At 37.5% G+C, this 230,686-nt stretch carries 189 protein-coding genes (2 of these 189 only partly in view); 73 read left to right on the top strand and 116 right to left on the bottom strand.

Annotation, left to right across the window (positions count from 1 at the left end; all coding sequences use genetic code 11):
• The 3 genes in view from ABDJ41_RS02530 to ABDJ41_RS02520 are tightly spaced (each overlapping or abutting the next) and all read right to left on the bottom strand, a layout consistent with a single transcriptional unit that may run on beyond the window.
• Positions 1 to 554, bottom strand: the 5' portion of a protein-coding gene (locus ABDJ41_RS02530; protein ID WP_349784168.1) for an ABC transporter permease. Its footprint begins 532 nt before the window's first position; only the first 554 of its 1,086 coding nucleotides appear in the window; its start codon is at positions 552 to 554; its stop codon lies off the left edge, out of view.
• Positions 554 to 1,690, bottom strand: a complete 1,137-nt coding sequence (locus tag ABDJ41_RS02525; RefSeq protein WP_349784167.1) for a glycosyltransferase family 2 protein — start codon at positions 1,688 to 1,690, stop codon at positions 554 to 556. The genes ABDJ41_RS02530 and ABDJ41_RS02525 overlap by 1 nt, the downstream gene beginning before the upstream one ends.
• Positions 1,668 to 2,645, bottom strand: a complete 978-nt coding sequence (locus tag ABDJ41_RS02520) for a hypothetical protein (protein ID WP_502930326.1) — start codon at positions 2,643 to 2,645, stop codon at positions 1,668 to 1,670. Before ABDJ41_RS02520 ends, ABDJ41_RS02525 begins: the two co-directional genes overlap by 23 nt.
• A 43-nt stretch (positions 2,646 to 2,688) precedes the next feature.
• Here ABDJ41_RS02520 and ruvC point away from each other — a divergent pair, with 43 nt between their 5' ends.
• Complete coding sequence (gene ruvC, locus ABDJ41_RS02515; protein ID WP_349784165.1) at positions 2,689 to 3,252, top strand: crossover junction endodeoxyribonuclease RuvC; 564 nt, start codon at positions 2,689 to 2,691, stop codon at positions 3,250 to 3,252.
• 20 nt (positions 3,253 to 3,272) lie between these two features.
• On the opposite strand, the gene ABDJ41_RS02510 is transcribed toward ruvC, so the two are convergent.
• The 10 genes from ABDJ41_RS02510 to ABDJ41_RS02465 form a co-directional block, all read right to left on the bottom strand.
• Positions 3,273 to 4,127 (bottom strand): DUF4349 domain-containing protein, encoded by an 855-nt coding sequence (locus ABDJ41_RS02510; protein WP_349784164.1) that lies wholly within the window; start codon positions 4,125 to 4,127, stop codon positions 3,273 to 3,275.
• A 248-nt stretch (positions 4,128 to 4,375) separates the two neighbouring features.
• A complete protein-coding gene (locus ABDJ41_RS02505) occupies positions 4,376 to 4,591 on the bottom strand; it encodes a hypothetical protein (RefSeq protein WP_349784163.1) in 216 nt (71 codons plus the stop codon).
• Between the two features lie 146 nt (positions 4,592 to 4,737).
• Positions 4,738 to 5,622, bottom strand: coding sequence for an ATP synthase F1 subunit gamma (gene atpG, locus ABDJ41_RS02500; RefSeq protein WP_349784162.1), 885 nt, complete (start codon positions 5,620 to 5,622; stop codon positions 4,738 to 4,740).
• 27 nt (positions 5,623 to 5,649) lie between these two features.
• Positions 5,650 to 7,224, bottom strand: a complete 1,575-nt coding sequence (atpA, locus tag ABDJ41_RS02495; protein WP_349784161.1) for a F0F1 ATP synthase subunit alpha — start codon at positions 7,222 to 7,224, stop codon at positions 5,650 to 5,652.
• A gap of 74 nt (positions 7,225 to 7,298) precedes the next feature.
• Complete coding sequence (gene atpH / locus ABDJ41_RS02490) at positions 7,299 to 7,847, bottom strand: ATP synthase F1 subunit delta (protein WP_349784160.1); 549 nt, start codon at positions 7,845 to 7,847, stop codon at positions 7,299 to 7,301.
• A gap of 34 nt (positions 7,848 to 7,881) precedes the next feature.
• A complete protein-coding gene (locus tag ABDJ41_RS02485; protein WP_349784159.1) occupies positions 7,882 to 8,376 on the bottom strand; it encodes a F0F1 ATP synthase subunit B in 495 nt (164 codons plus the stop codon).
• A gap of 77 nt (positions 8,377 to 8,453) precedes the next feature.
• Positions 8,454 to 8,663, bottom strand: a complete 210-nt coding sequence (gene atpE / locus ABDJ41_RS02480) for an ATP synthase F0 subunit C (protein WP_062551197.1) — start codon at positions 8,661 to 8,663, stop codon at positions 8,454 to 8,456.
• A gap of 41 nt (positions 8,664 to 8,704) precedes the next feature.
• Positions 8,705 to 9,835, bottom strand: coding sequence for a F0F1 ATP synthase subunit A (gene atpB, locus ABDJ41_RS02475; RefSeq protein WP_349784158.1), 1,131 nt, complete (start codon positions 9,833 to 9,835; stop codon positions 8,705 to 8,707).
• A gap of 17 nt (positions 9,836 to 9,852) precedes the next feature.
• A complete protein-coding gene (locus tag ABDJ41_RS02470) occupies positions 9,853 to 10,239 on the bottom strand; it encodes a hypothetical protein (protein WP_349784157.1) in 387 nt (128 codons plus the stop codon).
• A 47-nt stretch (positions 10,240 to 10,286) separates the two neighbouring features.
• Positions 10,287 to 10,508 (bottom strand): AtpZ/AtpI family protein, encoded by a 222-nt coding sequence (locus ABDJ41_RS02465; RefSeq protein WP_349784156.1) that lies wholly within the window; start codon positions 10,506 to 10,508, stop codon positions 10,287 to 10,289.
• Positions 10,509 to 10,613: 105 nt separating this feature from the next.
• Between ABDJ41_RS02465 and porW the strand changes: the two genes are divergently transcribed.
• From porW to uvrC, 3 genes are read left to right on the top strand one after another with little or no spacing between them, the layout of a single operon-like run.
• Positions 10,614 to 13,391: a type IX secretion system periplasmic lipoprotein PorW/SprE gene (gene porW / locus ABDJ41_RS02460; RefSeq protein ID WP_349784155.1), complete on the top strand. Its 2,778-nt coding sequence runs from the start codon at positions 10,614 to 10,616 to the stop codon at positions 13,389 to 13,391.
• A 1-nt stretch (position 13,392) separates the two neighbouring features.
• Positions 13,393 to 15,612 carry a transglycosylase domain-containing protein gene (locus ABDJ41_RS02455; protein WP_349784154.1) on the top strand — a complete coding sequence of 740 codons (2,220 nt, stop codon included), beginning with the start codon at positions 13,393 to 13,395 and terminating at the stop codon, positions 15,610 to 15,612.
• A 24-nt stretch (positions 15,613 to 15,636) separates the two neighbouring features.
• Positions 15,637 to 17,439, top strand: a complete 1,803-nt coding sequence (gene uvrC, locus ABDJ41_RS02450; RefSeq protein ID WP_349784153.1) for an excinuclease ABC subunit UvrC — start codon at positions 15,637 to 15,639, stop codon at positions 17,437 to 17,439.
• Here the strand turns inward: uvrC and ABDJ41_RS02445 are convergent.
• Together ABDJ41_RS02445 and ABDJ41_RS02440 are read right to left on the bottom strand one after the other, a co-directional pair.
• On the bottom strand, positions 17,436 to 17,840 hold the full coding sequence (locus ABDJ41_RS02445) for a DUF4345 domain-containing protein (protein WP_349784152.1): 405 nt from the start codon (positions 17,838 to 17,840) through the stop codon (positions 17,436 to 17,438). The two genes, uvrC and ABDJ41_RS02445, sit on opposite strands and share 4 nt — an antisense overlap.
• Before the next feature lie 113 nt (positions 17,841 to 17,953).
• Positions 17,954 to 18,553, bottom strand: coding sequence for a Crp/Fnr family transcriptional regulator (locus ABDJ41_RS02440; protein WP_349784151.1), 600 nt, complete (start codon positions 18,551 to 18,553; stop codon positions 17,954 to 17,956).
• An 87-nt stretch (positions 18,554 to 18,640) separates the two neighbouring features.
• Between ABDJ41_RS02440 and ABDJ41_RS02435 the strand changes: the two genes are divergently transcribed.
• Positions 18,641 to 19,162, top strand: coding sequence for a DinB family protein (locus tag ABDJ41_RS02435; RefSeq protein WP_349784150.1), 522 nt, complete (start codon positions 18,641 to 18,643; stop codon positions 19,160 to 19,162).
• A 31-nt stretch (positions 19,163 to 19,193) separates the two neighbouring features.
• Here ABDJ41_RS02435 and ABDJ41_RS02430 read toward each other — a convergent pair whose 3' ends face one another.
• The 10 genes from ABDJ41_RS02430 to ABDJ41_RS02385 all read right to left on the bottom strand — a co-directional run bounded on the left by ABDJ41_RS02430 (position 19,194) and on the right by ABDJ41_RS02385 (position 30,218).
• On the bottom strand, positions 19,194 to 20,480 hold the full coding sequence (locus tag ABDJ41_RS02430; protein WP_349784149.1) for a hypothetical protein: 1,287 nt from the start codon (positions 20,478 to 20,480) through the stop codon (positions 19,194 to 19,196).
• A 3-nt stretch (positions 20,481 to 20,483) separates the two neighbouring features.
• Positions 20,484 to 21,728 carry an OmpA family protein gene (locus ABDJ41_RS02425; protein ID WP_349784148.1) on the bottom strand — a complete coding sequence of 415 codons (1,245 nt, stop codon included), beginning with the start codon at positions 21,726 to 21,728 and terminating at the stop codon, positions 20,484 to 20,486.
• Between the two features lie 7 nt (positions 21,729 to 21,735).
• A complete protein-coding gene (locus ABDJ41_RS02420) occupies positions 21,736 to 22,350 on the bottom strand; it encodes a YceI family protein (protein WP_349784147.1) in 615 nt (204 codons plus the stop codon).
• A gap of 275 nt (positions 22,351 to 22,625) precedes the next feature.
• On the bottom strand, positions 22,626 to 23,576 hold the full coding sequence (porN, locus tag ABDJ41_RS02415) for a type IX secretion system ring subunit PorN/GldN (RefSeq protein ID WP_349784146.1): 951 nt from the start codon (positions 23,574 to 23,576) through the stop codon (positions 22,626 to 22,628).
• Positions 23,577 to 23,584: 8 nt separating this feature from the next.
• Positions 23,585 to 25,126, bottom strand: coding sequence for a type IX secretion system motor protein PorM/GldM (porM, locus tag ABDJ41_RS02410; RefSeq protein WP_349784145.1), 1,542 nt, complete (start codon positions 25,124 to 25,126; stop codon positions 23,585 to 23,587).
• A 47-nt stretch (positions 25,127 to 25,173) separates the two neighbouring features.
• Entirely contained in the window at positions 25,174 to 25,983 is an 810-nt protein-coding gene (porL, locus tag ABDJ41_RS02405) for a type IX secretion system motor protein PorL/GldL (protein ID WP_349784144.1), read from the bottom strand.
• Positions 25,984 to 26,024: 41 nt separating this feature from the next.
• Complete coding sequence (gene porK / locus ABDJ41_RS02400; RefSeq protein ID WP_349784143.1) at positions 26,025 to 27,392, bottom strand: T9SS ring complex lipoprotein PorK/GldK; 1,368 nt, start codon at positions 27,390 to 27,392, stop codon at positions 26,025 to 26,027.
• Positions 27,393 to 27,559: 167 nt separating this feature from the next.
• Entirely contained in the window at positions 27,560 to 28,330 is a 771-nt protein-coding gene (locus ABDJ41_RS02395; RefSeq protein ID WP_349784142.1) for a uroporphyrinogen-III synthase, read from the bottom strand.
• Positions 28,331 to 28,352: 22 nt separating this feature from the next.
• Complete coding sequence (locus ABDJ41_RS02390; protein WP_349784141.1) at positions 28,353 to 29,345, bottom strand: DUF4271 domain-containing protein; 993 nt, start codon at positions 29,343 to 29,345, stop codon at positions 28,353 to 28,355.
• Positions 29,346 to 29,387: 42 nt separating this feature from the next.
• A complete protein-coding gene (locus tag ABDJ41_RS02385; RefSeq protein WP_349784140.1) occupies positions 29,388 to 30,218 on the bottom strand; it encodes a universal stress protein in 831 nt (276 codons plus the stop codon).
• A gap of 378 nt (positions 30,219 to 30,596) precedes the next feature.
• On the opposite strand from ABDJ41_RS02385, the gene ABDJ41_RS02380 reads away from it, so the two are divergent.
• The 4 genes from ABDJ41_RS02380 (at position 30,597) to ABDJ41_RS22955 (ending at position 33,178) form a co-directional block, all read left to right on the top strand.
• A complete protein-coding gene (locus ABDJ41_RS02380; RefSeq protein ID WP_349784139.1) occupies positions 30,597 to 31,271 on the top strand; it encodes a DUF6266 family protein in 675 nt (224 codons plus the stop codon).
• Between the two features lies 1 nt (position 31,272).
• Positions 31,273 to 31,911 carry a DUF6266 family protein gene (locus tag ABDJ41_RS02375; RefSeq protein ID WP_349784138.1) on the top strand — a complete coding sequence of 213 codons (639 nt, stop codon included), beginning with the start codon at positions 31,273 to 31,275 and terminating at the stop codon, positions 31,909 to 31,911.
• Between the two features lie 278 nt (positions 31,912 to 32,189).
• Entirely contained in the window at positions 32,190 to 33,068 is an 879-nt protein-coding gene (locus tag ABDJ41_RS02370) for a hypothetical protein (RefSeq protein ID WP_349784137.1), read from the top strand.
• A gap of 8 nt (positions 33,069 to 33,076) precedes the next feature.
• The gene (locus ABDJ41_RS22955; RefSeq protein ID WP_502930318.1) at positions 33,077 to 33,178 is read left to right on the top strand and encodes a hypothetical protein; all 102 of its coding nucleotides are present in this window, start codon (positions 33,077 to 33,079) and stop codon (positions 33,176 to 33,178) included.
• A 25-nt stretch (positions 33,179 to 33,203) separates the two neighbouring features.
• On the opposite strand, the gene ABDJ41_RS02365 is transcribed toward ABDJ41_RS22955, so the two are convergent.
• The 13 genes from ABDJ41_RS02365 to ABDJ41_RS02305 form a co-directional block, all read right to left on the bottom strand.
• Positions 33,204 to 35,504 carry an aminotransferase class III-fold pyridoxal phosphate-dependent enzyme gene (locus ABDJ41_RS02365; protein ID WP_349784136.1) on the bottom strand — a complete coding sequence of 767 codons (2,301 nt, stop codon included), beginning with the start codon at positions 35,502 to 35,504 and terminating at the stop codon, positions 33,204 to 33,206.
• A complete protein-coding gene (locus tag ABDJ41_RS02360) occupies positions 35,501 to 37,462 on the bottom strand; it encodes an MGH1-like glycoside hydrolase domain-containing protein (protein ID WP_349784135.1) in 1,962 nt (653 codons plus the stop codon). The genes ABDJ41_RS02365 and ABDJ41_RS02360 overlap by 4 nt, the downstream gene beginning before the upstream one ends.
• 3 nt (positions 37,463 to 37,465) lie before the next feature.
• Entirely contained in the window at positions 37,466 to 40,501 is a 3,036-nt protein-coding gene (locus ABDJ41_RS02355) for a glycoside hydrolase family 2 TIM barrel-domain containing protein (protein WP_349784134.1), read from the bottom strand.
• Between the two features lie 141 nt (positions 40,502 to 40,642).
• Positions 40,643 to 42,163: a RagB/SusD family nutrient uptake outer membrane protein gene (locus tag ABDJ41_RS02350; RefSeq protein ID WP_349784133.1), complete on the bottom strand. Its 1,521-nt coding sequence runs from the start codon at positions 42,161 to 42,163 to the stop codon at positions 40,643 to 40,645.
• A gap of 18 nt (positions 42,164 to 42,181) precedes the next feature.
• Positions 42,182 to 45,289: a SusC/RagA family TonB-linked outer membrane protein gene (locus tag ABDJ41_RS02345; RefSeq protein ID WP_349784132.1), complete on the bottom strand. Its 3,108-nt coding sequence runs from the start codon at positions 45,287 to 45,289 to the stop codon at positions 42,182 to 42,184.
• A 151-nt stretch (positions 45,290 to 45,440) separates the two neighbouring features.
• Entirely contained in the window at positions 45,441 to 47,048 is a 1,608-nt protein-coding gene (locus ABDJ41_RS02340) for a tetratricopeptide repeat protein (RefSeq protein WP_349784131.1), read from the bottom strand.
• Between the two features lie 64 nt (positions 47,049 to 47,112).
• Positions 47,113 to 48,279 (bottom strand): sialidase family protein, encoded by a 1,167-nt coding sequence (locus ABDJ41_RS02335; RefSeq protein WP_349784130.1) that lies wholly within the window; start codon positions 48,277 to 48,279, stop codon positions 47,113 to 47,115.
• Positions 48,269 to 49,195 carry a DUF5017 domain-containing protein gene (locus ABDJ41_RS02330; protein ID WP_349784129.1) on the bottom strand — a complete coding sequence of 309 codons (927 nt, stop codon included), beginning with the start codon at positions 49,193 to 49,195 and terminating at the stop codon, positions 48,269 to 48,271. The genes ABDJ41_RS02335 and ABDJ41_RS02330 overlap by 11 nt, the downstream gene beginning before the upstream one ends.
• 11 nt (positions 49,196 to 49,206) lie before the next feature.
• The gene (locus ABDJ41_RS02325) at positions 49,207 to 50,781 is read right to left on the bottom strand and encodes a RagB/SusD family nutrient uptake outer membrane protein (protein ID WP_349784128.1); all 1,575 of its coding nucleotides are present in this window, start codon (positions 50,779 to 50,781) and stop codon (positions 49,207 to 49,209) included.
• 11 nt (positions 50,782 to 50,792) lie between these two features.
• The gene (locus ABDJ41_RS02320; RefSeq protein WP_349784127.1) at positions 50,793 to 54,269 is read right to left on the bottom strand and encodes a TonB-dependent receptor; all 3,477 of its coding nucleotides are present in this window, start codon (positions 54,267 to 54,269) and stop codon (positions 50,793 to 50,795) included.
• A 61-nt stretch (positions 54,270 to 54,330) separates the two neighbouring features.
• Positions 54,331 to 56,505: a sialidase family protein gene (locus tag ABDJ41_RS02315; protein ID WP_349784126.1), complete on the bottom strand. Its 2,175-nt coding sequence runs from the start codon at positions 56,503 to 56,505 to the stop codon at positions 54,331 to 54,333.
• Positions 56,506 to 56,574: 69 nt separating this feature from the next.
• On the bottom strand, positions 56,575 to 57,717 hold the full coding sequence (locus ABDJ41_RS02310) for a FecR family protein (RefSeq protein WP_349784125.1): 1,143 nt from the start codon (positions 57,715 to 57,717) through the stop codon (positions 56,575 to 56,577).
• Positions 57,718 to 57,757: 40 nt separating this feature from the next.
• Positions 57,758 to 58,300 (bottom strand): RNA polymerase sigma factor, encoded by a 543-nt coding sequence (locus ABDJ41_RS02305; protein ID WP_349784124.1) that lies wholly within the window; start codon positions 58,298 to 58,300, stop codon positions 57,758 to 57,760.
• 321 nt (positions 58,301 to 58,621) lie between these two features.
• On the opposite strand from ABDJ41_RS02305, the gene ABDJ41_RS02300 reads away from it, so the two are divergent.
• The gene (locus ABDJ41_RS02300; RefSeq protein WP_349784123.1) at positions 58,622 to 60,064 is read left to right on the top strand and encodes an amino acid permease; all 1,443 of its coding nucleotides are present in this window, start codon (positions 58,622 to 58,624) and stop codon (positions 60,062 to 60,064) included.
• Between the two features lie 37 nt (positions 60,065 to 60,101).
• On the opposite strand, the gene ABDJ41_RS02295 is transcribed toward ABDJ41_RS02300, so the two are convergent.
• The 4 genes from ABDJ41_RS02295 to ABDJ41_RS02280 form a co-directional block, all read right to left on the bottom strand.
• Positions 60,102 to 61,829 (bottom strand): RagB/SusD family nutrient uptake outer membrane protein, encoded by a 1,728-nt coding sequence (locus ABDJ41_RS02295; protein WP_349784122.1) that lies wholly within the window; start codon positions 61,827 to 61,829, stop codon positions 60,102 to 60,104.
• Positions 61,830 to 61,838: 9 nt separating this feature from the next.
• Positions 61,839 to 65,357 (bottom strand): TonB-dependent receptor, encoded by a 3,519-nt coding sequence (locus tag ABDJ41_RS02290; protein WP_349784121.1) that lies wholly within the window; start codon positions 65,355 to 65,357, stop codon positions 61,839 to 61,841.
• A gap of 142 nt (positions 65,358 to 65,499) precedes the next feature.
• Positions 65,500 to 66,495 (bottom strand): FecR family protein, encoded by a 996-nt coding sequence (locus tag ABDJ41_RS02285; protein WP_349784120.1) that lies wholly within the window; start codon positions 66,493 to 66,495, stop codon positions 65,500 to 65,502.
• A gap of 86 nt (positions 66,496 to 66,581) precedes the next feature.
• Complete coding sequence (locus ABDJ41_RS02280; protein ID WP_349784119.1) at positions 66,582 to 67,166, bottom strand: RNA polymerase sigma-70 factor; 585 nt, start codon at positions 67,164 to 67,166, stop codon at positions 66,582 to 66,584.
• Between the two features lie 117 nt (positions 67,167 to 67,283).
• Here ABDJ41_RS02280 and ABDJ41_RS02275 point away from each other — a divergent pair, with 117 nt between their 5' ends.
• The 7 genes from ABDJ41_RS02275 (at position 67,284) to ABDJ41_RS02245 (ending at position 78,334) form a co-directional block, all read left to right on the top strand.
• A complete protein-coding gene (locus tag ABDJ41_RS02275; protein ID WP_349784118.1) occupies positions 67,284 to 67,886 on the top strand; it encodes an RNA polymerase sigma factor in 603 nt (200 codons plus the stop codon).
• 109 nt (positions 67,887 to 67,995) lie between these two features.
• A complete protein-coding gene (locus tag ABDJ41_RS02270; RefSeq protein ID WP_349784117.1) occupies positions 67,996 to 69,180 on the top strand; it encodes a FecR family protein in 1,185 nt (394 codons plus the stop codon).
• 151 nt (positions 69,181 to 69,331) lie between these two features.
• On the top strand, positions 69,332 to 72,757 hold the full coding sequence (locus ABDJ41_RS02265; RefSeq protein WP_349784116.1) for a TonB-dependent receptor: 3,426 nt from the start codon (positions 69,332 to 69,334) through the stop codon (positions 72,755 to 72,757).
• Between the two features lie 13 nt (positions 72,758 to 72,770).
• Complete coding sequence (locus ABDJ41_RS02260; protein WP_349784115.1) at positions 72,771 to 74,414, top strand: RagB/SusD family nutrient uptake outer membrane protein; 1,644 nt, start codon at positions 72,771 to 72,773, stop codon at positions 74,412 to 74,414.
• A 5-nt stretch (positions 74,415 to 74,419) separates the two neighbouring features.
• Positions 74,420 to 74,809 (top strand): DUF5018 domain-containing protein, encoded by a 390-nt coding sequence (locus ABDJ41_RS02255; protein WP_349784114.1) that lies wholly within the window; start codon positions 74,420 to 74,422, stop codon positions 74,807 to 74,809.
• A 20-nt stretch (positions 74,810 to 74,829) separates the two neighbouring features.
• Positions 74,830 to 76,482, top strand: a complete 1,653-nt coding sequence (locus ABDJ41_RS02250) for a cellulase family glycosylhydrolase (protein ID WP_349784113.1) — start codon at positions 74,830 to 74,832, stop codon at positions 76,480 to 76,482.
• A gap of 115 nt (positions 76,483 to 76,597) precedes the next feature.
• On the top strand, positions 76,598 to 78,334 hold the full coding sequence (locus ABDJ41_RS02245; RefSeq protein ID WP_349784112.1) for a PL29 family lyase N-terminal domain-containing protein: 1,737 nt from the start codon (positions 76,598 to 76,600) through the stop codon (positions 78,332 to 78,334).
• Between the two features lie 107 nt (positions 78,335 to 78,441).
• Here the strand turns inward: ABDJ41_RS02245 and ABDJ41_RS02240 are convergent, their stop codons facing one another.
• The 6 genes from ABDJ41_RS02240 to ABDJ41_RS02215 form a co-directional block, all read right to left on the bottom strand.
• A complete protein-coding gene (locus tag ABDJ41_RS02240) occupies positions 78,442 to 79,167 on the bottom strand; it encodes an aspartyl/asparaginyl beta-hydroxylase domain-containing protein (RefSeq protein ID WP_349784111.1) in 726 nt (241 codons plus the stop codon).
• Positions 79,168 to 79,180: 13 nt separating this feature from the next.
• On the bottom strand, positions 79,181 to 79,681 hold the full coding sequence (locus tag ABDJ41_RS02235) for a hypothetical protein (protein WP_349784110.1): 501 nt from the start codon (positions 79,679 to 79,681) through the stop codon (positions 79,181 to 79,183).
• A gap of 3 nt (positions 79,682 to 79,684) precedes the next feature.
• A complete protein-coding gene (locus tag ABDJ41_RS02230; RefSeq protein ID WP_349784109.1) occupies positions 79,685 to 80,575 on the bottom strand; it encodes a PorP/SprF family type IX secretion system membrane protein in 891 nt (296 codons plus the stop codon).
• Between the two features lie 15 nt (positions 80,576 to 80,590).
• The gene (locus ABDJ41_RS02225) at positions 80,591 to 86,278 is read right to left on the bottom strand and encodes an Ig-like domain-containing protein (RefSeq protein WP_349784108.1); all 5,688 of its coding nucleotides are present in this window, start codon (positions 86,276 to 86,278) and stop codon (positions 80,591 to 80,593) included.
• Positions 86,279 to 86,362: 84 nt separating this feature from the next.
• Positions 86,363 to 86,902 carry a phage tail protein gene (locus ABDJ41_RS02220; RefSeq protein WP_349784107.1) on the bottom strand — a complete coding sequence of 180 codons (540 nt, stop codon included), beginning with the start codon at positions 86,900 to 86,902 and terminating at the stop codon, positions 86,363 to 86,365.
• Between the two features lie 31 nt (positions 86,903 to 86,933).
• Positions 86,934 to 87,872: a methionyl-tRNA formyltransferase gene (locus tag ABDJ41_RS02215; protein ID WP_349784106.1), complete on the bottom strand. Its 939-nt coding sequence runs from the start codon at positions 87,870 to 87,872 to the stop codon at positions 86,934 to 86,936.
• A gap of 129 nt (positions 87,873 to 88,001) precedes the next feature.
• On the opposite strand from ABDJ41_RS02215, the gene ABDJ41_RS02210 reads away from it, so the two are divergent.
• On the top strand, positions 88,002 to 88,943 hold the full coding sequence (locus ABDJ41_RS02210) for a bifunctional UDP-sugar hydrolase/5'-nucleotidase (protein WP_349784105.1): 942 nt from the start codon (positions 88,002 to 88,004) through the stop codon (positions 88,941 to 88,943).
• A gap of 3 nt (positions 88,944 to 88,946) precedes the next feature.
• Here the strand turns inward: ABDJ41_RS02210 and ABDJ41_RS02205 are convergent, their stop codons facing one another.
• The gene (locus ABDJ41_RS02205) at positions 88,947 to 89,846 is read right to left on the bottom strand and encodes a phytanoyl-CoA dioxygenase family protein (protein ID WP_349784104.1); all 900 of its coding nucleotides are present in this window, start codon (positions 89,844 to 89,846) and stop codon (positions 88,947 to 88,949) included.
• Positions 89,847 to 89,985: 139 nt separating this feature from the next.
• On the opposite strand from ABDJ41_RS02205, the gene hemW reads away from it, so the two are divergent.
• Together hemW and ABDJ41_RS02195 are read left to right on the top strand one after the other, a co-directional pair.
• Positions 89,986 to 91,125, top strand: a complete 1,140-nt coding sequence (hemW, locus tag ABDJ41_RS02200; RefSeq protein ID WP_349784103.1) for a radical SAM family heme chaperone HemW — start codon at positions 89,986 to 89,988, stop codon at positions 91,123 to 91,125.
• Positions 91,126 to 91,143: 18 nt separating this feature from the next.
• The gene (locus ABDJ41_RS02195; protein WP_349784102.1) at positions 91,144 to 91,932 is read left to right on the top strand and encodes an SDR family oxidoreductase; all 789 of its coding nucleotides are present in this window, start codon (positions 91,144 to 91,146) and stop codon (positions 91,930 to 91,932) included.
• A 35-nt stretch (positions 91,933 to 91,967) separates the two neighbouring features.
• On the opposite strand, the gene ABDJ41_RS02190 is transcribed toward ABDJ41_RS02195, so the two are convergent.
• The 3 genes from ABDJ41_RS02190 to ABDJ41_RS02180 are packed head-to-tail and all read right to left on the bottom strand — an operon-like array spanning position 91,968 to position 96,420.
• The gene (locus tag ABDJ41_RS02190) at positions 91,968 to 93,101 is read right to left on the bottom strand and encodes a formylglycine-generating enzyme family protein (RefSeq protein ID WP_349784101.1); all 1,134 of its coding nucleotides are present in this window, start codon (positions 93,099 to 93,101) and stop codon (positions 91,968 to 91,970) included.
• A 40-nt stretch (positions 93,102 to 93,141) separates the two neighbouring features.
• Positions 93,142 to 94,404, bottom strand: coding sequence for a DUF1501 domain-containing protein (locus ABDJ41_RS02185; protein WP_349784100.1), 1,263 nt, complete (start codon positions 94,402 to 94,404; stop codon positions 93,142 to 93,144).
• A gap of 18 nt (positions 94,405 to 94,422) precedes the next feature.
• On the bottom strand, positions 94,423 to 96,420 hold the full coding sequence (locus ABDJ41_RS02180) for a DUF1800 domain-containing protein (RefSeq protein WP_349784099.1): 1,998 nt from the start codon (positions 96,418 to 96,420) through the stop codon (positions 94,423 to 94,425).
• Between the two features lie 252 nt (positions 96,421 to 96,672).
• Here ABDJ41_RS02180 and ABDJ41_RS02175 point away from each other — a divergent pair, with 252 nt between their 5' ends.
• From ABDJ41_RS02175 to ABDJ41_RS02150, 6 genes are all read left to right on the top strand, one after another.
• The gene (locus ABDJ41_RS02175) at positions 96,673 to 97,554 is read left to right on the top strand and encodes a cupin-like domain-containing protein (RefSeq protein ID WP_349784098.1); all 882 of its coding nucleotides are present in this window, start codon (positions 96,673 to 96,675) and stop codon (positions 97,552 to 97,554) included.
• 118 nt (positions 97,555 to 97,672) lie between these two features.
• Positions 97,673 to 98,554 carry a cupin-like domain-containing protein gene (locus ABDJ41_RS02170; RefSeq protein ID WP_349784097.1) on the top strand — a complete coding sequence of 294 codons (882 nt, stop codon included), beginning with the start codon at positions 97,673 to 97,675 and terminating at the stop codon, positions 98,552 to 98,554.
• An 81-nt stretch (positions 98,555 to 98,635) separates the two neighbouring features.
• Positions 98,636 to 99,733, top strand: a complete 1,098-nt coding sequence (locus tag ABDJ41_RS02165; RefSeq protein ID WP_349784096.1) for a vWA domain-containing protein — start codon at positions 98,636 to 98,638, stop codon at positions 99,731 to 99,733.
• Positions 99,734 to 99,754: 21 nt separating this feature from the next.
• Positions 99,755 to 101,233: a MoxR family ATPase gene (locus tag ABDJ41_RS02160; protein WP_349784095.1), complete on the top strand. Its 1,479-nt coding sequence runs from the start codon at positions 99,755 to 99,757 to the stop codon at positions 101,231 to 101,233.
• Positions 101,234 to 101,268: 35 nt separating this feature from the next.
• Positions 101,269 to 102,531, top strand: coding sequence for a metallophosphoesterase (locus tag ABDJ41_RS02155; RefSeq protein WP_349784094.1), 1,263 nt, complete (start codon positions 101,269 to 101,271; stop codon positions 102,529 to 102,531).
• Between the two features lie 19 nt (positions 102,532 to 102,550).
• A complete protein-coding gene (locus tag ABDJ41_RS02150; RefSeq protein ID WP_349784093.1) occupies positions 102,551 to 103,432 on the top strand; it encodes a UbiA prenyltransferase family protein in 882 nt (293 codons plus the stop codon).
• Here the strand turns inward: ABDJ41_RS02150 and ABDJ41_RS02145 are convergent.
• The 3 genes from ABDJ41_RS02145 to ABDJ41_RS02135 are packed head-to-tail and all read right to left on the bottom strand — an operon-like array spanning position 103,429 to position 107,696.
• Complete coding sequence (locus tag ABDJ41_RS02145; RefSeq protein WP_349784092.1) at positions 103,429 to 104,121, bottom strand: response regulator transcription factor; 693 nt, start codon at positions 104,119 to 104,121, stop codon at positions 103,429 to 103,431. The genes ABDJ41_RS02150 and ABDJ41_RS02145 overlap by 4 nt on opposite strands.
• Before the next feature lie 5 nt (positions 104,122 to 104,126).
• Positions 104,127 to 105,794, bottom strand: a complete 1,668-nt coding sequence (locus tag ABDJ41_RS02140) for a sensor histidine kinase (RefSeq protein ID WP_349784091.1) — start codon at positions 105,792 to 105,794, stop codon at positions 104,127 to 104,129.
• Between the two features lie 9 nt (positions 105,795 to 105,803).
• Complete coding sequence (locus tag ABDJ41_RS02135; protein ID WP_349784090.1) at positions 105,804 to 107,696, bottom strand: S9 family peptidase; 1,893 nt, start codon at positions 107,694 to 107,696, stop codon at positions 105,804 to 105,806.
• Between the two features lie 354 nt (positions 107,697 to 108,050).
• Between ABDJ41_RS02135 and ABDJ41_RS02130 the strand changes: the two genes are divergently transcribed.
• The 3 genes from ABDJ41_RS02130 to rfbC are packed head-to-tail and all read left to right on the top strand — an operon-like array spanning position 108,051 to position 110,735.
• The gene (locus ABDJ41_RS02130; protein ID WP_349784089.1) at positions 108,051 to 109,856 is read left to right on the top strand and encodes a tetratricopeptide repeat protein; all 1,806 of its coding nucleotides are present in this window, start codon (positions 108,051 to 108,053) and stop codon (positions 109,854 to 109,856) included.
• A 15-nt stretch (positions 109,857 to 109,871) separates the two neighbouring features.
• Positions 109,872 to 110,174 carry a DUF4286 family protein gene (locus ABDJ41_RS02125; RefSeq protein ID WP_349784088.1) on the top strand — a complete coding sequence of 101 codons (303 nt, stop codon included), beginning with the start codon at positions 109,872 to 109,874 and terminating at the stop codon, positions 110,172 to 110,174.
• 6 nt (positions 110,175 to 110,180) lie between these two features.
• Positions 110,181 to 110,735 (top strand): dTDP-4-dehydrorhamnose 3,5-epimerase, encoded by a 555-nt coding sequence (rfbC, locus tag ABDJ41_RS02120; protein WP_349784087.1) that lies wholly within the window; start codon positions 110,181 to 110,183, stop codon positions 110,733 to 110,735.
• A 72-nt stretch (positions 110,736 to 110,807) separates the two neighbouring features.
• On the opposite strand, the gene ABDJ41_RS02115 is transcribed toward rfbC, so the two are convergent.
• From ABDJ41_RS02115 to ABDJ41_RS02020, 20 genes are all read right to left on the bottom strand, one after another.
• Positions 110,808 to 111,650 (bottom strand): OmpA/MotB family protein, encoded by an 843-nt coding sequence (locus ABDJ41_RS02115; protein ID WP_349784086.1) that lies wholly within the window; start codon positions 111,648 to 111,650, stop codon positions 110,808 to 110,810.
• An 86-nt stretch (positions 111,651 to 111,736) separates the two neighbouring features.
• On the bottom strand, positions 111,737 to 112,399 hold the full coding sequence (locus ABDJ41_RS02110) for a DUF2461 domain-containing protein (protein ID WP_349784085.1): 663 nt from the start codon (positions 112,397 to 112,399) through the stop codon (positions 111,737 to 111,739).
• Positions 112,396 to 112,797, bottom strand: coding sequence for a DUF983 domain-containing protein (locus ABDJ41_RS02105; protein ID WP_349784084.1), 402 nt, complete (start codon positions 112,795 to 112,797; stop codon positions 112,396 to 112,398). Before ABDJ41_RS02105 ends, ABDJ41_RS02110 begins: the two co-directional genes overlap by 4 nt.
• 48 nt (positions 112,798 to 112,845) lie before the next feature.
• Positions 112,846 to 113,100, bottom strand: a complete 255-nt coding sequence (locus ABDJ41_RS02100) for a CAMCR motif-containing small membrane protein (protein ID WP_349784083.1) — start codon at positions 113,098 to 113,100, stop codon at positions 112,846 to 112,848.
• A 140-nt stretch (positions 113,101 to 113,240) separates the two neighbouring features.
• A complete protein-coding gene (locus ABDJ41_RS02095) occupies positions 113,241 to 113,777 on the bottom strand; it encodes a DUF420 domain-containing protein (RefSeq protein ID WP_349784082.1) in 537 nt (178 codons plus the stop codon).
• Positions 113,778 to 113,789: 12 nt separating this feature from the next.
• Entirely contained in the window at positions 113,790 to 114,497 is a 708-nt protein-coding gene (locus ABDJ41_RS02090) for an SCO family protein (protein WP_349784081.1), read from the bottom strand.
• Positions 114,497 to 114,856: a cytochrome C oxidase subunit IV family protein gene (locus tag ABDJ41_RS02085; RefSeq protein WP_349784080.1), complete on the bottom strand. Its 360-nt coding sequence runs from the start codon at positions 114,854 to 114,856 to the stop codon at positions 114,497 to 114,499. The genes ABDJ41_RS02090 and ABDJ41_RS02085 overlap by 1 nt, the downstream gene beginning before the upstream one ends.
• A gap of 18 nt (positions 114,857 to 114,874) precedes the next feature.
• Entirely contained in the window at positions 114,875 to 115,582 is a 708-nt protein-coding gene (locus tag ABDJ41_RS02080; protein WP_349784079.1) for a cytochrome c oxidase subunit 3, read from the bottom strand.
• Positions 115,583 to 115,613: 31 nt separating this feature from the next.
• Complete coding sequence (locus ABDJ41_RS02075) at positions 115,614 to 116,204, bottom strand: cytochrome c oxidase subunit 3 (RefSeq protein WP_349784078.1); 591 nt, start codon at positions 116,202 to 116,204, stop codon at positions 115,614 to 115,616.
• 7 nt (positions 116,205 to 116,211) lie between these two features.
• Positions 116,212 to 117,090 carry a heme o synthase gene (gene cyoE / locus ABDJ41_RS02070; protein ID WP_349784077.1) on the bottom strand — a complete coding sequence of 293 codons (879 nt, stop codon included), beginning with the start codon at positions 117,088 to 117,090 and terminating at the stop codon, positions 116,212 to 116,214.
• An 11-nt stretch (positions 117,091 to 117,101) separates the two neighbouring features.
• Positions 117,102 to 118,166: a COX15/CtaA family protein gene (locus tag ABDJ41_RS02065; protein ID WP_349784076.1), complete on the bottom strand. Its 1,065-nt coding sequence runs from the start codon at positions 118,164 to 118,166 to the stop codon at positions 117,102 to 117,104.
• Between the two features lie 84 nt (positions 118,167 to 118,250).
• The gene (locus ABDJ41_RS02060; protein ID WP_349784075.1) at positions 118,251 to 120,140 is read right to left on the bottom strand and encodes a cytochrome c oxidase subunit I; all 1,890 of its coding nucleotides are present in this window, start codon (positions 120,138 to 120,140) and stop codon (positions 118,251 to 118,253) included.
• 20 nt (positions 120,141 to 120,160) lie between these two features.
• Positions 120,161 to 121,390 carry a cytochrome c oxidase subunit II gene (locus tag ABDJ41_RS02055; RefSeq protein ID WP_349784074.1) on the bottom strand — a complete coding sequence of 410 codons (1,230 nt, stop codon included), beginning with the start codon at positions 121,388 to 121,390 and terminating at the stop codon, positions 120,161 to 120,163.
• A gap of 69 nt (positions 121,391 to 121,459) precedes the next feature.
• The gene (locus tag ABDJ41_RS02050) at positions 121,460 to 122,674 is read right to left on the bottom strand and encodes a quinol:cytochrome C oxidoreductase (protein WP_349784073.1); all 1,215 of its coding nucleotides are present in this window, start codon (positions 122,672 to 122,674) and stop codon (positions 121,460 to 121,462) included.
• 13 nt (positions 122,675 to 122,687) lie between these two features.
• Positions 122,688 to 123,287, bottom strand: a complete 600-nt coding sequence (locus ABDJ41_RS02045) for a c-type cytochrome (protein WP_349784072.1) — start codon at positions 123,285 to 123,287, stop codon at positions 122,688 to 122,690.
• Positions 123,280 to 123,816, bottom strand: coding sequence for a DUF3341 domain-containing protein (locus ABDJ41_RS02040; RefSeq protein WP_349784071.1), 537 nt, complete (start codon positions 123,814 to 123,816; stop codon positions 123,280 to 123,282). The genes ABDJ41_RS02045 and ABDJ41_RS02040 overlap by 8 nt, the downstream gene beginning before the upstream one ends.
• A gap of 2 nt (positions 123,817 to 123,818) precedes the next feature.
• A complete protein-coding gene (gene nrfD, locus ABDJ41_RS02035) occupies positions 123,819 to 125,291 on the bottom strand; it encodes an NrfD/PsrC family molybdoenzyme membrane anchor subunit (RefSeq protein WP_349784070.1) in 1,473 nt (490 codons plus the stop codon).
• A 32-nt stretch (positions 125,292 to 125,323) separates the two neighbouring features.
• A complete protein-coding gene (locus tag ABDJ41_RS02030; RefSeq protein WP_349784069.1) occupies positions 125,324 to 128,404 on the bottom strand; it encodes a TAT-variant-translocated molybdopterin oxidoreductase in 3,081 nt (1,026 codons plus the stop codon).
• 45 nt (positions 128,405 to 128,449) lie between these two features.
• Positions 128,450 to 129,748: a c-type cytochrome gene (locus ABDJ41_RS02025; RefSeq protein ID WP_349784068.1), complete on the bottom strand. Its 1,299-nt coding sequence runs from the start codon at positions 129,746 to 129,748 to the stop codon at positions 128,450 to 128,452.
• Between the two features lie 253 nt (positions 129,749 to 130,001).
• Positions 130,002 to 130,979, bottom strand: coding sequence for a deoxyhypusine synthase family protein (locus ABDJ41_RS02020; RefSeq protein WP_349784067.1), 978 nt, complete (start codon positions 130,977 to 130,979; stop codon positions 130,002 to 130,004).
• A gap of 304 nt (positions 130,980 to 131,283) precedes the next feature.
• Here ABDJ41_RS02020 and ABDJ41_RS02015 point away from each other — a divergent pair, with 304 nt between their 5' ends.
• Positions 131,284 to 132,414: a BamA/TamA family outer membrane protein gene (locus tag ABDJ41_RS02015; RefSeq protein ID WP_349784066.1), complete on the top strand. Its 1,131-nt coding sequence runs from the start codon at positions 131,284 to 131,286 to the stop codon at positions 132,412 to 132,414.
• A gap of 9 nt (positions 132,415 to 132,423) precedes the next feature.
• On the opposite strand, the gene ABDJ41_RS02010 is transcribed toward ABDJ41_RS02015, so the two are convergent.
• The gene (locus ABDJ41_RS02010; RefSeq protein ID WP_349784065.1) at positions 132,424 to 133,224 is read right to left on the bottom strand and encodes an O-methyltransferase; all 801 of its coding nucleotides are present in this window, start codon (positions 133,222 to 133,224) and stop codon (positions 132,424 to 132,426) included.
• Between the two features lie 17 nt (positions 133,225 to 133,241).
• On the opposite strand from ABDJ41_RS02010, the gene ABDJ41_RS02005 reads away from it, so the two are divergent.
• On the top strand, positions 133,242 to 134,111 hold the full coding sequence (locus ABDJ41_RS02005; RefSeq protein WP_349784064.1) for a transglutaminase-like domain-containing protein: 870 nt from the start codon (positions 133,242 to 133,244) through the stop codon (positions 134,109 to 134,111).
• Positions 134,112 to 134,118: 7 nt separating this feature from the next.
• Here ABDJ41_RS02005 and ABDJ41_RS02000 read toward each other — a convergent pair whose 3' ends face one another.
• From ABDJ41_RS02000 to ABDJ41_RS01990, 3 genes are all read right to left on the bottom strand, one after another.
• Complete coding sequence (locus tag ABDJ41_RS02000; RefSeq protein ID WP_349784063.1) at positions 134,119 to 135,030, bottom strand: alpha/beta hydrolase; 912 nt, start codon at positions 135,028 to 135,030, stop codon at positions 134,119 to 134,121.
• Positions 135,031 to 136,105, bottom strand: a protein-coding gene (prfB, locus tag ABDJ41_RS01995) for a peptide chain release factor 2 (protein ID WP_349784062.1) whose coding sequence is annotated in 2 segments (ribosomal slippage) — positions 135,031 to 136,044 and positions 136,046 to 136,105 — 1,074 coding nt in all. Because the reading frame shifts where the segments join, the coding sequence is not laid out codon by codon here.
• Positions 136,106 to 136,194: 89 nt separating this feature from the next.
• A complete protein-coding gene (locus ABDJ41_RS01990) occupies positions 136,195 to 136,698 on the bottom strand; it encodes an alpha-amylase family protein (RefSeq protein WP_349784061.1) in 504 nt (167 codons plus the stop codon).
• 62 nt (positions 136,699 to 136,760) lie between these two features.
• Between ABDJ41_RS01990 and pgi the strand changes: the two genes are divergently transcribed.
• A complete protein-coding gene (gene pgi, locus ABDJ41_RS01985; protein ID WP_349784060.1) occupies positions 136,761 to 138,407 on the top strand; it encodes a glucose-6-phosphate isomerase in 1,647 nt (548 codons plus the stop codon).
• Between the two features lie 165 nt (positions 138,408 to 138,572).
• Positions 138,573 to 139,100: a DUF4251 domain-containing protein gene (locus tag ABDJ41_RS01980; protein WP_349784059.1), complete on the top strand. Its 528-nt coding sequence runs from the start codon at positions 138,573 to 138,575 to the stop codon at positions 139,098 to 139,100.
• Between the two features lie 72 nt (positions 139,101 to 139,172).
• On the opposite strand, the gene ABDJ41_RS01975 is transcribed toward ABDJ41_RS01980, so the two are convergent.
• The 8 genes from ABDJ41_RS01975 to ABDJ41_RS01940 form a co-directional block, all read right to left on the bottom strand.
• Entirely contained in the window at positions 139,173 to 140,228 is a 1,056-nt protein-coding gene (locus ABDJ41_RS01975; protein ID WP_349784058.1) for a glutaminyl-peptide cyclotransferase, read from the bottom strand.
• A gap of 16 nt (positions 140,229 to 140,244) precedes the next feature.
• Entirely contained in the window at positions 140,245 to 140,607 is a 363-nt protein-coding gene (locus ABDJ41_RS01970; RefSeq protein WP_349784057.1) for a YraN family protein, read from the bottom strand.
• A gap of 2 nt (positions 140,608 to 140,609) precedes the next feature.
• A complete protein-coding gene (gene dnaG / locus ABDJ41_RS01965) occupies positions 140,610 to 142,598 on the bottom strand; it encodes a DNA primase (RefSeq protein WP_349784056.1) in 1,989 nt (662 codons plus the stop codon).
• A 67-nt stretch (positions 142,599 to 142,665) separates the two neighbouring features.
• Positions 142,666 to 143,598 carry a hypothetical protein gene (locus ABDJ41_RS01960; protein ID WP_349784055.1) on the bottom strand — a complete coding sequence of 311 codons (933 nt, stop codon included), beginning with the start codon at positions 143,596 to 143,598 and terminating at the stop codon, positions 142,666 to 142,668.
• Positions 143,598 to 144,782, bottom strand: a complete 1,185-nt coding sequence (locus tag ABDJ41_RS01955) for a M20 metallopeptidase family protein (protein ID WP_349784054.1) — start codon at positions 144,780 to 144,782, stop codon at positions 143,598 to 143,600. Before ABDJ41_RS01955 ends, ABDJ41_RS01960 begins: the two co-directional genes overlap by 1 nt.
• The gene (locus ABDJ41_RS01950; RefSeq protein WP_349784053.1) at positions 144,775 to 145,227 is read right to left on the bottom strand and encodes an SPOR domain-containing protein; all 453 of its coding nucleotides are present in this window, start codon (positions 145,225 to 145,227) and stop codon (positions 144,775 to 144,777) included. The genes ABDJ41_RS01955 and ABDJ41_RS01950 overlap by 8 nt, the downstream gene beginning before the upstream one ends.
• 66 nt (positions 145,228 to 145,293) lie before the next feature.
• A complete protein-coding gene (gene secA / locus ABDJ41_RS01945; RefSeq protein WP_349784052.1) occupies positions 145,294 to 148,602 on the bottom strand; it encodes a preprotein translocase subunit SecA in 3,309 nt (1,102 codons plus the stop codon).
• Positions 148,603 to 148,755: 153 nt separating this feature from the next.
• On the bottom strand, positions 148,756 to 149,055 hold the full coding sequence (locus ABDJ41_RS01940; RefSeq protein WP_349784051.1) for a hypothetical protein: 300 nt from the start codon (positions 149,053 to 149,055) through the stop codon (positions 148,756 to 148,758).
• A gap of 160 nt (positions 149,056 to 149,215) precedes the next feature.
• On the opposite strand from ABDJ41_RS01940, the gene ABDJ41_RS01935 reads away from it, so the two are divergent.
• From ABDJ41_RS01935 to purD, 3 genes are all read left to right on the top strand, one after another.
• Positions 149,216 to 150,109 (top strand): LysR family transcriptional regulator, encoded by an 894-nt coding sequence (locus ABDJ41_RS01935; protein ID WP_349784050.1) that lies wholly within the window; start codon positions 149,216 to 149,218, stop codon positions 150,107 to 150,109.
• Between the two features lie 76 nt (positions 150,110 to 150,185).
• Entirely contained in the window at positions 150,186 to 151,124 is a 939-nt protein-coding gene (locus ABDJ41_RS01930) for a YeiH family protein (protein WP_349784049.1), read from the top strand.
• Positions 151,125 to 151,223: 99 nt separating this feature from the next.
• Positions 151,224 to 152,495: a phosphoribosylamine--glycine ligase gene (gene purD / locus ABDJ41_RS01925; RefSeq protein ID WP_349784048.1), complete on the top strand. Its 1,272-nt coding sequence runs from the start codon at positions 151,224 to 151,226 to the stop codon at positions 152,493 to 152,495.
• A 92-nt stretch (positions 152,496 to 152,587) separates the two neighbouring features.
• On the opposite strand, the gene ABDJ41_RS01920 is transcribed toward purD, so the two are convergent.
• From ABDJ41_RS01920 to ABDJ41_RS01910, 3 genes are all read right to left on the bottom strand, one after another.
• Positions 152,588 to 153,034, bottom strand: a complete 447-nt coding sequence (locus tag ABDJ41_RS01920) for a hypothetical protein (RefSeq protein ID WP_349784047.1) — start codon at positions 153,032 to 153,034, stop codon at positions 152,588 to 152,590.
• 473 nt (positions 153,035 to 153,507) lie between these two features.
• Complete coding sequence (locus ABDJ41_RS01915; RefSeq protein ID WP_349784046.1) at positions 153,508 to 154,656, bottom strand: redoxin domain-containing protein; 1,149 nt, start codon at positions 154,654 to 154,656, stop codon at positions 153,508 to 153,510.
• Between the two features lie 89 nt (positions 154,657 to 154,745).
• A complete protein-coding gene (locus ABDJ41_RS01910; protein WP_349784045.1) occupies positions 154,746 to 155,927 on the bottom strand; it encodes a formimidoylglutamase in 1,182 nt (393 codons plus the stop codon).
• A 74-nt stretch (positions 155,928 to 156,001) separates the two neighbouring features.
• Between ABDJ41_RS01910 and ABDJ41_RS01905 the strand changes: the two genes are divergently transcribed.
• From ABDJ41_RS01905 to ABDJ41_RS01890, 4 genes are all read left to right on the top strand, one after another.
• A complete protein-coding gene (locus tag ABDJ41_RS01905; RefSeq protein ID WP_349784044.1) occupies positions 156,002 to 156,964 on the top strand; it encodes an NAD-dependent epimerase/dehydratase family protein in 963 nt (320 codons plus the stop codon).
• 153 nt (positions 156,965 to 157,117) lie between these two features.
• Positions 157,118 to 158,416 (top strand): HAD-IB family phosphatase, encoded by a 1,299-nt coding sequence (locus ABDJ41_RS01900; protein WP_349784043.1) that lies wholly within the window; start codon positions 157,118 to 157,120, stop codon positions 158,414 to 158,416.
• 47 nt (positions 158,417 to 158,463) lie between these two features.
• The gene (locus ABDJ41_RS01895) at positions 158,464 to 159,429 is read left to right on the top strand and encodes a tryptophan 2,3-dioxygenase family protein (RefSeq protein ID WP_349784042.1); all 966 of its coding nucleotides are present in this window, start codon (positions 158,464 to 158,466) and stop codon (positions 159,427 to 159,429) included.
• Positions 159,430 to 159,505: 76 nt separating this feature from the next.
• Positions 159,506 to 160,570 carry a branched-chain amino acid aminotransferase gene (locus ABDJ41_RS01890; RefSeq protein ID WP_349784041.1) on the top strand — a complete coding sequence of 355 codons (1,065 nt, stop codon included), beginning with the start codon at positions 159,506 to 159,508 and terminating at the stop codon, positions 160,568 to 160,570.
• A gap of 80 nt (positions 160,571 to 160,650) precedes the next feature.
• On the opposite strand, the gene ABDJ41_RS01885 is transcribed toward ABDJ41_RS01890, so the two are convergent.
• Both ABDJ41_RS01885 and ABDJ41_RS01880 read right to left on the bottom strand, forming a co-directional pair.
• The gene (locus ABDJ41_RS01885; RefSeq protein ID WP_349784040.1) at positions 160,651 to 162,441 is read right to left on the bottom strand and encodes a hypothetical protein; all 1,791 of its coding nucleotides are present in this window, start codon (positions 162,439 to 162,441) and stop codon (positions 160,651 to 160,653) included.
• Between the two features lie 87 nt (positions 162,442 to 162,528).
• On the bottom strand, positions 162,529 to 164,295 hold the full coding sequence (locus ABDJ41_RS01880) for an AsmA family protein (RefSeq protein ID WP_349784039.1): 1,767 nt from the start codon (positions 164,293 to 164,295) through the stop codon (positions 162,529 to 162,531).
• A 120-nt stretch (positions 164,296 to 164,415) separates the two neighbouring features.
• Between ABDJ41_RS01880 and ABDJ41_RS01875 the strand changes: the two genes are divergently transcribed.
• The 11 genes from ABDJ41_RS01875 (at position 164,416) to ABDJ41_RS01825 (ending at position 181,501) form a co-directional block, all read left to right on the top strand.
• Positions 164,416 to 165,969 carry a MiaB/RimO family radical SAM methylthiotransferase gene (locus ABDJ41_RS01875; protein WP_349784038.1) on the top strand — a complete coding sequence of 518 codons (1,554 nt, stop codon included), beginning with the start codon at positions 164,416 to 164,418 and terminating at the stop codon, positions 165,967 to 165,969.
• A gap of 22 nt (positions 165,970 to 165,991) precedes the next feature.
• The gene (locus ABDJ41_RS01870) at positions 165,992 to 167,224 is read left to right on the top strand and encodes a sigma-54 interaction domain-containing protein (RefSeq protein ID WP_349784037.1); all 1,233 of its coding nucleotides are present in this window, start codon (positions 165,992 to 165,994) and stop codon (positions 167,222 to 167,224) included.
• Position 167,225: 1 nt separating this feature from the next.
• Positions 167,226 to 167,726, top strand: coding sequence for an LptE family protein (locus ABDJ41_RS01865; RefSeq protein WP_349784036.1), 501 nt, complete (start codon positions 167,226 to 167,228; stop codon positions 167,724 to 167,726).
• A 32-nt stretch (positions 167,727 to 167,758) separates the two neighbouring features.
• Positions 167,759 to 168,898 (top strand): DUF8458 domain-containing protein, encoded by a 1,140-nt coding sequence (locus ABDJ41_RS01860; protein WP_349784035.1) that lies wholly within the window; start codon positions 167,759 to 167,761, stop codon positions 168,896 to 168,898.
• A 14-nt stretch (positions 168,899 to 168,912) separates the two neighbouring features.
• Positions 168,913 to 169,260, top strand: a complete 348-nt coding sequence (secG, locus tag ABDJ41_RS01855; protein ID WP_349784034.1) for a preprotein translocase subunit SecG — start codon at positions 168,913 to 168,915, stop codon at positions 169,258 to 169,260.
• A 217-nt stretch (positions 169,261 to 169,477) separates the two neighbouring features.
• Positions 169,478 to 169,768 (top strand): co-chaperone GroES, encoded by a 291-nt coding sequence (locus ABDJ41_RS01850; RefSeq protein WP_349784033.1) that lies wholly within the window; start codon positions 169,478 to 169,480, stop codon positions 169,766 to 169,768.
• 140 nt (positions 169,769 to 169,908) lie between these two features.
• Positions 169,909 to 171,549, top strand: coding sequence for a chaperonin GroEL (gene groL / locus ABDJ41_RS01845; RefSeq protein WP_349784032.1), 1,641 nt, complete (start codon positions 169,909 to 169,911; stop codon positions 171,547 to 171,549).
• 134 nt (positions 171,550 to 171,683) lie between these two features.
• Positions 171,684 to 178,277 (top strand): PKD domain-containing protein, encoded by a 6,594-nt coding sequence (locus tag ABDJ41_RS01840; protein WP_349784031.1) that lies wholly within the window; start codon positions 171,684 to 171,686, stop codon positions 178,275 to 178,277.
• 2 nt (positions 178,278 to 178,279) lie between these two features.
• The gene (locus ABDJ41_RS01835; RefSeq protein ID WP_349784030.1) at positions 178,280 to 179,305 is read left to right on the top strand and encodes a PorP/SprF family type IX secretion system membrane protein; all 1,026 of its coding nucleotides are present in this window, start codon (positions 178,280 to 178,282) and stop codon (positions 179,303 to 179,305) included.
• A gap of 55 nt (positions 179,306 to 179,360) precedes the next feature.
• Positions 179,361 to 180,017 carry an MgtC/SapB family protein gene (locus ABDJ41_RS01830; protein ID WP_349784029.1) on the top strand — a complete coding sequence of 219 codons (657 nt, stop codon included), beginning with the start codon at positions 179,361 to 179,363 and terminating at the stop codon, positions 180,015 to 180,017.
• A gap of 56 nt (positions 180,018 to 180,073) precedes the next feature.
• The gene (locus tag ABDJ41_RS01825) at positions 180,074 to 181,501 is read left to right on the top strand and encodes an L-serine ammonia-lyase (protein WP_349784028.1); all 1,428 of its coding nucleotides are present in this window, start codon (positions 180,074 to 180,076) and stop codon (positions 181,499 to 181,501) included.
• 35 nt (positions 181,502 to 181,536) lie between these two features.
• Here ABDJ41_RS01825 and ABDJ41_RS01820 read toward each other — a convergent pair whose 3' ends face one another.
• From ABDJ41_RS01820 to ABDJ41_RS01795, 6 genes are read right to left on the bottom strand one after another with little or no spacing between them, the layout of a single operon-like run.
• Complete coding sequence (locus ABDJ41_RS01820) at positions 181,537 to 182,883, bottom strand: DUF58 domain-containing protein (protein WP_349784027.1); 1,347 nt, start codon at positions 182,881 to 182,883, stop codon at positions 181,537 to 181,539.
• A gap of 9 nt (positions 182,884 to 182,892) precedes the next feature.
• The gene (locus tag ABDJ41_RS01815) at positions 182,893 to 183,870 is read right to left on the bottom strand and encodes an AAA family ATPase (protein WP_349784026.1); all 978 of its coding nucleotides are present in this window, start codon (positions 183,868 to 183,870) and stop codon (positions 182,893 to 182,895) included.
• A 2-nt stretch (positions 183,871 to 183,872) separates the two neighbouring features.
• Positions 183,873 to 185,054, bottom strand: coding sequence for a DUF4350 domain-containing protein (locus tag ABDJ41_RS01810; RefSeq protein WP_349784025.1), 1,182 nt, complete (start codon positions 185,052 to 185,054; stop codon positions 183,873 to 183,875).
• Complete coding sequence (locus ABDJ41_RS01805) at positions 185,051 to 185,779, bottom strand: hypothetical protein (protein ID WP_349784024.1); 729 nt, start codon at positions 185,777 to 185,779, stop codon at positions 185,051 to 185,053. Before ABDJ41_RS01805 ends, ABDJ41_RS01810 begins: the two co-directional genes overlap by 4 nt.
• 2 nt (positions 185,780 to 185,781) lie before the next feature.
• The gene (locus tag ABDJ41_RS01800) at positions 185,782 to 186,657 is read right to left on the bottom strand and encodes a hypothetical protein (RefSeq protein ID WP_349784023.1); all 876 of its coding nucleotides are present in this window, start codon (positions 186,655 to 186,657) and stop codon (positions 185,782 to 185,784) included.
• Between the two features lies 1 nt (position 186,658).
• The gene (locus ABDJ41_RS01795) at positions 186,659 to 187,609 is read right to left on the bottom strand and encodes a stage II sporulation protein M (RefSeq protein WP_349784022.1); all 951 of its coding nucleotides are present in this window, start codon (positions 187,607 to 187,609) and stop codon (positions 186,659 to 186,661) included.
• Positions 187,610 to 187,700: 91 nt separating this feature from the next.
• On the opposite strand from ABDJ41_RS01795, the gene ABDJ41_RS01790 reads away from it, so the two are divergent.
• Positions 187,701 to 188,444 carry an RDD family protein gene (locus ABDJ41_RS01790; RefSeq protein WP_349784021.1) on the top strand — a complete coding sequence of 248 codons (744 nt, stop codon included), beginning with the start codon at positions 187,701 to 187,703 and terminating at the stop codon, positions 188,442 to 188,444.
• On the opposite strand, the gene ABDJ41_RS01785 is transcribed toward ABDJ41_RS01790, so the two are convergent.
• The 5 genes from ABDJ41_RS01785 to ABDJ41_RS01765 all read right to left on the bottom strand — a co-directional run bounded on the left by ABDJ41_RS01785 (position 188,441) and on the right by ABDJ41_RS01765 (position 191,365).
• Positions 188,441 to 189,052 carry an SGNH/GDSL hydrolase family protein gene (locus ABDJ41_RS01785; RefSeq protein ID WP_349784020.1) on the bottom strand — a complete coding sequence of 204 codons (612 nt, stop codon included), beginning with the start codon at positions 189,050 to 189,052 and terminating at the stop codon, positions 188,441 to 188,443. The genes ABDJ41_RS01790 and ABDJ41_RS01785 overlap by 4 nt on opposite strands.
• 12 nt (positions 189,053 to 189,064) lie before the next feature.
• Complete coding sequence (locus ABDJ41_RS01780; protein ID WP_349784019.1) at positions 189,065 to 189,400, bottom strand: DUF2752 domain-containing protein; 336 nt, start codon at positions 189,398 to 189,400, stop codon at positions 189,065 to 189,067.
• 6 nt (positions 189,401 to 189,406) lie between these two features.
• A complete protein-coding gene (locus tag ABDJ41_RS01775) occupies positions 189,407 to 189,922 on the bottom strand; it encodes a DUF5684 domain-containing protein (RefSeq protein WP_349784018.1) in 516 nt (171 codons plus the stop codon).
• 95 nt (positions 189,923 to 190,017) lie between these two features.
• Positions 190,018 to 190,713: a lipoyl(octanoyl) transferase LipB gene (lipB, locus tag ABDJ41_RS01770; protein WP_349784017.1), complete on the bottom strand. Its 696-nt coding sequence runs from the start codon at positions 190,711 to 190,713 to the stop codon at positions 190,018 to 190,020.
• Between the two features lie 10 nt (positions 190,714 to 190,723).
• Positions 190,724 to 191,365: a 4'-phosphopantetheinyl transferase family protein gene (locus tag ABDJ41_RS01765; RefSeq protein WP_349784016.1), complete on the bottom strand. Its 642-nt coding sequence runs from the start codon at positions 191,363 to 191,365 to the stop codon at positions 190,724 to 190,726.
• A 151-nt stretch (positions 191,366 to 191,516) separates the two neighbouring features.
• Here ABDJ41_RS01765 and dcd point away from each other — a divergent pair, with 151 nt between their 5' ends.
• The 4 genes from dcd (at position 191,517) to ABDJ41_RS01745 (ending at position 196,473) form a co-directional block, all read left to right on the top strand.
• Positions 191,517 to 192,053 carry a dCTP deaminase gene (dcd, locus tag ABDJ41_RS01760; RefSeq protein WP_349784015.1) on the top strand — a complete coding sequence of 179 codons (537 nt, stop codon included), beginning with the start codon at positions 191,517 to 191,519 and terminating at the stop codon, positions 192,051 to 192,053.
• A gap of 74 nt (positions 192,054 to 192,127) precedes the next feature.
• Positions 192,128 to 194,824 (top strand): carboxypeptidase-like regulatory domain-containing protein, encoded by a 2,697-nt coding sequence (locus ABDJ41_RS01755; RefSeq protein WP_349784014.1) that lies wholly within the window; start codon positions 192,128 to 192,130, stop codon positions 194,822 to 194,824.
• Positions 194,825 to 194,832: 8 nt separating this feature from the next.
• Positions 194,833 to 195,594, top strand: a complete 762-nt coding sequence (locus tag ABDJ41_RS01750; RefSeq protein WP_349784013.1) for an enoyl-CoA hydratase/isomerase family protein — start codon at positions 194,833 to 194,835, stop codon at positions 195,592 to 195,594.
• Between the two features lie 3 nt (positions 195,595 to 195,597).
• Positions 195,598 to 196,473 (top strand): SDR family oxidoreductase, encoded by an 876-nt coding sequence (locus ABDJ41_RS01745; RefSeq protein WP_349784012.1) that lies wholly within the window; start codon positions 195,598 to 195,600, stop codon positions 196,471 to 196,473.
• A gap of 9 nt (positions 196,474 to 196,482) precedes the next feature.
• Here the strand turns inward: ABDJ41_RS01745 and ABDJ41_RS01740 are convergent, their stop codons facing one another.
• Complete coding sequence (locus tag ABDJ41_RS01740; RefSeq protein ID WP_349784011.1) at positions 196,483 to 197,529, bottom strand: 3-oxoacyl-ACP synthase III family protein; 1,047 nt, start codon at positions 197,527 to 197,529, stop codon at positions 196,483 to 196,485.
• 80 nt (positions 197,530 to 197,609) lie between these two features.
• Between ABDJ41_RS01740 and ABDJ41_RS01735 the strand changes: the two genes are divergently transcribed.
• The 5 genes from ABDJ41_RS01735 (at position 197,610) to ABDJ41_RS01715 (ending at position 204,300) form a co-directional block, all read left to right on the top strand.
• Positions 197,610 to 197,891, top strand: a complete 282-nt coding sequence (locus ABDJ41_RS01735; protein WP_349784010.1) for an ATP-dependent Clp protease adaptor ClpS — start codon at positions 197,610 to 197,612, stop codon at positions 197,889 to 197,891.
• A 131-nt stretch (positions 197,892 to 198,022) separates the two neighbouring features.
• On the top strand, positions 198,023 to 200,509 hold the full coding sequence (locus tag ABDJ41_RS01730) for a TonB-dependent receptor (RefSeq protein WP_349784009.1): 2,487 nt from the start codon (positions 198,023 to 198,025) through the stop codon (positions 200,507 to 200,509).
• Positions 200,510 to 200,526: 17 nt separating this feature from the next.
• Entirely contained in the window at positions 200,527 to 202,941 is a 2,415-nt protein-coding gene (locus tag ABDJ41_RS01725) for a TonB-dependent receptor (protein ID WP_349784008.1), read from the top strand.
• A gap of 34 nt (positions 202,942 to 202,975) precedes the next feature.
• A complete protein-coding gene (locus ABDJ41_RS01720; RefSeq protein WP_349784007.1) occupies positions 202,976 to 203,530 on the top strand; it encodes an NUDIX domain-containing protein in 555 nt (184 codons plus the stop codon).
• Positions 203,531 to 203,553: 23 nt separating this feature from the next.
• A complete protein-coding gene (locus ABDJ41_RS01715; protein WP_349784006.1) occupies positions 203,554 to 204,300 on the top strand; it encodes a lysophospholipid acyltransferase family protein in 747 nt (248 codons plus the stop codon).
• On the opposite strand, the gene ABDJ41_RS01710 is transcribed toward ABDJ41_RS01715, so the two are convergent.
• Together ABDJ41_RS01710 and ABDJ41_RS01705 are read right to left on the bottom strand one after the other, a co-directional pair.
• Entirely contained in the window at positions 204,301 to 205,059 is a 759-nt protein-coding gene (locus ABDJ41_RS01710) for a LytR/AlgR family response regulator transcription factor (RefSeq protein ID WP_349784005.1), read from the bottom strand.
• Positions 205,056 to 206,090 carry a sensor histidine kinase gene (locus ABDJ41_RS01705; RefSeq protein WP_349784004.1) on the bottom strand — a complete coding sequence of 345 codons (1,035 nt, stop codon included), beginning with the start codon at positions 206,088 to 206,090 and terminating at the stop codon, positions 205,056 to 205,058. The genes ABDJ41_RS01710 and ABDJ41_RS01705 overlap by 4 nt, the downstream gene beginning before the upstream one ends.
• Positions 206,091 to 206,313: 223 nt before the next feature.
• Between ABDJ41_RS01705 and ABDJ41_RS01700 the strand changes: the two genes are divergently transcribed.
• From ABDJ41_RS01700 to ABDJ41_RS01690, 3 genes are all read left to right on the top strand, one after another.
• Positions 206,314 to 206,487, top strand: coding sequence for a hypothetical protein (locus tag ABDJ41_RS01700; protein WP_349784003.1), 174 nt, complete (start codon positions 206,314 to 206,316; stop codon positions 206,485 to 206,487).
• Positions 206,488 to 206,708: 221 nt separating this feature from the next.
• Positions 206,709 to 207,086 carry a BlaI/MecI/CopY family transcriptional regulator gene (locus tag ABDJ41_RS01695; protein WP_349784002.1) on the top strand — a complete coding sequence of 126 codons (378 nt, stop codon included), beginning with the start codon at positions 206,709 to 206,711 and terminating at the stop codon, positions 207,084 to 207,086.
• Positions 207,083 to 209,080: a TonB family protein gene (locus ABDJ41_RS01690; protein WP_349784001.1), complete on the top strand. Its 1,998-nt coding sequence runs from the start codon at positions 207,083 to 207,085 to the stop codon at positions 209,078 to 209,080. Before ABDJ41_RS01695 ends, ABDJ41_RS01690 begins: the two co-directional genes overlap by 4 nt.
• Positions 209,081 to 209,165: 85 nt before the next feature.
• On the opposite strand, the gene ABDJ41_RS01685 is transcribed toward ABDJ41_RS01690, so the two are convergent.
• The 4 genes from ABDJ41_RS01685 to ABDJ41_RS01670 all read right to left on the bottom strand — a co-directional run bounded on the left by ABDJ41_RS01685 (position 209,166) and on the right by ABDJ41_RS01670 (position 214,374).
• Positions 209,166 to 209,936, bottom strand: a complete 771-nt coding sequence (locus tag ABDJ41_RS01685; protein WP_349784000.1) for a succinate dehydrogenase/fumarate reductase iron-sulfur subunit — start codon at positions 209,934 to 209,936, stop codon at positions 209,166 to 209,168.
• Positions 209,937 to 209,962: 26 nt separating this feature from the next.
• Positions 209,963 to 211,942: a fumarate reductase/succinate dehydrogenase flavoprotein subunit gene (locus tag ABDJ41_RS01680; protein ID WP_349783999.1), complete on the bottom strand. Its 1,980-nt coding sequence runs from the start codon at positions 211,940 to 211,942 to the stop codon at positions 209,963 to 209,965.
• Between the two features lie 25 nt (positions 211,943 to 211,967).
• On the bottom strand, positions 211,968 to 212,648 hold the full coding sequence (locus ABDJ41_RS01675) for a succinate dehydrogenase cytochrome b subunit (RefSeq protein WP_349783998.1): 681 nt from the start codon (positions 212,646 to 212,648) through the stop codon (positions 211,968 to 211,970).
• Positions 212,649 to 212,850: 202 nt separating this feature from the next.
• Positions 212,851 to 214,374, bottom strand: coding sequence for a Do family serine endopeptidase (locus ABDJ41_RS01670; RefSeq protein WP_349783997.1), 1,524 nt, complete (start codon positions 214,372 to 214,374; stop codon positions 212,851 to 212,853).
• A gap of 152 nt (positions 214,375 to 214,526) precedes the next feature.
• Between ABDJ41_RS01670 and dapF the strand changes: the two genes are divergently transcribed.
• Positions 214,527 to 215,312, top strand: coding sequence for a diaminopimelate epimerase (gene dapF / locus ABDJ41_RS01665; RefSeq protein ID WP_349783996.1), 786 nt, complete (start codon positions 214,527 to 214,529; stop codon positions 215,310 to 215,312).
• A gap of 12 nt (positions 215,313 to 215,324) precedes the next feature.
• Here dapF and ABDJ41_RS01660 read toward each other — a convergent pair whose 3' ends face one another.
• The 4 genes from ABDJ41_RS01660 to ABDJ41_RS01645 are packed head-to-tail and all read right to left on the bottom strand — an operon-like array spanning position 215,325 to position 221,984.
• Complete coding sequence (locus tag ABDJ41_RS01660) at positions 215,325 to 217,625, bottom strand: helix-turn-helix domain-containing protein (protein ID WP_349783995.1); 2,301 nt, start codon at positions 217,623 to 217,625, stop codon at positions 215,325 to 215,327.
• A gap of 23 nt (positions 217,626 to 217,648) precedes the next feature.
• Positions 217,649 to 219,445, bottom strand: coding sequence for a DUF4153 domain-containing protein (locus tag ABDJ41_RS01655; protein WP_349783994.1), 1,797 nt, complete (start codon positions 219,443 to 219,445; stop codon positions 217,649 to 217,651).
• A gap of 8 nt (positions 219,446 to 219,453) precedes the next feature.
• On the bottom strand, positions 219,454 to 220,149 hold the full coding sequence (locus ABDJ41_RS01650) for a response regulator transcription factor (protein ID WP_349783993.1): 696 nt from the start codon (positions 220,147 to 220,149) through the stop codon (positions 219,454 to 219,456).
• Complete coding sequence (locus tag ABDJ41_RS01645; protein ID WP_349783992.1) at positions 220,149 to 221,984, bottom strand: sensor histidine kinase; 1,836 nt, start codon at positions 221,982 to 221,984, stop codon at positions 220,149 to 220,151. The genes ABDJ41_RS01650 and ABDJ41_RS01645 overlap by 1 nt, the downstream gene beginning before the upstream one ends.
• Positions 221,985 to 222,119: 135 nt before the next feature.
• Here ABDJ41_RS01645 and ABDJ41_RS01640 point away from each other — a divergent pair, with 135 nt between their 5' ends.
• Positions 222,120 to 222,833 carry a hypothetical protein gene (locus ABDJ41_RS01640; RefSeq protein WP_349783991.1) on the top strand — a complete coding sequence of 238 codons (714 nt, stop codon included), beginning with the start codon at positions 222,120 to 222,122 and terminating at the stop codon, positions 222,831 to 222,833.
• A gap of 253 nt (positions 222,834 to 223,086) precedes the next feature.
• Here the strand turns inward: ABDJ41_RS01640 and ABDJ41_RS01635 are convergent, their stop codons facing one another.
• Positions 223,087 to 223,455 carry a DUF3127 domain-containing protein gene (locus ABDJ41_RS01635; protein ID WP_349783990.1) on the bottom strand — a complete coding sequence of 123 codons (369 nt, stop codon included), beginning with the start codon at positions 223,453 to 223,455 and terminating at the stop codon, positions 223,087 to 223,089.
• A gap of 72 nt (positions 223,456 to 223,527) precedes the next feature.
• On the opposite strand from ABDJ41_RS01635, the gene ABDJ41_RS01630 reads away from it, so the two are divergent.
• The 7 genes from ABDJ41_RS01630 to ABDJ41_RS01600 all read left to right on the top strand — a co-directional run bounded on the left by ABDJ41_RS01630 (position 223,528) and on the right by ABDJ41_RS01600 (position 230,299).
• Complete coding sequence (locus ABDJ41_RS01630) at positions 223,528 to 224,721, top strand: THUMP domain-containing class I SAM-dependent RNA methyltransferase (protein ID WP_349783989.1); 1,194 nt, start codon at positions 223,528 to 223,530, stop codon at positions 224,719 to 224,721.
• 12 nt (positions 224,722 to 224,733) lie between these two features.
• Positions 224,734 to 225,369: an HD domain-containing protein gene (locus ABDJ41_RS01625; RefSeq protein ID WP_349783988.1), complete on the top strand. Its 636-nt coding sequence runs from the start codon at positions 224,734 to 224,736 to the stop codon at positions 225,367 to 225,369.
• Positions 225,370 to 225,433: 64 nt separating this feature from the next.
• The gene (locus ABDJ41_RS01620) at positions 225,434 to 226,690 is read left to right on the top strand and encodes a putative DNA modification/repair radical SAM protein (protein WP_349783987.1); all 1,257 of its coding nucleotides are present in this window, start codon (positions 225,434 to 225,436) and stop codon (positions 226,688 to 226,690) included.
• Positions 226,691 to 226,696: 6 nt separating this feature from the next.
• Positions 226,697 to 227,461, top strand: a complete 765-nt coding sequence (locus tag ABDJ41_RS01615; protein ID WP_349783986.1) for a TIGR03915 family putative DNA repair protein — start codon at positions 226,697 to 226,699, stop codon at positions 227,459 to 227,461.
• 61 nt (positions 227,462 to 227,522) lie between these two features.
• Positions 227,523 to 228,548, top strand: coding sequence for a sensor histidine kinase (locus ABDJ41_RS01610; protein WP_349783985.1), 1,026 nt, complete (start codon positions 227,523 to 227,525; stop codon positions 228,546 to 228,548).
• An 86-nt stretch (positions 228,549 to 228,634) separates the two neighbouring features.
• Entirely contained in the window at positions 228,635 to 229,276 is a 642-nt protein-coding gene (locus ABDJ41_RS01605; protein ID WP_349783984.1) for a DUF47 domain-containing protein, read from the top strand.
• Between the two features lie 12 nt (positions 229,277 to 229,288).
• Positions 229,289 to 230,299: an inorganic phosphate transporter gene (locus tag ABDJ41_RS01600; protein WP_349783983.1), complete on the top strand. Its 1,011-nt coding sequence runs from the start codon at positions 229,289 to 229,291 to the stop codon at positions 230,297 to 230,299.
• Between the two features lie 60 nt (positions 230,300 to 230,359).
• On the opposite strand, the gene ABDJ41_RS01595 is transcribed toward ABDJ41_RS01600, so the two are convergent.
• Positions 230,360 to 230,686, bottom strand: the final stretch of a protein-coding gene (locus ABDJ41_RS01595; RefSeq protein ID WP_349783982.1) for an energy transducer TonB. Its footprint extends 732 nt past the window's final position; only the last 327 of its 1,059 coding nucleotides appear in the window; its start codon lies beyond the right edge, outside the window — the gene reads right to left on this strand; its stop codon occupies positions 230,360 to 230,362.

Here is a 230,686-nt window from a genome sequence, read left to right as displayed (position 1 = left end):
CCTCCAAAATAACCTGCCATGGCACCCAGGCTGACGCCAATAAAAAGAGAAATCAGTACGGCCATTAGTCCTACAGAAAGCGAGACCCTGATCCCCAATACCAAACGGCTTAGCAAATCGCGTCCATAGGTATCTGTACCTAACCAAAAAGTTTGCTGATATTGCTGCTTACCCGAAAGCAATGGAAATTCAGATTCTTCGGCTTGCTCATCATCACCAATATATTCCCTTGCATAAACTTTACCATTTGCAATCCGATATGAAGTAATGGGGATGCTCTTAAAATCAGCATCTTGTCCATACAACATACGCTCAAAGAAGCTTACCTCTTTAACATTTTTTCTACTGATCACTAAAAAATTGAAAGTCCTGCCTGGTTTCTTATTGCTCAATTGTAGATGCATGGTATTGGCCATCGGTGTTTTATCGGGAATAATCAGATAGCCTAGGATCCCCATAAAGAATAGTAATACGATAAATAACAATCCCCCGAAAGCCATTTTGTTCCGCTTAAATTGCTTCCATACTTTTGCCGAAGGGTTATTAACTTCCATTATTTTACCATTCTATCTTTCCAATTATACTTCCCGCTATTCCCTGCAATACCAATGTATACGATATACAAGATATGCATCAGATTCAATACAGGCAACATCATCAAAAGATTCTTTCTTTTGGCAAATGCAGTAACATCATACAGAAAAATAAATTCAACCACCATTTTAGCCAATAGCTGAACCAGAGCTAACTTAAAATAAAAGCCATTAAAAATACCCACTCCCAAATTCACCAATATACTCAGATTAAACAACCAGATACATACTCCAAGTACAATAATAGATTTATTTTTATATCTCGTACTTTTAGATGCCCAGCGTTTGCGTTGCTGTATAAATCCCTTTAAAGTAGCTTTAGGATGAGTGTACACCACTGCATCCTCATTCTTTAAAAAGCCAATCCCATTTTCAAACCTGGCTGCCATTTTATGTAATAACAATTCATCATCACCTGAAGCAAGATCATCTATACCTCTAAAGCCACCTACCTCATAGAAGGCATCCCGCTCATAAGCCAGATTTGCTCCATTACAGGTAGAAGGCTTTTTATTCCCAATTGTAGATGCTCCTAAGCCTATTAAATACAAAAACTCTAATGTTTGTGCCCGTTCAAAAAAGCTTTTTTCTTCAAAATAAGCTACCGGAGATGAAATCATTTTATAATTGTACTCTTCATAAAAACTTACAATCGTGCTTAACCAGTCTGGTCCCATACGACAATCAGCATCAGTAGTCACAATCAGTGATCCTGAAGCTGCAGCAATGGCTGTTTGAATTGCTTTTTTCTTGTAAGAATTTAATGGCTGATCTTCATTTAGCTGGATCAGCTTTACACCCGAAGATGCATAAGAACGGATAATAGCTGCAGTATCATCTGTAGAGTGGTCATCGATAAAAACAAGTTCTGTCAGTTCCTTATGATAACGTTGAGCAATCAGATCCTCTATAGTCTTAGCAATGTTTTTAGCTTCATTACGCGCAGCAATAAGCACAGATACTTTTGTCGTTAAAACCTTGGTTCTAGGCAAATAGTAAACCAATTTATGCCAACCTCGTATAAAGGCTATCACAACAAACAGGTATAAAACTGTTAGGATTAAAGAGATGTAACTAATTACGCTGAATACTTCCAAAAAAATTAAGTTTAAACACAAAGTAGGATCCTAATATAGCAGGAATTATAATATTTATAAGCCATATGCTTGCAGTACATGCAATAACAGCTACCTCGTGACTGGTTACAAAGCTAAAAAAATAAGCGGCTGTTACACTCCTCACTCCTATATCAAAAAGATCTAGGGAAGGTAACGTTGATTGCACAAAAAATAAGATACTAACCATCATTAGAATATCCAGATGATTAATTTCAGGGATCAGCCAAAAGAAAAGAATGAAATACTGTGAGCTGAAAACAATATAGCGTGCCAGACAAAACAATAGAATACTGAGTAATTCGCGCTTACTATACCGAGCTAAAATACTATAGAACTTCTTATATTTTCGAGTAAAACGTATAGATAATAAAATACCGTTTAGCCATTTAATGTTAAAATAAAACACAATAAAAAAGACACAAAACATTGCAGACAAAGCAAGCAGTGCATAATATAACCTGTAATCAAGTGGAACAAAGCGGTAAATAAATATGCTCAGGGCTATTGCTCCAAAAACATTCGTCAGTACCATTTGACCAATATTACCTACTGCCATGGCTACCACACCAATAATCCGTCTCTTTGGAGAAAGAAAAAACACCCGGCCACCATACTCTCCTATACGATTGGGTGTAAATACGGCCCATGTTAATCCGCAAAAGACAGACTCTACAGACCTCCATAAAGTAATGCTTTCTACCCTGGAAATAAGCCTTTTCCACTTTACAGCTTCAAGGCCCCAGTTAAAAAGCATCAATAAAAAAACCAATCCCATCACCAAAACAATCTCCCATTGCGGAATTTGCTCCAATAGGTTACGGAACTCCTTTAAATTCTCATTGGAGGATAGCTTCTTATAAACAAACCAAAATGCAAAGATTACAATTGTGGTTTTAAGAATATATGATAGTATTTTTTTATATCCGGATGTCAAACTTTTTACTTTTACTCTGTGCAAATATGCTTAATATTGTTTTATGTTGGCTGAAAAAAAGGAAAGGGTGATCATGGGTATAGATCCAGGAACCTCAATTATGGGTTATGGGATTATACTTGAGAAAGGGAATAAAATTGAATTGATCACACTGGGGATTGTAAGAATGGACCATTTGGATGATCATTTCTTAAAGCTACAGCGTATTTTCGAAAAGACGGTAAAATTAATTGATGAGTATAAACCAGATACTCTGGCGCTGGAAGCTCCCTTTTACGGGAAAAATATTCAGGTGATGTTAAAGTTGGGGCGTGCCCAGGGTGTTGCCATGGCAGCTGCCCTATCGAGAAATATACCTGTGAATGAATATGCTCCTAGAAAGATCAAGCAATCCATTACAGGCAACGGCAGCGCCGGAAAAGAACAAGTGGCAGCCATGTTGCAACGTCTGTTAAATTTTAAAGAAACTCCAGAGTTTTTAGACGCTACCGACGGGCTTGCAGTTGCAGTTTGTCATTCCTTTCAGAAAATCCCCACCGGAGGTAAAGGGAAAACCTACTCCGGATGGGAATCTTTTGTGAGCGATAACAAAAAGAGATTGAGATAATCTGTTTTGCTATTTCTGAGTTATACCAACAGTTTTTTCTTCTGTTGCCTTTTAAAATAACGATATCCAAAATATGCGCCAGCAATCAGTAAAAGTATAGACCACATATTGAACAGAAGTAAAATGAATTCTTTAAAAATAAACCAGCCATTTTGCAGGTTAATAACCAGACGTTGAAAGAATGGAGGATGATAATCTGATAGATTGTCATTTCCAACTATAATTCGTTTCACTGTATGATCCTGATAAAAATTAAGGGTCACATCGCTGTACTGAACTCTACTGTCAATAGACATATTTCTTACCTTCTTATCTACATATTCATCTTTCATAGCAAGCTGTTGTTTCACATTCTTCTGAACCGTAGCGAGTTCTTTCTTTGCTTTTTCCATTGAAGCTGTGGCTTCTGCTCTGTTGATACTTTTTAGCTCATTTACAAGATAGTCCAGACTCTGGTCATCAAACTTCATCGACTGATGGTCAACAAACACGGCCATTCTTGCTATTTTATTTGTGAAATCATCTAACTTCTCCGATGGCACTTTAGCTAAAATCATTCCTTCAGTACGATAAGCAGTAAGTTCCAATAAAGAGTCCGCACTATATTTCACTTTTTCCGTATTCTGTATATTGCTGCTGATAGCCACTTCAGCGATGGTGCCACCTTCGGCCTTTAAAACAACAGAAAGCTTTTCCTTCGTATCCTGAACATCCTTTACCCTAAATTTCATATCAGCGGTTTTAATGATCTTCGCCTCCATTACAGCTTCACCATTTTCAATTTTTTCAATGGCCTCAGCCGAAGATTCCTTCTCCATATTACTGCAGCCGAAAGCCGTTATCGCGAATACGCAATAAATAAAATATTTTTTCATCTAATTAAGTTTTGTTTTTTATTGGTCAGCTAGAGCCTTTGATGATTAAGCTAATTATTGCCCCGGGTACTTTATAATTAATTTAGTCATATCTGATTTCTCGCTTTAAAGATTGTACGTTTACAATTAATACTCAATCGTTAGAAAAGTAACCTAAGGAAAAAGGCATCACATAAATATTACAAAAAAAACGTCCCTGCTGGCCAAAACCAACAGGGACGTTTTCTTTATTTGGGAAGACGAACTACTTAAGCGTCTAATATTTTAAATACGCCTTTACAAGCGATTACAGATCCAATTGTTAAGATTGCCCATGATACGATTGATAAAGTTGTCGAGTCAGCAGCAAAGCGTAAATAAACGCCTAAAATACCGATTAGAATTCCTACGACCATCAATTTATAAATTGAAGGATCGTTAGCTCTTTTCATGCTTTCCGTATTGTGTTTTATGTTCTGTTCCATACGATTTCTATTTATGCCACAAAAATAGGATTAATTACCTATAAATCAACATTACATTCAATTATTTAAATTATCAGTTAGAGATAAAACAAAACGAGGGTATTCATAAATATGAATACCCTCGTTTATTATCTTTATCAAGCTAATTAGCCATTCAATGCTGCAGCACCACTTACAATCTCTGTAAGCTCTGTAGTAATTGCTGCCTGACGTGCCTGATTGTAAGAAAGCTTTAATGCTTTTAATAAATCACCTGCATTTTCAGTTGCTTTATCCATTGAAGTCATACGTGCACCGTGCTCAGATGCATGAGAATCTAATACCGCTTTATACAATTGAATTTTAATCGATTTAGGAATCAATTGCTCAACGATTTGTTCCTGAGAAGGCTCAAGTATGTAATCGATATTAGAAGCTTTCACCACTGTTGCCTCAGGCTCTGCTTTTGGCAAAGGTAACAATTGTTCAGTAGTTAAAATCTGAACAGCTGCATTCTTAAATCTGTTATAAACCAATTCCACTTTATCAAACTCGCCCTTTTCAAAGCCAGCCATAATTGCATCAGTAATCTTAGTTACATTCTCAAAAGTAAGGGCCGAATATACATCGTTATTATTACCAATAACATTGTAATTACGTTTCTCATAAAAATCCTGAGACTTTTTACCGATGGCTACAATGCTTACATTACCTTTTTTGTATTGCTCACTGTATTTCTCGGCAATTAAATTGTTGGTAGTTTTAATCACGTTCATATTGAACGCACCGGCTAAACCGCGGTTAGAAGAAACTACTACAATTAAAACCTTATTAGGTTCACGTTCCTGGATAAAAGGTGAGGATGATCCTTCTAAGCTACCTGAAAGATTTCCCAGGATCTCTTTCAGCTTAGTAGCATAAGGACGTAATTGTATAATAGCATTAGTAGCACGCTTCAATTTAGCAGCCGAAACCATTTTCATGGCTTTGGTAATCTGCTGTGTTGACTGCACAGATGCTATACGAATTCTTACTTCTTTTAAATTAGCCATTCTTTGTTAATGTTCAGTATGGGGTAATTAGTATTTACTTGAAAGCTCTTTTGCTACAGTTTCCAATACACCTGTAATTGTATCATCTAACTTACCAGCTTTTAAGGCTGCTAAAGTATCGGGATGACGTAATTCCAACTGTTGTAAATATTCTGCTTCGAACTGTCTAACCTTATCTACAGGGACAGAACGCATTAAATTTTTAGTACCGATATAAATGATCGCAACCTGTTTCTCAACAGTCATTGGAGAGAATTGTCCTTGTTTAAGGATTTCAACGTTACGAGCACCTTTATCTAATACTGATTTTGTTGCTGCATCAAGGTCAGAACCGAATTTAGAGAATGCCTCTAACTCACGATATTGAGCCTGATCTAACTTCAAAGTACCAGCAACCTTTTTCATTGATTTAATCTGTGCGTTACCACCAACACGTGATACCGAGATACCCACGTTAATAGCCGGACGGATACCAGAGTTAAACAAGTTAGACTCTAAGAAGATCTGACCATCAGTAATCGAAATTACGTTTGTTGGAATGTATGCAGATACGTCACCAGCCTGAGTTTCGATAATTGGAAGAGCAGTTAATGAACCACCACCTTTAACGATACCTTTAATAGACTCTGGAAGATCATTCATATCACGAGCAATCTCATCATTTGAGTTGATCTTAGCAGCACGCTCTAATAAACGACTGTGTAGGTAAAACACGTCACCTGGATAAGCCTCACGACCCGGTGGACGACGAAGTAATAGAGAAACCTCACGGTAAGCCACAGCTTGTTTAGATAAATCATCATAAACGATCAATGCTGGTCTTCCAGTATCACGGAAAAACTCACCGATAGCAGCACCAGAGAATGGAGCATAGAACTGAAGCGGAGCAGGCTCAGCTGCAGAAGCTGCAACAACTACAGTATATGGCATAGCACCGTTTTCCTCTAAGGTACGAACGATGTTAGCTACTGTACTTGCTTTTTGCCCACAAGCTACATATATACAAAATACAGGATTACCTGCCTCATAAAATTCTTTTTGGTTAATAATGGTGTCGATACAAACCGCAGTTTTACCAATCTGACGGTCACCGATAACCAACTCACGCTGGCCACGGCCGATTGGAATCATTCCGTCGATCGCTTTAATACCTGTTTGTAACGGCTCAGTAACTGGCTGACGATAGATTACACCAGGAGCTTTACGCTCTATAGGCATTTCATAAGTTTCACCAATGATTGGTCCTTTACCATCAATTGGCTCACCCAATGTGTTTACAACACGGCCTAACATACCTTCACCAACTTTGATAGAGGCGATTTTCTTAGTACGTTTAATTGTATCACCTTCTTTGATTTCGTCTGATGGGCCTAACAATACCACACCAACATTATCTTCTTCAAGGTTTAAAACAATTCCTTGCAAGCCTGTTTCGAATTCAACTAATTCTCCTGATTGAACTTTAGTTAAACCATAAACACGGGCAATACCATCGCCCACCTGCAATACGGTACCAACTTCTTCAAGTTCTGCTTCTGATTTGAAGCCCGCCAATTGTTGCCTGATAATTGCCGATACTTCGTCTGGTCTTACCTCTACCATAATTTTATATTATTTCTTTTGTAAATTCAGTAATTATTATCTGTTATTTCGCTCTATGTCAATTTAGCTTTCGCTTAAACTATCCCTTGAGCAAATTCCTTTTTTAGTTTGCTTAAACCGCTGGCGATACTTGCATCAAACTGCTTATCTCCAACTTTAAGTATAAAGCCTCCAATTAATTTTTCGCTAACTTTCTCTTTAATCACAACCTGATTAGCTCCAATTTCTTTTTTCACTATAGCTTCAATCTCAGCTCTATTTTCTGCCGTAAGTTCAGTAGCCGAAGTAACTTCAGCTAAGACTATACCTTTAATTGCATTGTATTGAGCGACAAAAGATTTTGCTGTATCGAATAGAATTGCAGAGCGGCCTTTGTTTACCATTAGCTTAAAGAAAGCATTGGTAACTTCGTTTACCTTAGGTCCAAATACATTTTCCAGAATTCCTGCTTTTTTATTCAAAGGAACAATGGGATTTTTAAGGATAGCCTCAAGTTCAGGACTCTTATCAATCACCTGCGCTAAAAATACCATATCGCTTTTAATTTCTTCCAAAGCATTACGCTCTATTGAAAGATCAATTAGTGATTTGGCGTATCTCGATGCTGCTTTATTTTCTGACATTTTTTCCGTTATATCTAGTTAAATAAACTATCAATTAGTTTAATTCAACATCTTTTAAAAGGTTAGCCACTAAATCTTCCTGTTTAGCTTTATCCTGAAGCTGATTACGTAATACACGCTCAGCAATATCCAGAGATAAAGTTGAAACCTGATTTTTCAATTCAGCTAATGCTGCTTTCTTTTGATTTTCGATTTCAATCTTAGCTTTCTCAATTAGCTTTGCACCTTCATTATGAGCCTGAGTTTTAGCCTCATTAACGATACTATCTTTAAGTGTTTTTGCTTCTTTCAAAATCAAATCGCGCTCAGCACGTGCTTCTTTCATCAGCTCATCATTCTGAGCAGTTAAACGAGCCATTTCTTGTTTGGCTAATTCAGCTTTATTTAAAGCATCATCAATACTCTGTTCACGCTCTTTGATTGAAGCCAATACAGGTTTCCATGCAAATTTCGCCAATAAGAACATTAACAATAAAAATGCAATTGATTGATAGATAACTAAGCCAAATTCAGGTAGTAATAAGTCCATTTAAGTATATATTATATTTTTTTATTCTTTTTTAACAAAAAAATGTACCGGATATTAAACCCGGTACAAATTCAATTCTAGCCATTACCCATTAGGGCAACTACCACTGCGAAAAGCGCAACAGCCTCAACGAAGGCAGCAGCGATTAACATTGCAGTTTGGATTTTTGATGCAGCTTCTGGCTGACGAGCAATCCCGTCCATAGCTGAACCACCAATGCGTCCGATACCTAGACCAGCGCCAATCGCAGCTAATCCTGCACCAATTGCAGCAATACTTCCTGTAATCATGATTTTATATATTAATTGTTGTTAAAAAATAATTCTTATTAGTGGTGTTCTTCAATTGCCATTCCGATAAACAGGGCAGACAAGATTGTAAATATAAATGCCTGGATAAATGCAACCAATAACTCGATCGCACCAATGAATACCGCAAATGCAATAGAAACAGGAGCTATATATATACTGTTAAATACAAACACAAGGCAGATTAATGACAACACCAAAATGTGTCCTGCAGTAATGTTAGCAAACAAACGAATCATTAGAGCGATTGGTTTGGTAAAAATACCAAACAACTCAACCGGAACCATAACAACGTACATCCACCATGGTACATCTGGCAAAAAGATGTGTTTCCAGTAATATTTATTGCCGTTAAATACAGTGATTAAAAATGTCGCTAAAGCGAGAATCATAGTCACCGCAATATTACCTGTTAAGTTTGCTCCTCCTGGTAAAAATGGAACCAGACCTAACATATTGTTAAACCAAATAAAGAAAAACACAGTTAATAAATATGGCATGAAACGCTCATATTTATGACCAAGATTCGGCTTAGCGATATCATCACGAACAAATAAGATAACAGGCTCCAACCATGACTGCAATCCTTTTGGCGACTTACCTTTACGTTTTTTGTAACCAGAAGCAACATTTAAGAAGACAACCAGTAAAACAACAACAGATAAAAGCAAAGTACAAACGTTCTTAGTTAAAGACAAATCCAAAGGACGTGCATTTAAGGCATGATGTTTTTCATCCATATCTACATACTGCCCATGTGCATTAGCAACATCAGATGCATAATAGATTTTCTCATGGAATTTAACAAAACGTTGTCCATTACGTTCCACTACGACTCTAGCTTCATCATCGTGATTAAAATCCCCTGAACTAAAGTTCACCAGACCATCTTTTGTGTACAATATTACAGGAAGATTGATGTACACATCACCTATAACATGCCAGCTATGAGAATCGGCAATGTGGTGCAATGCAAATTTGCCGATATCAAACTTCTTCTCAGCCTTAGTCTCGGCATGAGTACTTTCTGTTGTTTGTAAACTATCAACCTGAGCAAAAGCTGCAGATGGAGCGGTAAAAAACGCTAAAAAAAGCGCAAAAACAACAATTAACCTATTAACTTTAACTTCAAAAACGTGGCTACAATCCATTTAGTCGCAGATTTTTACTATTTATTTTGGTGGCGCAAGTTACGTAACAAAGAGTATATTTCAAAGAAGCTGAACAATAAATATAAAGAAAAAAAATTCAGCACGAAAACCATCCCCTTTTCTTTAGCGTTTAAGCTGTAAATCAGTACAAAAGCCATAGAAAAAATCATCTTCAATGCGATTGACCCCATAATAGCCATTATGCCTACTTCAGGATTCCTTTTTATTCCGAGATCTGCCACAACATAAGCAATAAATGTAATACCCGCCAAAAATCCAAATACTATCCAGAACTTGCTGGTCAGAATAGTAACATCAGGAAAAATAATGGTTAGTAAATAAGCTATGACACCAAGAACGGCTGTATACAGCAAATAAGAAAATGTAAATCTTGCTAAACTCAAATCAGTAAATTTTCACAAAAGTATATATTTACAATGGGTTTAAATAATCATTCATTTTTATTTAGTTGCCTTACTACCTGATACAAAGATAAAACCACTCCCAGCAAACTTAGTACTGCAGTAAAAATAGGTGTCTTACTATTTCTATAGGCATCAATTTTATATCCCGCAAAAGCAAACAGTCCAATTGTCACCAACATCTGAAAGCTAATAGAAGTATATTTTGCAAAATTATTTAGTCCCTTTTTGGGCTCTTTTAGGTCTGTCATAAATCCGCTTTTTATAAATAAAAAAGGTTTTGTTAAGAAGTTATTGCCGAATAAAATACTTTTGCATATAATGTTAATATTAATAAGCTTTAAATCTCCCTATAATTGAAAAATTACGCTATCCGCAATTTAAAGGTAATACTATTTACTTTAAGTGCCTGCATCATCTATTCATGCGGTACCCAAAAAGACAATGCAAGTAGCAGAAGCATTCAGAATTTAACTGCACGATATAACTACATATACAATTCTAATGTTATCATTACCACACATCAGCAGGAACTTGTAGAAAACCACAGAGAGAATTACGACCAGATTCTTCCGGTTTATCTGGGGCCTGAAATAGATAGCAGTTTTATTGTTAAAGATGTTTCAGGAGGTAAAGGAATTGATGATGTAATCAAAAAAGCAAAAGTAATCATCCTTGAGAAAACCTATAGTAACTACCTTGATGAGGCTTACATTCTATTAGGCAAGGCACAATTTTATAAAGGCAACTATTTTAACGCTGCAGAGTACTTTAGTTATACTACTAAAAACTATAGTCAAAATACAAAAAGCTATATCGAGGCCTTAAACTGGAAAGCACGAAGTTTAATGCAAATAAGAAGATTAAGTGAAGCTGGTAAACTATTGGACACTTTGTCATATGCCATTGCCGGACTTAAGAAAAATACTTCCGAACCATTAGCAACATTGGCACAGATGGCTATATATCAGCATAAATATCCTGAAGCCATTTCCTTTCTGAAAGATGCCATCAAGGCAAGTAATAATAAACCGAATAAAATCAGGTGGACATATATCTTAGCTCAGCTTTCGGAACAGCAAAAAAACTTTGAAAATGCATTATTATACTATCGCAAAGTTGAGAAAAGCAATGCACCATTTGAAATGTATTTCAATGCTAACTTAAACCGTATCAAAATAAATGCCTTATCTGTTGGTAAAAGACTAAACAGACAGGAAGAATTGCTTAGACTATTAAAGGACGATAAGAATACAGACTATAATGACCAGGTGTATTATCAGATTGCCGAAAGCCTGACAGCCGATAGCGATTTCGAAAAGGCAAAAAAATATTATAACCTCTCTATTCAGAAAAGTGAGAAAAACCAATACCAAAAAGGCCTGTCCTACTTAAAAATGGCAGACTTAAACTTTAAACATATACATAACTATCTAAATGCAAAACTGTATTACGATAGTGCAGTTAACACTTTACCAAAAAGCTATCCTGGTTATGATATCATTCTTAAAAAGAGCCAGAACCTCGAATATCTAACCAAGCGCTATCAGATTATTTCAAAAGAAGATACACTACAGGTCATTGCCAGGCTACCAGAGCGTGACCGTAAAGCTAAGATTGAAGCTATTTTTAATCCTGTAGTTGAAGTTGCTGCAACAGCACAAGATAACACGACAAGTAATCCTTTTGGACTAGAAACGACTACCAGGAACAAGTCTCAAAGCCCTAGTACTTTTTATTTCAATAATTCTGGAGCTGTAAGCTCAGGATATTCCAATTTTAAAAGGAAATGGGGCAATCGTAAACTGGATGACAACTGGCGACAAAGTATACGTTCATCAGCACAAGCTACTACTCAAGATATCACCAGAAATATGAACGATGGGGTGATAGCTCAGGATAATCAGGCTATACAAGCTGAACCAGATAAAACTGCATTTATTAAGGAGTATACAGATGCAGTACCAACCACGCCAGAACTAATTACAAAGTCGAATCAGAAAATTATCGATGCCTATTATGATATTGCCAGTTTCTATCTTCAGAAACTAAATGACCCAGAAGAGGCTGAAGAAGTATATCAGATATTATTAAACCGCTTTCCAAATAACAACCATTTGGCAGCAAGTTATTATAGTCTTTTTTTAATTACTAAAAATAAGGATGTAGCTCTTTCAAATAATTATAAGAATAAAGTTTTAAAGGAATATCCTAATTCCGTATACGCTAAAACTATTCTTGACCCTTCGTTCTCTCTGAAACAAACAGAACTGGAAACTGTCATTAATAAACAATATAATGAAACCTTTGAGCACTACCAAAAGCGCGACTTTCCAGGAGTGATTCAAAAGGCTGGTGAGGTCTTACAAACTAATAAGGATAATTATCTATCACCACAATTCGCTTATTTAAAAGCAATAGCTATTGGTCGTACAAACAATGTCGACTCTCTTATGACTGCTTTCGAAGGGATTACAACATCATATCAGGATGATAGAATCATCACTCCATTGGTAAGGGAACATATTGCCTATATCAATACTCACATTGCAGAGTTCAAAAGTAGGAATATTGCCTTACCTGATTCTGATCCAGGCGAACCTCTATTCCAAGCTAAGCAACCTATTGCAGCACCTGCAAAAACTCAACAACCAGATGTTAACAAACAGCCAATCAAAAAAACTGAGGCTATTGTATCTACCCCACCTGTAATACCGGTTGTAGAAAAAAAACCTGAGCCAATTGTTCCACCTCCAGCCCCTAAAGTGCAGCGCATTTTCAGTACAGAAACCTCAACTACTTACTACTATGTAATTGATGTTGCAGACGCCTCTTTAACCCTCAGTTCTTCACGTTTTGGTATCGGTCAATTTAACCGGGGCAATTATTCTGAAGCAGGTTTAAAGCATCAATTAAAAGAATTTGACAATGATCAGCTAATATATGTAGGGAACTTTAGTAATTTTGACGACGCAAAAACCTATGCTGAAGGTATCACGCCATTGTTGGGCAGGATCATGAAAGTGCCAGCCAACATTTACAAAGGCTTCATCATCAGTAAAGAAAACTTTGATAAATTAACCAGTAAAGATTTGTTAAACAAATACCTGGAATTCTATAAAAACAATTATTAAGATGAAGAATCAACTTTCGAAAGAAGATATCAGAAAGTACAACTTTAGAATATGGAAACTATTAGCAACAGGAATTGTATTGTTTGCACTATTTATAGTATCCATAGGATTTGGTCTATTTGGAGAACTCCCTTCTTTCAGAGATATTGAACATCCAAAAAGTAATCAGGCATCCGAAGTACTGGGAGAGGATAACAAGGTATTGGGTACTTATTTTGTACAAAACAGATCTGATATCAGCTACCAGGAGATTTCTCCTAATGTAATTAATGCATTAATTGCTACAGAAGATATTCGTTTTAAGGAGCATTCAGGCATCGATTTTAAACGTACTTTCACTATCTTTTTATACGCTATTGTAGGGAAAAAACAAGGTGGTAGTACCATTACACAACAATTGGCACTCAACCTTTTCTCCGAAGAAGGAAGACAGAAAAATATTCTAAAACGTATTCTTCAAAAATTTCAAGAATGGGTGATTGCTGTAAAACTGGAACGGAACTATACTAAGGAAGAAATTCTTGTGATGTACCTAAACACGGTAGATTTTGGAAACCAGGCTTATGGTATCAAATCGGCCGCAAGAGTATATTTTAATACCACTCCGGATAAACTGACCGTTTCCCAATCGGCCACCTTAATAGGTATCTTGAAAGGTATCAGCAGATACTCTCCTACCCGTAATCCAGATCGTGCTCTTGCCCGTAGAAATACAATCATGGGCCTGATGGCTAAAGCAGATATGCTTAGTTCTGAGGAACTTGAAAAGCAAAAAGAAAAACCACTTGGATTACGTTTTAATGCTGCGACTGTAAATGACGGTATTGCACCATACTTCAGAGCTGTGCTAAAGAATGATATCAAGAAGATTTTTCAAGAGCGTTCTATCCTTAATAATGGTGTCCCTTATGATCTGGACAGAGATGGCTTAAAAATTTATACAACCATAAACTACGACATGCAGGTTTATGCTGAAGAAGCTCAGAAAGAATACATGAAAACCTTACAAGCAACATTCGAGAAAAGCTGGAAAGGTAGAAATGCTTTTAAAGGCAAAGAAATGCAGATTGAGCAGGGGATCAAGAGATCTGATCGATATAAAGCACTTCAAATGGAAGGTAAATCTGAAGCGGAGATCAAGGAAGACTTTAATACACCTACCAAACTCAGCATCTTTACCTGGAGAGGTAACATTGATACTTTAATGAAACCAATCGATTCAGTAAAATACTATAAAATGTTGCTTCGCAATGCCATGATGGCGATGGATCCTCAAACAGGATTTGTTAAAGCCTGGGTGGGTGGTATCAATTACGAGCATTTTAAATACGATCAGGTAAAAATGGGAACCAGACAAGTAGGTTCAACAGCTAAACCTTTCACTTATGCAGTGGCAATTGAAAACGGGTATTCACCTTGTTTCAGTGTATTAAACGAACCTGTAACTATAGAAACTCCAGGAAGTCCGCCATGGACACCAAGGTCTTCCGGTACAGTTCCCGGCTATCTGACACTACAAAAGGCGTTAGCATTATCACAGAATTATATAGCTGCTTACTTAATGAAACAAGTTGGTCCAACAGCTGTAGCTACATTAGCAAAGAAAATGGGCATTACTTCTGATGTTCCTGCATTCCCTTCAATCGCATTAGGCTCATTCGACGCATCGGTATATGATATGGTGGGAGCTTATAGTGTTTTTGCCAATAAAGGAATATGGACCAAACCAACTTATATTGTTAGAGTAGAAGATAAAAACGGCGTTGTTCTTTACAGCGAAAAACCTATCCCAAGACCCGCAATGAATGAAGAAGTTGCTTATGTAATGACTCGTATGTTAAGAGGAGTTGTAACCAATGGTACAGGATGGCGTTTAGCTGGTAGATACGGCGTTAAAGCACCAATAGGCGGTAAAACAGGAACTACACAAAACAACTCTGATGGTTGGTTTATGGCAATAAGTCCGCAAATTGTAGCCGGTGTATGGACAGGTTGCGAAGATCGTGCATTTCACTTTACCAGCACTGCAGGTGGTGATGGTGCGACAACGGCATTGCCAATCTTTGCTGGTTTTATGAAACGTGTTTATGCCAATCCTAAACTGAAAATTGCGCAAAAAGACTTCGAACCACCTAAAAATGGTGTTTCAATTACTTACGATTGTAACCAATATCAACAGCAGGAACAGCAGACTGAGCTTGATGAAAAACTAGGTTTTTAATACCCTGAACTTATTTCCAAAACCATGAGTGCTTTCGATTATAAAAAGGCCTTGATCGATATTCCCCATAAACCGGGTGTTTACCAGTATTGGGATCTGGAAGACAAACTCATTTATATTGGTAAAGCGAAAGATTTAAGGAACAGGGTTGGCTCCTATTTCAATAAGGATAACCAGATGAACGGTAAAACCAGGGTACTGGTTTCTAAAATCCGTAAAATTACCTTTACTATAGTTGATACCGAAATTGATGCCTGGCTATTGGAAAACAGTCTGATCAAGAAACATCAGCCCCGGTATAACATCATGCTCAAAGATGACAAAACTTATCCATGGATTATCATCAAAAAGGAGCCTTTCCCAAGGATATACTGGACAAGGAAAATGATCAAAGATGGTTCAACCTATTTTGGTCCTTATGCTTCTGTAGGTATGATGCATACTATCCTCGATCTGATCAAGGAAACCTATCCGCTTAGAACATGCAATCTGCCACTCACGCCTAAAAACATTGAGGATGGAAAATTCAAGGTATGTCTGGAATATCAGATCGGTAATTGTAAAGGACCTTGTCAGGCATATCAGTTAGCTGCAGATTATGATTCAAATATCGAAGAGATTAAAGATATTCTGAACGGTAAAATTGGTAATGTAATCAAAAATGTAAAGCAGGTTATTAAAACTGCTGCAACAGATCTGAACTTCGAGCTTGCACACCAATATCAACGCAAATTGCAGGTGCTTGAAAAGTACCAGAGCAAATCTACTGTAGTAAACAGTGCCATAACCAATATTGATGTGGTGAGTATTGCTTCTGATGAACGATATGCTTTTGTGAATTACTTGAAAGTAATGAATGGTAGCATTATCCAGACACAAACTATCGAGATTAAAAAGCGTTTAGACGAAACTGATGAAGAGCTGTTAACCATTGCGATGGCCGAGTTCCGCACCCGGTTTAATAGTACCTCAAAAGAGGTCATTGTACCTTTTGATATCGTACTTGAAGATGAGAACCTAAAATTCACAGTCCCAAAACTTGGGGAAAAGAAGAAATTACTGGAGCTATCTCAGAAAAACGTTTTATTCTTTAAAAAGGAGAAGCTCAATCAATATGAAAAGTTAAATCCTGATTTGCGTACAGACCGGATTCTGACTCAAATGCAGAAAGACCTTAGTTTGACGAAATTACCAAAACATATTGAGTGTTTCGACAACTCCAACTTCCAGGGTGCATACCCGGTATCAGCTATTGTTGTATTCAGAGATGCAAAACCTTCTAAAAAAGATTACAGGTTTTTCAATGTAAAAACAGTTGAAGGCCCGAATGATTTTGCAACAATGGAAGAAGCTGTGTACAGGCGATATAAGCGCATGTTGGAAGAAGAGGAGACTTTGCCTCAACTCATCATCATAGATGGTGGCAAGGGCCAGCTATCATCTGCTATGAACAGCTTAAAAAAACTAGGCATAGAGAAGCGTGTAACGGTTATTGGCATAGCGAAAAGATTGGAAGAGCTATTCTTCCCAGGTGATCCTTATCCCCTTTATCTTGATAAGAAGTCTGAGACCTTAAAAGTTATTCAGCAACTACGTGATGAGGCACACCGATTTGGCATTACTGCTCACCGAAAAAAGAGAGATAAAGGAACACTCAAAACAGAACTTGAACAAATACCTGGAATTGGCAAAACTACTGCAGATAAGCTATTACAGCACTTCAAATCTGTAAAAAAGATTAAAGAGGCAGGAGAAGCAGAACTGGATAAAGTGCTTAATAAAAAGCAGGCAAAAGCGCTGTTGAACTATTTTCTAAATCAAATTTAACGATGTCTGGTGACCAAGTAAGATAACGTAAGGCAGGAAATTCCGAAAAAGAGTTCTATTACAAGCCATTGCGTTCCAAATTCTCCCAATGGACCATCGATAGCCCATGTCAGCACTCTTGAAACTGAATAAAGCAGCCAAAACATGGATAAAAATCTTAATGTTATGGTTAAACCCGTAGACCAGAGGTAGCAAAGTACCGAGACAACAAATAGTCCAGTGCCACCATAAACTCCCCTAATAGAGCTCAGAGAATCGGTATTCGTAAGTTTTTCCCGTACCAATGCCATAACCTCTCTTGGATTCAACCAAGCCATAAATGAGACATAGACTAAACTGAGTAAGGATAGCAATACCAATCCATGTCCCAAATAGCCAATTATTTTATTCTTTGTATTCATATCCCCAAAGATGCACTTTCACTATTTGTAAAACATTGGTAATTACCAATGTTTCACAAATAAAGCCACCAGGCTAAGTCCCTGTTCAACAGATGTTTGTCGTAAAGTTAATGCTAGATAATAATCTTATTGATGAACTTACTAAAGTTAGTGGGGTCAATTCCTAAATAGTTTGCCAAATATCTATGGGGTACGATTTGTAACATATGAGGACTTCTTTTCATAAAAAGTTTAAACTTTTCATCTGCTTTAAGACTTTGGATTTCCACCAATCGGTGCAATAATCCCTTTATGTTATGGGAAAGCGCAAGATGAACAAAGGTGCCAATTGAACCATTTTCCTTAGTCGATTGAAGGAATCTGTCTATTGGTGCCCTTAGAAGTACACTTTCAGATAGTGTTTCGAAAAAATAGTTAGAGCTGGTTTGTGTCATCGCGGAATCTAAAACTCCACTAAATGAATACGGATAACTAAAGATGATCGTGGCTTCTTTTCCTTCTTCTGACAAATGATATATACGCTGAAGGCCACCAAGAACAAAATAAAGGTAAGGCTCAACTTCTCCTGGCCGTGTTATTGTCTTTTTTTTGGGTGCCTTTATACAGGTCCACAACTGGCTAAATTTTGCCCATTCTTCACTTGTAATCGGGCTTATCATTTCCATGTTCTCTTTCAGAATTTTTAGCTGTTCTTCTGTAGGTTTCGACTTCATAATGAATAAATTTAGGGAAATAATTTATTTTTATCTGTCAAACCAGCTTGCAAGGACATGATCATACAGACGCAAAAATTGTTAGAAATGCTTTCGGTTCTAATACAAGAGCACTTGGAGACAGTAAATCAATTTATCGAAATGCCGGAAGAAATCCTTTCCAAAAGACCAGTTACGGGAGGCTGGACTGCTTTCGAATGCATCGAGCATCTAAATATTTACGGGCGGTATTATCTTCCTAAGGTTAAATCAGGATTGTCTTCTGCCCCGGATAAAGAAGATAGCATGTATAAGAGTGGTTTGATGGGCAACTATTTCGTAAACATAATGCGCCCTTTCCCCCACGGCAAGAAGATGAGTACTTTAAAAAAAACAGATCCCAAATTTCAAGTCCTTGATATCTCGGCAGTTCAGGAATTCAGGAATCAACTATTAGAATTACAGGAGCTGATTCAGATTTCAGGCGGGAAAGATTTAAGAAGTAAAAAGATCCCTATGTCCATTTTTCCAATTCTGAAATTACAGATCGGAGACATTTTACAGATGGTAATTTATCACAATGGGAGGCATCTTGATCAGGCCCAACGGGTTTTAAGTATCGAAAAATGAGGAGCGCAGTTATTGCGCTCCCTGGAAACATCTATGGGTTAGTAATTAATCTTGCCCTAAACTTGCCTTCAATTTCCTTTTTAGGAGGATTATAACTTCCTATTTTCCAAACATCTGCTTTGAACTCACCTTCTACATATCCGTCTCCATACCTGGTGATTTTTACAGATCCCTCAGAATGGACCTCGCCACATTCAAAGCAATTGGATTTTGAGGTTGTCCAGGAATTTAGCTCAGCTTCATCAGTACCCAAATCAATATATGCCTTATTGTAATCATGACCATATGGATAATTTCCTACGCCTTGTGCGGAAGGAATAACTAAAGCAATACCATAGTCATTTTCAAGCTGCGCATTTAGGGTAAAATTATTCGAATATATCATTACGAAACTCTCCCCATTTTGAGGAGGTTTATTGACCAATTGCTTTCCATCAATCTTAACTATCATATAATCGTTGGGGTTGACTATAATAGGAGTGCTCATCATAACAATCTCTTTCCGCTTACTTTTATAAAGTGAGAGCGGGACAGATACACTGACTTGTGTTGGATTTTCTGCAGGCACCTGTCTTGGTGCTGTATAAATGCAATTTGCTCCATTTGCCTTGATGGTGCCCTTTCCATACCCTATAGACCATTCAAGTGCCGAAATTTGTCCATTGTATTCCGTAAGTTCGCCTATAGGCTGATCTTTTGTTAATGGGCCTAATAATGCACCCAAATGCCACATTAAGCGAAGGTTTGATGTTTCTTCAACAGAAACTTCCTCTTTGCTCACTTCTAATTCAAAAAGTAATACCAGCATCCAATCACTAAAGTGTGTGGTCTTTACCGTTAATTTCTTTGCATCTTTATCCAGTTCAGTATCGGAAGCCAAATAATGATGACCTTTTTTATCCTGATAAGCCATAAAAAGCAAATCGCTATCCCCTGGCTCAATATCTGCATCTTCAAAGTCAAAGGTGATACTGATAGGTTTTTGGAAAGTAACATCTTCAGGCAGTAGGCGATAAGCTATTCCCGGGCTGCCTTCTAGTGTATTTGTAATTGCCTGTATACTGAAATCGACAGGTTTGGTGATGGTACCCGCAGGAACAACTATTTTAACCAGCCCATCTTCAGAAACCAATGTCCCACCTTCAGGACCAATAGTTTTTATAATAACCTGTCCTAGAGGCGTTCCAAATGGCCTCTCCATCGGGAGGGCTCCTTGCCCATTTCCATTTTCTGTATTTTCTACTGAATCCTTTTTTGAACAGGCACCCATTCCTATACAGAGAAAACAGAGAACGATAAATTTTAGCTTTAATTTCATATTTTAAATCTTTACAAACTCCACACGTCTGTTTTTTGCTTTTTCTTCAGGTTTACCATTCATTGCAACAGGCTCAGCATCACCTTTTCCTGCAGTTTCTATACGATTTTCTTCAATTCCATAGTTGTCAGTCAGTTCTTTTTTCACGGATTCTGCCCGCTTTTGAGAGAGCGTCATGTTTAGCTTTGGATCTCCATCACTATCCGTATGTCCTATAACTTTTATCCGCAATAATTTATCCTGCTTCAGCGCAAAAGCTACGTCCTTTATTACACCCTCGCTATCTGACTGTATTTTTGCCGAATTGGTGACAAATAAAATGGCATTACTTTCCAATCTACCCACGGTTAAAAGCTTTGAACGTGTATCCGCCTTTCCATCTGCAAAGCGTAGATTAGAAATATAATAGCCCAGGTCATTATTTTTGTAATTGGAAAATTCCATTTCCAATCGCATTTGATTCAGTACACCCATAATAGGAATGGCTTGCGGAAGGTCGAGAACTTTCTCCTTGTCGATCCACACCCGAATTCTCTCCTTCTGGATATCCATCGCTACATGTAAAGGTATACCGACCCGTGCGATGAAATCAGGAATACTATAATTTTCAGTAGTCATTTTACTTTTATGATCCTCCAGAGATGTCAGTTTTACGCGAAGGTTGTCTCTGTAAGGATATAAGGTAATATTGACATTATTCTTTGCAGAATACTCATTCGACAGTATGTAACCTTTATTACCCCTGTCATATAATCCGATCTTTAGGGCCGGAAATAAATAGCTCCCATTTTGCGGATAATTCAAAATCACATCAAATTCCACTGTATAGTTTTCTTTGAGTTTAACCGTTGGGCTTAAAAAAGTGCCACTATATAGCCGTAACCATTTACATGAAACATCATTAAATGTTACGATTTCCCCCTTTGCCTTTGTATACCACTGTAAAGGGAATTGTCCGGTAGCATCCTGCGAAAAATCCTCTTTCAATAATACAGTACTCCCTGGCTGAAAGTCATATATAGCATTTTGTTGTATGCCTCGTTGCCGGTTGACGGTCGCAGAAGAACCCTCGCTTTGATCATCCTTTTTACGGGATTTGCCTTCGAGCAGCTGATCTGTTTTTTTGTCAATGACTTTCTCTGTAACACTGGTTACTTTTTGTTTTAATCTACCAAAGATACTTTGACCAAAAACGGAAGTGTTACTGATGCAAAACAAAAGTATAATTATGTGTTTTGATGACATCATGTTTTTTTTATTTGGACTTTATCAATGCGAGTCTAAGTTTAATGTTAACGTCCGGAAAGATATACAAGGGTTTCTCGGGGTCGCTGTCCATCATCATCCCCCATTTTGTTCTGTCGATCTTAAAGTTTGCTTCAACAAATAAGCTTTCCTTGTTTGTTGTAATTTTGGCAAGAAAAGAAATAGGATGAGTTTGGCCAAGCATAGTAAAATCACCTGTGAGCAAATAATTGGCACCTGCTATAGCCTCTTCATCTTTTCCATAATAACGATCGCTTTTGGTAAAATGGAATTTTGCATTCGGGTGGATCGCCATATTAAAAAAATCAGCGCTTTTTAAGTGATCTAACAATTGCTGTTTTACTGCATCCTGCAGATCGAAATTTTCAATGGATGAAATTGGTATCGTAAAGTCTCCGGACTTTACTTTTCCATCTGCTCCCGCTACCAAAACACCTGATACCTTAAATGATCCTATATGGAAATGATCAGTTGCGGATCCTTTCCATTCTATTACAGATGCACTCTCATTTATTTTATATGTTTCTGTTTTTTCAATTTCTTTTCCGCACGATGCAACCATCAGGAATCCAGGAATTATAATACCCAGTAGAATTCTTTTCATTGTAGACGTTTTCATTTTTGCCTTTTTCATTTTTTTATACAATTAATGTTTAACGACGGCAAAACTAGGGCAACCTAATGTCGAAAACCTTGGTAACTACCAAGATTTGTTTCGGATGTGAAAAAATCTAACAGGCTTAAAAAGATAATACTGATCAATCTGACCCAAAAAGAAAATGCCCTCAAATAGTTTGACACTATTTGAGGGCATTTTCTTTTTGTTTTTTTTTATCTTAAGCTTTAGGTATACGCTGGGTGTTTAATTTCTGTTCCTAACTAATACTCCCACAAACTCTGTTCGTAGTCAGAAATAGATTTCTTAATCCTCTCTGATTCATATAATTTTCTCGTGTCTTTAGGATCTGTCTGACCTAAGATATCAACTATATTTTTGTTAGCTGGATTTGTTTCCTTAACAATATAACTAGAAAACAGACGTCTCACAAAGAAGTCATCAAAAGTAAGTTGTGAAGCATCATTAAGCGGATTTGTTAGTCTCTGTTTGCTTAACAGTTCTCTTGCATCATTAAAATAAATCCAGAATACTGGTTGCCAGTTACCCTCTACCATTTTCATTGGAGCAATACCAACAATTCTAGGTTCAAATATGGAACGCTTAACATCAAGAATCCAATCCTCTTTGATACGATATTTCAAAAACTCATCAGAACGCAATCTTCTCAATTTTGGTGCAGCAACTTTACCTGTTACAGCATCAGCTTCACCTTCTACTACACCCCTTGCACTTTGTAAAGCCTGTTCAGTAGTCAGGGCTATTCTAAATGAATCATTATCTTCCAGAATTTTACCTGCTGTAGTATCCTTGGGAGAATAAGCTGTAAGTTCTTCATTAGAAATAGCTTCCAACAGAATATCTATCAATTTGGCATTTTCAGCTTTCAGCACAGAATTAATAGTATCCCTTAAGTCAAGCTCACGCCAAACCCTTTTCGAATAATAAACATCCTCTTCACGTACATCTGCAAAAGGCACCATCACATTGCTGTCGATATCCATTCTCACTGAAAAACCATCCTTCGGTGGAGTTTTTATCTTCACTTTGGCTTTTTTAACTGTATCAACAGGAACAGGCAGTGCTGCTTCCTTAGGAGCAGTCTCTACAGCAGTTTTTACTGCAGGCTTAGCGGCCTGGTTTCTGCGTTGCGCAAAAGAAACTGAAACTGAGCACAAAAACACGAGTAAAACTGTATATAAAACCTTTTTCATCTTCTCTTCTATTTAGCAATAAATGTTATTCCATCTAAAACCTTTTGTCTACCATCAGGTCCTTCACAAACTATATCCTTAAAGATGATCGTAGCCCCTGGTTTAAGAGAGTTTATCGCACCTTTAACTTGTCCCCCAAAGCCGCCACCACTGTTTAAAATAGTAACTGCATCAGAACGTGGATTGATAAATGTAGCTGAAAATCTGATTACTTTAAATTTAACATCAAAAACGAAATCTTCCAGTTGAGTATCAATAGAACCTGCACCTTCAATCCATTCCAAAGGAACATTACCACCAGATTTACCTTTAACATTTGCTCTTGGTGTAGGTAAAGCTTTAACTCTGAACTGTTGTGAGCCTAAGTTTAGCGATTTCCCGCCATTATTTGCAGAGACATTGATGCTTAATGTTTTTCCAATCTGATCACCACCTACGTTTACAGAATATTGCCCGCTACCAACTTTCGACATAGAGCCACCGGAAATGCTTGCATTTACACTTTCCAATGGAAATCCTGCTGCTGAAACAGAGAATGGGTTTGGAATACCTGCATAAATTACATTCATTTTATCAGAAGACACCGTTGCCGATGGTTTTGCTACCTGGTAACTTTGTTCTGCAGTAGGATATTCCTTTACAGTGCCATCCGTTTGTTTAACGCGGATTACGCCTTTCCATTTGAAAACTCCAACACCTGATGTACTACCAGTATAAGTTCCTTTACCATCTTTAACAGCAAGTCCATTTCCCCCTACAAAAATCTCAGGAGTAGAGCGGCTATCACTAGCCGTTAAAAATACCTGAGCAGTATAAGGCTGTCCCTGTATCACATAAGAACTAGGTGCTACAGCAACTGCTTCAAACTGATCCAGATTAACCAGTGCTTTATCCATATTACCGAATAGTTTTTTAACTATCTCAGCTTCTGCATTTTTAACATCCGATTGGATTTTCGTCAGGGTTGTATTAGCAGCAGTAAGCGGCATCCCCTCACCGAAGTTAATATCTTCCCACTTTTTATTCCCATTTATATTCTTTTTAGCATCTAATGCTTCCAATGTAAATGTGATGTGTTCACGATCCTCTTTATCCAGCAAATTGATGAGATTTTGTCTGGTCTCATTGATCTTAGCTTTAAGTTTAGCACCTTCTCTGTCATTGATCATGATACCCTGAGCGATGTCAAGATTTGATCTTTCTACAAGATCGCCAGTTTCCTCATCAATACCACCACCTGCTTCTTTGAATCTTTCCTTAAGCTTTTCAACATAATTATTCAGTTCATCAGCATAAGCTTTTGCTTTCTGTGCTTTTTCCCAGATAGGTTGTGCCCTTGCTGGTTCATCTTTCAATTTTGTATTCTGAAACGAAGTGAATAGCTGATCAATGCTAGTACTAACATTAGTTTTAGAACTAACTAAACTATCATTGAAATTCTTAAAAGCATTTAATATAGTATCTGAAACGTTTAAGGCAAGCATAGCTAACAATACCAAATACATGATATTGATCATCTTCTGCCTTGTTGTTTGTTTTCCTCCGGCCATTTTATAATTAGGTCTGTCTGGTTAAATAATAACTAATTGATTACTAATTATACACGTGGCTGATTCATAGCAGATAGCATATTGCCATAAATCGCATTTAGTGAAGATAAGTTTTTAGCTAGTTTACCAACTTCTTCTTTAAACTGTTTCGAATCTTCCATAGACTCATTGAAGTTGTTCATTGTTAATGATAAGTTCTGATAGAATTTATTCATCGATTTCAAGTGAGCACTTGAGTCCTGAAGCTCCAATTCATAAACAGCATTTAATGCTGAAAGATTTTTAGCCAATGCATTCACCTGATCATGATAAGCGGTTGCACCAACATTGCTTTCACCCATTTCTACTAATTGAGAAGTTGCTTTTTCAAAAGCACCACTTAAAGCATCGAATTTAGAGGAAGCCGTTTTTACTTTATCAGTAAATTCGTTTGTAGCAGTTGAAGCGTCAGCAACATTAGATATTGTGGCTACTTTATCTCCAAAAGTACGCAGGCCATTGCCCAGGCTTTCGATCAATTCAGGGCCAATCTTAGCGTCCGTTAACATTTTATCTAAAGCCGAAGTAGAAGAAAAACCTGCTGCTGCAGCAACTGGTCTTGCTGATGCTTTAGGCAGTTCACCATCAAAATCATCTCTTAATTCAGGATAAACTCTTTCCCATGCAGGTTCAGGTTCAGGTTGAATAAAACCTGTAAGTGCAAAGAGAATAGCTTCAACTCCAAGCCCGATACCAATCATATAGTTTCCCCAAACACCACCAAGGTGAAGGATTTTGAAAAGTGCACCAAGTATTACTACACTGGCACCGAGCGATATTGCCAAGTGCATCTTATCAAATTTTTTGTTTGCAGCCATTTTTTTCGTTAATAAGGATTTAGATTATGTTTTTTATTTTTTTAGTTTCTATAGTTGATATCAGTACCGGGATATGAGCTAACACATCTGAAACCGATATATGATCTGGCCTGATCCTGATATTCGTAAGTACCAACAGAGTTTTGAAGGAAAAAACCAATATCTTTCCAGGATCCACCTCTTACTACTTTACGCTTCATGTATTTACTATCACCCGCTTTAGCTACATACGTAAAGTTAGGATTAAAGTCTAGCAACATTGGTGCTGCAGATTGATTGTAAGCAGTGATTGTCCATTCAGCAACGTTTCCTGCCATGTTATACAAGCCGTAATCATTAGGAAAATAAGATCTAACGTTAACCGTATACAAGCCACCATCATCAGAGTAATTTCCACGACCAACTTTAAAGTTTGCCTGCATACATCCTTTTGTGTTACGTACATAAGGACCGCCCCATGGATACTTAGTTTTTACATTACCACCTCTTGCTGCATATTCAAACTGCGCATCACTTGGCAATTGATATTCAGGTCTTGAGTTTGCTGGTAATTTTCTTGATTGAGCTACTGATTCATAGAAACGTGTACGCCAAACGCAAAAAGCACTTGCCTGTTCCCATGTAACACCTACAACAGGATAATCATCATAAGAAGGGTGATTAAAATAAGTTTTCACCATCGGATCATTCTGTGAATAAGAATAATCTACTTTCCATACCAATGTATCCGGATATACCGCTACCGAAGGATGGTGATTTGGGTTCGACGGATCTGGATTATCCGTATAAGTGATGATAAAATCCTGTCTCTTTTTTGAGGGATCTTTTCTGCCTTCCAATGCGAGATCAGTACTTACATAGCTATAAGCATATTTCAGCTTTCTGATGTCAATTTCATTTTTACCTGGTAAAGCATCTGCTCCGGAATAATACATATCCCCAAGTTTGTCGCCCATTCCACCTTTCTTTTTACTCCACAGTAAAGAACCGTTTCCAACCTTTTTCCAGTCAATATTTCTGTTTGCGCCCAGAGCATCAGCTCCATCAGCCCCTTTTGGAGCTTGTATAAAGAAACCTGGTGCAGTTGTAGGCCCTAAAGTAGTAACAGCGACAGAATCTCTAACCCAGTTCACAAACTGCCTGTATTCGGCATTTGAAATCTCGGTTTGATCCATAAAAAAAGCACTGAATGATGTCATCCTGCTTGGAGAACTTTGTGTATTGTTAATATCCTCATCAGACATCCCGATCAATGTTCTGCCTGGTGGAATATACACCATACCCAAAGGAATCTTATTATTCCTGAATTTCTTATTATAAACACCTACCAGTTCTCCCTGCCCCCCTTTTCCACAACTAGAAAATAATGCAGCAACAATAATAAACGCACCGAAGTATAAATTTCTCATATTAGCGTTAAGCAATTTTATAACAATTTTATCAATAATGATTGATATAAACAATTATTAGATGATAAAAATATGACCTAATGTTAGAAAAACAAGCACATAGCCAATTTTAAACACGCAAATATAACGCATTCGAAACTTATTAAACTATAATAAAAAGAAAAAATTTATTTGTTAGATTTCTTTATATAATTCTCAATTGCCATTATCATTGAAGGTGCCTCTGGTGAAGGTGCAGCAATGTCAACAATAAGCCCGGCATCAGTAACAGCTTTATGTGTACTTACTCCAAATGCGGCAATGCGTGTATTGTTTTGTTTAAAGTCCGGAAAGTTGGTATACAAGGATTGTATACTTGATGGGCTGAAGAATGCTATAATATCATAGAATACCTCTGCAAGGTCAGATAAATCAGATACTACAGTTCTAAATAATACTGCAGGAGTTAAATCGTATCCACTTTTTTGCAGGAAGTTCATCGTTGCTTCAGTTGCTACATCCGAACATGGGTAAAGGAATTTTTCATCGGCATGTTTCTTTAATACTTCTGCTAAATCTGCTGCAGTTTGTTTACCAAAGAATATCTTTCTCTTTCTATATTGAATGTATTTTTGCAGGTATAACGCAGTAGACTCAGAAATACAGAAATATTTTAAATCTGCAGGCACGTCATATCTCATTTCTTCACAAATTCTAAAGAAGTGATCTGCTGCATTTCTACTAGTAAAAACCACAGCTGTAAAATCACCTAAAGCAATTTTATCTTTTCTAAAATCTCTGGCGGGAACGCCTTCAACATGAATAAACGATCTAAAATCAATTTTAAGGTTATACTTTTTTGCCAAATCAAAATATGGAGACTTTTCAGTTTCCGGCTTTGGCAAGGTAACCAATATACTTTTAACCTTACGTAACCTATCTTCTGTCTTTTCTTGCATTTTTATTTACCTAATTACAGCGTTATAGTCCTATTGCCTTGATTAATATTAATATAGGGCAGATTTCGAGGGCACAAAAGTACAAAAACAAATAGACTTTTGAAAACCTGTAATGAGATAAAATGTTAACTCCAGCTCTTATAAATTGAAAAACAAACACAATTATTAATAGAATAAAGGAAATTGCAATGTAGTAAGGTCCATACTTTAAAGGAGATAAGGCAAAAGCGATCACTAAAGGAATAAACATGAGCGCAATATTAAAATAACTCAAATATAATATGGAAACATACTCGTTTATCGGCTTTTGAATGTTAAAAAGGTAACCTAGCATTCGTAAAAAAACGATTTTAAGCACATAAAGAACAACAATAAGTATAGAAATACTTAAGTAAAAACGAAACCCACTATCGGAAAACGACATGTGATAATATTGTGTTACCAGATAGAAGAACATTCCTATCGTAAAACCAAATTGTACAAACAGCATTAAAAAAGGCCACGATGTAAAAAGGTTATCTTCTTTATTCAGATTATTTAATATTCTATTACTAAAAAAAGATTGCACGATGGTTTGTAATTGTTTAGAAAAAGATACTTTTAAGGAAGCGAACAATACCAGGAGCAATACAATAACCCCTAGTACCCAAAGGTTTCCCTTTGGTACTGGCATCCCCGTTCGGTAATGACTAAATTTTTCTGAAGTTCTATAATCTTTATAGCGATTAAACAGGTCAGAACGGCCATATACTTGCGCCTTTAAAATACTATCAATAATGATATTTTTATCTACTATAGAGTCAGGAAGAATCCAGGTATGTGAAATGATAGAATCCGTCACAAACTTCTGTCTCGCTAAAAAAGCGGCATCACGAGCAACTCTTTGATAATAAATCTTTTTTGCCAATGCAGCACTGTCAATTAAGGGCAATGGGTTTACTTCCTGAGCTTTTACACAATTAAGACTCAATACAAAAAGTAAGCAGTAGACAAAAAAGGCCGGCTTTAAAATCATTGCTACAAACTTAGATAAAAATCGGCAATACTTGAAGTCAACCTATTCTGGAATCACCATTAATGGAACAGTAACTTTTTCAGCCACCTTATGGGTATGACTACCTTTAAAGATCATTTCAATAAAATTTCGGGACCGATGTAGCATTACCAACATATCTACCTGTTGTTCACTACACATCGCACATAAGCCATCATCCGCCTGATCATGTTCCATACAACTATAAAAAATAGGATAATTGCCCTCATTGGAAAGTTCTGTCAAAAATACTTTCTCAATTGCTTTTTTATTTTTGATCTCTCCCTTGTGTATATGCGCTAACATAATAACTGCCTCCATTCTTTCTGCTATAGGAATCAAACGATAAACATTATCCAGGTCTCTCTTATGATCTTTATAATCTGTAGCAAAAGCTATTTTCTTCACATCAGATAAAGGCGCCTCTTTTGGAACGATGAGTAAGGGGCAGTTGAGGGATTCAATCATACTTTTACAATGGTTCTCTACTAAAAATCGACCAAAACCTGTACGGTGTGCTCCAATTACGACTATAGAAAAAGTTTGCATCTTTCTTAAACCAGATACAACTTCTAAAAGCTCACCTAATGAGGCGAAATAGTCAATTTTTGGATAAAATGCCATGTGATGATCAGAGTCTTTCAAACGCATTTTTAACTTCCTCAATTCGTCTAAACTATTGTCAACAAGTGCACTATTAGCTTCTATAGGCCATAAGACATTTGCTTTATCTGTTAAATTAACAGCATTGCACAATAAAACATTAGTTTTTAAACATTTCGCCAAATGGTATCCATATTCAACTGCATGGTTACCAGTTTCAGAAAAATCAGTCAATAACAATAACGGACTCATAGTTTATCAATTAATATTCAGACAAATAACTTGTTCAAAGTTAGCCGTTTCAGTAAACTAAATTATGATGGTGATCATACTATAACCTGATTGTAATCAAAAAAAAGAATGAATCAGGGATAATCAGGGAATAAATTAAGGGTTGCTTTACCCTTGCTTTACCTTTCCTTTACCCTTGCTTTACCGTTGGTTTACCCCTAGGCTAAAGGAACCCTAAAGAAACCCTAAAGGAATGGTAAAGTAATTAGTTATTTATTCCCTATTTATTCTTTAGTCATTTTTAACTTATTGAAAACTTTATCTATTGAATGATATTTATGATATTATAACAAAGCCTCAACATTGAGGAATTTTAGCCGACCAGATATTATTAATGTTATGGGGATTTTAAATAATGGCCCACATGGCCCTTTCAAAGGAAGGATAAACAATACCGTTTATTACATGTTAGGAGACAAAAATGTGTCTCGGGAAATTGGTGTAAGTACTAAACCACGCACAGTCCCTCAACTTAGAAACCAATTGGTAACGAGATTATGTAGTTTATTTTTCTGTTCTGTAAAGGACTTTATAGAAACAGGGTTTAGCATCAAAGCAAGAAAAGCAAAAGACAATTCATATAATCAAGCAATAAAACACAATAAAAGAGATATTTTTATGGGTGATTATCCTGATTTGGAATTTAACTTTGAACAAATCTTATTGAGCAAAGGTGATTTAAACCACGCAGAAGATTTGGAAGTTATGCAAATCCCATTTGGATTGCAATTTAACTGGAAGACTGATCCTAAAATGGCCTGGCCAGATGCAGCTGACCAGGTAATGCTATTAGCCTATTTCCCTAAGCACAACCGGACAGAATATGAACTGTTTGGGAACAGCAGAATTTCTGGAACAGCATCTCTAGAAATACCACCTAGCTTACACGGAGAATATATGGAAACCTATATGTCTTTTATTTCAGCCGACAGAACTCAGGTTTCCGATAGTGTCTATACTGGCGGGTTTAATAAACGCGAAGGAACTGATTATTCATTGTTATTAAGGTCATAATATGGGTATTTTAAAATCAGGGCTTCATGGTCCCGTTCGCAATAAAACAGGGCCTTCAGTCACACGTGTTCACAGAAACATCAATGTGGTTACCGCTGCATATAGGAAAAGTAATAATCCGCCAACTACCGAACAAATGGAAATTCAAAGGAAATTTGGTCTATTGAGTAGTTTTTTGAGTCATATTGATGATCTGATCAAAACTGGATTTAAACATTACTCAAAAGGAAAAGATCCTGTAAATGTAGCTTATTCATACAATTACAACCATGCTTTTGTAATTAATGAAACAGGCATTGTTCTGAATTATCCAGCCCTTAAATATAGCAGAGGATATATTGCTGAATCAGAAAGTCCGGGTTTACTGGCTTTACCCGAACAAATAGAGTTTAGCTGGCTACCACAGAGACAATCTAATTATTGTCAATATACAGACCTGGCTACTTTCCTGGTATGCAACCCGATAAAAGAAACGGTGATGAAGCAGGTTGCTGTAACGGATCGTTATGAGCAAGGATATCTCCTTAACACCCCAAAAAGCTGGGCTGGTGATGTTGTTCATTGCTATATGAATTTTTCCTCTAAAGACAGAAAACTCCAGGGTAACAGCTCTTATGTGGGAGAAATATTATGCATTTAAACATCTGGAAGAAAAAGGGTCAATTCGAAAATAAATAGAATGAACAGGTCTCCAAAGACTATTCTAACTGCATTTATTCAAATTAAATATTAGATTAGTATAACCTATTCCCTTTTGTGCTATGCGTTTATCGAAATTAAATATGTATCATTTTACCTATTCTACTATTTTGTCATAACAACACACAAGCACAGTCTAATCTAATAAAAGCAGAGAAACAGAGACTTTCATTTGTTAAGGATAGTATTAGTTATATTAATTCCTTAAACCGTTTGGGGATGCTTTATCATATGAAGAATGTGGACACTTGTCTTTATTATGGTATAACGGCCAAAGAGATAGCTACAAGATTACAGTACCAAAAAGGAAAAGCAGATGCAGATAATGTTATAGCATCTGTACTTTACATCAGGGGGATGTACCAGGAATCTCTTCAACTTTACACCAATGCATTATCAACTTATAAAGCCCAAAAGGACAGTTCAAACATTTGTCAGGTAATAATGAACATGGGTAATGTTTATATAAGTCTGGGCGATACTGTAAAAGGTCTTGGTTTTTTCCGTAAGGTTATTAAAACAGGAAGAAGAGACAGCATTATGAGTCTTGTATATGCTAATTATTGTATCAGTAACTCAGCGCTTTCAGATGACAGTTGTCAGTATTATATAAACAAGACCCGGGAAATTGCTTCAAAATATAAAGACCACAGAGTATTAATTGCAGTCCTTGATCTAGAGTCTAGTTTGTTATTAAGACAAAATCGCCATAAGGAATCTTTAAAACTACTCGATAGTGCCTTGTATGAAGCAAGGAAATATGAACTTGACGATCAGGAAATTTACTTACTTAGTTCCTATACACAATATTATAAAGACCAGCCAGATAGTGCTTTAAATTATGCCTGCCGTACTTATCATCTGGCTAAAGAAAAAGATTACATTTTGGATTTAATCCCGACATTGAAGATTGTTTTAACCTATACAGAATTGTCAGGCGATAAAAATAAAATTATTCATGTCCTTAAATTACTTGAAGCCGAAATGGCCGACGAGTATGAGAAACTGAAAAAATTCGTTGGGGATTACATTAAGTATAATACCATACAGAGTGACAATACAGTTTCAGCTCATCTACTAAACATGGAGCAGGGATAGCACTTTCTATGTGTAAGGATTTTGTTCAAAAGCTTGGAGGGCAAATATGGTCTGCAAATGCAGAGCCAAAAGGTGCCATATTTTTCTATACAATTCCACAAAAGCTTTGAAATCACAAATGGAACAGTTACATTATTATAGATTGGTCAGCACTTCATCCAGATTTTTCAAGAAAGAAATTGCATTTTCAATATTGAACAACATTGGAGGCTTAATTTTTAGAACATTGTGTAATGGCCCGTCTGTACTAATGAGGAATCCACGATTTTTCATCTGCTCTACAATCTTATCAATTTCAGGAACAGCGGGCTCCAGAGTTTTCCTGTCACGAACTAATTCTGCCCCCACAAACAATCCTTTCCCCCTTACATCTCCTATAATTTCATGTTTTTCCATTAATTTTTTAAGCCCCTCAATAAGGTAATCCCCCGTTTCCTTCGCACGTTTTTGTAAGTTTTCCTGTTCAATCACTTCCATTACAGCCATACCAGTTTCCATAGATACAGGATTCCCACCATAAGTATTAAAATACTCCATTCCATTATTGAATGCAGCAGCAACTTCTTCTGTTAGCACCACCGCAGCGAGTGGATGACCATTACCAATTGGCTTTCCCAGCACCACAATATCAGGTTCAACATCCTGAAGCTCGAACCCCCAGAACCGTTCGCCTACCCTTCCAAAACCCACTTGTACCTCATCAGCAATGCATAAGCCTCCGGCGGCCCTTACGTGAGCATATACAGCCTTAAGATAACCTTCCGGTAAAGGAATCTGCCCACCAACTCCAAGCAATGTCTCACAAATAAAAGCGGCAATACCCGTTCCTTTATCTGAAAGCCTTTTAATAGTATCTGCAATATCTGCTGCATATTTTTCACCTGCCTGATCATCCCCATAGCGGTAATTTCCACGGTATAAATCCGGATTCATTCCCTTATGTATATAAGGCTGCTGCCCTGCACCACCCGGCCCGTCAAACTTATATGGACTCATCTCTATTGCTACTGTAGAAGTACCATGGTAAGCATGGTCCAATACAATAATATCTTTCTGTTTGGTGAAATGTCTGGAAATCCGGATAGCTAAGTCATTCGCTTCACTACCAGAATTACAGAAATAACAAACCTTTAATTTAGGTGGCAAACTTGATGTAATCATTTCGGCGTAATGAACCAGACTATCATGCAGGTATCTTGTATTGGTATTCAATTTTGCGAGTTGCTTTTGCATTGCCCTGACTACAACCGGATGACAATGGCCTACATGGCTCACATTATTTACACAGTCAATATAAGTATTGCCCTTATCGTCATACAGATATTGTAATGCTCCTTTGATAATCTTTAAATTCTTTTGATAACTAATACTAAGATTTGCCCCAATCAATTGCTTTCTTTCTTTCGTTAAAGCCAGATCATCAGTTTCATTTCCCAAAACCGAAGCATAACCACAGCACTTATTAAATACTTCATTTGCATGTAACGGATTAATTTTTATCCATTGATACAGAAGTTTCCAGGCATCCATCTCAGAAACAAAATGATGGCTATTATCACTTTCACTTCTTTGCCTGGCAGAAGTAATCACACTTTTACAAAGCCTGGCAGCAACTAGATAATATAAAAGGGAAAGCTCTGTTTCTGTTAAGGGATAAATACGATGATAGTTTTTCAGTAATGCAACAGCATTATCTAGTGGTTTCTCACTTTTAAACATAGCATAAGTACATGCTATTGCTACATTATTGATGAGCTCAGATTCTACCATATCACCAAAATCAATAATCCCTGTCACCGTACCGTTTTTTACCAGCACATTATAATCATTAGCATCATTGTGTATTATCGCTTTTCGTAATTGATGACGCACAGGCAAAACTTCCATTTCATACTGCAACAGAAAGTAGTCGACCATTGTTCTCTTTTCATGATCTTTAATATAGTGCAGATGCGCTTTGCAGTTTAATACCTGTGAAAGGTCCCATTCGTTAAAACGATAAGCAGCGGGATGAAAAAAATCTTCAAGACTAGCATCCATTGTAGCAAGTAAAGTCCCAAGGCTTTCAAAAACTGATAAAGGAACAGTATCCAGGTCGCCTACAAAAGTTCCTTCAAGAAAAGAAAGTACCCTGAAGCATAAAGTTGTCTCTTCTAAATATTGAACCGTAAGTCCATTTCCTGCCAGATTAAAAATTACTTCAGGTATATTGATTTTATCATGTTTACGAACCAGATGTTCCATAGCTCTGAGCTGTGCATCTAAAAAAGAAGGATCGCTGACATCTATTGATGCTTTGGCAATAAATCTTTTCCCGGATATATCTTTTACCAGGAAGTTATGATCTTCATAACCTTGGATTTTTTCAATGGAAGATATGTCCATTGCATAATATTTATGCAGCAGTTCTTGTATATATTGTTCAGACAGAATCATAGATTATTCTCTTTTATCATCATTAATAAATGTGCGGCCGACCAGCTAAAGTTCCTGGCATTTAATCCCTTTCCACTAATAGGATGATAGTTTTCACAGATAGGAGAATGTCCGGTTAAACCTTCTGCATTTTGTAACAGTTTACTTAAAAATACACCCCCTTCTTTGTGATACCCATATTTTTGCAAGCCCTTTAAACCAAAATATACCTGATCAAGCCATACCGGGCCCCTCCAATAGCCTTTTGCCGGATTAAAATCCGAGTGATCGGCAGCCAGTGTTGGAAGTGGCACTTTGGTATTAAATTTACTTTTATCCAGCATGAAATACAAAACTGATTTAGCCTGTTCAGGTACAGACAAGCCGGCCCATAAAGGGATCCAACCTTCAGGCCCCTCTGCTGTTATCCATTTTCCACTGATTAACCTATCGTAATAATACTTTTTTTCAGTATTATAAAACCGGCTATTGATCTTTTTTGCGAGTGTAATCTGTTGATTTCGCCATTGCTTTGCCTCCTGATCTAAGCTTAATGCTTCTGCAATTTTTGCCAGATATTCCTTTTCTGCGTATAAATAGGCATTCAGGTCTACTGATTCCTGATCCAGTGACCATGCGGAGTCATTATTCTTAAATAGCTGAGCCTGATCAAATCGTACAGCATTATCCATTCCGCTTTCCCATGCAGCAGCAATCCGCGTTCCATCGGTTGAGCCATACTCACATAAACCATTTTTATTATGATCCCGATTTTTGTACCACCAGTTGTGATAAAGAACCAGCTTAGGATAAATGTCTTTCAAAAACTCCAGATCATGAGATTGCTCATAGACTTTCCAGACACCCCATGTTGCAAGAGGAGGTTTGGTGTCTCTCCAGTTGTTTTCCTTTTTATCAGTATAAATGCAATCTGCAATCATTCCATGTTCATCCTGATAATCAAACATAGAAAGGATGTTGCTTTTTGCCAGTTCCCGGTTAAAATAACTTAATCCCACAGCCTGTTTCCAGCTATCCCAACTCCAGAAGCCATAAAATCCCTGGTAATTGAGCGATGGAAACACTCCATCGTGTAATAAATCCTTTGCCTTGCTTCTCCAATTGGTAATCAGAGTGATGATAGACTTTACGGCAACTTTTCTTCGCTGTGTATCTTTAGATGTCTGAACTGCTTGATTAAAATAGCTTTTCAGATAGTTATTCCATCGTTTCTCATTTTCCAGAAGCAACGTTTCAAAATCATGTGCTGCTGCTTTTGCAGCTGTCTGTGGTAATTCCAGGTCATAGCGTTCCGTTCTAGATATAGAATAGGTTTTTCCTGCCTGCAAATTGAAACTTGCTGGCTTTACCTGATAGCTATCTTTATTCAATGTAAAATTAAGTAGCTCTTTGGTTTGAAAAAGTATTTGAAAACGATGCCCATCATCAAAGCTTATATTAAGACCATTATTTTCCTCTTTCAATCTGATGTCTTTTATCAATACAATACCTTCCCATCCCAACTGCAGCTCCATTTCGCTTCCTGACAAATTGGTAATGGAGGTATAAACCATTGCTTCCCGATTTGAGATAAAGATCAGCTGCAAACTGATTTTCAAATCATTAATTTCTAATTCCTGCACCAATAAGCCTGGGTAATAATGCATAACAGCATGAGCTTTACTCAGATCTATAAGTTTGCCGGCCTTGTAAACTGAAAGTTTAGATACAGTATTTGCAAGCCATTGTCCGCGAAGGTCCATTACCATTGGCCCAATAAACGTACCATAATCTGAAGCATTTGCAGGTAAAGTATAAGCATGCCATGCACCAAGATCAGAAAACACATTAGTTTCAATTGATGTGGGAATAGTTACCTGATATCCCAGTTTTATTACATCTGGGAAATCCCTTCTTGAACTTTGTGCAAAAACATGACTCAGTACTAAACTGAATATGCATAGAAACCCATACTTCATATATCACTCCTTTGTTTTCTCTGTTAAAACTTCTTGTTTAAATATGGGGCGCAACGTAAAGGAATATTGATAATCCTGATAGGGTAAGCGATATTGCAGATGCGTTTGTGCCCCCCAGCTGTTGTCACCTCCAACCCCCATCTGCTGCAGGTCAATATTCCACCAGATCAGCTCTTCATTAATCATCGATCCGCCATGAATATTTTCTTTGGCATCTCTATCGAAATCAAGGTTCTTCATATCAAAATGTAATATTCCTGTACTTAGCTTTGATTGCGCAATGGCAATCAACCCTGCCCCGACCTTGTCTCTTAATGCAACCCAACGAACATCGGTGCGATAACCACTTTCTTGTGCACGTGGATAAGGATAAAACAATTGATCTGCCTTCATCTTATACAGATCAATATCTGATGCATAATTCCGGTCATTATAATTGTCAAATGGACCACGGCCCAACCAGGCAGCATTCTCATAATCTGCATTCAGAATAACCCTCATGCCGATCCTTTGTGGTTCAGGATGGTTTCCTTTCCCTGTTTTTAATTGATAACTGATTTCTATATCGCCATTCCCTTTTACAAGATAATTGATGTTACATGTTGCATCTACTGTTGGCAATGCATGTGAAGTTTCAACCAGGTAGTCATCAACTTTGATACTGTAACTAAATGTTTTTAATACTGATTTTTGAAATGTATCCTTCCACACTGCACTTCTGATTTGAAGGCTATTTCCTATATCATTATCTGTTGCTGCTCTCCAGAAATGAGGCTCCAAAGCTTTTTGCACAATCTCTTTTCCTTCAACCTGGTAGCTATTCATCAATCCGGTCTGCACATTAAAACCAACTGCAAAGTTTTCACCCTTAAACTGAAGCTCCTGCCCGGTCTTTTTTAGTGTTGGTTTGACATAGGCAATCTCTTTCTTCTTTTCTAGTATTTTCGGTGCAGACAGTTTAAACTGTTCTTTAGCAATCACAAAACCTGCGGGTAAAAGCTGGGTTGCCTTTCTACTGCGGAATTCCAGATTGATAAAGTATTCCACCTCCACTTCAGATTTAAAAGAGGAAACCTGTAACCTTACTTTCTTTTCTTTTCCGGGTAACACTGCTAACTTACTAACTTCCCCCTGTGCAACAATTTCAGCATTTCCCTTTATAGTCCAATATAACTTATAATCAGACAGATCGGTAAAATCAAATCTGTTCTTAATATTAAACAGGTATTTATCCAGGTCAACTGCTTCAAAAGCCACATTTTGATATACCTTTTGCAATTCATATGCCTGGGGATGAAAACTACGGTCGGCAGCTAACAGTCCATCTGCGCAAAAACTGGTATCACTGGTCAGCCCAACAATTCCCATATCCCTGCCAAACCCCCAGATTTTGTTCCCCTTTTTATCCTTTATTGCAAAAGTCTGATCAGAAAAATCCCAGATAAAGCCACCCTGTAACTGGGGGTATTTATAGATCAGATCCCAATCGTCTTTCAGGTTACCACCACTATTACCCATCATGTGTGCATATTCGCATTGAATAAGTGGTCGGTTACGCCACGTTTTTACATAATTTTCCATTACGCTGATGGATTTATACATGGGACAGAAAATATCTGAATACCGCTCATCCTTTGCCGCCTCATATTGAACGGGTCTGCTGTTATCCTGTGTTTTTAGCCAGGTATAACAGTCTTTCAGGTTGTCGCCAAAGCCACTTTCATTGCCGGTAGACCAGGTAATAATACTAGTAAAGTTTTTATCTCTTTCATACATTCGCTGTACCCTATCCAGGTATGCATTTTTCCATTCAGGCTTATCTGACAAGGTTTTTTGTGGTGTAAAACTCATTCCATCACATTCAATATTTGCTTCGTCTACCACATATAAACCATACTGATCACACAAGGAATACCAACGCTCAGAATTGGGATAATGACTGGTACGAACTGCATTGATATTCAACTCCTTCATGAGGCGGATGTCTTGTAACATATCAGCCTCAGTTATTACTTTTCCTGTTATCATGTTATGTTCATGCCGGTTTACACCCTTTATTTTAATGGGAACACCATTAACCAGAAACAGTCCGCCTTTAACCTCGACTTTCCTGAATCCCATAGGGTGAACAATAGTCTCGATTGTATTATTCTTCTGATCCAGATGGGTAATGATCAATTGATAAAGATTGGGATGTTCAGCATTCCATACTTTTATCTCCGGAATTTCTGCTTTAAAATTAAGCCTCTGTTCCGTTTTTATCTGCTGATCAGATTGAAAGACAACCCTTCCGGAATTGTCGGTAAGTTGAACTTTTAACTTTCCTCTATCGGCTTTGTTCTTTGGAATTTTATTGAATACGGTATTCAGTTCGAACAGACCATTTTTAAAGTCGGCATTCAGACTACCTTGTACTTTAAAATCTGCAAGATGAAAAACCGGCCTTGCAATGAGGTAAACACTCCGCTCTATTCCGCTCAATTTCCACATATCCTGACCTTCAAGATATGTTGCATCGCTAAAGCGAAATACCTGGATAGATACATTATTCTGCCCCACTTTTAAGGCTTTTGTGATATCGAACTCCGTTGGCGTTTTGCTATCTTTACTAAAACCCATGAATTGTCCGTTAATCCATAGATAAAAAAAAGAGTTAACAGCACCAAGATGTATAATTACCTGTTTACCCTTCCATGAAGTATCCAATATAAAATCCCGCTGATAAGAACCCACCGGATTGTAGTCTTTAGGAACAAATGGTGGATTAACCGGAATTGGATATTCTACATCGGTAAAAATATATTTATCAAAACCTTCCGTTTGCCAGTTTGCAGGTACTTTTATTTGTGTCCAGTCCTTCGTTTGCGCAGTATTTTTAAAAAAATCTAATGGTCTTAATGAAGGATTCTGTACAATTTTGAACCTCCAGATCCCATCCAGAGACATTTTAGAAGCTTCCTTTGGAATAAAGTAAGCATGTGCCGGAGCAGTATTAAAAGAGGGCTTGTATGGATTTTCCCAATCATTTTGTTGCGCCATTAAAAACTGAGGAGCAAATAAAAAACAACAGATAAGGGTTCGGAAATTTTGATAAAAATTCATCAGCAAATGATAATAGAGGTTGTATCAGAAACTCAGTATAAAACTGAATTAATGATACAACTCTGGTTACGAGAATAATTAATGTACTTGTGAATTGTTATTCACTTCCTTAAGTGGCGTTGGATAAAAAGCTTTATCAAGAGTAAACCTACGACCTGCGGTCTGCATTGCTTGTCCAAGCATACCCCAACGTCTTAAGTCATAAAACCGGCTTCCTTCAAGTGTAAATTCCATCACTCTTTCATGAACAATCTGATCAAATACGGCCTGTTTATTTCCGCCCACTCCATCTGGCAAATCTGCTCTGTTACGAACTTCATTAACGTGTGTCATGGCATTGCTACTTCCCTGTTCGTTCAATACTTCTGCATACATTAACAATACATCAGCATAGCGCATTAAAGGAAAGTTTATGGCGTTTGAAGTACCAATGCGATCGGGGGTTGCCGGAATCCATTTTCTGAATGCAATGGTCTGTGCAGCTGCACCAAATACAGCGTTGTAAGTACTTCCATAAACCTGAGGACTTGCGGCATCGTTAAAATAAGGATCGTTAAAATAAATGCTCTGGTAAACTCTCTTATCATAAGTTCCATTTGCGATTTTACCTTCTTTAAGCAATTCTGTAAGCAAACGAGGTGTACCATAAATTTCACCATACCCACCAAGCTCAGATGCCGCAACCCAATCGCTCAGGTATGAACGGTAAACGGCACCACTGGTTGCATCAGCTGTTTGCTGGAGTTCAAACACCGATTCAATACTATTTCGGGTAACTCCGTTAAACATATTTCCAAAATCAGGATCTAACTTGTATTCTTTTGAAATGATTACTTTATTTAACCAGTTCCCCGCTTCAGTATAATAAGCAGCAGCACCGGTTTTATCATCACCTGCACGGTAAAGGTATACCTTACCTAAATAACCCTGAGCAGCGCCTTTGGTAACGCGGCCAAGCTCTGCTCCTGCTCGTTCAGAACGTAACGGAAGATCAGGCTCAGCCTCTTTCAGGTCTTTTAATATAAATTCATAGACATCTGCACGTGATGAAAATGGTTTAGCAAGATCTGCATCAGATGTAGGAACTTTATCCCTGATGATAACCTGATTAAAGTTATTGAGCAATTTAAAATGATAATAAGCTCTTAAAAATTTAGCCTCTGCAATGATTTGCTTTTTACTAACGTCATCAATCACAGCATTGTCCATTTTACCAACATTCTCAATTACTTGATTTGAGAAGTTGATGCCTTTATAATTCTCTCTCCATAGTAGGTCAATTGCATAATTCCCTGATGTAAAATCAAAATTATAATGCTCTGTCCACCATGGGTAATTAAAAGCATCTGCCCCCGGGACAACATAATCTTCCCGGTAAAATTCTCGTACAGAACGAGCTTCAACATAATTATCCCAGCCAACAAAACCTTCCAGTTGTGAATAGGCTGCGGCCAATCCGGAAAGGGCGCGATCTTTATTAGTCCAGAAATTATCTACAGTTAACTGATCCGGAACCTGCTGGTCCAGTTCACTTTTCTTACATCCTGCAACTGCAAGCAATACGATGTATATTCCTATATATAGTTTATTTGCTTTCATCTTTAGAAAATTGTTGGATTAAAATGTCAATTGAACACCCGCCAGTACTCGCTTATTTTGCGGGTACAACATCCGGTCTACCCCTGTATCCAGAGCACTAAAGGTTCCAACTTCAGGATCAAGTCCTGAGTACTTAGTAAGGGTAAGCAGGTTTTGTCCGCTTAGATAAACCCTCAACTTTGAAACCTTGATTTTCTTTAATACATCCTGAGGGATGGTATAACCTAGCTGAACAAGTTTTAATCTTAAATAAGCTCCACTTTCCAGAAACCTTGTGGACTCTCGTGCATTTCTGTTGGGATCTCCGAGCACCGCACGTGGCATATCGGTCCCGGTATTTTGTGGAGTCCATGCTGATAACGTACTGGTTAAAAAGTTTCTTCCGGCATCCATTCCTTCCAGTTCAAAGCGATTTCCGTTATAAAGTTTATTTCCCCCCACACCTTGCCAGAAAAGAGACAAATCAAAGTTCTTAAATGAAACCCCCATATTTAAGCTGTATTCATATTTAGCAAAACCAGATCCCTGATATGTTTTGTCATCTTCATCTATTACACCATCTCCATTTGCATCTCTGAAACGCACATCACCTGCACGAGCTTCTGGTTGCAATGCATCTCCTGCTGCATTTTTATAATTAGCAGCTTCGGCATCTGTCTGGAACAATCCATCAGCTTCATACAAGTAAAATGCACCAATCTCTTTCCCAACCATAGTTTGGGTAGGAATATGATCGGTTCCAAATCTTAACCCCGTACCAAAAAGCACCTGATTCGGATTGGCCAGACTAACGACCTTGTTTTTTAACAGGCTAAAAGCACCACCTAAATCGAAACGCCAGTCATTGCGGTTAAATTTATAGTTTGCTTCAAGTTCCAGACCTTTATTTGAAATCTTTCCTACGTTCAGAATAGGATCTTCTAAACCTGCTGAAGGTGGAACCTCCTTAGTAATCAAAAGACCATCGGTAATATTCTCAAAATAATTTAAAGCTCCCGATACTGAGCCTCCGAACAATCCGAAGTCAAGACCAAGGTTTTTAGACTTTATGGTTTCCCACTGCAAATCCCGGTTTAACAATGTGTAACTAGCTGAACCCGGCCATGGAGTAGCCCCTGTCCCCTGTACATAGCCACCACTCCAGTTATTAACAGTTTTTATCAATGCCTGGTGGTCATAATAACCTAAAGCACCTTCATTACCCAGCTCTCCATAACTTGCTCTGATTTTCAGGTTACTAAGCCAGTTTACGTCTTTTAAGAAGTTTTCCCTGTGTATGTTCCAGCCAACAGATACAGAAGGAAAGACCCCATATCTTCTATCTTCACCAAATACTGAGGAACCGTCGCGACGAACTGAAACCTGTAATAAGTATTTGTCATCATAAGCATAATTTAACCTGGCCAATGTAGACAAACGTACATATTTATTATTTGAGCCATCTGCATTGAAAGTACCCCCTAAACCAGCTCTAATGGTGTTGAAATCTGGATTGGCAAAACCTCCTGGCACTTCTGTCTCAACTAGCTTACCGTTTACAACCGTCCTGATAATCGTCTTCCCATCTACAGATGCACTTAAAAACCGATTGGTTTTTTCTTGTGCAGTATAGCCTGCAAGTAGTTTAATGCTATGTTTATCAATATTCAGATCATAGTTTAATAAATGTTCCATTAAGCGCTCTTTGTAATTAGAGCTGCGGTTATATACGTAAGGATACGCTATCAGAGGATCATTTGCATTAGACCTAAACGGAGGATTATGCTGATAATCATCTGTTTGAGCATTGATATAGCTTAAGTTACTTGTATAGCTTAATCCTTTATAAAGTTTAAGGTTAATGCTGATATTTCCGGACAAGTACCTTGTTCTGGAATCTGCATCCATGAAATGGTCTGTTCCTATAGGATTTTGAAATTTAGGCAAACCATCTATTGTTAATGCATACCCATATTTTTCACTGGCATCAAAAACCGGTAATAGTGGCGATTGAAAGTAACTATCTTTCAGATTAAATTTAGCTGCTTCAGTAATTGTTTCTGTGTAGACGATATTACTACTTACTTTAAGGATCCCTTTAGTGAAATCGTTTCTTGACTTTATTGATTTTTTATTAAAGTTGGAACCAATAAAAGTGCCTTTATCGTCGGTGAGGTCGCCGGTTAATGCATATGTCAGATAATCTCCACCACCACTTAATCCTATATTATAGTTCTGTGAAATGCCTTTCCTATTGATCAGATCCTGCCAATTGGTATTGACAGTACTGCTTTTTGTAATATATTCAGGAAAAGTAGCTGGATCCACATCAGCATTTGTATACATCATGTTATGGAGCTTTTTGTACCCATCGGCATCTAAGAAATTGTACTTACCAGTAGGCGTAACAGAACTGTAAGCGGCAGAGAAGTCGATTACAGGCGCTCCCTTTGCTCCCCTTTTAGTGGTGATCAGAATGACACCATTGGCGCTATTTGATCCATAGATAGATGCAGCAGCACCATCTTTCAGGACTTCTACAGAAGCCACATCATTGCTACTCAGATAATATGGATCACCTGGCACACCATCAATGATATACAAAGGCTGATGAGAACCAAATGTTCCTATACCTCTTAATCGTACGTCCGATGACTGACCTGGATTTCCGCCAGGACTACTCACTGATAGTCCTGCAACTCTTCCCTGCAATGCATTAACAGGATTGCTTGATGCAACTTCATTTAGTTTCTCGCCACTCACCGAGGTTACAGCACTGGTTAAATTGCTCCTCTTCTGAGTGCCATAACCAATAACAACCACTTCTTCCAGCCCCTGCATATCCATCAATAAGTTTACCTTAATGTCTTTACCCGGGCTAACAATTATCTCCTGAGTTTTAAAACCAATGGCTGAAAAAACAAGAACATCATTTGCTGAAGCTTTTATTACAAAATGTCCTGAGGCATCAGACACTGTAGAGGTTATACCTCCTTTTACTTTAATATTGATGCCGGCCATTGGCTGATCTATCTCATTTAATACCTGCCCTTTGACCTGATTATTCTGAGCCAGGGTTTCGCTTGTAATGAACAAAAGAAGCAGTCCAAAAAGAAAGTGAATTGGCCATCGTAAATTTTTAATCATAATATTTGGTTTAAAGTTGATTAATTTCAGACCTGGCGATCTGGTTGGTTACTCAAACCTAATATTAACCTATGATAAAAACTATTTCAGCTACCCCTACATCAGATGAAATTTACCCCTACACCACCTCTACAAACAGCCTCATCATTACTTAAAAGGCTTTTAGAAAATCATTGAGGCTGTCATTAGTCGACAACTCAAAATGCTTTCTTAATCGATAACGGGCCATCTCTACAGACTTATCAGAAATATTATTTAATGAGGCGATTTCTTTTATAGATAAGTTAAGTCTGATCTGCGCACATAATCGTCTCTCATTTTGGGTAAGCTTTGGGAACTTTTGCTGAAGGTTATAGAAGAAATCCTGATACTTGGTTTCGATCTGTAAATTGAAATCCTCAATATATTTTTCACTGTTCATGTCGTATCGAAATTTATTGACCAGTTTATGTAAACGTGGTATAAGATCTTCTCCACCGCTTTTTTCAAGTACAATTAGTTCTTCTATAAAATTACTGATGACTTCATTCTTATGCGTCATATACATGGAGTAATTTTTTAATTCGCCATGATTAAACTCCAGTTTATTGCTCAACAACTGCTGTTTCATTTCTGCCAACTCAGCATTCTTCCTTTGTCTGCTGCGGAGTTTATTATAGAGAAGGAAACCTATGATAACCAACAAGACTACAATGATGCCTAAAGTATTACGCTGATATGATTTTAAACTCTTTTCCAGGTTTAATTCTTTTATTTGTTGTTCCTTCTCCTGGGTTTCCCGCTTCATGGTAAGCGTCAGTAATGCATTGATCTTATTTTGGGATAAAAGATCTTCCCTTACGCTGTTGTATTTCTGAATATATTCATAAGCATGTTTATAATCACCCCTAACCTGATATAGTTGGGAGAATATTTTATAATAGTCTAATAAATTTTCCTTTTTAGAATTGGAAGTTGACCTTTCGATATATACAAATGCCTTATTAAGGGAGGCTTCGGCATCCTGATAACGGCCAAGTCTTAGAAGGGAGTAAGCCATTTGATTTTGTATTTCTGCGAGTGAAAGTAGCTCCTTTGTTGAATGCTTCAGTGCCAGCTGAAAATATTGAATAGCCTGCTTATAATCACTAGCATTGTTACTGCTAATTCCAAGATTGTTATAAGCAGCACTAATCAATGCTTCTTTATTGTATTTTTTTGCAAGAGCCAGAACCTGGTTAAAATATTCAGCAGCTTTCTTAAACTCATTCATCAGCTGATAGGTTAACCCTATTCCATTTAAAGAAACAGATGCTTTCTCTTCATACCCGGCCTTTTTGTATAAATTATAAGCCATGGTATGGTATTTTAAAGAAAGCTCAGCATTTCCTACATCGTAATACGTCCAACCAAGAACAGTATAAGTTGCTCCGATCTGTTCTATTGTACCTTTTCCTTTATAGATTTCTAATGCATTGAAACCATACTCAAGAGCGAGCTCATAAATATCATTGTATAAATACCCTTCAGCCAAAACAACCAGAGCTTCCGCCTGTTGTGTTTTAAGTTTATTTTCATAGGCCATCAGGTATGCTTTATAGGCATAAGCGATGGCCTGATTTGTAGCATCCCTATTTAGCTTTTTAGCTGTTTTAGTTAAAACGCTTATTTTCTCTATTATTGAATCCTGTTTATTAAGTCCTTCAAACTCTAAATCAGGGGCACCAAAACAGATAGTACAAAAAAAGAAGACGGAGAGGAAACAACTTATTTTTAGCATTTACGGTTAATTTCTTGCATTCAAATACAAGGTAAATAAACTAAAGATAATCCTAAGGCAATATCTATTTTTCCTTTGCTATTTTTCTAAAATTCTTAATGCGATGAAAAGTTAAATAATTGCTGTTGTGATAATCGTTAGCACCTCCATGCCCATCATCAAATGCAGTTCTTGACAAGGCTATAATATCATTACCTTCAATCAACCAATTAGCATACTGAAAACCATGATGATTATAATCTTCATTTTGAATAATGAGGTTATTGACGTTCCAATTTTTAAGATCAGTAGAAGAACACAATGCCAATGTATTACGAATTCGATCCAACTGTTTGATCCCTCTGTATTTCTCAGGAACATAGTTAGTTAAAGCCCAGTACTTTTTTGACTTTTTATCATAGCGGATTGTAAACTTCTTACTCCCTCCCGGAAAATCTATAAATCCATTTTCAGGGTCGAAAGAGGCTACATTACCATCAGCACTAACTTTAGTAACTGCAGCATATTCCTTATGTTGATCCAAAGTATGAACTCTTAAAATATTTAAAAGTTCCCCTTTGGGTGACACCACTGCATTGCCTTCCAACCAGCCCATAAACTGACCATTAAGATAAGTACTATCCTGTTCTAAGAGGTTGCTTTTTGTCCAGTTTTTTGATTGTAGCAGATCATCATTCTTTTTGATAGATATGGTTAGGGCTTTATAAGTACCCGGCCATTTCTTTGGCGAGCTTGAATCTTCTATCGATCGCCACAAACGATCATTATGAGCAACAATAGGTGTTGGTGCGGCATGATATTTACCCTTTAAGATTAAGCCATTGTTCTCATCTGTAGGACTGGTCCAGGTAAAACCACCATCTGTAGATTTCCTGATTACAAGATTGCCATTGGCTTTTACAGGACCAATAAAATAGACAGCTCCCTGATGTACAAAAAGCTCTGACCAAAACTGATCTAAATGTGCGATATCTTTCCAGGTCTTTCCTTTATCATCAGAACGATAAATGACAGATTGATTTTCTCCGGTTTGCTTTCCAAAAAAATCATGACTAGCCAGATAACTGCCATCAGGTAATATGCATAAACCAGGAGAACCTATATACGATTTACCCACAGCATTTTTATAGGCCACAATTGTTCCCGGAACCTTATTTTGTGCTACTGTTATCTCCCCGTAAAAAAGGCAGATTAACAGAGCAATAAATGGTTTAATTTGATTAGTCTTCAATGATTATCTTTATTTGTTTAATGATTTCTTTTCTACCTTCTATATTTTGATTGATTGCCTTAAAAACCACGTTGTAAGTCCCTGCTTTAGTAAAAGTTTTAGCATAAGATTTTGGCATCTTTTCCGCAAGGTTTTTAACCCCAATTGCCAGGTCTGGCCCCATATCAATACTTGGGGTAATGTTAATTGGCACACTTACTACCCAATCCTCTGTATTTTCTGCCGCATAAGCTGTTCCGGTACTCTGTCTTAGTGTCATTTGGCTGGCTTCTAATGATGCCCTATTCGGCATTTTATTCGGCGTTGAAAATAAATTCCAATTAGCAATAGTATGCGTAAAAACAGATGTTTCACCAAGATCATTTGAAGCCAATAGTTTAAAGTTGCGTACCCTATTTAAATTACCTGTACCATACAGATTCTGGTTTCTAACGGTATGTTTAACAGCGAGATAAATGGTTTCTGGATTTTGAAGATCCAGGTATTCAGATATATCACCAAAACCACTATTCACCCAGGCTCTATTATCGGCAGGGGTTGCCAACCTGAACTTACTGGAAACATCAATCCAGTTAGCCTGGTTTACACCATTCATCGAATAATCTTTATTGAAATCCTTAGACATTAGAATCGCAATTTGATTCGTTTGTGTGCCATCTAGCGTATGCGTATCAAAGTTGATCAAAAATTTTGAAGTCATGATTCTCCCATCGGTGTAATCATAATCATTACCTATGGTTCCGCTAAATATCGAGATGATGTCTACATCTCCTGTAAAGTTAAAATCTACCTGTTCATTTACTTTATAAGTTGTTTTCTCTGTTGTTACATTAAATTCAGGCGACTTCACGTCATCCAATTTCTTACATGCAAATGCCGATACAATCAACATAGTACATAATATTGCTTTCTTCATTTCGATTGCTTTTAATATCCTGGGTTTTGGATTAATTTTGGATTAACGCCAATTTCATAACTCGGAATTGGCCAAAGTATATCTCTGTCTGATGCATTAGTAAAATATGCCTGAGCCCTTACAATGCTGGAATATGCCGGTGTTACCTTTGAATCTGCCAAACTCTCTTTCATTTTTTTTGTGAGTATTCCCCATCTTACCAAATCGGCTTTTCTCATGTTCTCAAAAGCTAATTCCCGGGTTCTTTCTAATTGAATCTGCCCTAAAAAGGTTCCATGATCAAGTCCGGTTAAATCACATATAGTATTTGGTGTAAATTGATTGCCCCCGTATCCTCTCCTTCTTACCCTATTTATTGCATCATAAGCATCCTGAGTTGGTCCATCATTAATTTCATTCTCCGCTTCAGCAAACATCAGCAATACATCCGAAAAGCGAATTATTGGATAATTTTGTGGAGTACGACTGGCATGTTTTGGTTTAAGAATTTCAGACTCTCGTCTAAACTTTCCAATAAATTTATTAAAATGATATCCCGCTGCAACATTAGTCGGTGTAGCAGGATTACCAGAACTATAAGTAAATGGTGATATAGCCCAATCTCTTCTTAAATCCCCTGTTTCGAAAGCTTTATTGACATATGCAGTAGTCTGCAAATAAGCAAAAGCTTGCCCTATATCGGTATCGTTACTGTTTTGTATGCCATTTACAGACCCAACAAAACCTCCTAGATTGGCATAAATACCTATTCCATTACCAAAAAACTCCAATTCGAAAATACTTTCTCCTATGTCATATTTATCTGTAGCATAATTTACAAATACTTGCTGATAACTAGGATTAAGTGTATGAACTGAAACTCCCATTACTTTCTTTGCCCATTTTCTGGCTTCCTGATATTGCGTTTTATCATTTAAAGGATTACCGGCCATATACAAACATACCCTGGCCAACATGCCATAAACTGCCGATTTGTTTACTCTACCTCCATTGCCTATAGCAGTAATATCCTGTACCAGTTCCGACGAGGTAGTCATATCTGTTACAATCTGTTGATATACAATTTTCGCATCAGTTCTAGGAACTTGTAAACCTTCGATATCAGAATTTTTTATAGACTTTAGTATTAATGGGACTCCTCCAAAATTTGATACTAGTTGAAAATAAAAATAAGCTCTGAGAAATAGGGTTTCACCTTTAATAATATCTCTCTTGTTCTGGGGTACACTTGTCGCTTTATCTATATTAGCGAGCAGTTTATTTGCCCTTTCTATTCCCGCATAATAGTCTCTCCAAAAATTTAAAATTTTAGTGTCGTTTGGAGAGGTCGCATAGTCGGCTACATCATTTTGGTCCCTGTAATTATAGACCTCATCTGCGTCTAGCCCCATGCGTCCCAAATTATTCAAGAATGTTCCTCCTTTAATAAAGGTAGAATACACTCCTGTTAAAGCCGTTTGTAACTCAGCTTCTGTATTATAATATTGCTCCGGGGCTAGTGAGTCTTTAGGTTCTACATCTAAAAAGCCACTGCATGAGCTTAAGCTTATCGTAATTATTGCTGTTAAGATCTTAATGTATTTCATTGCTTTTCAAATTAAAAAGATGTTTTAAATCCTAGTGTGAATATTTTCATACGTGGATAGGATGAGTAATCCAATCCCGGAGTTAATGCACTATTACGTGTAGAAACTTCCGGATCCATTCCTGAGTAATTTGTCCAGGTAAATAGATTTTGAGCAGAGGCATATATGCTTACATCTTCTACTTTAAGCTTTTTAGTAAGTGTAGATGGAAGCGAATAAGATAGCGCTACTGTTTTAAGACGTAAATAAGAACCATCTTCAAGTGTTCTGGAACTATAGTAGCCACTTGGCCCCTGTCCTTTTGCCCTCGGAATATTACTATTCTGATTCTCGAAAGTCCAACGGTTTGCATAAGTTGCAAATTGGTTTAGAGCAGACCTGCTAGCATCATTTCCTTCCAGATAAATGCGGTTTGCATTCATCACATCATTACCGTACGACCATTGGAAGAAAACATTCAGACTAAATGATTTGTAAGAAAAGTTATTATTAAAGCCTCCGGTATGAATGGGTAAACCCCGGCCAATAATTACATTATCCTGTAGATTTACCACACCGTCACCATTAACATCTACATACTTAATATCACCAGGATTGATAACTGAACTGCCGTTGGTAGGAATCCCCTTTTTTAAGGTATATGTTCTGGCACTGTGTTGTATAGAAGGATCACTATTATTCTGCCATGTAAAATCATCAATCTGATATAATCCATCAAACATTAATCCATAGAATTGTGCGATTGGACCACCTAACTGGGCAATGAAAAGATTGGTTTGACCATGATTGCCCCAACTTACGGTATTCAGTAACCTTGTCTCATCTTCTGCTAATGCAAGGATCTTATTTTTATTAAAGCTGATATTGAAATCAGATTCCCATTTAAAAGATTTACCATTTATGTTTATAGTTGAAAGACTAAATTCGAAGCCTTGATTACTTACCTTTCCTATATTTTTGAAAATGTTAGAATAACCGCTACTATAAGGAACATTAGCTCTAAGCAATAAATCTCTGGTCGTTTTTTTATACCAGTCAACGGTAAGGTTAACTCTATTTTTGAATAATGCTAAATCTAAACCCAGATCAATTTGTTCTGTTGTTTCCCATTTTAAATTCTTATTCCCAAAAGTGTTTAGTTGGATACCTTGACTAACCGAATTCCCAAAAGAATAATAAGCAGTATATGGTAAGCCCATTTCAGAGAAAATCGCATAATTACCGATCCTATTGTTACCCGTGAGACCATAGCTTGTTCTTAATTTAGCGTCGCTAATGAAATTCAAGCTATTCATAAATGCCTCATTTTTTAACTTCCATGCAAATGCTGCAGAAGGGAAATAACTCCATCTGTTCTCTTTGGCGAACTTGCTTGATCCATCAGATCTAAGTGATGCTGTAAGTAAATATTTATCATTTAATGAATAATCTACACGTCCCAGATAAGACATTAAATAATTTTCTGAGATTGTAGCTGTATTGGCTCCGGGAGTTCCTTCGTCGATACCATAAAGACCCAACAGTTCATTTGGAACATACTCTCCAGACAATCCAAATCTTTTAAAGATATCACCTTGTATAGTCCAGCCAATTAAACCTGTTAAAGACTGACCTTTTTTTAGTTTAGGTCTATAGGTAAGTGTATTTTCATTAACCCAGGTTTTATAATTTGTAAAGCGAATACCACCGTTAACTCCTTTGGTATTTGCAGTAGATAGCGAGCTACCCCTTGATGTTAAAGCATTGTAAAAACTACTTTCTTCTAATGTTCTGGAATTGAGTCCCCCCTTAACTTTGAGGGTAAGATTAGGTAAAATTTTATACCAAGCGTTGCCATTAAAATTAAAATTCTCGTTACTTCTATCGTTTACAGAATTGCTGTAATCGATAATGGGATTGAAACGGGCGTCATTTCCATCTTCATCTAAAAATTCATTTTCAAGATTCACTGTACTTCCATACGCATTTAATGGACGATATCCCCAAACCCTATACAACAAAAAACTAGCATAAGGTTGAGTTCCTGAAGTATTGGTAGATGCTAAATCACCATAGCTTTTATCCTTGGCATAATTAACCTGAAGGTTAAAACTTAGCTTTTTATTTGCATTATGATTGAAATAAGCCCTGCCTTGATAACGATTAAATCCTGAATTAATAATTGCCCCTTGATGTTCAGTAATATTGCCGGAAATAGAAAATTTCGTTGAAGTATTACCACCATTTATGGCCAGACTATGGTTTTGTACTAACCCATCCCTGAATAATTTATCCTGCCAATCTATGCCCTTAACATCTTTATAATATTCAGAAGTTATACCATCCTTTAAAAAAGCCTTTTCTGCATAAACCGGATCAAACTCTGCCTGATATTTTACAAACTCATAAGGGCTCATCAGATCCATCTTTTCCGTTACCTTTTGTATTCCAAAATTCGCATCATAGGAAAAGGTAGTCTTACCAACTTTACCATCCTTTGTTTCAATAACCACCACTCCATTTGCTCCACGTGAGCCATATATTGCTGTTGCAGAAGCATCCTTTAAGATATTAATTGATTTAATATCCTGTGCATTTATTGATGCCAAACCAGGATCCTCCATGGGAAAGCCATCAATTACATACAAAGGAGAATTACTTTGGGTAAGGGAGTTGCCTCCTCTAATTACAATGTTAGAAGGACTTCCTGGCTGCCCTTCATTACTAGTCACCTGTACACCGGCAACCCGACCTGCAAGAGCCTGATCAAAAGTAGCAACAGGTGCCTTTTGTATATCCTTCACTTTCACCTCTGCAACAGACCCCGTTAAGTCACTTCTTTTAACCTCTCCATATCCAATGATCACCACTTCATCTAAGGCACTAGTGCTAGGTTTAAGCTTGATCGGATCATTATTAATATTTGCCACAGGTACATCGATGGGACTATAGCCGACATACATAAAAGTTAAAACATCAGATTTTGACACGCGGATAGAAAAATTACCATTTCTATCAGTTACCGCCATTCGATTCCTTTCACCTTTAACGACTATCGAAACGCCTATAAGAGTTTCATTAGTCTCTGAGTCGGCCACTTTCCCTTTAAGCAGGTAAGTGTTTTCTTGTTTATTTGCTGGAATAGCTGGAGCGGGTTTATTATTGAGTACGATCACTTTATCTCTGCGAATTTCATATCCAATATTTTTACCTTTCAACAAGGTATTTAAGACTATACCCAAACTGGTATTTTTCAAGTCAATACTTACTTTTTCTTTATCATTTAAAAGTTGATTGTTGTAAAACACAGTAAGGCCTGTTTGCTTTTTAATTTGTAGAAAGGCTTGGGCTAAGGTGATATTTGCTCCCTTTACACTTAATTTTACGTCATCTCCTTTATCTTGCCCAAAAGCTCCTGCACTAATAAAGCATGCTAGATAAGAGTAAACAAGAGCCAATTTGAAGACGTGGCCCATTGGGCTCGTGCTAATAAGTTTCATTTTTCCCATCGGAAACTGGATTATTTGATTTAATATTAATACCCATTGAGTGTCAATTAGGGTGAGTATTTTAAAATTTAAAAGTGAATTGTTCTTTACCAATCCTGAGATAACTGACATGTAGACTGGTTTTATTTTGCAGCGGTATGGAGTATCTATTGTATCCTTTATTAAGTAGAACTTTTTGCTTGCTAATGATCTTTCCGTAAATATCACGAATTATGAGTTCTCCTTCCGGAACATTAGACCGATCCCAAAAGAAGACTACTTCTGCATTACCATTCTCTGCATTTCGGTAAGCCGTTAACTTTTTCTTGTTTAAAGTTTTATTACCTATTGAAGGGCTTTCATTTGCCTTAATAGCTGACAACAAAGTTGCGGGTGTATAATCTGCATAATTCTCGAGCCGACCAAAAGTAATGAAGTTTGAATCATGGCTTCTTGGTACGCCATCGCCATAAGCTGTTCTGGAAAGATAGATGATATTGTTACCGTCGAATTGCCAGTCAGGATATTGAAAGCCTGTCAGTTCAATTGATTTTGTCGCACTAAGATTTTGATCATCCTCAATCAAGGTTTTAGCCAGATGCCAGGTATTAAGATCCGCAGAAGCATATAATGCCATTACGTTACGTTGATTGGATTCGACTCCGTTGGTATTGTCATTAAGCATTGCCCAATAGATATTCGTTGATGTATCTTTTCTGATTACGAATTTGCAGGAACCACCGGGAAAAGTAAAGAAATTACTGGGAGAGAAGGTTGCTGTCTGTCCGCTATTTGTGATTTCTATTTTCCCTGATCTATCGAAGAAAGGTGTAGAGTTTACTCTTAGTATATCCCATATTTTTCCATCCGGTCCTTCTACCATATTGCCTTCTACCCATCCTGTAGTACTAGCTGAACCAGCAGGATCCCAGGCACTATTAAAGGCTATTTCATTGCTCTTAGTCCATTTTGTTGCATCAAGCAGGTCATCATTTTCGTCAATAGATATCGTAAATGCTCTGTATCCTCTATACCCAGATAATGTATTGTCTTCCAGGTTTTCGAATGCACGGTATAATCTGCCGCCTGACTTTAGTACAGGTGTCGGAGCTCCATGATAACGTGGGGCAGTGCCTGATGCACCTTCATTAAATAATAAACCTGTGGATGCAGAAATTGGTTGCGTCCATGTAAGCCCGGCATCTGTTGTTTTACGAATAGCGATGCTACCCATAGCAGCACTAGTACCCAGCAGATAAACAGCACCTTTATGTTCAAAAAGATTGGCCCAATACATCCCCGAGATATTAGATACAAGCGACCAGCTAACTCCATTATCGGTTGATTTATAGACACTCGTATAATTCGATCTTCCTTGAGCATCACGAGGGCGGTTTGGGCCAAAATAATCATGAGCAACTAAAAGAGTCCCATTAGCAAGTTTCAGAATAGTTGGACTACCCACATATATATTGCTTGCGGGTGGCTGGTATTTAACAACACTAATCCATTGAGATGGCCCTTCCGCAGCGTTACCGGTCAGTTCAATATCGTCAAAATCTATAATTGCATTCGGAGCACCAGAAGGATAAACAAACTTAAATTTATTAATGCTTGTTCCAGCAGTTGTTGCAGCACCTTCGTTAATTACCTGCTCATTCCCTACCCAAAGGTCAAACTTATCATCAGCTACCATTGCCTTTTTTCCATTTGGTGTCGTATATATTTTTGGAATAGTATCACCAGTATTATTGACATAAAGGGTAACAGTTTGTGCCCCTACATACTCTTTACTATTGATAGAGAATTTTGCCTCTGAGGAGGAGACTAAGAGTTTGATATTAAATTTTGTGTGAATACTTGCGGCTACAGGTGCTGTGACCTGGCTAGGGTTTGAAAAACCAACATCGGTACCATCACCCAGGTAAAATGTGGCATCATAGCTTTGATTATCGTTCACTGTAGCAGGAACAGATACATTAAGCTTAAACTGCATTTTCACAAAATCCGGAGCACTGCTCGCCATAATTGTACTTCGAACAAAAAAAGCCGAAGATGCTCCATTTTTAGAGAACCTCAAAGCATTATTTGTGATTGTGGATGGGGCATTCCCAAAATTACTAATACCGTCTAATAAATTAGCTGAGGAACCAATATATGCAGTTCTATTAGTGGAAGAATTAAAGTCTTGTTTAAAAATTTGCCCTTCCGCATAACTGGTATGCAGAGCAAGAAAAGCCAGTAAAATTTTTCTCATTGCTTGTTTAAATTTGGTTACTACAACAACTACACAAGCAGATTGAAATTGGGTGATAAAGAAATGAATTTATTTTAGAATAAGTTTATTACCTGTTAAATGATACTGGATGTTACTTGAAGTCTCAAGATCTTTTAGAAATCCGGGAAGCTGAGTCTTTTCTAACATTCCTGATAAGCGCAACTCCCTCAGTTTAGGGCTCTCAACAATAACGCTAAGGCCAAACCAACGATTAATCACTTCGGAAAGTTCTTCAATTCTTGCATTCTGAAAATAATAAATTCCATTTATCCAGCTAAGTACATATTCTTTGTCAAAATCATTCTTAGAAAATCCTGAAGAAGAATCATAAACACCCTGCTCTCCAGGCTTTAATTTCATAGGGGTCTGATGGTTTGCACTAAGCAATACTGATCCTTCTACCAGCGATGTCTTAGTTGTAATACCATCATAAGTATTGACATTAAATTTAGTGCCCAGCACTTTAATATCAGATTGTTTCGTGTGTACAATAAATGGCCGGGAACTATCTTTTGCTACTTCCAGGAAAGCCTCCCCTTCTAAATAAACTTCACGGCTTTTTCCGTTGAAACGAATTGGGAAACGAAGTTTGGAAACAGAGTTTAGCCTTACTTTTGTACCATCAGATAAAGTAACCTGATAATCTTGTTTGGCGGGCACAGAAAGTGTAGTAAACAAAGCATTTTGCTCCCCTTCTATTCCCTCCAGACCTTTATTAGAGGTGCGAAGCTTGATGCCACCGTAGTTAATCTGCTGATTTTTCTCTTCTTTACTTAATGTGACAAACTCTCCATTTTCTAATTGGAGTTGTATTTGATTAGCATCTGCTTTTGTCTTATTGTGAACGAGCGTTTCTTTATTGGTATTGTAATTTTCTAAGCCAAACCAAATAGATAAACCAGCAACAATTAATATACTGGCAGCAGCTGCATATATCCTGAAACTATTTTTCCTTTTTTGTGCTTGTTGTACCCGATTTTTTAAAACCTCTAAATCTGACTCGGGCTGAATAGTTTCTATAAATTTTTCAGCACCTAAAAATGCGCTTTGCCGTTCCAACTCATCCCAAATGGTTTGATTAGCTATATCAGCCTTTAGTATTTTTTGCAAATGGATCTCATCTTCCGAGCTTAATGTGCCAGTCAGTTTCTCCATATATAATTGACGAATATAGTCTTGATCAGTTATCATTAATCTTAATACACCAAAAAGGCTGTTTCAGGTTAGTTTTTCAAAATAAATTTAGTGTTTCCCGTAAACTTTTAAGTCCGGTTTTCAAATGTGTTTTCAAAGAGTTGATACTAATGCCCATAATATCTGCAGCTTCCTTATATTTTTTATCCTGAAGGTAAACAAGCTTTAATGCTTCTTTCCTCTGTTTAGATAAGTCGTTAAGTGCTCCATCCAATTTATTGTATATTCTATCAGTAGTACTTGTATCTTCTTGCAAAGCACTATGGTTAAGCAGGGCTTCGGTAAACTTATCTTGTCTTTTGGATTGAGTTTCTTGTTGTCGTATATAGTTTAGACATTTGTTTTGCACCGAACGAAATAGATAGCCTTTAATGTCACCATTTAAGCGTAAGTATATATTCTTCTCCCAGATTTCTAAAAAAAATACTTGTACCAGATCTTTGGCTTCTTGCTCATCACGCAGATAGAAATAGGCATTAACACAAAGTAGCTTATAGTATTTTAAAAAAATAGCATCATAAGCTTTCGTGTCACCCGTCTTTAGCTGTTGCAACAATTGCTGGTCAGACTGAATGTTCATATCACTAGGGTTACCAGGTATTCAATGTAATTTAGCCCTATAATATTGCATATTTTTCAATACAGCAATAGGCTTGCAAATTTATAATTTGGTTAATATCATTTCATGAGATACCAAATATATAGTCTACCCAGAATTGTTCTCTTACTTTTTTTGTCCTTTTTGTATGATATATTATCATTATTTAATCTTACTAAGAGCTAAAAAGCCAAGTACATCAATTATATTTTATACAGTTTAAATAATGGAAAAAGTAAAATATCAATATAAGTTCTCATTTTTGGTAAAATTTCGAGTTACAATTAACAAATACCAGAAAAATTGAGATCAACTACCGAAAAGCCTGAAGAGCAGAAACTCAAAAGAGGCTTACAAAACAGACATATTCAATTAATTGCCCTTGGTGGTGCCATAGGGACGGGGTTATTTCTAGGTATTGGTCCGGCAGCAGTATTGGCTGGTCCTTCGGTAATCCTTGGTTACACACTTGCGGGTATTATTGCCTTTTTCATTATGCGTCAGTTAGGTGAAATGGTAGTGGAAGAACCTGTTTCTGGTAGTTTCAGCCATTTTGCCAATAAATACTGGGGGCACTTTGCAGGGTTTGCTTCAGGTTGGAACTATTGGGTATTATATATCCTGGTAAGTATGTCTGAGTTGACTGCCATTGGTATTTATGTACATTTTTGGTGGCCTGAGATCCCATTATGGTCATCCAGCCTATTCTTCTTTATAGTTATAAATGCCTTAAACCTCACTTCTGTGAAAGTATATGGTGAGGTAGAATTCTGGTTCTCCATCATAAAAGTTCTGGCCATTATTGCTATGATCATTTTTGGGATTTATTTACTTTTTAGCGGCCACGGAGGAGAACAAGCGACCATTCAAAATCTATGGAATGATGGAGGTTTTTTTGCTAAAGGATGGTTTAGCGCCGATGGGAAAGGAGGTTTTCAGGGATTGTTTGCCGCAATTGCACTCATCATGTTTTCATTTGGCGGACTAGAACTGATTGGGATAACTGCAGCTGAAGCTGATCAGCCAGAGAAAACAATACCGAAGGCCACTAATCAGGTGATTTACCGGATTTTGATTTTTTATGTAGGTGCGCTTGTCATCCTGTTTTCTTTATCTCCCTGGAAAAACATTACTACTGATAGTAGTCCTTTTGTAATGGTGTTTGAAAGTTTAAAGGGCTTTCAGTTTACCCTTTTGGGCAAAACAATTTACTTTACCAGTGTGATTGCTAATGCACTTAACCTGATTGTACTAACCGCAGCATTGTCTGTTTACAATAGCTGCGTTTATAGTAATAGTAGAATGTTATATGGATTGGCGGAACAGGGAAATGCACCTTCTTTTTTATCAAAGCTGAATAAAAACTCGGCACCTATAAATGCAATTCTAATATCAAGTTTGTTTGCTGCGATATGTATTATCATTAACAAGATCATGCCGGAAAAGGCATTGGAGATTTTGATGTCATTGGTCGTATCTTCACTAATTATCAATTGGCTAATGATCAGTATTACCCATTTGAAATTTAGAAGAAGTAAAGATGCAGATCAGATAAAAACCAAATTCCCCTCTTTTATATATCCACTATCGAACTATATATGCCTTGTATTTTTAGTAGGGATTTTAGTGATTATGTGGATAACAGGTTTGAAGATATCTGTTGAACTAATTCCAGGATGGATATTATTATTGTACATCTGCTATGTGTTGGTTAACCGAAGCAAAAGCAATAAAGCGATTAAGTAAAACATGAGCTTTACTTAATCGCTTTAGAGATTTATACTTATTCCCAGCCCGGGTTTTGTGTCAGAACTGTAGGATTTAATACTCTTTCACTTTGTGGGATTGAATTTAAGTAATCGCGTCTTAGCACAAAGCCATAACCAACAGGGGCGATATTTTTGTACGGATCAAGAAAACCGTTTGCATCAACCGGCAATGTGTTGTTTGCAATTTGGGCAGCAAAGAGCCCTTTTGGCCTTTTACCAAAAATCAGCTCGTCAGCAGCAGCCCATCGCTGGATGTCAAAAAACCTGAACCCTTCCAAAGATAGCTCAACCCTACGTTCGCGTCTGATTTCATTGATCAGTGGTGAAAGCAATGGAAAGTCCCATGATGGATCAGGTGTAATATTATTCATATCCAAATTTGGCATCCCTACTCGGTCTCTAAGCTTTTTAATCGTCTTGTTAATATCATCTTGAGTAAGCGTACCTAATTCTGCTTTAGCCTCTACATAATTCAGTAATACTTCTGCATACCTGTAAACAATAGAAGGAGTTTCTTCATACTGTTGAACATGAAAAATCATGTTTGGATTGTATCCTTTCAACACCAGATATCCTGTCGGCGCATTATAATCCCCTCCTGAATTTAGCTTGTCATAAACTTCTTTCCAGTATTTAATCGGTGCACCCTCAGTAATTTTCCAAATCTCATCCGGTGAAGCAATGGTTTGAAAAAAGCGTGGGTCACGATTCTGACCTTCAGTTTTTATTGTAGAATAACCATTAAAAAGCGGACTAACTGATATTGGTTTTCCATCAGTACACAAATAAGAATCCGCTAACTGTTTTGTAATGGTATTTCCTGCAGGAGTTTCCATCCTGAAATTTCTATCATTTACAAATGCAGGAGCTCCTCGTGTTAATCCATTATCGTACTTCTTCCAAAACATAACTTCAATATTAGAAGCGTAGTCACGCAGAGAAAATAGCCCCTTATAATCAGTTGCTGCATTGCCGGTTGAATAAATATCATATTTATTGGAATTCATGACTTCCTCTGCAGCTTTTACAGCCTTGTCAAAATATTTATTCGGATTCGCATTAGCTACGGCAAAATCCCCCCCATTATGATACTTTTCCCATGAGCCCTCATATAATGCAACCCTACTCTGCATCAGTAAAGCCATCCATTTATTTACCCTTGATGCACCTGTAGTTTTATCTGCAGTGAGATACTTTGCCGCGGAATCCAATGATGCAATAATATGATCAGCAACAATGTTTCGGGGGTCTCTGGCTTTATAAAGTTCTGGAGAATCAGCAAATAGTTCAGTAGTTACCAATTGTATATCTCCATAACTTTGCATAAGTGAAAAATAACTTAGCGCCCTGAAGAAATAGGCTTCTCCCAGATACTGCTTGTACTGATCTAAAGTGTAACCTTTTTCTACTCTTTTGTAGTGGTCAAAAAAGTAGTTTACATTTCTTACATTGACAAAATCTATTTTTCCTGTTATGGTCAATACCCTTGACCCCTGTAGCCTTGGGTCAATAGCTGACCTGATCTCATTATCGGTACCAAAATCACTCCCATGATTACCATATATTGGGAACATGGTGTTGGTGTAAAATTGATTTACATAAGTCTTAAGCTCGTCAGGAGTCTTAAAATAATCCTTGGCGAGTACTTCATCTAAAGGCTTTAAATTTAAAAAATCCTTTTTGCATCCGGTTAGGGCTATCCCCAAAACCATGAAACTGATAATTATTTTTAAAGATTTCATAATAGTTAGTTAAAAGGTTAAGTTAAAACCCATAATCAGAAATTTAGAAATTGGATAGGTTGCCTGTACTGAATTGCCAGTATTTCCAGCGAATACAGTTTCAGGATCAAGCGTCTTAGGTAAGCTGGTGAAAGTCAAAAGGTTTTCTCCAGAAACAAAAAACCTGGCCTTTTGCATGAACACTTTATTGGCAAATTTCTGAGGCAATGTATAACCCAGCGTAACATTTTTTAATCGCAAGTACGCTCCATTAAGTACATATCTGGTTTGAGTTTTTCGGTTTTTATCCATTTGCTGAGCATTAAAATAAGGCTTTGCAAAATAAGCATCTGTATTTGGACCTAATATATTTGTTTCATCAGCAGGCCTCCAGTAATCTAGTGATGGGGAATCTTTAAGAATTGAAGATGATGCGAACGCTGCAGTCAGACCGTAAAACAAACTTGAGTTAGCATGGGGATAATAATCTTGTTTTGCTACACCTTGCCAGAACATATTGAAATCAAAAGCTTTCCAGCTAACACCTCCATTAAAGCCAAAATTAAACCTTGGAGAAGTATTACCAATGACTTTTAAATCTCCGTGATCACCTAGTGTTCTTGAACCTTCAGTAACAGCATCATCACCTGTAATATCCTTATATTTCATGTCGCCTGGTCCCCAGGTAGGATAAATTTTAGTTTGATCAGGCATAGCATCTGCCTCTCCCTGAGTTTGAATCAGACCATCAGTTACAAAGCCCCAGATTTCCCCATTGTTTTTACCTGCATACCAGGTATCGATACCTCCTTTTGGATTTTTATATTTTAAAATCTTCATCTTGTTATCACCCAATGTAAATCTTACGTTATAGGCGAGGTCAGCAGAAATACGATCATTCCAACTCACAGACAATTCAAAACCTTTGGTACCCAGGGAAGCATTGTTTAGTCCTGGAGGATCGGTTCCTAAAAGAGAAGGTAATAATTCCGTTGGTCCGATCATATCGTCTGTTTTCCTATCATACCAGTCAAAGTTTAAACCCAAACGATTATTAAGTAATCCCGCATCTAATCCAAAGTTCAGTGTAGTAATGGTTTCCCATGTTAAACCGGGAATGAGCTGACCCGGTGGAAGTATATACGGAGGTCTTTGCCCATCAATGATCCAATTTGTATTAGGAACACCTGTAACTCTTAACAAATAAAGATAGTTATTGTCATTATTTTGATTGCCCAATGATCCATATGATGCTCTTAATTTCAACATATTTACATAAGGCGCTATAGGTTTCCAGAAATCTTCTTTAGAAATGTTATATCCGGCTGATGCCGATGGGAAAAAACCCCATCTCGACCCCTCTCCAAATCGGGAAGAACCATTATAACGCGCACTAAACTCCAACAAAAATTTCTCTTTGAAGTTATAGTTTAAACGGCCAAAAACACCTTGTGTTGACCAATGATATATATTGTCTTCAGCAATTTTATCACCTAGAGATGTACTTATGGATGGAACGTCCTCTGTGATCAGATTTGTACCTGTTGCTTTGAGATCATAATAAGTCTTTAAGTCTTGCTCATATCCAGCCAACACTTTAAAGTAATGATCATTAATCGTTTTTTCGTAGGAAGAGACTACGTTGAATAATGAATATATTGGTTGTGAAAAACTCGCCTGATAACTCGTAACAGGCTTCCCGATATTCCCGAATTTACCATTCCCAAGTTCTACCAAAACTGGCTTAGGGTTAACAGCCCCTCTGCTTGTTATCACATTGTGATTATATGACACATTCGTTTTCCAACCTTTTACAGGTTCAAACTCTCCTCCAAGTGCCAAAAGCAGATCATTGGTTTCCGTTCTATCTCTTCCCCCGTCCTGCATCATTCTGACCAATGGGTTTTGAATGGTCCCGTTTATATTATACATAGGCGTCATCGGAGACCAGGTGATGAATTCACCAAAAGTATGCTCTCTTAACACAGTCGTTATACCTAATGGATAGTCAGACTTGCTTTTTGCGTATTTAAAGCTAGAATTAACTTTCAGCCAATTCGTAATTTTTGCATCAACATTAGCCAGAAAGTTATACCTATTATAGCTATCGTTACCATAGTTATATAGACCCTCATTATCAACATATCCAGCCGCCATATAATATTGTATATTCTCACTTCCCCCAGATACATTAACATTATGTTTCTGATTAAATGAATAGTCCCTAAACATCAGTCTTGCCCAGTCATTGTTTGCATTACCATTTCTTCTGCCCAGAAAAACGGTATTAATCGGATTATTAGGATCATATTCAGTCGTATACGTACCTGCCAGGTAGCCTTTAATGCGTTCCATCTGTTCATTTGGATATGTTGGAGGAAGCAAGGCATTTGCACTGGCCTGATTATAGGCAGTTGCCCAGGTCAAAGAGTTTTCCTGACTAATTCTTTTTGCCGGAGATGCAAATGACAGGTTATTGTTATATTGAATATTGACCTTTTCCCCCTTATTGCCTCTTTTTGTTGTGATCAAGACCACACCAAAAGGAGCTCTTGATCCGTAAATTGCTGATGCTGAAGCATCCTTTAAGACAGAAACACTTTCAATAGATTCAGGATCTATGCTATTGAGATCAACCTCCACACCATCAACTAAAATTAGAGGGCTATCCTTTCCATTAATCGAACCGCCCCCCCTGATATTCCATTTACTTAAAGCTCCTGGCTCTCCTCCTCTCGAATTCATTGAAATGTTAAGACTCGGTGACGTACCCTTTAAAAGATCGGCAACATTTGCAGCAGGTCTGTTTGCTAATTGTTCGCCTGAAACAACATCAACCGATCCAGTAAGGTTGGTTTTCTTTTGTGTGCCATACCCCACAACAACAACATCATCTAAGGATTTGGAATCTTCTTCCAAACTCAAATTAATAGAAGCCCGATTATTTACTGGCACCTCACGCGTTACATAACCAATATAGGTAAAAACCAATGTACCATTCCCATCAGGTAAGCTAAGTGAATAACTACCATTTGCATCTGTACTTGCGGCAACTTTAGTGCCCTTTAGTTTGACACTAACACCAATCAGTGGCAATCCGTCCTTATCTGCTACTTTTCCCGTAACCTTGAATTGAGTTTGTTCGATTACAGGTTGTACGTTAACCAATGCAGCGGGAGTTTTAGCTGCACTTTTTCCAAGTACGATGCGATCGTCAAATGCCTCGTAAGAAATCCCGTTTGCATTCAACAGTCTGTCGAGCACAGAACCCAGTTTCTGGCCACTAACGGTTAGAGAAACTTTCTGATCTATTTTGATTACATCCTTGCTGTAAACGAACTTAACATCTGCTTTTTGTTCCAATACCCTTAAGGCAACTTCTAACCTATCATCAGCAACCGATATTGTTACCGGTCTATCCAATACAGTCTGGGCCTTGATTTCTTTGGCAAAAGATATACTAGTGAATAAAACCGCTATGACTAGTTGTCTTAGTGTATTCTTCATAACCCCGGACCATGTATTATTATTTTGTAAATTAATTTTCATAAGATCATTAGTTTTTTCTGTTAAAATGAGACAATTCAGTTAAAACTGACCAGGTAAATTTTACCCTTCTACTCCGAAGCAAAGCACTACGGATTTTAGGTTTAGAAGTAATCTTCTTGTTAATCATGTTGGTTCTTTTAGTTTAGTTGTTTAAAATTATTTGGTTATCATTTATTTCATATTTCAGATTCAGGGATTTTTCCAGCATTTCCAAAATTGCTGGCAGGCTCTGATCTGTAAAATCTGCTGTTAAGGAATAATTAAGGAGTGATTCGTCTGTACTATTGATATTCATCATGAATTTTTTATTGAGTATTTTAAGAACATCTCTAAGTGGTACATTATCAAATGACAAAGTTGTCTTTTGCCAAATGCGTACAGGAGATTTTTTAAGCTCTTCTCCTTTCTTTAGTAAATTATCAGCCTTAAAAAAGGTAGCTTTCTGATCCTGCGTTAACATGATCTGAGCATTATCATCCTGTTCCTGAAGACGTACAGACACCTTTCCTGTTACCACCGACACTTCTTCCTGAACACCTTCAACTGACCTCACAAGAAAACTGGTCCCCCATACCCGGGTGACTATATTGTCGCTATAAATAATAAAGGGCCTGTTAGCATCGGGAGTGACTTCGAAAAAAGCTTCACCATGCATATGGAGTTCCCTACTGGCTGCCAGAAATTTTCTTGGATACACAATTTTGCTGTTCGGATTCAACCATACAATGCTGCTGTCTTCAAGCATCACTTTTTGAATACTTTTTGAGGTATTAAAGACAACTATTTCTGCTGACATAGATCTCAACGGGGATATAGTATCGCTACTCCTAAAGAGAAATAATCCCACTACCAACAATACCGTTGCTGCAATTCCGGTTATTATATAGGTATTTTTATTTGAACTTCTATTTCTGTTAACTATTGCTTGACTTGCTTCTAAATCGGCAGAGATATTTTTCCTGATGCGCGAAATTAAACGCTGTCTAAGCTGCTGCAACTGTTCGGGAGTTAGAAAATCAATAATATCCTGATCCTCATCAAAAGAATTATACCACTCATGGAGTCTCTGAATTTCCTGCGGACTGCATTCATCATTCAAATACTTCTTAACTAACTTTTGCAAAACATCATCGTTCATATGGAGCTTTTCTATATATTCAGTTTATATGCTTACTTATATAGACAGTTTGCTCCCTCCTGACCCTTACTCAGTAGAGAAAAAAATTAAAAAAATGTGATTACAATAATGATAATACTGGAAGTATGTGTCTTAAGCCTGACTTTTAATCGCTTGATAGCCTTTGTAAGATGACCTTCAACCGTTTTTTCGGAGATACTAAGTAATGCTGCAATTTCGTGGTTAACAATATGCTGATTACGGCTAAGTTCATAGACAGACCGGCATTGCGGCGGGAGATTATTCACTTCTTTTTCAAGATTTCTTTTTAAATCATTGAAAAGAATAGTGTCTTCAGTAGAGTTGTCATATGCATGTGCAGGATCCAGAGAATTTTTATAAGATTCCCTTACAGATTCTTTTTGAAAATGATTGAGTACCAAATAGCGTACAGTGGTCAAAAGATAACCAGACAGTGAAGTATGAATTTGAATATTCTCTCTTTTAGACCACAAAAGGGTAAATAAATCCTGAACGATTTCCTCAGTCTTTTCATGAGATTTTAAACGTTTATAAGCGGCTGAATATAAGACCGACCAATAACGATTAAAGATTTCTTCAAAAGCTTGATTATCGCTCTTAACGAGCAATGCACACAGTTCCATATCAGAAAGCTTTTTGAGGTTCCTCATAAATTAAATCTAAGTAAAAAAACAGATCATTTGATCTTAAACTTAAATTTAATAATTTAACGGTTTCATAACCACAACCAAATAGAAACCTCATGCCTGAACAAATCTTTACCTCAAATGATGAAGCCGTTTGACCCATTTACTGAGAAGCAGCTTTTGATAAAACTTCAAAAAGGAGATGAGCAAGCATTTGCTGAAATTTACAACGAATACAAAAGAAGACTTGCCGTAAACTTAATGCGACTTTTAAAGTCAAGGGAAATAGTAGATGAAGCTTTACAGGATATTTTCTTAAAACTCTGGAATAATCGTGCGAAAATTGATCCTGATTCTTCTATTCGTGGCTATTTGTTTCGGATAGCAGAAAATCAAGTGATGGATTTCTTCCGCCAGGTTGCCCGTGATGAAAAAATGAAAAGTTCACTCCAAATGACTTTCCATAATACTAATGACAATCCCGAACAGCAGCTAATGACAAAAGAAAAGCTACAAATGCTACAAAAAGTGATTGAGCTACTCCCGCCACAACGAAAAAAGGTTTTCATTCTCTGCAAAATAGAAAACAAGTCATACGAAGAGGTCAGCTCATTATTAAATATTTCTACAACAACCATAAACGATCATATCACACGCGCCAATATTTTTTTAAAACAGCATTTTCCAACAAATGCAATGATTCAATTATTAATCACTTTGGCCATAACTACATTCAACGAATAGATAAAACAATCAAACTCATTATCAATGAGTTAAAATAAATCCAAGGTTTTTTTTATACCCAAGCCGTTGATATCTCTGCCTTAAGCGTATTGCTGTATAAAAAAGAGCTGTGAAATCCAACGAAGACATCATCATCTTATTTAATAAGTATCTTAATTCTCAATGCACGAATGCTGAGTTGGATATTTTGCTTCAGTACTTTGAGATGGAATTCCATGAAAGTACTTTACGGGAACTCGTTCAAAAGGAACTCGACCAGTTTGTTGATGAACAGAAACAAGATTCTGATATTGAAGATCTATTACAGAATGTTGATAGAAAACTTTTTGAACAGATCCATCAACATAAAACTAAACGACCATTTAGTCATTATGCCATTGCTGCAAGTGTCTTGATCGCGGTTTCCATAGGCTTCTATTTCATACCATTCAAAACCATTAAGGAGACTCCCGTTACTCTGGTTAAGGATATCCCACCAGGTGGTAATCAGGCAACCCTTAAACTTAGTGATGGTAGTACCATTGTGCTAGACCAGGCAAACGTTGGAGTGATTTCAGAATCATCTGACATTCGTATTTCTAAAACTGATGAAGGACTAATCGAGTACCATGTAGGGAAAACAAATATTCCAGCTTCTGCTGTTTCTTACAATACGATTTCCACACCAAAAGGCGGGCAATATAAAGTCATTTTACCAGATGGTTCAAGTGTATGGCTCAATGCAGCCTCTTCGCTAAAATACCCGACAAGATTTATCGGTGATAACCGACATGTAGAACTAAGTGGCGAAGGGTATTTTGAAATCGCAAAAGACGCAAAAAAACCATTCATTGTCAAAAGCCAGGGACAGGAAATCACCGTTTTAGGTACCCATTTTAATGTAAATGCTTATCAGGACGAGGGAACAACAAAAACCACTTTATTAGAAGGGAGTGTCCGGATTGACATAGCATCCAGTAAATTATCTAAGTTACTAAGCCCTAATCAACAGGCTTTGGTGAATAACCATTCTATAAAGGTGTCAGATGTTAAGCCTGAAGAAGCCGTTGCCTGGAAAAATGGCCAATTTCTGTTTAAGAACACTGACTTAAAAAACATACTGCACCAGTTGGAACGCTGGTATAATGTAGAGGCCGACTTTTCTAATCTTCCTGATAACAGGTTCTTTGGCAAGATTGAAAGGGATGTTAACATATCCAGTGTTCTGGAAATGCTTGAAATTAGTAGCAACCTAAAATTTAAAATCGTTCCCGATGCTTCGGGTAAAGAAAGGAGACTTATGCTTAAAAATTAACCTAACAACTTTATTTCAAAAGAAATCTTGATAAGAATACATCATTGAAAAGCCGGGAGTGCCACTAACACCACCGGCTATGTCAGGCTATTCTTTAAATAATGCTACCGCTAAGTATTCAATATTTTAATCACCTAACAGCACAAATATAATGAATTTGAGTTTAAGGCCTCCATTATGGCCATTTATTCCATCTAATATAAAATTAGCCATGAAGTTATGTTTTATAATGATGCTTCTATTTAACCTGCAGCTTACGGCAAAGACTTTTGCCCAAAAAATAACGCTTAACATAGAAGAAGCGACTTTGGAAGAAGTATTTGATAAAGTGAACCGACAAAGTGGTTATGCTTTTTTCTTCGATGCTTCCTATCTGAAGAATGCAAAACCATTATCAATAAAAGTTAAAGACTTACCATTAGAAGCAACTTTACAGAAGATTTTCGTTAATCAACCTTTCACATATGTGATTAAAGGAAAAACAATTATTGTAAAGCCAAGAACCACTATTTTACCTTTAGCGCAACAAGTCATTAACCAAAAAAGAATAGTCGGCATTGTAACAGATAGCCTAGGCATTCCACTGATAGGGGTAGGCATCAAAATTAAAGGAACAAATATTACTACCACGACTGATAAAGATGGTAAATATATTATAGAGACACCTGGGCAAAATAGCATTCTGGTTTTTTCATACATAGGTTACAAAACAATAGAATTAACAGCTAACGGCACCACCTTAAATGCAACCATGAGAATGGAAGAAACAGCTTTGAATCAAGTTGTTGTTGTAGGGTATGGTACACAGAAAAAAGGGAGTGTAACAGGATCAATTTCCCAAATCAGTGCAACCGAAATAATGCAGTCCCCAATAGGTAATATTACCGGTATGATTACAGGTAAGTTACCGGGTTTAGTTTCAAGACAATCTAGTGGCTTGCCAGGTGGAGATGCTTCATCAATGACAATCAGGGGGCCGAGTAGTTTTGCATCTTCAAACAGTCCCGTAGTTATTGTGGATGGAGTAAGACGTTCATTTGAGCAGTTAGATCCTGAAGAAATTGAGACCATAACTATTTTAAAAGATGCTTCTTCTGCAGCAGTATACGGACTGCAGGCTGCAGCCGGAGTTATTTTAGTGACAACAAAAAAGGGCAAATCCGGAAAACCATCCATTAGATTTTCGAATTCAGTTGCTATGAGTCAGAACACCATGTTCCCTGAGTTCTTAAATGGTCCGGAATATGCCTACTGGTATAATAAGGCAAGAATGTTAAATGGAAAAGATCCTCTATTCAGTAACAGTGATATCCGTAAAATATTAGAAGGAGATCCGGAGGGAAAATGGGGGAATACCAATTGGGTTGATGAGCTTTTTCAAAAGGGATTAACCACTCACAATGGAATAACCATTGATGGCGGGAATGAAGGAGTTAAGTATTTTTTCTTCGGAGGTTATTACAATCAGGAAGGGAATGTTAAGAATATTAGCTTTGACAGATATAACATAAGAAGCAATGTTGATGTAAAAATATCGGATGATCTAAAAGTCTCTATAGGACTCGGAGCAAAGAAAGAAAAACGGGAAGCTCCGACATTTAGTACCGGAAAAAATGATTGGAATAACTTATTCCAGCAAGCGATGAGAGCTCACCCCTATTTACCAAAAACGTATAATGGCTACCCTGTTGGAAATCGGGTAAATGGCCCATTGGTTAGTCCAATTGCCGCTTTGGAAGAGTCTGGTTTCAGAAACAATTATACGGAATCATTTGAAAGCAATATTAACCTTAACTGGAACTTACCCTGGCTAACCAAAGGATTGTCTTTAAATCTCCTGGGAAGTTATGATTACAGAACTACCTATGCAAAAGCATTTCAAACCCCTTTTAAAATAGCACAGGGATCTGTAACAGCGCAAGGTATCAGTTATGACATTGTTGACTCTTCCATAGGAAGTCTGGCAAAATTGGCTGAAAATACTTCAAGACGCAATATGTCTACAATTCAAGGTAGTATTAACTATTCCAACACATTTGGGAAGCATTCATTTGCAGGCTTGCTATTATATGAACAATTCAGAACCCTCTCCAATCAATTCTCCATTTCGGCACAAGGATTGGATTTTTTAGAACTACCTGAGTTAAGCTTTGCATCTGAAATTTCTCCCGCAGCCGGTTCATTTTCAGGAGGTAGTAATATAGTTCCGAATGCAGGTTTTGTAAGTAGATTTAATTATGCATATGATGACAAATACTTACTGGAGGTTTCAGGACGTTATGATGCCTCTTATAAGTTTATACGGGAAAAAAGATGGACCTTATTCCCTGCGGTCTCTTTAGGATGGAGGCTCTCAGAAGAATCATTCTTTAAGGATAAGGTTTCATTCGTAGACAATCTGAAATTCAGAGCATCAGTTGGCCGGTTAGGGAATGATACAGGAGTTAATGCCTATACGTTTCTGAGTACTATGGCACCCGCAGCAGCTGATGCAAGTGTTGTTATTGGTAGTGGCCCTCAAAATGCATATATCACCAACGCTATCAGCAATCCTAATTTGTCATGGGAAACAGTTACTATTTATAATGCAGGATTTGAATCAAGCTTATGGCGTAATTTGTTGGGTGTAGAGTTTGATGTATTTTATAAAGTAACTGATGATATTCTGGAATCACAAGGTGGTACTTTTCCTCCTTCCGTAGGTGGGTATTTTCCGTCTGTAATTAATACAGGGAAGACAGACAACAGAGGATTTGAGCTAGCCTTAACACATAGCAATTCAATCAATGAATTTAATTATCGTGCAAAATTCAATGTAAGTTGGTATGAAAACCGATATCTGAGTGTTAGAGATAGTCCAAATATTCAGGATCACTTAAAAAGAAATGGTCGCAAATTAGATCAGAAACATGGACTGGTTGCATTAGGTCTTTTTCAAACAGATGAAGAAGCACGAAACTGGCCTAGTATTTTTGGTGATCAAAAAGCTGGTGATATAAAATATCTTGATGTAAATGGTGATGGGAAACTTACTTATCAGGATGATAGAATGTGGATTGCGGATAGCAGTGTACCACAACTAATGTCATCACTTACTTTATCTGCTGATTACAAAGGTTTTGATTTTTCTTTAATGTTTCAAGGAGCTGCGATGGCAGAATATGCGCTGAGTGGTTCTTACCCAGATATCGGTTATGACAATACCGAATTTACGAGTCCCTTTTTTCAACTGGGAAATTCGCCAAAATATCTAGTAGAAAACTCATGGACTCCTGATAATAGAAATGCTAAATACCCAAGATTATCAGACATTAAAGTTCAGAATAACAAGTGGGCATCAACACTCTGGATAGTTAACGGTGATTATTTAAGACTTAAAACCGTACAATTAGGATATACCTTGCCTAAGAAGATAGTCAAAAACCTAGGCGTAAAATCTTTAAGGCTGAGTGCTTCGGGAGGTAATCTACATACCTGGACTGAGTTCCCTTACATGGATCCGGAAGCTCCGGATGTTTCTAATGGATTCTATCCGCAACAGAGAACCTACTTATTTGGCTTAGATGTTAAATTCTAAATTTAAAGAAACCATGCAAAAAAATATTTATATCATCGCATTTGTAATGGCTTGCACATTGTTTAGCTCATGCAAAGATTTCATGGATCCCGATCCAACAGATCGACTTAGTGATAAACTCTTTTGGGAGAAAGAAGCTTCAACTGATCTGTACTTAAATTCATTTTACCCTTACTTATCTTCTTATGGCAACTTCGGAACATCACAATTTTCTGATGGATTATTAACAGAAGGTATGACAGGGATGCTTAAATACGGATCTTATTCTGCCGGGGTCGGTAACGCCAACAGAATTGTATTTAATCCGTTTAGTGTAACTGCCGACCAGACTCAGGGACTTGTTATATGGGCCACCTCTTACAATAGAATCAGAAGAGTAAACGAATTCCTTTCTAATCTAAAAAAGTATGCTTCTTACTCTTCAGAAGTAAAAGACCGATATGAAGGACAAATCAGATTTATCAGAGCATTTTTATACTATCAGCTTTTGATTAGAACGAATAGAGTAATCATTTATGATGATTTACCTCAATCAAACAATAAACCCTTAAGTTCAGAAGAGCAATGCTGGAATTTCGTTGAAGAAGATTTAAACTTTGCCATAGACAAGTTACCTGCAGTGTGGCCTGCCCCTGGTAATGGTCGCATTACAAAAGGTGCTGCCTATGCAATGAAATCAAGAGCAATGTTAGTTGCAAAGCGATGGAACAAAGCACGTGAAGCTGCTTTATCACTGATCAGCTTGCAATCCAATGGAGGCTTAATCTATGATATAAACCCTTCCTATAAGGATGCATTCAAATCTTATTTTAATGGCAATAGAGAATCAATTTTAGAATTCAGATATCAGTTACCTTCTCCATATCATTCCTTTGACAGAGATTTTGCTCCGGCAGGTGATTGGGCAAACAATGGTGGCAAAGCATGCCCTACGCAAGAAATGGTTGAAGAATATGAACTTGCGACCGGAGGCAAAGTAGATTGGTCCGCATGGCATGGCAAGACAACAGAAACCCCGCCTTTTGCACTTCTTGAACCCAGATTCCACGCCTCTATATTGTATAACGGTGCAAATTGGAAAGGACGTAAAATAGAATCTTATGTTGGAGGTAAAGATAGCTACATTGAGTATGGGGCTCAAGCGCTTACGTATGGAAAAACCACCACAGGATATTACTTAAGAAAATATCTAAATGAAAGTATTGCCGATATTTCTACTACTTATAGTGACCAACCCTGGGTTGAAATAAGACTTGCTGAAGTATACCTGAATCTTGCTGAGGCTTGTGCTATGTTAGGTTCCTATGATACAGAAGCAAATGGTGCAATCCGAAAAATAAGGGATCGGGTTAACCTGCCTTATACTGATAAAAGTGGAACGGAATTAATGGATGCTATAAAACATGAAAGAAAGGTAGAACTGGCATTTGAAGGATTTCATTATTGGGATTTAAGAAGGTGGAGGTCTGCCCATGTAGAGTTGAACAACGTCAGATTTCATGGTTTAAAAATAACACAACAAGGTTCCGATTATGCTTATGAATATGTTGATGTGGATAAGGAAGACCGAAAATTCCCGGAAAGGTTCTACAACTTCCCTATCCCGACTAATGAAATATCAAATAACCCTGCAATCAGTCAAATAAGTTTATGGTAAAGCATATGAAAATATTTAATCTCCTTTTTATAAGTCTATTTTTTCTACTGCTTTCTTGCGAAAAGCCAGTAGAGAATATTTCTGCGCCCACCTATGGGTTAACAGGTATTGCTGCTCAATTTGCAAATGAAACAATATCGACAGAACAATTTACACCGAAACAATCACCTCCATTTGGTAATACTATAAAAATACAGTTTCCTAAATACTATCCATCAGGTTCCAATAAACCTATAGATATAACAAACATGAGGATAACCGCTACGTTACCTGTCAACACATCTATCAGGCCGAAGCTTACCGTAATGGATTTGACCAGAGAGAATGTCATCGAGGTTATAAACTCTGACGGAACTATTGATAAACATATTATAACAGGAGAAATTATACCATGAGCACACGGAGAAAATACATAATGATACAATCAACTTTTCTTTTGGTCTTTGCAATTCTATTCGGTTGTAAAGATGATCCTAAGATTACCAACTACTTTCATAAAGTTGCCCCTGTAAAATCAATCTCTGCGACACTAGAGGGTGGCACAAAAGAGTTTGTACCTAATCAAGCAAAACCATATGGCAATAGCATTAATATAAATTTCCCTTATTATTTCCCGGAAAACAGTGAAACTCAAATTAATGTATCAAAAGTAAAACTGAACATAGAGTTTCATGAAGACGTTAAAGTATTAACAACTATTCCAGATGTTATAGATTTTAAAAAACCATTTACTATTAAAATAATAAATGCGGATGGAACAAATGAAGATGTTGTTATAACCGCAGAGGTAAAAAAAAGCAACAGTGCAGAGATCACACAATTCTCATTGCCGGCTGCCTCTGTTTTTGGAACAATAGTTCCATCTCTAAAAATAGTTGGAATACAAAGGCAGGGAAAAGATCTGTCTAATCAAATTCCTGAGATCAGGATTTCAGGAGGAGCCACAATATCTCCAGATCCATCCATACCTCAGAACTTTAATAATGCTGTAGAATATACAGTTACAGCTCAGGATGGAACCATTCAAAAGTATGTTATTGATGATATTTCTAAGATTAACAAGTTTGAAATTCATAGAGGTGTTAATATTGCTTCCTGGCTATCTACACCAAAATATGATGGTACAAAACGGGTTACATTTTTTAATGAGACAGATGTAAAACTACTTTCTGAACTTGGGTTTGATCATATCCGTTTATGCCTGGATGAAATCCAACTATGGGATCAATATGGAACGAAAATCAGGCCATATGGTTTTGATTTATTACATGATGCAATTGCCTGGAGCAGTAAATATAATATGAGGGTTTTAGTTGATATGCATATCACCAGAAATCATAGATTCACACTAGAAGAAAACACATTATTTACTGATCCAAATGAACCGGCTAAGTTTATTAAATTATGGGAGGACCTATCTGATGAATTATCGAAATATCCAAATTCATTAGTTGCCTATGAATTACTTAATGAACCTGTTTCAAAAAATCCGGAGAACTGGAATAGAGTTCTGGCTCAGGCTATAAATGCGATCCGTGCAAAAGAAGCAAATAGAACCATTGTAGTTGGCGTTGTTACCTCTAATAATGCTGTAAAATATGATGAATTGAAACTTCCGTCAACGCATCAGATATTGCTTACATACCATTACTATGGACCATTTTTATTTACTGCTTACGGAATGCAATCAACAACTGGTGGTAGACAAGACATTCCAATCCAATACCCCGGACAATTAGTCCCCAATGAGTGGATATCTGCACTACCTGTTGCCTGGCAATCTACCGGGAAACGGTTTTATGATAAAAGCGTACTAGCTGAAGGTTTAATTAAGGGGATTAATACAGCAAAAAGACTAAATGTTCCGGTTTTTGTGGGAGAGTTCGGCACATTAAATACTGCTCCGGAACCTAGCAGAACTAATTGGTATAGAGATGTTGTGCAGATATTGAATGAAAATAAGGTTCCCTATACTTCATTTGATTACAAAGGCGCAGGCTACAGTATTGTCGATGAAAACAGAGCAATAAGATATCCTAACCTGGTGAATGTACTAACCAACAAATAAGTTTTAAATAAAAAACGAACTGTATTTTTTAATTAATTGGTGGGTTTAAATGACAGCTCAAATATCTCGTTGTATTGAAATGTCATTTAAACTCCTTAATGCTAAACTTTGAATTATGAAAACAATAGTACTACAACGGTGCTTTTTTGCCATATTAATGATACTTACATTATCTCAATGCAAAAAGGATCTTTCTGACACTAGCCCCACTTATCAACCACCCAGTGCTCAGGATAAGGAAAACTGGTTAAAGAGAATGAATAATGAAGTTGTTTCTTTAAAGAACATTGTAAACGCCATAATGAATAATGATGCTGTTACTACCATTAAAATAGATAGTAACAATTACATTTTTGAGTTTGCGAATACGCCCAGCATTTCATTTTCACTGGATAATGCTAATTATCCGGCACCTCTTATTGGGGCTCATAAGATTGACGATAAATATTTCTGGACAAGAATAAATGGGACAGGTACATCTGCAACAGTACTGTTAAAAGATGCGAGCAGATCTAATTATGAAATACAAAAGGATGGAATTACTCCTCAATTTGACATTAATGAAAAAGGTGCATGGGTAATAAATGTTGATGGTCAGTCTCAAGCTTTATATGATCCTGAAGGAAAAGACTTTAGAGCAATAGGTGTAAAAGCCTTATTTAGTAATGTAACTTTTGATCTGGACAGCAATGTTACCATATCAACTAATGAAGAACCATCCAGACAGTATGTATTGCCAAGGCTTAGACCTTTTACCTTTTTATTATCCTTACCATCTACAGGAATTTTAAAAATTGCATCTGGATTTGCAATACCACTTGACTTTCAGCAATCAGGAATAGAATCTTTTGAATTTAAAACCCCGAAAGAATGGAGTGCTTCTTATGAGTTTTCAGCAGATGGAAAAAGTGGTGTAATAAAGGTTACATCACCTACCGGGATGGAAGCTGATTTTGAAGAAAAAGGCGTACTGGAAATTATAGCAAAGAATAAATACGGAAATAGATTAATTCGCAAAGTTCCTGTGGAATGTGAGGTAGGCCTGGTTAATTATGCCAGTGTAACTTTAACTAATAAGGTCAATGGTGTAGATATTACCGGCGCAACGTTTACCTTTTCAGAAAGCCTTGCTTCAAAAAATATAAAAGATGTTACCGCTATTAAGGCAAATGAAACATTTCGCTTGATGCTGCCTGATGGTTTCCCGGAACTTAGAAAGATTGCATTTACTACTACTTCAGGAAATTTTGATTATTACTTTGCGCCCGGTACTTCCCTAACAATAGGAGATCAGAACCTCTCTATTGCTGCACCAAAAGTACTTTCCTTTTGGCAAGGGGGTATCCTGGTAAAAATCAATGAAACACAACCTTTAGCTGGTATAAATAATTACAAAATCACTGGAAAGATACTTCATTTACAGATTGGCCCAAAAGTTCCCTGGTTCCCGAATGGAAACATCGATGTGACAACTGCAAATAGTACTTCAGACGGGGCAACCAATACTAAAGAAATAATCAAGGCTTTAGGTGGTAATGGGACAAGTGCAAATTATATTGCCCGCTGGCCGATACGTGTAGTTGATGGCGGCTTTGACGATTGGTATTTAGGTGCAGTTACTGACTATGAAATATTTCATATCACGAGAAATCAAAATAAGACCTTATTTGATCAGGCAGTAACCAGGTTTAACGGCACAGCTATAAATGAAAGCATTTATACTGTATTCTGGACATCAACAAATGTTAACAAGACTACTGCCAGTGTATATGACCTTAGAAGAGTTGATTTTATAACGACTGGAACTAAAATATATGGATGCTATGGTTTAGCATTTAGAGATATAAAGTAGTAGAAGTTTCAAATAAAATAAATGATCCCTTTAAGAAGCCATGATTAAGCTTCATAAAGGGATCATTTATTTTAACAAATTCTGATAATCAGCAAAACTGAATATTACTATTCATTATTTCGTGAGTTTTGATATTGTGCTATAATGGCATTTGCAGCAGGGGTATTCATACGTTTCAATTCTTCAATCATTAGTTCCTGCTCCTTTAAGGTCATTTTTCGTTCAGCTTTCTGAAAAGAAGATTCTGGTGCAAGAGCAAAGAATATATTATCAGTCCATTCATTTCTTTTCCCATCGATAACCAGATGAATCCTATCTGTCAGGCCATTATTACTCACATGGTGTTCTTCATTCGCATTGATATACCAGCATGTTCCCTCATTCATAATAACCCGTTCTCCGCCTAGCATAAAATTGACCTCTGGGTTTGTTACAATTGGAATATGTAAACGAAAATCCCCATCCTCATAGCCCAAAGCATTATCTCTATGTGGTTTGATCACCGCCCCGGCATTCAATCGCATCAATCTAACTGCCACCTTTTCAAATTCAAAAATTTCAAGAATTTCATGAATATATGTACATAAACCCATAATTTCAGTAGCTTTTAAAGTAGAGCTACTATCCATTGAGGCATAAATTGTAGAGGACATCCCATCTTTTGAATATAAAGCAAGGCTAGTCCATGATCCATCATAGTCTTTCTTATTGTAATGAGCGACCCAAATGTTATCTTGAATACGTTGAACGTCTGCTTGCAGTAAAGAAACATTAAACTCAAAAGGGAGTTTTAATTGCTTGATTAGCTCGTTGTGTTTTAGTTTTTCGGGCATTTTTTGTAGAGTTTTAATCTCTAATCCATTTTAAAACCAAGGGAAATTCTGATTTACCTTCCTTTTCAGCCCTTTCTTTTCCCAGCGCAATTCCTATCCATTCTAAAAATGGCAGACCAATATAAATTCCATTACTAAAATTATCAATCAGCCACTGCGAATCATTCTTGTAGCCATTTTCATGAAAAACAATCTGCGCAGGAATACCTATATGCTTCAGAGCAGCATAAGACCATAATATAGCTCCAATCTCTTCACCATCAGTAGGCCAGTTAGCATCCGCTGCTGTTGTACCTATCTGGTTACGTTGTTCTGATGTAGTCACAGCAAGATGCCCCGCTTCGTGTAAAAGATCACCGGGATAGAGTAATCTGGAATAATCGACATAAATGCAATTAGGACCAAGGCTTAAGCCAGGCAAAAATGTTGATTCAGAAAGCTCTCTTTCAATAACTGCAATCCCTATTTCTTTCAGAAAAGATAGGATTAATTTCAGTTCCTTATGATCAGTCACACATTACTTATTTAAATTTACCCGAAGGTTCAATTCAAAACTTCCATTGGTATAAGAGCTTAAGGCAGATGTTTGAGTCGTGTATGTCCCACTTATCAAATATCTTTTCTTATAATCCATTCCTAATCCAAAAGTTGTACTTTTTGTGCTGTGATACATCCCCAGCAAAAACACCTGTTTATTAGCTATACTTAATTGCGCACCGGCATCCCAGATATTATCAAATCCCTTTACACCACGATAAGCAACTTTAGGTTCTACCTCCATCCCTTCCGGCCCTTCACTGATACCTATTTTATAACTCACAGCTGAATAAAAAGTTGCTACGTCAGCCAATTTGATAACGTCTTTTTTTAATACGCTTTTCAAATTGGGAATTGCCGCCTGAACATTTAATTTATCTGAAGTATAGGCAATCCCGAAATCTCCATCCAGGTACGTTCTACGATCATTATACTGCCCAACTAATGGATCATTTGGATCGCCATAAGCATCTTGATTTTCCAGGCGCTGACTTAAGAACCCTAGTGACACTCCAAAGTGCAACTGATGATTATCTTCGCTTAACTTCAAATGATAAGCATAACTACCTACTACTCTGGTTTGTCTTTGCAAGCCTTCGCTTTCATTGTTTACAGTCAAGCCGAGACCTAATTTATTAAAGCCATAATCGGCAGTAAGACTTTGAGTTAGTGGCGATCCCTCTACATTACTCCACAATTTACGATAAGCTCCATTCAATTTTAAGCCCTGTCCGGCACCTGCCAGTGCGGGATTGATCAGATATTGATTGGTAAAATATTGCGCTGATAATGGGTTTAACTGTGCTTTTAATGCTGTACTACTTATGGCCGTTACAAACATAAGTAGTACTGTTTTAGATATGATTTTCATATTTCAGATAATTCCTTAATCGTTTCTTACTATAGTGATGAAGCCCCTGAACGCTCTTCTATTGGTACCAAAATCAATGATATAATAATAAGTCCCTTCAGCCAGAGCTGTACCATTAAATGTTCCATCCCAACTGTTATCGTAACCTTTTTTACTGTATATCAGACGTCCGGCTTTATCAAAAATCTTCACCTCATTGTTCGGATAAAAATCAATGTTGTCAATCTTCCACTTATCATTGTAACCATCATTGTTTGGCGAAAGAATATTAGTTGCTTTCACTTTCTCGTAATCTTCTAATACAGTCAATGTAAAAGTTTGGGTCTCCGAACATCCACTCGCATTAGTAGCCGTTACGGTATAGGTAGTGGTTTCACGTGGTCTGACTTCAATCGTTGCTGAGTTTAGTCCTCCAATGATACTATTATGAGTTGCCCAGACATAACTAGTCCCTCCCGTAGCACTTAATAATACATACTCCCCTTTACTAATTTGCATACCTTTATTACTATTGATTGAAACAACAGGTAAAGCATTTACTGTAATTACAAAAGTTCTGCTATAAGTATCAACTCCGCCGTTAGCAGTTCCTCCATTGTCTTTCACTGTTACCGTTACGGTCGCTGTTCCTGCTATAGCACCACCTTTAATGCTATAGTTAAGCGTTCCAGTATTACCTGTACCGATAACATTTAAGCTTTCAAATAATGCCGCATTATTACTACTTACCGATAAAGTAGTAGTTTGCCCGGCATCAGGTCCTGCTGTAATACCACTTAAAGCAACAGTTTGTCCAGCCGTAGTAAAACAAATGGTTTGATTACTAATTGAAGCAAGGGTTGGAATTTCGTTGACATCACTTAAAGTAATATTCAAAGTTTTATCCAAAGTCAGACCATATTGAGTAGTGCTTCTTACACGTACACTATAAGTTGATTTGTTTTCAAAGTCAAGAACCGATGCCGTATTGATCTTATTCCCTGCAATGGCAAATAAGCTATTATCTGTATCTCCGGCTCCACTAACCAATGTAAAAGTAAAAGTTGCACTTGGATCATCAGAAGTACTGCTTAATGTACCTGCATTAGTACCTACATTGCTGTTCTCGTAAAGTGTTACACCAGTTAAAGTAATACTTGTTGGTGCACCTGGTTTTATTTTCAGATTACCAGGATCATAGATAAAGGTATAATTGGCTGCTACCGCTCCACTTACATTGATTGGATAGTCTCCAATCGGACTACTTGTAATTGCAGTGGTAGTTATAGAAGGCTGAGTTGTAAAAACTGCATTTGTTTCACCGTTTGCAAAAGCACTGTATTTTACTGTAAGTGGAGGGTTTGCAGTGCCTGCAAACTTTTCTTTGTCTTCAGCAGTAATTGTTAGTGTCTTTTTATTTACGGTCAGTATGTTATTGTTATAAGTAATCTCATAATTGCCCAGTCCGACTCCCACAGCATTAGATGGTACAATTGAGTAAGGAGAACCCGAAACCGCTGCTGTTGCTAATGCACCTATGCTGTTTAAAGTTACTGAAGTAATCGTATTTCCGTTAATCAAACCATTTTGTGTGAATTCTGCTCCTGTAAAACTAAGCACGTCACCATAAGTTTTAGTTTTTGAAATAGCAGTAATACTCAATGGTTTTTGCTTAACCGTTAATGCACCAGGTGTATTGGTTACGGTATAATTGCCTAATTTACCATTTGGATCAACCGGGGTTGCTAGGATCGGATAAGTGGTGGCTGTTGTTGCAGTAACAGCTGCTCCTGTACTACTTCTGGTAACCGTAATATTGTCTCCGCTCACAACACCGTCAATAGTACCGGTAAAATCAGCCTCAATCAGTAAATCACCATATATCTTATCGCGATTATCATTAGTTATAGTCAGAGATTTCTGATTTACCAATAACGTCTGAAGAACAGGTACAGCAGCATTAAAGCTCCCATTTCCTGGCTGAGTTGCTGTAATTACCGTACTTCCAGCTTTCAAAATAGTAGCTGTATTTCCTGCAATGCTAACGATTGAAGGATCTGTAGCTGTGTAAACTACAGTTAATCCAGCAGATGAACTGGCATTACCCAACGGGAAAGATGAACCTCCATAGGTTTTAGCTGTAATGGTATTAAAGGTAATAGTCTGATTCGCCTTTGGCACTGCTGTAACATTTGGCGTACTCATTGAGCCAATATTATCTGCTTTATCAATGGCCAGAATACGATAATAATAAGTTGTACCGTTAGTTAATCCTGTATGTGTATAGGTTGTTGTTCCAGCAGGAATATCAGGCAATGATGTTGTAGGATTAGTAGTTGTTCCATATAAAACACGGTATTTAGCCAGATCGGGTTCTGTATTGGCAGTCCAGTTTAATATTATCTTTTCATCACCGGATGTTGCAGCTAAACCAGTAGGGATTGCCGGAGCAGTTCTGTCAAAGGTTACTGTACCTGTACCAGTTGAAACCGGAATACCCGCATTGCCTGCCAGATCATTATAACTAATACTATAACTCACAATCCCTTCGGGATCAGCAGCGACAAAAGTATAGTTTGCTGTCCAATTATTACCCACAGCTGTAGGAGTAATAACATGTCCTGCAATGGTTATTACAGGTGTTTGCAGCGTTTCGCTCGAAGTAAAAGTTAGTTTAGCCGTATTACCAACTTTGGCAAGTGTAACTACGGCGTTATCTGAAACAATATTTACCGCAGTTAAAGTTGCAGCCTGAGTGTCATAAGTTAAGGATGGTGAAGTACCTGCTCCTCCATTATTACCTGCCACATCAGTATACAAACCTGCCGCTACAGTAATGCTCGCGGTTCCAGCATTGATGTTCTCTGATGGTGTGAATATTGCTGTTCTTAATAAACCAGAACCTGAAATCGCACCTAAAGTTCCTCCACTAACAACTACGTCGCCACTTGAACCGTCCCAAACAAATGTTGTTTCGGGATTCTCACTGAAGGTAAATGTAATAGTTGCTGTTTCTCCGGACTTTAAGGTAGACACATTACTGGTAATGGTTAAAGTTGGTGAAGTCGTATCAATTGTGATAGATAGTCCTGCTGAGGCAACACCTATATTTCCAGCAATATCTCTCGCCTTGGCGGTAAGAGTGTGACTTCCAGAAGATAAAGTTGTGCTCGTGATTGACCAATTTCCACTCGCAGCAACAGCTGTACCGAGTACAGTTGTACCATCCGTATCATACAAAGTAACAGTGGCTCCTGTTTCAGCTGTCCCTTTTATTACAGGCGTAGTTACATTAGTTATATTATCGGAAGATGATGTTCCGCTGTCGCTCGCCGCAGCCAGTACTGGCGTAGATGGTGCTGCCGGTGCTTGTGTATCAAAAGTTAAAGAAGGTGTATTACCTGCTCCTCCATTGTTCCCTGCTATGTCTGTATACGAACCTGCCGCTACAGTAATACTCGCGGTTCCAACATTGATGTTCGCTGTGGGTGTAAAGGTTGCTGTTCCTACTAAACCTGAACCCGAAATCGCACCTAAAGTGCCTCCGCTAACAACAACATCTCCGCTTGAACCGTCCCATGTAAATGTAGATCCGGGATCTTCGCTAAAGGTAAAACTAATGGTTGCAGTTTGTCCGGATTTTAAAGTAGACACATTACTGGTAATGGCTAATGTTGGTGAAGTTGTATCAATTGTAACAGACAGTCCTGTTGAGGCAACACCTGTATTTCCAGCCAAATCTCTCGCTTTGGCGGTAAGAGTATGACTTCCAGAAGATAAAGTTGAACTGGTGATTGACCAATTTCCATTCGTAGCAACAGCTGTACCAAGTATAGTTATGCCATCCGTATCATACAAAGTAACAGTAGCATCTGCTTCAGCTGTTCCTGTAATAACAGGTGTTGTTACATTAGTTATTTTATCAGTATTAGAAATACCGCTATCACTTCCTGCAGCCAATACCGGAGTAGATGGTGCTGAGGGGGCTTGGGTATCAAAAGTTAAAGAAGGTGTATTACCTGCTCCTCCATTGTTCCCTGCTATGTCTGTATACGAACCTGCGGCTACAGTAATACTCGCGGTTCCAACATTGATGTTCGCTGTGGGTGTAAAGGTTGCTGTCCGTACTAAACCTGAACCTGAAATCGCACCTAAAGTTCCACCTGTAATCACCACATCTCCAGTTGATCCGTTCCACGTAAATGTTGATCCCGGATCTTCGCTAAATGTAAAACTAATGGTTGATGTTTCCCCGGATTTTAAACTCGACACATTACTAGTAATGGCTAATGTTGGTGAAGTCGTATCAATCGTGATTGATAGTTCTGCTGAGGCAACACCTGTATTTCCAGCCACATCTTTAGCTTTTGCAGTAAGAGTATGACTTCCCTGGGACAAGGTTGTTGTTGTGATCGACCAATTTCCACCACTAGCGACTCCCGAACCAAGTACAGTTGTTCCATCGGAATCGTACAATGTTACTGTAGAACCTGATTCTGCCGTTCCGGTAATTACAGGTGTAGTTATGTTGGTTATTTTATCGGTAGAAGAAGTACCGCTGTCACTTCCGACAGCCAATACTGGTGTCGATGGTGCTGACGGGGCCTGAGTGTCGATGACAATTGCTTTATTAGCCCCTAACGATCCGGCGGCGCCAGGTAAATATAAAGTGAGTGTTGCATTGTTTCCATCTGCATCCCGGATGGACCCTCCATTTAAGGACAAAGAACTTATACCAGCATAATCCAGATCAACACTATTTTGACCCGGAGCTATAGTATAAGAAAATCTAAGTGTATTTGTGCCACTGCCAGAAGCATAAGTTGCCAATCCGCCGCTGTTTAAGGTTAATGCAGGTGCACCTCCATTGACATTTACATTTGAAGAAAAAACAATTTGTATTTCTATAGTAGCCCCTGCCTTGTAAGGTCCATCTGCAGAAGAAGAAGTTACACTTGTAATAGAAGGAGGAAGTTTAAAAATAGGTTGATTGCCAGGAAAACCTGCTCCACCAGGGGTTAACACTGCCGCCGTAGTTTCACTCCGAGTCCAATTAGCTGTTCCAGCCAAAGCTGTTAATATCTCATTTTTAGCACCTGAAATATCCCCAGTGTAGATAATATAATCGCCATGAAGTGCTGTTCCTGTAAATGCTGGAGAAAAATTTCCTTGTAAAGATGGAGGCAGGTACGAAGTAGTAGCGCTAACTACACCAGAAGTTTGCCATGGGGTACCGCCGGTACCACCACCTGGAGTATCAGTAGACCAATTGGCAAATCCATAAACAAATGACGGACTTTCTGTTGACCCAGTATAAATAAACCAGTTATCACCTCCCGAAGCAGTTACTAAACTTGACCAGCCTGTTACGACAGTTGTACCATACGTTTCTAAGCCAACAACAGTTGGAGTTGTTAAATGGGCCGTAATAGAAGCTTTAAATACAGTCCCAGCAGGAATTGTTGTTCCAATAGTCCATGTTATTAACCCTTCAGAAGCAGTATTACTTGTATAAAAGCCATCTTCAGCCTTCCAGCCTCTGTCAGTAATATAAATGGTTTGTCCTGATGGGATTGCTGCAAGAGTAACTATAGCCAGTTCTGCCGGGTTGTTGACCCCATTAAAACCGATTATGGCAATATCTCCTGCTGCAACCTGCGCATTGCTCTTAAATCCATATAGGAGTAAACAGCAAAGCAAGACTAGTTTAGTAAAATTTCTCATAGCAATATCTAAGATTAGAGCATTTATGTGTTTATAGTTTATGCACGCAAAGTAGGGTTGGGTTGCGCATACGATCTGTATTAATTAATTCCTGGATGGGAAAATGCCATATAAACAGATTATGTAATTCATTCCCAGGAAAGGGTTCCTGATAGAAAAGGGTTGGCTTCCTCCTGCGGACTGCACGGATGTATTTACTAATCCTAAATCTACATTTGGTGTGGCCGAAGAATAAATCTTTACCGGATCGGTATTGATATCCTGTGCCATTGCCAACACACTTCCAGCTACCGGAGTCGCACTAGTTGCCACGGCATTGCTTGCTTTTAAGCTGTGTGTATGTATAGGCATCTGATTTTGCGTAAGCGTCATGTTTTCACTGCCCGCTACTTCCCCCAAGTCTATTATTGATAAGCCAGGTCCTTGTCCTGTTCCTACGGCTACTCTTCCACGAAGGTCTGGTAATCCAAAAGTACTTTGCCCATTCCCCCCATAGGTGGTTCCCAATATTGAAAAAAGTGCCGTATTTGACTGAATAGCTATTAGACTCCCATCACAAAAAGCCCATGTTCTCGGGGCAAAGTTCCCTGCAAATAGTCTGATTTCTCCTATAGTTCCTTCCATAATCTTTATTTTTTATTTGTTTTATGATTTCTTAATTTAAATTCAAAAATATATCCCCCTGTTTCAGTCCCATTGCGCAGAATTTTTTTCCACTGAAAATCCCGTTCTCCGTTTCTATCACATTGAGCAGTATCAATTGTTTATCGGCAGTAAGTACCATTGGCCCATGATGGGGATCTATATGAAAAATTGTACCAGGCATTATCGTCCCAGATTCAAAAGCCCCATCTACTCCAGAGACTTCCAGAACCCGTATCAGCAATCCATTTAAAGAGGTCGTCGCACCATTGTACATGGGATTGGCGGCGTTTACCAGGTTTTCAATCTCTTCGGCCGATTGCTTTTCCCAGTTGATGATAAGCTCATCAGCTTGCGGACGCTTGTAATAGCTAATTTTAAGCAAAGGATTGGCATCGATATATTTACCTGAAGAAATATCTTGAAATATATTTTCGAGGTTATGCTGTAATAACATTGTTAATCTGGTTTTTACCAAACCATAATTTTCACCCGGTAACACTGCCAGTTCCCTGCTAAAAATAATAGGGCCATCATCAAATTTCTCCGTCATCCTGTGTACCGTCAAGGCAACCTCCTTTTCTCCGTTTTTCAACTGCCAAAATAAGGGGTCAGCACCTTTGTAGGAAGGGAGTTTACTATAGTGTACATTAAATATTCCTTTTTCCGGGATATTCAGTATATGAGCAGGAATTTTAAAAGGGAAAGTCAAGACCATTGCGCTGCTACAGCCGGTAGCAGCAATCCACGACGCCACCCCAGTATTTTCTTGCAGATCTGCAGGACTCACTTTTAACAAGGGGATTTGTTGGTCAGCCGCATATTCAATCGTATGCAACAGGTCATGATTCACCCCATCAGGAATAATTATTCCTGCCAGCTGCACATGTTTGGTCAAGCCTAAAACTATTTTAACAAACAGTGAACTGTTCGTAAAAATGAGAACTTTCATTAATTAAAACGATAAGGATGCAATTCGGATATAAACTTAGAGAAAAAAAATAAAATTTTGTACAATAAAATATTTTTTATTCCGTTTTTGAGATTTTTTTATAATTTTTGCTTTATAAACAATCAACCCATGGTATCAAAACGCCGGTCTTTTCTAAAAAAATCTTCTATTCTTACAGGTACTATGCTGCTTGGGAGTTCATTGAAAGCAGTTAATGCATTAAGTAAAAATGTAGAACTGAGTTCTGGCAGTACATTTTCAATTTTACATACTTCAGGTTTATCTGGGCAAATCGCCCCGACAGCCGGGCCATTCGGGGGGTTGAGGAAGATAGATCAGGTTTTTCTTAGACGTAATAAAAATGCATTGAAGGTAGATTCCGGAAATTTTTTGAATGCAGGAAGTGATGTGAAAAATCACCTTGAAATTATAAGACAGATGAACAAAATGGGCTATCTGGCAACCACAGTTGGTAAAAATGAACTCAGTATAGGGCTGGAGCAGCTTGCTGAAATTTTACCTTTTGTTGATTTTCAGCTTGTTAATTGCAATTACGAATTTAGCAATACGATAATATCCTCATTTATAAAACCTTACGCCGTGTTTAATATCGGAAAAATTAAAATTGGAGTTACCGGGGTTGGCAATTGTAGTTCTATACCTGGTTTGCAGGTAAAAGAACCATTTCTGGCGGTAAATGAAACTGCGAAGAAATTGAAAAAGGATTTAAAATGTGACCTGGTGGTTTGTCTGACGCAGTTTAGCCATAATTTAAAAATTTACAACGACAAGAAATTAGCAGAATCTTCAGAGTATGTTGATTTAATCATCGGAGGAGAGCAAGATAAAGTTGCAAAGAATGCTTTTTCATTAAAGAATGCCAGACAATATAATGTAATGATCAGCCATGCAGGCTCAAAAGGTAAAACCGTTGGGGAATTGAATTATGAGTTTAATCAATTCAATATCATGACGAGCCTTACGCATACATATAGTATTTCGGGAATGAACGAATATGCTTCTTTAGGTCAAAAACATGAAGTATTTCAATTGCTCACTGCCACCGCTTAGTCACTAAATCTTCGTGAAACTGATGTATTGCACAAAACGGGGTAGCGTTGATTGATTTTTTCCTGCGGCGTGAGGAATGGTATTTCGCCAGATAATCAGGTCGCCTTTCTCACCGGGTACCGGCACTGGTGTTTCGGTAATACGTATATAAGTATGTGCCCGTTCTAATGAAGAGAAATCTTTTTTCCAATCTTCATATTTGTTGTTGAACCCGGGGATAACTTGTAGCGGGCCTCTTTCAACCGGAACATCATTCAGGTAAACAAGTGCCTGTACATCGAATTTAACAGGTGCGTCCCAGTCCAGATCCCAATGTAACTGGCCTTGTCCAAATATCCATTCTCTTGTTTCCGGAGGATTATAGCCCAATTTCTCGGTATTTGCAATGATTTGATCTGTCTGATAAAGATCTGTAAATATATCTCGTATCGTAGCATCTTGCCGGATGGCGTCCATATTTTTATCCTGGTATACCTGTAGCATAATTCCCTGCCAATCTGGATGAGGCATATACCAGGTTTCCGGGAAATCCAGATGTATATTCAGGTAACGACAAATTTTCTCTGTGACCAGGTCACATCTTGCTTCATCAATAACGTCGGGGATTCTTAAGTAACCATTCTCTTCCCAGAATTTGATTTGATCGGGACTTAGAACTTTTAGAGATACCTTGTCAATTTTACTTATGGAGCCCTGGGTGATTTGCCATTTTTTAAATTGCAGATCTGCCGCTTTTACAAAATCCTGGCCTTTTAGCCCGATCACCCAATCTTTAAAATGGTCAAAATCACGACATTCTGCATACAAAAAAGAATAGAATTCAAATTTTCCAAGCCCATAAAAACTTAACCATACATTTTCATGATCATCAAAATCTGCGGGGACTTCTGTTTGTATTCCCAATTTTCTATTTTGATGTATTTGATAAACTAAGTTGCTAAAGTTGCATTCTGTCATTTAATATCTTGTTTTTTGACTAAAAGTACGAATGATAACCGAAGAACAATATCATATATTTATTTTTATACCTTACTTTTACCGAATGTCCGGAATTTATATCCACATCCCATTTTGCAAAAAAGCCTGCACTTATTGCGATTTTCATTTCAGCACCTCATTAAAATATGTAGATGAAATGACAGATGCGATATGTAAGGAAATCATACTTAAAAAAGACAGGATACCCGATCAGGTAGGTAGCATCTATTTTGGTGGCGGTACTCCTTCTGTACTTCCATATAAAAACTTCGAAAAAATATTTGATATCATTATTAAAAACTTCTCAGTTAATTCAGGAGCCGAGATTACTATTGAGGCCAATCCCGATGACCTGGATGCTAAGAAAATAGCAGATCTAAGAATGCTTCCTGTGAACAGATTCAGCATAGGTATCCAATCCTTTTTTGAAGAAGATCTGATCTGGATGAACCGTGCCCATAATGCCAGAGAAGCTGAAGACTGTGTAAAACGCAGTCAGGATGCCGGATTTGAAGACCTGAGCATTGACCTGATTTACGGTTACCCATTATTAACTGATATGAAGTGGTTAAGTAATATCAATAAAGCTATAGAATTACAAACACCGCATGTGTCAGCTTATTCATTAACTGTAGAGCCTAAAACTGTTCTTGCTAAATCTATCAAAAAAGGATTGCAGCCACCTGTAAATGATGAGCAAAGTGCATCGCAATTTATAACATTGATAGAAAAATTAAAGACTGGTGGATATGAGCAATACGAAATATCCAATTTCAGTAAGCCTGGAAAATATGCTGTTCATAATACCAATTACTGGCGAGGTGTACCCTATTTAGGCATTGGTCCTTCTGCGCATGGTTTTGATGGACTGACCCGCTATCTTAACATCCCAAATAACGCTCATTATTTAAAACACCTCCTAAATGAAGAACTTGCTGAAACGATTGAAGAGTTGACTGAATATGATCGGTTTAATGAATATATCATGACTTCACTACGTACCATGTGGGGAACAGATTTGAATAAAATAACTGTAGATTTTGGCAAACTATTTTTGAACGACACTTTAAAATCGATACAGCCATTTATAGAGAAAAAGTGGTTAAACAATCTGGACAATCACCTTGTTCTGACACAGGAAGGTAAATTATTTGCAGATTACATCGCATCTGAGTTATTTTTGATTCAGGATGACCATCTTTAAAACATCAACACGGTAAACATGAATAATAAAGTTGTTTGGATTACAGGAGCTTCTTCTGGCATTGGCGAAGCCTTGGTTTACGCCTGCAGCAATGCGGGAGCTAAGCTCATTATTTCATCACGTAACAGAGATGAGTTATACAGAGTTAAAAGTGCTTGTAAAAGCCCGGTAAATATCCATGTACTCCCTTTAGATCTGGAGCAAACAGATACATTGACCGGAAAAGCTGAAGATGCAATTCGCATTTATGGGCATGTTGATATTCTGATTAATTCAGGAGGGATTAGTCAAAGAGCATTGGCTTTAGATGCTACTTTACAGACCGAGCAGCGCTTGATGAATGTAAACTTCTGGGGAACAGTAGTACTAAGTAAGGCAGTGTTACCAAACATGATCAATCATGGCGGTGGCAAAATTGTCTGCATCAGTAGCCTAACAGGCAAATTCGGAACAAAATTCCGTTCTGCATATGCTGCTTCAAAGCATGCTTTGCATGGCTATTTCGATTCTCTACGTTCTGAAGTGTTTGACAAAAATATCCAAATCACCATCGTATGTCCTGGCTTTATTAAAACGAATGTATCTTTAAATGCTTTAACAGCAAATGGGACACCTCAAGGCACAATGGACGAGGGGCAGAACAATGGCGTATTGCCTGAAGACTGCGCACAGCAAATTCTGGCCGCCATCAAACAAAACAAAGAAGAAATATATATTGGTAAAAAAGAGGTGAAAGGTGTTTTGTTTAAACGCTTCTTTCCACTCAGATTTTCAAAATATATGAGAACAGCACAGGTTACCCGGTAAAACCAGATAAAAGAAATTACCTATATTATGTTACGTTAATCAGCAACACACCTAAACCCTGTATTCTCTAGCCCCGTATCAATAGAAGATTTCATCTTAGAACTTACTCTATACCCCTTGCAATAAGAGGAATGGCACATAAAAGAACCACCTCTGATTACCTTTTTAGGAACTGTAGGTTCTTCTGGATCATAACTTGTTGCCGGTCCTTTAGGGTTATCTTGCTTGCCTTTAAGTGTTTTATAATAGTCTGAAGTATACCAATCTGCAGTCCATTCCCAGACATTTCCAGACATATCATACAAGCCATAGCCATTTGCGGCAAATGATTTTACAGGAGCTACACTTGAAAAGCCATCTGTTTTTAAATCGTTATAAGGGAACTCTCCCTGCCAGGTATTTGCTTTGATCTTGCCTTTAGTAAGGTCTTCATCACCCCATGGATATTTCTTATTCTTAAGTCCTCCCCTGGCCGCATATTCCCATTCCGCTTCTGTAGGTAAGCGTTTGCCAGCCCATTTTGCATAAGCGGCAGCATCTTCCCAGGAAACCTGGGTAACAGGATAATTGTCTTTCCCAATAATATTACTTTTAGGTCCTTGCGGATGTTTCCAGCTTGCACCCTCAGTCCAGGACCACCACTGTGAAACATCATTTAGATTTACCTGTTTAGTTGGCTTTTTAAAGGTCAATGAGGCTGGTTGCAACAATTCGTCAGCAGGTTTTGGTGTCCCTGGTGGCAACTGCTTCTTCAATTCTTCCCAATCCGGCTTACGTTCTGCCAGCGTAACATAACCAGTAGCTTTCACAAAGCGGGCAAATTGTGCATTGGTGACTTCCGTTTCATCTATCCAAAACCCTTTAACAGCTACTTCATGAGCAGGATATTCATCAGGTCTGCCCTCATTATCGGAAGCTCCCATCATAAATTCCCCGGCGGGAATAAACTTCATCCCATCATGAGAAGCCTTAGCTTGATTATCGCCTCCACCCAGTGAGTCTACCCCAGGTATAACTCCAAAGCGTTTGGGTAATTTGGCACTACAACAGGTAGAATCTGTTTTTGCGACTCCTGCAGAGTCTGCTGTTTCAGATTCAGTATTAGTGGTTTTCTGGTTACATGCGGCAATAACAAATACTGCAAATAAGGGTAAAAGGATTCTTTTCACTGAGCTAAACTAATGATAAAAAAAGTAACATAAAAACAACTTACCTCATTACCCCTATTTTACGTCCATCCCAATCAGGGAATAATACTTTATCATTAGAAATATTTAGATGCTTATCTGCCACTTCACTAAACACAGATCTAAAATCTGTTGTTACAGCAAGATCCCTTCCGTCTTCCAGATTCTCGACAGACAATGGGTTAACCAGACCATGTACCAATCCGCCACTTACACCGTTACCAAGAATAAAATTACATGATGCACGGCCATGATCTGTACCACCTGTACCATTCTGTTTTACTGTACGTCCAAACTCTGTCATTGTCATTACCGTTACATCATCCTGCAAAGTGCCCATATCTGTCCAAAACGCCATAATGCTATTGCTTAAATCGCCAACATTCCGCGCAAATATACCGGTATCAGTACCTTGATTGTAGTGTGTATCCCAACCTCCGGATTCAGTAAAGGCAACTTCCATACCAACATCCATTTTAATTAACTGGGCAATTTGTTTCAAGGAATTACCCAGTGCAGTATTTGGATATACCGCATTGTTTGCTGGTTTATAATTCTTTACATCTATTTTTTGCAGCATTTTGATCGCATCAAAACTTTCCTTTCCAGTTTCCTTTAACAATCCAGAAGAGGTAGTATCATACAAATCTTCAAAGCTTTTAGCAGCCATATTTGCACCTTTAATATTGCCTCTCATTTGAATACTAAAATCCTGCAAGTTACTGATAGCTACTGCCGGGTTTTCACCATAAAATGAACGCGGCAATGAAGATGTTAAACTTACACCCTGAAAAGGTGTGGCAGCATCATGACCAAGTAAACCAACAGCACGATTTAACCAGCCGCTATCAGTTCCTTTTCTAAACGGAGTTCCTGATTCCATATAATCCTGTGCATCAAAATGTGAACGAGTAGTATTTGGAGAACCGATTCCATGTACAATACCTAGCCTTTTATCCCTAAATAGAGGTTCAAAAGCAGCCATTGAAGGATGTAAGCCAAATCTTCCATCTAAGTCGATCAGTGATGGATTTTTACCTTTTGCGGCTGACATAAACAATGTTGGCCGTGCCTCCTTTAAATACTTATCTGTAAATGGTGTAACAGCCATAAGACCATCCATTGCACCTCTCTGGAAGATACAAACCATTATTTTCTTTCTTTTAAATAAGCCTGGAGCTTTAGTTCCTGCCACTGCTTCTGCTAAAAATCCAGGGATACCGCCTAATCCAATACCAAACAAAGCGAGTCCACCTGCTTTTATAAATCCTCTTCTTGATGTCATGATGCTATTTTTTAAGATTTATTTACGTTGAAATTCAGGAGAACCGATGATTACGCCAACGACTTGCGCCAACATCGTATTGGTTCCTGTTGCATTAACAATTTTATTTACTTTTTTACCGTACCCTTTGTTCACAGCCTTAGCTTCTGATTTATTGGGAGACTCCATCATTTGCATATCTGTAGACATGGCATCCATTTTTTGTACAGGGCTGGCCTTGGCCGCAGCAGTTTCCACCTTTGCCGCCAGATCAGGATCATTTAACATTGGCTTTAATCGTTTTACCGTTTCTTCCACATCTCTTTCAGGCATAATGAGCTTACAATATACTTTTAATGCTGCCTCGGCACTCTCTGGTTCACGATTATTATTTAAAGCTGCTAGATTAATTTTTATCCCAGGGATACGTTGAGTAGCCAATGCTAATCCAAAATTCATCCTATTTAATAAGGAACCGGTATTTATCCAATACTGACCTTTATCTGGAAATCCAGTTGGTGCCTGATAGTAATACAATCTTTGTCCCATTTTATTAATCCAACTGTACAACTGATAAGGCTGAGTAAGATCTGCATTTAAACTCCGAACTGCACTTATAGCCAATTCAAATGGAGACTTAGTTTTTTCACGTAATGACTCTTTAGTCCAGAACTCTGGTGCTGAAACCATTGTCAGCATAATCTGCTTAATATCTCCATTAGATTTAGTAAATGTCTTACTCATTTTATTGACCAGAGAAGCCGGAGGATTATCATTCACAAAACGTGTAGCAATTTTAGTTGAAATAAATTTTGCAGTAGATGGATGATGTGCCAGCATAGTTAGCAGCTCTACCCCCTCATCATATCCTCTGCCTGCAGCAAAACGTTTACCTAAAACTACTTTCTCTCCATTATCATGTCTTGTAGGCATAAATATAAAATCGCCATCAAATACGAATCCACGTTTCTCCAATGTACTTTCACCAATTTTCTCTATCAGATTTTTTGCTGGAGAACCATATCCATTTACACCCATTGGCGCAATAGTCCAACCAGTTAATACTCTTGCAGCTTGCGTAACATCATTTTGTGTATACCCTCCATCTACACCTAAAGTATGTAACTCCATTACCTCACGAGCATAATTCTCATTTAACCCACCCACTTTCTTTTTCTGCGGAGCTTTCTGCTGTGCTCTTTTTAAACCTGCTGGATTTACTCTCCCATTTGCTATAGCATCATTACGTTTTTTAGCCATACTTTCACCCATCTGCATTTCCATCCCATCATTATCTTCAGTAGGTTGTCCACTGCTTGATGAGTTATCCAGATACATTAACATTGCGGGGGATTTGGCTGTGGCAAGTAGTAATGTTTGAAATTTTCCAGTAACATTTGGTCTGATAATATCCCTTTCGTAAGATGGGATAAATGGTGCACTTTGACTTTTAGTGATCGAAACATTAAAATGATTGAACCAAAAGTCGGTGAGCAATTCCCGCAATTGATTATTGGTATAAGTAGCTCTTAATATCTTTTGATTGAATAGCTGTCTGAAAAGCTCACTTTGAGGTTTATAACCCTTTGAGTCCATATAAGCTTTCAACTGTTGTCTATATTGTTTCCCGTCTCCCTTATTTACGGAATCTTTATCAATAAAGCCTTCTTTGACGGCTAAACGCACAGCCTGTCCGGGGCGTGGGTATATATTTTCGACTTCAGTGTTTGTAAGATTGATATCAGAATATTGACTTAATGCCTTATTCAACTGTTCATCCTCGATCTTTCCATCCAGCTGTTGCAAAAACCATTTTTCCAGTCCCATTTTAACCACTTCATCAATATCTTCAGCTCTTGCACCATAAGTAAATCTACTTAAAAGGTGGGCTGCCGCCTGTCGTTCATTTAACCCTGCCTGCTTGTAGGGGAATGAAGATTTTATCGCAACTACTTTTTCGTTCTTAAAAGCAGTAAACAAAACGGTTAAAAAAAGAATAATTACAAATGAACTAATAACCTTGGCTGGAGTTTTCATACAATGTCTTCTATTTGATTTATAACGGTATGACAACAAAAATGTGATAAGGATTAATCGCATAGTAAAAATAATAAAGAAGCTCAAGAAAGTCTATCGATCTGTAAGTAATAAATTTTAGAAATCATCTTATTTCAAGAGTAACTCCTGACTAATTTCTTTCAATTGTCAGTTATTTTTAATTTTTTAAGCCAACATTGGCATCAGATTTATTGTTTATATAATTTAGCTTAATCTTAACACTTTATTTATATGCAGTTCGAACTAACTCCTATTGATATCGTTAATGACATCAGCAAATCAGATTTTGAGAAACACTATCTGAACACCCGCAAACCACTGATTATAAAGAATATGTCTAAAACATGGCCCGCTCATGATAAATGGACTCTCGATTACATGAAAACCGTGGTTGGCGACAAAATGGTTCCGCTTTATGACAGCTCTAAAGCAGATCCCTCTAAACCAATCAATGCCTCTGCAGCTGAGATGAAGTTCGAAGATTACATTGAGCTGATTAAAAATACACCTACCGATCTACGGATTTTTCTTTTCGACCCGATTAAACAAGCTCCCAAATTACTGGAAGACTATAGGGCTCCAAAAGATTTAATGGGAGGCTTTTTAGATAGCTATCCGAATATGTTTTTTGGAGGAAAAGGCTCTGTTACTTTTTTACACTATGATATAGATATGGCTCACATTTTTCATACTCATTTTAATGGGCGTAAGCACGTTATCTTATTTGAAAACAAATGGAAAGAACGATTATACCAAATTCCTTACGCTACTTATGCATTGGAAGACTATAATGTTGAAAACCCTGATTTTGAGAGATTCCCTGCTTTAAGAGGTGTTAAAGGCATAGAAGCATTTTTGGAACATGGAGACACATTATTTATGCCAACCGGATACTGGCATTGGATGAAATATCTGGATGGATCCTTTTCAATTAGCCTTCGAGCATGGGATAAATCTTGGGCTGTGAAAGCAAAAAGCCTATATAATTTGACAATACAACGTAAGTTTGATGATTTTATGAAAGCGAATTTTAAAGATAAATACATGGCCTGGAAGGAACAACTTGCAATTAAAAGAGCAAACAAAGCATTAAATAATCATTGGCCTTCATGAGAGCTACGTCATATCTCAAGTCTATCGTATATTAATTTGTAAATTTTAATATACATTTGTTACGAATGAGATCGGGGATTGGCATTAAGCTTTCGCAAGTATCTTATGATTAATTTTTATGAGCTTTATTTTAAAGCCGGTAGATACCGTAGAAAGCATCAGCCCTGCTGATTTTAAAAAAAACTATCTGGACGCACGTCGTCCATTAATCATTAAAGGCTTAACTAAATCCTGGCCTGCAAGAGAAAAGTGGACAACTGATTATCTGAAAGAGATAGGCGGAGATTTAAAGGTTAGCCTTATGGACAATTCAAAAGCAGATCCATCTAAACCGATCAATGCTTCAGTAGCAGAAATGAAATTCGGAGATTATCTTGACTTGATTAAAAGAGAGCCTACAGAATTGCGTATCTTCTTTTTTAATCTTTTTAAACATCATCCAGATCTGATCAATGATATAGTAATTCCAAAAGACCTGATGGGTGGCTTTATTGAAAGTATGCCTGCAATGTTCTTTGGAGGTTCGAACTCTGTGACTTTTTTACATTACGATATAGATTTACCTCACCTTTTTCATACCCATTTTGGCGGCAGGAAACACATCATATTGTTTGACAATAAATGGAAGAAAAGGCTTTATTGTATTCCTAATGCAACTTATGCCTTGGAAGACTATGATGTAGCTAATCCTGATTTTGAGAAATTTCCCGCTTTAAAAGGTGTAGAGGGATATGAAGTATTTCTGGAGCACGGCGATACATTGTTTATGCCCACAGGCATGTGGCACTGGATGAAGTATTTAGATGGTTCTTTCTCTCTAAGCCTTAGGGCCTGGGATGCCTCGATTACCAGAAAAGCACAAAGCGTTTTTAATCTTGCTATCAAAGGCGGGGTTGACAGTGTTCTGAAAATGGCATTTAAAGCTCCTTACGCTAAATGGAGAGAACGCCTGGCTGTTAAAAGAGCAGAAAGTGCTCTGGCAGAAGGAAATCCAAAATAGTAGACAGCGGTATTTTTACAACACTATAACATTATTAATACCGCAAACTTTTACCTTCGATAAATCGTTTATACTGAGTATATGAGAGGGTTTCATTTTTCTGACTTTAAGCCTGAACACTTCCCAAAGGGAGGCTTTGATGAGTTACTAAAGCTGTTTACGCAACTGCTGAATTATGCCGCGGGTGATGCTGGGGAAGCTCTTTCATGGATGAACGAACTGGATAAAAAGTATAACCTGACCAACAATGAGTATGGCATGGGAGACTTTATAGATGAACTGAAAGAAAAGGGCTATATCAAAGAAAATCCAGCAAACGGTGATCTAAACATTACAGCAAAAACAGAACAGACCATCCGTCAATCGGCCCTTGAAGAAATTTTCGGACAGCTAAAAAAAGCCGGAAAGGGTAACCATAACAGTAATATATCTGGTATAGGTGAAGAAAAGAATGCCGACCGCAGGGAATATTCATTTGGCGACAGTCTGGATCAGATTGACATGACTGCATCTATACACAATGCTCAGATTAATCATGGTATTGGGAACTTTACTTTAACTGAACGTGATCTGGAAGTGGAAGAAAAGGATTATAAAACCCTTACCTCAACCGTATTGATGATCGACATTTCTCATTCTATGATACTATATGGTGAGGATCGCATTACTCCGGCCAAAAAAGTCGCTATGGCACTAGCTGAATTAATCAAAACCCGCTATCCTAAAGACACCTTAGACATTGTGGTTTTTGGTAATGATGCCTGGCCAATTAAGGTTAAGGATCTGCCTTATCTGCAAGTTGGCCCCTACCATACCAACACTTTTGCTGGACTTGAACTTGCAGCAGACTTATTACGCAGACGTAAAACACATAACAAGCAAATCTTTATGATTACAGATGGTAAACCTACCTGCTTAAAAGAAAATGGTCAATACTACAAAAATAGCATGGGGCTGGACAGGAAAGTGATCGGAAAAACCTTGAATATGGCTGCTCAATGCAAAAGGCTCAAAATCCCAATCACAACCTTTATGATTGCTCAAGACCCCTACTTGCAACAATTTGTAAGAGAGTTCACCCAAATTAATGGAGGAAGAGCTTTTTACAGCTCTTTAACAGGATTGGGTGAGTATATTTTTGAGGACTATATTAAAAATAGAAGAAAAACAGTAAGATAATGGCCTAAGGATAAAACACACATGGATTACAAAAACATAAAAACTCTGGGCGAACTTAAGGCCTCAAAATATAAATCAATATCTGTAAAAGATGAGCTCCGTAAAAATCTGATCAAACAGCTAAAAACTAAGGCTGAAGGATTTGAGGGAATTTTAGGTTATAATGACACTGTAATTCCCGAATTACAGACCGCAATTCTATCACGCCATAATATACTCTTATTGGGCTTACGTGGACAAGCAAAAACACGTATTGCCCGTTTAATGGTTAATTTACTAGATGAATACATACCTTATGTTGAGGGTAGCGAAATTTTTGACGATCCCCTTCATCCAATTTCATGGTATGCTAAACAACAAATATTAATACATGGTGATAACACTGCAATTGGCTGGCAACATCGTTCAGAACGTTATACTGAAAAACTAGCTACGCCGGATGTTACTGTAGCTGATCTTATTGGCGATGTAGACCCTATTAAGGCAGCTAATTTGAAACTAACCTATAATGATGAGCGGGTTATCCATTTCGGACTGATACCAAGAGCACACCGCAGCATATTCGTAATTAATGAGCTTCCCGATTTACAGGCAAGAATACAGGTTGCTTTATTCAACATGCTACAGGAAAAAGATATTCAGATCAGAGGATTTAAATTGCGCTTACCACTAGATATTCAATTTGTATTTACAGCCAATCCTGAAGATTATACCAATCGTGGTTCAATCGTGACGCCATTGAAAGACAGGATTGAAAGTCAAATTCTTACCCATTATCCAAAAACACTTCAGATATCTGGGGAGATTACTGCTCAGGAAGCAAAACTTAGTCCGGAGCAACGTAAAAACATCCATGTTGACACACTAGTAAAAGACCTTATTGAGCAAGTCGCTTTTGAAGCAAGAAATAGTGAGTTTATCGATCAGAAATCTGGCGTATCTGCACGTCTAACCATTTCTGCATTCGAAAACCTGATGAGTACTGCAGAGCGAAGAATGCTTATTAAAGGAGAAAAAAACACCGAAGTGCGCTTGTCTGACCTCAGTGGAATTATCCCCGCTATAACAGGAAAAATTGAATTGGTTTATGAAGGTGAACTTGAAGGAGCATCTAAGGTTGCACATACCCTAATCGGCAAAGCCATAAAAAAACTTTATCCAAGATATCTTCCAGATCCGGGAAAGGCTATCAAACAGAAAGCTGCAAACCCTTATCTGAGGGTGATCGAGTGGTTTACAGAGGGTAACACATTGGACATTTCTGATGATATGAGTTCAGCTCAATACAAAAAAGAACTGCTTAAAGTAGATGGATTAGAAGAGCTAATCAGCAATTTCCATCCAAAGGCTACAGAAAACCAACATTATTTACTGATGGAATTAGCTTTACATGGCCTGGCAGAATATTCACAATTGAGCAAAACATACCTGAATAATGGTTATGGTTTTTCTGATATGTTTGACAGCCTGTTTAACATCAATTCTGAAAGCGAAGACTAATACATCTATTTAATTAAAAACACAAATACATATCTATGGGCCGGTTACCCTTAATCATCTTTCTATCTGTCTTCCTATTAATATTTGATTACTATTGTTATAGGGCCATTTTATCTGTATTCAAAAAATGGAGCCCCAAAACAAAGAAGATATTTACTATCCTATGGTGGACTTATACCTTTGGTTTGGTGATTGGAATTTTTGCAGGCATCTACTTAAACATTTATCTGTCATTAAGAGCAGTAATTATGGTTGCGTTCTTCTTGACGGTAGTCTGCAAAGTAGCAATGCTTCCATTTTTACTGATTGACGATTTGAGAAGAGGGGTAATCAAGTTGTTAAGATTAAAGAAGAAAAATCAAAAAACAGAGAAATCGCTTGCAATGGCGACAAATGGAGCAGAACCAATAAGTAGGTCTGCCTTTCTTGTGAAAGCAGGAATGCTTACTGCTGCTGTTCCATTAACCTCACTAACCTGGGGAATTGCTTATGGAGCTTATGACTACAAAATAAAACGCCAGAAGTTAATTTTACCCAACCTACCTAAGGCATTTGACGGGGTAAAAATGGCACAGATTTCAGATGTCCATTCAGGTAGCTTTTACAACCGTAAAGCCGTTCTTGGTGGCGTAGAAATGCTGCTTGGCGAAAAACCTGATTTCATTTTCTTTACGGGTGACCTGGTGAATGATAAAACCGATGAAATGCGTAATTATCAGGATATCTTTGCAAAGTTAAAAGCCCCTTTAGGAGTTTATTCTACACTTGGAAATCATGATTATGGTGACTATCATTATGGCAGAGGTCCATCTGCAGCTAAAGCTAAAAACCTCCAGGATTTAATAAAAACCCACGAATTAATGGGTTGGGACTTATTGATGAATGAACACCGCAGATTAAAAGTTGATGGCGAGGAAATCGGGATATTAGGTATAGAAAACTGGGGCATGGGCCGCTTCCCTAAATATGGACGAATGGATCTGGCAGTGAAAGACACGGATGATCTTCCTGTGAAATTATTGCTATCCCACGATCCATCACATTGGCGTGGTCAGGTACTGGAAAAGTATCCACAAATAGATGCCATGTTTAGTGGTCATACTCATGGAATGCAGTTTGGCGTTAGAACAAAAGACTTCCAATGGAGTCCTGTTCAATACATTTATAAGGAATGGGCAGGTTTATACCAGGAACAACATCAACAACTTTATGTAAACGTTGGATATGGATTTTTAGGTTACCCAGGAAGGGTTGGAATTTTACCGGAAATAACGATATTTGAATTGAAACGAACCTAATTCAAACCTTTAGTTGCGCATGGTAAAAAAGATACTGTTGCCAATTCTGGATTTTCTGTTATTCAGCAATCTATTTATTGCCATATGTGCCGTTGCTCAAGGAATGGTGACTTACCATTTGCTAAATGTTAAGCCTGATAAATACATCCTAGCTATCCTCTTTTTTGGTACGCTTAGCGTTTACAACTTCAGCATGTTGTTATCTAAGCCTAAAAAGCCTGAAAACTCGCCTTTTGTGAGGGTAAGATGGATTTTTTCTCATCATAGGCTCATTATATCTATTACATTAATTTCAGTGCTTTGCCTAATCCCTTTGGGACTACTTTACCTGAGTATTGAGGCGAAGTTACTGATGATCTTTACTTCTATACTTGCCTTGGGTTATAATATCCCTTTTTTAACGCTTAATCATCAAAAAATAGGCCTTAGAAATATACCAGGTATCAAGCTGTTTTTAATTGCCCTGGTATGGTCAGTCAGCTGTGTTCTACTACCTATAGTAGAACTCGAACATAACCTCGAGATCAACATTTCTACAGCTGAAACTTTACTGCTTGTTTCCAAGCGCTTTCTATTTGTTGCAGCAATAACGATTCCCTTTGATATTCGGGACTTATTTCAAGACAAGCTTTATGAATTGAAAACGATTCCTGTAATGTTAGGCGAAAAAAAAGCCTATATTTTCTGCCAGTTCCTACTAGGGGGCTATCTTGTACTGCTTCTATTGTTCGACAAAAACATAAATGCAAACAACATAGCCCTGACATTAACCTTACTTTTAACTGGCTGGCTGATTTTGAAATCAAGCATCAAGAAGAATGAATATTATTATTTCTTTTATCTGGATGGAACCATGTTGTTACAATACCTCATACTGATATTAGTCAGTTTAAGATTTTAAGAAGCTGGATTAAACCGATACCCTACTCCCCTAACTGTTTGTAGCAACTGTGGGTTATCGGGATTTTGCTCAATCTTTTTACGTAAACGCACTATATGCATATCTAATGTACGTGTGTTTACATCAGAGTTATAGCCCCAGACTACAAGCATCAATTCATCTCTGTTGATGACTTTATTAGGATTACGCAAGAAATAAAGCAGAATTCTATTCTCTAAAATGGTTAGCTCTATCTTTTTACCATCTTTAAATAAAGTATGAACATTTGGATGGTGTTCCATATTTCCAAATCGATGAGTTTCAGAACGTTCATTATTTAAAATAAACTTTACTTTATTGTCTAGCATTGCAACCAATACATCCATATTAAAGGGCTTGGTTACGTAATCAGAAACACCAAAGTTATAAGCATCAATTTTATCTACGTCCTGCGCTTTTGCTGTCATCATGATAATTAGATTATCAAAGCCTTGTTTACGTACCTCTTCACATACAGCATCGCCCTGTTTACCAGGCAGCATCCAGTCCAACAATACTATATCTGGCTTATCTGTCATAATCATCCGTTCAGCAGCTTCACCGTCTCCAGCTTCTAAAACATCATACCCTTCGGCCTTTAAACGATGTACTACTAAAAAACGTAAGTTCTCATCATCTTCAACTATCAGTATTTTAATTCCTTTAGACATATGCTTTAATCATTATATGGTAATACAATTTTAAATTCAGATCCTTTATTTATTTTACTTTTCACAGTGATCTCTCCATCCATGAAATTAACGAGCTCCTTACAAAAAGCAAGCCCAAGTCCCACACTCCCATTTTGGTTATACTGATTCTGAATCCTAAAAAACTTCTTAAATATATTATTTATTTCTGATGGAGGAATACCTATACCTTGATCTGTAAACCTAAACACCACTTTTCCCTTAATTAGCTTAGCACTAATATGCAACCTCTTCCGCTCCGATGGAGAATATTTATAAGCATTCTCGGCCAGATTATCAAACAAGGAGCCTAGTAATACCGGATCTGTTACGAATGTACTAAATCCGCTAACCTCATAAGTAAGCTTAAAGTCAGGATGTTTTAAACAATGAGATTCCACAGTACTCTCCAGGAAATCGACAATTCTGATTTCATCACGATTTAGCTGTATTGACCTGTTTTCAATCTGCGTAAAAGCCAATAGCTTATTCATTAATCCATTTAATTTATCAGCTTCTTCATCTAATATTTTTCCATATAACTTAAGCTCTCGTTCACTTAATGAATTAGCACTTTTAATATTGTTGCCCGCAATTTTTATCACACTAACCGGCGTTTTAAACTCATGGGTCAGGTTATTCACAAAATCATATTGCAACTTGAACATTTTCTGGTTAATGTTCAGATTTCGATAAATTAAAAAAGCAACCAGCACGAGGAGGCCGTAGAAAAAGAAAGTACCTAATGCAATAGGCAAAAAATAATTGAATATTTCACGCTCTACCACTGATTTCGAAGAGATAAAGTAAAGTTTATAATCCGAAAATGGACCTGGTAAAGTGATCTCTGTACTTAAATATATCTCTGTAGTATCCAGTGGATCATAAGTGAGCTGCTCAATTCTGATAAATTGATATAATTCAGGCCTGGTATTGATAATTTTCAGCTTGTAAGGGTCTAACTGAAATGAAAGCATGTCTTGTTGATAAACAGGACTGGGATACAATTGCTTTCGCATCATCTCCTTATAAACCTTTAAATCTTCAAATCTAGGGATATTGAGATAGGTTATTTTATTGGCTCGTACAGTACTAAAATTACTAAACAGTTCGTCTTGATTTGGAATATGCGTTGTATCCAAACTTTCAACATAAGAAGCCAGCTTTAGAGCGAGGGTATTAAATTCGTTTCCTACGATAAAGTTTCTGGTATTATTTCTTGAGAACATCTCGACTGAATCAATGGGTACCAGACTTCCAAACTGATAAATATTTTTCGGACCAAAAGAGAATTTCCCAGTATTTAACCCATCACTAACAGGCACATTGCTAACTTCCGAATCATAAAAAATCACTTTAGAGACAAATGGGTATTCCAGCAAAACTGTATCAACAAATTGTGCAGCCGTTGCTGAATCTAGATAGCCATTATAAAAGGAAACTTCTGGAAGCTTCTTTTGAAAAAAGTCATTGTATGGTTTTATACTCTGCTCCAGGACATTTACCTTTTCAGACACAAATTCATTTTCAATATATTTTGTACTAAACCTGTAGGCCAGGCCTAAAGAGAGTAGAAACAAAACAGACATCAGAATGATGAAAGCAAGTATCAATGAAAAATTCTTACGGTAAACGCCTTTCTTCTCTAAAGCCATATGATGAATTTACTTCCTTTTCAGGTTAAATTCTAAGAACTCATCTAAAGAAGTATAGAACCTATGCCTGATTACCTCATTCTTACCTACAAAAATATCTCCATCATTTTCAATGTAAGTCACATTAACATTGCGTTTCTTCAAATTTTTAACAAATTGCATCGTTTCTCCAGAGTTGTTATTAGGATCTTTAACATCCTGAGCAAGCAATACTGGTGCATTAATTTTATCACTCATAAACAAAGGCGAAACCTGGCGTAACTTATCGATATCAGTAACTGGGTCACCGATAATTTCATAATACATCTGTAATATGGGCTTACGATAAGGCGGTATGGATTTTAAATAAGTGAAAAGATTAATCACCCCTGAATTTGAAACGGCACAAGCATAAGTATCTTTATTTAAGCAAAGTCCGTTTAATGCGATATAGCCACCAAGGCCGGTTCCATACAATGCGACTCTTTTAGGATCAGCAATTTTATGATCGATCAACCACTTCACTCCATCATCAATATCATCCTGAATTTTGCCGCCCCATTCTTTAAATCCAGCAGCAACAAAACTTTTACCATAACCTGAAGAACCACGGTAATTCACCTGAAAAACAGCATACCCCCTATTTGCCAGAAATTGAACTTCGGGATTATAGCCCCATAAGTTTCTTAATACAGGACCGTCATGAGGTAACACTACGACAGGTAAATTCTCGGCTTTTTTATTTAGAGGGGTAGTTAAATATCCATGAATCAATAAACCATCTCTTGAGTGAAAACTTATTGGTTTCATTTCAGACATTTCGTCCTCTTGAATTGAAGAATTGAAATCGCTTAATTTTCGCACCTTACCTGTATTTGCAAAATACAAATAATAAGAACCAGGGTTACGATCTGTAAAAGTTCTTAAAATGAATATATTTTCGGCATCATCTCTATCAAAAATCCTGGTTTCAGTCTTTGGAAGTAATTTATCCAGATTCTGATAAACTCTCCTTACAGAATCATCCAGGAAATACTTCTCCTTTTTCCAGGTTTCGTATACAACGAAAGACATTTTATTCTTTTTCCTCGAATACTGCGCTTCTGTAATATTTAAAGTATCATTACAAAAAAGAGTTTTAACTTCCTTTCCTGTATTACAATCAACTTCAACCAAAGCCGTTTTATCACGGTTTATGTCTGATATAGCGTAAATAATATTCGGTTCACTATGACTAAACGCAACAGGCCAAAAAGTATCTTTAAAGTTACTGGTTAATACTGATTTAAATGGCTGATTTTCATTAGCTCGATATAAGATAGTCGTATTCACACCATCACTACTCATAGCAAGTCTTAATTTCCCTTCTGCATCTGTACGCCAATCAATAATGTTTCCAGGATTCCTGGCAACCATTTCCATATTACCATCCCGTACATTTAAACGATAAACATCAAACACCGTTGAATCTCTTTTATTTGAAGAAACTAGTAAGTATTTATCATCGATCAGTTGATCTTCAATAATTCTTAAACGACTCTTTTCATTACTTATAAGTTGACGTTCGTTATTCCCCTCCTTATCAACGATATACATGTCAGATTGGTTGGCACCTGCATCAACCTCCTTGTAATAAATAAGTTCATTATTGCTCACCCAGAAATAGAAACCAATATTTTTTCCTTTGAGCTGAGTAATCGTTTTCCCCTTCCCTGTTTCAACATCTTCAATATATATATTTCTATCTGCACCTTGTAGTCTAAGGTAAGAAAGCTTTTTCCCATCCGGAGACAATCTATACGCTACTTTCCCCTGTGATTTAAAGAAATCATCGACAGGTATAATCCTGGTTTCTTTTTGCTGTTGACAAGCAACTGAAAGCGCTACCAGAACAAAGAAAAAGTATCCTTTAAATCCAATCATATCATTAACAAGTTCACAAAGCTACACAACATGATCTTTGTAAACGGGCAATACACTAATATTGTTACTTTAAAAGGAAAAATAACCGTTCTCTGCTTCGGCTGGCATCTTTCCGAAGAAGAATCGGAAAGCGCCTATGCCTCTTCAGAGAAGGTGATTTTTCACTGAAGCATGATGCAGAGTTAAAAAGGAGAAAAAGTATTTTTTTTAGATGCTGAATGGCTCGAATAGGATAGTCTTAAATATCTTCAATATTGTTCTTATTTGCGACCTATATCCATTGGTTTTTTGAACCAAGCTGGCTAATGTGTATTAAAATCGTTAATTTTAAAATCCTGATTTAACAATCCTTTAATGAAAATAGCAGTCGTTTTTATATTTTGTTTCAGTTCGATATTTTGCGTTGCACAGGACAATGTTGATGAGGCTCTTGCTTATCAGCATTATCAGCAAGGGCAATATCAACAAGCTGTTGTATTATTCGAAAAGCTATTCAACAAAACCAGGAGCAACACATATTTTGAGTTCTATTTTAATTCATTACTAAACTTAAAAAAGTACGATGAAGCTGAAAAACTGGTTAAAAAACTGAGCCGACAAGATAACAGGAATATTCAATATAATATATCCTTGGCCAGGGTTTATCAGGATAGAGGCCAAGTAGAATCAGCTAATAAGCTATATGCTCAGGTTATCAACAACCTACCAGCTGATGAATTTAAAATCAGGGAAATTGCCAATTACTTTTACAACTTTAAAGCTTATGATCTGGCGGTATCTACTTTTTTACAAGGAAGAAAGATACTTAATGACAACAAGCCCTTCACGTATGAATTGCTAAGTATTTATCGTTACAAAAAAGATAAAAATGTGCTTTTACAGGAGTATCTGAATGCATTACCAGAGATGCCTCAGCTATTGCCTCAAGCGGAAAGTGTATTAGCATCTGTATTTGAAGACAATACTGATTATCAGATTTTGCAATCAGCATTATTAAAGAAAATACAAAAAGAACCCCAGACTGAAATTTACACCAAATTACTGATTTGGCAATATTTGCAACAACAGGAATATGAAATGGCACTGCGACAGCTTATTGCACAAGATAAAAGGTTGAAGGATAACGGTGCTACTCTGTTTAATACCAGTAATACATTCCTTGAAAATAAGGCTTGGGCAACAGCTATAAAGGCTTTTGAATATTTAGTAGGTAAAGGAAAAGAAAACCCTTACTACCTGCCAGCAAAAGTTGAAATGATAAATGCCAAATATCAGCTTGCAATCAATGGACATTTTGATAAAAATGCAATTGCTGAACTTGCTGCCGCGTACCAGAGCATCATTGATGAGTACGGAAAAAACCGACAAACACTTTTTGCGTTAAAACGAATGGCTAATTTACAGGCCTATTATCTTAACGATCTACACAAAGCGGAGCAAATACTTGAAAGCATATTAACCATACAAGATATCCAGACAACAGAAATCGGGCAGGTTAAGCTGGAACTTGGAGATATATACATCCTGACTAAGCAACCCTGGGAGGCTTTTTTAATTTATGAGCAAGTAGCAAAGCAATTCGAAAACCAAGATATCGGTAATGAAGCAAAATATCGATCGGCCAGGCTTTCCTTTTATCAGGGCAATTTTGACTATGCAAAATCGCAGGCAGATGTTTTAAAGGCTTCAACCTCACAATTGATAGCAAACGATGCGCTAAACCTGAGCTTGCTGATATCAGACAACCTTCAATCAGCACTGGACAGCAATGCGCTTAAAATGTATGCTGATGCAGAAATGTTGCAATTCAGGAACCTTTCAGGTCAGGCACTAGCTAAATTAGACAGCATAAATATTACTTTCCCAAACAACAGTCTTGCAGATGATATCCTGATGACAAAATCAAAAATCTATATTAAAAATAATGAGGTAGATCAGGCTGTAAAAGCTCTTACGAGCCTAATAACACAACATGAAAACAGTATCTGGGCAGATGATGGGCTTTTTACGCTTGCTGATCTTTATGAAAAAAACTTAAAAGATTCTGAACAGGCAAAAAAACTATATCAGAAATTGATCAATGATTATCCTGGCAGTATGTTTACTGCAGAAGCCCGTAAACGTTTCCGTAAACTTCGCGGTGATAATGTTGGCACTTAGTGCTATCTTTGCGCCATGCTTTTATACAATATAACTTCAATAATTGATGACACAGCAGCCGATAGCTGGCTGAAATGGATGGAAGATGTACACATCCCGAGTGTTATGGCATCAGGAAAATTTGTATCTCACAGACTCCTAAGGGTACTTGACTCACCAAATGAAGGTGTCACTTATTGTGCTCAGTTTGTTGTTGAGCATATGGCAGATTACCTGGATTACCAGCAAAACTTTGCTCCTGCACTACAGAAAGAAGCTCAGGTTCTTTTCGAGAATAAAGCCGTTTCCTTTCGTACATTAATGGAATATATCGCTTAAGCAAATATGCAGATTACTAAGACACCGCTAGATGGTCTTCTGATTATTGAGCCAAAAGTATGGAAAGATAACAGAGGATATTTTTATGAAAGTTACAGTGCTAAACTGTATGCTGAAGCAGGAATTGACGTAACATTTGTACAGGACAATCAATCCTTTTCGCAAAGAGGAGCTCTTCGTGGCTTACATGCACAAAGCATGCCCTATGAACAGGGAAAACTGGTTCGGGTATTGCAAGGTGCAGTTCTGGATGTTGCAATTGACATCAGAAAAGAATCTCCAACCTATGGACAACATTTTGACATTGAATTAAGTGCCGAAAATCATAAACAACTTTGGGTACCTCCAGGTTTTTTACATGGCTTTTTAACTTTGGAAGATCAAACAATCTTCACTTATAAGGTGAGTAATTATTATGATAAAAATTCGGAAATCGGCGTAATGTGGGATGACTCGGATCTAAATATACAATGGACTAAATACATGCCTGAGTCAGAGTTTTTACTATCGGATAAAGACCTGGCATTGGATAAATTTAAAGACTTCAAAAGTCCTTTTTAAACGCCCGATTATATCGCATAAAAAAAGATGAAGGGTTTCTTCATCTTTTTTTATGCTTATCATTTTTACATCCTACTGCTTAATCAGATCATATAACTCATCCAATTTTGGAGAAAGCACGATCTCAATTCTTCTGTTTTTACTCCTTGTTTCTGCAGAAGTATTTGGGCCTAAAGGTTGGAATTCTCCTTTACCTGTTGCAGTCATACGTACTGGTTCAACTTTACTCACTTCCGTCAAATATCTTACTACAGAAGTAGAACGTAAAACGCTTAAGTCCCAGTTATCTTTAATTTGTCCAAGATTGGTGATCTTTTGAGAATCGGTATGCCCCTCTACTGCTATATTGATTTCTGGTTGTTGCTTTAGTACATTGGCTAATTGACTAAGTGCCTGTTTACCTTTTTCATCAATAATGATACTACCAGAAGGGAATAACAATTTATCCATTAATGAGACATATACTTTACCATTGCGAATTTCGACAGTTAAACCATTTTTAGTGAACCCAAGCAAAGCTTGTTGTAATTTCTCTTTTAACTGATTCGTCGCTTCATCACGTTTACGCAATATCTCTTCAACTTCCTTAAGTCTTTGTTCGCGTTTTTTAAGATCTGAGCTAAGCTTATTGATCTCATTAGAACTATTGCTACGCAACTTGCTATAGTTATCGTCCATTTCGGAATAACGTCCTTTTAAATCCTTTAAAGCACTACTTAATCCTGTAGTATCTTTTCTCAACTTAGCAATAAGACCTTCCAAATCTTCATTCATTAATTGTGACTCGTTCCAGCCCTTATTTAAAGAATCTTGTTTAGCTAACAGAGATTTATATTTTTGCGGAGATAAAATAACACAAGAGCTAAATGCACTGGCCAACAGTGCAACAAATAAAAATAAACTGATTTTTTTCATTATTGTAATTGGGTTATTAAAGGATTATATATCTGCAAAAGGGGTTAAGCTTTTAAAGCAGAACTATGGTTTATTTGTGTTTAGTACTACTGCTCTACAGCATTTCTCAAAAATACAATAAAAGGGTAAACGCTTTTAAAAGCATTTTTCAACTTATTAACGATTCCTGGAGTAAAAAATTCTTCGTCTTTAATTGGAAAAGTTGCGATAAAGCTTTTTAATTTCAAAATCTCTATTTGAGGGTGGTCAGTTTCATAGCCTTTAGGTGCCTTTTTCAATTTGTCTTCCTGGCTTAACTGAAAGGTATTTTTAAAATCCTTTGCGTCTATGATATCGAGAAATTCTGAGGTATTGTAATCTATTTCTTCTCTTATTTTTTTAAGATCTGATGCCTCAGGCATCCAGAATCCGGCAGCAAAAAAACAAGCACCAGGCTGAATATGTAGATAGTACCCTGGCTCATTTACACCTTTACCTTTTACAGCAAAAAAGATCCCATAATTATTTTTATATGGGTCTTTATTTTTACTAAACCGTACATCTCTATAAATGCGTAGCAAGCACTTCTTTGATTGTGTTTCTGCAGAAAATGCTGGATCTGCCGCTGCAAGCTCCGGAATAAGCCGATCAACAAAAGCCAATACATCAGCTTTGGCTATTTCATACCTTTCTTTGTTTTTAGCAAACCACTCGCGGTTGTTATTGGCAACTACATCTGTTATAAAGTCAAGTGTTTCTGGCTTAATCATGGCTTATCGTAATAGGCGTTATACTTTATTTTTGGAGATAGCCAATGTAATAAAATCACGCGGGAATACCGGTAATTGAATGGAGATAAAAGTAAAGTTCCTGTAAAAATCACACCGACATAAAGCCAGAATGCATCGAATTCAAGATAACCTCCGGATAAAATATAAGTTGCTATAGACAGGGTGATCAATTCAGCACAATTCATTGCATAACTGATATACATGGCAGCATAAAAATATCCCGGCTCAATCTCAAAACGTTGTCCGCAATGAGGGCAATGTGTATTGGTATGCTGTATATTAAACCCATATAAGCTACCTGTAAAAATATCACCTCTTCGACAATGCGGACACTTGCTATGGACTATAGCGTAAAGTTTGGATGTTTTTTTTTCCATTTTTAACGGGGATACCTGCATTTTAAATGCTGGTTGAGTAAGAAGATTTTACAAATGTGAAATGCTCTGAGTGGCTTTTTTACGATATTTCAAATACCATAGGACACCTACGCCTGTAATTAAAACATAAGGAATTGCCAACAGATACAAGATCCCGGTATTTAAACCTTTGCCTTGTGTATTACCATTTTTAGTGCCTTGTTCGGCATTTACAGAACACATTGCGCATTGCGCATTAGCAGTGTTACTAACTGAAATGGCAGACAAGATTACAAATATGAAGACAAATGTGATCCTTTTCATTCGAGACTATTATTCTTAAATTCCTAAAAGCAGGCCTTAGCAGCTCTGTTGCTGACAAATATACAGATTAACAAATGAAGCTGCTTAAAAATTGTGTCATAAAAAGTTGCAAATCAACTCAAAATGTAACTCTAAGAAAGCTATTGCAGGTAATAAGGGGAAATCATCAAATACACAATCACGCCTGTAACAGCAACATATAACCACAATGGGAAAGTGATTTTTGCTATCTTTTTATGTCTGTCAAAACGTTCTGCAAGAGCACGCACATAAGTTATCAATACCATAGGTATAATAGCGATAGACAAGAGGATATGTGTTAAAAGGATAAAAAAGTAAATGTATCTGATGGTACCTTCCCCTCCAAACTTAGTTGAAGGTGTAGTCATGTGATAAGCGATATACATCAATAAAAATAGTATAGAACAGCCAATGGCACATTTCATTAAATTCTCATGTAACTTTAGCTTTCCGTTCTTTACAGCTATAACTGCTATAACAAGCAAAATTGCAGTAAAGCCATTTATAGTAGCATAAATTGGAGGTAAAAAAGGTAGTGGAGTAGCGTTAGGAATCTTAACATAAAATAAGACTGCTACGGCCAGCGGAATAATTATAGAGAGCAATATGATCCATTTATTGTATTTCTGCTCAACAGAGCTTTTGTTATCTATCATATCATTTACAGACTAGCGTCCATCATTATTGTTTCTTAATTCTTCTATGATCAACACTTTGATCTCATCATCCAATCTGGATAAGTCTTCGTTACTGGTCGCTTCATAATAGCCACGTATACGGTGTTGGTAGTCGAGTAAAACAAACATGTTGCTGTACACAAACTTCTGTTCCCCATTTACGTTTTCCTTATGTGCATCAATGAGCAAACCTTTATTAACAAAGTTGTAAATAGTTGCACTATCACCTGTTAACAGATTCCACTTTCCAGCTTTAGCACCAATATTATCTGCATAGGTTTTCAATACTTCTGGGGTATCGTTTTCCGGATCTATTGTAAGCCCGATAAAATTAACCACACTGTTTTTTTTATAATGGTTTTCCAGATCTTTCATGGCCTTATTGGTAATCTGAACGGCTTCTGTGTTACCCTTGGTATAAAAAAGATTAATAACCTGAATCTTTCCAGTATAGCTTTCTAGACTAACAGTATCTCCCTCCTGATTTACCAGTTTGAAGTTGTCAGGCTTATGATAAATTGTATCAGGTATTTGTTCTCCTCTTACGGAATGGAAAGTAGAAGCGACTTTCTTAGGACCAAAAATAGAAAGTGGTTTATACCTGTTTTTGCCCTCTTCCTTAAGGATATTATACAAAAATCCTGGTAACGCTAAAATGGTTACCAGGATTAATATTTTTTTTATTGAAGTACCCTTCATTAAACCAGAGGCATGTGAAGATGCAAAAAGTCTCCTTCAATTAGCATCAATACAATAAAGTACACAATGAAAAGGAAAACTATCGACACAGATAGTATGAGTCCAACCTTCTCATATTTTAAGTGCATAAAATATGCAATGATGTAATAAGCCTTAAATAGGGTTAATATGATATAAACATAGTTTCCAATATGCTGACTCATATGTCCAGCTGGAATTGCCCAAAGAGCAATGATAAATTCAACTACTGTAAGTGCAAGCAGAATAAAAAATACCTGCCATATTTTCTTTTTACCTAATCCTCCGTGATCACCATGTGCATGTTCGCCATGAGCGTGTTCTGTATGTAATTCTGACATAATATTATCTTTATATAATTAAACCAAGTAGAAGAAGGTAAATACGAATACCCATACCAAATCCACAAAGTGCCAGTATAAGCCTACTTTTTCTACCATTAAATAATGACCGCGTTTCTCAAACGTTCCATTGATAACCATACAAAGAAGAATGATATTAATAATTACGCCCGTAAATACGTGAAAACCGTGGAATCCTGTAATTGTGAAAAACAAGTTAGAAAACTGCAATGCAGACACTTCTGATACCTCACCAGTAAAAAGATGATGTAAAGTCTCCATTGGAGGTATTTTACCCCAGCTAAATCCTTCATGGAACAAGTGTGTCCATTCAGCAGCCTGACAGCCAAGGAACATAAAACCACCAATAATGGTAGCCACCATCCACCAGATTACTTCTTTCTTAGATCTCCTATGTCCTGCCTCAACAGCTAACACCATAGTTACCGAGCTCATGATCAGAATAAAAGTCATGATACCAACAAATACAAGTGGGTATCCGCTATCGGCTATACCTGGAATAGATTGAAAAACCAGATCCGGATCCGGCCAGGTGAATTTACTAAAGCGCTGCGCACCGTAATAAACCAACAATGAAGAGAATGTGAATGCATCAGAAACCAGAAAAAACCACATCATTATTTTGCCGTACTCTACCGACCACGGCGAGCGGCCACCGCTCCAGGGAGTGGTTTTTACCTGATCTAATTGTGATAATGAACTCATTTTTGTAAATAGTAATAGTTTGTTAAAAATTCTAACTGTTCAAAAGTAAAAAAACATAAAGATATATCCACAATATATCTATAAAATGCCAAAATATAGAGGCAATATCCATCCGGAATGTGCTCCTCTCTAACGAAATCCCTTTATAAGTACCAAATAAGCTACTTAATATAAAGCCTAAGCCAAGAAAAATATGCAAAAGGTGCATTCCTGAGACTACATAAATCATAGAAATAGCAGCATTGTTGTTCACAAATGCAGCACCAGTATTAAATAACGTCCCCCAGGCATCAACCTGCAAATAACAGAAAGCTGCACCTAACAACAACGTACCCCAAAGCAGTATTTTCTGCTGGCCAATATTTGCATTCTTTAATGCCTTTTTCGCCATGAATAAACATAGGCTACTCAGCAATAAAATTGCCGTACTGTACATAAATACATCGGGCAATACAATTCCATGTCCTTTGCCCTTAGAGGCAGCAAACACGATATAGTAACTTGTAAAGCCACCAAACATAATCGTTGATGAAACCACAAATAACCAGACCACAAACTTTCTGGGCTTAGCATTAAAAGCCACATCCATCTTTAAACCCTCTTCTTTTAATGTGTGTACCATTTAAAAATTATTTAGCTATAAAATCAAACAATAAAACTAACTGGACCAATGGCAGGTAAAAGAATGAACAAAACATAACCTTTCTGGCACTGTCCAGATCCATCTTCACCAGCAACTTAAATCCTAACCAGGCAAAAACTAGTCCGGCAAGCAATGAAATCCCAGCAATATAGTAGCCACCAAAGCCATAGAAGGTTGGCAGTAAACTAACAGGGATCAATATTAAAGTGCTTAAAAATGTTATGAAAGCACTTACTTTATCACGTTTAGTAGTAGGCAAAAGTCTAAACCCCGCCTTTTTATAATCATCATCCAATACCCAAGCAATGGACCAGAAATGAGGAAACTGCCAGACAAATTGAATCAGAAACAAAATAACCGCTATCTGATCAATTTTACCATGAGCAGCTACATAACCAATTAATGGAGGTAAAGCTCCGGGAATTGCTCCAACAAATACAGCAATCGGAGATTTACGCTTCATTGGCGTATAAGCAAAGGCATATAGAAAAATAGAAAACACTGATAACAAACCCGTTTCAATATTTAATCTTCCTAATAAGTATGTACCCAATAAGCCCATAACCAAACCAGAAACTAATCCCTGACCAGTGGTCATATGACCAGCAGGCATAGGACGATCCTTAGTTCTGGTCATCAATTTATCGAGATCCACTTCAATCACTTCATTAAAGCAATTTGCCGCTGAGGTTACTAAAAATCCTCCTATAATCAGGATTATCCAGTTAGTCCAGTTAATGCCAGGAATAACTCCATCTATTGGTACCTGTGAGCCAATCAAAAAAGTAACAGACGCAGAGAACACTACCAGGAACGTTAACCTGAATTTTATGAGCTTAGAGAAATCTGAGAAAAACCTTTTCAATTTTTTATAAATTAATTCTGTTGGTTGTAAGTACTTGATCTGTAAACCAACAAATACAGATAGTATTGCAGACTAAATAAAACAGTTGAAAATAAAATATGCATAGCCTGTGCATAAGGTGGAAGCGCAAAGTTAGACAATATTAAGCCTGTTGCAATCTGAATAATTAAAACTATTCCAATACTATTACCAATGCTTAATGCTACAGTCTTTCCGTTAAATCTATCCTTCACGATTTTATAAATAATAATATTTATAACCAGTACCAGAAGTGCCAGATCACGATGGTAAGAGAACATATCCCCCACTTTTGAAACCCATGTATTTCGTCCACTATACATCATCTGCTTAGAAATCGCATCAATTGCTTCACGAACTTCAGTACCTATTACAATTTGTATGGTACTTAAAACAATAGAGCCAAAAATTAATACCTTAAGCCATACCAACTGTCCCATTACAACCGTAGGTTGTTGATCAAGTTGTTTTGCATAATTATAGGTATAAACTAAAATACCTAAGATAACCAATGCCAAAAGCATGTGTACAGTAACTATCCAGGGCATTAAATTTGTCGAAACAACTATAGATCCCAGCCATGCTTGAAAACCGACAGTAACAACATTTAAAACACTAAGAACAGGAATCCTTATCGCTCTTTTCTTGTACGTAAATGCAGAAACAGCTAAAGCTAATAAGAAGAAACCTGTAATAGCCCCCATCAACCTGTTTATATATTCAGTCCAGGTTTTTGCTACATTAAATGTCTCAGGTTGAAGTATAGATTCATCATGTCGGATGCTGTCTGCCAAATGTCCTTTACCCATTTTCTCAAGGGTTTTGGCAAACCGTTCATTTTTTGCAACACGTTCCGCTACATATTTTTCTTTATAATCAGCAGGAAGCTGAGAAACATGTGTCGGTGGTATATATTGCCCAAAACACTTAGGCCAATCCGGACAGCCCATACCAGAACCTGTACTACGTACAACTCCACCCGCTAATATAACAAGTAAGGTTACAACTATTGTAATAAGGTTTAGCTTGATAAATCTCTTTTCAGATTTAAGAACCATGGTATGTAATAGATTAAAAAAAATGAGGCATCTGTGGTAAGTATTCACCTACTGCAGATACCTCATCGTATTAGATACTATATATTAGTCTAATTTTGACGCATCTGCAGGAGGGTTTTTAGATTCCCATTCCTTTTGTATACGTTCAGACTCGACATTACCTTCAAAATCATGAGGCATGTTCGAACTCATTGTTTGCGAGAAAGGAACTGTTTGAGGAATGAAATCCTGTTCTGCTCCTGGCTTGCTATAATCATATGGCCAACGGTATACCGTTGGAATTTCTCCTGGCCAGTTACCATGTAAACGTTCTACAGGTGTAGTCCACTCTAAAGTATTGGCACCCCAAGGGTTTTGTGATGAAACTTTACCTTTAAAGATAGAATAGAAGAAGTTGAATAAGAAAGCAACTTGAGCCAATCCAGCAATAATCGCGGCCCATGTAACTAAAATATTTACAGTAACCCATTTCTGCATAAACTCAAACTCAGTAAATGCGTAGTAACGACGCGGCACACCATCCAGACCTAAAAAGTGTAGTGGGAAGAACACCAGGTAAGCACAAATGAAAGTAATCCAGAAGTGCAGATAACCTAATTTGCTGCTCATCAATCTTCCAAACATTTTAGGAAAATAATGATAAACACCCGCAAGCATACCAAAAATAGCTGCCGATCCCATTACAAGGTGGAAGTGAGCAATTACGAAATATGTATCATGCAAAGTAATATCCAATGATGCATTTCCTAACCAGATACCAGTTAATCCACCAGAGATAAAGAATGAAACCATACCGATAGCAAACAACATAGCTGGCGTAAATCGGATATTTCCTCTCCATAAAGTAGCTAACCAGTTAAAGGTTTTAACAGCTGAAGGAACCGCAATAATCAACGTGGTAATCATGAACACACCGCCAAGTAATGGGTTCATCCCCGTTACAAACATGTGGTGACCCCAAACGATAAATGAAAGAACAGTAATACCAATCAATGAATAAATCATCGCATGGTAACCGAAAATAGGTTTTCTTGAATTCACAGACATGATCTCTGAAGACAATCCCATCGCTGGCATAATTACAATGTACACCTCAGGGTGACCAAGGAACCAGAATAAGTGTTGCCATAAAATTGGAGATCCACCTTCGTTAGGAAGAATCTGTGTACCCATTACGATATCTGAAAGGTAGAAACTTGTACCGAAACTTCTATCGAAGATTAACAATACAACACCGGCTACCAATACAGGGAAAGATAATATACCTAAAACTGCAGTTAAGAAGAATGCCCAGATTGTCAATGGCATTTTCCAAAGATCCATCCCTTTAGTACGCATGTTTAATATTGTACTAACATAGTTGATACCACCCATTAATGACGAAGCAACAAAAAGGATCATACTGATTAACCATAGGGTCATACCCAAACCAGATCCTGAAATCGCTGTTGGTAAAGCTGATAAAGGAGGATAAACTGTCCACCCAGCACTTGCAGGTCCCGTCTGTATAAAGAATGAACCCATCATGATTACACAAGCAGCAAAGAAGAACCAGTAAGAAAGCATGTTCAGGAATGGCGAAGCCATATCCCTTGCACCAATCTGAAGTGGGATTAACAAGTTACTGAATGTACCACTCAATCCAGCCGTTAATACAAAGAATACCATGATGGTACCATGTATAGTTACAAGTGCAAGATAAAAGTCCGGTTTTATACGTCCACCTTCTGCCCATTTTCCTAAGAAAGTCTCTAAAATAGGGAAATCCTTATCTGGCCATGCCAGTTGTAAACGAAACAAGATTGACAAGCCCATCGCAATAACAGCCATAATAATACCTGTTATCAGGAATTGCTTAGCGATCATCTTGTGATCCTGACTAAAGACATACTTCGTTAAGAAGGTCTCTTTGTGATGCCCATGATCATCATGGTTATCGTGGTTATGTGTATCGTGTAATGATATAGTTGACATAATGTGCTATTCCAGTATTATTAATTATTTAAAGCTAATTGTTTTGTTTTAACCGCTGAAGTATCTTTTGCTGCAGAATCTGCAGGTACAGTAACAGCTGCAGAACTAACAGGTATGTTAAATTCCTTTCTCAAATCATCAGTTAAATAAGTTGGCTGCTCTTTTAACCAAGCCTCATACTCTTCCATAGAAACAACTTTAACTTCTTTTTGCATTTTGTAGTGACCGTCTCCACAGATCTTGTTACATAAAAACAAATATTTAAATGTTGGATCATTAGTTTTAGCTTTCATCTCCTCTGTTGTAATAGTTGGAGTAAATTCAAAGTAAGAAGTCATACCAGGTACAGTATTCAATTGCACTCTAAAGTGTGGCATGTAAAAACTGTGAATTACATCTTTACTACCTAATATCAAACGTACAGGTTTACCAATTGGAATTACCATTTCATCAGCAGACTGATCATCTAAAGCATTTTTATCTTTGAAATCGATACCGATACCATTGGTAGCTGTAATTAATTTAAAGTTTTTATTACCTACAACACCATCTGCTCCGGCATAACGAATAGACCAGGCAAACTGTGAAGAAACTACTTCAATATTGATAGGCTTATTATTTGGATCTTCTATTTTGAAGAAAATTGATCTCCAGGTAAGGAATCCCATTAATACCAATACAGTTAAAGCCAATGCAGGCACGATTGTCCAGATACGCTCAATAGTATTGTTATGAGGATAGTAGTATGCTTTTCTTTTTTTATTATATCTATATATATAAGTAAAAACAAATAAAAGGATATGCGTTACAATAAACACAATAGTAGTCATGATCAATGTCACGTTGAACATCTGATCAATTTTCTTACCATGCTCTGATGCTGCCTCAGGCAAGATCATTTTACCGTGAACTGTATATTCCCAATATACTCCATATAAACCTACGATAAGGAACAATGCAAAAAGCACAGCGTTAACCGTATTCCAGTTAATACCTTTAGGTTTGTCCTGAGCCTCACGAGTCAATTCATATACCTTTAATGCTTTTCCAATTATTGCTATGAACAAACATAGCAGTAAAAATGCCAGGGTATAAAATATTGCCGTTTTATAAACCGGCCCCATATCTACGGGCTTTGTAGCGGCCTCAGCGGCTGCAGCTTGTGCAAATACGCTGGTGCTTGCAAATGCAGATAAGATTACTGCTAGTGCCGCTATTGATTTGTTACTTATAAATTTTCTTAAACTCATTTCCTTAAAAGTAGTAACGCTGTACTTCTATTATATTATTATTTTTTATTCTCTATAAAAATCACCAGACTATAAATGGTGATTTAAACTTTCTTGTAAAAATGGATGATTTTTAGGAATCAAAGGCTTTTTACTTAAAGCAGATAACACTGTAAAAGTAAACAATCCTACAAAACCTACTGCAGTACCAATCTCAATGAAACCAAAGGCATGGTGTTCCTCAACTGTTCCTGGCATAATCATCTGGTAATAATCAACCCAGTGTCCACATAAAACAACGATTGATACCGTTAATAATATGTTTTCCTGTCTCTTGTTATCTCTATCCATTAACAGCAACACGGGAGCTAAAAAGTTCAATACAAGATTCAGGTAGAACCAGAACTCATAATGCTCAAATCTTTTGTAGAAGTATACTGTCTCTTCCGGCATATTTGCATAATAGATCAAAAGGAACTGCGCAAACCATACATAAGTCCAGAAGATAGAGAATCCAAAGATAAACTGTCCCAAGTTATGTAAGTGACTATTATTTACCCAACTCATGTAACCTGCTTTTCTTAACAGAATCAGCATGATGGCAATAATTGCTAAACTACATACCCACATTGCAGCGAAGTTATACCAACCAAACATCGTAGAGAACCAATGTGCCTCTAATGACATCACAGTATCAAATGCAAAGATTGGAGTCGTAAATCCGTAAATTACAAGAAAGATACAAGAGTATTTAAAGCTCTTTCTATAAGAGTTTAAACCACCTTCCAAATCTTCATTATTAGACAACTTAGCTAAATACATAGCAAAGAAGCTATAGATTGCTAAAAATACAATCTGACGTCCCATAAAGAATGGTACGTTCAAGAAAGCAGATTTACCGTCGATTAATTTATCATAGTTAGGGCTGTTTGGATCAGTCAATCCATCAGCATGCCAGTGATGATACAAGTTGTGAGTATACAAACCTGCACCCATTACTATAAGTAAAATGATTACCGCTATAGGTAACACTTTAGCCATAGCCTCAGGTACCCTTAAAATTGACGCAGACCAACCAGCCTGTGCAACGAATTGAACAGCCAGGAAAAATGCTCCTGACATACAAACACAAGCAAAGTAATAAGCCATCAGCAAAAGATTAGCAAAAGTACGCTCATGAAGCGCCTTAGCTGAAAAACCATAACCTATAGCCGCTAAACCGATTACAATAGCGATTATACTTAAAGTTTTAGCTTTGCCTGTAAACTCAAACTGCTCAGTTAAATTATAATTGTGAGTTCCCATCTATTATTCTTTTCTATTGTATTTGTTGTAATTGTTGAACATACATCACTACTTTCCATCTTTCTTCTGGAGATAGTTGAGAGGCATGTGATCCCATATTATTTAAACCATACATAATTGTATGATAAATTTTTCCCGCTGTTAAGTCTTTCATCAAACCACCACGAGAAGAAGCTGCATCGCCATGATATGAAGGAATTCCACTAACTTTTTCGATTTTTACAAGGTGACCTTGACCATCTCCTTTTTCTCCATGACATGGAGCACAAAATACAGTGAAATAATGCTTTCCTGACTCCAGATTTGCTTCTGTTAATGCAAGAGGGTTAACCAATGCACTTGCAGCTTCATAACCTTCCTTTGTATTTGGAAGATCATACTTATCAAACCCTACCGGTACGGTGTGTGCAGGAGGCGTCTGAGCTGTCTGTCCCTTAAAACTCTTCAAATCTTCATTTGTAGTAGAAAGCGGTTGATCCGGATTAGGTGCAAGTGGATCATACATGTTCCTTGCATATTCTAAACCTGTGCTTCTTTTATCCTTGCATGCTGAAAATATAACAGTTCCAGCAAGAATACAAAATGAGGCTAAAACTATTTTACTCTTATTCATAGCTAACATATTTCCTTTCATTATGCTTTACTTCCAAAGCACCAGCTTCCTTTAATAATTCATCAATCTTACTGTGCTCAGTATTTTCTTTTGCATCAATTGCAATAATAAACCTATCGTCTGTTGCCCTTAAATCCATTACTCTCGGTGCTCTTCCCGGAAACAAGTGAGACGAAGCATAATAAGAACCAACCAGGCCAAAAGCACAAAATAAAATAGTTAGCTCAAAAGTAATAGGAATAAAATCCGGTAAAGCAAAGTGTGGCTTACCTCCGATATTAATTGGCCAGTCTAAAACTGTCGCGTAATATACAAATGCAAGCATGGTACATGTTCCTGTTATTCCAAAAAAGAAAGCTGCAATATCTAATCTTGAACGCTTAACTCCTAGTTTGGCTTCTATGCCGTGAATAGGCATTGGCGTATAAACATCATGTATCTTAATGTTGTTTTCCTGCAATTTCTCGATGCCATGCATCATCTCATCAGGATCACCAAAACTGCCTAAAATATATTTGATATTATTCATTGTTATATTTTTGCGTATTCTTCTTGTTTAACACTATCAAATTTCTCTAACGACTCAACATATTCCGATACGTGGGCCGGATCAAGATGACCTTCTTTAATCTGTCTCATTTTCTCTTGCTCACTAGCACTTTTCAGCAACAATTTAACCTCGGCAATTGCAATTGAAGGTAATACCCTTAAGAACAACAAGAACAAAGTAAAGAACAAACCGATGGAACCAACAAACACACTCACGTCAACCCATGATGGATAGAACATAGCCCAGCTAGAAGGTATATAATCGCGGTGTAATGAAGTTACAATAATTACAAAACGCTCAAACCACATACCGATGTTTACTACAATAGATAAAATCCAGGTAGCAGCGATGCTAGTACGAATTTTTTTGAACCATAACAACTGTGGAGAGATTACGTTACATGTCATCATCATCCAGTAAGCCCACCAATAAGGACCAGTCGAACGGTTGATAAATGCATATTGTTCATATTCTGAACCTGAGTACCAAGCGATAAAGAACTCCGTTAAATAAGCCACACCAACGATAGACCCAGTTAAAATGATGATTTTATTCATCGACTCAATATGGAACATCGTGATATAATTCTCAAGTCCTAATACTTTACGTGCAACCAATAATAAGGTTAACACCATCGCAAATCCTGAGAAGATCGCCCCTGCCACGAAATATGGAGGGAAGATTGTAGTGTGCCATCCCGGAATTACCGAGGTAGCAAAGTCCATAGATACAATCGTGTGTACCGATAGTACCAATGGTGTAGAGATACCAGCAAGGATAATAGAAACGGCCTCAAAACGTTGCCATGTCTTAACATTACCAGCCCATCCAAATGATAGGATAGAATAAATTTTGCGCTTTGTACCTGTTGCACGGTCACGAATAGTCGCGATATCAGGTAATAAACCTGTATACCAGAATAATAATGATACCGAGAAGTAAGTAGAGATCGCAAACATATCCCATACTAACGGTGAGTTAAAGTTAACCCATAATGATCCGAATTGATTCGGTAGCGGAAGTACCCAGTAAGCTAACCATGGTCTACCCATGTGAGATACTACATACGTTGCCGCACAAATAACGGCGAAAATCGTCATCGCCTCTGCAGAACGGTTGATGGAGTTACGCCAGTTCTGACGGAAAAGTAATAGTACTGCAGAAATCAAGGTTCCCGCGTGACCAATACCTACCCACCATACGAAACCAGTGATGTCCCAAGCCCATCCTACTGTTTTATTTAATCCCCAAGCACCGATACCAAACCAGAAGGTGTAGCTAACAGCTACAACCCAAAGTAAAGCTCCGCACAATGCTACGATAAATCCTATCCACCAAGCCCTATTTGGCTTATTCTCTACCGGCATTAAAATATCATCCGTAATCTTAGCATACGTGATATCATTACCGGTGATTAGTGGTTCTCTTAATATTGATTCGTTATGTCCTGACATAATTTATATTTCTTTTAATATCAGCTATCCGCTTACGCTTGTACTGTTGTATCTGTATTTCTAATTTTCGTCATATAACCAATACCCGGTTGTACGTTGATCTCTTCAAGCACATAGTAAACACGCTCACTACGTAATGCTTTTGAAACCTCCGATTCTGGATCATTGGAATCACCAAAGATGATTGCATTTGCAGAACAAGCCTGTTGACAAGCCATTTTGATATCACCATCTTTCAATGGACGTTTTTCAATTTTCGCCTGCAATTTACCTCCTTGGATACGTTGGATACACATCGAACATTTCTCCATAACACCTCTTGAACGTGTTGTTACATCAGGGTTAAGCACCAACTGAGTAAATTCGTTGTTCAAATAGTTATCGAAACGTGAATCATTCCAGTAGTTAAACCAGTTGAAACGACGTACTTTATATGGACAGTTGTTTGCACAATAACGTGTACCTACGCAACGGTTATAAGCCATGTGGTTTAAGCCGTCAGATGAGTGAACAGTTGCTAATACCGGACAAACAGTCTCACATGGAGCATGGTCACAGTGCTGACAAAGCATTGGCTGGTGTACAACCGATACATTGTTCATTTGCTCTTCTTTCAGATGAGCAATCTCTTTCTCTTTAGTTACTGAGTTGATACCATTGCTATGGCCATGTGCACCATGAGCTTCTGCATGTGTATCATTTTCCTGATTGAAACTGTAATAACGGTCAATACGTAACCAGTGCATTTCTCTGCGCTTACGTACTTCATCTTTACCTACAACAGGAATGTTATTCTCAACGTTACAAGCAACAATACAAGAACCACAACCAGTACAAGCATTCAAATCGATTGCCATTACCCAGTTGTTACCTGGTGTCTCATATTTATCCCATAAATCGTAAGTTTTATGCTTAGCATGGTCATTACCTGAACCAGCAGCTGGATTCTTTTTGTATTCAGCAAATGTAGCCTCACGGATTACATTTCTTCCTTCAAAAGAATAGTGTGTTTGTGTTTGAGCAAGTTCTTCTCTTCCGCCAGTTGCAGCTAATTTAACTGAAGTAGCATATTTTAAAGTACCATTGCTAAAGCTTACAAACGGATAAGCATTTTTACCAACATTATCTCCTGCTTTACCAGCATTGGTACGGCCATAGCCTAATGCAATCGAAACAGTACCAGGTGCCTGACCAGGCTGAATTAATATAGGTAATTCAATGCTGTAACCATTATCAGCTTTTACTGAAACAATATCAAATTCTTTAAATCCTAATTTCTCAGCATACTTAGGAGCTATAGCAACATAGTTATCCCAGGTTACTTTAGAAACCGGATCAGGAAGTTCTTGTAAGAATGCATTGTTAGCATGTTTACCATCACGCATCGGAACACTGGAGTAAACCTGTAACTCGATGTCTTTAGCCAGAGACTTACTGTTAGCAATGATTGCCGGAACAACAGCAGCTAATGAAAGACTGAAAGTATAAGTACCAGCCGTTTTTTCAGCACTAGCAAATACACCTTTTTGTAAAACATCTTTCCAGGTAGATCCTACCGCAGGTAAGATACTTTTCTCCCAGTTGTTACGCACATACTGATAGTATTCTTTAACTACATTATCAGACCAGATCAATAAACTTTCCTCTGCCTGACGTGAGTTAAACACAGGGTTGATTGTTGGTTGAACAATAGAGTAAACACCTTCGTATGAACTTGCATCACCCCATGACTCTAAATAGTTATGGTTCATTGCAACCACATCACATAAAGTAGCCGTCTCATCCTTACGGTCAGAGAAAGATACCTTTAATGCAACTTTTGCTAAAGCATCAGTAAACGCTTTTACATTTGCTACATCGTATGCAGGGTTACTATCCAGGAAGAAAACAGCAGCAACTTCACCTCTGTTCATTTCATTAATGAATTCAGCAAATTCTGCATCATTTCCTGCATAAAGTTTACAAGGATTATCTAAATCAATTGTAGTACCATAACTACCGATAGCAGAGTTGATGGCATTTACCAGGATTTGTGTAGAAACATCATTTGATCCTGAAACTACAAGGGCTTTACCTTTATTTTGCAAAAGCTCCTTACCTACCAATTTCAATGCTTTATCAGCAGTTACGTTGTTAGGTAATGCAGCACCTTCTAAATTAGAACCAGTAACGGCATTATATAAGGCAATTAAAGCAGGTCCCTCTTCCGATAATTTAATCGGAACACGTGTATCTGCATTTGTACCTGTTAAGCTCATGCCCGCCTCAAATTGGAAGTGACGAGACATTTTGCCTTTTTTCAATGATTTTTGATCTCTGTTAGATACATATTGAGCAGTAAATTCTTCACCGCTAATCCAAGTACCTAAAAAGTCAGCTCCAAAACTTACAATCAGGTCTGCCTGATCAAATTTGTATTTAGGAACTATTGCCTTACCAAAGCTATTCTCATTTGCTTTAATAATACCTGTATAAGAAACTGCGTCATACTGAACGTGTTTAGTATTAGGATAAGCTACAGCGAAATCAGCAATAACTGCTTTAGTCGATGGACTGTTTATTGATGATGAAACAATACGGATTTTCTTTCCAGAAGCCTGAGCTTTGTTTAACTCACCTTTAACAAATTCATCTACCTTGGTCCAGGTTGCATCAGCACCCTTTACCAATGGAGATCTAAGTTTAGATACATCATACAAGTCTAAAACTGAAGCCTGTGCCTGAGCATCAGTACCACGGTTAAAAATACCTGCATTCGTATTTGCATCAATCTTAATTGGTCTACCTTCTCTGGTTTTAACTAAAACCGGCTGACCTTTAAAGCTTGACACATAATAGTTAGGGATACCCGGCACAACCTCTTCAGGTTTAATCACATAAGGAATTGCCTTATGAACCGGGGCAGTCTGACATGCCGCTAGTGTCACCGCACCTAATCCAAAGCCCAATGCCTTTAAAAAGTCGCGGCGAGGAGTCACGGTACTTAACCCTGCTTCATTTAAAACATCTTCTATTGGAAGGGGCTCAGCAAATTCGTTTTTGTTATTTTGAACAAAATCCGGAGTGTTGTTATACTCTTCTAAGCCTTTCCAGTATTTTTTATTGCTTTCCATTTAGCTATATTACTGTTATCGAACGTTCTTTGTTATTAAACTCTATTAATAGTGACACTTGCCACACTCTAAACCACCTAACAATGCAGGAGTAATTTTCTCGCCTTTTTTGATTTTCTCATGGGCTTCGATCACTTTAGCATAGAAAGCGTTGTCTTTACCTGAAACTTCTGCTTTATTATGGCAATCAACACACCATTTCATTGTTAACGGAGAATACTGATAGATTTCTTCCATCGTATCTACCGGACCATGACAAGCAAAACATACAGGCTCATTAGGTTTTAAACCTCTTTCCTTTCTGATTGCTTCTTCACCAACTACAACGTGTTGCGAGTGATTAAAGTAAGCAAAGTCAGGTAAGTTGTGTACACGCACCCACTCAACAGGCTTTTCTTTCGATTTATCGTAAGTAAGCGTATTTGGATCGTACCCTATAGCAGTATAGATCTTCTGAATTTCAGGAGAAATCTCTCCGTTGTATTTTTCAGTCGCCTGTACAGACTTGTGACAGTTCATACAAACGTTAACCGAAGGTATAGTAGCATTCTTAGATTTAAATGCACCAGCGTGACAGTATTGACAATCAATCTGATTAACACCAGCGTGTAATTCGTGAGAGAATTTGATTGGTTGCACTGGTTGATAACCTGTATGTACACCAGTATTCCACATTCCCATCCATCCGAATGAACCTAAGCTTATAATTAAGCATAGGATAAAGAAGAATACAAACTTCTTGTTTTTAAATAATTTACGTGTACCCGCTGCGAAAGAAAGATTTTCTTCTTCAATAACTTCAACACCTTGTTTCTTTAAGATCAAACGCTCCAACATTTTCACAGCGCGACCTAAAACAATCAGCACTGCTATAGAAATTACTATAATCAATGCAATACCTGCGATAGACCAGTTAGAAAAACCAGTAGAACCCGTCCCAGCTACAGCAGCTCCTGCTTCAGCTTCTTTCTTAGGCTCACCCGCTTGCGCATAAGCGATGATGTTTTTAATTTGATCGTCAGTTAATGTAGGAAACGCAGTCATCTCCGCAGGAGAAAACTTTGCTGCTTCAATTGCTACAGGATTACCAGCATCAACTAAAACTTTCCAGTTCCTGATCCATTGGATTGCAAAAGCTTCATCCAACTCTTTCAACTTTGGTGTTAATGCCGGACCTGTACTATTACGATCCAGTTGGTGACAAGAAGCACATTTATCCTTAAATAATTTTCTTCCCTCTACTACATCTTGTGCTTTCGTTGCAGAAACGATTAAAACAGATAGAGCCGTAAACATGAATGCCGACTTCCAAACTCTTCTAATGATCAATGAGATATCCCTCATAATGAGTATTTTATGCTATTTTTTAAAAAACTTTATAACCGTTTATGATGTTAAAACTTAGGGTCTTCACCAAAACGTCCACAAAAGTAAAATTTATTAACGTACCAATGACAAATAAATGACAGTAAATACAATTTATAACCAATCTAAATAGTGTCATTTTATTGCTTTAAATAAAGAAAATCACCAATTTTTTCTGAAAATTGGTGACCCTTTGTATGCAACATCCTAATACAGGATTTGCAAATTTAAATTACATTTTTAATATCCATGCAAATATCAGAGGCGCTACTATCGTTGCGTCAGATTCCACTATAAACTTCGGCGTATTGATATCTAATTTACCCCAGGTGATTTTCTCATTTGGCACAGCACCAGAATATGATCCATATGATGTAGTAGAATCAGATATCTGACAGAAATAACTCCAGAATGGAATGTTAGGCATTTCCATATCCTGATAAAGCATTGGCACAACGCAGATTGGAAAATCTCCGGCAATACCACCGCCTATCTGGAAAAAGCCAACACCTTTACCAGAACTGTTTTTAATATACCAATCTGATAAATATCCCATATACTCAATACCACCTTTTACAGTAGTTGCTGTTACTTCACCCTTCATCACATAAGAAGCAAAAATATTACCCATGGTCGAATCTTCCCATCCCGGCACTACAATTGGAAGATTTTTTTCTGCTGCAGCAAGCATCCACGAATTTTTAGGGTCAATCTCATAGTATTGCTCAAGATCACCACTTAATAACATCTTATACATGAACTCATGCGGAAAATAACGTTCCCCTGCCTTCTCTGCATCTTTCCAGATCTTATTGATGTGCTTCTGTAATCTCCGGAAAGCCTCTTCTTCAGGGATACATGTATCAGTCACCCTATTATAGTGGTTTTCTAACAAGTCCCACTCATCCTGCGGACTTAAGTCGCGGTAATTAGGAACACGCTTATAATGTGAGTGCGCAACAAGGTTCATGATATCTTCTTCCAGGTTAGCTCCTGTGCATGAAATGATGGACACTTTATCCTGGCGAATCATCTCAGCCAATGAAATCCCCAGCTCAGCGGTACTCATTGCACCGGCGAGCGTAATCATCATTTTACCTCCTTCATCTAAATGTGTTTCATACCCTTTAGCAGCATCCATCATGGCCGCAGCATTAAAATGGAGGTAATTACGCTCCATAAACTGAGATATAGGTCCTCTTGTACTCATCTTGATCTATTTATCTATTTTTTTATTGCTGCAAACATAGCATATTTTAAGCAATTTCGGGTCTTTTCCATCGATCAATCGGGTATACAAACCCTAACACCTTACTAACCCGGCAATATTCTTTTGAAAATACTTTATTCACTTACATAAAACCTCAGTAAATACACTGTTTTCAACCAATTTATATCGCGTTTGGTAAACAAACAGTCGAGGCTTTTTTTAGCTGTTTTTCTTGATATTTAATATATGGCCTCAAAGTTGCTGAACTGATCGCATAACTAAAACTTTACACTAGCTCAGGCCGATGAAGAACATTTCGATTTGCACCATATTCGTTTTAATTGCAACAAACGCATTAGGGCAAAAGAAACTTATAGAAAGATACCTATCTAACAAAACAGATTCATCTCGCAGAGCGAGCTTTATGCCAGTTCCAATACTACGCTATTCTCAGGAAATCGGTTTTGAGTTTGGCGCAGGACTCCTATACTCGACCTACCTTGACAGAAAAGACCTTAACAACAGAAGCTCTAATTTTTCGGGCCTCGTTTCTGTATCTACCAAAGGACAATATAATGTTTCCTTAAAAAGTGATATATGGAGTAAACAAAACAAATATCATTACATTTCAGAAGTCCGCTTTAAAAGAATGCCATTTGATTTCTATGGTATAGGAAATGAAACACTGAATGCCAATAAGGATAGATTGGTACAAAGCTCAGTTAAAGTCGTCATTGAAGCAGAAAAGAAAGTTTCGCCAAGTATGTACACGGGGCTCTCTATCGGCTTTGAAAATTACCATTTTACAGACCAGGAAGCAGGCGGAATATTCACAAGCGACCAAACCATCTTACATAAAACAGGAGGTTCAGTTTTTTACGCGGGCATTTCCCAAACCTACGACACTAGAAACTCAAATAACTATACCACCAAGGGTTTAATGGCAAAGTTATCCTTGCAATATGCACCAGACTTTTGGGGAGGGGACAACTTTACAGGCGCCTTAATCAAAGCCAACGTCCGGAACTTCTGGTCACTCTCTCCAAAATTAGTATTGGGCGTAAATGGGCTTTTCCATTCTATACAAGGCAAGACTCCTCCATTTTATCTATTACCACAAATGGGTAATGATGAAATGATGAGAGGATATTATACAGGACGCTATAGAGACAGGAATTTATTGGCAGCACAGGCAGAACTGAGATATCGCTATAATAATCGTTTTGGCGCGGTTATTTTTGGTGGAGGCGGACAAGTATTCGAAAACAGAAGCTTTGCTATTAAAAACTTCAAGCCTTCTTATGGCGCTGGAGGAAGATATTTCTTTGACCCCGAAAAAGGGCTCAGCGTTCGTTTAGATTATGGTATTGGTGAAAAACGTGCAAACGAAAAGCGTCAGACAGGGTTTTACATCAGTCTGGCAGAGGCATTTTAAAAAGCAACTTTAAAATCTGATCTTAAAGTGCTCCTTAACCTGTCCTTTTCTAAAGTAAACCAAGCCTATCCAAAACAAATCAATTGTGACCGTAACATCAGGATGATTCTTAATCTCTTCCCAGGCTTCTTTCATACCTTTGCTCCAGTATATATCATCAAATATGAGCAATGATCCCTGATGCACCTTAGGTAGACACCATTTAAAATAATTCAAAGTAGCTTCTTTTCTATGATTTCCATCAATGTAAACAAAGTCAAGCTTGTCTTTCATCTCTATAATTCTGGGAAGAAGCAAATCGAAATTACCAACCTGAAGTTCAATATTTTTCAGATCCAATTCCTTAAAATTCCGATCAGCCACATTAGCTGTTTCCGGACAACCTTCAATAGTTAAGACCTGAGCTCCGGGACAAGCCTTGCTTAAATAAGCTGTTGTGACACCTAAACAAGTTCCAAGTTCTATAACATCAGCCGGATTAGCATCTTTAGCTAAACGGTAAATCAACTGTGCAAGTCGGGGAGCTTTTAATGCATTTTTTGCAATCTCTTTTACTTTCTTAGTCCTATTTTTATTAAGGTGAGAACCCGCTCCAAGATCTGTAACGTTAATAATTGAATCGTCATTTAAAAGTTTTTTTCGCTGTTCTTCAACAATTTTGTAATCAATTTTGGACTTAAAATCGTAAATTACCTCATCGGCAAGTTTATATACAAATGGGGAATGCGTACCATGCCTGCTCTTGGCAGTCAAACGGTGCTTCAAAAAGTCGACAATAAAACTAAAAATCATAGCCACAAAAATAGGCATTCAAAGTTGCATGTTTAATGGAAAATAATAAAGAAATAAATGCATTGGTAAAACTTCTTGATGATCCAGATCTGGAAGTTTATGAGCACGTTGAGAAACGCTTGCTCGAATACGGAACGCAGGTTGTTGATTTCCTTGAAAACGAGTGGGAACATGCGCTTGATTCTTTACTACAAGAGCGCATAGAAAACATTGTACACAAAATCCAATTTAACAGCGTAAAGGAAGACCTTAATTTATGGTACCATAGCGGAGCATTTGATCTATTAAAAGGTGCCCTCGTTATTAACCGTTACCAATATCCAGACCTTGATGAACAAAAGCTGATCATTCAAATAGAAGACATCAAAAGAGAAATCTGGTTAGACCTGCAATATGAGATGAGTTCAATAGAAAAAATAAAGCTCATCAATCATGTATTTTATAATGTGTATGGTTTTAGCGGGAATACAAAGAACCACCACGACCCTCAAAATTCATATATCAGTCAGGTAATGGAAAGTAAAAAAGGGAATCAGATTTCCCTCGCTATTATTTACTCTACTCTTGCCCAAAAACTTGACATTCCAGTATACGGAGTAAATCTACCTCAACATTTTATACTTGGTTATATTGACGAGAGCAGAAAAGATGAGCATGAATTTGGGGTGCTGTTTTATATCAATGCTTTCAATAAGGGAGCGATCTTTGGAAAACACGATGTAGATCAGTTTTTACGTCAATTAAACCTCGATCCATTACCAGGTTTTTATGCCCCCTGCAGCAATGTAGAAATCATCAGAAGAATCATTAGAAACCTGATTTCTGCTTATGAAAACCTCGGCTCAACAGAAAAAGTTATTGAACTAAAGCAATTACAGGAAATCCTTAACAGTGATAACCTGTAAAAGTCTTTTATAAAAACTTATTGCCTTTCAACCATCCTTCAAGATTCAAAAACCAGTCTTCTGTAGTGGTCGGGTTTTTCATACCAAAACCATGACCTCCTGCCTGATAGATATGTAACTCTGCTTTCGCCTTTACCTTTACCATTGCCAGATTAAACATGATGCTATTTTCTACAGGAACAGCTTTATCGTCATTCGCATGCACCATAAAAGTTGGAGGAGTTTCTGCATTCACATATTTATCATTTGAAAAATATTGTAGCAGCTTCTCGTCAGCACCAACTAAATTCTTTGCAGAGCCGGCATGAGCCGACTCAGTAAATGAAATCACAGGATAAATCAGAATTGAAAAATCAGGGCGTAAACTTATTCCCTCTTTGTTCTCAATCTTGACATCATTATAATGAACAGTTAAACTCGAAGCCAGGTGCCCACCTGCTGAAAATCCCATCACTCCAATTTTGACCGGATCAATCTTCCATTTAGAAGCATTCTTTCTTATAATATATATAGCTTGTTCTACATCCTGAAGTGGTCCTATAGATCTATCTGTCATAATCGCATCACTTGGCAAGCGATATTTCAATACAAAAGCAGTCACACCTAATGCTGCGAATCTTTCTCCAACTTGATAACCCTCGTGCTCTATTGCCAACCCTGAGTAACCTCCACCAGGACAAATTATTACAGCTGTACCATTTGCCCGCCCCTTTACAGGCTCAAATAAAGTTAGTGTTGGTACTGATACTTTAGTTATGCCTGTTCTTCCCTCGCCACGTTTTGTTGTTATTTCCTGATAATCAGAAGGCGTTGATTTCGCCCCAGGGATGGCACCGGAATAAAGTGGCAATACCTGCTGTCCCATCAAACTATTTACCGATAACAATACTGTCATGAATAATATACTTACAAATTTCATTTAAAACTCCATTAAATAGGCCTTTAAAAAATCATTTAGTTCACCATCTAATACAGCCTGCGGATTAGATGATTGGAAGTTTGTCCTATGATCTTTAACCCTCCGGTCATCCAATACATAACTTCTTATCTGTGACCCCCACTCTATTTTCTTCTTGCTACCTTCTATCAATGCACTTGCTTCCATACGCTTACGCATTTCTAACTCATATAGCTGAGATTTTAACAGACGAATAGCATTTTCTTTATTTTGAAGTTGAGATCTTGATTCCTGGTTTTTAATGATGATACCAGATGGTTTATGATGTAAACGTACAGCCGTTTCTACCTTATTCACATTCTGTCCACCTGCGCCGCCAGAACGGAAAGTCTCAAATTCAATTTCAGAATCTTTCACTTCAATTTCTATAGTATCATCTACAAGAGGATAAACATATACTGAAGCAAAAGAAGTATGCCTGCGCGCATTTGAATCAAAAGGAGAAATCCTAACCAAACGATGCACTCCATTCTCACCTTTTAAGTATCCATAAGCGAATTCCCCGGAAAACTGCAATGTAACCGTCTTCACACCAGCAATCTCTCCTTCCAAATAATCCTGTTCGGTTACTTTATATCCATTCTTTTCGCCCCACATCAAATACATCCGCATCAACATGTAAGCCCAATCACAGCTTTCCGTACCACCAGCACCTGCTGTAATCTGCATAACTGCCGGAAGTTGATCTTCCTTACTGTTCAGCATATTTTTAAGTTCGAGATCTTCAATTGCTTTCAAACAAAGATCATACTGCTCCTGCATTTCTTCTTCAGAAGCATCTCCACTTTGTAAAAAATCAAAAAGCACTAATGTATCTTCAAGTAAGGTATTGGCCTTTTGCCAGGCATCTGTCCAGACTTTCTTCGAATTAATCTCTGCAATATGTTTTTCGGCCTTTTTAGGATCATCCCAAAAATTAGGCTGCAGGGTAAGTTCCTGCTCAATACGAATATCCTCTAGTCGGTTTTCGACGTCAAAGATACCTCCTCAGCGACGCTACTCTGTCCCTTAAATCCTGAATGTGTTCTTTAGTCATTTCACAAATATAGGATATAAAACAAAACAGGCTATATCCTTTCAATTCATTTTTTGATATAGCCTGTTTCTTGAAAATTTTGTAGTCGCCTAACTAAAAAGTCCTTTTAATTTATCTATTATTCCATCATCCTTACCATCTCCGTTTACATCCGTTTTTTCTGTAAACATCCTGGTCACATCAGAAAGATCAAACTTTCCATCAGGCCCCGAAACTTTAGCTATAACATCCTGAATATTAAAAGAACTATCATTTGGATCATTTGTTTTATTTACAAACTTTCCTACAATGGAAGGAATAACTGAAGCTGCTATATTTTTTGCTGCATCCATATTAATCCCCATTGCTGCCAGTTTGTCTGTGAAACCCGATGCCGCTTCCTGCGCTACTACACTTCCTTCAGCATTCCCACCCTTAAAAGCATCTAATAAATTACCCACATTCCCTGAAGACAATTGTTGTTTAAGGGCATCAACAATCGACCCGGAAGCCGCAGAAATAGCAGCTTCATTTTTTTCGTTCGGAATATCACTATTGTTTACAATAGCATCCTGAACATTTTCTTTTACCAACTGACTTAAATTTTCTAACATAGGTCTCTTTTTTAAACGTTTTACTATCTTGTATCGTTAAATAAATATAACATTTTTTAATTATGCTTCCTACTATAAATTTTACGGAAACCGCTGCGTATAAATACCTTGCAGATCATTTCATCGACATCAACAAGAAAAGTATAAAAGATCTTTTTACAGAAGATGAAGGTCGATTTGAAAAATTCTCCCTTTTATTTGAAGATATTCTGGTAGACTATTCAAAAAACAGAATAGATGACACTACAATTGCATTGCTAATTCAACTGGCTAGAGAGTGCAAACTTGATGAGGCAATTAAGGCAATGTTTAGTGGTGAAAAGATCAACCAGACTGAGGGTAGACAAGTACTCCACATTGCATTACGCAACCTGAGTAATGAAGAGATCCTGGTAGATGGAAAGAACGTTGTACCTGAAGTGAACAATGTACTTGACAAAATGGAGAAATTCAGTAACCAAATCATTTCAGGAAACTGGAAAGGTTATACTGGTAAAGCCATTACAGATGTAGTGAATATTGGTATCGGTGGTTCAGATCTAGGCCCGGTAATGGTTACAGAAGCATTAAAAGCTTATAAGAATCACCTTAATATGCATTTTGTTTCCAATATTGATGGAACACATATTGCTGAGACATTAAAATCAGTTGATCCTGAAACAACTTTGTTCCTGATTGCTTCAAAAACGTTTACAACACAAGAGACCATGACAAATGCGAATACTGCGCGCGACTGGTTCATTGAAAACGGAGGTTCTAAAGAGGATATCGCTAAACACTTTGCCGCCTTATCAACTAATGCAAAAGATGTTGCCGCTTTTGGAATTGATACCAACAACATGTTCGAGTTCTGGGATTGGGTAGGTGGTAGATATTCATTATGGAGCGCAATTGGATTGCCAATCGCTTTAAGCGTTGGCTATGATAATTTCAAACAATTATTAGCTGGTGCACATGCTGCTGATCAACATTTTGAAAATGCTGAGTTTGAAGTCAATGTACCTGTTATATTGGCTTTATTGGGCATTTGGTATATCAATTTCTTCGATGCAGAAACACAGGCAATCCTTCCTTACGATCAATACATGCACCGTTTTGCTGCTTATTTTCAACAAGGAGATATGGAAAGTAATGGTAAACATGTAGACCGCAATGGCAATGATGTTACTTATGAAACAGGCCCAATTATCTGGGGTGAACCAGGAACCAATGGACAGCATGCATTTTACCAGCTTATTCACCAGGGTACACGTATTATCCCTTGTGATTTTATAGCACCAGCACAGAGTTTAAATCCAATTGGCAATCACCACCCTATCCTCTTGTCAAACTTCTTCGCACAAACTGAAGCTCTGATGAATGGAAAAACAAAGGAGCAGGTTGTTGCTGAATTAAAAAAAGACGGTATGTCGGATGCTGAAATAGGAAAGCTAACCCCTTTTAAAGTATTTGAAGGGAACAGACCTACAAACTCTATTCTGCTGAAAAAGATTACTCCTTATAGCCTTGGAAACTTAATCGCCATCTACGAACATAAAATATTTGTTCAAGGTATCATCTGGAATATCTTCAGCTTTGATCAGTGGGGAGTAGAACTTGGTAAGCAGCTTGCTAAAAGCATATTACCGGAGCTTGATGGAGAAGCTGAGATAACTTCACATGATGGTTCTACCAATGGGCTGATCAATCAATATAAAAGCTGGAGATAAAGAGGTAAACAATTTTTATACGTTTAAACATCAGTAAATTAAACCTTTATCAAGGATTTTTGTTCTAATAAATAAATGACAAAAGAACCTGCATATTTTATGGAAAATAACATATGCAGGCATCTTAAAACTGTTAAACATTATATTAAACAAAAAAATATACAGATGAAAACAATAAGAAATATTTTCGCTTTTGCTGCATTGTTTATAGCTATGCAGGTGAATGCCCAAACAGACAAGGAAACTACAATTAAAATCATTGAGAACCAGAACTATGTATTTAATGCAAGTTCCGCAATGCCCATGGCAAATCATGACGTAAATAAAATACTGAGTAGAATGCCGGGGGGCACTGGAGCAGGAAATATTCAGCTTTCTGGAAGTCAATACCAAGTTGTTGTTACCAAAGATAGTATTGAAGCTTATTTACCTTACTATGGTAGAGCTTATACTGCAACAATGAACCCTGATGATTCAGGTATTAAATTCAAATCTAAAGATTTCACATATAAAGCTGACAAAAAGAAAAGAGGTTCATGGCAAATTGTTATGAAGTTTAAAGACACAAAAGCAGCGGAGTCTATGGTATTAAATGTTTCAGAAAATGGTTATGCTACCTTAAATGTAAACAGCAACAACAGACAGCCTATATCTTTTAACGGCTACATGAGCGAGCCTAAAGAAAAGAAGTAAGCTTATCTGACATTTAAAAAAAGCCAATTGCAGTTTGCAATTGGCTTTTTTAAATTTCTTAAAATATTTTATCTATTTCTTAGGCTGAACTTTCACTTCAAACATATGAGGCCACTTTTTACCTGTAACAAATAAACGTTTACCTGCCTTATCCCATGCAATTCCATTCAACACGTTATTTGCTTTCGCCTCCTCATCTTTAAAATAATCAACAGGAAGTAAGCCAGAAAAGTCAATTTGCTTTTCTACAATACCAGTCTTAGGATCAATAACCACAATATAGTTGTAGGTATAAACATTTGCATATATCTTCCCATCAATATATTCCAGCTCATTCAACGAATCTACAGGGCCATTATGATCATAAACAACTATCGAACTTTCTTCCTTATAAGTATCTTTATTAAGAAACCAGATTTTATTAGTTCCATCAGATTTAATCAACTGATTCCCATCAAAAGTAAGTCCCCAACCTTCCATACTTGCCTGATAAGGAAAAGTAGATATTTGCTTGAATGACTTAGCATCAAATACTAATCCTAAGCGATTTCTCCAAGTCAACATAACAACTTTGTCGCCTACTAAACTTGAACCCTCTCCAAAATACTGATCGTCCAGTTTAATCTGCTGTAATACTTTACCTGTGGTAACATCCACCCATCGTAAAGAAGAATGTTGTTCCTGCCCTGTACTTTCTAAAAAGCGACCATTATGGTATTCTAACCCTTGTGTATAGGCAGATGTATCGTGCGGGAATCTATTTACAATCTGATAACTGTATAGTTCAGGTTTTACAGAGGATTTAAGTTCAATGTTAATCGTAAGTGTGTCTTTTATTGAACCATTATTAACAATAGCCGTAATCAACTTATATCCCAATGAAAGACCTGCTGTATTTACAGAAATCTCATCAGCATTGTTTTTTTTACCTACTTCCTTACCATCAATTAGATAAGTAGCTTCAGTAATACTAGTTCCTTCAGGTACATCCAGTGTAATTTTTACTTCTTCACCCATACCAAACGCCTGCCCTTGTTCAGGCATTTTAAATGATATATTCGGTGCAGATGATTTCTCATTACAGGAAACAGTAAACAATAAACTAAACAATAAGCAAATTAGAGTCATTGCTTTAAAGGTATTTTTAACTTGGCCAAAATGCATCTTCAATATGATTAATTTTATAAAGGTGTTCATTTTCAAAAACAATTGCAATAATATCAAAACGAATCTCTCCCTGATGGTTTTTCATGTCGATATAAACTGAAGAAGCGAACTCTAGCTGACGCTCTTTTTTATAATTCACAAATTCTTCGGGCTGCCCATAATCAACAGAACTACGGGTCTTCACTTCTACAAAAACAATCGTCCCTCCCTGATCTGCAATCAGATCAATTTCAGCTCTTGCACACCTCCAGTTAGTATTAAGAATCTTGTAACCCAGGTTTGTCAGATAAGCTCCAGCTATCTCCTCTCCCCGTTTACCAAGATCATTGTGTGCCGCCATATCTATTTCAAAATAGTGATACCCAAATGTTTGGAAATCTCTCGCTCAACCCCTTTCATCGCCATGAACCTTTGCAGCAGAATTTCCATATTTACAGGATCTTGTTCTGTTTTTATCTCATTGGAGATGTCTGTTAATATCCCTGCTATCTTAGTTTTTTTTAAGTGAAACAGACCACCCAAAATAGTAGCTTTAAGATTTTCACTTTCATCCTTCACATAGATATCATGCTTTTTTTCCCAGTTCTCGCTTAAACTATAAGGCGAGGTAGAAAGTGTAATCGCAAGATCGGCAATATCTCTGTCCCGACTATTTATAAACTGACTTGCGACAGGTAAATGTCCGTTATTTATCTCCTCCCTGTAACTCTCAATGATACTGTTACAAAGCTTATCTTTAAATACAACATCCGTCAGGTTTTGTATAATGAACGATCCAATATACATATTATCGATTTTGTCCCAATTCACCAACTCGTGTCCAAATGCGAGCAATAACCTCACGATTTCACGCTCCTGTATCTGATCATTATTAGCTGGCTCTGCAGGTTCAGACGGCTCATACGGTCCCCCGGGATTTTCAAAAAGATTATCAGGTGGCCCATCCTCGTAAGGTTGATAATTGTTCTGATGCTGCTGAAAAGATTTCGTCTGTGGGCTGGGAGAATTTGCTGAAGCTTTTTTAAATTTAGCAACCTTGATTTTATTGAGTTCAGAAAGCAATGTTCTCTCTTCGACCTGCAACAGGGTACTACATTCTCTTACAAAAACAGCAGCTTTAATCTCATCTGGTATTTTAGCAATACTCTCAATGATATCCCTGATCACACCTGCTCTTTTAATAGGATCTGTACCAGCTTCTTTAAGCAACATAGTAGCCTTATACAGGATAAAGTCTTCCCGATTGTTTTCTATATGCTTTTTAAATGCCCCAGACCCAACATGGTGCATATAAGAATCAGGATCGTGTCCGTCCGGGAAAAGAACGACCTTAACATTAAGGCCTTCTTCCAGTATCATATCTAATCCACGCAAGGAGGCTTTTATTCCTGCAGCATCACCATCATAAAGAATGGTTACATTCTGTGTGAACCTACCAATCAGTCTGATCTGTTCTGTAGTTAATGAAGTACCAGATGAGGCCACCACATTTTCAATATCCGCCTGATGAACGGCAAGAACATCCGCATAACCTTCAACTAAATAACAGTTATCAAATTCCCGAATAGCCTTTTTAGCATGATACAAGCCGTAAAGGACGTTCGACTTATGATAAATATCACTCTCCGGTGAGTTAACGTATTTAGGAACGTTTTTATCCGTTTTTAAAGTACGCCCGCCAAATCCTATTACCCTACCTGTAAAGTTGTGAATAGGGAACAAAACCCTACCTCTAAACCTATCGTAAAGCTTCCCTTTATCATTCCGGATGGCAAGGCCTGTTTTTTCAAGATATTCTTCCTTATGACCTGCAGCAACGGCGTTCTGGATTAAAGAATCCCAATTATCCGGCGAATAACCTATCTGAAATTTCTTTAAGATATCTTCTCTGAAACCACGCTCCTTGAAATAACTTAATCCAATTGCACGGCCATCATTTCCAGTCCATAATTCATTAGCAAAATAGCCTGCAGCATACTCTGAAACAATATATAAACTTTCACGTGCATTCTGGGCTTCAATATTTTGTGGAGACTGTACAGTCTCTTCTACTTCAATATTATACTTATTCGCCAGGTATTTAAGCGCTTCAGGATAAGAATACTTCTCATGATCCATGATAAAATGGACCGAATCTCCCCCTTTACCACAACCAAAGCATTTGTAGATCCCCTTGGTTACTGAAACGTTAAAAGAAGGTGTTTTTTCATTGTGGAACGGGCAATTACCGATTAAACTGGAACCACGCTTTTTTAGCGCAACAAAATCACCAACAACCTCCTCAATACGAGCAGTGTCCATAATTTTGGTAATGGTATCCTGATTTATCATATTCTTAGCCTATTCTTTAATCTTTATTCTTTCATCCGTAAAGTTAAGAAAATTCCACTGCAGGAAGCTACTTCTCTAAGCGGTAATCCTTTTGCAGTACCAATACGCTGGCACGTTCTGGCTTCTTTAATGGCACATTCCAATTCCCTTGGTAACTAACTTTTACCGGGAGTTTTTCTTCGCCAAAATACTGCATCTCAATATTCATCTGTACATTAAAGTCAAACAACATATTACTGTACTTCATATCCACATATCTGCCCAAAATCTCAAAACTTCGTTTATCAAAAATTGTGGTCAGCTCTTTAATCATCAATCCGTCTTTCGTCCCCTTACTTAGATCTGGTTTTACCGTAACTTTAAAGCGATAAACAGGAATAGAATCCAGATAGGTAGCACTATAAAAGTTGTAATCGTAATACTGGCGCATATTCGCCGTAAAAATTGCCGTCTTATCTCCTATAAATGGCAATCCTTTAACCGGCCGGCCGGGAGAAAATATTAAAGTCTTCAGCTTCTCCTTATAACCGGCATTTGCACTCTCAGCCCTCCCCATTCCAGATCCGGATGTATAAGCCGATTCATAAGCATTCATAAAGATATAGTCGAACATTTCTACAGTATACAATTCATATTTTCCGTTTTTCTTAAAAACGTGACCAGTATCTTGTTTAGAAAGATAAGTTACCCATGGTGCTTTTGAATTTCTTCTGATTTTACGATACAGCTTTCCATTCACCTTATTCTTTTTATCATAGGTAAAAATGTTATTTTCAGCTGTAAATGCGTATTTCTTCATGTTTCGGAACGACTGATAAAAACTGGTATCTGTAGTTACCGCACGAATAAAAGTTTCAGCACTTAAGCGTTCTGCAGTAATATTTACTGCAGAATCTAATTGAATAGTTTGTATCGTATCAGGATTAAAGCGAGGAACATCCTGGCCAAAACCATCAATACAAAACAGTAAAAATGCAATAAGAAAAGGTGTTTTCCTCATTAATTTCCCAACTGTTTAACCGCCATATAAGCCATTAAACCGGTCGAGACTCTCAATGCATCCTCATCAATATCGAAATTTGGTGTATGTACTGAATAGCAGGTATCTTTCTCCTTACTTCCTGTACCTAATCTATAAAAACAAGCGTCAGTAATCTGAGAATAATAAGCAAAATCTTCCGCAGCCATCCAGATATCCAGATCAATAACATGCTCTTTACCAAGATACTCTTCAGCAACTGCACGTGCATTAGCCGTAACTTTCTCCTCATTAATCAAATAAGGATAACCATCCATAATGTTAAATTCACAGCTTCCACCCATACTCTCTGCAATACCTTCTGCCATCTTCTTCATCAGTCGTTTAGCTTCTTTACGCCATTCTTCATTGAGTGTTCTGAAGGTACCTTCCAGTTTCACCTCATTAGGAATAATATTAGTTGCACCATTGGCAATCACCTTTCCAAATGAAAGAACCGAAGGCAGGCGAGGATCGGCATTTCTACTTACAATCTGTTGCAAAGCCACAATGATATGCGAAGTAATTAGCACTGGATCTATATTCTGATGTGGCTGAGCACCATGTCCACCCTTACCACGCACTGTTACATAAATTTCATCTGTTGAAGCCATATAAATACCAGAACGGAAACCCACTTTACCGGCATCAATTAGCGGCATTACATGTTGCCCTAAGATGTGCTGAGGTTTCGGATTCTCTAATACTCCTTCTTTGATCATTATGCTTGCCCCACCTGGTAAAATCTCTTCACCCGGCTGAAATATTAGTTTTACTGTACCACCAAATTCCGCTTTCAAAGTATTCAAGATATAGGCAGTACCTAACAATGAAGAGCTATGTACATCATGACCGCAGGCATGCATCACCCCTGGATTTTTAGATGCATAAGGCTTATCATTTGCTTCCAGAATTGGCAATGCATCCATATCTGCACGCAAAGCAATTATATTGTCCGAAGGTAAATCACCCTTAATTAAACCGACAACACCGGTATTGGCCATTTCAGTAAATGGAATTCCCCATTCTGTTAAAATCCCTTTAATAAAAGCCGAGGTCTGAAACTCTTTAAAAGATAGTTCCGGATTAGCATGCAAGTGCTGGCGAAAGCCTACAACCTGTTCAAATATATTACCTGAAAGTGCCTGAATCTTGTCTTTAATCATTGTTATAGTTTAAGTTAGGTGCATTAATTTTTTCCCTGAAAATAAACAAAGTAGGGAAGATTCCTCTTAGTTCATTCATAAAACGCTGAGCTTCCAGCCGCGTTCTAAAATCACCAACCCGTAAATAGTAATTGGGTTGTTTATAGGTGATATAAGTATTTAATTCAGGATAGCTGTTATTGAATTTACTTTGCTCATTAAAAACCTCACGTCTGTCAGATCCATAAAAAATCTGTACCCTGTAGCCCATTTGAGATACAATTGTTGTTCCGGGTTTACCCGTACTTACTGCTACAGGAGCTGTAGTCTGTCTCCGGTTCAATTCAATACGTTTGGCAATTAGACTGTCTATTAAAGGATCTTTTACCACAGACACTGTCCCTTTATTCTGGGCAACAGCAGCAGCAGACAAACAACACAATAAAACAGTTAATATTTTCTTCATCAAGGGGATTAAAAAAAGAATGCCGAATCTTTTACAAAACTCGGCATTCTATATGTTTATTACAAATTACAATCCTGCTCCGTGACAGTTTTTGAATTTTTTTCCACTTCCACACGGACATGGCTCATTTCTGCCAACAGTTACTTCTTTACGAATTGGCTGTTGAGGGGCAAGTTCACGGGTATCTTCCATCCCATCGGCACCGCCTGTTGGTTGTCCGAACTCTGGTTTAGACATAGTTAATCTGCTTGATGCTGGCCTTGGAGCCTGTGCCTCACGTACATCGTTAGGATCTGTTTGTATTGGAATACCACCTTTATATAAGAAGCTTACGACCTCTTTGTTCACTGCATTAAGCATATTTTTGAACAAATTGAATGCTTCCATTTTATAGATAATCAATGGATCTTTCTGCTCATAAACTGCATTTTGTACCGATTGTTTCAGTTCATCCATTTCACGTAAGTGCTCTTTCCAGGACTCATCGATCAATGCAAGTACAATTGTCTTTTCAAATGATTTAGTGATTTCACGTCCACCATTATCTATTGCTTTTTTAAGGCCAACAGGAACCTGTATACTGCGTAACCCATCAGTAAACGGAACAACAATCTGCTCAATCTGCTCTCCACGTTCTTCAAATACCTGGTTCAATACTGGCATTGCCTGAGCAATGATCGCATCAGATTTCCTTGTATAGAAAGAAGAAACTTCTTCAAACAATTTATCAGTTAAATGATGAACACCTTTTGATAAAAATTCATTCTCATCAATTGAAGTATCAGCAGAGAAGTTTTTAATTACTTCCAGCTTAAAGCCTTCGTAATTACCTTCCTCTTTATATTCGCTCACAATGTCTTCTGCTACATCAAAAGCCATATTGCTCATGTCTACATCCAAACGATCCCCAAACAAGGCGTTTCTACGCTTAGCATAGATTACAGAACGTTGTGAGTTCATTACATCATCATATTCAAGCAAACGCTTACGAATACCAAAGTTATTCTCCTCTACTTTCTTCTGCGCACGCTCAATAGATTTGGTAATCATCGAATGCTGAATTACCTCACCATCTTCAATACCCATTTTAACCATGATGTTAGAGATTCTTTCAGAACCAAACAACCTCATTAAGTTATCTTCAAGGGATACGAAGAACTGAGACGAACCCGGATCACCCTGACGACCAGCACGACCACGTAATTGCCTGTCAACACGACGAGACTCATGACGTTCTGTACCAACAATCGCTAAACCTCCAGCGTCTTTAACCCCTGGGCCTAATTTAATATCGGTACCACGACCAGCCATGTTGGTAGCGATGGTAACTTGTCCAGCCTGACCAGCTTCGGCAACAATATCTGCCTCTTTCTGGTGCATCTTCGCGTTTAATACGTTGTGTTTGATTCCACGAAGTTTAAGCATTCTGCTCAGCAATTCCGAAATCTCAACAGAAGTTGTACCTACCAATACCGGGCGACCTGCCTCAGTTAGTTTTACAATTTCTTCTGCTACAGCATTATATTTTTCACGTACCGTACGGTAAACGTAATCCTGATGATCTTTTCTTGAAATAACTCTGTTCGTAGGTATTTCCACTACATCCAGTTTATAGATTGACCAGAATTCACCTGCTTCAGTTGTAGCAGTACCCGTCATACCACAAAGTTTGTGGTACATTCTAAAGAAGTTCTGCAAAGTTACCGTTGCATATGTCTGCGAGGCATCCTCAACTTTCACATTCTCTTTCGCCTCAATTGCCTGGTGTAAACCATCTGAATAACGACGGCCATCCATAATACGACCCGTCTGCTCATCAACAATCTTGATCTTTCCTTCATCAACGATGTATTCTACATCAATCTCAAATAAGGTATAAGCTTTCAACAACTGATTCACAGAGTGAATACGCTCAGCCTTGATCGAATAATCACGCATTAAAGCATCTTTCTGAGCAATTTTTTCTTCGCTGCTTAATGATGATTTTTCAATATCAGCAATCTCAGTACCTACATCAGGTAATACAAAGAAATGAGGATCTTCACCAGATTTGGTGATCAGCTCAATACCTTTTTCAGTAAGCTCCACCTGATTGTTTTTCTCGTCAATATAGAAAAACAGTTCAGCATCTACTTTAGGCATATTCTTCGACTGATCTGCCATATAATGGTTTTCAGTTTTCAATAGGGTTTGTTTAACACTACCCTCACTTAAAAACTTAATCAATGCTTTATTTTTAGGTAAACCACGGTGTGCACGTAATAATGCTAAACCACCTTCACCCTCTTCAGTCCCGGCTTTACCGTCATTAATTAATTTCTTAGCTTCATTTAAAGACTTCGTTACAAATTCTCTTTGTGCAGCTACCAAACGTTCAATCCTTGGTTTTAATTCATGAAACTCATGCTGATCTCCAAAAGGTACAGGCCCTGAAATGATTAAAGGTGTACGTGCATCATCAATTAAAACTGAATCGACCTCATCCACCATAGCAAAGTGCAATTTACGTTGTACCAGTTGGTCAGGAGTTTGCGACATGTTGTCACGCAGATAATCAAAACCAAACTCATTGTTTGTACCGTAGGTAATGTCGGCCAGATAAGCATTTCTACGCTCTTGCGAGTTAGGCTCATGCTTATCGATACAGTCAACAGAAAGGCCATGGAACTCAAATAGAGGGCCATTCCATTCAGAGTCACGACGAGCAAGATAATCGTTCACTGTTACAATGTGCACACCTTGTCCAGACAAAGCATTCAGATAAGCAGGCAATGTACTTACTAAAGTTTTACCCTCACCAGTTGCCATCTCAGCAATTTTACCACTGTGCAATACCATACCACCGATCAACTGTACATCATAATGTACCATGTTCCAGTTTACGTCTACACCTGCAGCCTCCCATTTATTCGCCCAAAGTGCTTTATCACCTTGTATTACAACATTCTTTTTGCGCGCAGCATAGTCGCGGTCAAATTGCATTGCAGTAACTTCTAATGTTTCATTCTCAGAAAAACGTCTTGACGTCTCCTTAACCACAGCAAAAGCTTCTGGTAATATCTGTTGTAATACAACTTCAAGTTCTTTATCACGATCTTTAATCAATGCATCGATCTGATCATAAATCGCTGTTTTTTCAGGTAATGACAACTCATTGCCTTCTGCATCTGCTTTTAACCCTGCAATTTTACCATCAATATCAGCTAATGCTTTAGCAATAACATCCTTAAAATATATTGTTTTATTACGCAATTCGTCATTACTTAATGACGATAACTTAGCATATTCTTCATTTATTTTGATAACTATAGGCTGCAATGCCTTTATATCTCTTTCTGATTTGCTTCCAAATATCTTGGTTAAAAATCCTAACATATTGTGTTTTGTGTTTGTTTTCTTAAATTGATCAATTTACAACAACCAAGCCATGTAGCGCTATAAGCCACAATGTCAGTCGCAAGGTGCTAAAAGTATAAAATATCCAATACTTCAGGATTTAGCGTATGTATTATTTAATGAAGGAGGGAATTAAGGACTATTGTTTTTAGTCTGTTCTTTTATCGTCAGATCTACTATAACATAGTTATTGATTCTATGCTGTTCTATCCGCTTTTCTGGCAATATCCCTATTGAAGTTAGCGCACTGTACGACAAAAAGAAAGGATGGTGTTCATCATCAACCTGTTTTAATCTTAGTGTTGAAGCATCTTTATTTAAAAGCTGACTATTGCAAAACTTAGTTACCAGACGCATGCTTTCAGCCCGCTCCGCCTTTGCAAGGTGGGTCAAGCTAAAAAAGACTAACGATAAGGTAACAATATGCCTCATAAAAGAGTTATTTTTTTAGTTATTATGCAATGTTTCAGGGGCCAAATCTAATTTTAATCTTTAATATAATGAAATCCGTGGCAATAAATTCTATTTCATAACCAAATCTCCTGAGTAAATTAACTAATTTGCACCATCAGAATACCCCGATATTAAACACATGGCAGATTTTCGATTAACAGTTTTTCATAGCGTTGCCAAAAGGCTAAGTTTTTCGAAAGCCGCAGAAGAACTATATATCAGTCAGCCTGCCATTACTAAACATGTGCGCGAGCTGGAGCAACAATACAACAACAAACTATTTGAACGTAAAGGGAACAAAATTGAACTCACTCAAGCAGGAGAAACGCTATTAAATCATACGGAAACCATCCTTAATATGTATAGATCAATGGATTTTGATATGAACAGCCTCTTGCAAAAACATAAAGGATTGCTTAATCTGGGAGCGAGCACTACGATCTCACAATACATCATTGCCCCAATACTAGCTGGGTTTAAAAAGAAGTTCAACGAAATAGAACTAAAATTACTCACGGGTAATACTGAGCAAATAGAGCGCGCAATAATTGATAAAGAAATTGAGCTAGGCATTGTGGAAGGCCGTTCAAAAAACCAGGAAATTAGCTATACAGATTTCATAAAAGACGAAATTGTCCTGGTTTGCCATAAAAATCATCCACTAGCAAAAACTTCTGAAATTGATCCGGCAGCACTTCCATCCTACCAATTTATTATACGCGAACAAGGATCAGGCACAAGACAGGTGGTGGACCATTCATTAAAAACAATAGGACTACGAACAGCTGATTTACCTATTGAGATTCAGCTGGGTAATACCGAAAGTATAAAATCTTACCTTAAGCATTCATCGGCAGTAGCCTTTCTGTCGATACATTCAATCAGCCAGGAGCTCTTGAATGGAGAATTACGCATCATAGAAATCAAGAGGCTCAGTATAACAAGAAACTTCTACCTGATTCATCTCCAAGGCATCCAAAACCCGATTGTTAATAAAATGATGCGATTCGCTATGCTTCATTATAACTTATAGTAATAAGCCATAGGTATTAGAAATAATAATCGACCAAATAACCGGGGTAATTTTGCTTTCGAAATAAGCAAGATTTATGGAGTCCTCAACAAAAAACCTCATTCAAAAAACAATCTTTATTGCAACTGCTCTCCTATCTTTATGCCCTTTTATATCGCCAGTGATTTCATTAACACTAGGAATATTACTTGCACAACTTATCCCACATCCCTATCCCGCAACCAGCCAGAAGGTAACCCAGCAATTATTAAGGATATCTATTATCGCCCTTGGCTTTGGCATGAACACATCAAGCGTAATCAAATCAGGTCAGGAGGGGATACTATTTACGATCGCGTCTATATTTATTGTACTTACAATAGGTTATGTTATCGGTAAATCATTAAAAATTGATTTTAAAACATCTTCGCTGATCTCTGCTGGAACAGCTATATGCGGAGGAAGTGCTATCGCAGCATTATCACCGGTAATCAGAGCGAACGAAAAGCAGATTTCAATAGCATTAGGAACTGTATTTATATTAAATGCACTTGCTCTAGTAGTATTCCCTACAATCGGTCATTACTTCCATTTATCACAATCACAATTTGGCCTATGGTGCGCAATTTCTATACATGACACCAGTTCTGTCGTTGGTGCAGCCAGCAAATATGGGGAGCAAGCTTTGCAAATTGCGACAACCGTTAAACTGGCAAGAGCATTGTGGATCATACCCGTATCTCTTGCTGCCACCTACTTGTTTAAAACAGATAAAACTAAAATTCAGATTCCGTATTTTATCGGATTGTTTATACTGGCCATTCTTGCAAACACATATATTCCGTTCTTTGCAAAAGCAGCTCATTATACAACACCTCTGGCTAAAGCTTTATTAAGCCTAACCCTATTCCTCATCGGTTCAGTTTTACCACTTAAAACTTTAAAAAACATTGGCCTAAACCCATTCTTACAAGGAACTGTTTTATGGATTCTTATTTCAGCAGCTAGTCTTTTTGCAATTATAACTTTGACGTAAGACTTCATTATTTGAAATAAGCTGTGATAATTTAGCTAAAGCGGTATATTTGCTGTCGATACACGTTGCATCATAATTAAAACAACAAATCAGACATAGATGAATATCTTATTATTAGGTTCCGGCGGCAGAGAAAGTGCTTTTGCCTGGAAGATCAGCCAATCTTCGCAATGCTCACAACTGTTTATCGCACCAGGTAATGGCGGCACAAATGCTTATGGTAAAAACATAAACATTAATCCCAATAACTTCGATGCTGTAAAAGCACTCGTCCTTAAAGAAAACATCGAACTGGTAGTTGTTGGCCCTGAAGAACCTCTGGTAAATGGGATTCACGATTTCTTTATCAATGATGATCAGCTTTCTAAAATTCCCGTAATAGGCCCGAAAAAAGAAGGCGCAATTCTGGAAGGTAGTAAAGATTTCTCTAAACAATTTATGGCACGCCATGGCATCCCTACACCTGCATCCGAATCGTTTACCAACGAAACTTTGCAGCAAGGGCTGGCTTATCTGGAGAACCATAGTTTACCAATCGTATTAAAAGCAGATGGATTAGCCGCTGGTAAAGGCGTAGTTATTTGTCAGACTGTAGCTGAGGCTAAAGACGAATTGCAATTAATGCTTGGAGGCAAATTTGGTACAGCAGGCTCACTTGTTGTAATAGAAGAATATCTAACCGGAATTGAACTTTCGGTATTTGTCCTTACTGATGGTGACAACTATGTAATTTTGCCAGAAGCAAAAGACTATAAAAAGATTGGGCAGGCCGACACTGGTTTAAATACAGGAGGTATGGGTTCTGTTTCTCCAGTTCCATTTGCCGACAAAAAATTCCTTGATGCTGTAGAAGAAAGCATTATTAAACCAACAATTAATGGCCTTAAGAAGGACAAGATTGATTATACGGGCTTTATATTCTTCGGCTTATTTAAAGTAGGCGACAAGCCAATGATTATAGAATACAATTGCCGCATGGGTGATCCGGAAACGGAAAGCGTGATGTTGAGAATTGAAAATGATCTTGTAGAACTATTCATGGCTACAGCCAAGAAAAAACTAAAGGACTATAAACTAAGTATCAGCCCTAAAAATGCAGCAACAGTAATGGTAGTTGCCGGTGGATACCCTGGTGATTATGAAAAAGGAAAAGCGATCAGTGGAATTGAAAATGTACGTCAGTCGCATGTGTTCCATGCTGGGACAGCACTTGAAGGAGGCGTAGTAAAGACTAACGGGGGACGTGTTTTAGCAATATCGAGTTTGCAAGACAGTCAATTCGAGGCCTTACAATCAGCAACAGCTGACGCAGCCCGCATCTATTTCGATGGTAAATACTTCAGAGAAGATATCGGATTTGACCTGGTATAAAACAGGTTATCTTAAATAATAAAAGGGTCTAAACAATTGTTTAGACCCTTTTATTATTATGCTATTCTATATCTTTAAAAGACAGAATAAAATTAAGGTTTCAGTTTCAATCCGGAAATACCTGTAACCACTTCTTCTTCCTCTTCTTTTCCTTTCTTACCTTTTTTCTTCTTTTTCTTAGTATTACCACCATTCAAGCGATCTTCTAATACCTTTTCAAACTCTGGCAACTGATCTCCTTTTAAGATTGTCCTAATGTTATCATTTGTATCATTCTGAAGCTTATAGAACTTTGTTATATCATCTTCTTTTGATGTACCGGCTTGTTGCCTTTTAATTAGCTCCAATTGCTGTTTAGACATATCGAATACGTAATTATAAATTACACTTTTCTGCGTTGGAGTTAATTTCAATCTCTTTTCCAACTCGTCTACATTCTTAACAGTCATCTCCTGAGCCGTAGGCATCTTTGGTTGCTGCGCTTTTCCATGCAAATTAACAGCTAACAACAACGCTACAACTAAAATATATCTTCTCATAATCTTGTCTTTCTACCTGCGCAATTTAAAGATTATCAATTTCAAAACCAAAACTACATTAAGCACAGGATAAAGCAAACTACACAAGAAAGTGTTATAAAACCTACCAGACTCTGAAATAATTACAACATAATAACTATATAATTACAGGATGAATACAGGGTTGCGCTACCCTTGAGCTACCCTTGAACTACCGTTACGCTACTGTTGAGATACCCCTAAGGTAGTTTAACCCTATCGCAAGGGTAGCTCAAGGGTAGCGCAACCTAGTAGTTAGATAGTGATCATCTTGTAATTATCCTGTATTCATTCCTCTAAATAATACTTTAGCAAATCAACGAAAAAGGGCGAATTATCCGGAAAACCCGAACCATTCGCCCTTTTCTACATTTGTGAAAGGAAAATTACCTTCTCTGATGAGGCCTTAGGCGCTTTTGCTCTTCGCAAAAGATGCCAGGCTCAGAAGAGAAGGGTTATTTTCCCTCTTTTCCTAAAATCTCTGCAAGCTTTGTTTGCAACTGCTCACCTCTAATGTTTTTAGCGATGATCTTACCTGATGGATCAATCAAGAAGTTTGCAGGAATGCCACGTACACCATACATTTTTGAAGCGGCATTATCCCAACCTTTCAAATCAGATAATTGTGTCCAGGTTAAACCATCTTTTTCAATCGCATCTAACCAATTTTGCTTTTTACCAGGATTATCCAATGAAACCCCAAGAACAGTAAAATTCTTATCTTTAAAAGCATTGAAAGCTTTTACTACGTTAGGATTTTCAGCACGACACGGGCCACACCATGAAGCCCAGAAGTCAAGCAATACATACTTTCCACGGAAATCAGATAATTTAACAGGTTTATCATTCACATCATTCTGAGTGAAATCCATAGCCATTTGGCCTACACCTGTTTTTTGTGCAGAAGCAATTTCCTGAGCAATACTTTTACCTAGATCAGATGCCTTTACCGCAGCCGAAAACTTGTTAAATTCAGCTTCTGTTCCTTTAAGATCAGCATCAATATCCATTGTTTGTTTGTAAGCTACCAAACCTACATATGAATTCAGGTTAGCAACATAAAACTGCTTGTTCAATGCATCCATCTCTTTTCTTATAGCTTCATCACGACTATAAACAGTATTCATATAAGCCTCATCCTTACGTTGCTCAGGTGTTTTGCTGTAATACTCGTTCATTAAAGCAATATTTTTATCGCTGGCCGACTTAGTCAGTGCTTTATATTTTGCATTTTCATCATTTACTTTTGAACCCATTATAGATGCATATTTTACAGAATCTTTAGCAGATACAACCTGCATTGCAACTGGCTCTAAGTAAAATACAATTGCATCTGGAGCAACGCCACGTTGTGCAGGAGCTGAGTCATGTTTAATTCTAATTGAAGCCTGTGTAACTCCAGTTACTGAACCGGTAAAAGCAAATTTACCACCCACAATATTTGCTGAATCGATAACCTGGCTGGCTCTGGGGCCATAAGCCAGATATGCTTTTGCCGGCGCGCCTAAGTTGCCTATCTTACCGTTAACGGTAAATTTTCCCTGCCCTTGAGCCATCACAGCTACAGGCAATAAACAAGTAGCGATCAATGCGATCTTCTTCATAGTATTCTTTTTTGAAATAATAAGTTTGGTTATTCTAAGCTCAAATGTAAAGAATAGACCTAAAATATAACGTATAGTTTATTGTAATATTATAGTAGCTTTTGGAAGGTTCGCCACCAAAGATCAGGCATTTCTCCATTCACAGCAGTGGTATAATCGTCATAACGACAAGGTACAAGATGGAATCGCTCATTCTTAGACATTCCTGTCGGATATGGCACCTGCATCCACCAACGGTCAGATTTTTTACTTTTTACAAAGAGCATTTCCCCTGAGCCGTCGTTTAGGCTAGCCCTATAAATTATATAATGAGATTTCGGCGTTAACGGAAAATCCTTTTTACGGTTATAATATCCATCCACAAAATACCAAACCATCTGAGCAAGTAGCATTGCCGTTTGCCCATTCTGATCAAAAGCAGGATTAAACTCATAAAAACCAATGGAAGATAACTTATCGCTCATACCCGCATACCGAGCAATTGCGCAAGCCTGCTCTCCATAAAAACCATTAGGACTAGCATTGGCATTAGCACCAGCATCAGATGAACGTATAGCACCAATATCAAAACTGATCATACTTGCATTACGGATTATAGGTTCAGTAATGGTAATATCATTAGAAAACTCACCAAGACGGTGAACATCAAAATAAAGTTTACTCATTACCTTTAAACTATCCTGATTAACAAAGTAAGTCTGATAACCAATATTGCTAAAATTAAAAAGATAATTAGGCTGATGTAAAAGTATTTTGTTCAGATAAGTATCTGATTTTGCTGCGAGACCATCCTGATCTTCCTCATCAAGATCAAACTTACTGTCAACCACAACCAGATCTACCTTTTGCTCAAGATTCTCATAAGCAAGATACTGTGCATAAGTCAAGTCCTGCCCCCCACCTATAATAATCGGAACAATATCTAGTTTGATCAGTTCAGAAACAACCATTTTCAGTGCGATATAGGTATCTGAGATAGACGCTCCTGCTTTAATATTTCCTAAATCTATAATCCGGGTTGTAAACGCTCCCTCATTCAAGCTATAAAACTGTGACCTGAAATAGTCTGGCGCCAGTGCACAGCCTTCGTTATTTACTGCTGCACGGTCATCTTGTACCCCAAAAATGGCAATATCATATTCTTTTTCATCCAGATCAGGGAATTTATCGGTAAAAAATCCAGCCTTTAAACCTAGCTGGCTAGTATAAAATCCCTGTTTTGGTGTGAAATTATCGGGGTTTACTGGAGAAAAAAAATCTGATAAAGACATATTGTAATATAATGTATGCCATCAAATATCTATTTTTGGGCGCATATATTAATAAACATCCTAAAAAAAGTGAAATGATATTGGTTACCGGTGCCACTGGGTTTTTAGGAGCTGAGCTTATTCATCAGTTAACGGCCCAGGGCATAAAGCTCAAAGCATTGAAGCGTAAACAGTCTGTTATTCCCGATATAATTAAGGACAACAAGCTGATTGAATGGGCAATTGCCGACATTAACGACCTTTCTGATCTTGAAGATGCTTTTGATGGCATAGATCAGGTATTCCATTGCGCTGCGCTTGTTTCTTTTAACCCAAAAGACAAAGCCAGATTACTTAAGATTAATATTGAAGGAACAAGCAATATTGTAAATTTATGCCAGGAACGGAATGTCCGCTTGTTACATGTTAGCTCTGTTGCGGCACTTGGTAATGCTAAAAAAGGCGCTTTAATTACTGAAAATGATTTCTGGGAATATGATGTTAAGGCACACACTTATGCTATCTCTAAATATGAAGGGGAAATGGAAGTCTGGAGAGGAATATCCGAGGGCCTTGATGCTGTTATCGTAAATCCGAGTGTAATTATTGGTAAAGGAGCTGGGTTTGAAGGTAGCGGAGCAATTTTTAAACTGGTAAAAGATGGTTTATCTTATTATACCAGGGGAGCAACCGGAATTGTTGATGTCACAGATGTTGCCAGATGCATGATTGCTTTAATGAACAGTAGTGAAACAGCTGAACGTTTTACTATCTCTTCAGAAAACTACCATTATAAAAAGTTTTTCGGAGAAATTGCTGCGGGCTATGGTGTTAAAGCACCATCCAAAGAAGCAAAACCATGGATGTTAGGCATTGCATGGAGAGCGGCTAAACTAAGTTCCTTATTTACAGGAAAACCAGCCTCCCTAACTAGTGATGCAGCCAGAAGTAGCTTAAATGAAAGCTTCTACAGCAATGAAAAGATAAAAAAAACCCTTGGTATAGATTTCAAACCGCTAAAACAAAGTATACAAGAGATTTGCAAACAGCAGACTTAATTTTCATCTGAATTACATTTTTCATCAATTCTTACGAAAGTATCAGCGTTTTACTCATTTTCTTTCAATTTTGGCAAAAAACCATAATCGTTTCCTATCTTTGAAGCAATTATTAGCACCATATAACCACCCAACATCATTACTCCTTAAAGGATGAAGCAGAAGAATTTTTACATCATAGATTTTGACAGTACGTTTACTCAAGTTGAAGCTTTAGATGAGCTTGCACGAATTTCTCTAAGTAAGCACCCTGAAAAGGATGCTATTTTCCAGAAAATTGAAGATTATACCAATCTTGCTATGGAAGGAAAGCTTTCATTTGGTGAAAGTTTAGCACAAAGAGTAAAACTGCTGGAAGCTACGGAAGATCATTTGAAACAGTTGATTAAAGTACTTAAAAAGAAAGTATCTGCTTCATTTTCACGTAATGCAGAGTTCTTTAAAAAACATGCTGACGAAGTACTTATCGTTTCTGGTGGTTTTAAAGAATTTATTACTCCGGTTGTAAGTCAGTATCACATTAAAAAAGAGAATATTTATGCCAATACTTTTGTAACTACAGGGGATGGCAAAATTATAGATTATGATCATTCCAATCCACTAAGTGAAGAAGGGGGAAAAGTAAAACTAATGCAGCAAATGAATCTTGAAGGTGATTTATATGGCATTGGTGATGGTTACTCCGATTTTCAGCTTCGTGAAAGTGGCTTGATAAAAAAATTCTATGCTTTTACGGAAAATATCTCCAGAGAGAGCATTGTAGAAAAGGCGGATCACGTTACGCCGAGTTTTGATGAATTTCTATATGTGAATAACCTACCTCGAGCTATTTCCTATCCAAAAAACAGGATTTTATGCCTGATCATTGGTAAGGTAGATCCCAAAAGTATAGAAATGTTGAAGAAAGATGGTTTTTCTATACGTCATAAAACCAGCTTCGAAGAGAAGTATGTTGCAGATGTACACATGATGTTACTGGCTGATGGGGAAAAAATAACAAAAGACCAATTAGAAAGAGCAGTTACATTAAAGACAATTGGTTATCTAGGAAATTCAAAAAACAAGATCGATCTGCAGAAATGTACAGAACAGGGAATTGTAGTTTTTGATGATCCTAAAGGCAATCCACATAACAATATGTTTATTCCTAAAAGGATTATCGACTTCATGAATACTGGTACGACTCATTTGAGCAGTAATTTCCCGAATTTGCAATTGCCAAGAATCGACAAGTCGCACAGATTGATTCATATTCACAAAAACGTACCGGGAATTATGGCAAAAATCAATACCGCTTTTGCTTATCATGACATCAATATTGTTGGTCAGTTTCTGATGACCAATTCAAGTATCGGTTATGTAATTACTGACATCAATACGGAATACGATAAGCAGTTATTCAAATTCTTAAAGAAGATTGAGCATACTATAAAATTCAGGGTATTGTATTAACAGGGTAATCCATCGATTCCTTACATTTGTGGTAAACTAACTTATTAATGGAACTTACACCACAGATTAAAGAGAAACTGGATAAGCTACAGGAAAAGTATGCTGCTATGGGGCAGGATATGGCATCTTACCTGGATGGTTTATTATATGCAGATTTTTTAACTTATTGGGATTATATCCATCTTGATACCTTATTAAGTCTGCAAAATCCAAAGACTCCCTTCCCGGATGAAGAGATCTTTATCATGTACCATCAGATTACTGAGCTTTACTTTAAGCTTTCCCTTCATGAATTTAAGCAGGTTGCTGAACACCCGGATTTAACTGTTGAGTTTTTTACGACAAGAGTAAAACGCATTAATGCTTATTTCAATGCATTAACAACTTCTTTTGAAGTCATGGTTGACGGAATGGAAAAAGATCAATTTCTGAAATTCCGAATGTCATTATTACCAGCAAGTGGTTTTCAGTCTGGTCAATACCGGATGATCGAAATATCTGCCACAGATTTTAACCGGCTAATAGACAAAAGCAAAAGAGAAGAACTGACTAACGCTACAATTGAGGAGCAGTTTGAGTACATATACTGGAAATTTGGGGCTACAGAATTGGCAACAGGTAAACAAACGCTTACACTAAAACAGTTTATCAGTAAATACGCGACCCAGTTCTTACAGCTTATAAAAGACAGACAGCAGAATAATTTTAGTGCACTATACCATAAATTTCAAGGCGAGGGACAAGATGTAATGGCATTGGCGGAAGAACTGAGAAAACTTGATTTATTTGTAAATGTGGAGTGGCCATTGTCGCACTATAAATCTGCAGTCAGGTATTTAGAGCGTGATCCTGTTGATATTGCAGCCACTGGTGGTACCAACTGGCAAAAGTACCTTCCTCCTCGCTTTCAAAAAAGAATTTTTTACCCTTTCCTATGGACTAACGAGCAAATGGAAGAGTGGGGCAAGGGTTGGGTGCTTAGTGTATTGAAAACACTTAGAAATGAGGCATAAAGAATAATTATATCAAAAATAAAGACCACTGTGATCTCAATTTTTGTTAAATTTGCAATAAGTAATTACTACTACAATGAATGATACACTTGATATAACAATCACTAAAGCTGAAAACAGCAGACTTACAGTAACTGATTTTTCTCAGTTACCTTTTGGGAAGGTATTTTCTGACCATATGTTTATTGCGGAATATGATAATGGCCAATGGTCAAACCTACAGGTCCTACCTTACGGTCCAATTCCAATGAGTCCGGCTATTTCTGCGTTACATTACGGACAGGCTATTTTTGAAGGTATGAAAGGATATCGCCAGGCTAATGGTAAAATCAGTGTATTCAGACCAGAGAAAAACTTTGAGCGTTTCAATAAGTCGGCCGCCCGGATGTCTATGCCAGCTATTCCTAAAGAAATCTTTATGCAAGGTATTGCTGCATTGATTGATATCGATGAAAAATGGGTACCTGCGCAGGAAGATTATTCTTTATACATCCGTCCTGTGATGTTTGCTACAGATCCATACTTGGGCGTTAAGCCTTCTGACAAATACATATTTGCTTTATTGACTACACCTACTGGTCCTTATTACAGCAAAGCATTAAAAGTTAAAATTGAAACAGAATATACACGTGCTGATGATGGTGGTGTTGGTTATGCCAAAACAGCCGGAAACTATGCACGTTCATTATTCCCATTTGCTGAAGCTCAAAAGGAAGGTTTTGATCAATTGATCTGGACTGACGCTGCATCTCATGAGTATATTGAAGAAGCCGGAACAGCAAACCTGATCTTTGTGATCAACGGTAAATTGGTAACTCCTTCTGTTAGAAGTACCGTTTTAGACGGGGTAACACGTGATACGATTATTCAGTTGGCTAAAAAAGCAGGTATCGAAGTTGAGGAAAGACGTATCAGTGTAAAAGAAATCATTGAAGGCATTGAAAACGGAAGCCTTACTGATGCTTTTGCAGCAGGAACAGCAGCAACTGTTACACCAATAGGTCAGATTGGTTACATGGGTAAAGTTTACACGCTAACTGATCCTTCAACACGTACAATCTCTGCGGGTATCGCTAAAACCCTTAACGACATCCGTTACGGATTAATTCCTGATGAGTTTGGCTGGAACTGGGTATTGTAATTTATAGATTCCCAATAAACAACATACAGGCGTCCCTTAACCCGGGCGCCTTTTTTATTTTAATCTCTGCTCTTTATTTCTTATTCTCTTTTCTTAAGACGTTGCTCCCGCCTCTTAATTCGTTCCTGCCTATCCGCTTTCCTCTTTTCGAAGCTAGCTATCTTAGCTTTAATTTCCTTTTCTTTTTGCGGAGTCAGTCCAACGCTATACTTTACCCCTTGAAAAAGTGCTTTCCAGATGAAATTAAAAAAAGAAGCAGTTTCTTTCCGTTCACGCATAACAGGAGCTTTAATCAACAACCCATTAGCATCGGGATTATCAGATCTGATGATTAATGCATTTGCAAGAAAAGACATCAAGCCTTGTTTTACAAGTCGGTCCTCCCCTTTTGCTTTTTTTAACAGCGACACAGAAAGATCCTTGTAAGCAAAAATCACTTCTCCTTTTGCGAAATGATCATTGGCATGAATGTCAAATTCCAGCTTATTAATATATCCACTATTAAACTTTACTAATCCAAGAGGTCTGGTGATTCGGTTTAGTGCTTTCCCTTCCATATTAATTAAGTTTCCTGAATAGGAGAAATCACCATTCTTTGCAGTGAGATCAAATTTAAAATTCACATCCAGTTTACCCGAACCCATTAATGATGAACTCAGATTAGCCTCCATAAAATGATTTTTAACTTTGACCTTTTCATCGTTGGTTACATTAGAGATTGTTCCCCAGGTACGATCAAAAGTAACAATGCCTTTATTTTGTCCATCCTTATCAAACTCTGCATAACTTATGTCAACATTCTTTATGTTCAGCTTTTCTATACTTAGTTTATTATGTGCTTTTTGAAGTAGCTGATGCGGATATTGGCCCATTTTATTCTCTACTTTTTTGGGAAGTGTATTGTTGTTTACCACCGTTAAGGAGCCATTTGCAATACTCATTTCTTTTGCAAAAAATTCATGCTTTAATACATACAGTGGTAAATTAATCCCCGTAAAACCAATATCACTAACCTGCACGCTGTATCTATCTTTCGCATACCCCAGATTACTTCCAAATTCACGTTCATTATAACGAGGTTCTACATTAAAATTCTTAACATTTAACACCCCGGATGAGGAAGCAAAATCAAGTTGGTTGAATTTAATATAATATAAGCTGTCTGGAGTAGAATAACTATAATTATTAAGATTAATAACCACATCCTTTAACAAGTAAATTCGACTTTCATCATTAGCCGAATTAGAATCTATAAGCCAATCCTTAAGAGTTACATTTAAATTTTCAATTGCATCTATTTCAGGCTTTTCACCATTATTATCAATGTATTTAAAGCTGGCATTTTTAAAATCTACAGTCCGAATATGCAGCTCCTTAAGATACTTCGAAATGTAATCATACGGAGACTGCTTCGGCTGAGGAAGTTTATCATCATTAAAATCAAATTGCCTGTTCACCATTTCAACACATGGATTATCAAACAACAAGAGATCAATATTTAACTGTTTATACCTCCACAAACGCCAAGGATGGAAATTACGAATAGCCAGCTTTTTAAGTTTAATATGATATAGATTATTAGGTGCCTGCTTCGTCTCGACCATACGACGATAAACAGCAGTATCAGGTATAATTTTAACATCAGTTAACGATGATATTCCGGTAAGAGCATTTACATTTACTCCTGAAAATTCAATTCGATAAAGGTTGTTTGTTGCTTCCAGAACCAGTTCCTTTATTTTGGCTGTAAAAATAGGTTTAAGCTTGGCCCCCAAATACAGTGTAAAGGCAGTCAGTGACAATGCTACAAACAGCAAAGCAGCAGCAAACCATCTTAAGATCATATATTTCTTTCCAGCCTCTACCGCCATAAGCAAACAAGTCGTTTAGCCTAATATACATATTTAGAGGAAAGGAACAAGTTGCTTAGTCTTTAATCTTTGCTCCCTTTTCTTTGCTTATTTTTTTTGTTCAGATCTTTCTTTTTTCTTCTCCTTAACCTTTTCCATCGCCTGCTCTGGGGTTTTAACAGGCACAATAGCTAATCCTACAGTTTCGCGCATTCCAATAAAAATGCTTTTCCACATCATATTAAAAAAGGATGCTGCCGGAGTTCTTTCAAAGGTAATATTTGCCGTTCTCGCCGGTTCCCCCTTGCTTGGGTTTGCATCTTTTATCAGGACCTCATTAGCAAGGAAAGATAAAAATCCTTTCTTTTTTGGTGGCATTCCCAATTCTCCTTCTTTCAGTAATTTGATTTTAAGATCAGTATAATAGAAATGGACAGTACCAGAAGAGCCATTTGCATTAGCTCGAATATTGAAATCGGCTTTCTGCATTTTCCCACTTTCAATCCCCACAAGCCCCATATTTTGTGCCATAGGATTTAAAACTTGTAAATTCATTGGTGCAACATTCCCATTATAGCTAAATGCTGCATTCTTATCGGTAAGATTAAAATCTATCTGTACATTTATCCGGCTTGTTTTCATCACCATGGCCGTAAGGTTTGCTACAGCATGATCATTTTTAGCAAGTGCCAACGTATCATTAGTAACATTAGTAATCTCACCACTTAAGTTCTGAAAATATACCGTTCCTCTTTTTTGACTAATAGGGTTATACTCTGTATAGGCAAGGTCAATGTTTTTTAATTTTACAACATTTATAAGAGCAGGAACAGGCAAACGCTTTAAAGCTACATGAGGGAAGTTCTTTACCTTATCGAAGCCAGGAGGCGGAGGTAATTCTCGATTGACAAAAATATTTACTGATGCCGGCCCGATTTTCAAAGTATCAGCTTTGAGTTTTTCTTCTGTGTTAAACAGAGAAAAATCAACTCCTTCCAGATTGATTGAATTAAACTTGAGATCATATCGATCTTTTCCAAACTTATATTTGCGGGTAAAAGTAAGATCCGGATACATAGGAATGATTTGGAGCCCCTTAATGTCAACACCCTTACGCAGTGCGGAACCACTGATTGTATCAACTTTGATAGTATACATTTTATCCTTGCTTAAGGATTTATATCCTGTTAATGTTACTCCAATATCCTTTGCATAGTAAAATCTTGTTGTATCAAACTGAGAGACTGAATCCAACCGGAAATCATCAACATTTATACTTAAATGTTTAACCGCATGCATCTTCCTTCCATTATCCCCGTTGATATAATCGAAGTCTGCATCAATGATTTTAATGGCTTTAACATTAATAGACTTAACCCTGTTAGAAATAAGCTCATATAATGTTTTATCTTCCTCTATCTCAACAGGAAGCTTCTTAACTGTATAATGAGTCATATTGATGGATGGATTATCCATAATGATTGATTTTATCTCTACATCCCTTTTAAAATATGCAGTCAACAAAGCAACCCTGTTTAATTGCATTTTTTTTAGTTTTACCTGAAATAGATTAGGAGGCGCGACTCTTAATTCTTTAAGCTGATTATAAACAGAAGTATCTGGAATTAAGGACACTTCGTGGAGTGCAACTGTCCCTGTTAAAACATTTATACTAATATCTTCAAAATCGAGTTTATAAAGATGAAAAGAGCGATTATATACGCCATCTTTAAGTTTTTGAGAAATCATTGGTTTCCATCTTAACATGAGTAGAAAAAAACCGGCAGAACCAATCAATATCAATACAAGAAGCACTATTATCCATTTTTTCAGTCTGTACTTCCCCGAATTATTTTTGTAAATAAATCTATTCATATAAAAAGTGCTAACAATTTCGACGCCATAAAATATTTTGTGGCATTTCCATTACTGCCAATCTGTCATTTTTTAAATTAAATTCTGTATTTTTGATGCCCATAATAATGTTAACCATTTATGATTGATTTACAGCTTACAGATAAAACACACGATGAAGAACGCCAGGGTGAAGCTTTGGTTATTGATGCACCTTTAGTGCGTAACGGAAGGAAACTGTATATTGAAAGCTATGGTTGCCAGATGAATTTTGCAGATAGTGAGATTGTCGCTTCTATTTTATTAGATCAGGGCTTTGAAACTACCGGCGACTATAAAGAAGCTGATGTAGTATTTATAAACACCTGTTCTATTCGTGAAAATGCGGAGCAGCGCGTACGTAACAGGCTATCACAATTTGGTGTTGAAAAGCGCAGAAACCCTAAATTGATTGTTGGAGTACTGGGATGTATGGCCGAACGGCTGAAATCAAAATTTCTTGAAGAAGAAAAGCTGGTTGATGTTGTAGTTGGGCCTGATGCCTATCGCGAACTTCCACAATTAATAAGTGAAGTAGAAAGTGGGCATAAAGCGATTAATGTATTGTTATCCCGTGAGGAGACATATGCTGATATCAGTCCGGTTCGTCTAAATGGAAATGGCATTACAGCCTTTATTTCCATAATGCGTGGTTGTGATAACATGTGTTCATTCTGTGTGGTACCATTTACAAGGGGCCGCGAAAGGAGCCGCGATCCGCATTCTATCTTAGCAGAAGCAAAAGATCTTTTCGATCGTGGATATAGAGAAGTAACTTTATTGGGTCAAAATGTTGATTCTTACCAGTGGAGTCAATCTCAAACTGAAAAAACAAAATCAGACGACCTTAAAGACGAAATCAATACCTTAACCGGTGATGCATTATTAGATGCACTAAGTAAAGAAAGCGAACTACCTACCCACCGTTTAAAAGCCGGGATTGAGCATGCTGAAGTAAACTTTGCTCAATTACTGAGTATGGTTGCGGAAATTAGTCCGGAATTAAGAATTCGTTTTTCTACTTCTCACCCTAAAGACATTACCGATGAAGTATTGTATACGATAAAAAAGTACGACAACATTTGCAATTATATACATCTTCCCGTGCAATCTGGTAACTCAAGGATTCTAGCCTTGATGAATCGGACTTATACACGTGAGTGGTACATGAACAGAATTGATGCGATTAGACGTATTATACCAGGTTGTGCGATCTCTGCAGATATCATTGCTGGTTTCTGTACTGAAACCGAGGAAGAGCATCAGGATACCTTAAGCATCATGCATTATGCCAGGTATAATTTTGCATATACTTTCTCTTACTCAGAACGTCCCGGAACCTTGGCTGCACGTAAGTATAAGGATGATGTACCGGAGGATGTAAAAGCACGCCGCTTAGCAGAGATTTTCAAAAAGCAACAAGAAGACTCTTTAGCCTGCTTACAAGAATTTGTTGGGAAAACAGTGAAAGTATTAATCGAAGGCTTTTCTAAAAAATCTGAAAAAGAATATAGAGGTAGAAATGACGAAAATGCAATGGTTGTTTTTCCAGTTACAGAAAAAGTAAAACCAGGAACATATGCTTATGTTTATATAGAAAGTTGCACCTCTGCTACTTTAATAGGAAGAGTGGTTGATGAAGAGAAACAATCTTAAACAAGCCAAAGAGACACTTTAAATGGATATACAAGATATTAAAAACCGCTTTGGAATTATAGGAGGCTCTCCGCTACTAAACCGTGCGATAGATATAGCCAGACAGGTTGCACCAACTGATATGTCTGTATTAATAACAGGAGAGAGTGGTAGTGGTAAAGAGGTTTTCTCGCATATCATTCATCAATTGAGCACCCGCAAACATGGAGCTTTTATTGCCGTAAACTGTGGCGCTATTCCTGAAGGAACTATCGATTCAGAACTTTTCGGACATGAGAAAGGTTCTTTTACCGGTGCCCATGAAGCACGTAAAGGCTATTTTGAAGTTGCCAATGGAGGTACTATTTTTTTAGATGAAGTTGCTGAGTTACCCCTTGGTACACAAGCACGCCTGCTAAGAATACTTGAAAGCGGAGAATACCTGCGCGTAGGTTCATCAAAAGTGCAAAAAACCGATGTAAGGATTATTGCTGCAACAAACGTAGATGTATATAATAGAGTTAAATCGAATAAATTCCGTGAAGATCTTTATTATAGATTAAACACTGTGCCACTACGTATACCTGCACTTCATGAGCGTAAAGAAGATATATATCTATTGTTTAGAAAATTCTCAGCAGATTTTAGTGATAAATATAGAAGTCCGGGTATACAACTTGAACCTGAGGCCATACAGATATTAAGCAACTATAGCTGGCCAGGAAACGTAAGACAATTAAAGAATATTGCGGAACAGATTTGTGTACTTGAAAAAGAAAGAAATGTAAGTGCAGCCGCCTTATTAAATTATATCCCGAACGAAAGTGCCGCCAATTTACCAATGGCGATTAACAGTGCGGGAAAGGAAGATTTTACAGAACGAGACATCCTTTATAAGGTTCTTTTTGATATGAAAAAGGACATGATGGAGCTGAAAAAGCTAGTTGCCGAAATTATTCAAAGTGGAGGAAATACCGCTCATATAATTGCAGACAATCCACACTATATTAATCAGCTTTACCAGGACGTAGATCAAACGTCCGGACATGAAGCTACTCTGACTATTAAAAACCCATCTCAGAGTTCGCCAGTAGAATACAACTACACACAAGATGCAGAAGAGATAGAAGAATCTCTTTCACTTGTAGATAAAGAGTCTGACCTGATTAAGAAAGCTTTGAAAAAACATAAAGGTAAACGCAAATTTGCTGCACAGGAATTGGGAATTTCAGAACGCACTTTATACAGAAAAATTAAAGAACTGAACTTAAATTAAGATGAAAAGATTGTCCATACTTTTTGTATTGGTCTTTGCATTTAGCGGATGTAAGATTGCTTTAAACGGGGCTTCAATTCCTGCAGAGATGAAAACTGTTAATGTACAGGTTTTTGAAAACAATGCTCCCCTTGTTGTACCTTACTTAAGTTCACAGTTTACTGAAGAACTAAAAACAAGGATACGTAACCAAACCAGTTTAAGTATCAATGCAAATGACCCTCATGGTGTTTTTTCTGGAAACATTACGGGCTATAGCGTTACTCCGGAAGCAATAACCGACAATAATAATCCTGTCGCAGGAGCGAACAGGCTCACTATTTCTGTTTCTGTAAAATACACAAACAATCTGAATCCTAAACAGAGTTTTGAAGAAACGTTTTCAAGATATAAAGTATTTAAGCTAACAGGAAGTCTTCAGTCTATGGAGCAAGGGTTAATTAAAGACGTTACTGCTCAGCTTACAGAAGATATTTTTAACAGGGCTTTTGCACAATGGTAGGCTAATTAAAGATCAATTATTAACTTAGCAACGTGGAGCAGGAATTAGACATCAAACAACAACTGGCGGAATGGCTTTCCAAGCCTGAAAGTGTAACCAGGGAAAATGCTCCTGTGTTAAAAGATTTAGCATTGCTATATCCTTATTTTCAGCCATTACACCTATTAATAGCCAGGGCTACGCTACAATCACCAGAACAAAATAACAATCTGGCAACAGCTGCTTTATATACAAATGGACAGCAACTTCATCATTTCTTACATGGTGATAAAGAATCTGCACATACCGATTTTAATATCATTCATCTTTCAGCTGCTCAAATCATTAATCAAGCTGAGCCTATTGAAGTATCGACAATAGATGAGGTCCCATTTGAGCCAATAATAGAACAAGAAGTTGATGATCAGGAAGTTTTCGAAGAAATTACGGAAGTTGACGTAAATAATTTTAAATCTACTGAAATTGATAGTAGTTCAGGATCAGTAGCAGAAAAAGAAGAAGTTGACGAAATTGTTATTGAAAACATTGTATCTTCAGATTTTTTCGCTTTTCAGGAAAATTTTGTAGCTGAGACCGTGATTCCAGATCAGGAACATCCTGATTTTAAAGCTTCACCAGCACCAGAACCTACAAAACAGGAAGAGCCTATTGTTATCAGTAAATACGATGATGATCAACTTCCTTATACATTTTTATGGTGGCTGGCTAAAACCAGAAAAGAACATCAACAGATATTCCAGCCATACGCTTCTCCTAAAAAGGAAAAACAAGAAGAGGGTAGTCAGCATACAGGTATGCAAAAGCCTGGTGAATTACAACATCAGTATGTAGAACATATATTCCATCTGCAAAGCCCTTTTAATAGTGATGATGAAGGTTACTCTACAGAAAATTTCAGAAATCCTACTAAAGGTGATGAGATTATAGAAAACTTCATTAAGAAAGATCCTCAGATCAGTCCGCCTAAACCAGAGCAGATAGATAATGAGAATAAAGCCAAAAAAAGTGCGGAAGATGATAACGACCTGGTATCAGAGACCCTGGCAAAAATTTACATTGAGCAAATGCTTTACGACAAGGCTATAGAGACTTATGAAAAATTAAGTTTGAAGTTTCCAGAAAAAAGCCGTTACTTTGCCGACCTTATCCAATCTATAGAAAAGAAAATTTAACCATATAACATATTATGCTTTTTTTAATTATTTTATTAATCATTGTTTGCGTTGCTCTAGGCTTATTTGTATTAATACAAAACCCTAAAGGTGGTGGCTTGGCTACTGGTGGTGGCGCGGGCAGTAACATGTTTGGCGTTCAACGTACAGGCGATGTTCTTGAAAAAGGCACCTGGGTATTGTTAACATTAATTGTTGTGCTTTCATTATCGATCACTACAATTGCTAAATCTGGAGGTTCTTCAGGTAGTGCTCCATCAAAAATCCAGGAACATTTAGACAAGACAGTTGCGCCTTCTCCAATTGGAAGCAAAACTGCTCCTACTACTGCTCCAGCAACAGCAGATACAACAAAGAAATAAGAACTTATAAAGTTTAAGATAAAGCCTGGTATAAATTGTATCAGGCTTTTTTTATGCCCTGCCACTCTGACACAAAAACTCTTTGTTAAAATCTTATAGCTGACAAGGCAATGCAAATTTGTCAAGCATATTTGTATTGGCATAAAAACTGATGTACGAAAGCCGAGTAGTTAATACGTTTTAAATTTTAACTTAAAAAATAAACTAATATCAAGTTATGGCTTTAAACCTTAAACCCATTTCAGGTTCTGCAAACAGAGTTATTGTTGAACCTGCTGCGGCAGAAGAAAAGACGGCATCTGGAATCTACATTCCTGACACTGCAAAAGAAAAACCATCCAAAGGAACTGTTGTATCCGTTTCAGACGAAGATTCAGAAGGTAAAAAACCATCTGTTAAAGTAGGTGATGTTGTACTTTATGGTAAATATGGTGGCACAGAGCTTCCTATTGATGGTAAAGACTATTTGATCATGCGCGAAAGCGATATCTACGCTGTACTTTCTTAGTACCTGGATATTGAATGATTGGCATGCCCCATCGAGGGCTATATAGCTAAAAACACAAATTAATTAATCATTAAACAATAGTATCGACAGGTATACCAGGAGATCCTGAGAGATGCCGGCAGATACTTACTACTAAAACAATGGCAAAACAAGTAAAATATAACGTAGAAGCCCGTGATGCCCTGAAAAGAGGTGTTGACACTTTGGCTAATGCTGTAAAAGTAACTTTAGGTCCAAAAGGACGTAACGTAATTATTGACAAGAAATTTGGTTCACCAGCGATTACTAAAGATGGTGTTACCGTAGCAAAAGAAATTGAGTTGAAAGACCCAATTGAAAACATGGGTGCTCAAATGGTTAAAGAAGTAGCTTCTAAAACTGCGGATATCGCAGGTGACGGAACTACAACGGCAACTGTATTGGCTCAGGCAATTGTTACTGCTGGTATTAAAAACGTTGCTGCTGGTGCAAATCCAATGGATTTGAAACGTGGTATAGACAAAGCGGTTACTGCAATCGTTGAAAACCTTAGAACTCAATCACAAACTGTAGGTGAAGACAATAACAAAATCAAACAAGTAGCTTCTATTTCAGCTAACAATGATGAGGTTATTGGTGCTTTGATTGCAGAAGCAATGGGTAAAGTAGGCAAAGATGGTGTTATTACTGTTGAAGAAGCAAAAGGTACTGAAACTGAAGTTAAAACAGTTGAAGGTATGCAATTTGACCGTGGTTACTTATCTCCATATTTTGTAACCAATGCTGATAAAATGGAAGCGGAATTAGAAAACCCTTACATTTTGATCTATGATAAAAAGATCAGCAACATGAAAGAGTTACTACCTGTTCTTGAAAAACAAGTTCAAACTGGTAAGCCTTTATTAATCATAGCTGAAGATTTAGACGGAGAGGCATTAGCTACTTTGGTAGTGAACAAAATCCGTGGATCTCTGAAAGTTGTTGCTGTTAAAGCTCCAGGTTTCGGTGACCGTCGTAAAGCTATGTTAGAAGACATCGCTATCTTAACTGGTGGTACTGTTATTTCTGAAGAAAGAGGTTATAAATTAGAAAATGCTGACCTTACTTATTTAGGGACTGCTGAGAAAGTTGTTGTTGATAAAGACAACACTACTATCATCAATGGTGCTGGTCAGTCTGACGATATCAAAGCTCGTGTTAACCAGATCAAAGCTCAAATTGAGACTACTACATCTGATTACGATAAAGAAAAACTACAAGAGCGTTTAGCTAAATTAGCTGGCGGTGTTGCTGTTCTTTATGTTGGTGCTGCTTCTGAAGTAGAGATGAAAGAGAAAAAAGACCGTGTTGATGATGCTTTACATGCGACTCGCGCAGCGGTTGAAGAAGGTATTGTTGCTGGTGGTGGTGTTGCTTTCATCCGTGCTATTGAAGCATTAGAAGGTATGAAAGGAACAAATGATGACGAAACTACAGGTATCCAAATCATCCGTCGTGCTATCGAAGAGCCTTTACGTCAGATCTGCCAGAATGCTGGTATCGAAGGATCTATCGTAGTTCAGAAAGTTAAAGAAGGTAAAGCTGACTTTGGCTATAATGCACGTACAGATGTTTATGAAAACTTAATTGCAGCTGGTGTTATCGATCCAACTAAAGTTGGTCGTGTAGCATTGGAGAATGCAGCTTCAATTGCAGCGATGTTGTTAACAACAGAAGTTGTATTGGCTGATGATCCAGAAGAAGCTCCTGCAGGTGGCGGTATGCCTCCAATGGGCGGCGGCGGCATGGGTGGTATGATGTAATCATTAACCACTCGTTAAATATTTAAGAAAACCCACGGAATATTCTGTGGGTTTTCTTATTTAAAGTATATTCCTTTCCAATATTATTAATTGAAACAAAAAAATAGTTACTTTTATACAGCATCCCTGTATATATGGTAAAACGTTTACTCTTTTTTACACTTGCTCTCTTTTTTATTCAGATTTCTGAGGTTTTTTCTCAGATTACTATTGGCACTGTTGATCCGGGTCCATACGGATATGGGAGTAACATTACTGTCCCTATTAATTTCACAGACAACCAGTCTGAATTTCTACCTGGGAATGTCTTTACACTGTATCTTTCTGACGAAACGGGTAATTTTATTGGCAATGGAGCTCCTATTGGTACATTTAATGGCTTTTATACACCTTTTATTAACGGAACAATCCCAAATGGGCTTGCTCAGGGCAGCAATTATAAACTGCAAATTAAGTCGACCAACCCTGCATCAACTATAAGTATACCCGATAACATTGATATACGTAATTTAACTATGAGCCCCATAACTCTTACTCCAAATCTTGCAGGCAATGCTTTAGGCGGAGATAATTTTGGCTGGTGCCCAGTTAACTCAGGGAATGGTAAAAGCATCTCTTTAACTAGTAATGCTAGCCCTCCTACGACTGTTATAGTTACATTAAAAAATTTAGCCACGGGTTCCACGACAGACTATATGGAGACTCCAGGCCTGGGATTTGACATAACCGGGCTGAGTTTGGGTTATTACTCCATTACTGCAACTGCAACTACAATTATTGGTGGTGTTACTCTTCGATCAGTAAAAACATACTTTCTTCACAATACTAACATCACAATAAATATTCAAGATATTGGTAAAAATACTGGTTGTTACAGCGCATCTAGACCAGGTATTCCAGTTGAATATCAGATTACTTTGTTAAATGGAATTTATAATAACTACCCTGGTTCATTGTATATTGTAAACTGGGGAGATGGAAGCGCTCCAGAAACGCTTACGCTGAAACAAATAGTAGACAATGCGGCAAAGATTTCTCACAGCTACACTAAAAATTCTTGTAATGAACCAGACATTCCAGGTCCCCCAATCATCTCACATTCTTTTAAGGCAACAATCACTGCAAACAATCCGATTTGTAATGTTAATAGCTCCGCTACAGCCTATGCACAAGTATTTGAGAATCCTACCGCATTAATTACCGCTCCTACAGTAGGCTGCATTAATAACCAGATCAGATTTATCAATTCGTCTACAGGAGGTACGAAATCTGACTGCTCTACACAAATGGATTACACCTGGTATGTAGATGGCATAAAAAGACGAGAGATATCTTCAAATGCTCCCCTTGACTGGACATTTACAACAAATGGCATACACACAGTTAAACTTGTCGCCTCTAATGGAGTTGGCTCCTGTCCACCCAGTGAATATACTGCCACCATTTGTATACAAGAGCCTCCAAAACCTGCATTTGAATTTATTGGAAATTCAACATCAAATTGTGCCCCATACACCATTAAGGCTACTGACAAATCAATTGTAGACGCTATTTGTAATTCCAACAATACTTATAACTGGATTGTAACAAGAAATGGAGTTCCTGCACTTTCCACAGATGTAACCTTTACAAACGGAATAACCGAACCGGAGTTTACCTTTCTTAAAAAAGGCACATATGAAGTTATACTCCAAATTAATACAGCAACTTGTGGATCAGTAAGTACTGCTCCCCCTCAAACCGTAGTAATTATTGATAGTAAACCAATTACAACTTTAGAGCCTTTAGCAACATTGTGTGGATTAGGTACCTTTACTTACAATAATGAAGTAACAGGCCCAACAAACGTACTATTTTCAGGAACCGAAGTTGATGCTCCTGACACCTATTCCTGGACAGTAACCGCATCGAATGGGGACGCCTTAACCAATGCGGATTATACCTTTAAAGACGGCATAAACGTAACCAAATACCCTTCAATTGAATTTAAGCAATACATGACCTATAAGGTTTCTGTAACACATAAAAATAGTTGTGAATCAATTACAACATCTCAGTTAATCACTTTTAAAGAATCCCCTCGTCCATCAATTATTGCAAACCCAATTTGCTATAATGATCAAGCGAGCATAAAAGGAGAGATATCAAACACAAACTATATTAATTATAAATGGACTACACTCCCTAATGGTGGAACTTTCCTGAATGATAATACATTAGAACCTATATATATACCAAGCGCGGCAGACCGCACAGCTGGGAAAGCCACTGTAATTTTAACAGTAAATACAGGTATTCCTGGAGACTGCGAATTCGTATCAGTAAGTAAAGAATTTATAATTTATCCAAACAACACAGGCATCAATACGACACAAACCATTTGTACTGGATTAACTGCCAGTAGAATGTTAACATCAAGCGTTGAGGGAAGTACTTTCAACTGGACTGCGGTTAACACTATTGGAAATGCAACAGGTTTTAGTCCTTCTGGCAGTGGAAATATTAACGAAATAATTACAAATGCGAGTACAACACAGAATGCTGTAATAGTTTACACTATCACACCGACTGCTAATGGTTGCGCAGGAGCTCCTTTTACTTTTACAGTTACTGTTACTCCAAAGCCTGTTCTTTCTCCAGTTCTTGATAAAACGATCTGCGAGGGAAGTTCTGTGAATATAACAGCGACATCAAATATCCCAACTCAGTTTATATGGACAAGTGAAGCTTCATCCTCAAGCGTGACAGGACACACCAACCCGTCGGATTTAAGTTCCAGCTTAGGTAGCGTAACCATTGCTGATGTAATATTAAACCCTACTTTTCAGCGGCAAACCGTTACTTATACTATTACGCCCCATTCTCCTGGTGGATGTACGGGGGAACCAATAATAGTTGTTGTTACTATTGATCCGAAAGTTACCCAACCCAATGCAGGACCTGATGATAGCATTTGTGCAACTAGCCCATCCAATACCTACTTACTAAAGGGAAATGAGCCTAAAGTAGGAACTGGACTATGGAGACTTGTGTCTACACATCCAGTTGCACCAGTTATTGCGGTTCCTGGTGATTTCGAAACCAATGTTTCAGGCCTCGTTGCAGGACTACCTTATACTTTTGAATGGGCCATTACAGGATCAGGAGCCTGTATTAATCCGTCCCCTGACCAGGTGACCATTACAATTACACCATTACCAGTAATATCTGCTCCTGTAACAGAGAAAACTATTTGCCATGAAAGTGCCGCAACGGTAATCATAAATTCTGATATTCAAACGCAGTTTTCATGGACCAGCGTTGCAAGCCCTGGTATTACCGGCAATAGTGGTGGGACAGCTCCAACACCATTAAGCCCTTTATCTAATAGCATCACGATAACTGATGTTTTATTGAACAACACTTTTTCGCAAGGAACAGTTACCTATACTATTATCCCTTATTCTGCAACGGGCTGTCCAGGCGCACCAATTGAAATTGTTGTTAAAGTTGATCCTAAGGTTACGACTGCAAATGCAGGGACCAGTACAAGTATTTGTAATACGACGACTTATGATTTAAAAGGTAGCGAACCTAAAGTCGGTACGGGATTATGGGAAGTGGTTTCTGCAAGCGCCGGAACACCTTCAATTATAAATCCTACTGACTTTGAAACTACTGTTTCAGGCCTGGAACCTGGTGGAGTTTATGTGTTTAAATGGACGATAACAGGAACTGGAGCATGTCAAAAATCTGAAGCAGAGGTAACCATTACTGTGAATATGCCGACCATACCAGGAACTACTACAACAACGCAAGCCTTAGTATGTCAAGATGACAACACAGGCTCAATTACATTAAGTGGGAATACTGGTTCTGTTTTGGCTTGGCAAACTTCGCCCAATGGTCTCGACCCCTGGACTGATATCCCTGGTACCAACAACGGTTTAACCTACACTTTTACCAACTTAACGACTACAACTCATTTTAGAGCTGTTGTACAAAATGCTGGCTGTATTCTTGGGTATTCAGATCCGACTACAATAATTGTAGCCCCAGCTACAACTTTGGCCGATGCTGGCCCCAATCAAACATTATGTAACGAAACGTCTGTATCCTTAAAAGGCAACCCTATTAAATCAGGAGAAACGGGATTATGGTCCATGGTATCGGGAGATGCAAATGCCTTAATTACAACAGCAACAAATAATGAAACCACAGTTACAGAACTGAATCCAAATGTTACTTATGTTTTCAGGTGGACCATTACTGGTAACTCACCTTGTGGCCCAAAATATAAAGATGTCACAATCCGAAACAATGCACCAATTACCCAGAATAGTATTACTGCTAGCTCAGTAGTTTGTAATGGACAACAGATAACCATTAACGGTAGTGTTCCAACTGGAGGTGAAGAAGGCGTTTACAGTTATATTTGGGAAAGCAAAATCGATGCAGGTCCTTGGAATCTAATTAACAACGAAACAAGTGAAGATTTAACCACAACATTAAATACAACCGGAACAATCAGTTTTAGAAGGACCGTAAATAGCGGGACCTGTACATCAACCACCACTGAATTCCCAATTACTGTTCGCCCTCCTATTGGCAACAACACCATTACTGCTGATCAAACCATTTGTAGTGGACAAACCCCCGCATTAATTAATGGAACCCAGCCAACTGGTGGTGATGAACTATTTTCATATCAATGGCAATCCAGTATAAATGGAGGACCATGGACAACCATTCCAGGGGTAGCTCAAAATTATCAGCCTCCTGCTCTAACCCAAACTACTTCCTACAGACGTATTGTGAGTACTCTCGAATGTAGCGGAAATTTAGGTAGCACTAGTGATGTTGTAACAATAACCGTTACCCCTAATGCTAAAGCAGAGTTTACATGGGGAACAACAGACCAAGGTTGTATACCTTACGTTCTGCCAATTCAAGTAGTTACTTATCCCGACAGGAATGATACTTACACCTGGTATGTAGATGGTGTTGTCAGAGGAACAGGTTCAACATTCCCTGGTCATACCATTTCAACGAGCGGTACATTTGTAACTATCAAGTTAGTTGTTACTAGTAGTAATGGTTGTGCTTCAGATGAGTTTAGCCATACATTTAGCACCAATCAGGCTGTCCCCCCTTCATTTGATCAAAGCGCTACTGAAGGTTGCGGACCACTATCTGTTAATTTCAGCAACACCTCTAATCTAACCGCTGGAGCAACATTTAAATGGGACTTCGGAAATGGCCAAACATCAACAGCAATTAGTCCTAACGGAATCATTTTTGACCAGGATCCTACGGGAAAAGATACTACCTATGTAGTTACTTTAACCTCAATCACTTCTTGCGGAACGAATTCGGTTCCTTCAACGGTATTTGTAAAAGCAAAACCAATTGCAGTCTTCTCCCCAAGTAAAACAGAAGGATGTTCTCCTATGCTAGTGAACTTTACCAACCACTCTCCAGGCGGAACAAATAAATATTATTACGACTTTGGAGACGGAAGTCCAATAGTAGAAAAAACAGATAAATCACCCGTAAGTCACATCTATAATACGCTAGTAACCAAAACATTTACTGTTACGACGACAGCAGTAAATGATTGTAATCCACCCAGTATCAGAACATACAACATCACAGTTTACCCACAAAACATGACCCCAGAACTGGTGGTTGATGCCAGTCAAAAACGTGGATGCGCACCATTTACAGTAAATTTCGATAACAATTCTATTGGAGCATCACGCTTTTATTTTGATTTTGGAGATGGTGGTGAAAGGAATACCATAACAACAGGAACAGAACAATACACATTTACCAAACCTGGCACATATACCGTTAAAATGACAGCCTATAACAGTTGCTCGGAAATGACAGAGGAAGAAACAATCACTGTATTAGAGCAACCTCTACCTGCTTTCCATGCAGAGGTGACATTAGGCTGCGCCGACCTTCCAGTGCAATTCAGAAACACAACTCAAGGTGGCATTACTTATGAATGGGACTTTGGGGATGGATCTCCAAAATCCAATGAAGTGGAACCCTTGCATATTTATAAGGGAGATCAAGAATATTATACTGTAACACTAACGGCAACCAATGCCCTAGGCTGTTCTGACGTGGTAACCAGAGGTCAATATATCCGTGTAGTACCGCCTCCTGTGGCAGCCTTCAACGTCAACCCTTCAACACTGATCAATATCCCTGATTACACCTTCAAGTTCGAAGATGAAAGTACTAACAATCCTACCATCTGGGAGTGGGATTTTGGTGATGGCGTAGGTACTTCTTCATTAAAAAACCCTAGTTATACCTACCTTGATACCGGAACATACAAAGTCACTTTAAAAGTGACCAACCAGAACGGGTGTTCTACAGATACCTTTAAAGAAGTAACTATTAAAGGCGTCCCCGGATATTTATTCGTACCCAACTCGTTCATTCCTGGCAGCGAGATACCTGAGCTCCGGTTATTCAGAGCAAAAGGTTCCGGCATTAAAACCTGGAGGTTCAGCGTATTTAACAAATGGGGACAAATCATATGGGAGACTTCATTGCTAGATGAAGGTAGACCAGCAGAGGCCTGGGACGGAACCTTTAAAGGCCAGCCTATGCCACAGGGTGTTTATTACTGGAAAATTGATGTGGAGATGGTCAACGGAACCGAATGGAAAGGCATGACCTACGACAAAACTCCACCTAAACGAACAGGTGCAATACATTTAATCAGATAAGGATGGGAGTGAGATTAAAATATATAACCGGATTGTTGAGCATTATAATGAGCATGCCTGCTTTAGCACAGGATCATGTTTACTCACAATTTTTTAATGCACCTATCTACCTTAACCCTGCTTTAACTGGGCAGTTTGAAGGAGACATCAGGATGAATATGATTTACAGGAACCAATGGTCTGGGCTAAGTGGGGATCTATCTTACATCACCGCATCTGCTGATCTCAACATTGCCAAATTTGGAGGTGGCGTTGGACTGATGTTTAACCGCAGCAGTGAGGGAACAGCATTCCTGGTAAAAAACAATGCCGCAGCAACTTATTCTTACAGTGTAGGTGGTGATGATTTTGTTGCCTCTTTTGGTATACAGGCTGGCTTTACCAACAGACAGATAGATTGGAGTAAACTTGTTTTCTCGGACCAGATAGATATGCGTCTGGGCTATCTACCCGGCAGCGTATCAGCTGCCCAGCCACCAGATGTAGACAACAAAATCTTTTTCGATGCTGCAGCTGGAACAAATATTGTATTCAGAAACTTAATGGCAGGAGTTGCTGTACATCATATCAATAAACCAGATGAATCCTTTAGTGGCACAGTAGCTAAATTACCAATGCGTATCACCGCCAATACAAGCTTTAGAATACCGCTGAGCAGTGGCACTTATTATCAGGATGAGGGCTCATACCTGATTCCGTCTGTTGTATATTACAATCAGGGTAGTTCTTCGTCTGTGAGTGCAGGGGCACAGTTTAAATTTAAAGGACTTAATGCAGGACTATGGTACCGCAGCGGTGGTCAGAATGGACCTGATGCCATAGTTGTTTCACTGATATTTGATTTATTAAAAGGAAACCGAAACGGTGAGAAACTAAGATTAGGAATCAGCCACGATGCTACGACATCAAAAATTAATTATACCAATACCAGCGGAACAACAGAAGGAAGTATTGGTTACGAAAAATATTTCCCTAATAATTCGGGATATAACAAATTTAACGGTCTGAGATGTTACGATTTCTATTGATGAATATATAATAATCAGATGCAAATCTTTGTTATATTAGACTATATAAACTGATATGGAAAACATTCTCGACAGTAATCATTTCCTTACACAAAGTGAGGTAAATAAGTTTTTAATGGCAACTCTACTTTGCGGCCTGATTGGTGCCGAAAGAGAGTTCAGGAGTAAACAGGCGGGATTAAAAACCATGATTATGATTGGTCTTGGTTCCACCCTTTTCACTATACTTTCTGTTAAAATAGGAATCAGTAGCCACGATAGGATTGCTTCTAATATTGTTACCGGAATCGGATTCCTGGGAGCAGGTGTTATTTTTAAGGAGGACAATCAGGTAAAAGGCCTTACGACCGCCTGTGTAATCTGGATTGTAGCGGCAATAGGCATGGCCATTGGTTCTGGTTACTTCGAACAAGCCATAGGTGTAACTGTAGTCGTATTGCTGGCACTACTCATTTTTCCTTTTTTAGAAGAAATGGCCGAACGTCGTTTTACCAAAAGGATATACAGGATTGTAAAGCGTTACGAAGGTGAAAGCCTCGAAAAATACGAGAATGATATTAAAACCTCCAAATTAAAACTTTCAAGAGGAAAACAGGAGCTTGCAAATGGCATTATCAGTGGCACATGGATAGCAATTGGCAGCCCCAAAAACCATAAAACATTTGTAGATAGAATGCTTCAGGACAAAAACATTATTGCGTTCGATTTTTAGTCGTATCATTCCTGTAACGTATAAATAATATCATCAAACTATAGTAGCTTTGTATTATGCAAAGGGAACAAATCTCCGTATTCGATATATTTAAGATAGGTATTGGTCCTTCAAGCTCCCATACTTTGGGACCATGGAGGGCAGCACAGCAATTTACAGCTTCGCTAAAGAAGGAAGGACTGCTGACTCAGGTAGAACAGGTGAAAGTCTTATTATATGGCTCTCTGGCGAAAACAGGAATTGGCCACGGAACCGATGTTGCCATTCTTTTAGGTCTTACAGGTGCAGATCCTGTAACATTCGATGTCAATGCGATTGATTCTACCATTGCCTCTATTAAAGATGATCAACTACTGTCTCTTTCCGGGGAACAACTGATTTCCTTTAAATACAGTGATGATATGAACTTTCTTTTTTTCGAGAGCCTACCTTTTCATCCTAATGCAGTCACTTTCCAGGCATTTCTAAACAATGGTAAAGCCTTTTCTGAAACCTATTATTCTATAGGTGGCGGCTTTGTGGTAAAAGAGGGTGAGACAGGAAATGAGAAAGAACAGGTAGATCTTCCTTTCCCTGTTGATAAGGCGAGTGAATTACTTCACTGGTGTTTATCAACCGGACTTAAAGTCTCTGAGATTGTAATGGAGAACGAGTTGTCCTGGCGCAAAGAAGAAGAAACCAGAAAAGGTATTATGCAGCATTTCAAAGTAATGAAAGACTGTACTTACAGGGGGTGTCATACTTCCGGTTTTTTACCCGGGGGATTAAATGTAGGTAGAAGAGCCGCAGCATTAAATAAAAGATTAATTGGCAATAGTGTATACACAGATTATACAAGCTGGATTATGGCCATCAGAAGTGGCGGTAATGATTTCAATTATATATTAGATTGGGTAAGCTGCTTTGCTCTTGCAGTAAATGAAGAGAATGCTTCTTTTGGCAGGGTTGTTACTGCACCAACCAATGGTGCTGCTGGTGTAATCCCTGCAGTTTTACAATATTATATTGCTTTTTGTAACGGCTATACGGACGAAAAGATCACTCAATTTATAGCATGTGCTTCTGAGATCGGTAGTATTTTTAAAAAAGGAGCTACAATTTCGGCAGCAATGGGTGGATGTCAGGCAGAAATCGGCGTATCATCAGCCATGGCAGCTGCAGCACTTACAGAGTGTTTAGGCGGCTCACAGCGCCAAGTGTTAATGGCAGCAGAGATTGCCATGGAACATCATTTGGGTCTAACCTGCGATCCTATAGGTGGCCTGGTGCAGATCCCTTGCATTGAAAGGAATACTATGGGAGCTATCAAAGCAATCACAGCTTGCCAACTGGCATTACAAAGCAATCCTGATAAAGCGAAAGTAAGTCTTGATGCAGTAGTAAATACCATGTGGGAAACTGCACTCGATATGAACTCTAAATATAAAGAGACATCGGATGGCGGTTTGGCTACAAATATCCCAATCAGCTTACCTGAATGTTAGTTTCAGAGCCTTTAAAGCACAGGCATTTAAACAAATTAGATTTTCTGCTGAGCTTTAATGGCCAGATATCTGTTTACTACATTTATCGTTAATTGATCAGGAGGTGTAAGGATACTAAGTATTCCATGTTTAGCCAGTTCCCGAACCATTAACTTCTTTTCATAAGCAAACTTATTGGCAATAGTCTGGATATAAATATCTTCAACATCCTGTACCGGTTTCTCAGTAATCTCTTTAAGTTCGGTATTTTCAAAAAATACAACCAGAAGTAAATGATACTTTGCTATACGCTTTAAATATGGCAGCTGTCTGTTCAATGCAGACATACTCTCGAAATTGGTAAATAATACAACCAGGCTCCTTTGTCTTAATACCCCTCTTACGCTAGTAAATAAAGCCTCCATATTTAGTTCGAGGTATCTTGTTTTTTCTTTATAAAGTACCTCCATTATTTTGCCCAACTGTGTAGGCTTCCTATCTGCAGGCACCACACTTCCCATTTGCTCTGCAACCGTAATTAAACCAGCTTTGTCTTGCTTAACCAGAGCAACATTAGAAAGTACCAGACTTGCATTTATGGCATAATCTAATAAACTCAAACCTTCAAAAGGCATTTTCATAGGCCTCGACTTATCAATAACACAATACACGTGCTGTGCCTTTTCATCTGTAAATGAATTCACCATCAGCTCACCCTTTCTTGCAGTAGCTTTCCAGTTCACTGTACGATAATCATCTCCCTGTACATAATTCTTCACCTGATCAAACTCCATACTGTGGCCTAATCTTCTTATCTTTTTAATACCAAATTCTGTTAATCTGTTTGATATGGCCATCAATTCGTACCTGCGTAACTGTAAAAAAGATGGATAAACCGGCACTGTAGCTTCATCACCAATATTAAAGCGGCGAGATATAAGACCTAAAGACGACTGCACATATAAACGAGTCTGACCAAAAATATATTCCCCTCTTTTAGTCGGCCTTAAAGTATAAATTATTGTTTTACGTTCACCTGCTTTTAAGCTGCTTTTAAACCAGAGGTCTCTTTTTTGAAACTGGAAAGGAATCTCATCAATAATACCAATATGAATATTAAAAGAATAGAAGTTCTCTACATAAATCCTTAGCTCATTTTCATCTCCATTGCTTAACCGATCTGGAATATCCCTTCGTAAAAACACATCTCGTTTTGTGCGGTATAACAAAATCACATCAATTAATACGAGCAGCACAAACACCAGGAAAATCACAATTGGCAGATCACCAAGCCAGGGTAAGAAGAAAGAAAAGAGAAATAAACTTACACACAGCCCTATCCCGGCAAAAAATCTTTTACCGAGAAAGAGGTCTTTGTAATATTTTATAAAAAATTGTTTCAAATTATGGCTTTATCTAGGTACTTCTATCTTCTGAATAATCTGCATTACAATATCATTTGTGCTTAACCCTTCCATTTCTTTATCCGGGGTCAGCATAATTCTGTGCGACAAAACCACAGGTGCTACCTTTATAATATCTTCTGGTGTAACAAAGTCACGTCCCTGCATAGCTGCAAAAGCCTTAGCTCCATTGATCATAGCTAATGATGCACGTGGTGAAGCGCCGAGATATAGGGACTTATTATTTCTGGTTTCATGCGTAATCTTTGCAACGTATTCAATCAGTTTAGGCTCTACATGTAAAGTCCTTATAATTCTCCGGCATACTTTAATCTGTTCGACACTTAAAACAGCCTTAACAGATTTGAGCTCATCATCCAGCTTATACTGATGCTGATTTAATAAGATAGCCGTTTCCTCCTCAAGCGTGGGATATTTAACTTCAATCTTAAACAAAAATCGGTCTAATTGTGCTTCAGGTAATCTGTATGTTCCTTCCTGTTCAATTGGATTTTGAGTCGCCAATACCATAAAAGGCTCATCCATCGGATAAGTATGCCCATCAACCGTAATCTGTCGCTCTTCCATCACCTCAAATAAGGCAGACTGCGTTTTTGCCGGGGCACGATTAATCTCATCTACCAATACAATATTTCCATATATAGGTCCTTTGCGGTATTCAAAAGATGAAGAACGCGGGTCAAAAACAGAAGTACCAATAACATCCGAAGGCATTAAATCTGGCGTAAACTGAATTCGCGAGAAAGAAGCATCAATACTCTTCGCAATCAACTTGGCACTTAAAGTCTTGGCTACACCAGGCACACCTTCTAAAAGCACATGACCATCAGCTAATAAACCAGCAATTAGAAAGTCGACTGTATCTTTCTGGCCGACAATGATCCTTCCCAGGGTTTGCCTGATTTCAGTTACGGCGTTGTTAAGTTGTGTAAGGTCAGTTCTTTGGTTAAACATTTCTGTTTCCATAATTATCGGGCTTGTTTATAAAATCTCTCTATTAATTTATGAAGCTGAATCAATGCATCATCGTTAATCACAACGGCACCTTTCAGTCTATTTATCATCTCTATTAGCTTACGTACTATATCTTCGTTGATACCAGACTTTAGGACGAGGTCTGATATAAATTCTTCATCCAACAAGGTAGTTTTCAATCGATAATTGCTCCGCACATATTCTAAAAAGTAGGTAATTTTTTTTTGTGCGATGTCGCGGTTATCACGTTGCTGATAGTAGACCTTACCAACAACCTTTACAAACTCGACAGAAGTGTTTTTTAAAGGTTCAACAACGGGAATAATACGCTGTCTGCGTTTCATCTCAAACAAAACAAAAATCAATAAGCCTGATATGGCCAGGTAATAAGCCCATCGCAGGTTATCATTTTTAAACAAAACACGTAAAACAGAGGCATCATCAATAGTACCCTTGGTATTATTCTCATCCCATATTATCTGCTTTGCATCAGGCAAAAAAGAAAGCACTTTGGATATATAAATAGCCCCGGAAGGGTTTAAAATATTGTAGTTACTTAATAATTGCGGACTTGGTAATATATACAATCCTCCCTTTCCGTAGGTGTATTTTACAAAGTTGACCTCCCCATCTGCATTTCTTCCTAAAGCACTCGCTCTGATTGTATCTACCTTACTAAAATACTGATCACCCAACCCCTTGTTAAAAATATAATCCCTTTCACCTTTTAAAGCCGGATCAACGAAATTTATAGGGGTGCCGTTTTTATTTGCATAATCATATACAGAGTTCATAGTCAAGTTTAACGTATCTGTTAAAAACTCACTTAACTCATAGGCAGCAATGAAAACATTATTACCCTTTTCCATATACTTAACAAGTTCTTGATAATCGTACTTATCCATGCTTACCCTCCCTGCAATAAAAAGGTAATTAGTATTAACGAATTCCTTGTCGTTTAAATTATTATAAACAGGTAGTCTTGATGGAGTAATCTTTGCATTTGGAAAAATTTCTCCTAGCTCCTCATATAAGATATAAGTACCAAAAGGTATTTTGTCCTCTTTTAGGTAAGTAGCTGTCCAATCTGTTGGTTTGGGCTTGTAATATTGTGCGACTAAATAGCCAACCATCAATATAGCACTCCAAATCAAATACCACCTCAATCCCTTCATAGCACTTTCACATTAAACCGTTCAAAACTTCCTTTGAGTGCTTTAAACATCTCCTTATCAATAGAGAAATCACCATACCAGATATACTCAAATCGAAGCGTTAGCATTTTAAAATCCTGCTTCCTTTCAAAATCTTCAATTTCATCAATATAAGTCTGATTTGTTTTTTCAGGCTGCCAGTTAATTAACTCCTGATCACTTAACAACTTTAGCGAGCGCAGATATAATAAGCGAACCGCAAGCCTGTAGTTCCCGTTAAAAACAGCCTTATTAATTTCCTCGTTAAAGTCAATTTCATGAATATTCTCCATTGCTTCATCATAAGGAACATCAACTGCTTTAGACTTTCTGGAAAAGATCATTAAATCCACTCCAGCTATTTTGCTCAAGCTAAAAATGATCAATGCAGAAACGACAGCAATAACTAAGTACTTAACAAAATCACCGGAGTACTTATTACTTAAAGCTCCATTTGTCAAATCCCAGATCCAGCGCCAGAATCTATCCCACCAACTGGTATCAATAGAAACTGCCTGATCATAACGAAATTCCTTTTGTTTACTATAGTCTTTTATCTTCTGAAGATCGAAACTCCTAAGATCAACTCTTGAGTTGTCATTTCTGATCGGGGCTTCCTTTAAGACTTCCCTTTTGACCTGGGCTACCGTGGGATAAGCTACTGAGAAAATTAAACCCAGGAAAATTAAAATGAGCGTCTTTTGCATTTTTAATATTCTTCTAAAGGAGGATTCTCATTCTTTTCTTCTCCAAATTGATGAATACGATCCATCAATCCTGCACTTTCCTGTAATTCTACAAGGTTAAAATAACACAATGCAATTCCAATTATCGGAATTATCATAAATACATAAGTAAGATTCTGAAAGATAGCACCGACTATAATCAATACACTATTCCATTCTTTAACGGCTGGAATAAAAGTTCCCACCATAGTAAAGAGCATTCCGGGAATTGCAGGAATCATCATACAAGCATAAGTAATGAAATAAATAACAAGTATTGCTGCGGCTGTATTCCACCACTGATCTTTGAGTAATTTAAATGCACGGCCAAATGAATAATCAAAACTAGCATTCTCCAAAATCATTATTGGGTAAAACAGACACATTGCAGGCCAGACATATAATCCCGGGACTATACAAAATAAAAAGGCTATACAGACAAATAATCCAACTCCTAAACTGCTGAAAAATGTTCTGAAATAATAATATTTAAAGTATGCCCATACTTCTTCCGGACTTGGGGCCACTTTACCCTTTTGAATATATAAAGCAATAAAACTCAGTGTTGAAACTGTGATTGCAGCATAACTTCCTATTGAAACTAAGATCACCAAAAAATAATTCCAATTCAGAATATTTGAAAAATTCCTGGATGAAAATGGGCCATTCTGTACTTCAGGAGTATTTTGCATGGACATCTCATGCATTGCCGAGGCAACTATTCCTGTTAAAATAAAAAACCCACATAAGTAAAGAAAAACCCTTAATAATGGTTTAAAGTTCTGTTTTATGAAAAGGAAAGTATCACTTATGATTTCTCCGAAAGCCCTCAGCTTTTTAAACTCAATGTGTTGCGACATACTACTTACTTTGATTACGTTGATTTAATTGTGATGGATAAATAACTACATACCAGATAATGAAGAACAATGATCCACCTAAAATACTTATGCTTAGCCATAAAGGCATATTTGTGTGACGCGTTATAAAACCTTCAAAAAAGGCTGCGACTATCAGAATTGGTACAATTCCTAATGCCATTTTGGTACCGTCTTTCGCACTACTTTTAAAAGCTTGCGAACGAGTGTAAGTTTTAGGAAAAAGAAGCCCATGACCAAGTACCAGTCCCGCAGCACCAGCCATCACGATTGCAGATATTTCTAACGTTCCATGAATCCATATCACTAGTACTGATTCAGTGCCAAGACCTTTACTAAAAAAGAAATATTGGAATGAACCAAGCATAATTCCATTCCTTAAAAGAATAAAAACAGGTCCGATGGAAATGAAAATTCCACTAACAAACATCAATAATGAAACATAAATATTGTTTGCAGCAATTTGAAGAAACATAGAAACGGGGCCCTGTTGTTTATAAACACCAAATGGATCACCTTTTGCAATATTTTCGTTGGTCATATTCACATAACTATCCCCCATTATCAGCCTTACAAAAGCATCGTCATATTTGGCGGACAAGACACCGATTGCACATGAAATAGCAAAAAAAATAAAAGAATAAAGTAACTGCCGACGATAGGTAAAAAACAATTCCGGTAGTTCATATTTCCAAAAGATGGCAAAGCGATTTACTTTTTCTTTTTTATTCTTATAGATAGACTGATGGAGAATAGAAGCTAGTCCATTTAAATAAACTGTGGTTTTAGATTTAGGGTAAAAGGTTTTTGCATAAGCCAGGTCATTGGTAATATCAATAAACCGCTCGGCAAGTTCATCAGGATTGCTCGTTTTCAACTGCTCATAGGATTTCCACTTCCCAGAATTCTGCTTTACAAACAATGCTTCTCTCATAAAATTGGTAAGGAGTTAATTTTCCGTTAAAATAGCACAAAAAAACATTTTACAACAATTAATTCAACATCAATATTATATTTGAACTTATATGGAAACAATAAAAGTTAATACCAGTCAACATGTTGACATTGATTACCCTGTTGCAGGATTGGGAGAACGCATTGTCGCAAGACTAATTGATCTGGGAATATTTTTTGGTCTCTATATAGTTTTTATATTACTGATTGCAATAAGCGGAATTGCTGGTGCTATAAATAGTACCCCATTATTTATTCCGACAATATTGATCATTTACGTTGCCGCTTTTGTTTTCTACCACCTCATTTGCGAAATATTCATGAATGGCCAAAGCATTGGTAAACGCATCATGAAAATAAAAGTGATTAGCCTTGACGGAAGTCAGGCAAGCATAGGCCAATATTTTATCCGTTGGCTGTTTCGTTTGGTTGATTTATACTTAACTGCACAGGTTGGCGGGTTAATCTGTATCGCGGCATCTGATAAAAAACAACGAATAGGTGATATTGTAGCTGGAACCGCAGTGATCAAAACGACCCCTCAAGCCGATTTTAATCATATAGCATTTCATCCTGTTGAAGAAGAATACATTCCTGTATTTAATAATACCAGTATGCTTAGTGATAGAGAAATAGAGTTAATTCACGAAGTGATTGGTACTTATTATAAAACATATAATACGGAGCTTATTTATGCCATGTCTGCAAAAGTAGCAGCCTTGCTTTCTGTAAATATACCTTCTGGAATGAATGAAATGGACTTTCTAAAAACAGTTGTTCAAGACTATAATTACCATACGGCAATTGCCATTTAAATTACCTTGATTATTTCTTGCTTAAGAAGTTCAACCCATTCAGCATACATTTTAGCTGAGTAGTGCAATCCATCGTTAGTTAAAAGGTCAGTTTCTGAACCTGCCTTACGCGATGATGTAGTAACATTTGTATAGTTTACACCTAAACTAATAGTTTCTTTATAATTGATTGCATTGAAATTATCTATTTCCTTTGCGATTAACTCCGGATCACGTCCGCTGTTAACAGCATAAGGAGTTACTCCCCAATCCGGGATAGACAATACAAAGACCCTTGCTTTATTTCCATTGGTAAAATTTATAGCGGTTTGCAATAAGGCCTTAAATTCTTCCCGATAAATCTTCAAAGATTCACCTCTATATTGGTTATTTACGCCAATAAGTAAAGTAACTAGATCAAATTTCTGATTTAATCCCGACTTAGCAATTGCATCCTGCAATTCATTGGTTGTCCAGCCTGTGGTCGCTATAATTTCTGGTCTATTTACGATATAGCCATTCTTACTCAAAATATCAGCCAGTTGATATGGGAAGCTATTTTCCAGGGGCACTTCTTCACCTATGGTATATGAGTCGCCCAGTGCTAGATAGGATACTGATTTGCTCATAAAATTCTAATGTCAATGATGATGGCCATAAATCATTTTATACAAATAGCTTATTAAAATAATTGTTCCAGTAATTACAAATGTGATTTTAATCAATAAAGAAACATCTTTCTTTGTAAAATACTTTGCAGGCAATACAATGATAAAAGTCAGGAGTAAGGGAACTGTTGCCGGATATAAATGAAAGCTCTCCTGAAAATCACCTTTTAAAAGCGCCAGGAAAGAACGTTGAAAACCACAACCAGGACAATCAAATCCTGTTAACGTCTTAAATGGGCATGGTAGAAAAAAATTACCCGCCTGATCTAATAGAAAAAACCAGACGGATAATATATATATGTTTAACACCAGCAATTATGCATTTGGAGTTGTTGGTGGTTGATTAAACGGATCGTTTGTCCCAGACGGATTGTTTCCACCAAATGGATTATTCCCTCCAAAAGGATTGTTTTTATTAAAAGGATCATTAGGATTATACCTATTCTGTGCTTCGGCAGCTGATGGTCCCTGATATTGAGCATCACCAAAACCAAGCAATGGAATAAACACGAAAGGAAGTAAGATCATACCTACAGTGTACCCCTCAGTTTTTCCAAAACTCTTACTTAATAAGTTATAAAGCCAAATTGAAAATACGATATTTACACATGGAATTAATAACCAAAGAATCCATATAGTTGGTTTTCCTACTATTTCTATAAGGACAATTAAATTATAAATAGGAATAATCGCTGCCCAGCCTGGTTTCCCCGCTTTTTCAAAGATTTTCCATAGCCCCGCAACGACTAATACTATTAATGCAAGATAAATGATGACGCCAAAAACGCCAATTCCAGCTCCAGCTGCCGAATATTCAGAATTGTAATCCATAGTTTGTTGTTTTTTATTGTTTATCTAGTAAAGATAAGATTTGTACTAAAAAATCAAAATTATGTTTTATACATGAATAACTTAAATTACCTCTTTCAGATTAGCTGCATTTCAAACAAAGATGCAATATGAGACTTTAGCTTTAACTTAACCTCTTCTATATCAAGTTGGACACCCAACTCCCTTTCCATAGAGGTTACATCCTTATCATCAATGCCGCAAGGGACAATATTTTTAAAATAATCAAGATCCGTATTTACATTAAATGCAAATCCATGCATGGTCACCCAACGACTACATCTTACCCCCATTGCACATATTTTGCGAGCTTTTTCATTTTCTGCATCTAACCATACTCCAGTAAATCCTGGATAACGACCAGCTGTAATACCATAGTCGGCCAGTGTTAAAATAACCGCTTCCTCAAGCATCCTTAAATACAAATGTATATCGGTAAAGAAATTATCAAGATCTAATATCGGATAACCTACAATTTGCCCAGGGCCATGGTAAGTAATATCGCCACCCCTGTTTATTTTATAATATGTAGCTTCCTTTTCTTGGAGACTTTGATCATCAAGTAATAAGTTCTCAGGTTTACCACTTTTACCAAGTGTATAAACATGTGGATGCTCACAAAAAATCAGATAATTTGGCGTATCCGTCTCAGTATTATTGGTTCTATTCTGAATCTTTAAAGAAACCGTCTTATCAAAAACAACTTCTTGTCTCGTCCATGCATCCTGGTAATCCGTAAGTCCCCAGTCTATAAATTCGACTTTCTTATTCATCTTGCAATTATTATGCTACCACGTAGCCCAGCATATAGCCATCCTGAGTCTTAAAATAATGTACAGTAAGTTCTTGAGTTCCCTCCGGTAGCTGTACCAATGCGGTAAGTTCTCCTTCATTTCTTAATTTAAAAGGCTTAATATAAATGTCCCGCTTAAATTCCAATCCCTTCGTACCATTCCATTTATAAATTGCTTCTTTAGCAACCCAACAAACATACAAGCCATCAATATTGTCGCCAATTTGTTTCTGTGCCAGTTCAATATCCGACAAAAATTTATGCTTAATACTTTTTATCTTGTGCTTAATCAGTTCTATATCAACGCCCACTTTTTTGGTCTTACCAATAATCACAGAAGCATAATCATAAGAATGACTTAAAGAAATATGATAATCCAGATTAGGAAGATAAGGTTTACCATGCTCATCCATCCTGCAATCAATATATTCAGATGTATTCAGCATTGTCCTCAATAACACACGGGTACTTAGCCAGTGTAACAGGCGCTTACCATTACTTAATGAAGAAATAAAATCAAGTTCATGTTGTTTCAACTGTAAGCCAGCAAGCAGCTCAGCTTCGGTTTCCTCGATTTTCCATACTGCAAGTATGGTCTCTTCGTCAATACTTTTATTAAAAACTACAGGCATCTCTATTTTAGAAAACAATGCAAAAGTATCTTAAATTAATCATAATTTCGTCCAAATAAGATAAACCTGCAAAACTTCCTGCCTTATAATTACCAATAAGCACGTTCTACAGGATGCATTATCTTTAAATAACTATACATAACAGCGAAAAATGATCCTGTCTGACAAACGAATTCTTGAAGAAATAGATAAAGGCACAATTATAATTGAGCCATTTAAGGCTGAAAACCTTGGAACAAACTCCTACGATGTACACCTGGGTAAATATCTTGCTACCTACAAAGACAGGGTATTAGATGCAAAGTCGCATAATAAAATTGAACACTTCGAAATTCCTAAAGATGGATTTGTACTGGAGCCGGGAACCTTATACCTTGGAGTAACTCTCGAATATACCGAAACTCATGCTCATGTACCTTTTCTGGAAGGGAAATCGAGCACCGGCCGACTGGGCATTGATATCCATGCAACAGCAGGAAAAGGAGATGTAGGTTTCTGCAATACCTGGACATTAGAAATCTCTTGTACTCAACCGGTACGGATTTACGCAGGTATGCCAATCGGACAACTCATTTATTTTGTTGTTGAAGGCAATATAGAAACTTTATACAACACAAAAAGCAACGCAAAATATAATAACAAAACCACCAAGCCTGTAGAAAGCATGATGTGGAAGAATAAGTTCTAAAAATTACAATATATTTTTCTGATAAGAAAGCCTCAATATTTGTATATTGAGGCTTTCTTATTTATGCTCATTTTATGAAACTTAAACTCGTTATTCCTGCACTATTGATGCTAGGAATCTGTTTCTCATTTTCCAGCAAACTGGTACAAGATCCCTTTTCTGCTCTGATAAAGCGCTACCAGGAATACGCTAAAACCAATGCACAAGAAAAAGTACACCTACATCTGGACAAACCTTACTACGCAATAGGCGATGACATCTGGTTTAAAGCCTATGTAATCAATGCACAAACCTACGAACCAACAAACATCAGCAAAGCCTTATATGTAGAGTTGATCAATGAACAAAACACGATAACAAAACAATTAAAACTACCTCTGGAGTCTGGCATCACATGGGGTGATTTTAAATTACCTGATACTTTATCAGAAGGTAATTACCGAATAAGAGCATACACGCAATGGATGAGAAATGCAGGCCCGGAATACTTTTTTGATAAAACTGTAAAAATCGGAAACTCATGGGCTAATAAAGTTTTCACTAAAACAACCTATAATTTCAGCACTGAAAAGGATCATGAAAAAGTAGATGCGAAAATCCAGTTTTCTGATAAAAACGGACAGCCATATAACAACAATGAAGTTACTTATGAAGTCCAGATGAACAATAAAAACCTGGCGAAAGGCAAGGCTACTACTGATGCAAATGGAGAAATAAATATCGACTTCACTAACAATCAGCAAACAGATGTTAAATCAGGTCGCATCATCGCAACTTTAACGCTTCCCAATAAAGAAAAAATAGTTAAGAATATTCCTATAACGACAACATCAAATGCTATAGACGTTCAGTTTTTCCCTGAAGGCGGAAACTTTGTTGAAACACTACCAAACCGTCTGGCTGTAAAAGCGGTAAATGCCAGGGGAATAGGAGAAGACATTTCCGGTATAGTATTGGATAATGAGGGAACTGAAATAAATCGTTTTGAAACTCAACACCGGGGTATGGGTAGCCTTGTGCTGAACCCGCAGCCTGGTAAAACCTATACCGCAAAGGTTAAATTTAAAGACGGTTCAGAAAAAACTTTCCCCATACCTAAAGCGCAATCCAGTGGTTATGTTCTTTCAATCAACAATAACCACCCAGATAAGATTTCAATCAAAATACTGTTAAGCGCCGACCTTATTGGCAATACAGAATTAAAACTTGTAGCCCAGAGCGGGGGGAATATTTATTTTACAACCAAATCTCCCTCTCAGAAACAAATCATAACTGCCAGCATCCCTAAAAAAGACCTTCCTTCTGGAATTGTACAATTCACTTTATTTAATGGCAGTAATATCCCCGTTTCTGAAAGACTTGCATTTATAAATAACATCGAAGACCGCATCAATACTACTATAGAAAATTTAAAGCCTAGCTATTCAAAAAGAGGAAAAGTAGATCTTACCATTTCAGGCAAAATTGCTGATAAACCTTTGCGTGGAAGCTACTCTATAGCAGTAACAAATACAGCTTCTGTAAAACCAGATCCTGAAAACGAAAGCAATATTTTAACAAGTCTATTACTTACTTCAGATCTTACAGGTTATGTTGAAGCACCAAATTATTACTTCCTGAGTAACGATGTAAAAACTGCCCAGAATCTGGACATTTTAATGCTTACACAAGGTTGGAGAAGGATTTTATGGAAAAATATCATCAATAATACGCCTGTCGTAAATTCCTTTAAACCAGAGAAGTCTCTTGGAATCAGTGGTGTCATTACCAGCTATGGTGGCAAGCCTTTGCCAAATAGCAAGGTTTCATTGTTCTCTTCTTCTGGTGGCTTCTTTGCTATTGATACTTTGACAGATGATCAAGGTCGATTCAATTTTGATAAATTGATATTTTCAGATAGCACCAAATTTATCGTACAGGGAAGAACAGCTAAAAACAAAAAGAGCGTAGACATTAAGCTGGACATTGTACCTGGCCAGATCGTAACGAAAAACAAAAACACCGGAGATATAGAAGTAAACGTGAATGAAGCACTTCAGGGTTATTTAAAAAAGAGCAACAATTATTTCGACGAGCTTACTAAAAGAGGACTACTAGAACGAACGCTGCAACTTAAGGAAGTAAATATCGTAGAGCAAAGAAAGGCTTCTGAAACTTCGGCAAACCTGAATGGATCTGGGCGAGCAGATTTTATAGTGACTTCCGATATGCTCGACAATTGCACTACGCTTGAACAGTGCCTTATTGGCCGGGTTGCAGGATTAATCATACAAAATGGTGAGCCTTATCTGATGAGAAACCTGTCTTCAGGCACCCCAATGCAAATCATTTTAGATGGTATGAATGTAGGCTCAGATTTCCTGGACAACATTGTACCTTCAGATGTAGAGACTATTGAAGTTTTGAAATCTATTGGTAATACGGCAATTTATGGCTCACAAGGTGGTGGCGGTGTCCTGATTATCACCACTAAAAGAGGAGGGGGTTATTCATCTTCTAGCTTTGCTCCTGGAATCATGACTTATGCACCAAAAGGTTATCCTCAGATCAGACAATTCTATTCGCCTAAATACTCGCCGACTGAGCCAGACAATAGATCTGACTTACGCAGTACAGTTTACTGGCAACCGCACCTGCTGACCAATACAGATGGGAAAGGTCAATTCAGCTTTTTCAATACAGATGAGGCTGGAACTTATAGAATTGTCGTAGAAGGAATAGATATGACAGGACGTTTAGCCAGAGCGGTATACACCTATGAAGTAAAGTAAACAATACCATGAATACAATTAAAGTAACTATAAAAGACCATTTAAGCCTGATCACTTTAGACAGGGGCAAATCAAATGCTCTGAATCGTGAGATGATAACTGAGTTAAATGACATCTTAAATAATATATCATCAGACCCAAATATTGCTGGGGTGATCATCAGTGGAAAAGAACAATTCTTTTCTGCAGGCCTTGATCTTATTGAACTCTATAATTACAATGAGGAAGAAGCAGAATCATTCTGGCATCTGTTTCTAAACTTTATAGCGAATATCACTGCTTTTAAAAAACCAATGGTAGCTGCTATTAATGGGCATAGTCCTGCAGGTGGATGTGTAATTGCATTAGCATGTGACTATAGAGTAATGGCCGAAGGCAAATACATCATTGGCTTAAATGAAGTTCCTGTAGGTATTATCGTACCCAACAGCATCTTTAATCTATATGCTTTTTGGTTGGGCTCTGCAACTGCTTCTCGCAGTTTACTGGAAGGGAAACTCTTTACACCTGAAGAAGCACTCCAGGTTGGTCTGGTAGACGAACTGGTAAACTCTGCCAGCATCATTACTGCAGCGGAACGCAAAATAAGGAAGTATATGGCAATGGAGGCCAATACCTGGCAACAAAGCAAACTAAGCATTAGAAAAGACCTGATTGCCAGTACTAGTGCTGATCAGTCTGAAGCTCTAAAAGTGATGTTAAAACAATGGTGGGCACCTGCTACCAGAAACATTTTAAAAACAATTATCGATAACCTTCAAAAGAAATAAGCCATGTTTAATCAGCCTATGTTAAGAGATGATGCCTTAAAAGGTAGAACTATAGTGATTACCGGAGGTGGAACAGGCCTGGGTAAGGCAATGGGAACTTACTTCCTTAAACTAGGCGCAAATCTGGTCATCACCAGCCGAAAATTGGATGTGCTGCAAAAAACAGCAAAGGAAATGGAGCAGGAAACCGGAGGAAAGGTGCTTGCTCTAGCCTGTGATGTAAGAGAGTATGATCAGGTAGAAAATGTACTTGTCGAAAGTATAAAAACCTTTGGTAAGGTGGATAGTCTCCTGAACAATGCAGCTGGCAATTTCATATCTCCTACGGAGCGTTTATCAGCTAATGCATTCTCCAGCATTATTGACATTGTATTAAAAGGCTCTGTAAACTGTACATTGGCTTTTGGAAAACACTGGATTAAAGAAAAACAAGCTGCAAGTATTGTAAATATAGTGACTACGTATGCTTTTACAGGATCTGCTTATGTTGTGCCGTCTGCTTGTGCAAAAGGCGGTGTTTTAGCTATGACACGTTCTTTAGCTGCGGAATGGGGAAAATATGGCATCCGCACCAATGCTATTGCTCCCGGACCATTCCCTACAAAAGGAGCGTGGGAAAGGTTGCTGCCTGGCGATCTGGCTGAAAAGTTCGACTTTAAAAACAGGGTACCTTTAAAACGTGTAGGTGATCATCAGGAACTTGCAAACTTAGCTGCATACCTGGTCAGTGATTTTTCTGGTTACATCAACGGAGAAGTGATCACCATTGATGGCGGAGAATGGTTGCAAGGTGCCGGTCAGTTTAACGGATTAGAAGCTGTTCCAAATGAGATGTGGGATGCTTTTGAGCAAATGACACGGTCAGCTAAAGGAAGTTAAGACTTAGCTTTACCACCTGATTAAAGCACTGGCCCAGGTAAAACCAGAGCCAAAAGCTGCTAGACATACAAGATCCCCATCTTTAATTTTACCTGCTTCCCAGGCTTCACATAATGCTATTGGCACAGAAGCGGCAGTAGTATTACCATATTTTTGAATATTGTTAAATACTTTATCATCCGGCAAACCTAACAATTGTTGCACATACTGACTGATCCTTAAGTTAGCCTGGTGTGGGACCAGCAAATCAATGTCTGCAGCACTTAATTCATTCGCTTTTAATGCCTCATTAATTACTTCCGGAAATTTGACTACGGCCTTTTTAAATACAGCTGGTCCATCCATATAAGGTAAAGCAGCACCACTTTCCAGTTGCTCGGCAGTCATAAATAAACCCCCAAGCTCCTGATCAGGGTAACCTGGCTTATCTTTAAGCCATTTATTGGCATTCGAACCAGGGTAAAACATTGCTAATAGTTCGGCATCTGCCCCATCACTATGTAAATGTGTACTCAGTATCCCCTGCCCTTCTTTTTCCGCTGGTTGCAAAACAACTGCTCCTGCACCATCTCCAAATATTACCGAAACATTACGGCTACGTGTTTCAAAGTCCATAGCAAATGAGTGTTTTTCGCTACCTACAACCAGTATATTTTTATACATACCAGTTTTAATAAACTGATCGGCAACAGATAAGGCATATACAAATCCAGAACATTGATTTCGGATATCCAATGCTCCTATCTCTTTCATTTTCATTTCGCGTTGCAGCAAAACGCCACAGCCTGGGAAGTAATAATCAGGACTAAGTGTCGCAAAGATGATAAAGTCTACATCCTGCGCGGTAATGCCAGCACGTTCAATTGCAATTTTAGAAGCCTCAACTCCCATAGTAGTAGTCGTTTCTTCTAAACGATCAGCAAATCGCCGTTCCTTAATCCCCGTCCGTTCCTGTATCCATTCATCACTGGTATCCATAAAACGTGATAAATCAGTATTGGTATATACATTTTGGGGAACGTAATAACCTATTCCGGCAATCTTTGAACGATACATAATACTTGGCTTTATTACTAATTTTAAGCAAAAATAACTTTAACTACAACATTATTTTGAAATTAGCTTAAATTTGTAATATGTCAACAGAAACTAAAGAGGAAACATTTACACTAAAAGAAATACTAAGTTCGTTAAAAACTGTTCATCGTTTAATTCTTTGGAATGATGATATAAATACTTTTGAGCATGTTATTCATTGCATGATGCAATATCTTGATTACTCAGAAGGTCAGGCAGAAAAAATTGCGTGGGAAGTCCATACTAAAGGTAAGTGTGCTGTTCTGGAAGGTTCATTTACTGAAATGGAAGTTTATCGTAAAATATTACAATCAGAAGGACTTACTGCAACTGTTGATTAAGTTTTAAGTATTACTTCAGCTATTAACCTCTGCAAAATCTTTTTGTAATAAAATAGTTACGCCAAACTTTTTAAACTCCGTTCGCTTTTTTTTGTCCATCTTAGACAAACACACAAAAAAGAACCACATTAATGACGAACTATGCCTGCAATTTTTTGCTTCTAACTTTTGCTATCTTAACTTTTCAAATAACGGCGAATGCACAAAGTACTGGCGATGGAAAGATTACCGCTAAAGTTGTTGACGCTCAAAGTAATGAAACTATTCCATTTGCATCAGCAATAGTAATCGACAGAAAAACCAAAGCAGTTGTAAAAGGGGTTCAAGCCGATGTAAACGGCAATCTTACAGTGAATGCACTTCCTAAGGGTACATTTACCTTTAAAGTTAGTTATGTTGGCTATCAAACCATGGTTAGAGATTCGGTTTCTATCAGCGACACACACAATAACATTAATCTTGGTACTGTTAAAATGAAACCTGCCAAAGGTACCGCTTTAAAAGAGGTAGCCATTACTGCTCAAAAAGCTACCATGCAATTGGGTATTGATAAAAAAGTTTTCTCTGTTGACCAGAGTTTAGTAAGTGAAGGTGGATCGGCATCTGATCTTTTGCAGAATGTCCCTTCAATACAATCAGATATTGATGGAAATATAAGTTTAAGGGGCTCTACAGGTGTAAAAGTCTTGATTGATGGAAAACCATCTATGATTGCAGGTGGCAATGTAGCTCAGATTTTGCAATCCTTACCTGCCAGTTCTATTGAAACGGTAGAGTTAATTACTAACCCATCGGCAAAATATGATGCAGAAGGACAATCGGGTATTATCAACATCGTTTTAAAGAAAAACAAAAAACTAGGATTGAATGGATCAGTTGCACTTACCGCAGGAAATCGTGATAATTACAATGCAAATACGAGTTTGAGTTTCCAGAACAGTAAAATAAACGTTTATGGAAACTATAGCTATCGTAACGGTAACCGATTTGGTGGTGGTTATAACAATCTTTCTTACACCCCTTTTAGAACAGATACAGCCTTCGCCAATCAAAAAACGGACTCAAAATCATCTGATATTGGACATAATGTAAAAGCAGGACTAGATTATTATCTCGGCGAGAAAAGTATTATTAGTTTCACAGGTGGTTTTAATCAAAGAGACAACGATAGAAGAGAATTCATAAATATTGAGATTTTAAAGCCCGATTATATTGCGCGTGATCTAAGTAGTAGAAATAATACCAATAAAGGTGGGGGGCATACTTATGATCTTAGCCTTGACTTTGTCCAGAAATTTAAAAAACCTAAAGAAGAACTTACATTTAACTTCAGCTATTCTAACGGTACAAATAATAGCAATCAGAATCTATCGACGGATATGTATTTTTATAATGGAGTTCCTGTAAGCAATCCAGTTGAAATTCAAATCAATGATGGAACTGGCACAAACAACAGCTACAACATACAAGTGGATTATTCACTACCAATTAGCAAAACCGGAAAAATTGAAACCGGTTACCGCAGTCAAATCCGAAATGTGGTGAACAATACTTTCTCTACCAATTTTGATTACGCTAGTGATCTTTATATCCCGAATTATGCATTAACTAACAATTTCGATAGTAAAGATCAGGTTCATGCTTTATATATCAACTATCAAAATCAATACAAAAACTTTGGTTATCAGCTGGGCTTAAGAGCAGAAGATGCTGTTCTTGATACAAGACTTGGTTCTTTTAACGAAAGTGGTGACTTAAGTTATACTCCTGGAAAAGTTGATTACAGGCGCTTATATCCCAGTATATTTTTAACACAGAAGCTAAACAAGGAACAGCAGCTACAATTAAGTTACAGTCGGCGAGTGAACCGTCCAAGAGGATGGGATACCAATCCATTTGTTGATGTTTCTGATCCTCTTGTTCGCCGTCAGGGTAATCCGAACTTAAAACCCGAAGATGTTCACGCTTATGAGTTAAGTTATAGCAAATACTGGAAAAAAATCACTTTTATTTCGACGGCATACATGCGTCAAACCAATGATGTCATTCAAAGAATCAGGACAAATATTGACGATTACATTCTTGTTACACCACAAAATTTAGCTAGCGAGATATCAAGTGGATTAGAACTTATTGGCCGTTTTGATGTAGCGAAATCTTGGAATGTTACCGGAAATGCAAACCTTTATCAAAGAAAACTAAACGGGATTCCGGTAAACAGCGCAGTAGAAAGCTCAGGGTTTAGTTGGAATGCCAATTTAACGAACAACTTCGTGCTACCTTACAATATCACTTTACAGATAAAAGGCGATTACCGTTCAAAAGAGATCATGGCACAAGGTACCAGAAATGCAATGTATGTAATTGATGCTGGTGCAAAATACGATTTTAAGAATAAGGCCTCTTCACTGAGCTTAAATGTAAGAGATGTTTTCAATACTAGAAATTGGAGTATGACCACTACTGCAAATGGTGTTGTTACAGACTTTAAGCGTAATATGAGAGGTACAATAATGAGCCTAACATATTCTTACCGTTTTGGTAAAAATAATTTTAACTTTAAAAAGAACAAAAAATCAGATCAGCAGGAAATGCGTTCTGACGAGGAATCATTTTAAACCGAACCTAACCAACATTGAAAAAGAATTTATCCTTTATTATTGGTCTTTTATTACTGATAAGCGTTACTAATGTGTATGCTATTGTTGAAAAAGGCATTATTACTGGCAAGGTCATTGAACAGGTCGGCGCCCTCCCGATACCATCAGCAGTAGTAGCAATTTATGAGGCCGGTGTAGAGCAACCCTTAAGAACTACATCAACAGATGAAAATGGACTTTTCAAATTCGAAGCCCTAAAGTCTGGTACATATAAAATTAAAGTAAGCTTTGTCGGCTTTACAAGTTTAACTGTAAATGACGTTACCATAACAGAAAAAAGCCTTGAACGTGATCTTGGAAGCCTGAAGTTAAGCAGTGAGCAAAATGATCTGAACGAGGTTACAATTACTGCAGAAAAACCTGTGATTGAGTTCGCTGCAGACATGATTACCTACAACGTAGACAAATCAATATTGGCCGAGGGAAGCACGGCAAATGACATCCTTAAGAATGTTCCAATGGTACAGGTAGATATCGATGGAAATGCAACTATTGCAGGAAAGCGTTCAACAAGGATTTTTATTGACGGTAAGCCCTCTGATTATATGACTTCCAATATTGCTGATCTTTTAAATGTCCTACCTTCTGATGCAATTCAAAAGATAGAAGTAATGACAAATCCCCCTGCAAAATATTCCGGAGATGGCGAAGGAATTATCAATATTGTAATGAAAAAGGGATTTGCTATTGGTTTTAATGGAAATGCGGGTATTACAGCGGGAGCGCAGGGTAATACAAACATGAATACTAATGCCTCTTATCGAAGTAAAAACTATTCCCTTACAGGTAGCGCAGCTTACAGAAGTGGCATAGGTAAAAGTACTTCTAACTCTTATCGCGAAAACTTTGACCTGGTTAAAGACACCACATTCTATTATGATAATTATACTGACAATAAAAGCAATAGTAATGGTGGAAATTTCAGGGCTGGACTTGACTGGGATATTTCCCCTTCTCAAAATTTACGGGTAAGCACTAATTTCAATATCAACAACAGTGATAGTAGGTCTGGTACTGATTTTAACTTTTTAAGTGAAGAACTTGACTTGCGTCGGGTACGTAAACAATTAAGCACAGCAGATGGAGATAGTTATAATGTAGTCTTTAATGCTGACTATAGCCTTACAGCAAAAGGGAGTGGAGAGAAGCTTACAATTGGCATTACTTATAACAAAAATGCCAACAATAGCTTAAGAATTCTGGATCAGCATTATACCTTACCCACGACTCTAAAACCTACACTTAGAGAGACCGGTACAGGTATTGGCAATAATGGACTCACATTTAATATAGATTATGATAAGCCGGTTTTTAATAAACGTGATCGGTTTGAGGCTGGTTTAATGTTCACTCAACGAAAGAATGATAACGACTTATTGGTTAGAGATTTTAATTTTACGACAGAAGAATATATAATTTCCCAGAAACTTAGCAATGAGTTCTTATATAATGAAAGAATTATGGCCGGGTACAGCTCTTATAATTATAAAACCAAAAGTTTTGGCTTTAAAGCTGGAATCAGAGCTGAATTGACCGATGTAGATTTTGACCTCTCCTCTGGAGAAAACTATAATGTTAAGCCTTATCTGAGTTTATTCCCAAATATTTCAGTTAACCATTTTTTTAAAAAAAGATACAACATAGGAGCTACTTACAGTGTGCGTGTAAATCGACCAAGAGAAAGTTTCCTCAATCCTCAGATCAATGACAACGATCCCCTTAATATATGGTTTGGTAATCCGGAATTGATACCTGCATATACCCACCAAATGGATGTAAGCTTCGGTGTTTTTGGCGAAACATGGTCGTTTACGCCGCGTCTATCTTATTCAACAAGCAGTGGTGTAATTGAACGTTACCGCTCTGTAGAAGTAGTTAATGGTGTTGCTACTTCCGAAACTACTTACTTTAATGTTGGGTCCAATGATATTTTTGGATTGATTCTGATAGGTAACTACAAGCCAAGCAAAAAACTATCTACCAACGCTAATTTCACACTTACGCAAAGCAATTATAAATCAGCCTTAAATTCAGCCTTAAACAGAACAGGTATCAGCTTTCGAAGTGCCATGGGACTTTCCTTACAGTTACCGCTTAGAACAGCTTTTGAAACCAATGTAAATTATGTGAACAATGTAAATGCGCAAGGGCGGACAAAAGGATCTATAACGAGCAGCATGGCTGCGAGGAAAACATTTCTCAAAAACAGGCTAAGCGCCCGCATAATTGTGTCAGACCCTTTTGGAAGCCGTAATAATCGATTATTTAGTGAAGGGGTTAATTTTAAACTTCAAAGCTTGTCAACCCACAACACCAGTAATGTAACAATGAGTGTTAATTATCGATTTACAAAAATTAAAAAAGTACCACCTGCTCCTAAACCCAAATAGCAAGGCTAAAAACAGAATTTCGTATATTGCGCACATGGAACAGCATAATCCCTGGATAACTATTGACAGCCATAAGATTTACGAAAATCAATGGATTGGATTGACTGAGCATAATGTAATCAACCCCTCTGGAGGTAAAGGCATCTATGGCGAAGTACACTTCAAAAACTATGCAATTGGCATTATGGTTTTGGATGCAGACCACAATACCTGGCTTGTTGGACAATATCGCTTCCCCCTAAAGGCCTACAGCTGGGAAATCCCGGAAGGTGGTGGCCCGCTTGAATCTGATCCACTGGAAAGTGCAAAACGGGAGCTTCTGGAAGAAACAGGACTTACTGCAAATGAATGGACTGAAATGCAGCGGATGCATCTGTCCAACTCTGTAAGCAATGAGCTTGGTATTATTTACATGGCAAGAGATCTTGCTCAGGGCGAATCCTCTCCTGAGGAAACAGAACAGCTGGAATTACGTAAATTACCTTTTGATGAAGCTTATCAGATGGTAGTCAATGGAGAAATTACAGATAGCATGAGTGTTGCCGCTATATTAAAAACCAAACTATTGATCCTGGACGGTCATATATAATCTTTATCTACTGAACAAATATTATGAACAAGTTTTTCGGCTATATCTTCAGCCCGTTTTTTTACATCTTTTTCGGGTTGTCATTAGTTATTTTTCACCCTATCCAATGGATTTGCTACAGGTTTTTTGGTTACAAGGCACATAAAGCTTCTGTTGATGCCCTGAATTTTTTTCTAACCTATAGCGCCCTTTTGATGGGCAGCTCAATTACTTTTTTAAATGAGCAGAACCTGCCGCTTGACCGCCCTATTATCTTTGTGTCCAATCACCAAAGTATGTACGATATTCCCGGGTTAATCTGGTTCCTGAGAAAATTCCATGTAAAATTTATTTCTAAAATTGAATTAACAAAAGGTATCCCATCTATTTCATACAATCTTAAATATGGTGGTGGAGCAAATATAAATCGCAAGGATAGTAAGCAAGCGGTATCCGAGCTGATAAAACTCGGTCGACGGATGAAAGAAAACAACTGGTCTGCCATGATATTTGCCGAGGGCACCAGGGCTAAAGATGGTCAGATGAAGCCCTTCCAGGTTGGCGGTATTGCAACACTTTTAAAAGTAGTTCCCGATGCACTGATTGTACCTGTAGCCATTGAAAATTCGTGGAAACTAGTTCAATATGGAATGTTCCCATTAAGCTTTGGTGAAAAATTAAAATGGACTGTATTGCCTCCTTTAAATATAGCAGATAAGAATCCTGAACAAATTGTACTAGAAGCTGAGAATGCAATAAGAACGAAATTAAACCAGATTAAAGCGGTTTAATTATATGTTCTTATTATCAATATGCCTGAAGAACTCATCCCTGTAAGTATCACCTATTGGAATAATCTTACTACATATCGTGATTCTGCTCCGTTCTATACTTTCAATTTTATCAAGCGCTATAATATAGGATTTATGAACTCTGATGAATTGATCTTTTGGTAAAGTCTCTTCCATCTTTTTCATATTCTGTAAAGTAATTATACGTTCGTTCTTCGTAAAGATAGAGATGTAATCTTTCAGACCTTCAATATAAAGAATATCATCCAGTTCTATTTTCTGGATCTTGTGTTCTGTTTTAACAAAAATAAAATCCTGAATCGGGCTGGCGACTGGGGCAACAGGTGCTGGTGCAGCTGCAAATAGGGACTGTATAGTCGAATCTGAAGAAGGATGGGATTTTAAACGATCATGAACCTTTTCTACAGCTTTATAGAATCGGTCAAAAGCGATAGGTTTCAAAAGATAATCTGACACATTAAGATCATAACTTTCCAATGCATACTGAGAATAAGCAGTAGTTAAAATATAACTTGCCTTACCATTGGCAATCTTTAAAAACTGTATTCCTGTAAGTTCGGGCATCTGAATATCCAGAAACACAAGGTCAATCCCTCCTGCCTGCACCATCTGCAATGCTTCTATTGCATTTTCCGTACGCTTAACCAATTCCAGAAAAGGAACTTTAGAAACATAATCCTCAATAATATCCAGCGCTAATGGCTCATCATCAACGGCAATACATTTTAACTTTGTCATATATCAAGCATTAGTTCTGTAGTATAATGAGTTTCCGAATTTACGATATTTAATTTATACCGTTCAGGATAAAGCAGCTGTAATCTGCGCTCTACATTGTTCAGCCCCACACCACCCATCAGATCTTTATTGTATTTATTCTTTTTATTACTCACACTAAAATGCAGTATCTTCTGATTGGCAATGATATTAATCCTTATCGGATCATTTGGGTCATTGGCAACACCATGTTTAAAAGCATTCTCCACAAAAGAAATTAGAATCAAAGGCACCACAGGCTGATCATCGATCTCTCCATTTATGGTAAATTCTACCGCCGCTCCATCTTTAAATCGTAATTTCTGCAATTCTATATAACTCTGAACATAGGCTACTTCTTTACTTAAAGACACCCAACTGTCATTACTCTCATAGATCATATAACGCATAATCTCAGACAGCTTTAAAATGGCATCAGCTGTTTTTTCTGATTTTTGATAAGCAAGCGAATAAATGTTATTTAATGAATTGAATAAAAAGTGAGGATTAAGTTGAGATTTTAAGAACTGCAATTCCATATCTCTTTTTTCACTTACTAAGTCGCGCTGAATCCGCTCACTGCCAAACCAATCTATGGCAAGTTTTAATAAAGCACTTACCACGACAAAAAAACCAGATACAAAGATGGAAAATACTACGTATTTGGTCAGCTCAAGGTACTCTATTTTACCTGTACGCTCATCGAGGTAACTTAAAAAGAAATCACTGTTAAGGCTTGCCACTACGATTTTTATAAGCACCATAATGCCAATGAGCATAAATATGGAAAGCATATATAGTCCATACTTTTTCTTTTGCTTAACCAGGATAGGAATAAGCAGCGTATAATTAATGTAAAAGATAGACAAATTGATTAAGGCAAAATAAGCAAACCTGACTCCTGCCTCATATAATGTAGGTCGTTCATGCGCATTGAAAGTGTCCCAGAGCAATACTGACAGAATAAGTATCCAAAATACAAGATGTACAGCTAGGGGGCCTTTGCTTTTCATTTAAACTAGTTAATAATTGTGAGCTGATCTGTCAAATTACACAAATCTAATTATTTTAAAATGCAGGTGATCGACGAACTGGCATTTTTCTTCTACCAAATCCTTTTTACCGTTTATCTAAGAAATTATACACTTGGTCTAAAAGATTTTAAGAGCCTGATTTTAATTATTCTATTTGTTTCATCAAACAACAACAAGAAATTAAAAACTTAATAAAAGACATATGAAAACTTTAGCAAACACTTCGCCTTTTCTATTGCTTCTGGTACCAGTCTTTATAATGATACTATTAACCTTTACAAAGGTTGGACCTAATAACCAAACCGAAGATGTAGTATCTAAAACACCTGCAACGCAGAACGGTTTTATAAAGGTAAGTATTCCTTTTTCCAGATAATAGATCTGCACACTCCTGCCTGAATACATCATGTCAGGCACTTAAATAGAAAATTTAGTTTAGTTAATAATAAATCTGGCGGTGGATACCGCCATTTTTTTTGTACAATATTTTGAAAACTAAAAAATTAGTTATAGATTCATACTAAAGTTTTAGTTATACCGTAAAATACGCGTCAAACGGAATAACAAACCAATATAAATAATCTAACGAAATAAAATATGGAACTAAAAGATCTAACTAAAGCGGAAGAGCAGATCATGCAAATTATCTGGCAATTAGAAAAAGGCTTCGTTAAAGAAGTAATGGATCATCTGCCTGAACCCAAACCTGCTTACAACACCGTATCTACCATCATTCGTATACTTGAAACCAAAGGATTTCTGGGCCATGAGGCTTTTGGTAAATCTCATAAATACTATCCCTTGATCAGTAAAGAAGATTATAAACGTCATGCAACGGAAAAACTATTAGACGGATATTTTGAAAGTTCTGTAGAAAGTATGTTTTCCTTTTTCGTTAAGGAGGAAAAGCTTGACCTGAGTGATGTAGATGAAATTCTTAAAATGATTAACAAAATTAAAAACAGACCAAGATGAGTTGGGCACATTATATCCTGCAAGTCAACATTTACCTGGTGGTATTTTACGGCTTCTATAAGTTACTTTTAGACAAGGAAACTTATTTCACCCTTAACCGAATCTATTTAGTTTCTGTCGGCATCTTATCCCTTGCTATCCCATACTTAAGATTTGAATGGTTTACCAAACAAACAGTTGTACAACCTGTATATGTAAGCGTAGGGCAATTAATGAGTCAGGTAAGCATTGTTGAAGATAACAATACTGATTTTAACACAGGTAATCTGATCGTTTTGGTCTACCTGACAGGCAGTTTATTATTTGCTTCAAGGTTTATGGTTAACCTATGGTCCGTGACCAAAAAGATAAAAAAACAAGACAGTGACGATGCCTTTTCATTCTTCCGTAGTAAAAGAATTGGAAACGACTTGCCTTACTCTAATACAATCCATAGACATGAAGACACGCACATTCGCCAGTGGCATAGTGTTGACGTTATCTTTTTTGAGGTACTAAATATCTTTACCTGGTTTAATCCTATCATTTACTTCTACAAAAATTCCATTAAAAGTATTCATGAATATCTTGCAGATGATGAAGCTGCCAGATTTCAAGGGAGTAAAGATGAGTATGCTTTGCTATTGCTAAGCCGCGCCTTTGGTGTCCCGGTCAATACCCTAACGAACAATTTTTTTAATAAATCATTAATAAAAAGGAGAATATTCATGTTACATAAACAACGATCACAGAAAGTAGCCATTCTTAAATATGGTCTCTTCATCCCTCTATTTGCTATTGCTTTAATGATGTCTTCAGCAACAATCAGCAATAACGAAAAGATACAAAGCATTGCCGATAACATACCTTTAAACACTCCACTCGAAGTGGTAAATGATATACTGACTGCGACAGTTAAACCAATTGCACCAGAATTGGTAAAAGGAAAACAAAGTGCCAGTCAGGATATGCCACATAAAATGGCTGGATGGGATGATTTTTACAAATTTGTAAAGATGAATATCAAATACCCATCGACAGCACAAAAAGATAAAATCATGGGTACTACGATGATAAAATTCACAGTTGCGGATGGACAGCTTGAAGATTTAGGAATTGCAACAAAATTAGGAGGAGGATGCGATGCAGAAGCGCTAAGATGTATTGCGCTATTCGATGGTTACAAATCTATCAAAAATGGTAAATACACCTTAAAAATTAGTTTTCATCTTAATGATAGCAAAGAACCCATGCAAAATGCGAAAACTACAGCTTTAAGTGGATATAAAGCCTTAAATGAGGTTGTGGTAATGGGATATGGAAGCAAAGCCATTACAGTGGCAAATAATGACGGAGAGGATAAGGTTTATGATTTTGTTTCCCTTGAGAAACAGGCCGAATTCCCTGGAGGAATGGCCAGATTTTATGAATACTGGAGTAAAAATGTTAAATACCCAGCAGAAGCAATAGAAAACAATGTAGAAGGCAATGTATTTTTATCCTTTATTGTGGAAAAGGACGGTACATTAAGCGACATTCAAGTTGAGCGAAGCCTTGGAAGTGGTACAGATGAAGAAGCAGTACGTGTATTGAAAGGGTCCCCAAAATGGATTGCAGGAATACAAAAGGGCAAAGCCGTACGCGTAAAATATCATATTCCAATCGGATTCATGTTGAATAAAACATCTCAGAGTACACCCAGTAGTAAAATCAAACAAGGTCTATTGCCTTTACAAGATGTCAAAGATATCCGTTTTGGAGATAGTTCCGGTGGCGAAATGAAATTTGGTGAAAAACCCGGAAATCAACCACTTTATATAGTAGATGGAAAAACTATTGATCCGGAAACTGCAAAAGATTTAGATCCTACAACCATTGAATCTATATACGTATATAAAGATGCCAAAGCAACGGCACTATATGGTTCAAGGGCTAGCAATGGTGTAATTATCATCAACACCAAAAAAGCCAAAACCACTGAAAAAGTCAACGACAAAAAGGACGAAAAAGAGTAAGCTAAACAAAAAGTACTACGCAAAGAAACCCGGTCAATGCGTCCGGGTTTCTTCGTGTAGTACCTTGTCTCGTTTTATAAAACTATTAAATATCTTCCTCAGATACAAATTTTGCAGAATAAAAATCTCTATTCATACGTGCTATGTTCTCTAAAGATATGCCTTTAGGGCATTCTGCCTCACAAGCTCCTGTATTGGTACAATTTCCAAAGCCTTCGGCATCCATCTGTGCAACCATGCTCTGAACCCTACGGTAACGCTCTGGCTGTCCTTGTGGTAATTGTGCAAGCTGAGAAATCTTTGCAGATACGAATAACATAGCTGAAGCATTTTTACAAGTTGCAACACAAGCCCCACATCCGATACAAGCTGCAGCTTCGAAAGCTGAATCTGCTTGTACTTTAGGAATAGGCAGATTGTTAGCATCCTGTGCATTCCCTGTGTTAACTGAAATAAAGCCTCCTGCTGCAATAACTCTATCGAATGCAGATCTATCTACAGTTAAATCTTTTATTACTGGAAAAGCCTTTGCTCTCCACGGCTCAACAACGATGGTATCTCCATCTTTGAATGATCGCATGTGTAACTGGCAAGTAGTAATTCCTTCTTTTGGCCCGTGCGGTCTACCATTAATAAACATAGAACACGCACCACAAATTCCTTCTCTACAGTCGTGATCAAACACAACAGGCTCGTCTCCCTTAGAAATAAGCTCTTCGTTTAATACGTCAAACATTTCTAAGAAAGACATATCAGGAGAAATCTCTGATATTTTATAATCAACCAAACCACCTTTGGCTTTGTTATTCTTTTGACGCCATATTTTTAGCGTTAAATTCATATTTCCTGTACTCATGATATTGAGATTTTAGTACTTAGCTATTATTTATAACTCCTTTGTGCAACCTTGATGTTTTCGAACTTCAGCTCTTCTTTGTGTAATTCGAATTTTACACCTTCCTTATATTCCCATGCAGCAACATAAGCGTAGTTTTCATCATCACGCATTGCTTCACCTTCCTCAGTCTGATATTCTTCCCTAAAGTGGCCACCACAAGATTCGTTTCTGTTCAATGCATCAATACACATCAATTCACCAAGCTCTATAAAGTCGGCTACACGACCAGCCTTTTCAAGCTCAGGGTTAAACTCATTTGCCTCTCCTGGAACACGAACATCACTCCAGAATTCCTTACGAAGCTCTTGAATTTCTGCAATTGCCTCGGTTAAACCTTTAGCATTACGCGCCATTCCACATTTTTCCCACATGATCTTTCCTAATTTTTTATGGAAATGATCAACAGACTTAGTTCCTTTAATCGCAAAGAATTTGTCAATAATTCCTCTTGCACTAGCTTCAGCTTCTACAAATGCAGGGTGATCCTGTGGAATTGGTTTTGTTGCCAGTTCTTTAGATAAATAAGCACCAATAGTATAAGGAATTACGAAATAACCATCAGCTAATCCTTGCATCAAAGCAGAAGCACCTAAACGGTTAGCACCATGATCAGAGAAATTAGCCTCTCCCAAAGCATACAAGCCTGGTACAGTTGTCATCAAATTATAGTCTACCCATAAGCCGCCCATGGTATAGTGGACTGCAGGATAAATACGCATAGGCAATTCATAAGGATCTTCTCCTGTAATCTGCGCATACATATCAAACAAGTTACCATACTTTTCTTTGATCACCTCACGGCCTAAGCGCATGCAGGTTTCTTTATCTGGGTTATGGATGTTTTGTTTATTTGCTTCAATACGACCATATCGCTCAGTATTGGCTTTAAAATCCAGGTAAACAGCAAGCTTAGATGCACCCACACCGTAACCAGCATCACAACGCTCTTTAGCAGCACGGGAAGCTACATCACGAGGAACAAGGTTACCAAAAGCAGGATACCTACGCTCTAAATAATAATCTCTTTCATCCTCCGGAATCTCCGATGCTTTACGGGTATCATCTTTCTTTTTAGGAACCCAGATACGTCCGTCGTTACGTAACGATTCAGACATCAAGGTTAATTTAGACTGGTGATCCCCTGAAACAGGGATACAAGTAGGGTGAATTTGGGTATAGCAAGGGTTACCAAAAAAAGCTCCTTTTTTATGTGCTTTCCATGCAGCGGTTACGTTACTACCCATTGCATTAGTAGAAAGGTAGAATACGTTTCCATAGCCACCACTGCAAAGCAATACAGCATGTCCTGAATGACGCTCTAGTTCTCCGGTCAATAAATTACGGGCAATAATACCACGAGCTTTACCATCCACAACCACAACTTCAAGCATTTCATGACGAGTAAACATTTCAACTTTACCCATGCCTACCTGACGCTCTAAAGCGCTGTAAGCACCTAAAAGCAATTGCTGACCAGTTTGTCCGGCTGCATAAAATGTACGCTGAACCTGGGTACCACCAAAAGAACGGTTGTCTAACAAACCACCATACTCTCTCGCTAAAGGAACACCCTGGGCCACACACTGATCTATAATATTTGCGCTCACCTCAGCTAAACGATGAACGTTAGCTTCACGTGCACGGTAATCACCACCTTTTATTGTATCATAAAACAAACGATAAGTACTATCGCCATCATTCTGATAGTTCTTTGCTGCATTGATACCACCTTGAGCTGCAATAGAGTGAGCTCTTCTAGGTGAATCCTGGAAGCAAAAACATTTAACCTTATAACCCATTTCAGCAAGGGTAGCTGCTGCTGAAGCACCTGCCAGCCCCGAACCTACTACGATAATTTCTATACTTCTTTTATTGGCCGGATTAACCAATGGCATAGAAGAACGTAATTTAGTCCATTTCTCTGTTAACTCTCCTTCAGGTATATGAGCATTTAATTCTGCCATGTTGTTTAAACTTTAAGATCTAAAATTATTTAATAAGCCCCAGGTACATTGCAATTGGCATAGAAGCGAACAGCAAAGAAATGATGATTGAATACCATACTCCCAGTGATTTGATAATTGGTGTATACTTCTTGTGGTTCCATCCTAAAGTCTGGAATGCAGAAGAAAAACCATGCAATAAGTGATAAGCCAGTGAAACCATCGCCAATACATAAAGTAAAACCAGTAAAGGATCTTTAAAGGTTTCTACCATTACAGCAAACAGGTCATGGTTACCATTTGCATCTATCGTAGGGATGCCAGTAAAACGAGACATCACCCAAAACTTGTTGATGTGAACAATTAAAAAGATCAATAGCAAAGTACCTAATAAACCCATTGAACGAGAATACCACTTACTGTTTGCCGAACCATTATTAACTGCGTATTTAACCGGGCGTGCTGCCTGATTTTGAAATACCAACCTGAAACCCTGGATGATATGCGCAAGCAAGCCTGCGAATAAAACGATTTCCATAGCTCTGATTAACCAGTTAGTACCCATAAAATGTGCACCCATGTTAAACGTTAACCCGCCATCATTTACAAAAATCAAGGCATTGATAAAGCAATGCACTAAAAGAAATGAAATGAGAAACAGGCCCGTAATGCCCATTATTAATTTTTTTCCAATTGATGAGGAAAAAGCCTTTCCGAAACTTGCCATTAGATTGTTTTTTTATTTCTGATTATGTGCAAAAGTATTTAATAAAAGAATTAATTCGTTAATTCCAAGCAACAATACGCTATTTAGAAACATTCTAACATTACAATTAGATGATAAAACTAAATTCCAATGAATTCCTCATAAAAAAGAAACGGGGCATCTGAATGATCAGATACCCCGTTTGCTGTATTTTAATTTCTACTTAGAAAGAATAAGTAAAGTTACCTTGTGCTGTTACCCCGGAAATTGTAGTCATACCGTTTCTTGATTGTGGCAAAGCCTGCTCTACATCCTTCGCGCTATTTACCGGCCTGCCATTAACTGCAGTAACCAATAAGCCTTTAGGAATCTCTAAAGAATCAAAGATTTTGCCCTGCTCTACTGCAGTTACCACTACACCGCTCTTAGCACCAAATCTGCTTTTAAGTTGTGCAGAGGCAGGCGCAAATGAAGCGCCCAGTTTTTCTATACTTGCACTGCCTGATGCTTTCGCAACCGCGTTTTGTTGTACAGTACTGCTCTCCCCTTTTAGGGTTACTTTAGTATCTTTCAACTGACCATTCCTAGAATAAGTCAATTCTACTTTATCACCGGGACTTAATCGGCCAATTTTTTCCTGAAGATCAGGAGAATCATAGATAATTGTTCCATCTACTTTTTTAATGATATCACCTTTTTGAATACCTGCCGCAGCAGCGCCACTACCCGGAAGCACTTCATTTACATACAAACCAGAGATATCTTTAACATTTAATTTCTCTGCCGCATCTGCATCCAATGCAGAGAATGTTACTCCAATGTAGCCACGTTTAACTGCACCATATTTTCTAAAGTCATCAAGAATTTTCTTAGCCAGGTTTACAGGAATAGCAAATCCATATCCCACATTAGTCCCTGTTTGAGAAGCAATAGCAGCATTAATACCAATCAACTCACCGTTAGCATTTACCAACGCACCACCACTGTTTCCGGGGTTAATCGCTGCATCTGTTTGAATATATGATTCAATACTATTGTTTACAGGAGCTTTTCCTGTTCTTTGGTATTCTTCATATTCTTCTTCTGTGGGTTGTTGATTTCTGGCAAGAATACCGATATTACGTGCTTTAGCACTTACAATACCCGCAGTAACGGTAGTTTGTAGATCCAACGGGAAGCCTACTGCTAACACCCATTCACCAATCTGAACATTATCAGAATTACCCATCTTTACAACAGGTAGATCAGTTGCTTCAACCTTAATTAAAGCTAAATCTGTGTTTGGGTCTTTACCGATTACTTTTGCACTAACTTTACGTCTGTCAGATAATATTACTTCAATCTTATCTGCATTATCTACAACATGGTTATTGGTTACAATATAACCGTCAGGTGTTAAAATCACACCTGAACCAGATGCTGCTCTTGGCGCACGAGGCATTTTACGACCCCCGCGGCCAAAGAATTCCTCAAACATATCCATTGGAGATGATGAACGTCCCTGTCCTGAATCCGAACCTGTATATGATGTTTTAATGTGAACCACTGCAGGCGAAACTGCCGCAGCCGCTTCTACAAAATCAACAGCTCCGGCTGATGATATTTTTGGGTTACTAGCGAACAATACTTTTTGCTGATCCGCAAATGACAGCATTGCGTCATTTTTTGGCTCTAACAATTTATAGCCACCAATTGCAGCTGCACCACCTATAAATGCAACCAACGCGATTAATCCTATCTTTTTCATTTATATATTAGTTTAAATTTAACCTATTAAGAAAACTTAAATATTTTTCTTTCATTGATCTATTCAAATTTAATACCATATCACCGATATTTGCATCTGTAAACAGTCATGATTACTGTTAAAAAATGTTAAATAGACAGTAAATAATAAAGATGGACATTCATTTCTATAAATACCAGGGAGCAGGAAACGATTTTATACTTATTGATCATAGGACTAGTCCTTTAAAAGACATCGACTACGATCGCGTAAAACTACTGTGTGACAGGCGATTTGGCATTGGTGCAGATGGATTAATGTTTTTAACTGCTCATGCTGAGTATGATTTCGAGATGCACTACTTCAATGCTGATGGCCGACCGGGCAGTATGTGTGGAAATGGGGGGCGTTGTATCGTTGCTTTCGCCAGACATCTTGGAGCTATTGGACTGGAAACAAACTTTTTGGCAGTCGATGGACCACATTATGCCAAAATTTCAGAATCAGGTAATTGGGTAGACCTTCAAATGATAGATGTTGACACCGTTAACAAAGATGGAGATTCATATGTGTTAAACACAGGTTCACCACATTACGTAGCGTTAAAGGAAAATCTAGAGAATTATGATGTCTACAGTAATGGAAAAGCCATCCGTAATAACGACACCTATAAAAAAGAAGGTATCAATGTAAATTTCGTGGAAGACAAAGGTGATCATTTATTTGTACGCACATTTGAGCGTGGAGTAGAAGATGAAACCTATGCTTGCGGAACCGGGGTTACAGCAGTAGCTTTATCAATGGCACAGCATCAAGGCAAAATCGGGCATATTGAAACACCCGTTAAAGTCCTGGGAGGTAACCTCAATATAGCATTCGACTATGATGGTCATCAGTTTACTCATGTTTTTTTAGGTGGCCCGGCAGAAAAGGTATTTGAAGGGGACGTAAGTTTTTAATCCCCTTTCAATCTAATCCCTTTCAGCCAGGTGTGCTGCCACACCAATCTTGATCTCACCAAAAGTATAATCTCTGCCCAGCCGTTCCCGAATCGGATTCATCTGTAATGTTTTTAATTCTTTAATCGCATCCAAAATTTTATCCAGCTTTTTTGAGCCAATAATATCTTTCGCAGAGATTTCCTGTAAAGCGACATAATGTGCCAGATGACCTTCTATTGTACCAACAACCATTTTGCGTTCCTCAGCAATCTCAGCCACAGACTTCCCTTCCTTCAATAGTATTAAAGATAACTCTTTAGTATCTGCTTTTGGAGCTATCTCCTTTTTAACAGCCTTTGATTTCGTAGCACCCGATTTTGTAGTTTTACCCTTTTTCTCTGTGAAATCCAGTTTTCCAGGCATAGCAAACACCTTTTGCATTTGAGCAGCTCTTTCCGACTGACTTAAAAGGCCATTTACATCATCCTTTGTAAACTCCTTACCGCTAATGGTTGCACTCAACAAAGCAGTCGCTTTACGAACCTTCTTTACCTGCTCATAAAACAATGCCTCCATCTCCAGCAACTCGGTTAAATAAGCAACGACCTGCTTATCCTGCTTTACTAGTTCCATACGCTCAAAAATTCTTATAGAAAAGGCAGAAAGCAAAGGATTAAAATAGTTCTCAGCAGCGGTAGTCCGTTCTAGTAATGTTTGCAAACCTGTTTCCGATTTATCTTCGTACAACCTTCTGATCTGCGCCAGAAATTTATTGGCATTTCCCTTAAGTTCACTCAATTCTTTCAACAACTGCGCAGCCCACTTTACATGTTTCTGCTTCGCAGACTTATTTATGTCTTTAGTATAAGAATGTACATGTTCATAAACATAATTATCAAGCGGAGTTAAATCGAAACATTGTAAGAGATACGACCTCAAAAAGTTTTCACTCTCTTCCTGGATTTTGCTCTCCAACGTAGCAACCTCTTGTTTATTTTTAGAGAAAAAAGTCACATTCTGATCCTGTCTGATTCCGGAACCTGAAATAAGAGATGTTAATATCAAACCATCTAAAGTCCTCAATCTGGACAGGGCAACATAAATTTGTCCGGGGGCAAAAGCATTGCCTATGTCTATAATCGCCTTATCAAAAGTTAAACCCTGACTTTTATGCACCGTAATGGCCCAGGCCAGCTTAAGTGGATATTGAGTAAAGGTACCAATCAGTTCCTCCTTTATTTCTCCGGAGACTTTATCTGTGGTATACCTTATATTTTCCCACTTGTACTTTTCCATTACGATTTTCTCATTATTACCTTCTGTCTGCACTTCAATCATATCGGGTTTAAGCGCTATAACAGTTGCAATCTTACCGTTAAAAAAACGCTGCTCACCAGTAGGATCATTTTTTATAAACATCACCTGCGCTCCAACCTTCAGTTCCAATATATGCTCTGCCGGATATGAGTATTCACTAAATTCATTCTCTATCTTAGCTACATATAAATACGAAGGATCTTTTAACTCCTCGAGTCTTTCTTTATTTAAAGCATCAGCTTTATTATTGTGAGTGGTTAATGTGATGTATTTATCATTCATTGAAGGCTTAAAATCGGCCTGATAGTACTTTTCGAGCAAAGCAACATCTTGTTGTGTCACCTCATTATTCCTTAAATTATTCAGCAGATTAATAAACACATTATCAGCCTGTCTGTATATTTTTTCCAGCTCTATGTATATAGGTGGCTCATGATATAGAGCATGTGCATCAAAAAAGTATGCACTTTTATAAAACTGCCCAAGCAAAGTCCATTCATTAGATTTTACTACCGGGGGCAATTGATGCAAATCACCAATAAATAACACCTGCACCCCTCCAAAACTAGCTGTATTGTTCCTCCTGATGTAACGCAGCACCATATCTATTGCATCAAGTAAATCTGCGCGAAGCATACTCACTTCATCAATAATCAAAAGCTCCATATCCATTAACACCTTACGCTTTGCAGCAGTCATATTTAAATGGCGAACTATTGATTTCGGGGTATTGTATTGCTGATTATAATGATCGCCATCTGCTGCGGGCTGCTTTGGCAAATAAGCCCCAAAAGGCAGCTGAAACAAAGAGTGTATTGTTACACCATTTGCGTTAATTGCAGCAATACCAGTGGGTGCCGCAATAACAGCCTTTTTATGAGTCAGGCCAATTAACCTTCTAAGAAAAGTTGTTTTACCGGTCCCTGCCTTTCCCGTAAGAAAAATATGTTTTGAAGTATAATTTACAAATCTGGCCGCAAGATCAGCAGGATTAACAGTTTCCGAATTCAGCATACTGCAAATCTAGGAAGAACTTACTACTTTATCCTCACTAACAGGTAACCATTATAATTAAACCAACGATCTGATTCTTTCTTTCTATCTGCATTTATAGTAGTATTAAGTGATGTGACAACTAATTTCACCTCCATATTACCAACCTTATGGACAATAGAAAGCACCTCTGCTGGTAAATAAAATTTCCCTCCAGAACCTTTTAGTTTACCCGCTTTAAGCAGATTCGTTGCCTCTACCGACATTTTTAACATATCAAAATCAACAACAGCATCACCTACATTAACCTTTGTATTTTTATTCTGCTTATCTCTCTCAACACGCAATTCAACATTGCCAATTTTCTGAGAAAATTTATCTTTATAAGACTCAATAGGTATTAAATAATCGTACCCCTTAATATCCGTTAAAGTTCCGTTTTCAGGTTCAAATTGCTTATAATCAAAACTAGCAGCATATTCTGCGCGTTTTACTTTTAGTAACGAATATGCGGTATCTATTTTATCCCTTTTAATTGCGTAACGGTATTGAGAAGTATCTTTTAACTCCATTTCATGCTCTAGCTCTCTTAAATTTACATTTGTAAAAGGCTGTAACGTTGTTAGCCCATGCCTGTCTACTAAATAATCTATAACCGCACTACGTTGTTTAACATCCTCTTCACCATTAGATTTCATCAGATTATTTAAACGCTTCACCTGCGAAAACCTGGACACCGAAAAAGCACTTTGAGGGCCATATGTAGATAATATCGCAAGAATACTTAGACTAACTGGAATAATTTTAATATTCTGTTTCCTGCTTAACAGGAAATATACTGTAATTAGTGTAAGCCATATTGCAAGTATTACAAGAATATACCTTGACTCCGTAATTCCGTAGCTATCTACTCTTTTCCAAACTGCAAGCAATAACAACACCACCAAGGGAATCATCATCACATAAAAGAACTTAGAAAAAAGCTTTATCCATCCATTTCCTTCTTTTTCCTTAATAGGCTGAATGAGTAATAGAGAAAGAATACCAAAAACAGCATAACCCAATATCAAAGTAGAAACCAATCCCTTTGGCAGTTCCCAATTGATGATAATTTTAGCTTCATATACCAGCAAAATAAGCAGGTAAATAGTCATAAGCGGAATCAACACATACTGCGTAAATATTTTCAGCCCTTTGGGATAGCTTTCATCCTTATCCAGACCTTCGAAATCAGAAGGTATTCCTGCGAGAAAAAAAATAGTCATAAAGCCAGCTGCAACAACAGCAAAAAGACGCATATAAACTTCCCATTTAATATTAACATTAAACAATCCATCAATAGCTACAAGTGCAATAGCGAGTCCGGCAAATAACACTCCGGCATATAATGCTGACGTAAGAATCCTTAAAAACAAGGTTTTATTATATTGCCAAAAGCCATTTGCACTCCCTTTATTTATAAAAGGAGCATATGCGACCAGTAGATGAGAAGCAAATGCCAGCAGAGCAATCCGGTATACATCAGCCAGATAAAATGCAGGTTTTAATATAAAATGCAGACCTGCGCAGATAAACAAGCCTGTAAGGCGGAATGCCCATTGCTTAGCCACGCTAAGTTTATTTGACTCAGCATATAAATCAATAGCCAGCAACACTGTTAACGCCAGGTTACATGTACATAAGAATAAAATCAATTCTTCTTCAGTTCGCTTTGAAGTATCTACCACAATACACCATGCAATCGTGGCGGAAATGGCAACCAATACTTGTAATGGAAATCGAAGAATTACCTTAAGAAAACCTGACCATAAAGTGCTGATAGAGGGGATTTTGATTTTCATAAAGCAAGCTAATTTACCAGCAACTTATAACCTTTACCATGAACATTCAAAATCTCAACTTTAGGATCGTCCCTTAAGTATTTCCTTAATTTACTTAAAAAAACATCCATACTACGTCCATTAAAATAATTATCATCATGCCAGATACTTAACAAAGCTTCTTCCCTGGTAAGAACAGCATTTTTTTTAAGACAGAGCAAACGCAAAAGCTCAGCTTCCTTGGTAGATAATTTTTGCTGCAATCCATTATAATGGATCAGCTGAGTAGTATAATCAAAGGTATAATCCCCTATTTGAAACTGATTTTGCTCAGGCTCCTGATCAACAGGTTCTTTTACAGCCACACGTTTTAACAATGCATTTATGCGTAGCAGCAATTCCTCAATTCTAAATGGTTTTGTAATGTAATCATCACCTCCGAGATCATAGGCTGATGCCTTATCTTCTATCATTGCTTTTGCTGTAGCAAAGATTATTGGAATCTCTTGATTAATTTTTCTAATCTCTTTTCCCAGGGTAAATCCATCTTTCTTAGGCATCATCACATCCAGAATACATAAGTCAAAACTTTGTCTGCTAAATGCTTTCAAACCCTCTTCTCCATCGGTGCATAACACTACTTCAAATTTCCCTTTTAATTGAAGGTAATCTTGCAAAAGTAATCCAAGGTTAGGATCGTCTTCGACCAATAGAATTTTTTTCATCAGTTATGGTTTAGTGGTAAACTTATTTCAAACTTAGTCCCTTTATCTTTTTCACTATGTACTTTTATTGTTCCATTCATTTGCTCAACAATATCCTGAACATAATTTAAACCCAGACCAAAGCCCTTTACATCATGTAGATTCCCTGTTGGAACACGGTAAAACTGATCAAATATACGTTTTGAGTGCTCTTTAGTCATTCCAATTCCCTTATCGGAAATATCTACAACCAAAGCCTTTTCAGTACTTCTGGTTTCAATCGTAATATCAGGGTTTTCTACACTATACTTGTTAGCATTATCTATCAGATTATAAAAAACATTAGATAAATGCAATTCATCTCCATACACAAGCGGATGTACAGCATTCAGATTCAAGCTTACTTTTGCATTTTTCTTTTGTAACTGCAAGCTCATGCTATCTACAACAGCAGTAATTAAGTCATGAATATTTACATCTTTATGCTCCAGTTTCAATTCCTTTTTCTCTAAGCTTGCAATACTTAAAACACGTTCTATATGATTTCCCAATCGGACATTCTCATCATATATAATCCCCGCAAGCCGACTGATCCTATTCTTATCTTCAGCAATTTCAGGATCTTTTAAAGCCTCACTTGCAATCATAATGGTTGCTACAGGCGTTTTAAATTCATGTGTCATGTTATTAATGAAGTCATTCTTCATTTCAGAGATCTTCTTTTGCTTAAGTATTGCATAAATAGTATAAGCAAAAATAAAAATCAACACCAACAATAGAGCCGCCGATGAAGCCATGGTAGCCCACATATTACTTAAAATTAAAGAGTTTTTATTAGGGAAATATAAGTAAAGCATTCCAGGATCACGGAAAATCTCATTACTAAACAAAGTTGTACGGTAAGTATTCTGAGGCAACAATTCTTCGGATTGATTTGATGCTCTATGATAAAGCACTGAATCCTTATTAGCCAGTTTTAACCAAAAATCGTAAGTCGAATTTACATTCTGATTCTGTAATTCCTTTTTAATCAATGTATCCAACGACGCTCTGGAAACACGCTGATTAATCGGAACATAAACCTGCCGCATCTCTTTTGCTATATCCTCGAGATAATTTAAGTCTTTTCCTTCCAGGGCTAGTGTATCTTTCATCAATTCATTAAGACCTACTTTATACTTCTGTTCTGCAATCTGGTCTTCCATTTTAAATTTCAATGCAGTTTCTGGAGCAACACGCTCAATAGAAACAGTCATCGGATTTAGTGTTCTGGGATTTACAGCCAGATACCTGATGCTATCAGGAATCCGCCCTGGTGTCATAGAAAACGTTGCTGTCTTTCTAGATATCACCGTCTGATTTACATTTCCACTTACATTTCCAAAAGCATCAACACCAAAGTCAACCTGAACCTGCAATGATGAATTTCCTTTACTTCCAGGATTGGATATTTCCTGATAAACCTCCTCACTGATTAACTCTGGTTTTAGAAAGGTACGCCTTACTATGCTATCACGCATGTTCAGGTCAGCAACAATTCGTCTCTGCTGATCTAATTTACGCTTAGCCTCCTGTTCTTTGTATTTCTCTTTAAAATCGACAATCTGTTGCGCTTTACCTCTAAAGTCCTGTTCTCGTTCTTTCCTGATTTCATAGTCCTTTTTTGTAATATGCACAGCTGCATAACGTTTTTGCACCTTACTCGCCACCGCATTCAGAGCTTGTTTTACATCCTGTTCAAAAAGCTGAGATTTTAGATAATAGGCTTCCCTGATGTAATACAATTGCATTACAAACACCCCTAGCAAAGCTACAGTCATTAGTCCGGTAATTAACCAAAGGCTTCTTTTCTTCATTATAGAATACTCAAAAATAAAGAAGCATTCACACAAAGCTTCCTTATTTAACAAAATTTAACACGGTTATGAAGCAAAATCACTATATTTATTAGACCTATTGGCAATAGTAATCAAACACTTATCTAAAAAAATATGAAAATCCTTTTAATCTGCATACTTACATTGAGCACAGCTTTTGGTAACCTGAAAGCACAAACAGCTACAATGCTAAATGGATCCTGGGAATTTAATGAAGGCGAAAAGCGTCATCATCTTTTCTTCCAGGATGGTTTCTATTTTCATACTGTTCAACAAGGAAATCAATTTATAGGAACTGATGGTGGTCATTATGAGGTAAAGGGCAAGTCTATTATTACAAAAGCATTGTTCGACAGCATAGATTCAACCGGAGTGGATAGTATTAAAGAAATCCCATTTTCAGTTACATCGAGCCAACTTTCCCTTTCAGTGCCTCAAGGCGAAGCAGATTTTCAACGGGTAGATAATGGGCAAGCGGAACTTGCTGGCGTTTGGCGCATCACGGGTCGTATGCAAAATGGCAAGATAACAGCTATACATCAAACCGGAACAAGACAAACATACAAATTGCTAACCGGAACCAAATTTCAATGGGTAGCAATAGATCCTGCAAAAAAACAATTTTCTGGAACCGGAGGTGGCAGTTATACTTTTAAGGATGGCAAATACACCGAAAACATTGAATTCTTTTCCAGAGACAATAGTCGCGTTGGTGCTTCTCTAAGTTTTGATGGAAAGCTGGAAAATGGCGACTGGCACCATAGTGGTTTAAGCAGCAAAGGAGCAAAGATCTACGAAATCTGGAGCAGGGTTGGCAAAGCTAATTGAGCTCCTGAATAAATACTTAATTTAATAATGCATCAATAGTATAATATAGCTGTATAAAAACAGCTTCTGAATAGCCTTTTAAATGACCCCAGGTCATACAAAGTCATACAATACTCATAGGAGACTCGTATGAGACTCATAAAAGCCATAGAGCCCAGCCAAACAAAACGCTGATGATCAGCTATTTAATCAAAAAAAAATGCCGGAAGATATTTCCGGCATAATCTGTAAATTGTTTACTTTAAAAAAGCTCTTAAAAAGGAAGATCATCTTCCTCACCTGGTGCGCTGTTTAAATCAGCTGGTGGTGCATATGCTGGAGTAGATGCTGCGGCTGCGCCTGGTGTTAACGCATTAATACGCCATACTACTAAACTGTTAAAATAAGATGTCTTTCCGGTTTTATCTGTCCACGGACGACCACGTAAGTTGAATGAAACCTCTACATCATCACCTTGTTTTAAGCTGTCAAATAAAGCTGTTTTATCTTGTAAAGCCTCAAACCTGATGTATTCAGGATAAGTAGGGTTTTCTGCATATTCTATAATCAGGTCTCTTTTCTTGAAAGTCTCACTCACCTGCTGTAATGCACCGATTTCATGCACTTTTCCTTTTAATTCCATAACAAATACTCTTTTATTCTACTACGAAGTTCAAATCTCTATATTTTTATTGATAACTTCGCACAATAAATTATGCAAGTTTTCCACACAAAAAATAAGGTTATTATAACCTGTAACAAGCGCCTGTCTGCTTACCTGATAAAAGAGGTAGAAGACCTTGGCTATGAAATCGTAAGGGATTTCCCAACGGGTCTGGAACTGAACATCACCTTAACAGAATGCATCAAGCTAAATCTGAACTTAAGATGCGCCAGTCAGATATTATATTGCCTGAAAAGCTTCAAGGCAAGTAACCCGGAGGAATTATACAAGGAAATGGTAGAAATGCCATGGGAAGAGCTGATTGATTTTTCTGGTTATTTCTCAGTAACATCAAATGTGGATAATCCAACCATTACCACTCCACTGTTTGCAAACCTAAAGGTAAAGGATGCTATTGTTGACAGAATCAAGGAAAAGAAAGGCATTCGTCCTAATTCTGGTTCCGATGCAAACAAAGCAGTAATTCACTTATACTGGAAAGATAGCGAAGCAGATATATTTATTGATACTTCAGGAGAAACGCTGGCCAAACATGGTTACCGTAAAATTCCAGGAAAGGCCCCAATGCTAGAAGCTTTAGCTGCATCAGTAGTACTGAGTACCAAATGGGATCAGAAGTCACCATTTGTAAATCCGATGTGCGGTTCTGGAACACTGGCTATAGAAGCTGCTTTAATTGCTACAAATCGTCGTCCGGGTTTATTCCGCATGAATTATGGCTTTATGCATATTATGGGCTACGATGAACAGGTATTTTTCTCAGAACGCAGAATTCTAAAAGATCAGGTTATTAAAAACGTGAACCTGCAGATCATTGCAACAGATTTATCTGAAGATGCAGTAGAGGTAAGCAGAAGAAATGCCAAAACAGCTGGAGTAGATACCTTAATTACTTTTGAGGTATGCGATTTTGCCGACACACAAGTACCCGATACTGGGAATGGTGTCGTGGTCTTTAATCCTGAATACGGAGAACGTTTAGGAGTGCATTCTAAATTGGAAGCCACATATAAACGTATGGGTGACTTCATGAAGCAACATTGTAAAGGTTATTTCGGATACATCTTTACCGGAAATCCTGATCTGGCTAAAAAAATCGGATTGAAAGCTGCACGTAAAATAGAATTTTATAATGGCAAATTGGATTGCCGCATGTTAGAATATGAATTGTACGATGGCAGCAGAAGACCGGAAAATGAAAGACCTGTTAAGCATACCGAATAAGAACTAATTGCGATGAATCAAATCATTGACCGCACCATACAATTTGTTAAAGAAACCTTGTCAGATGCTGAAGCTGGCCACGACTGGTTCCATATAGACCGTGTTTATAAAAATGCAATTGCAATTAATAAGATTGAACAAGCAGATGATCTGGTAGTCGCACTTGCAGCACTACTTCATGATATTGCAGACGCAAAGTTTAATAATGGAGATGAGGAAATAGGCCCAAGAGTAGCAGGAGAGTTTTTAAGCACACTTGATATCGCCCCTCAAATCACTGAACATGTACAACAAATCATTAGGAACCTAAGCTACAAAAGTAGTTTAGGTCTGATTACGTTTCAATCTAAAGAACTGGATGTGGTCCAGGACGCTGACAGACTGGACGCGATTGGTGCAATTGGTATTGCCAGAGCCTTTACTTACGGAGGGTACAAAAACAGGATACTTTATGATCCTGAAATAAAGCCACAGTTAAACATGACAAAGGAAGAATATAAAAACTCAACCTCGCCCACAATCAATCATTTCTATGAAAAGCTGTTGCTACTTAAAGATTTGATGAAGACTGACGAAGGTAGAAAAATAGCAAAACAGCGCCATGATTTCATGCTTACTTACCTAGACCAGTTTTATTTAGAGGTTTAACTCTTTATTTTTAAACTAAATTATTTAGCATATTTTACTACATTTGTTAGTAAAATATGCTAATATGTCGGAGCGGATTAGAGAGAAGCTAAACATCCTTGCGGATGCGGCCAAATATGATGTCTCGTGTTCATCAAGTGGAGGAACGAGAAAAAATGACAACAAAGGACTTGGCAATAGTCATGCTTCGGGAATCTGCCATACTTATACAGAAGATGGACGATGCGTTTCTTTATTAAAGATCTTACTAACTAATCATTGCATTTATGACTGTGCTTTCTGTGTATCCAGAAAAAGTAATGATATAGAACGTGCTGCCTTTACAGTAGAAGAAGTTGTTTCATTAACTATAAATTTTTACAGAAGGAATTTCATCGAAGGTCTTTTTCTAAGCTCCGGAATCTTTAAAAATGCAGACTTTACCATGGAACGTCTGTTGAAAGTGGTTAAAAAATTGAGACTCGAAGAACGTTTCAATGGATATATTCATCTAAAAACTATTCCAGGTGCTAGTGAAGACTTGATTAGAGAAGCAGGATTATATGCAGATAGAATGAGTATTAACCTTGAGATGCCTACAGAAAGCGGATTAAAACTACTTGCGCCTGAAAAGAGTCATGAAGATGTGAAACGACCATTAGCACTTATTCAAAATCAGATCATACAATTAAAGGATGAGAAAAAACTAATCAAAAGCATACCAAAGTTTGTCCCGGCTGGACAAAGTACGCAAATGGTTATAGGCGCCACACCTGAAACAGATAAAGATATTATGCAAATGGCAGATGTATTTTATAAGAATTTCTCACTGAAAAGGGTTTATTATTCGGGGTATATTCCTATAAGTAATGATAACCGCCTACCTATGATTGGTAGTCAACCTCCCCTCGTTCGTGAAAACCGACTTTATCAAACCGATTGGCTAATGCGATTTTATGGTTTCCATGTCAATGAACTATTAAATGATGCGAACCCACAATTAGATGCAGACATAGACCCAAAACTTAGCTGGGCACTTAGGAACTTGCAATTCTTCCCTGTCGACATCAATATTGCTGCCTATAAAATGATCCTGAGGATTCCAGGTATCGGAGTGGAGTCAGCCAAGAAGATAGTGCAAGCAAGAAAGTTCGGAAAACTAAGGATTGATCAGCTCAAGAAAATTGGAGTTGCTTACAATAGAGCAAAGCACTTTATCAGGTGCTCAGATACTCCGTACCAACTTAAAGACTATCAAGGTACTCAGATCAAATCATTCATATTAGCAGAAAGCCAGAGCAAATATCTAAAAAACGATACTCAACAATTGAACTTGTTTTAAAGAAAAATGATTTACTTAATCGATGGAAGTCTAGAAAGTCTTCTTTGTGCTGTATTCGAATGGTTTGAACGAAAACCAGGAAGAATCTCAATTCAATTAGAAAAGCATCATCAACCAGATGTCTTCAGACCAGTACTAAAAATATACAACGACAGTAGCAAGGCAGATAGAGTATGGAAAGGACTTCAAAAGAAATTAGATAAAAATTGGATGAGGCGTTTTTACTGTACATTTCTTTCAGAGTCTACAGAAGCCTATCAACACTTGTTTGAATTTTGCTGTTATATTTTCTTAAATCCTAATGGAGCAACCTTCAATTATGGAAACCCTTTCGTACTTTCCATCTCCCAAATTTCCAGAAAAGTAGAAAGGGAAAAGCATAGAATGGAAGCTTTTATAAGGTTTCAGCATGCCGAAAATGGTATTTTTTACTGTGGTATAGATCCGGATTTTAATGTGTTACCTCTAATCATGAACCATTTTAGAGACCGGTATGCAGATCAAAAATGGCTAATTTATGACCTTACCAGACATTATGGCTTATATTACGACCTTAATAGAGTGGAAGAAGTAAGCCTTAACCATGATGAAGAAAAAAGACTTCAAATCCCAACAGCAAGTATTCAGGCTGACAATGAAAAACTGTATGCGACATTATGGAAAGACTATTTCAAAAGTACTAATATTGCCGCGCGAAAAAACACAAAACTACATGTACAGCATGTGCCAAAAAGATATTGGAAATATCTTACTGAAAAGATGGGTTTATAAAAATTTTATCTTGTAAATTGCTCCTCAGGCAAGCATATGATTGTGCTTTAAATTTATAGGAATGAAATTAAGTGTTTTAGTATTAATTGCTGCTTTCGCAGTGGGTCTCTCTATCGGTCTGGTTAATTATTATTTCCAGCAAAACTGGTATTATATGCTGGTATCTTTTGCAGTTACTTTCATCACTAGTTTCATTGTATTTTATTATTTACTTGAGAAGTATATCTATTCGAAAATTGTCTTGATTTATAAAATGATTCATAATCTAAAACTTGGTAAAGATCTTAAAGATGCTTTGGGTGAATATGTAAGCTCTGATCCAATTAATGACGTTGAACAGGAAGTAAAAGAATGGGCAGGAGCAAAGAAAAGAGAGATCGAAGAACTAAAAAAACAAGAAAAGTTCAGAAGAGAATTCCTTTCGAACGTTTCACATGAGTTTAAAACCCCCTTATTTGCCATTCAAGGATACATAGAAACTATTCAGGATTGTTTGAAGGAAGATCCGGAAATGGCCGCCAAATTCTTAGACAAAGCAGATAAGAATGTAGAGCGATTAAGCTATCTCATTAACGATCTCGACTCTATCTCAAAGTTAGAAACCGGAGAGGTACCTATTAACTATGAGCGTTTTGATTTTGTACCACTGGCCCGGGAGGTGATGGAAGGCCTTGAAGATACAGCTAACAAGAAGCATATCAAACTTTCATTCAAGGATAAGTATACACATCCTGCATTCGTACGAGCAGATCGTGAAAAAATCAGACAGGTTTTGATCAATCTGATTCATAATTCCTTAAAATATGGGAAGGAAAATGGGTCGACTGCCATAAAAATATTCGAATTACATGATCAATACCTGATAGAAGTAACAGATGATGGTATCGGAATCGATGAAAAACACCTCGCCCGTTTATTTGAACGCTTTTATAGAATAGATTCACATAGATCAAGACAAGAAGGCGGAACAGGGCTCGGTCTGGCCATTGTAAAGCACATTCTAGAAGCTCATGAGCAAATTATATCAGTAAGAAGTACATTACAAATCGGTACTACTTTTGCCTTTACACTTGAAAAGATTGGCTAACAGTCAGATGTATTTGTAAAAATAACTTAACACTTAACACTAAGTTAACATTACACTCATACTTTTGTACCATATTTTAAATCAATATGAACAGCATTTTTAAGTTCTTCACACCGAAAGATAAAAAGTTCCAGCCCTTATTTGAGCAGGCAGGAAGTAACGCTTTAAAGATTTCTCAGGCCTTATTGCTTGCGTTAAGTGCAACAGACCTGGAAAAAAGAAAAGAACACATTAAAGAAATAGAACGCCTGGAGCATGTTGGCGACGACATTACCCATTCTATTTTCCTTGAACTAAGCAAAAACTTCATCACCCCTTTCGACAGGGAAGATATCCATGCATTAGCTACTGCAGTTGATGATATTGCAGATTACATTCATGCATCAGCCAGCAACATAGAACTTTATAATGTAACTATCATTGGAGACGCAATGATTAAACTTGCTGAGCTATTGGTAGAAATGTGTACAGATCTTGAAAAAGCTATTAAAGAATTAAGAAGCTTTAAAAATATTCGCGTTATTGCTGATGCATGTGTACGCATCAACAGTGGAGAAAATCAGGCAGATTATGTTTGCAACCTTGCTATTGCCCGTTTGTTCGAGTTTGAAACAAATGCCATTGAATTGATTAAACAAAAGGAAGTGCTCCAAACCTTAGAAACGGCTACAGACAAATGTGAAGATGCGGCGAATGTGCTGGAATCTATTTTGGTAAAGAATGCTTAAACCTTCAAAAAAATGGTAACTACTTTATTGGTCGTTGTGATCTTCCTGGCCATTGCCTTCGATTACATAAACGGCTTTCATGACGCTGCAAACTCTATTGCAACCATTGTATCTACAAAGGTACTATCACCATTTCAGGCGGTATTATGGGCTGCAGTATTCAACTTCGCAGCATATTTTTATTTTACAGATCACAAAGTTGCCAATACCATTGCTAAAACTGTAGTAGAAAACTTTATTACACTTGAAGTAATCCTTTCAGGACTCCTTGCAGCTATTGCCTGGAACTTATTTACCTGGTGGTTTGGTATTCCTTCCAGTTCTTCTCACACGCTAATAGGCGGTTTTGCAGGAGCAGGAATGGCAAAAGCATTTTCTATGGGTGCCGATGTAATGTCGGCCATTAATTTTGCTCCAATTCTAAAGGTTGTGGCATTTATTGTACTTGCACCCGTAATAGGTATGATCATATCAGTAATCATATCCATTATAATCTTACATATTTCAAAAAATGCCAGGCCATCAGTGGCGGAGAAATGGTTTAAACGCCTTCAGCTAATTTCATCTGCTGCATTGAGTTTTACACATGGTGGTAATGACGCTCAAAAAGTTATGGGTATCATTTATGTAGCCATGGTTGCCGGTAATGTATTGAACTCTGGAGATACAATGCCTGAATGGATTCCTCTTACTTGTTATGCGGCTATTGCCCTAGGAACAATGAGTGGAGGATGGAAAATTGTCAAAACAATGGGATCAAAAATCACTAAAGTAAATGCATTTGAAGGCGTTGCTGCCGAGACTGCTGGTGCTGTAACCTTAGGTATCACAGAACACTTTGGTATCCCGGTTTCTACAACCCATACCATTACAGGTTCTATTGTTGGTGTTGGTTTATTAAAAAGGGTTTCAGCAGTTCGCTGGGGAGTAACAGTAAGTTTGCTTTGGGCATGGGTTTTAACGATCCCTGTTTCTGCAACACTTGCCGCAATCTTATTCAGTGTAATCCACCTTTTCTTTTAAGAATTTAAGATAGTATAACACAGAACGGCCTGTTTCATGATGATGAAACAGGCCGTTCTGTTAAAAGTCTATTTTAAAGGTCATCTTGCTATTTTCTTTTGTTGGCTGTTCCCATTTAGGCCCATTTAAAAGTAACCTGATGGCTTCTTGTACATACTTTTGATCAGCAGATTTCAATATTTTTATGTCCTCCGGAGATCCGTCTTTCCCTATTTTAAATTCCAACTGAACAAATTGTCCTGATAATTCTTCGTTTTTAAAAGCATTATTCTTGTCAATGTAAGTCCATAATTTATCCCATCCACCAATAGGGTTTGAGATCAATGGCCCTTTGTTAACCTTACTAGCCGACCCTCTAATCATCACACCGGCAACTCGTCCTGAAAG

The organism is Pedobacter sp. ASV1-7 (assembly GCF_040203335.1).
In the GTDB taxonomy this organism is placed as follows: Bacteria; Bacteroidota; Bacteroidia; order Sphingobacteriales; family Sphingobacteriaceae; genus Pedobacter.
Note: the sequence above shows the minus strand (reverse complement) of the source record. Positions and strands in the feature narration are given on the sequence as shown.

Coding starts and splice junctions, on each gene's coding strand:
- ABDJ41_RS01800 (WP_349784023.1), bottom strand. CDS start 186,657: ATGTCGCAACACATTGAGTTTAAAAAGCTGAGGGCTTTCGGAGAAATC.
- ABDJ41_RS01890 (WP_349784041.1), top strand. CDS start 159,506: ATGAATGATACACTTGATATAACAATCACTAAAGCTGAAAACAGCAGA.
- ABDJ41_RS02360 (WP_349784135.1), bottom strand. CDS start 37,462: ATGAAGTATGGGTTTCTATGCATATTCAGTTTAGTACTGAGTCATGTT.
- ABDJ41_RS02045 (WP_349784072.1), bottom strand. CDS start 123,287: ATGAATAAGAGTAAAATAGTTTTAGCCTCATTTTGTATTCTTGCTGGA.
- ABDJ41_RS01870 (WP_349784037.1), top strand. CDS start 165,992: ATGGATATACAAGATATTAAAAACCGCTTTGGAATTATAGGAGGCTCT.
- ABDJ41_RS22955 (WP_502930318.1), top strand. CDS start 33,077: ATGTGTAAGGATTTTGTTCAAAAGCTTGGAGGGCAAATATGGTCTGCA.
- ABDJ41_RS01840 (WP_349784031.1), top strand. CDS start 171,684: ATGGTAAAACGTTTACTCTTTTTTACACTTGCTCTCTTTTTTATTCAG.
- ABDJ41_RS02220 (WP_349784107.1), bottom strand. CDS start 86,902: ATGGAAGGAACTATAGGAGAAATCAGACTATTTGCAGGGAACTTTGCC.
- ABDJ41_RS02015 (WP_349784066.1), top strand. CDS start 131,284: ATGAAGAACATTTCGATTTGCACCATATTCGTTTTAATTGCAACAAAC.
- ABDJ41_RS02320 (WP_349784127.1), bottom strand. CDS start 54,269: ATGGGAAAAATGAAACTTATTAGCACGAGCCCAATGGGCCACGTCTTC.
- ABDJ41_RS02175 (WP_349784098.1), top strand. CDS start 96,673: ATGCAGTTCGAACTAACTCCTATTGATATCGTTAATGACATCAGCAAA.
- ABDJ41_RS01940 (WP_349784051.1), bottom strand. CDS start 149,055: ATGAGGCATATTGTTACCTTATCGTTAGTCTTTTTTAGCTTGACCCAC.
- ABDJ41_RS02125 (WP_349784088.1), top strand. CDS start 109,872: ATGCTTTTATACAATATAACTTCAATAATTGATGACACAGCAGCCGAT.
- ABDJ41_RS02170 (WP_349784097.1), top strand. CDS start 97,673: ATGAGCTTTATTTTAAAGCCGGTAGATACCGTAGAAAGCATCAGCCCT.
- ABDJ41_RS01615 (WP_349783986.1), top strand. CDS start 226,697: ATGATTTACTTAATCGATGGAAGTCTAGAAAGTCTTCTTTGTGCTGTA.
- ABDJ41_RS02095 (WP_349784082.1), bottom strand. CDS start 113,777: ATGATAGATAACAAAAGCTCTGTTGAGCAGAAATACAATAAATGGATC.
- rfbC (WP_349784087.1), top strand. CDS start 110,181: ATGCAGATTACTAAGACACCGCTAGATGGTCTTCTGATTATTGAGCCA.
- ABDJ41_RS01835 (WP_349784030.1), top strand. CDS start 178,280: ATGGGAGTGAGATTAAAATATATAACCGGATTGTTGAGCATTATAATG.
- ABDJ41_RS02140 (WP_349784091.1), bottom strand. CDS start 105,794: ATGGCTTTAGAGAAGAAAGGCGTTTACCGTAAGAATTTTTCATTGATA.
- secG (WP_349784034.1), top strand. CDS start 168,913: ATGCTTTTTTTAATTATTTTATTAATCATTGTTTGCGTTGCTCTAGGC.
- ABDJ41_RS01630 (WP_349783989.1), top strand. CDS start 223,528: ATGCAAGTTTTCCACACAAAAAATAAGGTTATTATAACCTGTAACAAG.
- ABDJ41_RS02195 (WP_349784102.1), top strand. CDS start 91,144: ATGAATAATAAAGTTGTTTGGATTACAGGAGCTTCTTCTGGCATTGGC.
- ABDJ41_RS01620 (WP_349783987.1), top strand. CDS start 225,434: ATGTCGGAGCGGATTAGAGAGAAGCTAAACATCCTTGCGGATGCGGCC.
- ABDJ41_RS02445 (WP_349784152.1), bottom strand. CDS start 17,840: ATGAATACAAAGAATAAAATAATTGGCTATTTGGGACATGGATTGGTA.
- ABDJ41_RS01910 (WP_349784045.1), bottom strand. CDS start 155,927: ATGTCTTTATCAGATTTTTTTTCTCCAGTAAACCCCGATAATTTCACA.
- ABDJ41_RS02010 (WP_349784065.1), bottom strand. CDS start 133,224: ATGCCTATTTTTGTGGCTATGATTTTTAGTTTTATTGTCGACTTTTTG.
- ABDJ41_RS02390 (WP_349784141.1), bottom strand. CDS start 29,345: ATGATTTTAAAGCCGGCCTTTTTTGTCTACTGCTTACTTTTTGTATTG.
- ABDJ41_RS01990 (WP_349784061.1), bottom strand. CDS start 136,698: ATGTTAGAAAATTTAAGTCAGTTGGTAAAAGAAAATGTTCAGGATGCT.
- ABDJ41_RS02505 (WP_349784163.1), bottom strand. CDS start 4,591: ATGGAACAGAACATAAAACACAATACGGAAAGCATGAAAAGAGCTAAC.
- ABDJ41_RS01850 (WP_349784033.1), top strand. CDS start 169,478: ATGGCTTTAAACCTTAAACCCATTTCAGGTTCTGCAAACAGAGTTATT.
- ABDJ41_RS02440 (WP_349784151.1), bottom strand. CDS start 18,553: ATGAAGTCGAAACCTACAGAAGAACAGCTAAAAATTCTGAAAGAGAAC.
- ABDJ41_RS02040 (WP_349784071.1), bottom strand. CDS start 123,816: ATGAATAATATCAAATATATTTTAGGCAGTTTTGGTGATCCTGATGAG.
- ABDJ41_RS01810 (WP_349784025.1), bottom strand. CDS start 185,054: ATGAAGGGATTGAGGTGGTATTTGATTTGGAGTGCTATATTGATGGTT.
- ABDJ41_RS02030 (WP_349784069.1), bottom strand. CDS start 128,404: ATGGAAAGCAATAAAAAATACTGGAAAGGCTTAGAAGAGTATAACAAC.
- ABDJ41_RS01950 (WP_349784053.1), bottom strand. CDS start 145,227: ATGAAGAAAATATTAACTGTTTTATTGTGTTGTTTGTCTGCTGCTGCT.
- ABDJ41_RS02115 (WP_349784086.1), bottom strand. CDS start 111,650: ATGAAAAAAATCAGTTTATTTTTATTTGTTGCACTGTTGGCCAGTGCA.
- ABDJ41_RS02055 (WP_349784074.1), bottom strand. CDS start 121,390: ATGAGTTTAAGAAAATTTATAAGTAACAAATCAATAGCGGCACTAGCA.
- ABDJ41_RS02245 (WP_349784112.1), top strand. CDS start 76,598: ATGAAAACAATAGTACTACAACGGTGCTTTTTTGCCATATTAATGATA.
- atpG (WP_349784162.1), bottom strand. CDS start 5,622: ATGGCTAATTTAAAAGAAGTAAGAATTCGTATAGCATCTGTGCAGTCA.
- ABDJ41_RS01805 (WP_349784024.1), bottom strand. CDS start 185,779: ATGCAAAAGACGCTCATTTTAATTTTCCTGGGTTTAATTTTCTCAGTA.
- porM (WP_349784145.1), bottom strand. CDS start 25,126: ATGGCCGGAGGAAAACAAACAACAAGGCAGAAGATGATCAATATCATG.
- dnaG (WP_349784056.1), bottom strand. CDS start 142,598: ATGATAAATCAGGATACCATTACCAAAATTATGGACACTGCTCGTATT.
- ABDJ41_RS02210 (WP_349784105.1), top strand. CDS start 88,002: ATGGTATCAAAACGCCGGTCTTTTCTAAAAAAATCTTCTATTCTTACA.
- ABDJ41_RS02180 (WP_349784099.1), bottom strand. CDS start 96,420: ATGAAAACTCCAGCCAAGGTTATTAGTTCATTTGTAATTATTCTTTTT.
- ABDJ41_RS02065 (WP_349784076.1), bottom strand. CDS start 118,166: ATGGTTCTTAAATCTGAAAAGAGATTTATCAAGCTAAACCTTATTACA.
- ABDJ41_RS02315 (WP_349784126.1), bottom strand. CDS start 56,505: ATGAGAAAAATTTTACTGGCTTTTCTTGCTCTGCATACCAGTTATGCG.
- porN (WP_349784146.1), bottom strand. CDS start 23,576: ATGAAAAAGGTTTTATATACAGTTTTACTCGTGTTTTTGTGCTCAGTT.
- groL (WP_349784032.1), top strand. CDS start 169,909: ATGGCAAAACAAGTAAAATATAACGTAGAAGCCCGTGATGCCCTGAAA.
- purD (WP_349784048.1), top strand. CDS start 151,224: ATGAATATCTTATTATTAGGTTCCGGCGGCAGAGAAAGTGCTTTTGCC.
- ABDJ41_RS02080 (WP_349784079.1), bottom strand. CDS start 115,582: ATGAGTTCATTATCACAATTAGATCAGGTAAAAACCACTCCCTGGAGC.
- ABDJ41_RS02135 (WP_349784090.1), bottom strand. CDS start 107,696: ATGATTGGATTTAAAGGATACTTTTTCTTTGTTCTGGTAGCGCTTTCA.
- ABDJ41_RS01830 (WP_349784029.1), top strand. CDS start 179,361: ATGGAAAACATTCTCGACAGTAATCATTTCCTTACACAAAGTGAGGTA.
- ABDJ41_RS02370 (WP_349784137.1), top strand. CDS start 32,190: ATGCTTTATCATATGAAGAATGTGGACACTTGTCTTTATTATGGTATA.
- ABDJ41_RS01610 (WP_349783985.1), top strand. CDS start 227,523: ATGAAATTAAGTGTTTTAGTATTAATTGCTGCTTTCGCAGTGGGTCTC.
- ABDJ41_RS02155 (WP_349784094.1), top strand. CDS start 101,269: ATGGGCCGGTTACCCTTAATCATCTTTCTATCTGTCTTCCTATTAATA.
- ABDJ41_RS02110 (WP_349784085.1), bottom strand. CDS start 112,399: ATGATTAAGCCAGAAACACTTGACTTTATAACAGATGTAGTTGCCAAT.
- atpH (WP_349784160.1), bottom strand. CDS start 7,847: ATGTCAGAAAATAAAGCAGCATCGAGATACGCCAAATCACTAATTGAT.
- ABDJ41_RS02385 (WP_349784140.1), bottom strand. CDS start 30,218: ATGAGTCCGTTATTGTTATTGACTGATTTTTCTGAAACTGGTAACCAT.
- atpB (WP_349784158.1), bottom strand. CDS start 9,835: ATGGATTGTAGCCACGTTTTTGAAGTTAAAGTTAATAGGTTAATTGTT.
- ABDJ41_RS01895 (WP_349784042.1), top strand. CDS start 158,464: ATGGAACTTACACCACAGATTAAAGAGAAACTGGATAAGCTACAGGAA.
- uvrC (WP_349784153.1), top strand. CDS start 15,637: ATGAGTGCTTTCGATTATAAAAAGGCCTTGATCGATATTCCCCATAAA.
- atpA (WP_349784161.1), bottom strand. CDS start 7,224: ATGGTAGAGGTAAGACCAGACGAAGTATCGGCAATTATCAGGCAACAA.
- ABDJ41_RS01735 (WP_349784010.1), top strand. CDS start 197,610: ATGTCAACAGAAACTAAAGAGGAAACATTTACACTAAAAGAAATACTA.
- ABDJ41_RS02365 (WP_349784136.1), bottom strand. CDS start 35,504: ATGATTCTGTCTGAACAATATATACAAGAACTGCTGCATAAATATTAT.
- ABDJ41_RS02150 (WP_349784093.1), top strand. CDS start 102,551: ATGGTAAAAAAGATACTGTTGCCAATTCTGGATTTTCTGTTATTCAGC.
- ABDJ41_RS01745 (WP_349784012.1), top strand. CDS start 195,598: ATGTTTAATCAGCCTATGTTAAGAGATGATGCCTTAAAAGGTAGAACT.
- ABDJ41_RS02020 (WP_349784067.1), bottom strand. CDS start 130,979: ATGAGTACAAGAGGACCTATATCTCAGTTTATGGAGCGTAATTACCTC.
- ABDJ41_RS01975 (WP_349784058.1), bottom strand. CDS start 140,228: ATGACTCTAATTTGCTTATTGTTTAGTTTATTGTTTACTGTTTCCTGT.
- ABDJ41_RS01730 (WP_349784009.1), top strand. CDS start 198,023: ATGACGAACTATGCCTGCAATTTTTTGCTTCTAACTTTTGCTATCTTA.
- ABDJ41_RS01675 (WP_349783998.1), bottom strand. CDS start 212,648: ATGGCAAGTTTCGGAAAGGCTTTTTCCTCATCAATTGGAAAAAAATTA.
- ABDJ41_RS01785 (WP_349784020.1), bottom strand. CDS start 189,052: ATGAGCAAATCAGTATCCTATCTAGCACTGGGCGACTCATATACCATA.
- ABDJ41_RS01915 (WP_349784046.1), bottom strand. CDS start 154,656: ATGAAGAAGATCGCATTGATCGCTACTTGTTTATTGCCTGTAGCTGTG.
- ABDJ41_RS02160 (WP_349784095.1), top strand. CDS start 99,755: ATGGATTACAAAAACATAAAAACTCTGGGCGAACTTAAGGCCTCAAAA.
- ABDJ41_RS01640 (WP_349783991.1), top strand. CDS start 222,120: ATGAAAATCCTTTTAATCTGCATACTTACATTGAGCACAGCTTTTGGT.
- ABDJ41_RS02075 (WP_349784078.1), bottom strand. CDS start 116,204: ATGGTACACACATTAAAAGAAGAGGGTTTAAAGATGGATGTGGCTTTT.
- ABDJ41_RS02085 (WP_349784080.1), bottom strand. CDS start 114,856: ATGTCAGAATTACATACAGAACACGCTCATGGCGAACATGCACATGGT.
- ABDJ41_RS02230 (WP_349784109.1), bottom strand. CDS start 80,575: ATGAAAATCATATCTAAAACAGTACTACTTATGTTTGTAACGGCCATA.
- ABDJ41_RS01680 (WP_349783999.1), bottom strand. CDS start 211,942: ATGGCAGAATTAAATGCTCATATACCTGAAGGAGAGTTAACAGAGAAA.
- ABDJ41_RS01905 (WP_349784044.1), top strand. CDS start 156,002: ATGATATTGGTTACCGGTGCCACTGGGTTTTTAGGAGCTGAGCTTATT.
- ABDJ41_RS01765 (WP_349784016.1), bottom strand. CDS start 191,365: ATGCCTGTAGTTTTTAATAAAAGTATTGACGAAGAGACCATACTTGCA.
- ABDJ41_RS01685 (WP_349784000.1), bottom strand. CDS start 209,936: ATGAGTACAGGAAATATGAATTTAACGCTAAAAATATGGCGTCAAAAG.
- ABDJ41_RS01750 (WP_349784013.1), top strand. CDS start 194,833: ATGAATACAATTAAAGTAACTATAAAAGACCATTTAAGCCTGATCACT.
- ABDJ41_RS02260 (WP_349784115.1), top strand. CDS start 72,771: ATGCAAAAAAATATTTATATCATCGCATTTGTAATGGCTTGCACATTG.
- ABDJ41_RS01920 (WP_349784047.1), bottom strand. CDS start 153,034: ATGAGAAGATATATTTTAGTTGTAGCGTTGTTGTTAGCTGTTAATTTG.
- ABDJ41_RS01980 (WP_349784059.1), top strand. CDS start 138,573: ATGAAAACAATAAGAAATATTTTCGCTTTTGCTGCATTGTTTATAGCT.
- ABDJ41_RS01970 (WP_349784057.1), bottom strand. CDS start 140,607: ATGGCGGCACACAATGATCTTGGTAAACGGGGAGAGGAGATAGCTGGA.
- ABDJ41_RS01710 (WP_349784005.1), bottom strand. CDS start 205,059: ATGACAAAGTTAAAATGTATTGCCGTTGATGATGAGCCATTAGCGCTG.
- ABDJ41_RS02240 (WP_349784111.1), bottom strand. CDS start 79,167: ATGCCCGAAAAACTAAAACACAACGAGCTAATCAAGCAATTAAAACTC.
- lipB (WP_349784017.1), bottom strand. CDS start 190,713: ATGAATAAGAAAGTCGAATTTATAGACTGGGGACTTACGGATTACCAG.
- ABDJ41_RS01720 (WP_349784007.1), top strand. CDS start 202,976: ATGGAACAGCATAATCCCTGGATAACTATTGACAGCCATAAGATTTAC.
- ABDJ41_RS01865 (WP_349784036.1), top strand. CDS start 167,226: ATGAAAAGATTGTCCATACTTTTTGTATTGGTCTTTGCATTTAGCGGA.
- dcd (WP_349784015.1), top strand. CDS start 191,517: ATGATCCTGTCTGACAAACGAATTCTTGAAGAAATAGATAAAGGCACA.
- ABDJ41_RS02090 (WP_349784081.1), bottom strand. CDS start 114,497: ATGAAGGGTACTTCAATAAAAAAAATATTAATCCTGGTAACCATTTTA.
- ABDJ41_RS02255 (WP_349784114.1), top strand. CDS start 74,420: ATGAAAATATTTAATCTCCTTTTTATAAGTCTATTTTTTCTACTGCTT.
- ABDJ41_RS02145 (WP_349784092.1), bottom strand. CDS start 104,121: ATGTCTAAAGGAATTAAAATACTGATAGTTGAAGATGATGAGAACTTA.
- ABDJ41_RS02345 (WP_349784132.1), bottom strand. CDS start 45,289: ATGATTAAAAATTTACGATGGCCAATTCACTTTCTTTTTGGACTGCTT.
- ABDJ41_RS01955 (WP_349784054.1), bottom strand. CDS start 144,782: ATGATTAAAGACAAGATTCAGGCACTTTCAGGTAATATATTTGAACAG.
- ABDJ41_RS01960 (WP_349784055.1), bottom strand. CDS start 143,598: ATGAGGAAAACACCTTTTCTTATTGCATTTTTACTGTTTTGTATTGAT.
- ABDJ41_RS02485 (WP_349784159.1), bottom strand. CDS start 8,376: ATGGACTTATTACTACCTGAATTTGGCTTAGTTATCTATCAATCAATT.
- ABDJ41_RS02395 (WP_349784142.1), bottom strand. CDS start 28,330: ATGCAAGAAAAGACAGAAGATAGGTTACGTAAGGTTAAAAGTATATTG.
- ABDJ41_RS01635 (WP_349783990.1), bottom strand. CDS start 223,455: ATGGAATTAAAAGGAAAAGTGCATGAAATCGGTGCATTACAGCAGGTG.
- ABDJ41_RS01935 (WP_349784050.1), top strand. CDS start 149,216: ATGGCAGATTTTCGATTAACAGTTTTTCATAGCGTTGCCAAAAGGCTA.
- ABDJ41_RS02215 (WP_349784106.1), bottom strand. CDS start 87,872: ATGAAAGTTCTCATTTTTACGAACAGTTCACTGTTTGTTAAAATAGTT.
- ABDJ41_RS01700 (WP_349784003.1), top strand. CDS start 206,314: ATGAAAACTTTAGCAAACACTTCGCCTTTTCTATTGCTTCTGGTACCA.
- ABDJ41_RS02130 (WP_349784089.1), top strand. CDS start 108,051: ATGAAAATAGCAGTCGTTTTTATATTTTGTTTCAGTTCGATATTTTGC.
- ABDJ41_RS01740 (WP_349784011.1), bottom strand. CDS start 197,529: ATGTATCGTTCAAAGATTGCCGGAATAGGTTATTACGTTCCCCAAAAT.
- ABDJ41_RS01690 (WP_349784001.1), top strand. CDS start 207,083: ATGAGTTGGGCACATTATATCCTGCAAGTCAACATTTACCTGGTGGTA.
- ABDJ41_RS02510 (WP_349784164.1), bottom strand. CDS start 4,127: ATGAAAAAATATTTTATTTATTGCGTATTCGCGATAACGGCTTTCGGC.
- ABDJ41_RS01600 (WP_349783983.1), top strand. CDS start 229,289: ATGGTAACTACTTTATTGGTCGTTGTGATCTTCCTGGCCATTGCCTTC.
- ABDJ41_RS02310 (WP_349784125.1), bottom strand. CDS start 57,717: ATGATAACTGATCAAGACTATATTCGTCAATTATATATGGAGAAACTG.
- ABDJ41_RS02225 (WP_349784108.1), bottom strand. CDS start 86,278: ATGAGAAATTTTACTAAACTAGTCTTGCTTTGCTGTTTACTCCTATAT.
- ABDJ41_RS01790 (WP_349784021.1), top strand. CDS start 187,701: ATGGAAACAATAAAAGTTAATACCAGTCAACATGTTGACATTGATTAC.
- ABDJ41_RS02425 (WP_349784148.1), bottom strand. CDS start 21,728: ATGATGTCATCAAAACACATAATTATACTTTTGTTTTGCATCAGTAAC.
- ABDJ41_RS02000 (WP_349784063.1), bottom strand. CDS start 135,030: ATGAAATTTGTAAGTATATTATTCATGACAGTATTGTTATCGGTAAAT.
- ABDJ41_RS01930 (WP_349784049.1), top strand. CDS start 150,186: ATGGAGTCCTCAACAAAAAACCTCATTCAAAAAACAATCTTTATTGCA.
- ABDJ41_RS02025 (WP_349784068.1), bottom strand. CDS start 129,748: ATGAGGGATATCTCATTGATCATTAGAAGAGTTTGGAAGTCGGCATTC.
- ABDJ41_RS01815 (WP_349784026.1), bottom strand. CDS start 183,870: ATGGAAACAGAAATGTTTAACCAAAGAACTGACCTTACACAACTTAAC.
- ABDJ41_RS01885 (WP_349784040.1), bottom strand. CDS start 162,441: ATGGCGGTAGAGGCTGGAAAGAAATATATGATCTTAAGATGGTTTGCT.
- ABDJ41_RS02100 (WP_349784083.1), bottom strand. CDS start 113,100: ATGAAAAGGATCACATTTGTCTTCATATTTGTAATCTTGTCTGCCATT.
- ABDJ41_RS01660 (WP_349783995.1), bottom strand. CDS start 217,625: ATGCTGAATTCGGAAACTGTTAATCCTGCTGATCTTGCGGCCAGATTT.
- ABDJ41_RS02280 (WP_349784119.1), bottom strand. CDS start 67,166: ATGAGGAACCTCAAAAAGCTTTCTGATATGGAACTGTGTGCATTGCTC.
- ABDJ41_RS02305 (WP_349784124.1), bottom strand. CDS start 58,300: ATGAACATTCAGTCTGACCAGCAATTGTTGCAACAGCTAAAGACGGGT.
- ABDJ41_RS01795 (WP_349784022.1), bottom strand. CDS start 187,609: ATGAGAGAAGCATTGTTTGTAAAGCAGAATTCTGGGAAGTGGAAATCC.
- ABDJ41_RS02330 (WP_349784129.1), bottom strand. CDS start 49,195: ATGAAGAAAGCAATATTATGTACTATGTTGATTGTATCGGCATTTGCA.
- ABDJ41_RS02430 (WP_349784149.1), bottom strand. CDS start 20,480: ATGAAATTAAAGCTAAAATTTATCGTTCTCTGTTTTCTCTGTATAGGA.
- ABDJ41_RS01775 (WP_349784018.1), bottom strand. CDS start 189,922: ATGGATTACAATTCTGAATATTCGGCAGCTGGAGCTGGAATTGGCGTT.
- ABDJ41_RS01605 (WP_349783984.1), top strand. CDS start 228,635: ATGAACAGCATTTTTAAGTTCTTCACACCGAAAGATAAAAAGTTCCAG.
- ABDJ41_RS02350 (WP_349784133.1), bottom strand. CDS start 42,163: ATGAAAGCAAATAAACTATATATAGGAATATACATCGTATTGCTTGCA.
- ABDJ41_RS02265 (WP_349784116.1), top strand. CDS start 69,332: ATGAATTTGAGTTTAAGGCCTCCATTATGGCCATTTATTCCATCTAAT.
- ABDJ41_RS01755 (WP_349784014.1), top strand. CDS start 192,128: ATGAAACTTAAACTCGTTATTCCTGCACTATTGATGCTAGGAATCTGT.
- ABDJ41_RS02420 (WP_349784147.1), bottom strand. CDS start 22,350: ATGAAAAGAATTCTACTGGGTATTATAATTCCTGGATTCCTGATGGTT.
- dapF (WP_349783996.1), top strand. CDS start 214,527: ATGGACATTCATTTCTATAAATACCAGGGAGCAGGAAACGATTTTATA.
- ABDJ41_RS01880 (WP_349784039.1), bottom strand. CDS start 164,295: ATGAATAGATTTATTTACAAAAATAATTCGGGGAAGTACAGACTGAAA.
- ABDJ41_RS02050 (WP_349784073.1), bottom strand. CDS start 122,674: ATGGGAACTCACAATTATAATTTAACTGAGCAGTTTGAGTTTACAGGC.
- ABDJ41_RS02435 (WP_349784150.1), top strand. CDS start 18,641: ATGCTTTCGGTTCTAATACAAGAGCACTTGGAGACAGTAAATCAATTT.
- porK (WP_349784143.1), bottom strand. CDS start 27,392: ATGAGAAATTTATACTTCGGTGCGTTTATTATTGTTGCTGCATTATTT.
- ABDJ41_RS01825 (WP_349784028.1), top strand. CDS start 180,074: ATGCAAAGGGAACAAATCTCCGTATTCGATATATTTAAGATAGGTATT.
- ABDJ41_RS02295 (WP_349784122.1), bottom strand. CDS start 61,829: ATGAAATCTTTAAAAATAATTATCAGTTTCATGGTTTTGGGGATAGCC.
- ABDJ41_RS02290 (WP_349784121.1), bottom strand. CDS start 65,357: ATGAAAATTAATTTACAAAATAATAATACATGGTCCGGGGTTATGAAG.
- ABDJ41_RS02275 (WP_349784118.1), top strand. CDS start 67,284: ATGATGAAGCCGTTTGACCCATTTACTGAGAAGCAGCTTTTGATAAAA.
- ABDJ41_RS02340 (WP_349784131.1), bottom strand. CDS start 47,048: ATGCTAAAAATAAGTTGTTTCCTCTCCGTCTTCTTTTTTTGTACTATC.
- ABDJ41_RS01670 (WP_349783997.1), bottom strand. CDS start 214,374: ATGAAAAAGATAGGATTAATCGCGTTGGTTGCATTTATAGGTGGTGCA.
- ABDJ41_RS02250 (WP_349784113.1), top strand. CDS start 74,830: ATGATACAATCAACTTTTCTTTTGGTCTTTGCAATTCTATTCGGTTGT.
- ABDJ41_RS02380 (WP_349784139.1), top strand. CDS start 30,597: ATGGGGATTTTAAATAATGGCCCACATGGCCCTTTCAAAGGAAGGATA.
- ABDJ41_RS02375 (WP_349784138.1), top strand. CDS start 31,273: ATGGGTATTTTAAAATCAGGGCTTCATGGTCCCGTTCGCAATAAAACA.
- ABDJ41_RS02165 (WP_349784096.1), top strand. CDS start 98,636: ATGAGAGGGTTTCATTTTTCTGACTTTAAGCCTGAACACTTCCCAAAG.
- ABDJ41_RS01875 (WP_349784038.1), top strand. CDS start 164,416: ATGATTGATTTACAGCTTACAGATAAAACACACGATGAAGAACGCCAG.
- ABDJ41_RS01650 (WP_349783993.1), bottom strand. CDS start 220,149: ATGAAAAAAATTCTATTGGTCGAAGACGATCCTAACCTTGGATTACTT.
- hemW (WP_349784103.1), top strand. CDS start 89,986: ATGTCCGGAATTTATATCCACATCCCATTTTGCAAAAAAGCCTGCACT.
- ruvC (WP_349784165.1), top strand. CDS start 2,689: ATGTTGGCTGAAAAAAAGGAAAGGGTGATCATGGGTATAGATCCAGGA.
- ABDJ41_RS01695 (WP_349784002.1), top strand. CDS start 206,709: ATGGAACTAAAAGATCTAACTAAAGCGGAAGAGCAGATCATGCAAATT.
- ABDJ41_RS02060 (WP_349784075.1), bottom strand. CDS start 120,140: ATGTCAACTATATCATTACACGATACACATAACCACGATAACCATGAT.
- ABDJ41_RS02285 (WP_349784120.1), bottom strand. CDS start 66,495: ATGAACGATGATGTTTTGCAAAAGTTAGTTAAGAAGTATTTGAATGAT.
- ABDJ41_RS01625 (WP_349783988.1), top strand. CDS start 224,734: ATGAATCAAATCATTGACCGCACCATACAATTTGTTAAAGAAACCTTG.
- pgi (WP_349784060.1), top strand. CDS start 136,761: ATGCTTCCTACTATAAATTTTACGGAAACCGCTGCGTATAAATACCTT.
- ABDJ41_RS02465 (WP_349784156.1), bottom strand. CDS start 10,508: ATGACAGACCTAAAAGAGCCCAAAAAGGGACTAAATAATTTTGCAAAA.
- ABDJ41_RS01715 (WP_349784006.1), top strand. CDS start 203,554: ATGAACAAGTTTTTCGGCTATATCTTCAGCCCGTTTTTTTACATCTTT.
- ABDJ41_RS01900 (WP_349784043.1), top strand. CDS start 157,118: ATGAAGCAGAAGAATTTTTACATCATAGATTTTGACAGTACGTTTACT.
- ABDJ41_RS02185 (WP_349784100.1), bottom strand. CDS start 94,404: ATGACATCAAGAAGAGGATTTATAAAAGCAGGTGGACTCGCTTTGTTT.
- ABDJ41_RS02325 (WP_349784128.1), bottom strand. CDS start 50,781: ATGAAATACATTAAGATCTTAACAGCAATAATTACGATAAGCTTAAGC.
- porL (WP_349784144.1), bottom strand. CDS start 25,983: ATGGCTGCAAACAAAAAATTTGATAAGATGCACTTGGCAATATCGCTC.
- secA (WP_349784052.1), bottom strand. CDS start 148,602: ATGTTAGGATTTTTAACCAAGATATTTGGAAGCAAATCAGAAAGAGAT.
- ABDJ41_RS01655 (WP_349783994.1), bottom strand. CDS start 219,445: ATGAAAATCAAAATCCCCTCTATCAGCACTTTATGGTCAGGTTTTCTT.
- nrfD (WP_349784070.1), bottom strand. CDS start 125,291: ATGTCAGGACATAACGAATCAATATTAAGAGAACCACTAATCACCGGT.
- ABDJ41_RS01645 (WP_349783992.1), bottom strand. CDS start 221,984: ATGAAGAAAAGAAGCCTTTGGTTAATTACCGGACTAATGACTGTAGCT.
- ABDJ41_RS02005 (WP_349784064.1), top strand. CDS start 133,242: ATGGAAAATAATAAAGAAATAAATGCATTGGTAAAACTTCTTGATGAT.
- ABDJ41_RS02105 (WP_349784084.1), bottom strand. CDS start 112,797: ATGGAAAAAAAAACATCCAAACTTTACGCTATAGTCCATAGCAAGTGT.
- ABDJ41_RS02455 (WP_349784154.1), top strand. CDS start 13,393: ATGAAGAATCAACTTTCGAAAGAAGATATCAGAAAGTACAACTTTAGA.
- ABDJ41_RS01705 (WP_349784004.1), bottom strand. CDS start 206,090: ATGAAAAGCAAAGGCCCCCTAGCTGTACATCTTGTATTTTGGATACTT.
- ABDJ41_RS02355 (WP_349784134.1), bottom strand. CDS start 40,501: ATGGCGCAACAAAATGATTGGGAAAATCCATACAAGCCCTCTTTTAAT.